The following is a 218420-nucleotide window of genomic DNA, read 5'->3' on the forward strand; positions in this document are numbered from 1 at the left end:
GCCGATGCGGTTGAGAAAGCGCCTCTTTGCCGTTTTATCGGGCTATAGGTATGAAGGGCGAAGAGCGGCGTCAATGGGCAGATGCGGCAACATGCAGGATGACGGTGAAGAATGACGATCGATACGCGTGCTTTGGGTTTCGGCAGCAGTGAGAGGGCGGTCTATGCGGCCGACCCCTGGACGAGCCGCGGACGACTCTATCAGGAAGACGGAAGCCCGACGCGCTCCGATTTCCAGCGCGACCGCGACCGCATCGTCCACACCACCGCCTTTCGCCGGCTGAAGCACAAGACGCAGGTCTTCATCGCCCAGGATGGCGATCATTACCGCACCCGGCTGACCCATACGATCGAGGTGGCGCAGATCGCCCGCGCGCTCGCCCGCGCCCTGAAGCTCGACGAGGATCTGGCCGAAGGCGTCGCCCTCGTCCACGATTTCGGTCACACGCCCTTCGGTCACACCGGCGAGGACGCGCTGCACGAGGTGCTGCTGCCCTATGGCGGCTTCGACCACAATGCACAATCGCTGCGCATCGTGACCAAGCTGGAGAGGCGTTATGCCGAATTTGACGGCATCAACCTGACATGGGAAAGCCTCGAAGGTCTCGTCAAGCACAATGGTCCGCTTCTGACGCCGGATGGCGTCGGCACGCGCGGCCCCGTTCCCCAGCCGATCCTCGATTATTGCGAGCTGCACGATCTCGAGCTTGCAAGCTATGCCAGCCTCGAGGCCCAGGTCGCGGCGATCGCCGACGACATCGCCTATAATACCCACGATATCGATGACGGCCTGCGTTCCGGTTACCTGACTTTCGAGATGTTAGAGGAAATCCCGTTTCTCGCCGGGCTGATGGCCGAGGTGAGGGAGCGATATCCGCATCTGGAGCCGAGCCGCTTCACCCATGAGATTATGCGCCGCCAGATCACCCGCATGGTCGAAGACGTGATCGGTGTCGCGCAGGCGCGCCTTTCCCTCCTTCGCCCCGAGAGCGCCGGCGACATCCGCGGCGCCGGCCAGGTGATCGCCACCTTTTCCGAGGCGATGGCCGAGACCGACCGGCAGATCAAGGCGATGCTTTTCAAGCGCATCTACCGCAATGCCGATATCATGCGCATCCGCGCCGGCGCGGCAAAGATCGTTACCGATCTGTTTGGCGCCTACATGGCCAATCCCAAGGAGATGCAGAGCCATTACTGGGTCGATCATATCGCCGGCCTGTCCGATGCGCCGAAGGCCCGCCATGTCGGCGATTATCTGGCCGGCATGACCGACACCTATGCGATCAGCGCCCACAGGCGGTTGTTTGACCACACTCCGGATTTGCGATAGGCAGCGGTCGCCCACGCCGAGGGTCGATTTGAGCCTTTGGCACAGCCTATGCATGGAAGAGTGCGATGAACCTTTTTACCGACTTCGAAGCCAGGATCAAAACCGCCCTTGAACAGATCGATCTGGTCAGGGAAAAGCGATCTGAGCTCGATTTCGGCCGCATCACCGTCGAGCCGCCGCGTGACGCGAGCCATGGCGATGTCGCGACCAATGCCGCGATGGTGCTGGCAAAACCGCTCGGAACCAATCCGCGCGCGCTGGCCGATGTCATCATCGCCAAGCTGAAAGAGGATGCCGACGTCGCCGATGTCTCGGTTGCCGGCCCCGGTTTCATCAACATCCGTCTCGCCGTCGGCTACTGGCAGCGGCTGCTCGCCTCGATCATCGGCGCCGGCACCGATTACGGCCGCTCGACGCTGGGTGAGGGCAGGAAGGTCAACGTCGAATATGTCTCGGCCAATCCGACCGGCCCGATGCATGTCGGCCATTGCCGTGGCGCCGTCGTCGGCGACGCGCTTGCCAACCTGCTGGCTTTTGCCGGTTACGGCGTCGAGAAGGAATACTACATCAACGATGCCGGCTCGCAGATCGATGTGCTCGCCCGCTCCGTTTTCCTGCGTTATCGCGAAGCGCTCGGCGAAAAAATCGGCGAAATCCCTTCGGGTCTCTATCCCGGCGACTATCTCGTGCCCGTTGGCCAGTCGCTTGCCGCCGATTACGGCGTGCGGCTGCACAACATGCCGGAAGAGCAATGGATGCCGATCGTCAAGGACCGCACCATCGATGCGATGATGGTGATGATCCGCGCCGATCTCGCGGCGCTGAACGTCCATCACGACGTCTTCTTCTCCGAGCGCACCCTGCATGCCAATGGGGCCGCGGCGATCCGCACGGCGATCAACGACCTGACCTTCAAGGGTTATGTCTACAAGGGCACGCTGCCGCCGCCGAAGGGCCAGCTTCCCGAGGATTGGGAGGATCGCGAGCAAACATTGTTCCGCTCGACCGAAGTGGGTGACGATATCGACCGGCCGCTGATCAAGTCGGACGGCGCCTACACCTATTTCGCCGCCGACGTCGCCTACTTCAAGAACAAGTTCGACCGTGGTTTCGACGAGATGATCTATGTGCTCGGCGCCGATCATGGCGGCTACGTCAAGCGCCTGGAAGCGGTTGCACGCGGCGTTTCGGATGGTAAGGCGAAGCTGACGGTGCTGCTTTGCCAGCTCGTCAAGCTCTATCGAAACGGCGAGCCGGTGAAGATGTCGAAACGCTCCGGCGATTTCGTCACGCTTCGGGACGTCGTCGAGGAAGTCGGTCGTGATTCGGTCCGTTTCATGATGCTCTACCGCAAGAATTCCGAGCCGCTCGACTTCGATTTCGCCAAAGTGACCGAACAATCGAAAGATAATCCTGTTTTTTACGTGCAGTATGCGCATGCCCGCTGCATGTCGGTCTTCCGGCAGGCGAGGGAGGCTTTTCCCGACCTCGAAGTTTCGCCCGAGGATCTCGCGAAAACCGTTGCTGGCATTGGTGATCCGGCCGAATTGCAGCTTGTCGCCAAGCTCGCCGAATTCCCGCGGATCGTCGAGGCGGCCGCCCAGTCGCAGGAGCCGCATCGCATCGCTTTTTACCTCTACGACGTCGCAAGTTCGTTCCACGCGCACTGGAACAAAGGTAAAGATCAGCCGGAATTACGATTTGTTAATGATAAAAACCGAGAATCAAGTATTGCCAGACTTGGGCTGGTGTACGCCGTCGCGTCGGTTTTGAAGTCGGGACTTGCCATTACAGGCACTGCCGCACCGGACGAAATGCGATAACGTCACCATTTCCCCACAATGCGCTGGCATTTGAGCGTTGGCGTTTGCGAGTGGGATAGGCATGGCTGATAAACAACTTGCGTATGATACGCGCGGAAAAGACGATCTGTTTGCCGACGACGATCCGTTGGCCGAACTTGCCCGTATCGTCGGCTTCGAGCCGCGTGTTGCAGCGAATACGATGACCGAGGCGGCTCGGCGCGAGCCGGCCCTCGATCTCGAGGAAGAGCTTGGGCGCGAGTTCGACCGTTACGATTCGCCACGTCCGCTCGCAGAGCTCGACCGGCCCGCCGAGCCGATCTCTGACGACCTGCCTGAAGATTACGTCGAGCCCGTTCTCGATGTTTCTCCCGCTGACGAACGTGCGGAGGCTGCTGAGCCGGTGTCCGTCGCTCCCGATGACGCTGACGAAGACGTGACTTTGGCCGTGGAGAATCAGGACACGCCCGCCGCCGACTGGGCGGAGCAGCTTTCCCCCGAGCCCGCTCCCGAAGCGTCGGTGCAGTCGGTCTTCGGCGGTGCGCGCGACCTCATCGAGGAGCTTGAGCTGTCGATCGGTGCAGCACCGGTCTCTTCGCTGCCGCAACCCGCCAAGGCGCCGCAATGGTCGGCTGCCAGCATCAGGCTGCCGCTCGCCAATTTCCATGCCGCGAAGCGCGAGGAGCCGGTTGTTGCGCCGGCGCCTGTGGCCGAAACGGTCGCAGCACCGGTCGCTGAAGCGCCGTCCGTCGATCTTCCTGTGGTCGAGCCGCAATCTGTAATCGAACCGCCGGCGCCTGTCGCCGCTGTCGAGCCCTCCGAGGAATTCGAATCCGCTTCGCCGTCGCTTGGCTTCCCCGCCGAACTCGATCGCCATGATGAGGTCGTCGCGTCGGAAGAGGCTGCCGAGGCCGAGGAATTCGTCGAAATCGAAGACGAGCTGGAGGATTTCGGCTCCGACGCTGGTTTCGATCTCATTGCCGCGGCTGTCGAAGGCGAGGTCCAGGCCGATGCGGCGCTGACCGAGGTCGTGCCGGAAGTTCCACACACTGCCGGCACGTTCGATCTCGACGATCTGCTGGCCGACGTCTCGCGTTATCCGGTGCCGCAACGCGCCAATCCGGCGCCCGTTTCGCCGCAGCCCGCATTGATCGAGGCGGCACCCGTTCCTGCCGTCCCGGTGGCCGCAGCACCTGTTCAGCCCGAGGTGATCGCGCCCGCGCCGGTCGCCGCAGCATTCGTTCAGCCTGCGCCGATCGAGCCGGCTACGGTCTATGCTGCCGAAGCCGCACGGCCTGTCGCGCCGCAACTTGCCGAAGTCGTTGCGCCGCAGCCTGCTGCAACGGCATATTCGCAGACGCCGCGGCCCGTACAGGAAGCCGACGATCCCTTCGCCGGCCATGATTTCGAGCTGGATCTTGCCGGCATCGAACTGGAACTCGCCGATCTCGATTTCTCCGAGCAGATCGAGCCTGCGCCCCAGCCGATAACCCCTGCGCCGCAGCAGGTCGCCGCCGTCTCTCCGCGGCCGGCTCCCGTTTTTGCGCCTGAGCCGCCAGCTCCTGCTCCCCAGCAGGCTGCCGCCGCCTCGGTGCGGCCCGCTCCGGCCGCCGTTCCTGAGCCGCAGGCGCCAGCTCCGGCGCCGGCTTTCAACTGGGCGGCGCCTGTCGCCGAATCCACCGAAGACTTGCCATTCGATCCGGCGATGATCTCCGATCCGGAGGATCGTCCCGAGACCGTCGACGATATGCATGTGCCGGCGCTGCCGCCGGTCGAGCAGCCTGCGCCGGTCGCGAAAACTGCGGATTTCGATTTCGATCTCGACGCAGAGATCGCCAGCTTCTTTGAGCCGGCCAAACCGCGGGAAACCCCGGCGCCGGTCCGGGATACGGCTGCTGCCGCGGCAAAGCCGGTCAAGCCCACCATCGCCGATGGCCTCGATGATTTCGAACGGGCGCTGGAGGAGGATTTCCGCCGCAGCGTGCGCGAACCGGTCGAGCGCCGTGAAACCTCCGAAGTCCGTATCGAATCGGCAAGCCAGGCCGCTGATTTCAGCCGCGCCCGGTCGATGCGCCGGCTGCTGGCCGGGGCTGTCGTTCTCGTCGTTTTTGCCGGCGTCGGTTATGGCGTCTATTCCTCCGTCTGGAACGGCGAGGGGCTCGGCATTGTTGCAACCGGCGAGCCGCGCGTGATCACCGCCGACAAGGAGCCGGTCAAGGTCGTTCCGGAAAATCCGGGCGGCAAGACGGTGCCGAACCAGGACAAGGCTGTCTACGACCGCGTCGCGGGTTCTGCCGAGGAGCCGAAGCAGAAGGCGCTCGTTTCTTCCGACGAAGCGCCCGTCGATGTCGTCCAGCGTACGCTGACACCGGAAGCGCTGCCTGAGGACGACGAGAACGCCAATGCCGGTGATCAGGTCACGCCGACCGCGGTCGGTGAGACGCAGGATCCGCGTCTGCTGCCGAACCAGGACAATGCCGACAACGCTTCTGCAACCGATGCCGACAAGGCGCCGTCCGTTTCGCCGCGCAAGGTCCGCACGATGATCGTCAAGCCTGACGGCACCTTGGTCGCCCGCGAGGAGCCGGCGCCCGCCGACCAGCCGACACAGGCGGCGCAATCTGCCCAGCCGACGCCGTCGGCTCTGCCGCCGTTGACGGCCCAGACGACGCCATCGACCCCGACCGCGCCTCCGGTCGCCGGAACGGCCGCAAGTTTCCCGGCAAGCGCCGAGGTTGCTTCCGCCGATGCTCGTTCTGCAGCACCTGCTGAAACCGCGCCGGCTGAGCCGCCGCTTGCAGGCAGCGCCGACGCGCAGGCCGCAAATCCCGCCCCGGTCGAGCCGCCGGTGCGCCCGGTCAAGACCTCGGCGATTGCCGATACCGCTCCGATCCCGACCGCCCGTCCGGTCGACCAGCCCGTCAACGTCGTCGGCACCGTGACCGAGAAGGGCAATGTCCGGCCGCCTGCACAGCAGACGACGGCTGAGGTCGCGGCCGCAGCACCGGTTGCCGCAAAGCCGCAGCAGGCTGCGTCCGCCGGCGGCTACGGCATCCAGATCGCCTCGCTGCCGTCGGAAGACGAGGCGAACAAATCCTATGCCAACCTGTCGAAGAAATTCGCCGGCGTGCTTGGCGGCCGTAGCCATGAGATCCGCAGGGCCGATATCGCCGGCAAGGGCACGTTCTACCGTGTTCGCATTCCGGCCGGTTCCAAGGACGAGGCGGCTGCGCTCTGCGAACAGTATCGCGCCGCGGGCGGAAGCTGCCTGATCTCCAAGTAAGAATCAGGCTCATTGATATCGGAAGCGGCGGACCGGATTGGTCCGCCGCTCTTTTTTGTGCATCGCGCTGGACCTTGCTCGCATTTGGCAGGGCGCCGTCTATGATTCTCACATGACCGAATCAAAAGCGATGATCCTTGGCTGCAGCGGCCTTGCCCTCACATCCGAAGAAAAGGCCTTTTACCGGGGCGAACGGCCCTGGGGCTTCATCCTCTTCGGGCGCAACATCTCCGAAGCCCGGCAGATCACCGATCTCGTCGCCGATCTGCGCGAAAGCGTCGGCTGGCATGCGCCGGTGCTGATCGACCAGGAAGGCGGCCGCGTCCAGCGCATCCGCCCGCCCATTCTGGCGCGTTATCCTTCCGGCCAGGCGCTCGGCGATCTTTATCGCCGCGACCCGGCGCTTGGCCTGCGGGCCGCATGGCTGATGTCGCGGCTGCATGCCTTCGACCTTTCGAGCCTCGGCATCGATGTCGATTGCCTGCCGGTGCTCGACGTGCCGGTGGAGGGCAGCAGCAACGTCATCGGCGACCGCGCCTATGGCGGCGATCCCGACACCGTCATCGCCATGGGCCGGGCGGCTGCCGAAGGCCTGAAGGCCGGCGGCCTGTTGCCTGTGATGAAGCATATGCCCGGCCACGGCCGCGGTTTCGCGGATTCACATCTGGAACTGCCTGTCGTCACCGTCTCGCGTGATGAGCTGGAGACCCACGATTTCCCGCCCTTTATCGCGATGAAGGACGAGTTGATGGCGATGACCTGTCACCTCGTCTTCACTGCCATCGACCCGGACAATCCGGCGACGACCTCGCGCAAGGTGATCGACGGCATCATCCGTCAGCATATCGGCTTTACCGGTCTGCTGCTCTCCGACGACAGCTCGATGAACGCTCTTTCCGGTACGATCGGTGAGCGCGCGGCGAATATCATTGCAGGCGGATGCGATATCGTGCTGCATTGCAATGGCGATATGGACGAGATGCGGGATGTCGTGGCAAATGTTCCGCCGCTCGCCGGCATCTCGCTTGCCCGCGCAAAAGCGGTGGAAGCAGGCTTCGCGGCGCCGGATAGGTCCGACGAAGCGGAATTGAGGGTGGAATTCGAGGCGATGTTTGCGACGGTCTGATCGTAAGGGAGCAGCTAGGTGAGCACGGTCAAGGGCACGGAACGTCCGCAGGCGGCAACGCCGATGGACAAGCTGTGGCAGGATAACGGTGCCGAGCGCGCCAGCCACGAGCCAGCGCTGGTGATTGACGTCGCCGGCTTCGAAGGCCCGCTCGACCTCTTGCTCTATCTCGCCCGCAACCAGAAGGTCGACCTGTCGCGCATCTCGGTGCTGGCGCTTGCCGAGCAATATCTGCTCTTCATCGAAAGCGCCCGGCGGATCCGCATCGAGTTGGCCGCCGATTATCTCGTCATGGCCGCCTGGCTTGCCTATCTCAAGTCACGGTTGCTCATTCCCCAGCAGGTCAAGGATGACGGTCCTTCGGGCGAGGAACTGGCGGCAACGCTCGCCTTCCGCCTGAAACGCCTGGAAGCCATGCGCCGGGCGGCGGAGGGCCTCGTCAATCGCAACCGTCTCGGCCGCGATATCTTCGTGCGTGGCGCCCCCGAGCATATTCCCGACCGTCAGCAATCCGCTTATGCGGCAAGCCTCTACGATCTCCTGACCGCCTATGCGGCGCTGCGGCAGCGCAATGCCGTCACCCAGGTGACGATCGAGCGGCGCAGTGTCTGGTCGCTGACCGATGCCCGCGAGCTGTTGACCCAGATGATCGGCGAGATCGGTGACTGGACGGCGATGGAGCATTACCTGCTGCGTTATCTCGCAGCACCCGAGGAACGCGTCACGGCAATCGCCAGCGCCTTTGCCGCCTCGCTGGAGCTGGTGCGTGAGGGCAAGCTCGAAATCCGTCAGGATGGCGCCTTTCAGCCGATATACATGCGCCGCGGTCCGAAACATGCCACGCTGCAGGTGGTGGAGCAGGAGCAGCCGGCTTGATCGATCCGAAGAGCGAAGAGGATTTCGAAGGCGATTTCGACGACAGGAGCCGCGAACTGCAGGCCGAGATCGAGGCCGAGCGCATCGCCGAGGCGCTGGTCTTCGCCTCGTCGCAGCCGGTCTCCGAAGGCTTCCTCGCCGAGCGCCTGCCTGAGAAGACCGACGTGCGCGCCATCATGCTGCGCCTGAAGGAGCAGTATGCGCCGCGGGGCGTCAATCTGGTCCAGGTCGAGGGCGCCTGGGCCTTCCGCACTGCCGCCGACCTGTCATTCATCATCCGCCGTGATGACAATGAGGTGAAGAAGCTTTCGCGCGCAGCATTGGAAGTGCTGGCGATCATTGCCTATCACCAGCCGGTGACGCGCGCCGAGATCGAGGATATCCGTGGCGTCCAGACCTCGCGCGGCACGCTCGACGTGTTGATGGAGGCCGGCTGGGTGCGGTTCCGCGGCCGCCGGCGCACGCCGGGCCGGCCGGTGACATTGGGCACGACACGCGATTTCCTCGACCATTTCGGTCTCGAAGAGCTGCGTGACTTGCCGGGTCTCGAAGAGTTGAAGGGAGCGGGCTTGCTGTCGGGCCGCATTCCGGCGAATTTCAATATTCCCTCGCCGTTGATGAACGACGAACTGACCGAGGACGAAGACCCGATCACCCAGATGGACCTCGAGGAATTGGGGTTGTTGGCGCCGCGCGGCACCTCTGAAGATTGAGGGGTTTGCGTCTTGCTTTTGCCATGCATGGCGAAAACAATAGAACCAGCACTTTTCGGCGGGTCAATGGCTTGTCACAAAGGGCGATACCGTGACATTAAGCGCAGTTCAAAGGGCTTGATGTTGGAAACGGTGTCGGAAATCCTTACATCGTGGGAACATAGAAACAGGGAGTTAGCGTAATGGGTTCTTTTAGCATGTGGCACTGGCTGATCGTTCTGGTCATCGTGCTGTTGTTGTTCGGTCGCGGCAAGATTCCGGAACTGATGGGCGACGTTGCCAAGGGCATCAAGAGCTTCAAGAAGGGCATGACGGACGAGGACGCGCCGGATACGGCAAAGACCGTCGATCACAAGGCCGACGAAACGAAGTAACCAAGTCCGGGAAAAAGCGCAGCCCCCGCGCTTCCCGTCCAGGAGCCTTGCATGTTCGATATTGGCTGGACCGAGCTTTTGGTCATTGCGGTCGTACTGATCGTGGTGGTCGGTCCGAAGGATTTGCCGCCGATGCTGCGCGCTTTCGGCAAGATGACGCAGCGCGCCCGTAAGGTCGCGGGTGAATTTCGTGCGCAGTTCGACGAAGCGTTGCGCGAAGCCGAGCTTGACGATGTCCGCCAGACGATCAGCGACGCCCAGAAGCTCAACCCGGTCAACAGCCTGCGCGAGGCGATGAACCCGCTTCGCCAGATGGGCAACGAGATCAAGGCCGACCTGCAGAAGTCGACCGTGGTCACGGAAAACAAGACCGAGGTGCCGGCTGCTGCTGTCTCGGCTCCGACGCCGTCGATGAGCCTGCCGGAAACGCCGCCGCTGGTGCCGGCGCCTGCGCAGCCTGAACCCGTCGCAGCAGCGATCGTCCAGGCCGATACGGTTGCCGCCAAGCCGAAACCCGTGCGCAAGCCGCGCCTCAAGGCTACCGACAAGGTCGATGCTGCGGCGGCCGTTGCCGTGCCCGTGGAAAAACCGAAGCGCACGACGGCAGTCAAAAAGACTGCAACGCCGAAGAAGCCGGCGCAGACGAAGAAGGACGAGGCATGAGCGGTGATATCGAAGACAAGCCGCAGCCGTTGATCGAGCACCTGATGGAGCTGCGCACGCGGCTGATGTGGTCGATCGGCGCGTTTTTCGTCGCCTTCATCATATGCTTCTTTTTTGCCAAGCACCTCTTCAACTATCTGGTCATTCCTTACAAGACGGCCGTGGAATGGGCGCATCTCGACGTCGAGAAGGCCCAGCTGATCTACACCGCGCCGCAGGAATTCTTCTTCACCCAGGTCAAGGTGGCGATGTTCGGCGGTCTCGTGGTCGCTTTCCCGATCATTGCCGCCCAGGTCTACAAGTTCGTGGCGCCGGGCCTCTACAAGAACGAGCGTCAGGCCTTCCTGCCGTTCCTGATCGCCTCGCCGGTCCTGTTCCTGATGGGCGCGGCACTCGTCTATTTCTTCTTCACGCCGATGGTCATGTGGTTCTTCCTGTCGATGCAGCAGGCGCCGGGTCATGACGAGGTGGCGATTTCGCTGATGCCGAAGGTCTCGGAATATCTGAGCCTCATCATGACGCTGGTCTTCTCCTTCGGCCTCGTCTTCCAGCTTCCCGTCGTCACCACGCTGCTTGCCCGTGTTGGCCTGCTGACGTCGCAATGGCTTGCCGAAAAGCGCAAGTTCGCCATCGTCCTCGCCTTCGTCGTTGCTGCCGTGCTGACGCCGCCGGACCCGATGTCTCAGATCGGCCTTGCGATACCGACGATCCTTCTCTACGAGATTTCCATCTATGCGGCGCGACTCGTGGAGCGCCAGCGTGCCCGGCAGGCGGTCGAAAAGGACACCGGATCCGCGGACGTTGCCAAGACGGACAGCGTCTGAGCGGCGATCCCAATCCCCTTTGTGAACGCTGCTTAACATCCGGTCGAGGCCCGTCAGGCTTTGGCCGGGTCATTTCTGTTGCAACGACCTGGAACGACGATGCTCGATATCAAATGGATCCGTGAGAATCCCGAAGCGCTCGATGCCGCCCTTGCCAAGCGCGGTGCGGAGCCTCTGGCCCAAAGTCTCGTCGCCCTCGATGAAAAGCGCCGCTCCGCCGTGCAGAAGGCGCAGGATTTGCTGTCCCGCCGCAACATCGCCTCCAAGGAGATCGGCGCGGCGATGGCCCAGAAGAACGGCGAGCTTGCCGAGAAGTTGAAGGCCGAGGTCGCCGAACTGAAGACCCTGCTGCCGGCGGTCGAGGAAGAAGACCGGCAGCTGACGGCCGAACTCAACGACGCGCTCTCGCGCATCCCGAACATTCCCTTCGACGACGTCCCGGTCGGCAAGGACGAGCATGACAATGTCGTCACCCGCACCGTCGGCGAAAAGCCGCGTTGGAACCATGCGCCGAAGGAGCACTTCGAAATCGGCGAGGCGCTCGGCTATATGGATTTCGAGCGCGCCGCCAAGCTCTCCGGCTCGCGCTTCACGGTTCTGACCGGGCCGCTCGCCAAGCTCGAGCGCGCGCTCGGCCAGTTCATGATCGATCTCCACACCAGCGAGCACGGCTATACCGAAGTCAGCTCGCCCCTGATGGTGCGCGACGAGGCCGTCTATGGCACTGCCCAACTGCCGAAATTCGCCGAGGATCTCTTCAGGACGACGGACGGCCGCTGGCTGATCCCGACGGCCGAAGTGACGCTCACCAATCTGGTGCGCGAAGAAATCCTCGATCAGGACAAGCTGCCGCTCCGCTTCACCGCATTGACGCCGTCTTTCCGCTCGGAAGCGGGATCCGCCGGCCGCGATACGCGTGGCATGCTGCGCCAGCACCAGTTCTGGAAATGCGAACTCGTCTCGATCACCGACGCCGAGAGCGCCGTTGCCGAGCACGAACGGATGACCGCCTGCGCCGAGGAGGTGCTGAAACGCCTCGGCCTGCATTTCCGCACCATGACGCTTTGCACCGGCGACATGGGCTTCGGTTCGCGCAAGACTTACGACCTCGAAGTCTGGCTGCCGGGACAGAATGCCTTCCGCGAAATTTCCTCCTGCTCGGTCTGCGGTGATTTTCAGGGCCGGCGGATGAATGCGCGCTACCGCGGCAAGGATGACAAGAACAACAGGTTCGTCCACACGCTGAACGGTTCCGGCACCGCCGTCGGTCGCTGCCTGATCGCTGTCCTTGAAAATTATCTGAACGAGGACGGCTCCGTCACGATTCCGGACGTTTTGCTCCCCTATATGGGCGGATTGACCAAGATCGAACGGGCGGCCTGAGGCGATGCGCATCCTGCTTACGAATGACGACGGCATTCACGCCGAAGGGCTCGCCGCCCTGGAGCGGATCGCGCGCACGCTGTCCGACGATGTCTGGATCGTTGCGCCCGAAACCGACCAGAGCGGCCTGGCCCATTCGCTGAGCCTGTCTGAACCGTTGCGGCTGCGCAAGATTTCCGACAAGCATTTCGCGCTGCGCGGCACGCCGACCGATTGCGTCATCATGGGCATCCGGCAGGTGATGGACATCAAGCCGGATCTCGTGCTGTCAGGCGTCAATTCAGGTTCGAACGTTGCCGACGACGTCACCTATTCCGGCACGATCGCCGGCGCCATCGAGGGCACGATGCAGGGCGTGCGCTCCTTCGCGCTGAGCCAGGCCTATCTCTATGAGGACGGCGCGCGCATCGTGCCGTGGGAGGTCTGCGAAACGCATGCCCCAGCGCTCCTGGAAAAGCTGATGGTGCTGGACCTGCCGGAGGGCACGTTCCTCAATCTCAATTTCCCGAACTGCCGTCCCGACGAGGTCGATGGCGCGGAGGTGACCATGCAGGGCAAGCTCGCCTTCAACCTGCAGGTCGACGCGCGCTCCGATGGCCGGGGCTTTCCCTACTACTGGCTGAAGTTCGGCGAACGCGCCGGCGCCTTCATCGAAGGCACCGATATTCACGCCTTGAAGCATAATAAGATCTCGGTAACGCCTTTGAAACTTGATCTGACCGATTATTCCGTGACGGACCGCGTGGCGCGGGCCTTGGGATACGGAGCACAAGTTTGACGGCTAAACTGGCGGAGAAGGAGGGCTTTGCGGCGCTCGTCCTCAGATTGCGTGCCGAAGGCATCTCCGACCTCGATCTGCTGACGGCGGTCGAGCAGACGCAGCGGTCACTGTTCGTGCCGCCGCAATTCGCCGACGACGCCTATTCGAGCCGGACGATACCGATCGAATGCGGCTCCTTCCTCGAAGGCATCGATTTTGCCGTCCGCATCCTGCATCACCTGAAGCTCAAACCAGGACAGCGCGTTCTGGAGATCGGCACCGGCAGCGGCTTTACCGCCGCCGTCATGGGCCGCATGGCCGAGCGTGTTCTGTCCATCGACCGCTACAAGACGCTGACCACGGCAGCGCAGCGACGCATGGAATCGCTTGGTCTGCGCAGCGTCATCGTTCGCCATGCCGACGGAAGCGCCGGCATGCAGGGAGAGGGAACTTTCGACCGCATCCTGGTGACGGCCGCCTTCAATGCCATGCCGCGCTTTTATACCGACCAGCTCGTTTCCGGCGGTTCGATGATCGCGCCACTGATGATTTCAGAAAACGAGTGCCGCATGGTGCGGCTGACGAAAACCGGCAGCCGTTTCGAACGCGAGGAACTGTTCGAAGCTCCCTATCTGCCGATCGTTCCGCGGCTTGCCTCGCTGCTGTAGGGCCTGGCTGCCGCAGGCATAAATGTTTTTCGGCCGGATCGGCCTGAAATCTGAATATGCATCACAATCAGAAAAGCGCTCGAAGTTTTGGGCATCATGCTCTGCGCACTGCGATTTTTTACCCCTAAGCCTATGGTTATCAACTTCTCAAAAATATCGCACTGATTCCAGCATCTTAACCGCGTGGTAATACTAACGCGTTTTAATAGACTCACAAATGGTTGCGTTCTCAGTGGGTCGAGTCATGCGTTTCAGTCTTTCGCCAAAGTTCGGGAAGTCGGCCGGTAATCTTCTGGTTGTTGGCCTGCTGGCAAGTGCCGCAACGGGCTGCAGTTCCGATGTGACACGGTTTGGCGGCTTGTTTTCCTCCTCAGGGCAGGATCAGATCACCACAAGTTCCATTCCGCGCAGGAATATGAACGGTTCTCAGGGTGATCCGGTGCCGCGTGCCGATCTCGGCGGTTCGGCCGTTGCGAGCCAGCAGGGCTATGGCGGCGGCAATGACGCGCTGAATCAGCCTTATCCCGCCCGCCCAAGTTACGATCCGATCCGCGCGTCGAGCTCGAGCGCGCGTCTGGCTTCCGCGCCGGTCTCGGTACAGCGGACAGAACTTGCCGCACCGTCGGCTGTGGCGCCATCCCGCCAGCGGGAAAAGGAAGTTGCGCTCGCCCAGCCTTTCCCGGCTACGCCGCAGGCTGAAAAGCCGCGGTTGGTGGCGCCGGCGGCACCCAAGGTGACGCCCGATTCTTTGACGACAGGCACGACGCCGAGGGTTTCCGGCTGGTCCGCAACCAATGCCCCTTCGGTGACGCTGCGTCCGGGTGAAAACATTGCCACGCTCTCCAGGCGCTTCGGTGTTCCGGAAAAGGAAATCCTTCGCGTCAACAATCTGAAGACCGCATCTGCCGCCCAACCCGGCCAGGCGATCCTGATCCCGACCTTCAACGGCGGCAATGCCGCCAAGGCGGCATCGCAGACGGCCGATCTCTCCAAGCCCGGCAAGCTGCCGGAGCCGGTCAAGGCGCCGGAGCAGAATGTCGCTGTCGTTCCAGGCGCCAATTCCGCCCGCGACAAGACCATGGCGAACGCCGATGTCACCGGCAAGCTTCCGGTCGGCGCCGGCAAGGATCCGAAAGCGCCCGCCGGCACCTATGTCGTCAAGCAAGGCGATTCGCTGGCAAAGATCGCCAAGGCGACCGGTACCAATGTCGACGATCTCAAGGTCGCCAATAGTCTTTCGGCTAGCTCGCTGCGCGTCGGTCAAGCCCTGAAGATCCCGAACGGCACCGCCGACAACATCAAGACCGCCTCGATCCCGGCCGAGAAGGTCGATCCGAAGCCGACCCAGCCGGCTGCCGCCCAGCAGACGGCTTCCGTTCAGCCCGCGCCCTACAAGGCGCCGGCTGCCACCCAGACCGTCGACGATGTCGAGAAGAAGTCGGACGTCAGCTCCGACGCGCCGGAATCGACCGGCATCGGCAAATATCGCTGGCCGGTGCGCGGCCAGGTCATTGCTTCATACGGCGCCAACGTCAACGGCAACCGCAATGACGGCATCGATATTTCGGTACCGCAGGGCACGCCGATCAAGGCTGCCGAAAACGGCGTCGTCATCTATGCCGGCAACGGCCTGAAGGAACTCGGCAACACGGTTCTCGTCCGTCACGACGACGGCACCGTCACCGTCTACGGCAACGCCGATACGCTGAGCGTCACTCGCGGCCAGAAGATCCAGCGCGGCCAGACCGTCGCGGTCTCCGGAATGAGCGGCGACGTCAAGCAGCCGCAGGTCCATTTCGAGGTGCGCAAGGACGCGTCCCCGGTCAACCCGATGACTTTCCTGGAATAGGTACAGCGTACCAGGAAGCGCAAAAGCCCGGCCACCCGCCGGGCTTTTGTTTTTTGGCATGTCGTCCGAACTGCGCCTGATGCTAGGCGATTTAGGCTCTGTCGATGTGAACGCGCATGCGCCCGGCCAGATCCTGGATATACTGCCAGGCGACACGGCCGGAGCGCGCGCCGCGGGTCGTCGCCCATTCCAGCGCCTCCGCATGCATCTTGCTGCGGTCGAGCCCGAGCTTGAAGTGATCGGCATAGCCGTCGATCATGCCGAGATAATCCTCCTGGCTGCATTTATGGAAGCCGAGCCAGAGGCCGAAGCGGTCGGAAAGCGAAACCTTCTCCTCGACCGCCTCCGACGGATTGATCGCCGTCGACTGCTCGTTTTCCATCATGTGCCGCGGCAGAAGATGGCGCCGGTTGGAGGTGGCGTAGAAGAGCACATTGTCCGGTCGTCCTTCGACGCCGCCGTCGAGCGCTGCCTTCAGCGACTTGTAGGCGGTGTCGTCGTGATCGAAAGAGAGATCGTCGCAGAAGACGATCACGCGGTGCGGTGTGTCCTTCAACAGGTCGAGCAGGTTGGGAAGGCTGGCGATATCCTCGCGATGGACTTCGACCAGCTTCAGCGAGACGCCGCTTTCGCGCCTGACATCCTCGTGCACGGCCTTGACCAGCGAGGATTTGCCCATGCCGCGCGCGCCCCAGAGCAGCACATTGTTGGCGGCATAACCGTCGGCGAAACGCACCGTATTCTCATGCAGGATGTCGCGCACGTGATCGACGCCGCGGATGAGCTTCAATGCCACCCGGTTCGGTCGCTTGACCGGCTGCAGATGCTGGCGCGATGGTGCCCAGACGAAACAGTCGGCGGCATCCCAGTCGTTGAGGGTAGGCGCCGGTCCGGCAAGACGCTCGACGGCGTCTGCGAGCCGTCTCAGTTCGGCAAGCAGGGCTGTGTTGATTTCCTCGGTCATCGGTGGCCTCCTGATTTCTCACTGCGGCAATCTGCTTTGATCTTTGGATGCCGGGTACCATGGCGTTTTGACGGCGGAAAGGTTATGAGGCAGCGGAATCGGTACTGTTTCCGGCTGTTTCTGTTGCATTCATCGAAGCGGTAACTATAGTCCGGCAACCTGAAAAGAGAGGCGGAGTTCCGCCGCCCAAGCCTGAGGAGTTTAGCATGTTCATCACCCCGGCATTCGCCCAGAGCGCGACCGATACCGCAACGGGATTCGGCGGCTCCGGTTTCGAAATGATCATCCTGTTCGTGCCGCTGATGGTCGTCTGGTACTTCCTGCTGATCCGTCCGCAGCGCGCACAGGCAAAAAAGCGTGAGGAGACCCTGAAGGCGATCCGTCGCGGCGACCAGGTCGTCACCGGTGGCGGTCTCGTCGGTAAGGTCACCAAGGTCATCGACGACAAGGAAGTTGAAGTCGAGATCGCTGAAGGCGTTCGCGTGCGTATCGTCCGCAGCGGCATTTCGGACGTCCGCGTCAAGGGTGAACCAGTCAAGGCCGACGCAGCGTAACAAGCGATAACGGCAGGACCGCCGGATCGGAAGATCGTCGAGAGAATGTTGCATTTTTCCCGCTGGAAAACACTTCTGATTTGGCTGGTCGCGTTTGCGGCCATCGTCATCGCTGCGCCCAATTTGCTGACCGAGGCGCAGCGTTCCTCTCTGCCGGACTGGTTGCGCCACGACCGCATGACGCTCGGCCTCGACCTGCAGGGCGGTTCGCATATCGTTCTGAAGGTCGAGCGTTCCGATATCGTCAAGGACCGCCTGGAGCAGGCGGTCGCCAATGTGCGCAACGCGCTGCGCGGCGCCGGCATCCGCTACACCGGGCTGACCGGCAATGACCAGACCGTCACCGTCCGGATCACCGATCCGGCCCAGACACAGGCGGCGGTCGATCTCCTCAAGCCTTTGACGACGGCTGCGGGACGTTCAGGACCAGAGATCGCGCTGCAGCAGGGCGGGGAGGGGCAACTTTCGCTGCAGATTTCCGACGCCGGCATTACCGCCGACGTCGCCTCGGCCCGGACCCGGTCGCTCGATATCGTAGGCCGCCGCATCGCCGGATTCGGCTATGACAATTTCCTCGTTCGCCCCGATGGCGCCGATCGAATTGTCGTCCAGGTGCTGGGCTCGCTCGATGCGGAGCGGCTGAAAAACATCCTGAACCAGCCGGCCAAGCTTTCCTTTCATCTGATCGATGAAAGCATGTCGGGGCAGGAAGCGCTGAACGGCCGTTGGCCGGCCACATCGCAGGTGCTCTATTCGCTGGACGATCCGCCGGTACCTTATCTCGTCGACCGCACCGCCTTCGTCACCGGCAGCAACATGGTCGATATCGAGCCTGTCGTCGACCCGCAGACGCAGGATACCTCGATCACCTACCGTCTCGACGCCGAGGGCACGCAGCGGCTGGCGCAGGCGACCGGGCAGAATATCGGCAAGCACCTTGCCATCGTTTTCGATGACCAGGTAATGTCGTCACCGGTCATCGATGCGGCGATCACCGGCGGTGAGGGCCGGATTTCGGCAAACTTCTCCGAGGATGGCGTCCGCGACCTTGCCATCATGCTGCGCGGCGGCGCCTTGCCGGCGACGCTGACGAGCGTTGAGGAGCGTAGCGTCAGCCCCACATTCGGCGCCGATTCCATCTTCAGCGGCCTTATTGCCGGCCTCGTCGCCGTTGTGCTCGTCGCAGCGCTGATGATCGCGCTTTACCGTATTCTCGGCGTCATCGCCGTCGTCTCGCTCTTCTTCAACCTGATCCTCATCGTCGCGGTGCTCAGCCTTGCCGGCGCGACGCTCACCTTGCCGGGCATTGCCGGCATCGTGCTCATCGTCGGCATGGCCGTCGACTCGAACGTGCTGATCTACGAGCGCATCCGGGAAGAAGAGAAAACCACCCATTCCTTTGCGGAGGCCGTCGGCCGGGGTTTCTCGCGCGCATTCGCAACGATCGTCGACGCGAATGTCACGATCTTCATCGCCGCCATTATCCTCTTCTTCCTCGGCAGCGAAACCATCCGCGGTTTCGCGGTGACGCTGGCGGTCGGCATCCTGACGACCGTCTTCACGGCTTTCACGCTGACGCGCTCGATCGTCGGCGCCTGGCTGAGACGGCGCCATCCCCGGCATCTGCCGAAGAGTGTCCTGACCCATCTTTTCGAGCATGCCAATATTCGTTTCATGGGGATCCGCCGTTATGTCTTCACGGCCTCGGCGGTTATTTCGCTGATCGCCATGGCCGCTTTTGCCACCGTCGGTCTGCATCTCGGCATCGATTTCACCGGCGGCTCGCTGATCGAGGTAACGGCGAAGCAGGGCAATGCCGACATCGCCGATCTCAGCTCGCGTCTGAATGATCTCAATCTTGGCGATATCAGTGTCGAGCGTACCGGCGGCCCGGCGAACGCGCGGATCCGCATCGCTTCCCAGGGCGGCGGCGAGAATGCCGAACAGTCGGCGGCGACGCTGGTGCGCGGCGAGCTCCAGGAGGATTATGATTTCCGCCGAGTCGAGGTCGTCGGCCCCGCCATCTCGGGCGAATTGACGATGATGGCGACGCTCGGCGTGCTGGCAGCGCTGGCGGCGATCCTGATCTACATCTGGATCCGCTTCGAATGGCAGTTCGCAGTCGGCGCCATCGTCGCAACGCTGCACGACGTCATCATCATGCTCGGTCTTTTCGTCCTCACCGGCATCGAGTTCAATCTGACGAGCATCGCCGCGGTCCTGACCATCGTCGGTTATTCCCTGAACGACACGGTCGTGGTCTATGACCGCATGCGCGAGAATCTCAAGCGATACAAGAAGATGCCGCTGCCGATCCTGATCGATGCCTCGATCAACCAGACGCTGTCGCGCACCGTTCTGACCGCGGCGACGACGCTGCTCGCCTTGCTCGCACTCTATCTCTTCGGGGGCGACGTCATCCGCTCCTTCACCTTTACGATGCTCTTCGGCGTCGCTCTCGGCACTTTCTCTTCGATCTATATCGCCGCTCCTGTATTGATCGTCTTCCGGCTGCGGCCGGAGGCTCCCGACGGGGAAGAGAGCAACAAGACGGATGCTGGTGTAAAATCCGGCACGGTGGTTTGAAAACATGGCAAAAGGCATAGAAATCCGCGCTGCGCATTTCCCCGGGCGCGCCCCGATCGACACTTACGGCAATGGCGGTTTCCGTTTTGCCGACATGTCGCATCGCGGCTCGATCCTTTGCCTGCCTTCCGGCATTCATGGCTGGGACATGGATATGTCGAAACCGCTGTCGCCGGAAAATTTCCGCCGTGTGCTGGATGAGGCTAGTGATATCGAAGTTTTGCTCGTCGGCACCGGAACCGAGCTTCGCCGTCTGCCCGAGGAATTGAAGCTGGCGCTGAAATCGCGCGGCATCTCCTCCGATCCGATGAGCACCGGGGCTGCGGTGCGCACCTTCAATATCATGCTCTCGGAGCAGCGCGCCGTCGCCGCGGCATTGATCGCGGTCTGACGATGACGGAAGCGAATAGTACGACGAACCAGGAGATCTGCCTGGCGATGCTGCGTGACAGCGATCGCGACCGCTATCTCGCCTGTCTGCTGTCGCAGGAGGAAAAGCGCGGCGCGCTTGCAGCTCTCTATGTCTTTAATGCCGAGCTTGCCCGCGTCCGCGATCTCGTGCACGAGCCGTTGCCTGGCGAAGTCAGGCTGCAATATTGGCACGATCTGCTGGAAGGCAGCGCACATGGCTCGACGGCGGCCAATCCCGTCGCCTCTGCACTTCTGGCCGCGATCGAAACGCACCGTCTGCCGCGCAAGACGCTGATCGACATGATCGAGGCCCGCACTTTCGATCTCTATGACGATCCGATGGAGACCCGTCTCTCGCTTGAAGGTTACGCCGGCGAGACGGCATCCGCCCTGATCCAGCTGGCAAGCCTCGTGCTTTCGCCTGAGGAGGCCGCACGATCGGCCGACGCTGCCGGCCATGCCGGCGTTGCCCAGGCCGTCGCCGGGCTATTGCTGCTGATGCCGCTGCATCGCCGCCGCGGCCAGGTCTATATTCCGCTGCAGATCCTGTCGGCAACCGGTCTCGACCGCGATACCTTCCTTGCCGGCGACGACAGGGCGCGCATCTCCGCCGCCATCGAGGCTTTTGCCGGTCTTGGTCGCGAACATCTGGCGAAGGCGAGAGCGGCAGGGCCGATTGCGGCAGCCGTGTTTCCAGCCTTCCTGCCGACGGTGCTCGCCGAACCGGTGCTCGTCAAGGCGCAAAAACGCGGCGCCTCGCTGTTCGACCATCCGCTGCAGCCGCCGCAATGGCGCCGCCAGCTGCGGATGGGGCTGGCTGCGGCACGCCGGAAAATCTGACATCGGTCAAATTCGCGCAAGTCTCGCGCGGTACAACACTTCCACCGCTACCCTTTGATCGGAGACTCGGCGTGGGCATTATCGTCTGGTGCGTTCTTTTCGCCATCGTTGTTTTCTTTGCTTTTGTGGCCACACGCATGGCCGCGCAGAACAAGGAAGATGGCCTGCATGACACGGGCCTCGCCATCATCGAGTTCGGCCGCGCCTTTCCGACCGAGGCGATCCGCCAGTTGCAGGCGACGGAAAACGGCCAGGCAATCTTCGTACGCCTGCACGATAACAAGGCGGGCTTCATGCGCAACATGTCGCGCCACTTCGCCTGCCATCTGATCGAGCCGGGCCGCGTGCGTGTCGTCGGTTCGGAAACGGGCAGGGGACTGATGGTCGACTTCCTCGATGCGCCCCATCACAATGGTGATTTTGAATTCGCTTCCGCCAAGGAGGCTTCCGAAGTGTCGCTCTGGCTGCTCGGCAATTATATTGCCGAGCCGGATAAGGACCTGCCATCCGGCAATCTGCCGGCGGCGAACAAGCAGTAGAAGCGCCGGTCAGGCGCTCTCGGCAAGCGTCAGACTCTGGCCAAGCCAGGCGGCGCAGTCTGCCAGCGCGCGGCGCGCGATCAGTTGCCGCTTCATGATCGTCTTGTCCTTGCCGCGGAAACGCTTGACGCCTTCGGGTTTTACGATCGAACCGGGTTGGAGCTCCGGAAACAGCCCGAAATTGATGTTCATCGGCTGGAACGATCGTTTACCCGGCTCCTCGTCGGTGACGATATGACCACCGGTGATATGGCCGAGCAGCGAGCCGAGCGCCGTCGTCGCCGGCGGCAGCGAGATCGCTTCGCCCTTGCGTTCGGCGGCGGCGAAACGCCCGGCCAGCAGCCCGACGCTGGCGCTTTCGACATAACCCTCGCAACCGGTGATCTGACCGGCAAAGCGCAGGCCGGGCCGCGATTTCAGCGTCAGCGACGGGTCGAGCAGGGTGGGGGAGTTCATATAGGTGTTGCGGTGCAGGCCGCCGAGACGGGCAAATTCTGCATTTTGCAGACCCGGGATCATCCGGAAGATGTCCGCCTGTGCGCCATATTTCAGTTTCGTCTGAAAACCGACCATATTGTAGAGCGTGCCGAGCGCATTGTCCTGCCGCAGCTGCACGACGGCATAGGCCTTGACCGTCGGATTATGCGCGTTCGTCAGCCCCATCGGCTTCATCGGCCCGTGGCGCAGCGTCTCGCGGCCGCGTTCGGCCATCACTTCGATCGGCAGACAGCCGTCGAAATAGGGCGTGCCTTCCCATTCCTTGAAACCGACCGTGTCGCCTGATACCAGCGCGTCGACGAAGGCATTGTACTGCGCCTCGTCCATCGGACAGTTGATGTAATCCTTGCCGGTGCCGCCGGGACCGACCTTGTCGTAGCGCGACTGATACCAGCAGATATCCATGTCGATGCTCTCGCGGTAGACGATCGGCGCGATGGCGTCGAAGAAGGCGAGCGAATCCTCGCCCGTTTCCGCCTGGATAGCGTTTGCGAGCGACGGCGCCGTCAGCGGTCCGGTGGCGACGATGGCGAGATCCCAGTCGCGGGGCGGCAGGCCGGTGATCTCTTCCCGCACGACCGTGATGAGCGGGTGCTCGTGGATTGCCTTGGTCACGGCCTCAGAGAAGCCATCGCGATCGACGGCGAGTGCGCCGCCGGCCGGCACCTGGCATCGATCGGCAGCGGCCATGATCAGCGAGCCCGCCATGCGCATTTCGGCATGGATGACGCCGACGGCATTGCTAGTCGCATCGTCGGAGCGGAAGGAGTTGGAGCAGACGAGTTCGGCCAGGCCGTCGGTCTTGTGCGCATCGGTGCCGCGTACGCCGCGCATTTCATGCAGGATGACGGGAATGCCGGAACTGGCGATCTGCCAGGCGGCTTCCGAACCGGCAAGCCCGCCGCCGACGACGTGGATGGGGGAATAGGAGGAGGTCGTGTTCATCCCGGGCTGATATCATGTCGGCAGGTGCGATCCAACACCCCGGAATCAAAAACGGCGCCTGATGGCGCCGTCTTGGAAGCATCGTGCCCGTTATTAACGGAACGAGCGGGATGCGATATTGCGGATGTCGTAGCGGCTGACGCCGATATCGGACAGGGTCTGGTTGGAAAGGCCGCCGAGTTCGTTGAGCGTACGGCGGTAGCTGAGCCAGCTTTTTGCAATGCGGATCGGGTTCATCGTTTTCTTCCTATGTCCGCGGGACGGCGGGATCGCCTGTCTCTCTGCGGTTGGTGTTTATATAGGCGATATCGGTCCTATTGTGCAGTGCAAATAAAAGGCGTCTGCCATGCAATTGTGCAATGTGATGCTCGTAAATTGGGCGGTGAATATTTTTTGAGCGGGCTAAAGAAGCGGAAAAACATGCAACCGCGGTGCCAGCCGCATGCAGACAAAAGAAAACGCCCGCTGTGGGTACAGCGGGCGTTTCAATCGAGAACAATCGCGCTTGGGAGGAGCCGCGATCGCCTGGAATTAGCGGGCAGAAGCCTCACGGGCAACGCGATGGATATCCGAACGGTCGATGCCGAGATCATGCAATTCGCGGTTGGTCATGCGGCCAAGTTCCGTGACGGTCTGACGATACTTGCGCCAGTTATTGAAAGAGCGAGAGAAGTTCATGTTAAGCCCCTTTCCGAGGGTTTCATCTGCCAGCAGCCACCGATCGGCGCTGACCTCTATTTGATGACTGGAATATATGTTGCGGCGCAAAAGACTAAAACAGCCAAGTTTTCAAATCACCTATGCGGCATACGCAATGCTCCAGGGGTATTTGACGCAGACTTACCGTTTTTTGGTCAACGAATAGGCAGAATGACTCTTGGGGAAGCAATCCGGTTGAGAGCGACCAATGGCGTGCCGTTGTCGAAAAACGCCGCGCTCTCCGGTGAAGCCGCCCGCCCAGCCGGAGCAAAGAAGTGTTTCGCTTCAAATTGGAAGCCGCCCATTTGTCTGCAGGCTCGGTGGGGCGGTGTGGCGATAATGTGGCGCGACGGCGCCATGCGAGGGAAAGCCCCGGACCGTCAATGCTTTAATCGGGCTGTCGCTCAACAAAAACGCCCGCCGGGGGAGGATCCGGCGGGCGTGTTATGGTGACTGGCAACTGGGAGGAGGAGTGTTGCCAGCCTATCGCAGCGCGCTGGGAGGAGGAGTGCGCAGCTGCGAATCTCGTCACGGACAAGCATCCGCGGGCGTCCGGCTGATGCCGGGCCGGGGCGCCATCCCCGTGCTTCGATACCTCAAACAAATAGTATGACTAATGATTATTTTGCAGTGCAATAAATTCATGAGTGGTATGCGTAATGCGCATGCCTCTCCGTTCATATGTCTATATTAGCGCTTCTGACGTTAGCGGCCGGTTAACACTCGATACAAGTTAGACCAATGAGGAACTTGTATATTTGCCGCAGGAGCGTTTGCGAACACCTCTGCTGCGTCTATAACGGCGAGAGCCGCAGTGCCGCAGTCGGCGTCGCGGAAATAAGGGGTGGAGCATGTATCGCGGCAGATTGGAGCGGGATCTCTCCCTCTGGGTGGGCAAGGGCCTGCTCGGTCAGGAAACGGCAAGCGCACTTCTCGCCGAATATGACAGCCGCCCGGCAAGTTTCAGCCTCGGCAGGGTGCTGATGGCGCTGGCGGCGGTGCTGCTTGCCGCTGCCATCCTGCTGGTCGTCGCCTCCAACTGGGAGGCCATCCCGCGCCTTGTCCGCGTCGGCGGCATCCTCGCGCTGATCTGGGTGGTGCACATCGCCGCCGCCCGGATGCTTGCCCGCGGTTCGACAGCGGCCGCAAGCGGCTTGCTGGTCATCGGCGCGATGAGTTTCGGCGGCGCCATCTCACTTGTCGGGCAGATGTATCATCTCTCCGGCGACGAGCAGACGGTGATGTATCTCTGGTTCGCCATCGCGACGATCTCGGCAATCCTGTTCCGTTCGGGCGCCGTGACCATCGTCGCCGGCTTCCTCTCCTGGGCGTCGTTCGCCGTCTACCTGCAGAATAACGACACGCATTGGATAGGCTTCGATCCCTGGATGGCGCCCATCATGGCGGCGATCACAATCGCCCTGGTGCGGTATACCGGCGCCGAGCGGGCCCGCCATCTGGCCTATCTGCTTTTGATCGGCTGGCTCGCCTGGCTCTATACTCTCTATGAGGAGATCGCCGTGGCGCTCGCCTTCGCGATCGGCGGCATGGTGGCCTTCGTCCTGACGGCGTTGCCGCTCCCGCGGATCGCCTCCCTGGTCAGGAGCGCCGGTGCGGCCCCGGCCTTCTACAGCTTCCTTGTCGCCGCGATCGGCTTCCTGCTGCTGCATATCGAGATCGAGGACGGCTGGCGGCTGGTGGTGCTTGGCGTGGCGACGCTTGCCGCTTCCGTGCTGGCAATCGCCCTGCATGGCAGGAATAACGGCGCGGTGCGTTATCTCGCCTACACCACCTTTGCCGCCGAGATGCTGTATCTTGCCTCCGTCACCGTCGGCTCGATCCTCGGTACGTCGAGCCTCTTCCTGTTCTCCGGTCTCGTGGTGGCACTTGTCGCGTGGATCGTCATCCGTCTCGAGCGGCGTTTTTCGGCGAATGCACAGTCGGCGAATGGACAGGGGGAGCGCGCATGAGCTCGTTCATGGCAAGGCTGCAATCAGGTAGGGGTTATCTCTTTTCGGCGATCATCGTCGCCGGTCTGCAGACCCTTATCCTCGGCACGATCATCCAGAGCCGGGCGTCTATCCTCAGCAATGGCGCCGAGGTGCTGCTGAAGACGGCGCCCGTCGACCCGCGCGATTTCCTGCGCGGCGATTACGTCGTCTTGAACTACGACATTTCTTCGGTGCCGGTGCAGACGGTTTCCGGTGGCATTCCGGCCGAGCCCGGCGAACGCGTATTATGGGTTCGGTTGAAGAAGCAGGAGGACGGTTTCTGGACGGTGATCGAATCGTCCTTTCATGAACTGTCGCCGCAGCCGGAGACCGTGATCCTGCGCAGCCAGCCATTCTACAGCGGCGGACTTGCCGCGGGCGACAGCATCCGTGTCGAATACGGCATCGAGCGCTATTACGTTCCGGAAGGCGAGGGCAAGCCGATCGAGGAGGCCCGCAATGACGGCAATGTCGCTATATCAGTGCGGGTTTCGCCTGATGGAAGCCCGCAGATTCGCAGCCTTCTCGTTGACGGCAAGCCGGTTTACGACGAGCCGCTTTACTGATCCGGCGGCACTTCTTGGCAGGGCGGCTTCTGAAGCGCAGATCGCCGTCATTGACCGTTCATTTTTCCTTTGCCTCGGCCAAATCGGGTGATATAGAGACGCCGCGCTCCGGAAGGCCTCATGCGCAGGCATAGGCATGCGGTTTTGTGAACGCGGGTATGGTGAAATTGGTAGACACGCCAGATTTAGGTTCTGGTGCCGCAAGGCGTGGGAGTTCAAGTCTCTCTACCCGCACCAAGCTGTTTGCAGGCGGGAGACTGAGAATCGGTTGTTCCAGAACAATTGAAAGTTGTCCCGAATAGCCCGCGAGTGCCGTTCCGCTTTGGGCGGAATGATATGGAATTGGAAAAGCCACGCGCGGCACGCTGCCGGCGTCGTGCTCATTGAAACGAACGGCGTCTGGGCACGGCCGCCACGACATGAAGGTAGGAAGACATGCAGGTTATCGAAACGCTCGCTGAAGGGCTGAAGCGCGAAATCAAGGTCGTTATCCCGGCCAAGGACATGGAAGACAAGATGAATGAGCGTCTTGCCGATGTGAAGGACAAGGTTCGCATCAACGGCTTCCGTCCGGGCAAGGTCCCCGCTGCTCACCTGAAGAAGGTCTATGGCAAGTCGATCATGGCCGACCTCGTCAACGAGATCGTCCGCGAGCAGCCGGCCGCCATCCTGTCCAGCCGCGGCGAAAAGTCGGCCACGCAGCCGGAAATCGCCATGACGGAAGACAAGGACGAAGCCGACAAGATCCTCGCCGCCCAGCAGGATTTCGAATTCACGCTCTCCTATGAAGTGCTGCCGCCGATCGAACTGAAGTCGGTCAAGGGCATCAAGGTCACGCGCGAAGTCATCGACATCTCGGACGACGAAGTCAACGAGCAGGTCCTGAAGGTCGCCGAAAGCGCTCGCGCCTACGAGACCAAGACCGGCAAAGCCGCCAACGGCGACCGCATCACCATGGATTACGTCGGCAAGGTCGACGGCGAAGCCTTCGAAGGCGGCACCGACCAGGGCGCCGAACTGGTGCTCGGCTCCGGCCGCTTCATTCCTGGCTTCGAAGACCAGCTCGTCGGCGTCAAGGCTGGCGACGAGAAGACCATCACCGTGACCTTCCCGGCCGACTATCCGGCCAAGAACCTCGCCGGCAAGGAAGCGACCTTTGATGTCACCGTCAAGGATGTCGCAGCCCCCGGCGCTGTCGAGATCAACGACGAACTCGCCTCCAAGCTCGGCATCGAATCCGCCGACCGCCTGAAGGAAATCGTTCGTGGCCAGATCGAATCGCAGTACGGCTCGCTGACCCGCCAGAAGCTGAAGCGTCAGATTCTCGACCAGCTCGATGAGATGTACAAGTTCGAGACCCCGAATTCGCTCGTCGACGCCGAATATAACGGCATCTGGAGCCAGGTGAACAACGACCTCGCCCAGTCCGGCAAGACCTTCGAGGACGAAGACACGACCGAAGAAAAGGCACGTGAGGAATACAAGACGCTCGCCGAGCGTCGCGTCCGCCTCGGCCTCGTTCTCTCCGAAATCGGCGAAAAGGCAGGCGTCGAAGTCAGCGAAGACGAAATGCAGCGCGCCATCTACGATCAGCTGCGTCAGTATCCGGGCCAGGAAAAGCAGATCCTCGAATTCTTCCGCAGCCAGCCGGGTGCCGCCGCTTCGATCCGCGCGCCGATCTTCGAAGAAAAGGTCATCGATCACCTGCTCACCGAAATCGACGTTACCGACAAGAAGGTGACGAAGGAAGAACTGCTCGCCGAGGAAGAAGGCGAGGCTAAGGCCGAGACCAAGAAGGCCGCGCCGAAGAAGAAGGCTGCCGCCAAGGCCGAAGCAGCTGAGGCCGGTGAAGGCGAAGAAGCCGCACCGAAGAAGAAGGCTGCTCCGAAGAAGAAGGCGGCTGACGAAAGCGCCGAATAATCGCTTTTCAGTTCAGAAGTTTGGAAGGCCTCGCCATCGTGCGGGGCCTTTTTCTATTATCTGGGGCAGTTTCATTCTCGCCGCCTACTCCATTGTGCCTATTCATCCGGAACAACAAAGAGTTGCAATAAAGTATAATTCGATGCAGATTTCGCTGATGGTGGGGAGGACCTGAAGATGACTGCAAAGCATGACATGAAGAAGCTTGTGGAGGAAATCTATGCTGTGCGTGACCGCGGCGATATCGAGGGCACGCTGGCGCTGATCGGCGAGGGGTGCACCTTTCGCATGGCCGGTAATACACGGCTGGCGCCCTTTTCGACTGAAGCAAGCGGGCATGCTTTCCGCCAAGCGATAACGCAGCTCATTACGGTATGGGATCTATCGAATATCAAGACATCAGGCATCTATGTCGACGAAGATGAGCACATGGTCTTTGCCCACCGCGAAGGCGAGGTCAGGCACATCCCATCGGGTGTGAGCTTCCATACGGAATTCGTCGACAAGATCCATTTCCGGGATGGGAAACCGGTCAAGATCGTCGAATTCGTCGACACGCTGCAAGTGGCCGAGACGAGCCGGATCATCCAGCTCGCTTAAACGGCCTCCAAAGTCCGAGCGCTTCAAAGCGCGTTGTCAAACTTGATTTGGGGTTTGGTGCGGCCGACTGGGCGTCGGCCGCCGTTAAGATTTAGCGCTCAATGCGCTGTCAGTTGCGCGACTTTCCTGACATGGTTGACGGCTGCGGCGCCGCCGGCGGTCTGGGTGAAGAGGTGGAGCGTTTCCTCTTCGTCGTCGGCGACAGGCGTCAGGGCCTGATCCATATAGGTCTTCGACTTGGCATCCCTTGAAATCAGGAATGCCGAAATCGTCAGGCCAATGATCGTGCCGGCGAGCGAGGCATGTTTGCGGAAGGTTTCCCAGGCGAAGCGCGGCCAGAACACCAGCGGATTTTCGCGCGGCAGGTCCGGGCGACGCTCCGACGGCGTCTTCAGGCGCAGCAGGCCGCTTTGCAGTGGATGCACGTTTTCCAGCGGCACGGTGGTCGCGAAGGAGACGAGAACCTTGACGAGCCTTGCAAGCGGGACTCCGGTTGCCACGGCGCGGCGCAGCAGCGTCTTCATATGATCAGGCGAATAATAGAGCGACCAGGCCTCGTGGTAGATGTCTTCCCACTGCTGCTTGCTCATCTTGGGATGCGCGGTGCAGACATGCTCGACATCGTAGATGTTGAGATCGGCATCCATCTCGACGCCCTTCTTCCATAGGACCTGATGGTCCTCGGAGCCCGGCAACGGCGTCAGGATGAAGAATTCGATGACGTCGAGCGGCAGCTCTTCCTGGATGATCGTAATGTCGCGGCGGATCGATTCCGGCGTATCGGCGGGGAATCCCAGGATATAACCGGCAAGCGTCATGATGCCCTGCGCCTTCCAGGCGAGCAGCATCTTGCGGTATTCGGTGATCTTGTTCTGGTTCTTCTTGGCGGCGGTCAGATTGTCTGGATTGACGTTTTCGAGGCCGATGAAGACACGCGTGACGCCGGCGCGCCGGGATTTCTCGATGAAATTCGGGATCTTGTGGCAAAGCGTGTCGACCTGGATCATCAGGCCGAGCGGAATGCCGTCGCGCTCCTTGAGCTCGATCAACCGGTCGAAGATCGCTTCCCAATCCTTGTTGCGGGCGAAATTGTCGTCGGTGATGAAGAATTTGTGGATGCCCTGCGCCCAGTTCATCCGCACCAGCTTTTCGACGTCGTCGGCCGAGCGGAAGCGCGACTTGCGTCCCTGTACGTTGATGATGGTGCAGAACGAGCACTGATAGGGACAGCCGCGTCCGGCATCGAAGCTGGTGCTGAGCCCGAGCGTGCGCTGGATATTGTCCTTCGGCAGGAAGGGAACCGGTGTGCCGCCGATGCCGGGAAGGTCGTTCATGAAATTGTAGAGCGGCTTCAGCTCGCCGGCGGCGGCGTCGCGCAGCACCATGTCGAGCCGGCCCTCGGCCTCGCCGGCAAACATCGAGATGCCCATGTCACGGCAGGCATCGAGCCCGACCGCCTTGCCATCCAGCATCGACAGGCAGCCGGAAACATGGAAGCCGCCGATGGAAACCGGCAGGCCGGCATCGCGGAAGGGCCGGGCGATATCAAGGGCGCGCGGATATTGGTTGGTCTGGACGCCGACAAGCGCGATCATGCCGAAATTATCGTGACGCTTGAACTGCGCCAGCAGGCCGGCAAAATCGATCCGCGTATTGGTCTCGTCGATCACGGTGATGTCGATCGCCGTATCGTCTCCGAGCACCTTGCGCTCGGCGCATTCAGCGGCGATGCCATAGAGTGCCGCGAGCGAATTGGAGGGAATCATCGCCCGCCACCAGCGGATGACGTAGCCATCATCGTCATAATGCGACGGCTTGATCAGGATCAGCTGAAAACGTCTGCGGGCAGCTTCCAAGACATGGGACAAGAGTATCTATCTTTCTTTAGAAGCTTTTGCCCGAAGGCAAAATGGATTTGAAGGCATCTATCAGGCACGGCGTATCAATGCGATTTAGGCGGTCAAACTAAGGCGTAAAAAAAGGCACGGCGCGCAAACGCTTCGCGAAACTTGTCATTCCTTAATATACTACCCGATATCCAGCAGCAATGCGCGGTGGTCGGAGACCTCAGGCGCCTCGACCACCTCGAATTTGGCAACCTTCACCGGCGGTGTAACCAGCATGTAGTCGGCAAAGCGGCCCTGCTTCAGATAGTAGGAGGTTCGCGTGTCTACAAGGCCGTTTCCGGTGACGAGATCGGAAAGCCCGAGTCTGGCGAGCATGGTGAAGGTCGCGCTGTCGGGCAACACATTGAAATCGCCGCAGACGACGAGCCCTTCGTCACCGGGCCAGACGCGCTCGATCAGCCCGACCAGCGCTGCGGCCTGCTCCTCGCGCGCCGCCGTGTCATCCTTGCCTGCGGGATCGCGCAGGCCATGCATGTGGGCGATGGTCACGGTCGAAGCGTGCTCATGGCTGAAGAGGCGGATGCAATGGGCGTTTCGCGGCCGGGGATGGTCGCCCCAGCCATCAGCGGAAAAATGGCCATGCACGAAGTCCAGCCCCTGGGCAATGACGGAATGGGTCTTGCGCACGAAGGTAGCCAGCCCGAATTCGGCGGCAATGGCGGTATCGCCGTCGAACAGCTCGCCTCTCGATGTCGGGCAGAAGAAGCCGTCATGGCCGGGCAGGGCGGCGCTGACCTCCGTGAATAGATTGAAGCGCTGTGGCAGCTCCAGCCCTGCATCCCGATAGATCGACCATCCGCAGCCCGTACCTGGCGCCCGCAGCACCTCCTGCAGGCACAGCACATCCGGATCTGCCTGCCTGACATAGCCGATCAGGGCCTCATGCAGCCTGCCGCCCCACGCGTTCAGCGAAATGATGCGCAATGTCGTTCGGCTCCGTTTGGCGGCCGGATCTGCTGTCTACACGGCGAGCTTTAGAGTTCCGACTTGATGTCGCCCATCCGGTTCCAGGCATCGAGGCCGGCGATCTTGTAGGCTTCGGCAAGCGTCGGATAGTTGAAGGTGTTTTCGACGAAATATTCGACCGTCCCTTTGAGATTGAGCACCGCCTGGCCGATATGGACCAGCTCGGTGGCGCCTTCGCCGACGATATGCACGCCGAGCAGACGGCGAGTCTTCAGCGAGAAGATCAGCTTCAAAAGGCCGGTGTCGAGGCCCATGATATGACCGCGCGAGGTTTCGCGGAACCGGGCGATGCCGCACTCATAGGGAATACCGCGCTCCTTCATCTCCTCTTCGGTCAGGCCGCAGGTCGAAATCTCCGGCACGGCATAGATGCCGTAGGGGAAATATTTCGGCGGCTCCTTGGCGACCGCGCCGATCGCGACGCGGGCGGCGATGCGGCCCTGTTCCATCGAGGTCGAGGCAAGGCTCGGAAAGCCGACGACGTCGCCGGCGGCGTAGACGTTGGCAACCGATGTCTGGAACGTCTCCGGATTGACCTTGAGACGGCCGCGGCTATCGGCTTCGAGGCCGATGGCCGGAAGGTTCAGCGCGTCAGTCGCCCCCATGCGGCCGGCGGCGAAAAGCACCATGTCGGTCGTCAGGCGCCGGCCACTGTCGAGCGTCAGCTCGACCTTGCCGTTGTCGAGCGTCTCAACCTTGTCGGCCTTCTGGCCGAGCAGCAGCTTCATGTTGCGGTCGCGCAGCTGATAGGTGAAGTCCTCGACGATTTCCTTGTCGATGAAGTCGAGCATCGTCGCCTTCGGGTCGATGACGGTGACGGCCGTGTCGAGCGCGCTGAAGATCGTCGCATATTCGATGCCGATGACGCCGGCGCCGATGACGACCATCGATCGCGGCAACTCCTGGATGTCGAGCAACTCGTCGCTGTCGAGTACAGTCTTGCCGTCGAAAGGTATGTAATCGGGACGGAACGGCTTTGTGCCGACGGCGAGCAGTACGCTGGCGGCGGTGACCTGCGTGGTCTCGCCGTCATCCTTGATCACCTGCAGCGTCGACGCATCGATGAAGCTCGCCTTGCCGCGAATGTGCTGCACGCGGTTGCGGGCGAACTGGTGTTCCAGCACCTCGACCTCGTGGTTCAGCGTGATCAGCAGGCGGCGGCGCAAATCATCTGCGCTGATCTCTTCCTTGACGCGGTAAGACCGGCCGTAGAAACCGCGTTCGCGCCAGCCGGAGAGGTTGAGCGCGGTCTCGCGCAGCGTTTTGGAGGGGATGGTGCCGGTATGCACGGACACGCCGCCGACGCGTTTGCCCTGCTCGATAACAAGCACTTTCTTGCCGAGTTTTGCAGCCTGGATGGCGCCGCGGCGCCCTGCGGGACCGCTGCCCACCACAACGAGATCGTACTGAAGCATCATCAAGCCCCGGATTGGAAAGGAATCATTTTGCGACGCAAAATGTCGCCCGTCCATCGTTAGCCGGTCAATGTTACAGATTGTTTTACGGCCGCCTGATTGGTCCTGACGGGCGCTTTTTCGGGCAAGTGAGCCCTTCGGGAAACAGCTTTACGCCATGATGTCGGCGCGCGACGGTTTTCATGCGCGGGTGATGTAGTCCGCGGAAATATCGCTGACCTTGGTAACGCCGAGCAACGCCATATTGCTGTGCAGTTCCGTCTTCAGGATGTCCGCCGCCTTAAGCACGCCCGGTAACCCCGCGACGGCTGCGGCATAAAGGAACGGCCTGCCCACGAACACGAAACAGGCCCCGAGCGCGAGAGCCTTCATGATATCAGTTGCACGCCTGAAACCGCCATCGACCATGACGGCAACGCTGTCTCCGACACGTGCTGCAATCTCCGGAAGCACCTGAAGCGGTGAAGCGGTGCCGTCAAGCTGGCGGCCGCCATGGTTGGAGACGATCACTCCATCCGCCCCGGTGTCGGCAGCCCGGGCCGCGTCGTCAGGATGCATGATCCCCTTGACCACAAGTTTGCCGGACCACCTGTTGCGTATCCGCTCCAAATGATTCCAGTTGAGGTGGTCGCGCCTGCCGAAATCGCGCGTGACGTTCGAGGAGATGATCGGCGCGCCTCTTGTGGCATAGGAATTTTCAAAATGCGGAATGCCGTGCCGAACGATCGTGCGCAAGAATGTGCCGGTGGTCCAACGCGGGTGCGAGATGCCCTGCCATGCCAGGCGCAGACCTGGACGCAAAGGCGTCGAAAATCCGGCCCTTACATTGTTTTCCCGATTTGGCAGCGTGGCTGTGTCCACGGTCAGCAGAAGTGTGCGCAAGCCGGCGGCGCCGACGCGATCGATCAGAGCATCGATACGATCGGGTTCGCCGGGGAGATAGGCCTGAAACCACGCTTGTGGCGAAACCGCAGCGATCTCTTCCAAGGGGATAAGTGAGGAACCGCTTATAATCATCGGGATTCCCGACTGTTCCGCTCCCCGCGCGAGCACGATGTCACCTCGATAGGCCATCAGCGCGCTGATACCCATCGGCGCGATGCCGAATGGTGCGGCATGGGTCTTGCCGAAGAGGCTCGTCTCGGTGCTGCGTTTCGAGACGTCCCGAAGGACACGAGGCCGGAAGGCATAGGCCTGGAAAGCTTCCGCGTTATGCCGCAGCGACGCATTGGTCTCGGTCGCGCCGGCGATATAACCGAACAGAGGCTTTGGCAGATGTCGCCGCGCCTTCATTTCAAAATCATCGAGGCAGAGCACGTCGCGGCAGAGCCGGGTCGATCGATCGGTGTTGCCGCTGCGGATCGTCATAGAGCTTCATCTTCTCGGTATTTCGGGCGGGCATTGTTCAGACATGGTGGTTGCAGGATTGCATACAATCCCGCACGACCAACTGCTGTCAACTCCAGCATTCCGCAGTCTTCCCACGCCGATGGGCCGCCGCAGGATCGACGTGCGGCGGCCTTGCACCTCGTCGGCGGTCGGTCCTGGCTTTTGTTCAGATCAGCTTCAGCCCCTTCAGGCTGACATGGCCGTCCTTGCCGATGATGACATGGTCGTGAACGGTGATATCGAGCGCCTTGGCGGCATCGATGATCACCTTCGTCATGTCGATGTCGGCGCGCGACGGTGTCGGGTCGCCGGAGGGGTGGTTGTGGACGAGGATCATCGCCGTTGCCGAAAGCTCCAGCGCGCGTTTCACCACCTCACGCGGATAGACCGGCGTGTGGTCGACCGTGCCGCGCCCTTGCACCTCATCGGCGATCAGCACATTGCGTTTGTCGAGAAAGAGGATGCGAAACTGTTCGCGGGTTTCGTGCGCCATGGCGGCATGGCAATACTGGATGACCGAAGACCACGAGGACAGGACCTGTTTGCTCCTGAGCTCGCTCTTCAGGGTCCGATGGGTCACAGTCGAGATCAGCTTCAGGTCGAGCGCCACGGCCTCGCCGACGCCCTTCACCTCCGTCAGCAGCGCTGCTGGCGCACCGAAGACGCCGGAAAGCGAGCCGAATCGCTCGATCAGCGCCTTGGCGATCGGCTTGGTATCACGCCGCGGGATCAGCCGGAAAAGCAAGAGCTCGAGGATTTCGTAGTCGGCAAGCGCGGTGTCGCCCAGTTCGCGGAAGCGGTCACGCAACCGCTCGCGATGACCATGATAATGTTCTTGCGCGGCGAGCGAGGCGGGCAGGGCGGTCCTGCCATTCGCCGCGGACGGCTTTTGCGGTCGTCCGCCGAAGAACGAGCGTTCGTCGGCGGCAATGGGCTCTTGCGTTGGGAAAGGCAACTCGTCGTCGGAAGATGTCGCAACAGGTCCCTTCGCCATCGGATCGTTACCCGTTGTGCGACGGCAGGCCCGGGCGGTCGAGCCCGCCCGGCGACAGCGTGAAGATCTCGCAGCCATCGGAGGTGACGCCGACCGTATGTTCGTACTGGGCCGAAAGCGAGCGGTCGCGGGTCACCGCCGTCCAGCCGTCGGCCAGCACCTTCACATGCGGTCGGCCGAGGTTGATCATCGGCTCGATGGTGAAGATCATGCCTTCGCGCAGTTCCGGCCCCTCATTGGCGCGGCCGTAATGCAGGATGTTCGGCGAATCATGGAACAGCCGGCCGACACCGTGGCCGCAGAAATCGCGCACCACCGAACAGCGCTCGGCCTCGGCATAGGTCTGGATCGCCTCGCCGATCGCGCCGGTGCGGGTGCCCGGCCTGACGGCTGATATGCCGCGCATCAGCGATTCATAGGTGACCTCGAGCAGGCGCTCGGCGGCGCGCTTGATCGTGCCAACAGGATACATCCGGCTCGAATCGCCGTGCCAGCCGTCGAGCACGAAGGTAACGTCGATATTGACGATATCGCCTTCGCGCAGCGGCTTGTCGTTCGGAATGCCATGGCAGACGACGTGATTGATCGAGGTGCAGGTCGATTTGGTATAGCCGCGATAGTTCAGCGTCGCCGGATAGGCGCCGTGCTCCAGACCGAAATCGAAGACGAATCGGTCGATCTCATCGGTCAGCATGCCAGGTTTGACGATGTCGGCAAGCGCATCGAGGCAGCGCGCGGTCAGCTGGCATGCCCTGCGCATACCCTCGAATGCTTCAGCGTCATAAAGCCGGATGGCGCCGGTATTCTTCGGCGGCGCGGAAGAGGCTTCGATATAGTTCACCATTGCAGGGCCTTAGCGGAGATTATTAGATTTGTTCATAATGCAGCTATGCCGGGTTCGTCCATCGCGATCAACTGCCAGGACGAGATTTCTGACCGGATCGGATCCGTTTGGCGTGCAGCTTTCCAAATCGGTCCGAGGCCAAATCGTTGGACCGGATGGAATATCCACAATCTTCCCAAGGGGATAGGATTGATTGCCTGAAATCTCCCCGTTACTCACCGATTGGTGACAGCGGGGAAGGGGCATTCATGCTGAACGAAGCGATTAATCTTGAGATCTTACCGGAGGCCGCCGGCGAGCCGGAACGGCGCGTGCGTGATCGCGGCGCCACCGAACGCGCCATCCTTGCCGCCGCCAAGGGTCTGCTGGCCGAGCAAGGCTTCCAGAATTTCGGCATCAACGCGGTCGCCCGCCGCGCCGGCTGCGACAAGCAGCTGATCTATCGCTACTATGGCGGCCTCGACGGCCTGGTCGAAGCGATCGGCGCCGATCTCGGCACATGGGTGAAGGATCGCATTCCGGAAGACACCGGCGGCATGTTCCTGCTCACCTATGGCGACCTGATGGAGCGGCTGTCGCTTCTTCTTCTCGATGCCTTGAGAGATGATCCGTTGATGCGCCGCATCCTCGCCTGGGAAATATCGGAAAACACCGAGCAGGTGAGGCGGCTGTCCGAAGCGCGTTCGAAGGCGCTCGCTCTCTGGCTGGAGCGCATGCGCGGCTCGCTGGCGCCGCCGAAGGGCGTGGATGCAGCAGCCGTCAACGCCGTCGTCATCGCGGCGATCCAGCACCTCGTGCTCGCTGCTGCAGCCGGCGGGCAGTGCGCCGGCCTGTCGCTGAAGACATCCAAGGATTGGGAAAAGGCGGCGACGGCGCTGAAGCGCATCGTGCGCGGCGTCTACGGTTGAGATCTGCTCATCCACAGGGGGCGGGTTTCGCGTTAACCTTAACAAATGGTTTACGTTGCGCGGGCCTGGTTAAGCCGACAGTGTGGCGGTGAGCAGAGATGGTATGAGTGAGAGTGCCCGAGTTGACGCCCATGGGAACGAAGATCGCTAAAGCCGCGTTTCTGGTGACGGCGATGATGTTTTTCGCAGTCCTGGCGCTGGATATTGCAATTCCGACGCTGGTGCTTTGCATCATGGCATTGTCAACCTGGTTGGTCTCCCTCGATCTGCCCGTCGCGCGCAAGCATGGAGGAGAGGCCGCATGAAGTGGTTTCTGATCTTCTGGGCCGGCCCCATCGTCTTTCTGGGCGGATGGTACTGGCTCTCCTATTACGACATGAATTTCGGCATCTTCATGCTGTCGCGGCAGGTCCATGACCTGACGTTCGAGCTTTACGGAAAGGCGCTCGGCATTCCGCCGGAGACGATCCCACCGCTCGTGGCCCGCGCGATCGCGGTCGACAGCCTCGTCGTCTTTGCCATCCTCGGCTTCAGAAAGCGCAAGTCGATCATCGCCTGGTGGACGGCGCGTCAAGCGCTGAATTCGTCTCCCGACCTTGCCAGCAAGGAAAGCCTGTCGAGCGCGCCCTGAAGGATGAAACTTGCCGCGGCCGAATCGATCCGTTCGGCCCGCTTGGCGCGCGAGACGTCCATTTCGAGCAGCGTCCGTTCGGCCGCGACCGTGGAAAGCCGCTCGTCCCAATAGACGAAGGGCAGCGCCGTCTTCTGCTCCATGTTGCGCACGAAGGCGCGCGTCGCCTGTACGCGCGGACCCGCCGATCCGTCCATATTCATCGGCAGGCCGATGATGAAGCCTGCGACCTTTTCCGATTGTGCAAAGTCCAGCAGCGCCTGCGCATCGATGGTGAACTTGACGCGCCGGATCACCGTGCGCGGCGTGGCGAAGCGCCGCCCGAGATCGGACATCGACAGCCCGATCGTCTTGGTGCCGAGATCGAGGCCGGCAATCGCCTGTCGCGGGGCAAGCGTCTCGGCCATTTCCTCGATCGTCAGCACCGTCATCGCCATGTCATCCCGTCAAAAGAAATTGAAGTCGCCGCCGCTTTTCTTTGCGGCCGCATAAGATATGTCCTTAGAGCATGATGTTGAAAAGCGTGAGCGCTTTTCGGACCTGTTTTTACATCACGTAATAAAGGAGACATTTCATGAAGATCACCTGGCTCGGCCATTCCGCCTTCCGCATCGAGACATCAAAGGCGAAGATCCTGCTCGACCCGTTCCTCAGCTATAACGCCTCCTTTTCCGGCCAGGATATCAAGGATGTTTCGGCAGGCGTCACCCACATCCTGCTGACCCATGGCCATGGCGATCACGTCGGCGACACCGTGGCGCTTGCCAAGGAAACCGGCGCCGTCGTTCTCGCCAATGCCGATCTCGCCGCCTGGCTCGGCTCCAAGGGTGTCGACAAGATCGAGATGGGCAATACCGGCGGCACGATCGCGCTCGGCAGCTTCTCGGCGACCTTCACCAATGCGCTGCACTCATCTGCCCAGATCACCGAAGACGGCGTCTCGCACGCGCTCGGCAACGCCAACGGCCTGATGCTGCACTTCGACGACGAAGCCTCGATCCTTGCCATGGGCGATACCGACATCTTCTCCGACATGGCGCTGATCAATGAATTGCACCAGCCCGATATCGGCCTCGTGCCGGTCGGCGACCGCTTCACCATGGGTGGCGCGGTGGCGGCACTTGCCTGCCGGCGTTATTTCAACTTCAAGACCGCGATCCCCTGCCACTATGGCACCTTCCCGATCATCGACCAGACGGCCGAAAAATTCGTTGCCGGCATGGAGGGATCGCAGACGGATGTGAAGGCGATCAAGCCCTCCGAGAGCCTGTCGATCTAGCGAAACCCCGTTGCGTAAGGCGGACATGGCCTTTATAGCGGGTAGGAAAAATCCTATCCGGAGAATGCCATGTCCGTCGATCTTGCCACCGTGAAGCGCGTCGCCCGCCTTGCCCGTATTGCCGTCTCCGAGGATGAGGCAAATCGCATGGTCGGCGAGCTGAACGGTATCCTTGGCTTCGTCGAGCAACTCTCCGAAGTGAATGTCGATGGCGTCGAGGCGATGACGTCAGTCACCCCGATGGCGATGAAGAAGCGGAGCGATGAGGTGACCGACGGCGGCAAGGCGGCCGATATCGTCGCCAATGCGCCCGTCACCGATCATAATTTTTTCCTGGTGCCGAAAGTCGTCGAATAAGGCTTCGAAGCCTCTTTCCGACCCTGTTGCCATTTCCAGATCTGAAGCGAAAACACGATGAGCGAACTCACCAGCCTGACCATTGCCGAAGCCCGCCAGAAGCTACGCGCCAAGGAAATCACCGCGACCGAACTGACCGAAGCCTATATCTCGGCGATCGATGCGGCCAATGGTCAGCTGAATGCCTACATAAAGGTCACGCCGGATCTCGCCCGCCTCATGGCGAAGAATTCCGACGCGCGCATCGCCGCCGGCAAGGCGGGCGATCTCGAAGGCATTCCGCTCGGCATCAAGGATCTCTTTGCCACCGTCGGTGTGCACACCCAGGCCTGCAGCCACATTCTCGATGGTTTCGAGCCCCGTTATGAATCGACCGTGACGCAGAACCTCTGGGATGACGGCGCCGTCATGCTCGGCAAGCTTAACATGGACGAGTTCGCTATGGGCTCCTCCAACGAGACGTCGTATTACGGCGCGGTCATCAACCCCTGGCGCTCCGCGGGTTCCAACCAGCAGCTCGTGCCCGGTGGCTCCTCCGGCGGCTCGGCCGCAGCCGTCGCCGCTCATCTTTGCGCCGGCGCTACCGCGACCGATACCGGCGGCTCGATCCGCCAGCCGGCAGCCTTCACCGGCACCGTCGGCATCAAGCCGACCTATGGCCGCTGCTCGCGCTGGGGCACCGTCGCTTTCGCTTCCTCGCTCGACCAGGCGGGCCCGATCGCCCGCGACGTGCGCGATGCCGCCATCCTTTTGAAGTCGATGGCAAGCGTCGATGCCAAGGACACGACGTCGGTCGATCTGCCGGTGCCGGATTATGAAGCCGCGATCGGCCAGTCGCTGAAGGGCATGAAGATCGGTATTCCCAACGAATACCGCGTCGATGGCATGCCGGATGAGATCGAAGCCATCTGGCGCCAGGGCATCGCCTGGCTGAAGGAAGCCGGCGCCGAGATCGTCGACATCTCGCTGCCGCACACCAAATACGCCCTTCCGGCCTATTACATCGTCGCTCCCGCCGAGGCATCCTCGAACCTCGCCCGTTACGACGGCGTGCGATACGGCCTGCGTGTCGACGGCAAGGATATCGTCGACATGTACGAGAAGACACGTGCCGCGGGCTTCGGCAAGGAAGTCAAGCGCCGCATCATGATCGGCACCTATGTGCTGTCCGCCGGCTATTACGACGCCTATTATATCCGCGCCCAGAAGGTCCGCACGCTGATCAAGCGCGATTTCGAACTCGCTTTCGATGCCGGCGTCGACGCCATCCTGACGCCGGCAACACCGTCGTCGGCCTTCGGCGTCGCCGATGAGAACCTCGCCGCCGATCCGGTGAAGATGTATCTGAACGACATCTTCACGGTGACGGTCAACATGGCGGGCCTGCCCGGCATCGCCGTGCCGGCCGGCCTCGACCAGAAGGGCCTGCCACTCGGCCTGCAACTGATCGGCAAGCCCTTTGATGAGGAAACCCTCTTCAAGACCGCCCATATCATCGAGCAGGCGGCCGGCCGGTTTACGCCCGCCAAGTGGTGGTAACCGACTTAACGATCCATTTGCGCCGATCGCAAGGCGGTCGGCGCCCGGCCTTTTTCCTGATCGACAGGCCATTTTTTCATATTTGTTCCTTCGAGCCGGAACTCAGCGCCTCGCGTTGTCCGTAACCATCATTCAGTCGATCTGACGGAGGCCGGTGCGAACTTGTCGGCTAACGCTGATAAGACCTGCTGTCGATGAGGAGGACTTCCCGCTCGTTGATATGTCCGTGAAGAAACCTCGTACCTTTAGGGATCGGTATCAGGCCGCAAAATCGGTGCATGTTGACCTCGCGCCAGATGCTCGAACAGTTGACGCGTGATGGGTTGGAGTTCTTGAACGGCTTGAGAGCACAGCAGAAGTCGTCGCGTCGCCCAGGCGTCAGTGAGTCTGACAAATGCGATCGGCATGGTGCGACGGCAGCGGCGCGCGGCGATCTCGGGAACAATGCCGAAACCCACGCCATCCGCCGCCATCCTGCAAATGCCTTCAAAGGTTCTGAGATGCACGCGCGGCTGCAACCTGTGGCCCGCGCGCGCCGCGTGGTCATCGACATGCTGCTGAAGAGCACCTGCAAAGCCGATCTGGTCTTCGCCGAGGAGTTGAGAAAAGGCGATCCGCCTTTCCCTGGCCATGGGGTGAGTGCTCGACATGACGGCGACGAGACGATCGACCGCAAATGGCGATGTTGTCAGCGGTGAAGTCTCGATCGCGTCGGAGACGATCCCAATCTCCGCCAGTCCGCCTGCTATTGCCTTGACGATCTCGGAACTCGGTCGCTCGGAGAGATTGACGTCGATGCGGGGATGCGCCGCCAGCCACGGTCCAAGACGGCCGGGTAGGAATTCGGCCATTGCCGCCGTATTGGCGAAGAGCCTGATCGTGGCCCGGACTCCGCGCGCATGCTCTGACAATTCCGCCTGCATCGCTGCCACCTGGTGCAAAACGAGACGGGCATGATGCGCCAATGCTTCTCCGGCCCGCGTCGCGCTGACGCCCCGCCGCCCGCGATCCAGAAGCGATACGCCGCCGGATGCTTCCATCTGACGGAGTCGCTCGCTTGCCGCAGCCAAAGAAAGATTGGCCGCCGAAGCGCCATGCGTGATGCTGCCAGCCTCCACAACGGCGAGAAAGAGACGTAAATCTGCAAGATCGAAGCGCATGGCGGAAAGATAACACACGGTCAGGCTTCGGAAAAACCGAAGCCTGACGATGGAAGTTCCCGATTGTGGCCAAGCGTCGGATTGCTCTAAGTGGCAGCATGGAGCAGATCAACTTCACCACTGTCACAATCGCCGTCATTTTCTTTGTTGCCGGTTTCGTCAAAGGCGTCACGGGCATGGGCTTGCCCACAGTGGCCATGGGTGCACTCGGCGCGCTCCTTAATCCATTGACGGCGGCCGCGCTGCTGCTCGCGCCATCCTTCGTCACGAATGTTTGGCAGCTTCTTGTCGGTCCACGATTTGGGGCGCTTCTGCTGCGACTGTGGCCCATGATGGCGATGATCGTCATTGGCACGCTGGCCGGCTCCACCCTGCTTGCAGGCGGCAATGCCGGCCGCACCACAATAGCTCTCGGGCTCGCGCTGGTCTTCTACTCAGGCTACACGCTCCTTGCTCATCAGCACCGCGTGCCCTCCCATTGGCAGCCTTGGGCATCGCCTCTGGTTGGGCTGGCAACGGGCGTCATGACAGGTGCTACGGGCGTATTCGTCATTCCCGCCGTTCCGTATCTTCAGGCGCTCGGTTTCGAGCGGGACGAACTGGTTCAGGCATTGGGCCTATCCTTCAGCATTTCGACCATTGCGCTTGCTATCGCCCTTTTCTCCCATGGGACTCTGCCAATCAGCGCACTGACGACGTCGGTGCTTGCCGTCATCCCCGCCCTAGTTGGCATGGTGGCTGGGCAGGCGATCCGCACGCGGATCAGTCAAGATGTCTTTCGGCGTGGATTTCTCGTCTGTCTCCTGATTCTGGGACTGGAAATGGCGCTTCGGCCGCTTCTGTCGCAATGACCGCTTGTGGTGGCACGAGGTGGATGTCAGTTGCTGACAACCCGGTCACGCTGCGTCTGAAGGACCTCGGGGGCCTTGAAACCCTTGCCGGCAAGGCAGGTCACCTGACCATTTGCTTCGCGACTGAAGAAGGCGGGTGCCGTCTCGGATTTCGAGGCGGCGCCTGTTATAGAAAGAAGACTTTGCGGGGAGGGCCTCATGCCGAACAAGGATCTTGCGCGATTGATCGAGGCAGCTGATCGCCTCGCTGCCGGTGGGTTCACTATGGGCGCTGATTGGCAGGCGGTACACGAAATCTGCCAGCGCCACGAAGGTGAACAGCCGTTCGACTGGGGTCACGCGCTCTGCCATCGCATCGAAGGCGACGACTGGAATGCCGACTACTGGTATCGTCGCGCCGGAAAGAGACGAGGCGCCGGCTCGATGGCCGACGAGTGGTCGGCGATGCGGACGGAACTCTCTGCAAAGGCTGGAGGCTAACACCCTGACTACGCCGGTTGGAGCATAGTCAGGGTGGGTTGCCCGATTACCTGTTATTTAGTTGCGACCTGACCAGCCTCAGTCCTTTTTCGGTGATCCGGTAGGGTTGGCCGCTCGAGGACTTGATGGCCCTCAGCTGCTTCAGCCTGCGGAAGAGATCGAGATCGACGCCGGGATAGAGCCAGCCATCGCGGGTGAAGCAACTGACTGCCTCGATCTTCCTGTTGTCGTCGCGAGAAATTTCGATGCGGCCGCCTTGGGCCATGAGATGCAGGATGCGCTGCTCCGTGCGAGAAATGTCCATGTGTTGAGATCCGGTATCGCGCCCGGCAGGGCGCACAAAAACGATCTGGCGTTCATTCGAACGTCAGGGCTTCGTTTTTTCGGGCCCATGCGCGCAAGAAAACTTGCGGGCAGGGCCTTTACCGGGTCTCAGGCAGGCTCAACATAAAACACCTCGATAAGCTTTATTATTCAGCCGGGAAAATTCGGTCAAGAGCGTGCTCTCAGGTTAAAACCGGTCGAAAACCGCAATTTCCAGCCATCATCTCCTTGGAGCCACTGGTAAATTTCGCGACTCAATGGTCTAGTTGAGGGGTAACGCGGAGGTGTCGTTGATCCACATTCGCAATGCCCGCGATGGTGAAGCGGAGCTATTGAGCGAGATCGGGCTCAGGGCCTGGCAAAATGCGATGGCGTCGATCGGCGAATCGGACGCGATGATCGATGCAGCGCGCAACGCCTTTCGGAACTTCGTGGAAAACGACTGGCTGACCATCACCGTCGTCGAGCAGAACGGCCAGGTGGCAGGCTGGGCGGCGCGCGAGCGATTGGACGAAACCATCTCGGATTTCTGGATCGATCCTGCCTTCACTCGCCAGGGGCTTGGTTCGGCGCTTCTCGTCCGCATCGAAAAGGAAATCTCCGATCAGGGCTTCGAGAAGGCGGGGATGCAGACCCATTCCGGCAATAGCGAGGCGATCGGCTTCTTCCGGAAACACGGCTACAGCATCCACTGGCTCTCGGTCGCCTATAATCCGAAGCTCGATCGCGATGTGCCCTCGGTCGGACTGACAAAACAGCTCGTTTCCGATGGCGGCGGATACGGGCAGGAATTCTGACGTTTGAAAGGTGCTGCAGGAGGCGGAGGATTGCTTACTGCCGCCGGGCGTGGTTCCCGGCTCATAGCGGGCTATTCGGACGTCACGCAAAAATTGTTGCCTTCGGGATCATTCAATACGCTGTAGGCATCCGTCTCGCGGACGAATGTCGCCCCGAGGGATAGGAGCCGTTCCACTTCTTTTTGCCGATCCGGGGCGGCGATATCGAGATGAACACGGTTGCGGGCGGGACGCTCTCCCTGGCGAAGGTGGAAGCAGAGGCGTGTTCCGGGACCATCGACCATCACCGTCGGATCCGTTTCCGGTGTCAGCCCCAATGCGGCAAGGCGGGCCAGCTCGGCATCGTCATAAGGCATCACTTCGTAGCCATCGAGCGCCGCCGCCCAGAAACGAGCAACTCGCCAGGGATTGTCGCAGTCGATGACGATTTCTTTCAGCCTTGCCATGGCGCTTCTAAAACTTGTCGGATCGACGCTCGGAGACGCGCTCAGCGATCGCCCCGCCGATGGCCGGCAGCAATGCGAAAAGCACGAGCTGTGGTGTTCCCCGCAACGTCAACAGACCGGAAATAGTGAGCGCGAGCAGTAATCCCGCCAGCGTCCCGACCAGATAGGGCAGATAACCCTTCAATAGCGCCTCCCTATCGCGATGGCCAAAATCCAAGCGCATTTGGACTGAAGATAGAGATCACTATGGTATCGACAACTGGGGCGGTCAGAATTCGTGTCGATCGCTCGGCTTATGCCGATGTCGCCGTCCGTGGTGCAGACGGCCTCTCGCCCCAGACAGAAGCCGCCGACGGCAACTCTTGCACAAGGGAAAGCCTTGCACCGCTACGCCATTTCCGTTACCTCACCAGTGGAAAAGAACAGCCTGCAAAGAGTATCAGATGACCCTTGTCGACGTCCGCACGCCTGATCCGAAACGCTTCATCCCCGGTGCCACCGGCGACTGGGAAGTCATCGTCGGCATGGAAGTCCATGCCCAGGTGCTGTCCAATTCGAAGCTCTTCTCCGGCGCCTCGACGGAATTCGGCAAGCCGCAGAATTCGAACGTCTCGCTGGTCGACGCCGCGATGCCCGGCATGCTGCCCGTCATCAACGAGGAATGCGTCAGGCAGGCGGTGCGCACCGGCCTCGGCCTGAAGGCCGAGATCAACAAGCGCTCGGTCTTCGACCGCAAGAACTATTTCTATCCCGACCTGCCGCAAGGCTATCAGATCTCGCAGTTCAAGGATCCGATCGTCGGCGAGGGTAAGATCGTCATTTCGCTTGGGCCGGACCGCCAGGGCCAGTTCGAGGATATCGAGATCGGCATCGAGCGCCTGCATCTGGAACAGGATGCCGGCAAGTCGATGCATGACCAGCATGCGACCATGTCCTATGTCGACCTGAACCGTTCCGGCGTCGCGCTGATGGAGATCGTCTCCAAGCCCGACATGCGCTCGTCCGACGAGGCCAAGGCCTATATGACCAAGCTGCGCTCGATCGTGCGCTATCTCGGCACCTGCGACGGCAACATGGACGAAGGTTCGATGCGCGCCGACGTCAACGTCTCGGTCCGCCGTCCGGGCGAGGGTTTCGGCACGCGCTGCGAAATCAAGAACGTCAACTCCATCCGCTTCATCGGCCAGGCGATCGAATATGAAGCCCGACGCCAGATCGGCATTCTGGAGGAGGGCGGCACGATCGATCAGGAGACACGCCTCTTCGACCCGAACAAGGGTGAGACGCGCTCCATGCGCTCCAAGGAGGATGCTCACGACTATCGTTACTTCCCCGATCCGGACCTGCTGCCGCTCGAATTCGACGATGCCTTCATCAAGACGCTCGAAGCCGATCTTCCCGAGCTGCCCGACGACAAGAAGGAGCGCTTCGTGCGCGAGCTCGGCCTGTCGATCTATGACGCTTCGGTGCTCGTCTCCGAGAAGGCGATTGCCGATTATTTCGAAGCGGTCGCCGCAGGCCGTGACGGCAAGACGGCGGCAAACTGGGTGATCAACGATCTGCTCGGCGCCTTGAACCGCACCGGCAAGGATATCGAGCAGACGCCGGTTTCGCCGACCCAGCTCGGCGCCATCATCGATCTCATCAAGGCGGGAACCATCTCCGGCAAGATCGCCAAGGATCTCTTCGAGATCGTGCTCACCGAAGGCGGCGATCCCGCCGAGATCGTCGAGACGCGCGGCATGAAGCAGGTGACGGATACCGGCGCGATCGAGAAGGCCGTTGACGAGATCATCGCCGCCAATCCCGATCAGGTCGAAAAGGTCAAGGCGAAGCCGACCATGGCGGCATGGTTCGTCGGCCAGGTGATGAAGGCGACCGGCGGCAAAGCCAATCCGCAGGCTGTCCAGGCCCTCGTCAAGGCGAAGCTCGGCATCGAGGAATAAGCGGTGTACTTCGTCCGCACCGCCGGCGAACGCGACGTGGAGAAGGTGCGCGCCCTGCTGGCGGAGAGCTTTCATGCTACCTATGACGACCTCCATGGCGCAGCAAAGGTGGATGATCTCATCGCCCATCTCTTTGCGGCGGCGGCGCTGAAGGCGCGGCTGGCGCGGAAGGATGCCGAATTCCTCGTTGCCGATGACGGCCGCAATATTGGCGGCATGGGTTATGCGGCAATGTCGCAGCAATTGACGAAGACGGTCATGCTGCATCTCCTCTACGTCAGGCCGGCGCTGCAGCGCCAGGGTATCGGCCGCGATATCTTCGCCGAGCTCGAAACCTGCTTTCCGGATGCGGAGATCATGCGTCTCGAAGTCGAACCGCAGAATGCAGCGGCGATCGCCTTCTATCTCACGCACGGCTTCACCGAGGTCGGCCGCAATGAGAACAGTGGGGCCGGGCAATCCGGCATTCCCGCGCTGATCTTCGAAAAACCGCTCGAAGGGCATTGAGGCCGTGGCGGGGGAATTGCCCGACATACTCATTCGTCAGTGCCGGCGCTCGTGGCAATCTTTGCCGCCGATGCGCTCGGCGGTCATGGCGATACCACGGAAGCTGAAGCCTTCCCGGATTATGCCAGGGCCTTTGCCGCAATCGAAGCTTCGCCAGACCAGATGCTTTACGTTGCAGAGCGCGGCGGTGAGGTGGTTGGCACGTTCCAGACGATGGTGACGACGTCGCTGACCAGGCGTGGCTCCTCGGCGATGATTATCGAGGCGGTGCAGACGCGGGCCGATCTGCGCGGGCAGGGGATCGGTGCCGCGATGATCGAATTCGCCATTGCCGAGGCAAAAGGCCGCGGCATGCGGCTGGTGCAGCTGACCTCGAATGCCCTGCGTAGGGATGCCCACCGTTTCTACGAAAGGCTGGGCTTCAGGGCCTCGCATCTGGGCTTCAAGATGGCTTTGAAATGACCCGTGGCTGTCGTGGAATCGCTGGACAATTCGGCTTCGCGACGGCATAAGCGAGGGAATGAATTCTGGTTTGGCCCGCACCCGGCGGGCACAAGGAAAAGACATGTGGAATCTTCTGGTTCAAACCTTCACCTGGTGGAACAGTCAGACGATGGGCACGCGTTTTGCGACCTGGCGTTTTGGCAAGCGTGTCGGCGAGGATGAATTCGGTAACGTCTATTACGAAGGCGGCATGTCTTCCTACGGTCTGCCGAAGCGCTGGGTGATCTACAAGGGTTATGCCGAAGCCTCCGCCATTCCGCCGGGCTGGCATGGCTGGATGCATCATCGCACCGACGTTCCCCCGTCCAAGGAAAACTACGTCGCCAAGGAATGGCAGAAGGGGCATCGCCCCAACCTCACCGGTTCGCCGCAGGCTTACCGTCCGCCGGGCTCCATCGCCGTTCCGGGTGAGCGGCCGCGCGTCACCGGCGATTACGACGCCTGGACGCCCGGCAACTGAGACGGCTCGAACGGGCAATCCCAGGCCCGGCTTTTGGCCACAATTGACCTTTACCCGCAGGTTGGCCGCGCTTGACCGCGGCCGTGAACTGAAAATGTCTGGAGACGGGTACATGAAGCTCTTCACGCGGAACATGGTGCTGCGTGCCGCCGGATCGCTGCTGGCGCTCTCGGCCCTGCTTCCGCCAGTTGCGGCAAATGCCGCACGCATCGAAAATCCGGTTGCCGTCTTCTCCGGGCTGGACAAGATCACCGGCCGCATCACGACCTTCGACGTCTATGTCAACGAGACGGTGCAGTTCGGCGCGCTGCAAGTGACACCGAAGGCCTGTTATTCGCGCGACCAGGCCGAAGCGCAGAAGATCGACGGTTTCGTCGAGGTCGATGAAATCACCCTCGACCGCAAGATCCGCCGCATTTTCACCGGCTGGATGTTCGCCGCCAGCCCCGGCCTCAATGCCGTCGAGCACCCGATCTACGACGTCTGGCTGAAGGACTGCAAGACGAGCTCGGACGTCCCGGCGCCTGACGGCGCCAAGGCGACAGCCCGCTAACGCGACCTGACGGCCGCGTTATGCTGTGGGTGTCTTGTTCCTCTTGAAAAGACCCTTGGCAAAGCGAAGCGCACCGGCGAGTAGGATGAAGACGAAAACGCCGGCCTTCTTGAAGAAGGCGAGGGCGAGTGCCAGCAATCCTACCTTCGCGGCAATCTTGGCGCCCGCGCCCGCAGCGATCATTCCCGCCATCCCATAGGCCGCGATCTTGTCGCCCTCGACATAGTCGCCATAAGCCATTCCCTTGTCGAACTCTACGAGCTTGGTGACGGTCGGAATGACGCCTTCGATCTCTTTCAACTGATCGAGGCCGGCGACGAAGTTGAATTGAAATACGCCCTGGCGGCCGAACACACGCACGGAATAATTCAGCGTGTGCTGCGGCTGCGTGTCGTCGCCGAAGATCAGATCCCGAGCCCAGTGCATCGCATGCGCAGATTGGTCGTAGTGCGGCGTGGAGGCCCAGCCGACAAGCGTGATCTTCGGAAACCCCTGCTTTTCGCGTTCGGCGTTGTTTTCGCGGATCGCGTCTTTGATGTTCTGCAGCAATTCGTCGTAGTTGGTCGTGGCGGCATCGGCGTCGGAAACATAGCCGTCAGCATTGTATTCGACGGTGGAACCCCAGGCCTCGATATCGGTCGGCGCGTATTTTGCCGGGAAGATCATCCCCATCGTTCCCTCCGCCGCCGCCGGCGGGTTTCCCCAGATATCGACGAGCACCGTCTTCGCGTCGGCAGGGCTGAGATAGTAGAAGTCGGCGGGTACGTTCAGCGTTGCCTTGGCTTCAGGCAGCTTGATCGCGCCCTGCTGAAAATCGAGCTTTTCCAGCAATGGTTTTTCCGCGTCGGAAAAATCGCTCCTGTTCGCGAACATCTCTTGGTAAGGGCGTGCGCCGGCCTGACTCGTCAACAAGGCGAAAAGGATCGCGGCTGCAAAATATCGTTTCAAAGTTCTATCCCCCGTTGCATTCCGGAGCCTAGCCAAGCCAGGTGGAAAATCAACGTTTGGATGAATCAATCGGGCTTAAAACTTGAGGTGCGGCGACTCCATCGCCGTCGCAAGCATCACGGCATAATCGGCCTTTGGAACGTCGATCGCTCCGAACGTCTTCAGGTGCCCGGTGGTGAATTGCGTGTCGAGCAGGGTGAAGCCCCTTTCCCGTAGCCGGTCGACCAGATGCACGAGGCAGATCTTCGAGGCATCCGTGCGGCGCGAAAACATGCTTTCGCCGAAGAAGGCCGAGCCGAGCGAGACGCCGTAGAGACCGCCGACCAGTTCGTCGCCATCCCAGGCTTCGACGGTATGGGCATGACCCATGTCGAAGAGCGTCGCGTAAAGTGATCGAATCGTCTTGTTGATCCAGGTACTCGGGCGCCCGGATGTCTCCTCCGCGCAAGCCGCGATCACCTGATCGAAAGCGTGATCGAAACGGATCTCGAAGGGTTTCCTTCGCACCGTCTTGGCAAGACTCTTCGACACATGGAAATGGTCGAGCGGCAGCACGCCGCGCAGTTCCGGTTCGACCCAGAAGATCTCCGGGTCGTCGGCGGATTCGGCCATCGGGAAGAGGCCGATGGAATAGGCGCGCAGGAGAATGTCAGGGGTGATGCCTGGTGACTTCCTGCGCGATCCTGCCATTCCTGCCCTATGCCGCCGGTGTGTTGGCGAGGTAGTGTTCCAGCCAGTGGATGTCGTAGTCGCCGTTGGCGATATCCTGGTTGGAGACGAGATCCTGGAACAACGGCAGCGTCGTATTGATGCCGTCGACAACAAATTCGTCGAGCGCCCGGCGCAGGCGCATCATGCATTCAACACGGGTGCGGCCGTGCACGATCAGCTTGCCGATGAGGCTGTCGTAATAGGGCGGGATCTTGTAGCCCTGATAGGCACCGGAATCGATGCGCACACCGAGGCCGCCCGGCGCGTGGAAATGGGTGATCGTGCCGGGCGAGGGCACGAAGGTGCGCGGGTGCTCGGCATTGATGCGGCATTCGATGGCGTGACCGGAAAAATGCACTTCGTCCTGCGTCACCGAGAGACCGCCGCCGGAAGCGACGCGGATCTGCTCATGCACCAGGTCGATGCCGGTGATCGCTTCGGTGATCGGATGCTCCACCTGCAGACGGGTGTTCATTTCGATGAAATAGAACTCGCCATTCTCGTAGAGGAATTCGATCGTGCCGGCGCCGCGATATTTCAGCTTCTTCATGGCGTCGGCGCAGATCTGGCCGATTTTCATGCGCTGCTCGACGTTGAGTGCCGGCGAATTCGCCTCTTCCCAAACCTTCTGGTGGCGGCGCTGCAGCGAGCAGTCGCGCTCGCCGAGATGGATGGCATTGCCTTCGCCGTCACCGAACACCTGGATTTCGATGTGGCGCGGTTTGCCGAGATATTTTTCCATGTAGACGGCATCGTTGCCGAAGGCAGCTGCCGCTTCCGTGCGCGCCGTCGACCAGGCTTCGATCAGGTCGGCCTCGCTCTTGGCGACCTTCATGCCGCGTCCGCCACCGCCGGCCGTGGCCTTGATCAGCACGGGATAGCCGATTTCGGCGGCCGTCTTCAGCGCGTCCTCTTCGGTCTTCACTTCGCCGTCCGAGCCCGGAACGACGGGAATGCCGAGTTCGAGCGCCGTCGTCTTGGCGGTGATCTTGTCGCCCATGATGCGGATGTGGTCCGCCGTCGGCCCGATGAAGGTGATCCCATGGGCATCGAGGATATCGGCGAACTTGGCATTCTCCGACAGAAAGCCGTAGCCCGGATGCACGGCATCGGCGCCGGTGATCTCGCAGGCGGCGACGATCTGGTGGATGTTGAGATAGCTCTCGCGCGAGGAGGGCGGGCCGATGCAGACGCTTTCGTCGGCAAGGCGCACATGCATGGCATCGGCGTCGGCGGTGGAATGAACCACGACGCAGGCGATGCCGAGCTCCTTGCAGGCCCGGAGCACGCGAAGGGCGATTTCCCCGCGATTGGCGATGAGGATTTTCGAAATCATGGGCATCGGCCTATTCGATGACCACGAGGGCTTGGCCGTATTCGACGGGATGTCCGTCATCGACGAGGATCTCGGTCACCTTGCCGGACTTCGGCGAGGGGATCTGGTTCATCGTCTTCATCGCTTCGATGATGATGAGCGTCTGGCCTTCCTTGACGGTCGCGCCGACCTCGATGAACGGACGCGCGCCCGGAGCCGGCGCCATGTAGACGGTGCCGACCATCGGAGCATTGACGACGTTGGCGGGGTTACGGGCGGGCGCTGCGGCCGGCGCGGTAGCGGCTGCCGGCGCAGCGGCTGCGGCATAGCTGGGTGCTGCGATCGGCGCCTGGACGTATTGCGGCGTACCGGCGCGCGAAACGCGGATGCGCAGGTCGTCCTGCTCGACCTCGATCTCTGTCAGATCCGTATCGTTGAGAATATTGGCGAGATCGCGGATCAGTGCCTGATCGATACCCGATTTCTTTTCAGCCATGGTGTTGCCCTGTCTTCTTCTTATGCCGTGATGTTCTTCAGCGCGTGGAGCGCCAGGATGTAGCTGTGAGTCCCGAAGCCGCAGATCACGCCCTTGCATGCCGGCGCGATCATCGACTTGTGACGGAATTCTTCCCGTGCATGCACGTTGGATATGTGGAGCTCGATGACGGGAATGGAAATGGCGCGGATCGCATCATGCAGCGCGACCGATGTATGCGTATAGGCGCCCGCGTTGATGGCAACGCCGGCGGCCTTTTCATCTGCCTCGTGGAGCCAGTCCACAAGCGTGCCTTCGTGGTTGCTCTGCCGGAAATCGATATCAAACCCGAACTCGCGGCCGGCGGCCTTGCAGTCGGCTTCGATGTCCTTCAGCGTCTTGCCGCCATAAATGCCGGGCTCTCGTTTACCCAGCATGTTCAGGTTGGGGCCGTTCAGGACGAAAATCGTTTGCGTCATCGAATGTTCCGTAAAATGTACGACGGCAACCTATAGACTCCGCGAAGGCTGAATGAAAGCCCTTACGGGTTGGCCAGCGGGAATCACGCCACATTTGTCCACATGGCTGAAACGCTTCGATTTTGGCGATTTGATGGGCGGCCGACCGGCGGCTGGTTTGCTCAGCAGGCAGTCTTGCCGCAACTGCGCATGTTCTTGACCTTGGCTTCGAGATCGTCGAGCCCGACGGCGCCCGGCACCAGTTCGTTGCCGATCACATAGGAGGGCGTGCCGCTGATGCCGAGGCTGGAGGCGAGCTGGTAGGTCGCCTGGACGATGCCGTCATTCGGGCTCTTTGCCATCTCGGCGCGGATCTTGTCCTCGCTGACGCCGAGCGAAGCGGCGACCGCGATCGCTGTTTCGTCGGAAGCGCGGCCCTCGGTGCCGAGAAGGGCGACATGGAAATCGGCATATTTCTCCGGCGCCAGCTTGCGGAAGGCATCGGCTACCTTGTGGGCGGCGACCGAATCCGGTCCGAGGATCGGAAACTCCTTGAGCACGAAGCGGACGTTCTTGTCCTTCTTCAGCATCGCCTGCATGTCGGGAAGTGCGTGCCGGCAATAGCTGCAATTGTAATCGAAGAATTCGACGACGGTGACATCGCCCTTGGGATTGCCGAGCGTGACGTCGTTCTTCGAATCGAAGACGTCGGCGGTGTTCTCTTCGATCGCCATATTGGCCTTCACCAGCCGCTGGGCTTCCTGCTTTTTCTGCAGCGCATCCTGGACTTCGATCATGATCTCGGGATTCTCGATCAGATATTGCTTGATGAATTCGCCGAACTCCTTCTTCTGCTGGTCGTCGAGCGCCGCCGCCGGAAGCGGAAGGGCGATCGATGCGGCAAGCGCCAGTGCGGTGAAGGTTTTCGGGAAGAATGCCATGATATCCTCGTCAGCGGCGGTGTGGCCGTCTCTTTGTCGAGAAGACCGTCGTCGGGTTAATGGACTTGAATGCGTCGCGTCAAGGTACGGCGCGTCCGGTTCTCATCAAACAGGAATTTTTCATCCCCGCGCGGCCCTCGCGGGATTGTGATGAGCCGATTAATACGGCAATTGTCGGGCCGTCATTGAAGAAGCCGAGTGAGAAGCGATCTTGTTTTCCATATCGAAACGCAGCGAAGTCGAGCCTTTTCACGCTATGGACGTTCTGGCGGAGGCGACGAAACGGCGTGCAAGAGGTCATCCCGTGATTTCGATGGCGGTCGGTCAGCCCTCGCATCCGGCGCCTCAGGCAGCCCTCGAGGCGGCGCGCGCCGCACTTTCTGACGGCCGGATCGGTTATACCGATGCGTTGGGGACGGCGCGGTTGAAATCCGCACTTGCCTGGCACTATAGGGATCGCCACGGACTGGAGATCGATCCCGCGCGCATTGCCATCACCACCGGCTCCTCGGCGGGCTTCAATCTGGCCTTCCTGTCGCTCTTCGATGCCGGCGATGCGGTGGCGATCGCAAGGCCCGGTTATCCCGCCTATCGCAACATTCTCGGCGCGCTGGGTCTGAAGGTTCTCGAAGTGCCTGTCACGGCCGAGACCCACTTTACGCTCACCCCTGAGAGCCTGGAAGTGGCGCAGAAGGAAAGCGGCCTGACGCTGAAAGGCGTGCTGCTTGCAAGCCCCGCCAACCCGACCGGCACGGTGACCGGCCGCGAGGGGCTGAAGGCGCTTTCGGATTATTGCGCCGCCCATTCCATCGCCTTCATCTCTGATGAAATCTATCACGGGCTGGCCTTTGCCGGCGAGGAGGCGAGCGCGCTGGAGCTGACAGACGAGGCGATCGTCATCAATTCCTTCTCCAAATATTATTGCATGACCGGCTGGCGGATAGGCTGGATGGTGCTGCCGGAACGGCTGGTGCGGCCGATAGAGCGGGTGGCGCAGAGCCTTTATATTTCCCCGCCCGAGTTCTCCCAGATCGCCGCCACCGCCGCTCTCGGCGCCGGTGCCGAGCTGGATCGTTACAAGGCGAGCTATGCCGCCAACCGCGAGCTGCTGATGCGGCGCCTGCCGCAGATCGGCCTTTCGATCGCCTCGCCGATGGACGGCGCCTTCTACGCCTACCTCGACGTCACCCGCTTTTCCAATGACAGCATGGGCTTTGCCAAACGCATGCTCGCGGAAATCGACGTCGCGGCAACGCCCGGCCTTGACTTCGATCCCCTGGAAGGAAATCGAACCCTGCGTCTATCCTATGCGGGCTCGGAAGCCGAGATCGCCGAGGCGGTGGAACGAATCGCAGCCTGGTTGAAGTAGCGCGCCGGCAGCCGGCTGCTCGCTCTCCTATCGGCTAGCTTCGCGATGAAAACAGCGAGGCGAGCGTCGAAGCCGGTTTGTTGTTCAGCCGCGGCACCACCACGAGCTGCTTGATGTCGCCGCGCTTGTAGGCGGCGAGGAAGCGCTTGTAATCCTTGAACGAGACGCAGCCGTTGGAATCGCCGTTCCTGCCGAGCATGTAGGTGTGGGCCAGCAGGCCGACGCGGTCAAAGATGGCGTCCGAACCCTCGACCGGCGTCAGGCGCAGCGCCTCGACGCCGTGGAAAAGGGCTTCGCGCATGGTGAGGACATAGGTGTGCGGCGGTGTCGGTCCGCGCATCTTCTTGTCCACGTAGCGCGGGTTGTCGCGCATCTTGCCGAGGCCGGAATGGGCTTCCAGCCGTTCGCCGTTCGGCAGATAGACGGTGCTGTTCTCGATGTCGTAGATCGCCACGCCTGCGCGCAGTTTGGGCGAAAAGACCGGCTTGTCGTAACGCGGCACGGCATCGTCTTCGTCATCTTCGATCGGCGAGTTCGGCTGGGCGTAGGCAAGTGCCGGCTCGCCAGCGCGCTGCGAACCCTTGGCGGTCGGCGCCGGTTTGCCGACGAGGCCATCGGGACGCGCCATCGGCAGCGGCACGGAACCTTCATCCGGGGCCAGGACGAGATCGAAGGGCGGCGCTTCTTCCGCGGCGGCAACCACGACAGGTGCGGGTTCTGAGGCGGGAATGGAGGCGGTTCTGACGGGAGATGCGGCCGGCTCGACCGGGGCCGGCGCGATCTGCCGGGGTCCGGCATCGGCAAGCGCAAGCAGGGCCGGGACTTCGGCTGCGGCGATGGCCTCTTTCGAGGGAATAATGATCCGGTCGCTATCGCCTTCTTCTGGCTCTACCGAGGCAAGCTCGACCGGCGGCGGCGCGATCACATCATCCTTGCGGAATTTGGCGCTGTCGGAAATCGGGGCGACGACCGGTTGCTCGGCAGCTATGGTGAGCCGATTGTTCTTTGTCAGAGACGCCAGCGCCGTTGCCGCGGCGGCGGTCTTTTCGGCATGGGATTGGATGAGGCTCGCCGTTAGCGGCATCTTCGGTTTCGCGTCAAAGGGAGCCAGCCGATCGGCCTTGCCGACATGAATCAGCCGCTCATGGTGTGACGGCGGCGCCAGCTTCGGCGCGGTCCCGACCTGTGTCAGGCGATCAGACGGAGAATAGGGCACGGCCATCGAATGCATCGTCGCGAAAGTCGCGATCAGCCATGTGGAGGTCAGAAATCCGGCGCCGACGACACCGTAAAGAAAACCGCGAGATCTGCGCCAACGGAAAGCAGATCCGCCAAGAGGGGTGACGTTATCGAACGTCCCGACCGCAAACGCCATACTAAACTCGTCTTTCAAACTCGCTACGCAGGCCGGCGGCACTGACTGACTAAACTTCGCCGGGGCCGGTAAAGGCGCAAATGGGCCGAATTTAGACCAGTTGCGACATCCGACCGTTTCGCAAGGATGACGAATTATGGTTTCTAATTTATTTACGCGGCGTCGCTCTTTCTCTCGACGTCTCAAAAAGAGATGCTTTGGGCCTTCTCAGGCGCGCTCCATCACATAACTTCCCGGCGCTTCCTCGATCGCGTTCAACGCGTCGCCGCCGGGTTTGCGCGCCGGCACGCGTCTGCCGTCATGCGTCTCGATCCAGGCCTGCCAATGCGGCCACCACGATCCCGGCGTCTCGGTCGCCTGGTCGAGCCAGGTCTCGTAGTCGCCCTTGGCGGGGCCGCCGGTCCAATATTGATACTTCTTCTTGTCGGGCGGGTTGACGACGCCGGCGATGTGTCCCGAACCGGTGACGACGAACTCCACTTTGCCGCCGAAGAACTGGCTGCCGAGGAAAACGGACTTGGCAGGGGCGATGTGATCCTCGCGGGTGGCGAGATTATAGATCGGGATCTTCACATCCTTCAGCGACACCGGCTTGCCGTCGAGGATCATCTCGTTTCGCGTGAGCGCATTCCGGAGATAGCAGTTGCGCAGGTAGAAGGCATGGTTTGCCGCCGCCATGCGGGTCGAATCGGCATTCCAGAACAAGAGGTCGAAGGGCAGGGGATCCTGGCCCTTGAGGTAGTTGTTGACGAAATAGGGCCAGATCAGCTCGGAGGCGCGCAGCATGTTGAAGGCCATCGACATCTTCGTGCCGTCGAGATAGCCGGCCGCCTGCATATGCTCTTCGAGCGCCGTAAGCTGCTCCTCGTCGACGAAAACCTTGAGATCGCCGGCATGGGTGAAGTCGACCTGGGTGGTGAAGAGGGTCGCGGTCTTGATGCGCTTGTTCTTTTCCTTGGCATGCAGCGCCAGTGTCGCCGCCAGCAGCGTGCCGCCGACGCAGTAGCCGACGGCGTTGACGTCTTTCTCGCCGGTCGCCTTCTCGATTGTCGCAAGCGCGAAATCGATGCCCTCGCGGGCATAGGCCGCCCAGTCCTTATCGGCGTGGCGCGCATCCGGATTGACCCAGGAAATGACGAAGACGGTCTGACCCTGGTCGACACACCATTTGATGAAGGATTTCTGCGGGTTGAGGTCGAGAATATAGAATTTGTTGATCCAGGGCGGGCAGATCAGCAGCGGCCGCTTCAGCACCGTTTCGGTGGAAGCCTCGTATTGGATAATCTGGCAGATGTCGTTCTGGGCGATCACCTTGCCTGGTGTCAGCGCCATGTCGCGGCCAACGGCAAATTTCGTCATGTCGGTCTGGCGAAGGCGAAGATCGCCATGTCCGGCGGCGATATCCTCGGCGAGCATTTTCATTCCCCGCACCAGATTGGCGCCGCTGGTCGCGATCGTCTCGCGGTAGAGCTGCGGATTGGTGGCGACGAAGTTGGTCGGCGATAGCGCAGCCGTAATCTGCTTCACATAGAATCCGGCCTTGTGCTTGGTGTGCTCGTCGAGGCCGTCGGTCTCCGACACCAGCTTTTCCGCCCAGTCTGATGTGACGAAATAGACCTGGCGGAGAAAATCGAAGAACGGATTCTTCTGCCAGTCCTCGTCCGAGAAGCGCTTGTCCTTGCGGGTATCCGGCTCCGGCGGCGTGGGGCCGCCCTGCAGGCCGCTCGCGCCTTGCATGCGCTGCATCGATCGCATCCAGATACCGAAGAACGAGGACATCAGCTGGGTCTGCGCCTCGAAGGTCCGGCGCGGATCGGAAATCCAGTATTCGGTGACCTTGGAGAGCGTCTTGACCATGTCGGTCATCGGATCGATGGCGCTTTCGGTGATCTCGCCGCGTTCGCGCGGCGCAAGCCAGGCAGACGCTGCCTGTCCGAGATTTTCGAGCGCCCGGGCGAAATTCATCGCCATGGCCTCGGGATCCTTCAGCAGATAGGGATCGAGATCGGTCGCGTCGATACCGGCCTTGCCGCCACTCTCCTTCTTGCTGTCGGTCACCATTTCCTCCGGCGGCAGCACTCTTTTTATCCAATCGTTGTACATCGTGATTGAACGAGAAAACAAGTTCCACGCGCGTCGGCTCATGCTATTGCTTTGTGGCTGCGACAAATTTAACAGTCGAAGCAGTCAGAACTGGATTTTTGAGGCATGACGAAGAACGGCATTTTGCGCATCGCAACCTTCAACCGCACCGCACTGATCTGCGCCGCGGCGGCGATGGCCCTTGCCGGATGCAATCTGACGGCGGAACAGAAGGCCGCCGCCGCCGCCAAGCGAGCGGCGCCGACCGCCGTCGTCATGCCGGCGACCAAGGGCGAGGCGGTCGAAGGCGGCCTTGCTAAGTCGCCGGACGGTTATCCGAATTTCGGCGCGCCGCTGACGGCCGCCAACGTCCAGATGAGCGACGAGCAGGCGGCCAACCTGCAGCATCAGCTGACCGCACTTGCCGCCCAGCGCAAGGCCGGCACCCTCTCGGAAGCCGATTATCAGGCCAAGGTCGCCGAAATGCGGCGCCTGGCCGCCGAACACGGCACCGATACGCTCTCCGAAATCTCCAAATAGACCTTGCCTTTCAGGCAATTTGGACGCAAAGCCTTCCGGATGGATCGGAAGACATAATTTTCCCGATAAAGCGCGTTACGCGGCCTTTCCGTCAAAGATTTGCCGCGTGGCTTGGGTCTGATGAATACGGCGTTGCGATTCTGAAGTTCGTGTCGCAGCCGCCGGGAGACGGAACGAACTTCGACTGCGGCCCGAAAAGCCGCCTTTCCATGGGGAATGAAATGGAAGAGTTTCACAAAGTCCGGCGTTTGCCGCCTTATGTTTTCGAACAGGTCAACCGTTTGAAAGCAAGCGCGCGAGCGGGCGGCGCCGATATCATCGATCTCGGCATGGGAAACCCTGACCTTCCGACTCCCCAGTCGATCGTCGACAAGCTGTGCGAGGTCGTGCAGGATCCGCGCACGCACCGTTATTCGTCGTCCAAGGGCATTCCGGGGCTGCGCCGCGCCCAGGCCGCCTATTACGCCCGCCGTTTCGGCGTCAAGCTCAACCCGGATACGCAGGTGGTCGCCACCTTGGGCTCCAAGGAAGGCTTCGCCAACATGGCGCAGGCGATCACCGCGCCTGGCGACGTGATCCTCTGCCCGAACCCCACCTATCCGATCCACGCCTTCGGCTTTCTGATGGCAGGCGGCGTGATTCGCTCCATGTCGGTGGAGCCGGATGCGAGCTTCTTCGAGCCGCTCGAACGCGCGGTCCGGCATTCGATCCCGAAGCCCTTGGCGCTGATTCTCAACTACCCCTCGAACCCGACAGCCTTTGTCGCGACGCTCGATTTCTACAAGGACGTCGTCGCCTTCGCCAAGAAACACGACATCATCGTGCTTTCCGACCTCGCCTATTCCGAGATCTACTTCGACGGCGCCCCGCCGCCGTCGGTTCTCGAAGTACCGGGTGCGATCGACGTCACGGTCGAGTTCACCTCGATGTCGAAGACCTTCTCCATGCCCGGCTGGCGCATGGGCTTTGCCGTCGGCAACGAGCGGCTGATCGCGGCGCTGACCCGCGTCAAGTCCTACCTCGACTACGGCGCCTTCACGCCGATCCAGGTGGCGGCGACGCATGCGCTGAACGGCGACGGCTCCGACATTGCGGAAGTCCGCAACGTCTATAAACGTCGCCGCGACGTCATGGTCGAAAGCTTCGGCAAGGCCGGCTTCGACGTGCCGCCGCCGGCTGCCACCATGTTCGCCTGGGCGAAGATCCCGGAAAAGTTCCGTCATCTCGGTTCGCTGGAGTTCTCCAAGCTGCTGGTCGAGAAGGCCGACGTCGCCGTTGCCCCTGGCATCGGCTTCGGCGAAATGGGCGACGACTATGTCCGTCTGGCGCTTGTCGAGAACGAACACCGCATCCGCCAGGCTGCGCGCAACATCAAGAAGTTCATGTCGACGGCAGACGAGACGATGCATAACGTCATCTCGCTGAACGCGCACCGCTAATCCAACTCTCCGGCAGCCGTGTTTCGCGGCTGCCGCCACACAGACATTCAGGATCGATCCATGGCAGATGCCCTCAAAATCGGCATTGCGGGCTTGGGCACCGTTGGCGCCTCGCTAGTCCGCATCATTCAGCAGAAGAGCAACGAGCTTGCCGTCACCTGCGGGCGTCCGATCACCATCACCGCGGTCTCCGCGCGTGACAGGACGAGGGACCGCGGCATCGATCTTTCCGCTGTTACCTGGTTCGACCGCCCGGAAGACCTTGCCGAAAAGGGCGATATCGACGTCTTCGTCGAGTTGATGGGTGGCGCCGAAGGGGCGGCCAACGTCTCGGTGCGCGCCGCACTCCAGCGTGGTCTCCATGTGGTGACAGCCAACAAGGCGCTGCTTGCCTATCACGGCGTCGAGCTTGCGACGATCGCCGAGGAGAAGGGCGCGCTGTTGAACTTCGAGGCGGCAGTCGCCGGTGGCATCCCGGTCATCAAGGCGCTGCGCGAATCGCTGACGGGCAATGCCGTCTCGCGCATCTACGGCATCATGAACGGCACCTGCAATTACATCCTGACCAAGATGGAGAAGGAGGGGCTTTCCTTCGCCGAATGCCTCAAGGAAGCGCAGCGGCTGGGTTATGCCGAGGCCGATCCGGCCTTCGATATCGAGGGCAACGACACGGCCCACAAGCTGTCCATCCTGACGACGCTCGCCTTCGGCAATCGCATTGCGGCCGACGATATCTATCTGGAAGGCATCACCAACATTTCGATCGAGGATATCCACGCCGCCGCCGAGCTCGGTTATCGCATCAAGCTCCTGGGTGTTGCCCAGCGCACCGATACCGGCATCGAGCAGCGCGTCCATCCGACAATGGTGCCGGTCGATTCGGTCATTGCCCAGGTCGACGGCGTCACCAATGCGGTGGCGATCGAATCCGACGTGCTCGGCGAGCTGCTGATGGTCGGCCCCGGCGCCGGCGGCAATGCCACGGCCTCGTCGGTGCTCGGCGACATCGCCGATATCGCCAAGAGCCAGCCGGGCGCCCAGCGCGTACCGGTGCTCGGCCATCCCGCAACGACGCTGGAGCCCTACCGCAAGGCGCAGATGCAGAGCCATGAAGGCGGCTATTTCATCCGCCTGACCGTGCTCGACCGCACCGGCGTCTTTGCCAGCGTCGCAACCCGCATGGCAGAAAACAACATCTCGCTGGAATCGATCGTCCAGCGCTCCAAGCAGCATCTGGCCCCCTCGCATCACCAGACGATCATTCTCGTCACCCACGCGACGATGGAGGAGTCGGTGCGCAGGGCGGTCGCCTCGATCAAGTCGGAAGGTTATCTCTTCGGCGAGCCGCAGGTCATTCGCATCGAGCGGCCGAAAGAGGAAGGCTGAGCCATTCTTCCCGTTTCGGAACGGTTGAACCGCCCTGTCTCTGGCAGGGCGGTTTTTTTATTATTTGTTCAACCTTCCGTTACGGAAGCCTATATTAACAGATACCGAAATATTGATATAACTAAACCAGAGATGGTGAGTCGTCTGCGTGGAGAATTTCATGAGCAAGGACAGCCACGCCGGTAAGGGGTATGGCCGCCCGAGCGACGCGCCGCCAGACCGTCCTGATATGCTTGAGCAAATTCTCAAGCCGGCCTACCATGAAATTCGCCAGGAGGTCCCTGATGAGGCTGACGGCGACGAACACACGGAAGGCCGTAACTGGGCCATTCTGCTGACGCTGTTTTCGGTCATACTGGTGCAACTGGCCGGCATCGCCCTGATCGTCTGGGCGGTATTCTAAAGCGTGTCGCGATCTTTCAGATTCGCTCGCGCTTTAGAGTTTTTGCTTGCACGCATGTCGTTTTCGCAAAACCGCCGCACACTTTTGCGCGACATGCCTTGGTAAATATCCGTGTCTGTAAATCCACCTCTATGTTATCTCCGCTGCTCCTGTAGAAAGAGCAGATGAAGTCAGCGGAGTATGGCATGGCAGATCCCGTCGATCCGGTACAGCGCGCGTTTCTCGGCGTGGAGAAATCCGCGCTCGACAATCGCTGGGTGGCGCGGCTCGACCAAGCCGGGCAGAATCGCGCGCTGGCCATGTCGCAGATTCACGGACTGCCGGATCTGATCGCCCGCGTGCTGGCCGGGCGCGGCGTCACGGTGGACGAGGCGATCGAATTCCTCGATCCGACGATCCGCAGCCTGATGCCCGATCCTCACACATTGACCGATTGCGAAAAGGCCGCAGTCCGCCTCGTGAGCGCCATCGAGCGCGGCGAGAGCGTCGCGATCTTTGGCGACTATGATGTCGATGGCGCGGCCTCCTCGGCGCTGATGTATCGCTTTCTCAGCCATTTCGGCGTCAAGGTGAACATCTATATTCCCGACCGCGTCTTCGAAGGTTACGGCCCCAATCCGGCGGCGATCAACCAGTTGATCGACAATGGCGCCCAGCTGATCGTCACCGTCGATTGCGGCTCCACCAGTCACGAGGCGCTTTCAGCCGCTGCCGCGCGCAATGTCGATGTCGTCGTCATCGATCACCACCAGGTGACACATGAGCTGCCGCGCTGCCATGCATTGGTCAACCCGAACCGCGAGGACGATCTCTCGGGGCAGGGGCATCTTTGCGCAGCCGGCGTGGTTTTCATGGTGCTGGTCGCAACGCTGAGGCTGCTGCGTGCGGCCGGCAACAAGCGCATCCTGGCGATCGATCTGCTGCAATGGCTGGATATCGTGGCGCTGGCGACGGTCTGCGATGTCGTGCCGCTGAAGGGCCTTAACCGCGCCTATGTGGTGAAGGGGCTGGTCGCCGCCCGCCACCAGAGCAATGCCGGGCTTGCGGCACTCTTCCGCAAGGCGGGGCTCGCAGGTCCGGTGACACCCTATCATTTCGGCTTCCTGATCGGACCGCGCATCAATGCCGGCGGGCGGATCGGCGATGCGGCGCTCGGAAGCCGCCTGCTGACGCTCGACGACGCCGGTGAGGCAGAAATGATCGCGCAGCGCCTCGACGAGCTCAACCGCGAACGCCAGGCGATGGAGGCCATCATGCTGCAGGAGGCGGAAGCCGAGGCGCTCGCCGAATATGGCGACGGCGAAGGGGCCTCCGTCATCGTCACTGCCCATGAGAAATGGCATCCCGGCATCGTCGGGCTGATCGCGGCGCGGCTGAAGGAGAAATTCAAACGGCCGGCCTTCGCCATCGCCTTCGATCCCTCCGGCCGCGGCACCGGCTCGGGCCGCTCGATCAACGGCTTCGACATGGGCAGGATGGTGCGATCTGCGGTCGACGAGGGGATTCTCGTCAAGGGCGGCGGCCACGCCATGGCCGCCGGACTGACGGTCGAGCGCGCCAATCTCGGCAGGCTGAGAAGCTTCTTCACGGAGAAGGCCGAAAGGACGGTGGCCAGCCTCGTCGCCAACGAGACGCTGAAGATCGACGGCGCGATCGGCGCAAGCGGCGCCACTCTCGAACTCATCGACCGCCTGGAGGCCGCCGGCCCCTATGGCTCCGGTCACGCCCAGCCGCTCTTTGCCGTGCCGGCACATCGCGTGCGCGATGCCCGCCTCGTCGGCGAGAAACATGTGAAGGTGACGCTGGAGGCAATGGACGGATCGCGGCTCGACGGCATCGCCTTCCGCGCCGCCGATACGGCACTCGGCAATCTTCTCATCAATTCACGCGGCGCCAGCCTGCATGTCGCAGGTTCGCTCGGGGCCGAGCACTACCAGGGTTCACGCCGCATCCAGCTGCGCGTCTGCGACGCGGCTCCGGCGCGGTAATCTTCTGCGAATTTCATCAGCTGCCGGCGGTCATGACACTCATCAGCATCTCCGCTTGCGACCGGCTCTTCATGGCCGCAAAGCCCTTCGCGGCGATGGAATCGCGCTCGGCGGCATCTGCGATCAGCTTATGGCAGCGCTCGATCATCTTGTCATAGGGCTCGACCGCCAGGCCGCCGCTGAAGGGCTGGAGATCCGGGTCGCGGATATCGCCTTCGGTCAGCACGCAGACGCGATTGGCGAGCAGATAGGAAATGCGCACGATCTCGAAGACGCCGCTCGTATAATGATGGATGTTGATGACGATCTTGGAACGGGCAATCGCCGCGTCGCGTTCCGCACCATAGATGTTGAAGAGGTGCGCGACCTTGAGTCCGCCTTGCTCCAGTGTCTTCAGGATATGGTGGCGGCGTTCGTTCATCGAGCCGTAGAAGAGCACGTCGATATCTTTGACGGGGGCGTGCTGTATCTGGCTGAGGCAGCGGCTATAGCCGACCTCGAGCACGCCGGCATGATCAATGCCCTTGGCGGCGAGATTTTCCCGGTTGCGCGGGCTGTAGTCGAGAACCGGAAGCGACTTCAGGATCGAGGTGTAGCGCGAATTGATCCAGATGCTTTCTTCCGACACCTGCTCGAGATTGATGACGACGCTGTCCTGCGGCAGATGGCCGACGATCTCGGCGGGGAGAAGATTGCCGCCGTAGATGATCGGCGCGCGGCCGGCGAACGCATTCATGTCGCGGACGATCGGTGCCGAGCCGCCGAGTTCCTCGAAGGCGCCCTGCAGGCCGAGCGCGACTTCGTCGAAGGCGTGGCTGTGACTGTAGTTGGCCGGCGTCACGATCCAGATGCAATGACGGTCCTTGTGCGCCTGCCATCCGCCGGCAAAGGGCTGCAACGGGTTGCGGAGCGGCTGCTCGATCTTCGGAGCGGCTGGCATAGCGGGCCTTTCGGTCCGTACCGGCTGTTGCGGCGCCGCAGAGGCGCCTGAAGCCTGCGAAGCATAGGCGCGCATCAATTCGCGGCCGCCGATGAATTGGCCGCGCGGCATCCAGGCGGGCGGATCATCAGTCCCCCAGATCAGATGCGGCTGCTTGATGAGCGGCTGGCGGCCTTCCTGCCACGAGGTCAGGAGAGCCTGGTCACGGCTGCGCAGAAAGGCTTCCTTGGTGGTGAAAAGACCATGCAGCATACGGCCGAGGCGGACACCGAACTTCCATTCGAAATCGGCAACGGTCGGTACGAAGGCGGCGATCTTCAATCCGGCGGCGGCAGCCTGCTGGACATAAAGCCCGAGCAGACGTTCGATCACGAAGGGGCGCATCTTGGCGTTGGCATCGCGTGAATAGTGAGCCTCACCGGCATAGGCGGTGCCCGCCGGCGTGCCGACGCGCGCTTGATTTTCGAGCGATTCGAGAATGCGTTCGCAAAAGGCGAAATAGCCGGACCAGAATTTCCGGTTGCCGCAGAAATAGTTGCAGAACATGAAGGCAGTCTTGTCCTGCGGCGGCGCAATCGGATAGCCGAGTTCCTGGATATGCAGGAAGATCGGCTCCATGCCGGGATGGCCGCCAAGCAGCGAATGTTCCCAAACGTTGCTGTAAATCGCCGCGTGGCCGATCAGCGGATTGTAAAGATAGGCGTCCGCACCTTCGGCCCTGGCTTTTTCCGCCTCGGTGACAAAGGACGGGAAGCTGGTCACCGATTTCATCTCGAATTTGCTCGAGAGCAGCCCCCAGAACACGTCGTCACCGAGGCCGATCGCCTCGTGATGCTGATGCAGGATGTGGAAGAGCTCATATTCGCGGGTTGTCGCCTGCGTATTGAACGAGATGTCGAGCGGCACGGCAGCCGCGTCGAGTTGGCTGCGCTGCGAAGGATCGAGATAGGGCTGATAGACGATGACCGATCCCGTGCCGGCCGCTTTTTCCGTGAGAAGCGCCAGATCAGGAAGACCGGCCGGCAGAGCGGAAATGGGCTGATTGATCGTCAAGGCATCGTCCTTCGTGCATGGCCGCCGTCTCCATGATTCACGAAACGGCATTCGGGCTGGTTTGGTGCCTGACTATTGGACGTGAAGCTTGCGCCACACTGTTGGCAGGAATTTCGCTAGACCAGAGAGCGGTTGATCGGCGCTCCGAATGAGCGAGCGCGAATGCCACGCGAGGCTTGCGCAAGGGGAGGGACGAGCGGCAGATAAAGCCGCTGATCTGGCCCGAATAACCGGCTGAATGTCTGAGAGAAAAGTGGCACGCCCTAGGGGAGTCGAACCCCTCTTCCCAGAATGAAAATCTGGTGTCCTAACCGATAGACGAAGGGCGCTTCCTTCGTGGTGGCGCCCTTATAGTCAGCACCTTCGAAGGCCGCAAGCGCCAAGGCGTGAAAAAATCATCGTTTTCGCCGATTTTTTTCGGCTGTGGAAAAACCTTGTATCGTCAGGCGACGGAGACGGGAAAGAGGGGCCGGCGGGCTGATTTAGACGCGTTTGCGCAAACCCGGTGGTACGCCCTAGGGGAGTCGAACCCCTCTTTACAGAATGAGAATCTGTCGTCCTAACCGATAGACGAAGGGCGCAGGCAACTTTACTGAAATAGGAATGCGCGCCGGCTTATGCAAGCGGGTGCGGTCGCTTCGATATGGAGAGAAAGTGGCACGCCCTAGGGGAGTCGAACCCCTCTTCCCAGAATGAAAATCTGGTGTCCTAACCGATAGACGAAGGGCGCTTCCTTCGTGGTGGCGCCCTTATAGTCAGGCGTTTTGAATCCCGCAAGCGGAATTGCGGTTTTTCTTTCAAAAAAATGACAAGAAATCCGAGGGCGTTCGAAAAGCCGATTATTGAAGCTGAATCAATAGGCTGTTGGCCGTTTCTTTAACGAGACGAGGCGGTGCTTCCGTAACGTAATGCGCAAATCGCGCGGCCGTCAGATCGCTCTTGCGGTCGTTATCGGCGCGCGTTTGCCGCCGCAGCCCCAGTTCCAGTCACGGGTTTTGCCGGTGTCGAGATGGACCGAATCCGTATGGCAATAGGTGCCGACGCCGCCGCGGTTCGGGAGCGAACGGATATAGGCGGCGATATCCCATTTCGTTACGCCGTCGATCTGGATGTCGGCCGCCTCGCAGCTCTTGTGCATCGATTCGTCGGCGCCACCGACCAGGCGGTTGTGCTCTTCGTCGCGGTAGCCTGACGTGACAATAACCGGCCGGCCGAAATGGTTTTCGACCGTCTTGATCACTTTCAGCAGGTCGGGCTTGAAGCAGCCGACCTCGACCTTGTCGTTCTGCACATGCAGGCCATTCGGCGCGATACGCGTCATGCCGGGCAGGGCGGCCTTTTGCAGCAGGCCGGAAAGACTGCCGAGCAGGTTCTGCTTCGGCGCGCTGTAGAGCGCATTCATCGTCGAGGTCGGAATGCTGCCCGTGGCGAGCGACGCTGTTTGAACTGGCGCAAGCTGGGTGCTGTTGTTCTGTGAGGATTGCTGCGGCAGCACCGGCTCCGCCGGCGGCTGCGGCACGTATGGCTGGCTGTAGACGCTGCTTCGCGCGGGTGCCGCCCCTTGCACCGGCGTATAGGCCTGCGGCTGGATGACGGTTGACGTGCTGTTGTTTTGCGGCGCCGGCTGATGATCGGAAAAAATGCTCATCGCCTGCGCGTTGATCCGGGTCGACTGCAGGACGAGCCCGCCGATATTGGCAGGTGCTGTGCTCGCCGGATCGGCCGGCGGGACGGCGGCATTCGGATCCTGCGCGACGAGCTGAGGCGCGGCCTGGGCGCCGGAGACGTTGACGAGTCGAGGGTCCGTGTAGCCCGAACGAGGGACAGAGCCTGCGGGCGCTACCGTGGCAAGCTGAGGGACTGTGGCCGACGCTGCCGGAGCAACTGCGGCGGAATCGAGCGCCTTCTTGTCCGACGCGCAGCCGGACAGCGCCAGCACCGAGGTGGCGATCAGCAAAGCGCCTGTCACGGGCATCCGCATCTGCATGTTACGCAAGCGAGCAGTCTCCAGTTGATGCGGAAAATGGGCATAAACGCCGCCTTCCGCTTCGAGTCATCGGGAGATTGCCTGCGGGGCCGGATCGCGGCAAGCGGCAAGGCGCCGGCCGGACCCGAAATCGCAAAAGCCGCAAGTTTCGCAAAAGCCTTGCGGCGAAAAACCCTTACCAGGCGCCGGTATTGCCCATCGAGGCCCAGGGTTCGGCGGGCGGAAGCGGGCTGCCTTTCTGCAGGATTTCGATCGAGATGCCGTCGGGCGAGCGCACGAAGGCCATGTTCCCATCGCGCGGCGGCCGGTTGATGGTGATGCCATTGTCCATCAACTTCTGGCAGATCGCATAAATATCGTCGACCTCATAAGCGAGGTGGCCGAAATTGCGTCCTCCGCTATAATCCTCTGTATCCCAGTTGTAAGTCAGTTCGAGGCAGGGAGCTTTTTCGTTGCGTGCACGGTCGAGATCGTCGCGAGCGGCCAGGAAAACCAGGGTGAAGCGGCCCTTTTCGTTTTCGTGGCGGCGAATCTCCTCCAACCCGAACAGCGTGGTGTAAAAGGCGAGCGAGGCATCCAGGTCTTTCACCCGTACCATTGTGTGGAGATAACGCATTCTATCTACTCCTTTATTGGGGCTGGCTTTTTTCAGCAAGCCGAGGTCAGCTTCGGGCAAGTCAACTTTATAAAATGTGCAGCTGGGAATAACCGAAAACTAGGACTTGCGCTTATCCGTTACCAAGATGTTAATCTTGATTTCAAGAATCAGTTAACCGTAACAGTGTGACGCGTATTCGAGGGGCTGGCGACAATGGCTGACAGGATTTCATCGAACGAATACTCCGATCTCGACGAGCTATCAGGAGAGGCGGTCGATCTTGTTGAAATCACCGGCGTCGTCAAGTGGTTCGACGTCGCCAAGGGTTTCGGCTTTATCGTACCCGACAACGGCATGCAGGATGTTCTCCTGCACGTGACCTGTTTGCGCCGCGACGGTTACCAGACCATCCTCGAGGGAACGCGCATCGTCGCCCTCATCCAGCGCCGCGAGCGCGGCTACCAGGCTTTCAAGATCCTCTCTATGGACCAGTCGACCGCGGTTCATCCGTCGCAGCTGCCGCCTGTGCGCACCCATGTGCAGGTCACCGCTACGAGCGGGCTCGAGCGTGCGCTGGTCAAATGGTTCAACCGCACCAAGGGCTTCGGCTTCCTGACGCGCGGCGAGGGCACGGAAGATATCTTCGTGCATATGGAGACGCTCCGTCGCTTCGGCCTGACGGAACTGCGTCCCGGCCAGGTGGTGCTTGTCCGCTTCGGCGACGGCGAAAAGGGCCTGATGGCCGCAGAGATCCATCCTGATGTTCCGAGCCCGGCAAGCCGGTCGCACTGACATGCGTGGCCTGTCCCTGTTTCATGCCATCCGAAGCGCCATCCTGGCGCTTTTTTTCATGGCTGCGCTGCCGGCCTTGGCCGAGGAGCAGATGCGGTTCGACAAGGAGCCGCTGCTCATCCAGACCGCCGCGGGCAAGGTGCTGCATTTCACCGTAGAGATCGCCTCTACCCCCGATCAGCGCGCCCGCGGGCTGATGTTTCGCAAGACGATGGCCGATGATGCCGGCATGATCTTCGATTTCGACGAGCCGCGGCGCGTCACCATGTGGATGGAAAACACCATTCTGCCGCTCGACATGCTCTTTGCCGACGACACCGGCACGATCCGCCACATCAAGGAAAACGCAAAGCCCTATTCGCGCGATATCATCGATTCGATGGGCGAGGTGAAATACGTCGTCGAACTCAATGCAGGCGTCGTCGCCAAGCTTGGAATCAAGTCCGGCGACAGGATCGTCAGCGCCACGACGACAAGCAAGGCGAAGTGACGGCGGCAGGGTCGCGCGCAGGCGGCTGCGAGGGAATTCAGGAATATCAGGATATTGAATGGTCGGAGTGGAGAGATTCGAACTCCCGACCCTCTGGTCCCAAACCACCTTTTTTGGAACCGACTTCCGGCAATTCAGGGAGAAAAGGCTGGGAACAACCAGGAACGTCCGGGGAACATCCGGGTTTTTCTCTCACGGTGCTCTCACGGATTTCCGCCATCGATTACCCGCACCTTGCCATTGGCTTTTGTGCGCGGCGCAAACAGTTGGCGCTTCGTGTGTCGTTGCAGCTTCGTGATGATTTCTTCGGTCGCTCGCATCGGCTGCTCAAGATAGTCCGGGTCAAACTTCTCGTACCAGTCGGTGGTTGACGACCCCTCGCTGACCTTGTGGCCGAGCCACTTCGAGCGCTGCTCTCTGGACACAGGGAAGGAGGCGCGACGCATATTCGTCGCCATGAAGTGCCGCAGGGTGTAGCAGGTCATTTCCGGCATATCGAGGCCCACGTCGATGATCGTGCCGTCTTCCGCGACGGTCGGCTTGCCGAGCTTGTTTAGGCGCTTCTCCACGGTGTCCTGATACTGCCGGACCGGACGATCGTCCCCCCAGTGTTCCAACCAGGCGGCGAGGTTTGTGGTCGCTCGAATGACCGGACGGCGCTTTTTGGTCTGGCGCCTGCCAACAGGGTTCAAGTCGAGTGTCCCGAACTCCTGGTTCCACTGCTTCGAGATGCGGAGGTCGAATATCGCTTCGTTTCGAGCGCACGTGTTGAGTGCGATGATGACGTAGCGGAAATCATCCTCTTCCTCGATCGCGTCCATCCATCGCCCCAGATCCTGGAACGTCGGGATATATTCGCGGCCGGTCGAGACCGACCCTCCGATGTGCTCGGCGATTTCTTCCTGATTGCAAAATATGGAGACTGGCGCGTCAAGTAACTGCACCTCGTGCTCTTCGCCAGCTATCATGATGATCTGCGGAACAGCGGCATAATTTATGGCAGCTCGCACGGAGATCATATAGGTCATAATCGATTTCGCGCTGAGTTCTTCCTCTCGCGCCATGTGCGCCCACACGCGGCGCTGGTTCGTCCTTGTCAAATCCGCGACCGTCGGTAACGGCATAAACGTCAGTAGTGCCTGCAGAACGAGTTGGGCCGCGCGGCGGGCGGCGGCCATTTGACTATAGCCCTTCGGCTCCGCGTAGTGATCCTTATAATGGGCTAGGACGTCGGCGAGACTGACGTGGCTTGGCGCTTTGCTTGATTCCGGCGCACGCCCGAGGAGCTCGATGAGTTCGTCTTTGGCTTCCCGAAGATCGACTGCATTGAGAGCTTTTCTCTTAACACGTCGGCTTCCGTCCTCGTACCAGTAGCGGTAGAAGCCGGGTCGCCCTGGCTCTTGCCCAATCCATTGGTCGCGATATTCGAAGAGGCCTCGCTGTCCTCGGTCCTTCCGCATGTCATTTCCTTATCCAAGGCAGCCGACAGATCCGATTTCGGATAGACCGTCTTGCCGTCCTTGCCTTTAAAGCACCGAATCGTCTCCTCGCGAAGCCACCGGTTCAGGATTTGTGCGCTTAGGAACGGATATCGATCGAGCACCTGATCATGGGTGATAAGGTCGTCGATAGAGATCGGTGTGAAGCGGCTGGTCATGACGTCGCCCATCAGACATCCCTCGTCTTCCTGAAACCGCCGCCGCGGATCTTCGCTTTCGATTGAGGCCAGATGCCGAGGTGCTTCTTGCGGACGCGGTCGGCCTTGGCCTGCTCCGTCTGTTCTTCGCCCGATTTCACGCGATGCGGCTGCTTTAAGACCGGCTGCAGATTGCTCTCGCGATGCTCGCCACCGCGCCACAAGGCCTTGATGTGATCGAGGTCCCACGCTTCGCCGGCCAGGATCTTCCGGCCGGAAAGCTGGCAGACGCCGCCGAACTTTTCGAAGACGCGCAGCCGGACGCGTGGCGGGATCGCGTCATCGTCGGTCTTGCCAATCCATTCCGGAACCGCTCTCATGGCGTACCCCCAAACGGTCTGACGACTATCCGCGTTGTTCGGCAGCCTGCCTGATAAGCTCGCCTCCAGCCCTGCATGTCCGTATCGCCGGGGCGCTTCCACATCGCTCCGACTTTGATGCAGACCTCTTTGCGGGTGCTGCTGGCAGTGTGGACAAGGATGAAAGGGCGCGGCTTTCCATTGCTCCAATAGGCGCCCCAGCCGTAATCTTCCATCAAGCGCGCCTCCGGAACCACGGCATGAAAAGGCCGATGATCGACTTGCGCGTCGGTCGCTGGGCTGACTTGGCCTCAGCGATCTCTCGGTTGAGCTGTTCAACCGTGGCGGCGATCTTCTCCCGGGTGGCGATGGTGCTGGGCCGGGCGCTGGGATGCTTGCGAAGGTATTCGGCTGCAGTTCTCATGCAGCCTCCCGCCCGAGCGCTTTGAGCAGCTCTTCGCCGCTAGTGACGATGTGGTTTGCCATCAAAGCCATCAGCTCGGGCTCTTCGCCGTCGTGAGTCCAGATGATCAGGCGCTTGCCGCGACCGGCAAACCAGCCGCCTTCGAGGTGCGCAGAGCGGCCGCAAGGCAGAAGAAGGACGCAAGTGTCAGCCCATTCCATGCCCCGGAAATCATTGAGGTAGCCGCGTGAGGCGATCGGGTGCGTGGTTAGCAGATCGCGATATTGCTTTGCCTTCCAATCCATCCAATCCGGGTCGATCTCCGACCAAGCGAAGCCCTTCACGCCATTCGGCGGGTTGCGGAAATCGTAGACCTCATGACCGGCTTCGCGGAGCATCGTGACGGCATCGGGCTGGTAAGGGTTGCGCCACGAGGAGGCGAGGTAGATGCGGCTCATGAGTTTACTCCATTGGATTTCGCCATCAGCCGCTCAAGCGGCGACAGGTGTTGCTCGACGGCCTTTGTCTTCGGCGGCAGGCCGAACTTTTCGAGGTACTTTCGGGAGTGCTTCGCCCAGACCTTCTTGCCCCAACTCGTTGAGGCGAACTCCCAAGGGCGAGCGGCGCGCAAGGCTTTCTTGCGGGTGGCGAGGTCAGCATCGGCCGGCAGGTTGCGATGAACCTCGCCTATGACGCTGGACGCGGTTTTCTGCCAGTCGATCATGCTGGCACCGCCTGGCGGCGAGCAACAAGCTCGCAAATCTGGTCGGGCCAAATCCACCAGACCGGGAAAGCACCTTCCTCCTCAGCGCGCCGGAAGTCGCCGCCGTTGGTCACGCGACGGCCGAAGCTGTCGAAGCACATGGCGGTGAAGTGGTGGCCGCGCCAGCCCTTCGTCTCGCCGTGCTCGGTGTTGTTGTATTGCGGATGGCGAGTGAGCCATGAACGCGCCTTGTTCACCCATTCCTGATGGCTGGTGAACTGCTGGCCTTCGAAGGGCGGAGCGATACGCTTCTCGGTCATGCGGCGCTCCTCTTCAAGTCTTCGGGATTGGTGAGGATCAGGCCCTGCTCGGAATAGTGCCGGTGGACCGTGTCGAGATAGATCATCTTCTGGCGCGTCGTCATGATCCTAGTGACCCCAAAGTCGAACGGCACCATCATCAGCTTGAGCTTGTGCTCGTAGGGCAGCGGCATGATCACGGCGTCGTATTCGGCCTTGAACACGTCGTTCTCGTTCCGAAGGATCGGCACGCCGAAATGCAGCTTGCAGTATCCCCGGACCTCTTCCGGGGACTGGTCGCCCAGCTGGGCGGAGACCTCCAGCATCCATAGGCGCTGAAGCCGGTTCTGGTCGCCAGTCCGGTGTTTCCCGTCGGTGATGCTGCAGGTGAAGGGCATCGTCTTGCCCATGATGTACTTGACCAGCATCTCGCGGGCCTGCTCGGTATCGACGATGCGGTTGTTGGTGGACATGGCTCACCCCGCGTTCAGCGACGAGATCTGCGCGAGGCGGCGCGTCTTGATGGCAAACGCCGCTTCGATCATGTCGTCGTGACCTTCCGTCTCAAGCACGGCAGGCGCGTCGAAGTCGTTCCAGATCTCCTCGACGTCGGCCTCGTCCTTCGCGCCGGCCAACGACGATTCGATCTCATCGAGGAAATCGCCGAGCACGAACTCGGCCTGGTCGACAGGCTTTTCAGCTTCGGCTTCGATCGTCTTTGCAGACGGAGGCGCCGGCGGCTTCGGAGGCTTTGGCGGCGTCGGCTTGTTCTCGGCAGCCGCCGGCGGGGTGATGTCGCGCATCTCCTCAGCCTCGGCGATCTCGCGCACCTCGAACTCGTCGCGGATGCCGCCGAGGACGTCGCCGAAGAGTTCGCGAAGGCAGTAGCCAGCCGCGCGCCATGCCAGCATGCGCTGCGGGAAGCGGTACCAGGGACTATCGTTCGGCTTCTCTTCGTTCTTTTTGTCCCACTTGTTCCACTTCACGACGACGGCCTTCGTCTGCCACAGACCGGCCCGTTCGGCGTCGGCCTGCGAGAACTCGACCCGCTTGTCTTCTCCTGTGTCGCTCCGCTTCGCCTCGCAAAATCCGACCATCTTGCCGCCGCGCTCTTCGCAGCCGGTCCGGAGATAGGAGACCTTGCCGGACATGCGGACGACGTTGATCAGGCCGTCACCATAGAGCGCCGGCTTGCCGTTGATGACGGTGAAACTGCGGAGGCTGACCATCGGCTTGAGGCCAAGCTCGGCGCCGGACATGATAGCAACCGCAACGGCTGCTGCTGCATCATCGCCCTCAAGCTTGCTGATCAGCGCCGCCGGAGCGAGGCCAGAAGCGCACACGGCGCGCGAGATGCGCATGGTCTCTTCGAATGTCTGCGGCACGATGGCGAGGACATTGCCGCCGCCGGTGAGTGCTGGAACGTGACTGTTCATGATCTTCTCCTAGCGGTCGACGTCGTCGAAGATCGATCGGTTGCCCTTTTCATCGAGCATCGTGCGGTCTTCGGAGAACATGCGCTGTCCATTGGGGTATTTGGCCGCACGCTCTTCGTCGGTGCGGAGGTCTTCGACGGGGCGAAGGGCGGCAACTGCAGCCATTTCGGATTCTGTCTTGATCTCAACGATCTTGACCTTCGCCTCGCCGCGCTTGGTCGGCACATAGATGCGCTGTCCAACCTCGACGGGGAAATCGGCGAAATAGTCGTAAGTCTTGTCTGCCTTCTCCCAAGAGAACTTGACGGCGACGATCGTGCGGGTGGTTGCCTCGGTCATCATGCGGCCCTCTGTTCGGAGCGGATCGCCATGCCGGCCAGCTCGACGCCGGAGCGCGCGGCACGGTTTGCAAGCGTGTCGACGACTTCCTTGATTTCAGGCCGATCCTTCAGCGCCATAAGCAGCGCATCGAAATCAGTGATCTCGGCGAAGACGAAGGTGCGGAGAGAGACCTTGGCGCCGGTCCGGCCAGCGGACGCGTTGCGGGCCTGGGCGTCGCGCTCGGCTTGGGCCGCCTGCTGAGCAAGCCGCTCAGCCTCGGCGATGGCGTTATTCTGCGCAGCGATGGACGCCGCATCGTTGTCGTTTCGCGCCGCGGCTTTCTCTGCCGCGACACGTGCGGCATCGGCTTCGCGCTGGATGCGCTCGGCTTCCGCCCGGGCCGCAGCCTGGCGCTCGCGCTCCTTGCGCGCCTCCTCCTGCAGGAAGGCGTCCATGTGCCGCTTCAGCTTCTTGCTGATGGCGTCTGGCTCTTCTTTAAGTTCGCGCCACTTGTTGTCGACGTTGCGGCCGGCATCGAGATGCGGCTGCTTTTCGACCTTGTGCAGGTCGGTGGCCTTCTTCGCGATCGTCGAGAGCCGTTTCGACCAGATCGCGGCGCGGTCAGCTTCGGCCTGCGTCGTGATCGGCTTCTTCATGAAGGCCTCGGCCTGCTCGCGCTCGGCGGCGAACTCGATCTGCAGCGCTTCGAAGGGATCATCCGGAAGGTTGTGCCCGATGGCAGGGGTTTCCGGCTCATCATCCCAGCCGCCGCCATCGGCCGCCTTGGTATAGGCCTCGTAGGTGATCGGGTTCCGGCAGCACCACGTCCAGATATCGGAGGCATCGACCTGGCGATCGCCGCGCATGGCGTGCCATTTGCCGTCTTCGAACCAGATGGCGACCGGCTCCCACGGCTTGTCCTTGAAGCGGGTGCGGTAATAGCCCTGCTGCGGATCGCCATCGTGTATCGGGCCGACGCTGCCGGCGAGGGCGTTCTGCCACCACGCCCATACATTCACTTCTGCCATGTGATCTGCTCCTGATTGATGACGGCGCCGGCCTTGAGGCTCTGCTCAGTCGGCGCGATAGCGATGAAGGTGAGGACGCCGAAGGCGGCCATGGCGAGGATGAGGGTGACGGCCTTGTTGACCGCGCCGGTAAGGCGGACGTGCTCTTCGAGGACTGGCGCTGCGCGCTTGTTGATCTCAGTGAGACGGGCTTGGATGTCGGTCATCACTCTTCGCCCCGCGTCGTCTTAAGCACGGATGCCGCAGCGTCGAGCGCCGCAGTCGCGCACCTCGGGCAAAGGTCGATGAAGTCCAGATTCTCCTTGCCGCCGTAGCTGTCGGCCGAGCGAGAACCTTCAATTTTCAGCGAGCCCCAGTCGCGGGGCTTCTTGAACGACTTGCTTGTGTAGGAGCCTTCCTGATGCTTATCGACCGTCAGGCCGCAGTTGTCGCAGGAGATGCGCGGGGTGATGCTGACGTCAGCCATTGAGGCGCACTCCCTGAACGAGTGCGGACTGAAGCGCCGGAACCTCGCCGCGATAGTCAGCGGTGCGAGCGTTCGGCTGCTTCCCCCAGCCCGAATTTTCCTTGAGGCGCTCAACTTCCATCCGGTCGAGAGAAACCAACTGGTCTTGGACCGAGTCCAAGAGGTCGAGAGCTTCGAAGAGCATGTTGCGGAGGGTGGAGGAGGAAGTGGTCATGGTCCCGTCCTCACGAATAGATCTGGTCAGCATCGGTGACGCCGAGGATTTCGCGGGCATAGCGGTAGTGGCCGTCGACCTGAGAGCGATAGCCCTTCATGAAAGACGGGCCTTTGATGGTGTTCTTCGGGGCGTTCATGTTCTCGAAGCCGAGAGCGCCGCTGCGCTGAGCTTCGATCGCCATGTAGGCGTCGCAGTCGGCGAGGGTGCGGGCTGCATTCCAGCGAGCGTCGCGCTTGCTCTGCTCAGTCTCGATGTTGCGGAAGTGCTGCATTCCATCCTCGCGCCGTGGCGTTTCGTTGATGGATTGAACGTACGTTATGTACGATGCATGGTCAAGTACATTTTGTACGATATTGAGGTGTGAAGAAACTTTTTCATCCGGCGAGAATCGATTCGACTCTTAATGCAGCTTCTGCTTTCATGGGAACGAAAGGAGAACATGATGGGTCTAGCAGCGTTGAGGTCGTCAGCCTGGTTCACGCTCCACATCAGGTGCGAGAACTGCATGAGAGACAGCGAAAAGGTGGTTCAGATGCCAACCGGCGACGATGTTCCGCGAGACGCGGAAGAGCTGATCGAGAGCGTTTATTTGGAAAGTATCCCATTCCGATGCCAGCCCTGCGGAAGCGTAATCGGCCGGCTAGTCGGGATCACAGGAGGTAATGCGTATGGCTACTGAGAGAGAAGTTCTGGAATTCATCATTGTCCCGCCGTTCGAGCAGCGGGCAGAAGTCTCGGCCGCTAAGGAGCGGTTCGAGAATTACCTCGGCAATCGGTTCCCAGGGTACCGGTTCAGGGTCGGGCCATTCGCGCCGGTAGGCGACGAAGAGGAGTTTGCTGTCCTGCCAGTCATGAATTTTTCCGGCGATGACGGGAGGACCTACATGTGCACGTCGCCGAAGCGGTGGTTTTTGCAGGAGGTAGCCCAGGCGTGCAGAGAGTTCGACCTGCGCGGGCTAAAGCACTTTGCAGCCTGACTGTCAGATTGAGTTGATGTACGGCTTTAGGACGTCAACCGTTTCGATCAAACCGCGAGCTTCCATTTCCAGCAATAGCTGGTCAGCAGTAAGTTCAGGCTTCTTGAAGCGAGCGCGCATGCGCTGAATCGCATTTACCGCTTTTCCCGGGTCGAGCGCGAAAGTATCAGCCAAGAAAGAGTCGGCGGATCTTGCTTCTAAATTCAGAGACCTTAGAGCGGTCGCGGGGAAATCTTTCAAATTCTCGGTGACAATTAGGGCCGCCTGCGTTTTCAAGGCTGCAGCCACCACATGGGCATCATTTGGGTCGGGAAGTCCGGCGCAACTTGGAAGGTATGCGTCGTAGTCGGAGACTAAGGCGTCCTCAAATGCCGCCTCCATATTCCTCCTGGCTCGTTCGCCACGCTCTCGTGCGTCGATCAAGCCTTTTCCTTCAAGCATTTTCTGAATTGCGACTTGCGTCTCATCCAAAATCTTCTCCGACCACCGGAGGCGGAAAAACTCCGCCTCCGCTAGTGTGAGTAAAAGGTTTCGACGTAAGGTATCAGCAAGAGTACACGCATCAACCAGCGCGGTGAATCTGTTGGCGAACAAAGTTACAGAATCTCCGCATCCATTTCAGCGAGGTCATCCAGAGCCTTGCTACGCTTCGCATCGCGAGCTTTCTTGTAGGCAAATAGATGATCCGCTTTAATTCGCCTGTGTCTCCCGACTAAACTGTGCTCTATTTCGCCTTTCTCTAGCAGGGCGACAAGGAAAGGCCTGGACACGTTAAGTATATCGGCCGCCTGCTGCGTTGTGAGCATTTGACTTACGGGCACCAGTGTAACTGCATCCCCGCGGCCAATATGGCGAAGGAGATCCATCAGCAAACTTGCGATAGCTGGTGTTAGAGTGACTTCTACCGGTTCTTTCGTTTCGTCATCTAGGAGACGAAGTTTGGTACCGGTTGCGTGAGCTGCTAGGACTTTTCGAAGTTGGTTAGCGCTGGCCTTTTCCATTGCTGACGGTAGGCGCCCACCCAACTCTTGTGCGGATGCTGGAACGGTCATCGGATTCTCTCTTGGTTGGCTATTAACAGATAATCTGAATTCGCGTTATTCGCAATAAACGAAATAATCGAAACTAATGAAAGTTCCGTTGACATCAGACTAAATTGAAAAACCGGGAATGATTCACCGCAATTAAAACCCCGGCATCTCATTCATTACGCGTCGGACAAGCGCAATGACCTGGACGCTCACGCCGTCATCTGCATCGTGATCGCGTTGGATGACAATCGGCTTGTGCTTCGGGTTAGTCGACCGCGGATGGAACTCCGCCCGGTCCGGGAAAAGCTCTAATTGCTTTACCGACCATTCGCGAAAATGCCCGCTGTCCCGTGTCCGTTCCACAACAACAACCATCCCTGATCGCAGCTCGACCAGGTGCTCGACATCCTCATACGATATGCAGACGAGGCGGTCGCCGGGAAAGATCGGGCGAGGGCGGAGATCATTCATGCTATCGCCGCTGCAATCGAAGATCAGCTGGCGGGCGTTCGGAAACTTTTCGTCACGCGGGAGCATGATCTCCACTGCGTCAGACTGATCGAACTCATCGACCTCACGAAATGTTCCTGCCTCGACGACGCCGGCGACCCGGCCGGCTACCATCCCGATCCTGCTCAGCGTGATCTCGCTCGGGACAGTCGTTACTTCGTATTCGCCGCCGTCGCCAAACAGGATCCAACCAGCCTTCACCCCGAAGAGTTCGCCGTATTTCTCAGCGGCCTTCTTTGAGATTGCGCGATTGCCGTTTTCGTTGCTGATCAGGGTGTTCTTATTGATATCGCGCGGGAACGCGTTCGCCGCGTCGGTAGGGGTCTGAAACCCAGCTGCCTCCCGGGCGCGCCTCAATCTGTCCTTCGGTAATTCCATTCGTACATTATGGCCGAAAAATATCGTGCAATGTGTACGATTTCAGCTTGCGCAATCTTCGTACCTTTTGTACGATGGCTATCATGAGCAAAACACCTTCTTCCATTTCAGCGCTGATTGACGAGTGGGAAACCATCGGCGAATTCGCGACTGACGTCGGCTGCGGATACGAGGCAGCGCGCCAGATGAGGCTTCGCGAAAGCATTTCGCCGCGGCATTGGGACGGCGTTATTGCCGCGGCCGATCGCAAAAAGATCAAAGGTGTCGACTGGCAGTGGCTCGCATCGAGGCACACCTCGACGAGGAAGGCGGTGTCGGCATGACCGCTGAGGGCCAGATCAAATCCTTCTTCCAGCGCTGGGAAACGCTCGAAGCCGAGAAACAGCAGGTATCCGACCTGATGAAGGATCTCTTCGCGGAAGCCAAGGGATTCGGCTACGACACGAAGGCTCTGCGAGCTGCTTTCCGCCTCAAGGCCAAGCAGGATCTCGACAGTCTGGCTGATGCCGAGTTTGAGGCGATCGTCGACACATACATGTCGGCTCTGAACGCTCCGACTGTTCAGGCGCGCGATGCGCGGATGCGCGCACGAGAAAAGATTGAAGAATTTGACCCAATCACGGGCGAGTTCGTCGAACAGGCGGTGAACGCCAAGCTGGTCGCCACGGTCGCGACAGGCATGCAGACCGAGACCGGCCGCAAGGCGCTGATCGCTGCTGTCGACATCATGATCGCCCGCGAAGAGGCGGAAGAACAGAATGCACCAAGGCCCTCGGAAAACGACAAGCCATGCTCGAAGGCGGTTCCGCAAGACAAGCCTTCCCCAGCCGGCATAGGGAGCGAGTTGCTTGCGGGTCGTGAGGGCCGCCACGAAGGGGAGGCGGCTTCGGCCGACCTCCCGCCCAATTCCGAGATCGATCCGAACGAGGATCGCGCAGAAGGCCACAGCCTCGACGGAAACGCCGACGCCAACGCAGGAGGCGATCATGTAACCGCTCAAGAAGTTCGCGCCGCAACGGCCGGAGCTCTCGTCAAACCGGCTCCGGCCACAAAACCACTGCGGCCTCATTGCCGGAACCCAGGCGAGCACTGCGGTGGATATGGCAGCAATCATTGCCATTCCTGCCTTCGCGCGGCCAAGGAAGTCGAGGTGGCGGCATGATCACGGCACCGCACATCAAATCCCGGTCCGATCTCACGGCCATGATCATCGACTTCACCGCAAACGGCGGCAAGGTTCGAGAATTCAAGCGCGGCTTCACCAGCGATTGGGGCTACCTGCGGGATCTGCTCCAGGGCTACGGCTACGAGGTGAAGATCGACAAATCCTTCTACATCGTCCGCAAGATCGGTGAGAAAGGACGCCCGAAGCGTCTGGGCCGGACCGCTGCAATCAGCGCGATCGACAAGGTTCTCGTCGCCCACGGCCATCAGCCTTTCATGATCAGCAAGCACGAATTTTTGGAGGCACGTCCATGACAGTCGCCATCGATGCCGCACGCCGCGTTCAGAAGCAGGCCGTTCGCTTTGCGACGTTTCACCGCTGCCCTGCATGCTCTCAGGTCCTCTCCATCGTCGAAATCATTGAGCGCCATTGCGAGCGCTGTGACGCCGCGATCACGCCGAAGGAAATCAGGGAGAGGGCGGCATGAGCACTTTTATCGGACATCTCGGACTGGCGCTCATCGTCGGCGCCTTCTTCCTCTGCACCGCAGTGGCTCTCTCCTCCGCGCGCAACTCGGGCAGCATCAGCCGGGAAGAGGAAGTTGAACGCTACAAGAGCCGACACCCCGCGAATTCAATTTGATGAGCTCACCCCCAAGGCTCGTCACAGCTGGTCCCGGTCATCCTCCCGAGCGCCGGGACCAGCGACCCTTATTCGGATCCGCTTATTCGCCAGTCGCATGACGACGGCTTGAACGACAGATCCGAGGTCTTCGAAATTTGCAGGTGGCGACGGCGGATCGCCACCTGCGGCAGAGCCGGACGCGGCGGAAGTGTCGGCTCTGCGGAATGGAATGACTGCGGTTGGCCCAGGCGGACCGGAGACCAAGGGCGAAAGCCCGGCAAGGCCTCGACCTTGGTCTTTTTCATCATCTCTCCGGTGCATCTGGAAGCTCCTACTCAACAAGGAGACTGATCGCACAGGAGACCGACAAGGTGTTGTCAAACAAAGACAAGGAATTGGCAAACAGGGCCAAGGTCATGACTGACGCTTTTTACGCACAAAACCTTTTGAGAGAGGCCTTTCCGGAGAGCCGTTACGGCTCGGTCAAGGGAGCGATATTCGCGGCATATCGCTTCGTCCGTCCGAAGGTCTCGAAAGAACTGACGCCGAGAAGAATTCGATCGATCCGGGAGGGGACAGCCCGCCGGATCGATGCCGAGGAAATGGAAGCGCTCAAGGCAGCGATCATCGAGGAGGCCCACCGTGAGCAACAGGAATTACGCGCCCGTCTGGCTGCGCTGGACAAAAAGGTTGCCGCTTTCAGCGAGAGCGTGGCTGGCCGCTCGGTGGCGGGCGCGGGCGAATAAATGGGCCGATCGGGCCGAATGGATCATGGGGGACTGAAGGAATGATGCATAACAGCGGACCGATGATCGTTGACAGCTTCGCAGGTGGCGGCGGTGCGTCGACCGGTATCGAGATGGCTCTTGGCCGCTCGCCCGACATCGCAATCAACCACAACGCCGATGCGCTGGCTCTTCACGCCGCCAACCATCCCGAGACGCTCCATCTCTCCGAGAATATCTTCAAGGTTGACCCGCTGGACCATGTCGCCGGGAAACACGTCGGTCTCGCCTGGTTCTCTCCCGACTGCAAGCACTTCTCCAAGGCAAAGGGCGGCAAACCTGTCGAGCGCAATATCCGCGACCTGGCTTGGATCATCGTCCTTTGGGCAGAGCGCGCCAAGCCAGACGTCATCATCATGGAGAACGTCGAGGAGTGGAAGGAATGGGGGCCGCTCATCGAAACCCCACGCGGGCTGATGCCTTGCCCTGACAGCCGTGGCCAGACGTTCCAGAAGTGGTGCAAGGCGATGAAGCGGGCAGGATATAAGCTGCAGCACCGCGAATTGCGCGCCTGCGACTATGGCGCACCGACCATCCGCAAGCGGCTCTTCGTCGTCGCTCGTCGAGATGGCCAGCCGATCGTCTGGCCGGAGCCGACGCACGGCGCGCCAACCGACCGCGACGTCATCTCAGGAAAGAAGCAGCCGTGGCGCACCGCCGCGGAGATCATCGACTGGTCTTTGCCTTGCCCGTCGATCTTCGACACATCGAGCGAGATCATGGCCAAGCTAGGCCTCCGAGCTATTCGCCCGCTCGCCGATGCCACGATGGCGCGAGTTGCCCGCGGCACGAAGCGGTATGTTCTCGATGCTGCGCGGCCGTTCCTCGTTCAGACTGGCTATGGCGAGCGCAAGGGGCAGGAACCGCGCTGCCTGGATGGCGATGCTCCGCTCGGTACCGTCGTCGCCGGCGGCGTCAAGCATGCGGTCATCTCGCCTTCCGTTACGCGCTTCAACACAGGAGCGACCGGAAGCTCCATGGATGAGCCGGCCCCGACCGTTACGGCAAACAGTTATATCAAGAAGCCAGGTGGCGCCGCGCCGCTGGGAGTGATCGCCCCGAGCCTCTCGGCATTCTATGGCCCTGGCGCCGGTGGGCAGGATCGCTCAGCCAGCGCCGAGGAGCCGGTTCGCGTCGTCACGACAGAGAACCGTCACGCCGTCGTCGCGCCGCACCTCATGACGATGCGGAACTCTGGAAAGCCGTTCAACGGAGCGGACGAGCCGGCGCATACGATCACGGCCGGCGGCGCTGGTCTATCCGTTGTCGCACCGGTGCTCACCTATGCCCAGCAGGGCGGCGCGAACCGCTCGGTCGAGGATCCGCACCACACCATCACCGCGAGCAAGAAAGACCAGAATTCGGTCATCGTGCCAAACCTCATGAGCATGAAAGGCAGTGACCGCCGGGACAGCGCGGCAGATGCGCCTCATCCGACCATCCTTGCAGGCGGCGGCCACTCTGCGGTCATCGTCCCCACGCTTGTCGGATGCGGCGGCCGAGCAGGTCAAAGCCGTCCGCGCGGTGGTGATGAGCCCTTGGCGACGGTCACCGCCAAGGCCGATGTCTGCACGGCAGCCGTCTTCGTTGCTCAGCACAACAATGACAGTCGGCGCATCGGCGGGGTCAATCCGGGCCGGGCGGCTGATGAGCCGATATCGACCGTAACCTCGACCGGCGCGCAGCAAGGCCTGGTCTCTGCTTTCGTGTCTCGTCAGTTCGGCGCGAGCATCGGCCACGGGATCGAAGAGCCGTCGGCCACGATCACCGCGGGCGTGAACAAGTCGGCGATCGTCGCGCCGCACCTACATGCCTATTACGGGTCCGACCAGGACACACCCGAAGACGAACCTTTTCACACGATCACGACCAAGCCCCGGTTCAGTCATGTTGAGGCGGCGATCAGCGCGCCGCCGTTCACCGAAGATCAGCACGCCCGGGCGCGGGAAGTTGCGGAGTTCCTGCGCTCATATGGCTTCTGGGATGATCGCGAGTTCGTCACCCTGACGATAGGCGACGCCGAGTTCGTCATCGTCGATATCGGCATGCGGATGCTTACGCCGCGCGAGCTCTATTCGGCGCAGGGATTCCCGGCCGATTACCAGATTGATGCTGACGCCAACGGCCGCCCGTTCCCGAAGAATGTCCAGGTGTCGTGCGTCGGCAATTCCGTTTCGCCGCCGGTCGCTGCTGCAATCGTCGCGGCGAACTGCAATCACCTCGTCGAATATCGCGAGGCGGCCGAATGACCGACGCATATGCTGAATTCCTCGCCCGAAAGCAGATCACCGATCCGTCGACGGGCATTACCCGGCGCATCGATCTGCCGGAATACCTGAAGCCACATCAGCACGATATCACGGCTTGGGCGCTACGCCGAGGCCGATCGGCGATCTTCGCCGGCACTGGTCTCGGCAAAACCCTGATGGAACTCGTATGGGCAAAGGAAGTGGCGATTGAGACGCGCCGCCCTGTTCTGATCCTCGCGCCGTTGGCGGTCAGCCATCAGCATGTTCGCGAGGGCAATAAGTTTGGGATCTCTGCCACCGTCGTATCGGCACCGTCGAGCGAGACGATCGATATCACCAACTACCAGAAGGTCGATCGCTTTGACCTGTCTGAATTCGGCGGCGTGGCGCTCGATGAAAGCTCGATCCTCAAGAACACGGACGGCAAGTATCGGAACCAGCTGATTGCCGACTGCGCATCTATACCGTTCCGCCTGGCCGCAACAGCGACACCAGCTCCGAACGATTTCATGGAGCTTGGCAATCACGCGGAGTTCCTCGGCGTCATGTCCTATACCGACATGCTGTCGACCTTCTTCACCCATGACGGCGGCGACACTCAAAAGTGGCGCCTCAAAGGTCACGCCGAGTCCGAGTTCTGGAAGTGGATGGCGTCGTGGGCTGTGATGCTCCGCATGCCTTCGGATCTTGGCTACGACAATACCGGCTACGATCTTCCGCCGCTCAGGTACCATCAGCACACGGTGAGCGTTGACTATGCCCCAAGCATGGAAACCGGCCTCCTTTTCCCGATGGAAGCCAGGACCATGCAAGAGCGCCTTGCCGCACGTCGCGATAGCGTCGAGGAGCGCGTCGAGCTTGCCGCGTCCATGACGCCGGCAGGAAAGCCCTTCGTCTGGTGGTGCAACCTCAACAGTGAAGCCGAAGCGCTCACCAAGGCGATACCCGGCGCCGTCAATCTGCACGGTGGCCTCAAGGACATCGAAAAAGAGCGCATCCTGCTCGATTTCAGCGATGGCAAGATCGAAAAGCTGATCACCAAAGCATCGCTGGCAGGGTTCGGCATGAACTGGCAGCACTGCGCCGACACCGGTTTCGTTGGTCTCAATGACAGCTACGAGCAGCTCTATCAGGCTGTCCGCCGATTCTGGCGCTTCGGTCAGACGAAGCCGGTCCACGCCCACATCATCGCTTCGGAGATGGAAGGCGCAACCGTTGCCAATATCCGCCGCAAGGATCACGACGCCGAGCGGATGGCGGCCGCGATGGTGATGCACATGGCCGACCTTTCGAGCCAAGAGGTCCGCGGCATGGTCCGCGATCGACCAGACTACAACCCTCAAATCCCCATGTCCGTACCGGCTTGGCTGACGGGAGAAGCAGCATGAACATCAACGCAGTGGAGCAGGTCGTCACCGATCGTTATGCAATTTACCAAGGGGACAGCTGCGAGCTGATCCGGGGCATCCCAAGCGATACCATTCATTTTGGCATCCATTCGCCGCCGTTCGAAGGCCTCTACAAGTTCAGCAATTCCGATCGGGATATCTCGAACAACAACACCGATGGTTTCTGGACCCATTACCAGTTCCTGATCCAGGAGCTTCTTCGCGTAACGATGCCTGGCCGCATTCATGCCGTTCACTGCATGCAACTGCCTACCTCGAAGATCAGGCACGGACATATCGGCATGCGAGACTTCCGGGGTGAGATCGTGCGCGCCTACGAGGACGCCGGCTGGATCTTCCATTCGGAAGTCTGCATCTGGAAAGACCCGGTGGTCGCGCAGCAGCGCACCAAGTCGATCCGGCTGCTTCACAAGCAGATCACCAAGGACAGCACCATCAGCGGGCAGGGGCTTGCCGATTACATGCTGATGTTCCGCAAGCCAGGCGACAATCCCGAGCCGGTCGACGGCATGTTTGACCGCTATGTCGGTTTCGGCAATGAGCCAGTCAGCGTCGATAGTCGCATCGCATCCGGGAAGTCGACGGCGGATGCTGAGAAGTGGTTCTCGATCGAGGTGTGGCAGCGCTACGCTTCTCCGGTCTGGATGGACATCAACCAGACGCGCACCCTCCAGTATCGTGCCGGTCGCGACGAGAAAGACGAACAGCACATATCGCCCCTGCAGCTAGACGTGATCGAGCGCTGCATTGAGCTATGGAGCAATCCTGGCGACGTGGTCCTGACGCCGTTCCTGGGCATAGGCAGTGAAGTATATTGCGCGGTTGCTGCCGGGCGAAGAGGCGTCGGCTTTGAGCTCAAGCCCACGTACTTCCGTCAGGCGGTTCGAAATATTTCGGAGCTCGATGAGGCGAAGACGGTCAACATCTTTGCCATGGACGGTGCGGCATGACGCGCAAGCCCGCCGATGTCATCGCCCACAATCTCCGCGAAATCCGCCAAGATAAGATCCTGACAGTCGATGCCAACGGCGCCAAGCGTTCTCAAGAGTGGCGCGAACGCTATGCCAGGCACATCGAGGCGCTGGGCGATGCGATTGAAGGTTTCGACAATCTCGCCCGCGCCCAAGCTGAAAAGCAGAATGGCGGTGCGGCATGAACCGCGTCGTCATGAACATGGACGCTCGAGGCTGCTGGACGATCTATAGCGACGAGCCAATCGAATTCTTCTGCGTCAACGACCACTGCCCTGACGACCGCGTCTATCAGATGGATGTGGAGGTCGGCGTCGAAAAGGTGCGTGACCAGCTCGGCAACGATCCGGTCGGGCACAAGAACGACACCAACGTTTTTGGCAACGGGTATGGCCCGCGCAAACCGCCGTCAAAGCGAAAGCTGAAGGTGGTGAAATGACCTTCCTCGAAGCCTATGCCCTCCATGGTCCCGACGTCGAGCGTATAGCCGAAGCCCTCGGCATCACGCCACCAGAAGCCGATCGCCTGATTAACGATGAGATGGAGCGCCGGTACCAGAAGCGCGTCCAGATTGATCGGAGGCGCGCATGACAGACATCCTCCCAAAGATTGAAACCGCCGCGAAGGTCAGTTCGAAGGATGTCAAGGCAGCAATCGCGAGCATGTTCGCGCCGCCGGCGTTTCAAACATTCTTCGAGGTATCGAACGCGACCGGCTATGGCATCAAGAGCTATGCCGATGCCGTAGCCATGGGGGTCTGGCCGTCGACTGGGCACGAGATCCACGGCTTCGAGGTCAAGGTAAGCCGATCGGATTTCCTCAACGAGATGAAGAACCCCGAGAAGGCTATGCCGATCATGCAATATTGCCATCGGTGGTCACTCGTGTGCCCGGCCAACATGGTGAAGCCGGACGAGGTTCCTGCGACCTGGGGCATTTATTGGTTCAAAGACGGCGCGATCCGCAAGGCGCGTCAAGCTCCAATGCTGGAAGCCCGACCGCTCACGCCAGCTTTCGTTGCATCTGTGGTGCGCCGATCAGGCGAGCGTGACGTCGCAGCCATAAGCCAGGCCGTGAACGAAGCTCGCGAGCGCTGGGACAAGGATCGCAAGAACCAGATTGAGGCAGAGGTAGCGCGTCGCGCTGGCAGCCGGGACGCAGCTTTGAAGCTCCTGCAGGCGATGGAAGCCCAATACGGTCATGAGCTTAATAGCTGGGACATTGATAGCCTCTGCAAGGCTGTGGCTGTCGCGGCGAAGCTTGGCCTCCATGAGAGCTGGTCGAGCCCGGTCTCGCTGCTGCAGATGATCGAGGACACGGGGAACCGCGTCCGTAAGGTTTTAACCGAAACCGGCATCGAACTTCCGAAGAGGAAGAACGGATGACAGAGATCATGACCCGCGAGGAATATCGCGCCGCCGTCGCGAAGCCCAAGCGCGGCAACAAATTCGGCGCCAAGAAGACGATGTTCGAAGGCTTTCTTTTCGACAGCAAGCGCGAGGCAGAGGTCTACCGCGATCTGAAGCTGCTTGAACGCGCCGGCCGGATCTCCGGATTCGAGCGGCAGCGGAAATTCGAGCTGATCGTCAACGGCAATATTATCGGCACATACCGGGCCGACTTTGCCTTCATCGATCACGACCAGGACGACAGGTTCCGCGTCGTCGACGTCAAGGGCGTCGTCACCCGAGATTTCAAACGCGTCCAGAAGATTATCAAGGCGATCTACAACGTCGACGTCGAGGTGTGGAAATGAGCAACCGCGCCTGGATGCCTCTCCACATCGATCTCTACGTGGCGCATACGCTCGACCTCTCGACCGTCGAGCACGGCGCGCTCTTGCTCTTGATCATGAAAAATCGCTGGAAAGGTGGTTTGCCGGCCGACCAGGAACTCGTCCGCCGTTGGGCCAAGCTGACGCCGGCCCAATGGGCGAACAGCAAGGATCGGCTCCTATCTTTCTTCGACGCCGCCGGAGGAAGATATAGCCTTGCGGACAAGATTTGCGGCGCTGGTGCTCGCCGGCGCGCACCGATCGCGCTGCGCCGAGCTGTGCTGGAGCGAGATGGCGAGGTTTGCGCTTACTGCAGAACCACCTATGGACCGTTCCACGTAGACCACAAAGAACCTTGGTCGTTAGGCGGCAAGCACGAGCTCGATAACCTCTGCGTCGCCTGCGAGCCGTGCAATCTGGCTAAGAGCGATATCCCCTATGCCGAATGGATGGAGATCATCCAATGAACGACTGGTTCCGCTCTTGGCATGGCGCGCCCACCGATCCGAAGTGGCTTGGAATTGCTCGACGCGCCGGCGTTGCACCGGGTATCGCCGTCGCTGTCGCATGGGCTCTAATGGACCGTGCTTCGCAGGCATCCGATCGCGGATCGATCAAGGGCTATGACGCCGAAGGACTGGCGTATTTCTATGGCTGCGAGCCGGAGCAGGTCGAGGCCATCGTCGCAGCAATGGCCGATAAGGGCATGATCACCGACGGTCGTTTCACTAGTTGGGAAAAGCGGCAGCCGAAGCGGGAAGACGGCGCGGCCGAACGCGCCAGAGAGTGGCGCGAACGCAAACGAACGCAAGCGAACGCATCTGCAACAACAGATACAGAGACAGATACAGATCCTTCGGAAGACGCGAGGGAGCCTGAGATCGATCCTGATTTCGAAAGATTTTGGGATGCCTACCCGAACAAGACCGGCAGGCCTTCGGCGGAGAAAGCATTCTCCCAAGCCATCAAGCGCGCCAGCTTCGACGAAATCATGACCGGTGTCAGCGCCTATGCCGCGAAGACTGACGACCGTCAGTGGTGCTCGCCGGTCCGGTGGCTATCCGACGACCGCTGGAAGGACCAGCCGGCAAAGCCTCCCGACAAGCCGCCAGCGCCAAAGCCGGGCACGAACGGCCTATCCCACCTGCAAAAATTTCAATCCCGAGAAGAGTACCTAGCCGCCGAAAAGGCGCGAGCAGAACGGAGTTTCAGATGAGTGTCGCAGCCAGAGAGTTCACAAGTGCCGCAGAGATGCTTAGCCACGCGGCAGTCGTTCACGCCCGTTTGCTCAAGCCACTGACGGGCCCTGTCGCGAAGGTAGAAGCGGCACCGGTTCCGACCGTTCAACCTATCCGCAGGTTTTTCGCAAAGCAGCTTCCAGCCTGGGAAAGCGGTCTTCTCACGTTTGACGCTCATGTCGTCGCTTATCGCGTTGCCCTGTCCATCAGCTCCTTTTCGATCAGCGGCGTTGTTCGCTCGCCGAATTGGGAACTGCCAAAGATCCGTCGCTCGATCAGGGACATCGTGCTTGAGGTTCTGGAGAACTTCCCAGGAATCACTATCGACAATGTCCAGAGCCATCGCCGGACGCGGGATGTTATCGATCCAAGGCAGGAGGCGATGTTCGAGGTCTATATGCAGCGGCCGGATCTTTCCCTGCCAATGATCGGACGCTGGTTCCGACGAGACCACACGACCGTTCTCCACGCCGTCGGCAAGATCAAAGCCAAGAGAGGTATCGCATGACCCGTCTCGCTCGCGTCGACATGGATGCCGTCGCCCCGCTCTATCCGAGCGACAAGGTCGCCGGCCGGGTAGCGGCAAGGGGAGAGCATTTCGATTGGGAGCCAAACCAGGCTACCAAGATCCATTCCGCTGATCCGCTTGCCGTCCGGCGCCCGACCGAAGACGAACTGTCGCGGCCAGACTATGTCGATCTGACGGGCGCAAGGCTCGGCCGGCTGACGGTGATGGGTGTCGCCGCAGAGATCATAGGCAACGGCCAGAAGTGGGTCGTGCGCTGCGTCTGCGGTTCATACGAGACCCGCAAGGCCAGGTACATCAAAGCATGTGTCGCCGGCAACAATCCGGGCAGCAGCGATCCGATGTGCGATGCCTGCGGCTACACCCGCAAGCTTCAGCTTGGATATCACAACCCGAAGAAGGCAGCCGCAGCTGCCGAGGCGATCCAGAACTGCATTCGATAACCGAGCGGCGGCTCGAAACCGAGGGAATGAAAATGGCGGCGATGGCATTGAAAGAGCAGGACACTCGAGATTTTGGCGACATTGTCGCTCAAAGGCGGAAGCGGCTGATAGGTCACGACTGGTACGCGATCCGCACTGCGCCAGGCACACAGCGGATGGCGCGCCATGTCGAAGGCGCGCCGATCAGCCGCGTGGGAGAGAGCATCATCGAGCGCAATCTCCGCAATGAGGGCATCAGCGTCTACATGCCGGCCTATTGGTACGAGAGCATCCACCACCGCACCCGGAAGGTTATCCAACGCCGCTTGCCGCTGTTGGTCGGCTATGCGTTCGTCAACCTCGAAAACCTGAACTTCGAGAAGGTGCGCGACGTCGAGGGTGTGGTCTGCTTTCTTCGTTCCGAGTTCGGGCCGATCCGGTTCAGCGGTGACGATCTCGCCGTCATCGCCGCCGAAGAGCTGTCGCGCAGGCAGGAATTTCGCCGCGAGCGCATCACCCGAATCCAAACCGAGACGGCCGGCCAGGTGATGCAGCTTCGCGGCAATCTCCGAAAGATCCTGCCCAAGGGCAGGGGCAACCGGATCAACCTGAAGGATCAAGCGCTGATCGCCATCAAGGGCATGAAACCGGAGATGCAGAGCAAAGTCATGGGGATGCTGCTACAGCTAGAGCAGTTGGAGGCATATGAGGGACTTGAAACCATAGATCGTGTTGCGTAATATCCACCCCAAGGTGATTTGGGCTGTTCTGATCGCGGACCTCTCTGAGAGGGAATACTCGCCGGGCCCCGGATTGGTCATCACCGCCAATCGCGCAAAAAGAACGCTGCCGAAAATTCAGCTGCTGGGGCCCGTGCTCTTCGTGGCGCGTGTCTTGCGCTTCCGCGGCGCCATTGGCTTGAGAGCAATTTTACTGGCCGATAATTCAGCATCCCTTGCGAGACGCAACTCGCGAAGGCGCGTGGTCTTCTCGGCGCGAGCGGCGTTTTGGGCCGAAATCAGCGCGAGAGATTCCTTATTGGTGGTTTCCGCTTTGTTTTCGCGCGCTTGATTGGTCATCGCTTTTAAGTAGTGCGGCTGCGGCGAAAGAGAAGTCCGACCTCACGGCTAAGCCCGTGACCAACTGGAATCATATCGGTCAGTAGTTCCGACCGACGCCCCACACCATGAACAAGAACGAGGCTGTAGCGGCAAAAGCTGCGATGGCGAGATTGATATCCACGGTGACCCCCTGTCGATTTGTGCGCACTGAACGCGCCAAAGCCCGAGATGGTTCCCTGGGGAAAATCGCCGGCATAACACCATAGAGGAGGCGAGGCTCACAGCGGCCCGCCTCCATCATCCAGATGTTCATTTCTGCTTCCTCACCCGAGGGCGAAGACATCAACATCTCTGGAGTGTGAGATGCAGTTGACGATCACCAAGGAGTGGTTCGAGCGCCGCGCGGCCCTTGAGGGCGATAGCGAGATCGGCGCTGGCTTTCATCCCTGCCTCTGCGTCGGTCCCCAGAACGGCCAGCCCTTGTGCCCATGCGCCATGCGTGGCGTCACCGTCGAGGGTGGCCGGTACGTGCAGAAGCGCGATCTTGGCCCGGTGAAAGCAACGGGTCTGCGGGAGCGGATGGCAAAAGCTGCCGACGCTCAGATTCGCAGCCTTCAAGACAAGTAGGAGATCGACATGGTTTGGTTTGTTCAGCCACTTGAGCGCAAGACCGATGAGGGCGAGCCATCCGGCTTGTGGCATCTCTGTGCTCAAAGCGATGAAGGCGGCGGTTTCTATGCTGGCTGCAACCATGATCATCGATCTCCGGAAGAGGCTCAGGCCTGCCGTTTCGCCAAGATTTCGATCGGTAGCATCACCGGTTTCCCCTACCAGCCTGCGAAAATCACGATCAACGGCGTCGAGCACGAGGTCGACGGCGATAAGATCAGCCATGAGCGGATCTGCGATCTCGCCGGAAAGCCAGTCCACGCCTCCGCGACCTATCTCGGACCACGCAAGGGCGACAGTGAGCGCAGCGGCGTCACCTACGTCGGCAAGTCCGTCAAGCTCGAAGACGGCATGATCTTCACCTGCGTCGTCACGGGCAACGCATGACCACCCAGCGTGTTAATCATCGCCATACTAAGCAATGGCGATCGGCTTCACTCGCCTTCATTGCTTCTTCTGAAAGATTTCGAATGTGCTGATGGGGCCATCATCAGTGAATTTGAAATCTGTATGCTCAACCACGCCGTTGTTATCATCCGTCCATCGATCGAATGTACCCTGACCGTCTGGATGGACATCGGCCACATGGATTGTCTTGGCGCCATAGCCAATTTTGCTTCCGGCTACCTTTGCCCGAGCGTCGTCCTCATCGTTGGCGAAAAGCGTGATTGCGTTACTCCTCGTCCCGTTGGTTCGAATAACCTTCGCCACATAAAATCGTGTCATTTCGATCCCCCAAGGTTGACCTATGCCGGTCCTTAAAAACGCGCGGCACGAGAAGTTCGCGCAGGCACTTGCCAAAGGCAATACAGCAGATGACGCATATGCGGCCGCCGGCTTCAAGCCAGACCGTGGGAACGCGTCTCGCTTACAGCAGAAAGACAACATCAGACAACGCGTTGCCGAGCTTTTGGAATGGGAGCAGACGGTAGAGCGCAAGGCCACCGAAAAGGCCATCGAAAAGCTCGCCATCACGAAAGAGCGGGTTCTGGAAGAACTGGCCAAGATCGGGTTCTCCGACATCCGCAAGGCCATCAAGTGGCAAGGCACGTTGGTCACTGAAGAGGATAACCCGGACGGCGGCGATGTCCTCGTGATCAAGAATGTCGTCACCAATAACGTCCAGCTCGTTTCGAGCGATGACATCGACGACGACACCGCCGCCGCGATAGCCGAAATCAGCCAGAATTCGACCGGCGGCATCAAGCTTAAGCTCCACGACAAGAAAGGCGCGCTCGTCGACATCGGCAAGCACCTCGGCATGTTCGTCGAGCGTCACGAGCACACTGGCAAGGACGGCGCGCCGATACAGACCGAGACGAGGACATGGCGGGAAGTGCTGCGCAGCGAAAAGAGCTAGACGCCACCACCCACCTCACCAACCCCGCGCTTCACGACTTTTGGGAAGAGGTCTTCCTCGGGCAAGCAGATATAGCGGTTCTCCACGGTGGACGTTCAAGCTCAAAGACCAGAGACACGGCCTGCCAGTTGGTGCGCCTTGTCGACCACGTCGCCGTCCGGATGCGCGTTCTCTGCATTCGTCGTTTCCAGAACCGTATTCAAGATTCGGTCTATACCGAACTGAAGTGGGCGATCGCGCATCTTGGTCTTGCGGATGCTTTCGACGTCCAGAAGACGACGATCATCCACCGCCGGACCGGCGCGGAGTTCATCTTCTACGGCATCGAGCGAAACCTTGAGGACATCAAGGGCACGTCCGATGTCGATATCCTCTGGGTCGAAGAGGCGGAGAAGCTGACGGAGGAGCAGTGGACGGTTATCGGGCCGACTATCCGCAAGGAAGACAGCTTGGCAATCCTGCTGTTCAATCCCAAGCTCGTCACCGACTACGTCTGGAAGAACTTCGTCATCAATGTGCCGCCGCACTGCATTGTACGGAAGATCAACTATACCGAAAACCCGTTCCTTTCGGACAAGGCATTGCGCGACATCGCAGCGATGCAGGAACGAAACCCGGAACTGTTCGATCACGTCTATGGCGGCGTGCCGCTGGGCGACAGCGAGCTATCGATCTTCAAGCGGCGCTGGCTCGACGCATGTATCGACGCTCATATCGTTCTCAAGCTATCGCTGACGGGTCGAAATATTATCGGTTTCGACCCTGCCGATGATGGCGAAGATAAATGCGCCACGGCAGACAAGATCTGCGGCGTCTTTACCGGCGCTGAGGATTGGGCGTCTGGCAAGGACGAGCTCGTTCAGAACGCCAAGCGGGTGTGGGCGAGGGCGAAAATAGTCGGCGCGACGGTTTCTTACGATACGATCGGCGTCGGCGCCTTCGTCGGCGGCTACATCGATGAACAGAATAGGGAAAACAAAGTTCGCATCCCGCACTATGCGTTTCATGCAGGCGGCGGGGTATTGGACCCGGACAAGGCCAGCGACCCCTACAACAGCAAAAGCCCGCTGAACAAGGACGAGTACCTGAACCGGAAGGCCCAGGCCTGGGCCAACACAGCGCGGCGCGCGATGCTGACCTTCAACGCGGTGACGCGGGGCCAACCGATCAAACCAGAGGATGTTCTTTCTTTCTCTTCGACGGGTATCGACGCAAAGACACTCGATGCCCTCTTCACCGAGCTATGTGTCCCATGGTGGGTCGAAAGCGAGGAAAAGAAGAGGGTCGTACCCAAGGTGAAGCTGAAAAAAGACTTGGGCGTGAAGTCGCATAACTTGGCAGATGCCGTGATCGCGGCGGACAATGTCCAACTCTCTCGCGTGATGGTCATCAGTGACACGGCGCTGCAACGATCGGCTATGAGGTAATATGGGCATTCGAGATTGGTTCGGCCTCGGCCGGCAAAAGACGCACGAGACTGCGGCCCCAGCCCAGGCAGCGCCAGAAAAGCCGAAGCCCATCAAGGTGCCCGACGGTGCCCTTCTGTCGTCGCGGATCAACCCGGATTCCTATGCCCGCGTTCCAGTGTTCTCGCTGCCCAATCCCCCGCCAGGTGTGTTGCCCAAGGGTGAGTCCGGCATGGCGATGGATTCTGCCGTCACCGGCACCAACGCATGGGCCAACCAATTTGCCATCGATGGCTTCTGGACCGAGGGCATCACCTTCCTCGGCTATGCCTATCTATCCGAGTTGGCGCAGCGCCCCGAATATCGAGTGATCTCCGAGACCATCGCGACGGAAATGACGCGAGAGTGGATCGAGTTCTTCTCGACGGCCAGCGACGATGACGACAAGGAAGAGCGCATCAAGGAACTCGAGGAAGATTTCAAGCGCCTGTGCGTGTCGGATATGTTTGCCCGGGCCGCGCAACAGGACGGTTTCTTCGGGCGCGGCCACATCTACATCGACACCGGCGACACGGAAGACACCGCCGAGCTTCAGACGTCCCTCGGGGACGGCTGGGATGTCCTGAGCAGGACCAAGCTTTCGAACAAGAAGATCATCGCGCTGCGCACCATCGAGGCGGTGTGGTGCTACCCGACGAGCTACAACTCGAACGACCCGCTGAAAGACAACTGGTACCGGCCGGATAGCTGGTATGTGCAGGCCAAGACCGTGCATTCGTCCAGGCTAATCACGCTGATTGGCCGCGAGGTGCCGGATCTCTTGAAGCCGACCTATTCCTTCGGCGGCCTGTCGCTGTCGCAGATGGCCAAGCCCTATGTCGACAACTGGCTCCAGACCCGCCAGTCGGTGAACGATATCATCTCGGCGTTCTCGGTCTTCGTGCTCTCGACCAATCTGGCTGAGAGCCTGCAGGCCGATGGGCAGCAGTTGTTTAAGCGCGCCGAGCTCTTCAACAACTTGCGGGATAATCGCGGGCTGATGATGATCGACAAGGACAGCGAGGCGTTCCAGAACGTGGCGGCGCCGCTCTCTGGGCTGTCAGAGCTTCAGGCTCAGGCTCAGGAGCACATGGCATCGGTATCCCATATCCCGACGGTCAAGTTGCTCGGCATCCAGCCGGCGGGCCTGAACGCTTCGAGCGAAGACCAGATGCGGGTGTTCTACGATTACATCCATGCCTATCAGGAGCATCTATTCCGCCATCCGCTTCGGCGCCTGATGGGCTTGGTCATGATCTCGCTCTGGGGTGAGGTCGACAAGGCGATCGATTTCAAGTTCAAGCCGCTATTCTCGCTCGATGAGAAGAGCGATGCCGAGGTTGGAAAGCTGAAGGCCGAGACGGACCAGATCTATATCGACACCGGCGTCATCTCTCCGGAGGAATCCCGCAAGCGGGTTGCCGCCGATCCGGCCTCCGGTCATTCGTCGATCGATGTCGACGATGTGCCGGATCTGCTGGACGAGGAAGAGCAGGGGCTTGAGCCGAAGGGCGGTCATCCGTTGCCAGGCGCGGACGAAGAGGATACTGACGAAAGTGCCTCCAATCGCCTGTTCGGGAAAGCTGAAGCCGCGTGATCAAACTCGACCTCTGGGACATCATCAATGCGCGAGCGCCGCAACAGCGCGACGACATCGCCGAAAGCCTAGAGAAGCCGGAGAACGTGATTGGCCAGCAAGGTGAGGCAGAGGAAGCCAAGGACGGCGGAAACGATCCTGCGACCGATACGGCCGAATGCGGGAATAGAGGCTGAATATCGCCGCCGCCTTGATGCTCTAATCAAGGAAATGGCCGCATCGGTGGAATACTGGCTGACGGCAACCTATCGCCAGAACGAGCCGCGGATAGCCCAGGACGAAACGCCTGCCGATGCGCTACGCCGATCGATGCGGGAACTGTCGTCACGCTGGCTGAAGCGCTTCGACGAGATGGCCGGAAAGATGGCTGAGCATTTCGCGAAGTCGGTCGAGGCCAGGGCGACCGGCGCTATGAAGACGATCCTGAAGGATGGCGGCTGGACCGTCTCGTTCAAGATGACGCCGGCGATGCGCGACGTGGTCGACGCCACGGTGCACCAGAACGTCGCGCTGATCAAAAGCATCCCGGCCCAATATCTCGAACAGGTCGAGGGGATTGTCATGAGGGGCGTCCAGAATGGACGTGACCTCGGGGTGGTGGCCGACGACCTGCAAAAACGGTTGGGCGTCACCCGGCGGCGGGCAGCCTTTATCGCGCGAGACCAAAACCAGAAGGCCACCTCGGCATTGTCGAGGGCTCGGCAACTGGAACTTGGCCTTGACGAGGCGGTGTGGACGCATAGCGGCGGCGGTAAAGAACCGAGGCCGACGCATGCAAAGGCCGGTCGGGAAAAGGTTCGTTATAAGATTTCTCAGGGCTGGTATGACCCCGCGGTTGGTCGTTACATTCAGCCAGGAGAGGAGCCAAACTGCAAATGCATCGGGCGGCCTGTCCTCAAGGGCTTTAGCTGAAAATCAGGAGTGAACGATGCCCTCGCATCTTCAAGACTTCGCCCACGATCTGGTGGCGCGTCACGGACCCCGCACGGCCGGCATGATCTTGCAGGCCTTCACCAATGTCGGGAACCTCGTTCCGGGCGCTTCGGTGCCGGAACAGATCGCAGCGGTTGAGGCGGAGCTGAAGGCCGACGATCGCCTGAGCTACGATGACAGCAACCCAGGCCGCGGTGGTGGCTGGTTCAGCCATAAGGAACACGGCGGGGAAGAAGGCTGATGGCCGTTACGGTTCGCCTCAGCGCCCATGTGCCGTGGCAAACGCGGGTCGGCATCTATGCCGCTGTGCTCGCCGAGCAGGTTCCGTTCGGTAAGCGGCTATCCCGCGCTCTGCTGAGATGGGCTCAGTCAAGAATTCAGGTGAAGGTCGAGACGGATGCCAGCGGTCAGTGAAAAGCAGAGACGGGCCATGTTCGCCGCCGCCGAGGGACATTCCACGCTCGGAATCCCAAAGGCGGTAGGTGAGGAATTCGTTGCCGCTGATGCGACGAACGGCCATGCCGCCGGCATCCTCTATGTCGCCCCCGATGGCGATGTGCTGCTCCTGCGGCGCTCGTCGACCGAAACGAACTATGCCGGCCATTGGGCTCTCCCCGGTGGCAAGGGCGAGGAAGGCGAGACGCCGGAACAGACTGCGGATCGCGAGGCCCGCGAGGAAATGGGGACGACCATCCCCGAGAGCGCGATCGGCATGAAGCTGCTGGACAGCCGCGTGACGCCGACCGGCATGGCATTCCACACCTTTGCCCAGTCCGTTCCGGAGAAATTCGTTCCGGTACTCAATGAAGAGCACAGCGGCTATGCCTGGTCGCCGTTCAATCAACTGCCGGGGCCACTACATCCTGCGGTCGAAAGCACGCTGAAGGATCGGCTGGGAACTGACGGCATCGAGAGCCCGGAAGATTGGGCCATGCTCAAGATCGGGCTCGTCAACTGGCTGCATTCCGAGGCCGAACCGGAGCACAGAGGCGCGATGGATTCGATCGCCATGGATCGCGATAGCGTGCGCCGCATCGATGCCGATGGTCATCTCTTCGTCGAGATGACGCCGATCAGCAAGGCCAATGTCTGCCCGTACTATGGCCGCGAGATCCCGGATTACCGGGCGCTCGGGCTCGACCCGGACAAGATCTACCGGCTCTACCGCGACCCGAAGGAGCTTGAGAAGGCCGCCGCGTCATTCGCCGGCAAGCCGCTGCTCCTGGTCCACACACCGATCAGTGCCGATGAACATCCCCGGGAAAAGACGGTGGGCGCGATCGGCACCGACGTCGTCTTCAAGGCCCCGTACCTCATGGCACCGCTCAGCATCTGGGATGCCGAGGCTATCAAGCTTATCCAGACGGAGAAGCAGAAGGAACTTTCCAGCGCCTATCGGTATCGCGCCGACATGACGCCAGGCACTGTCGACGGGGAAGCCTTTGACGGGGTGATGAGGAATCTGGGCGGTAATCACGTCGCCCTGGTCGAGGAAGGTCGCGCCGGGCCGGACTGTGTTGTCGGCGATGAGCAAATCAAACTGAACCGAAAGGAAACCGACATGGCTAAGAAGCCTGTTCTTATGTCGCGCATGGCCTCTGTCGCTCATGGCGCGATCCTTGCCTATCTCCGTCCGAAGCTCGCCCAGGACGCCAAGATCGACCTGTCGATCGTCCTCAAGGACGTCACGGCCAAGAACTACGACGCCAAGCTGATCGGCACGGGCCTGCAGAACGCCGTCAAGGGCAAGCTCGCCCAGGACGCCGATATCAGCGACGTCGTTGATCTCCTCGATACCCTGAAGGCCGTCGAGGGCGCCGAAGATGATCTCGACCCGAACTCCGGTGAACTCAATGCCGGCAAGGTGCGTGGCGAGGACGAGGACATCGACGGCGAGCAGGATCAGAAGTCGCGGATCATGGAATTCCTCAAGGACAAGCTCTCCGAGGACCAGATGAAGGCCTGCGACGAGCTCTGGAACCAGGAGGCGATGGACGCCGAACCTGATGAGGACGAAGAGGCCAAGAAGAAGGCCGAAGACGAAGCCGAGGAGAAGAAGGACATGGTCGACAAGAAGGCGATGGACGCCGCAATCAGCGCAGCGGTCGCCAATGAGCGACGCAACGCCCGGGAAATCGAAGCCGCGAAGGAAGACGTTCGCCCCTACATCGGCGCCGTCGCCATGGCTCATGACAGCGCCGCCGACGTCTATCGCACGGCCCTTACCTCGATGGGCGTCGATATTGCCGGCGTCCACCCGTCCGCCTTCCGCGCCATTCTGAAGGCGCAGCCGGTTCCCGGCACGAAGCAGGTCACTCGTGTCACCACGATTGCCCAGGATGCCAAGGGTGCAACCTCGTTCTACGAGATGTTCCCGGAAGCGAAGTCGCACGTCGTCAAGACGCTCTAAGCGCCCCCGACATAACCGCAACCCACATGGCCGCCGCGAGCGGCCTTTTCCTTAGGAGAAAAGTCCATGGCTGGATTCCAGACCCAGGCTACTTACAATCCTGCTCCGGCGGTGGAAGGCGACTTTGCCAGCACCAATCCGCGAGCAACCGTGCTTGCCGGCCCCGGCGGTCTCGTCGCCGGATCCTCCTTCATCGTTGGCCGGGCTATCTGGCTGTCCAGCACCTATGTCGACGACGACGGCGCTCCGGCCGTGGCAAACGCCTTCGGCTCCGGTGCGATTGCCGGTATCGCCCATCGCGAACAGCAGGGCCTTATCCAGCAGTATCTGCAGGAATTCACCATGCAGGTTCCGGCTGGCTTCCCGGTCACCGTCTTCGCCTCGGGCGACTTCTGGGTCAAGAACAACGGTTCCACCCAGGCGCTGCCCGGCATGAAGGCCTATGCCAACTTCGCCGATGGCAAGTTCACCGCAGCCGCCACTGGCAGCGCGAGCACGGCTTCCGGTTCCGCAAGCTCGGTTGCCGCCAGCACGTTCTCGGTCACGGGCTCGATCGCTGACAACGTCCTGACGGTTACTGCGGTCGGCTCCGGCACGGTTGTTGCGGGTGGCACGATCTCCGGCACCGGTATCGCAACCGGCACCAAGATCGTCAGCCAGCTTTCCGGCACCACGGGCGGCATCGGCACCTATGCCGTCAGCATCCCGGAGCAGACGGTGGCCTCGACCACTGTCAGCGGTACCTACGGCACGCTCACGGTCGGCGGCACGGTGGCAGGCGTCTTCGGCGTCGGTCAGTCGATCTCCGGCTCCGGCGTCGTCGCAGGCACTACCATCACCGCGCTCGGCACGGGCACGGGTGGTGCTGGCTCCTACATCGTCGACAACAACACCGTTGTCGCATCCACGGCGATCACGGCTGCCACCAACGTCGAAACCAAGTTCGTTGTGCGCTCTTCCGCTCTTCCGGGCGAGCTCATGAAGATCAGCTCTTGGCTCCAGGGCTGATCCAGCCAGCCAATCCCCCAACCAGATCGCCGAGCGCTCCCAGCTCGGCGGCTCCCTGAGGAGAAATACAATGGACTTCAATGACTACCATCAGGCTGCCGCTGCCTGGGACTCGCATCGCCCGATGTTCGAAGCGGCCGGTATCTATCTGCCCGACGCCAAGGCATACGCGTGGAACGAAGCCAAGGTCAATTACATGGCCATGGACGCCCAGCCGGCGCTCTCGACCGCTGCGAACACCGGCATCCCGGCGTTCCTGACGACCTTGATCGACCCGGATGTCTACCGGATCGTCTTCACCCCCACCAAGGCCGCCGAGATCTTCGGCGAGACCCGCAAGGGAACCTGGATTGACCAGACCGCGATGTTCCCGGTTGTTGAAGCCACGGGCGAAGTGTCGTCCTATGGGGACTACAACGAGAACGGCCGCTCCGGCGCGAACATGAACTGGCCCCAGCGCCAGTCCTACCTTTTCCAGACCATCTCCGAATACGGTGAGCTGGAAATCGAACGTGCCGGCCTCGGCCGCGTTAACTGGGTTGGTGAAGTGGACGGCGCCGGCACCACGGTCCTGCACCGCTTCCTCAACCAGTCCTACTTCCTCGGCGTGCTCGGACTGCAGAACTACGGTCTGCTGAACGACCCGAACCTGTCGGCAGCGCTGACCCCGGCCACCAAGGCCTACGGCGGCGTGAAGTGGGTCAACAACGGCCAGATCGTCGCGACAGCGAACGAGATCTTCGCCGACATCCAGGCGCTCTGGTACCAGCTTCAGGGCCAGCAGGCCAACGGCCTGGTCGACCAGAACACGAAGATGACCCTGGCGCTTTCGCCCGGATCGGAACTCGCCATGACGGCAACCAACTCCTTCGGCGTCAACGTCTCCGACCTGCTGAAGAAGAACTTCCCCAACCTCCGCATCGTCTCGGCGGTCCAGTACGGCGCTCTGACGGCGACCAATCCGGTTGGCGTTGCCGCCGGCAACGTCGTCCAGCTGATCGCCGACGCCGTCGATGGCCAGAAGACCGGCTACTGCGCCTTCAACGAGAAGCTCCGCAGCCACCCGATCATCCGCGCCATGTCTTCCTGGAAGAAGAAGATGACGTCGGGCACGTGGGGTGCCGTGATCCGCATGCCGCTCGCCATCTCGCAGATGGTCGGCGTCTAAGCCAGCAACGGGAGATCATCACCCCCATAAGTTCGGCTGGCGCGGACGCGCGCCTTGACGGTTCAGCGGCTCGTTTCCTCCCAACGATTACCTGCTGGACCCGTGACGCCGACGTCTCTCAAACAGGAGCAAGAAAATGGCAGAAACAGTGACCGTGGCATGCAAGATGCCACATGGCCTCATCCTTCGCGTCTTCGACAAGGTGAAGGTTCAGGAGCCAATGCCGGGAGGCGGCACGAAGGGCGTCGATCGCGCGATGCCCCGTCCCGAGACGGTGACGCTGAAGGGTTATCTCGAAAAGTACGACCCGAGCCTTCCGCCGGCCGCACGCGGTTCGAGCTATGCTCTGACCTATGGCGTCGACAAGGATTTCTTCGAGCTCTGGCTCAAGCAGAACCATGACCTCGATGCGGTCGTGAACCATCTCGTGTTCGCCCACGACCAGGACACCGCTGGCATGGCGGAGGAGTACCGCAACACCCGTTCCGGCCTCGAGCCGGTCGACCCGACGAAGCTCAAGGGCCGCGTGACGACGGCCGACGAGCAGAAGAAGACGTTCGGCATCCCCGCCTAATCGTCAATCAGGAGTGAATCTCGATGGGTGTGGCTGTTCAGTTCGACTATGCCAAATGGGCGGCCACATTCCCGCAGTTCTCCCCGGCGCTCGATCAGACAACGGTGACCGATCTCATCCTGCCGATCGCCGAAATCTACTGCCGCAACGACGGCGGTGGCCCGGTCAGCAAGGCAGAGACGCAGACCGTGCTGCTCAACCTCATGGTCGCCCACGTCGCGCAACTGATGTACGGCCCGAAAGGCGAAGGCATCACCGGGGCCGGCGGCAGCGGGATCGTGGGCCGCATCAGCAGCGCGACGGAGGGCAGCGTCTCGGTCTCGGCTGAGTTCCCGACGACGCCGAACAACGCATGGTTCCTTCAGACGACTTTCGGGGCCGCCTTCTGGCAGGCAACGGCGGCCTACCGAACCATGCGCTACATCCCAGGCCCGCGCCGCAACTTCAGCCCGTGGCTCAATCAGTAGGAGGTCCGTCATGGACAACGAACTTCGCAGGGAATTCCGTGCCTTCAAAACGGAGGTCGAGGACCGGCTGAACCGCCTCGAAGATGCCGTCAAGGCGATCACCGACAAGGCGGCTCCGGCTTCCCCATCCAAGAAGGGCGCCGATAGCGCCGCCGAATAAAGGATTCGATCGATGGATATCGACGCATACGAAAAGCACATCCGCGCTCTGCTGGCCAAGGTCGACGAGCTGATGGCGTTCAAGGCCAAGGTCGAACCGATGCTGACCGAGTTGCATGCTCAATATGAGGCCTACATCGAGGAGCAGAAGGCTGAAGTCGAGGATCAGGCTGACGATCACCAAAGCGGCGATCCGATTGGCAATGATGCTCCTCAGCAGGAGCCCGAAGGTTCAGGCGAGCCCGCAGACGGCGATGCCGATGCTCCCGCAGCCGATGAAGCACCGCGGGGTGAGCCGGTGGCTGGCGAGGCCCCTGATGTCAATGCCGATGGTCAGGCTCAACCGGCAGCAGACGCACCGCAAGACGCAGACGAGGTCGCTGAAGAGCCGATCGCCGAAGAGGCAGAGAAGGCTGCAGATGAGCCTGCCGAGCAGGAAACGCCTGCCTCTGAACCTGAAGAGCCGCCGCCGGCCGCCGCCTGATGGTCACGCTGAAGGGTGGGGATAAGCTCGCCGCGGCGCTCGCGGAGATCTCGCAAAAGGTCTCCAAGGCGTCGTCGGTGGACGTCGGCTTCCTCGAAGGCGCGACCTACCCGGATGGAAAGTCCGTCGCCGAGATCGCGGCCATCCAGGAATTCGGCGCCCCGCGCGCCGGCATTCCGCCCCGCCCGTTCTTCCGCACCATGATCTCCGAGAAAAGCCCGCAATGGCCGGAGGCGGTCGGCGACCTGCTCGTCAGCAACGGCTATGACGCCGCCAAGACGCTGGGCCAGACCGGCGAGGCCATCAAGGGCCAATTGCAGCAGTCGATCATCGAAACCTTCAACCCGCCGCTGAGCCCCATCACCCTAATGCTGAGGAAGATGCGAAGCGAGAATCCGGATCTGGTCGTTACCGGCAAGACTGTCGGCGAGGCGGCGAGGCGGATCAAGGCCGGGGAGAGCACCTCCGGTGTCTCGACGAAGCCGCTGGTGGATTCGGGCGTGCTTTTGGGCAGCGTCGATTACGAGGTCAAATCGTAAGGAAGTGAGCAAATGAAACTGAGATATGTTGTCGCGGCGATCCTCCTTACAGGGATCACGACCGTTTGGGCTCAGACGGCCGTTATCACCGGGAACGAGTTCCAGACGGCAACGCCTGGGAAAACCGTCTCCGGCGTCGTCACCATGTGCATCAACGGCAGCAACCAGGCGATCCCATGCCCGACCGGCGGCTCTACATCCGTCACGCAAGGGACGGACCCGTGGAATGTCGCCTATAACGTTCCATCCGTTGCGAAGACGGTATCAGGCTGCACCGTAGCGGCGACTTCCGGCGCTTGCCTGGGGGCAAACCCACGTGCGTGGGTGATGGTGCAGAACACATCCGCATCGGCGACCGTCGCATGCTCATGGGTTGGTGCCGCTACGCTCAACGGCACGACATCGTTCATGCTGGCCGCGGGACAAATCGCATCGTGGGGACCGACGACCGGCGGGGCACCCAATCAGGCGCTCAACTGCATCGCTTCGGCTGGATCGACGCCGTTGTATGTGGAGCAAAATTGACGAGGCGGGTATCCTCATGAACCTTCACGGCATCGTTGCCCCGATCATCGGCGCGGTAAACCCGAATGTGCCGTGCACGCTGAAGATCAGCACCGGCTACACCACCAATCCGGACGGGTCGCGTGTCCCGACCTATACCACGACCACCGGGACGGCTCAGGTGCAGGCGCTGACCTATCTGGATCTTAAGCAGGTCGACGGCCTCAATATCAACGGCGCGGCCCGCGGCATCTACTTCTACGGCGATATCGTCGGTGTGCTCCGCGCGAGGAACAAGGGCGGCGACATCGTCACCCTGACCGATGGCCCGAATGCCGGCGACTGGCTGATTGTCCATGTCCTGGAGACGTGGCCGGATTGGTCGAAAGCGGCTTGCGTTCTTCAAGCGCCCAACACCTGAGGAAACCACATGTTCGCTCAACAGTTCGCCGCCCTTGAGGTGGCAGGGTGAGCTTCGTCCCTGATGTAACGCAGTCGGCTATCTTCACGGTCCTGCGTTCGTTCCTGCTGACGATCCTGCCTTCGGGCATAGAAGTGATCCAGACGCAGGAGAACCGCGTTCCTGAGCCTTCTGTGCCCGACTTCGTGACAATGACGGCTATCATCCGGCGCCGGCTGTCGACCAACATCGACACTTTCACCGATGTCTCGTTCACCGCGGATATCACCGGCACCACGATGACGGTCACCGTCGTCGAATTCGGGACGATCGCCGTCGGCCAGATCGTATTCGGTGTCGGCGTTGCGGCCCTGACGCGCATCACCGCGCTCGGGACTGGGACTGGCGGCATCGGCACCTATACGGTCTCGGCAACGCAGACGGTCCCGTCCCGCAAGATGGCGTCTGGGACCGAGAGCATCATGCAGCCGACACAGGTCAGCGTGCAACTCGATGTCTATGGGCCGGCCAGCGCTGAGAACGTGCAGACGATCTCGACCCTGTTTCGCGATGCATACGCGGTCGATGCCTTCGCGGGCTCGGGCGTGACGCCGCTCTATGTCGGCGATCCCCGGCTGTTGCCGTTCGAAAACGAAAACCAGCAAGTCGAAAACCGCTGGTCAATCGATGCCCAGATGCAGGTCAACCCGGTCATCGCCGGCATCCCGCAGCAGTTCGCAGACGAGCTCGATATCACCGTCATCGATGTTCAGGCCGCTTACCCGGTCAACTGATCCTCTGAAACACCCTCGAAAGGAATGGTAGATGGCTACGATCCCAGCCTCGCTACTCGTGAACGTATTGCCGAACGTTCTCAATGCCGGCGGCAATGCGCTGGTCCTCAACGGCCTCGTTTTGACGCAGAACACCCGCGTCCCGGCCGGCCAGATCCTGTCGTTCCCGAATGATGGCGTATCCATCTCGGATTACTTCGGCCCGTCGGCCGCTGAGGTCGAGATCGCGGACGTCTATTTCAACGGCTTCAACGGCTCGACGCAGAAGCCCTCGGACATCCTGTTCACGCAGTATAACGCCGCATCAGTCGCGGCCTATCTGCGCGGCGGCCCGGTGAGCCAGTTGACGATTCCTCAGTTGCAGGGCCTCAGCGGCTCCCTGACCATCGTGGTGGACGGCTACACCTATACCGCGGCCAGCGTGAACCTTGCGGCGGCAACGAGCTATTCCGCTGCGGCAGCGCTGATCAAGACCGCGCTGAACACGACACTGCCGACGGCGGCTTCGGTCACCGGCTCGATCGCCCCCGGTACCGCTTCGGTCACAGCATCGATCTCGGGCAACGTGATGTACGTCACGGCCGTCTCCTCCGGAACGCTGGTGCCAGGCGCCATCATCGCCGGTACCGGCGTGACGGCAGGAACCCAGATCGACGCGCAGTTGTCCGGAACAACCGGCGGCGTGGGCACTTATGCGGTATCCGCCACCCAGGTCGTGCCGAGCGAGACGATCACCGCATCCTACGGCACGCTCACCGTCACGGCCGTTTCCACCGGCACGCTCTCGATCGGCCAGACCGTCACCGGCGGCACGACGGCGGCCGGCACGATCATTACCGGACTCGGCACGGGCACCGGCTTGACCGGGACCTATTACGTCAACCTGACGCAGACCGTTGTCAGCGGCGCGCTGACGACCAAGGGCACGGCGCTCGACGTCTCCTTCGACTCGGTCTCCGGCGGCTTCGTCGTCACGTCCGGCATCCGTGGTTCGGCATCGTCGATCGCCTTCGCCACCGGCACCATTGCCGCCCCGATCTATCTCACCCAGGCTCAGGGCGCGGTCCTGTCTCAGGGTGCGGTCGCATCGACGCCCTCGGCATTCATGACCGATATCACCCAGATCAGCCAGAACTGGGCGACGTTCATGACCATCTTCGATCCGGACAGCGGCTCGGGCAGCGAACAGAAGCAGGAATTCGCCGACTGGACCAATGACCAGAACAAGCGCTGGTGCTATGTCGCTTGGGACGCTGATGTCACACCGACGCTCAGCAACAACGCGACCTCGAGCTTCGGCAACATCGTCAGGACGGCGGAGTTCAATGGCACGTGCCCAGTCTATGATCCAACGAACGGCCCGCTGATCGCGGCCTTCGTCTGCGGCACGGCGGCCTCGATCAACTTCGAAGCCACGAACGGCCGCATCACCTTCGCCTTCAGAGGCCAGGATGGGCTGACGGCCGGCGTCACCAACGCGACAGTCTATGAAAACCTCGTGGCGAACGGGTATAACTGCTACGCCGCCTTCGCGACGGCCAATCAGTCGTTCGTCGAGTTCCAGCCCGGTCTGGTCTCCGGCGAGTTCCAGTGGCTCGACAGCTATATCAACCAGATCCAGCTGAACAATGCCCTGCAACTGGCGCTGATGGAGCTCCTTCAGAACGTCAATTCGGTTCCGTACAACACGGCGGGCTATGCGCTGATCAAAGCGGCCTGTGCCGACCCGATCAATGCCGGCCTGAACTTCGGTTCGATCCGCGCTGGCGTGACGCTTTCTTCCCTCCAAGCAGCTCAGATCAACACGGCTGCCGGAACCACGGCGAGCAACAACAAGGCGAGCGACACGCTCTATCTGCAGGGCTGGTATCTTCAGGTCGTTGATGCCTCTCCGCAGGTCCGGCAGGCACGCCAGTCGCCGCCGTGCAATTTCTGGTACATGGACGGCCAAAGCGTGCAGAAGATCGTCCTGAACAGCGTCCTCGTCCAGTAAACCCACCTCGGAAATTTAGGAGATCATCACATGGCATCGCTCACTGCGGCGAATGCGGTCATCACGCTTACCGTTCCGGGGCTGTTCAACACGCCGGTCCAGTTGCAGGGATTTTCCGCGCAAAACATCTACGAAATGCAGGCCGTCGAGATCAACCAGACCCTGATGGGTGTGGATGGCAAACTCTCGGCCGGCTTCGTCTTCAATGCCGTCAGCCAGACGTTCACGCTCCAGGCGGACTCTGCATCGAACCAGATCTTCGAAATCTGGGCGTCCACGATGCGGACCAATCGCGACACGCTGCGCTGCAACGGCGAGACGCTGCTGACCTCTGTCAATCGCTCGTATGTCTGCAACAATGGCGCCCTGACCAGCTATCCGCCGGCACCGGCCGCCGGGCAGATCCTGCAACCCCGGAGCTACATCATCGTCTGGGAAAGCATCGTCGCTAACCCGGTTTGAGGAGATAGAGCGTGGCTCGTAAAGAACTGGATATCACGATCACCGACGAGGGTCGTGACAAGGGCAAGACGTTCCATATCCGCGAGATGCCTGCGGCCCAGGCTGAGAAGTGGGCGATCCGTGTCATCAGCCTGGCGGCCAAGGCCGGCGTCGATATCGGCACGATCGACCCGCAGATGGGCATGGCCGGTATCGCTCTTATGGGGTTCAATGCCCTGATGGCAGCGAACTTCGAGGATATAGAGCCGCTCCTCGACGACATGATGGGCTGCATCAGCATCAAGCCGGATGCCGGCAACCCCTCGATCATGCGTCCGATCATCCAGGACGACGACATCGAGGAGATCGGCACGCGCTTCAGGCTGCGGCGGGAGGTCGTGCTTCTGCATGTGGGTTTTTCGCAGACCGCCGCCCCATCGAACACGACTTCATCGGGACCGGCGCCAGCATCCAGCTCCTCGAATACCCCAACCTTCCCCGAACCATCGGTGCGGTTCTCTCGATCGCAAAAGACAAAACGGTAGCCCTCAGGGACTTGAGCGAGTTCCTTTCGGTTGAGGATCTGTACGACATCCTCGAGGTGGCGACGGTCGACTCCCATAATTCCAACCTGTTGCGCGAAGCAGCCAAACGAAAGGGTTCATGATGGCAACCGTCGTCGACTCCCTTATCGTGACGCTCGGGCTCGACCCGACGCAGTTCAACAAGGGGCAGAAGGAGGCAGCCAACGCCTTCCTCAAGACCAGGGAAGAGGCCGAAAAGTCCGGCAAGGCGATCGAGACGTCCGCCAAGAAGACGGCGGACGCCATCACCAAGGTCACGCGCGAGGTTCTGAGCCTCTATGCCGTGTTCCTCGGGGCTCGCGGCATCAAGGAATTCGTCGGCCAACTCACCACGGCCGATGCCGCACTGGGCCGGTTCTCGCACAACCTGAACACCTCGCCGCAGACCCTGTCAGCATGGGGCGCGGCTGCGGAGCGCATGGGCGGTTCGGCCGATGCGACGGCGGCAACATTCGAGCGGATCGGCAAGGCGCTTTACGATCTGCATCGCAATGGCCAGATGCTGCCGCGCGAGTTCTCGCAGTTGCAGGCGCTGACCGGTCGCCGCATCGACACTGATCACGGCGTCGACCGGTTCCTCCGCGATACCGCGGCGGCGCTGAAGGCAATGAATGCCATCGACCCGGCTCAGGCGCATTTCCTCGCCCAGGGCATGGGCATCGACGATTCAACCGCCAACGTCATGATCAAATATGGCGATGCGATCGGTGCCTACGTCGACGAGCTCAAGAAGCTGTCGCCATCGAACGACGCCATCAAAGCGGCACAGCAGCTTCAGGAACAATGGAAGACGCTGCAGCAGACCGCTGTGTCGCTCGCCAACACCGTCCTCTCGACGCTCGGGCCGGAACTGTCGAAGCTGCTGAAGCAGATGACGGACTGGATCACCGCCAATCAGGATTGGTTGAAGAGCGGCATCGTCAAGGCCGTCGGTGACTTCGCCGATTATCTGAAGAGCGTCGACTGGAACGCAATCGGCCAGGGCCTGAAGGCGTTCGGGGATGAGGCATCGAAGGTCGCTGAAGCGATCGGCGGCATCACCACGGCGACGGAACTGCTGTTCGGACTGTGGGCAGGAAGCAAGGCGCTGGGCGTTATTGCAAACCTCAGGGCGGCCACTGGCGGTGGAGCGGCCGCATCTGGTGCAGGCGCTGGTCTACTGTCACTGTTTGGCAAGGCTTTTGCCGTAGCCGGCGCCGCATATATGCTGACTGACGGAGCACCAGGTCCGAGCCAAGACAAGATAAATGCCGCCGATAAGGACGCATGGTATCGGCGGGGTGCGCCGATGAATTCGTCCGGGAGTCCGGATGATCGCGATGCTGACAGAATTGGTCGTGAAGGCAGCCTGAACGATTTCCTGAACGGCACCGTCGATGGTCGCCCCGTGTCGAAAGCCAACCCTCTGCCCGTCACGATATCCGACAGGCCGTCAGGCGGTGGCGGGTTCTGGAGCAGCGTCGGCAACGCCGTGAAGTCATGGTTCGGCGGCGGTGGCGGCGCAAGTACCAATGATTCAACGTCGCCATTGGCGCCTACAGGCGCATCTGCCGGGGAACGGGGATGGTGGACCAAAGAGCGCCAGCAGCACGCCTATGAACGGCTGACGAAAGAGGCTGGCCTTTCCGATCAGGGGGCCAAGGCTCTTATCTCGCGCTGGATTAATGTCGAAGCGAGCGGCGGCCCTTCGTCCGTCAACTCCATCGGTGCCACCGGGATCGCGCAGATGCTCGGGTCTCGCAAGAAGCGCCTCATGCAAATGTCGGCCGAGAAGGGCATTTCGTGGAAGGACTACGACCTCCAACTCAGCCACATCATCGAGGAGTTGCAGGGAAGCGAGATCAAGGCCGGTCGGCGGCTTCGTAACGCCAAGACGGCGGAAGATGGGGCGGTCGGTGCCAGCATGTTCGAGCGTGCCGAGGGCTATAACGCTCTCACCGGCCGGGACAATTTCACCGGTCGAACGATGGGCGGCATGCGCGGAATCGACAAGTATGTCAGTTCGGTCCTGGCCGGGTCGGCATTGTCGAGCATACAGAACGACCACAGCGTGACAACGTCGAGCAACTCAAACTCTATGCACATCAATCAGTTGAACGTGAACACTCAAGCGACCGACTCGAAGGGCATAGCCGCGTCGATCACCGATAGCCTGTTCCGCTCGACGCTGGCGGCAACGGCAAACTCAGGACCTCAATAATGGCATTCCCGGTCAACGTTCCCAATGTTCCGGGGGTGCCGTCGGTCCTGTTTGCTTCCGGCGCGCGGCAGATCCTGAGCTATCTCACGTCCGATGCCTTGGGTATTTTCGGCGGCGCACTGCTCCAGCAGCCGTGGGGGATTTATCTCGGAGGTGCCCCGATCATCCTCTGCGACAACGTCGCCTCGTTCGATTATCGCCAGCAATGGTCGATTTCGGACTTTCCGGTCGAGCGCGGGGCATTCCAGAGTTATGACAAGGTCCAGATCCCCTTCGATGCCCGCTTCCGGTTCAGCGCCGGCGGCTCGGAGGCCAATCGACAGGCGTTTCTGGCATCGATCGCGGCAGTGGCCGGCGACCTGAACCTCTACACCGTGGTGACCCCTGACGCGATCTATCCGTCGGTCAATATCACCCACTACGATTACAGCCGGTCTGCCAACAATGGAGCGGGCCTAATCGTCGTGGATGTCTGGACGCTTGAGGTGCGCGAGACCGTCGGGGCGGCCATGTCCGCGACACAGAGCCCGACATCGGCGTCACAGGTGAATGGCGGCACGGTTCAGGCAACAAGCGCCAGCTCCTTGCAGGAAGCCAAGGCGGGTTCCATCAGATCATCGGGCGGGAGGCTGGCGGCGTAGCGATGCAGATTATCCCGCTTCAGGCAATCCCGAACCAGGCCGTCACCGTCACGCTCAATGAGCAGGTCTGCCAGATCAACGTCTACCAGACCGTCGGCGGGCTCTTCGTTGATCTCTATGTCAGCGACGTGCTGATCATCGGCGGGGTGATCGCGCAGACGAACAACCGGATCGTCCGATCGGCCTATCTCGACTTCCAGGGCGATCTAGCCTTTGTCGATAACGAGGATGGCGATGAAGATCCGGTCTATACCGGATTGGATGGACGCTTCAGTCTCGCCTATCTGACGCCTGAGGAATTGGCCGAAGGTTGATGATCAGGGGACGTTCTGCTCCAGCATATCGTCCGCGATCACGCGCAGATCGCCATAGCAGTGGTCTTCGGCGTATCCGGATGCTTGGCAAGAGTGAACATAGGTACCGACGAGGACGTCACAGCTCATGACCAGAGCGCCGACGGCATCGCCGCCAAGCATCTTGATCTGACGCAGCTTGTCCGGTTCCGACATGGCGTTGCCTCTGGTGCAGTTGGCAAACGAGATGGCGTTTTTCATCATGGTCTCGCTGGGCTCTGCGGCCTTGGCGTGGTCGATGCACGAGGCCACTACGAACAGGGCGCCGAAGGCGAACAGCGTGAACACGAACCGGGTGAACCTCGGAAAGAGGATCGCGATCAGCAGAATGAGAAAGGGCACAGCAATCATGGCGAGAATGTGCGCCCTTTCCATCGCTGCCGCAAGATGAGCGGAGCGCGCTGAATGGCATTTTCGCAAAAACTAATTAACGTCCAATTCAATCTGGCGAACGGATCGTTCGGGAGCGGCAAGAACAACACGGCGACTATCACTGGCGCCAGGGTATCCTGCCACATCACCAACACCGGCGGTGCGTCGAACAGCAACATGGAAATGGCCATCTTTGGCCTGCCGCTGTCGATGATGAACCAGTTGAGCACGGTCGGCACGCAAGCCTACAAGATGTACAAGAACTCGGTAACGGTCGAGGCCGGTGACGCGTGCGGCATGACGCTGGTCTTCGGCGGCGAGATCTTTTCGGCCTTCGTCGATGCACAGGCTATGCCGCAGGTCTGTTTCCGGGTCATGGCGGCGCCGGGTGCCTTCGAGGCGATCAAGCCCGCCACGCCGCTGAGCATCAGGGGTTCGGCCGATGTCGCCGGCATGATGCAGGGGCTCGCATCGCAAATGGGATACGGCTTCGAAAACGCCGGGGTCAATCTGAAGCTTGCCAACCCCTATTACGCCGGGACGGCATGGAAGCAGGCGATCACCATCGCCAAGCATGCCGGCATTGACATGATCGTCGACCGCAACGTCATGGCGATCGTGCCCCCCGATAAGGCGAGGGAAGGCGAGGCGGTACTGATGTCGCCGCAGACGGGAATGATCGGCTATCCAGCTTTCAACCAGGCGAATGTGCTGATCCGCGCCCTGTTCAATCCATCCGTCAAATATCTGGGCGCGATCGAGGTGAAAAGCGACCTGACCCCGGCAAACGGAAAATGGAAGGTCAACCGGCTGGAATATCACCTGGAATCGATGATCCCGAACGGCCGCTGGGAGATGATGATGGAAGCGGTTCAGATAGGTCCGACGACGCCATGACGGAAGGATTTTTCGGCCAGCGCGGCATAACCGATGGTAACGATCTCTACAACACCATCCGGTTCATGATCCAGCAGGAGCTGCGGGAGACAAGGACGGCGGTTCCGGTCAAGATCGTCGGAGTCCATGGTGGCGGGGTAGGGGCGGCGCCGACGGTCGACGTGCAGCCCATGGTCACCCAGATCGACGGGCAGGGGAACCAGACCCCGCACGGTGTCATCTATGGGTTGCCGGTGTCGCGCAATCAGGGCGGAAACGCTGCGGTCATCAATGACCCGGTTGTCGGCGACGTCGGCCATATCGTCATCAGCGATCGGGATACCTCGGCGCTGCGCTCCAACGACGGCGCGCAGTCCAACCCGGGGTCGTTCCGGCACCATAATCTGGCCGACGGCGTCTATCACGGGGCGATGCTCAACCCGGCCACGCCGAACCGCTATATCAATTTCAACGGTCCTGGTATCTCGATCGCCGATGAATTTGGCAACACCATCGTCACGAGCTCGGCCGGGATCACGTTGAACGGCGTTCTGATCGACAGGAATGGGAATATCGGGACACCGGGCGGGGTCACCGCCGGCGTCGGAACTTCTGACAGCGTGACGCTGCAGCACCATCGACATGCAGGCGGTCCGCCGCCAGATCCGGGGACGTAAGACATGGCTTCAACGCTTTTGCTCGATACCGTTTCATGGGATCTGACAGTCGACATCGCCGGCAATATCGCCGTTGCGACGGAGCCCTATGCCCAGGCTCAGGACGCTGCGAGCGCGATCAGGACATTCGAGGCCGAAGTCTATTACGACACGACGCTCGGGATTCCGTACTTCTCGCAGATCCTCGGCTATGCGCCGCCGATCTCGCTGATGAAGGCCTATTTCAATTCCGAGGCACTTTCGGTGCCGGGGGTGGAAAAGGCCCAGTCCTTCATCATCTCGTGGTCCGATCGCACGGTCAGCGGCCAGGTCCAGATCCAAAACGACAGCGGCGAAGTGTCCGCGGCAGGGTTCTAAAACAATATGGCAACCTCGGTACCAACTCCGACCTTCGGGCCGAACGGGTTCCTCATCCCGTCGGCGACAGAGGTGCTGACAGGCGTCACGGAAGACATAAATGGCGCGTTCGGCGGCGCCTTGAACCCGGCGTTGAATACGCCGCAGGGACAGTTGGCCTCGAGCGAGGCGGCGGTCGTCGACAACGTCAACCAGACGTTCCTGTTTCTGACCCAGCAGTTCGACCCCGCCTATGCCGAGGGCCGCTATCAGGACGCGCTGGCGCGGATCTATTTTATCGAGCGCAATCCTGCCCAGCCGACAGTGGTGCAGGCACTGTGCACCGGCCTTGAAGGCGTTTCCATCCCGGTCGGAGCGCTGGCGATTGCCGAGGACGGCAACCAGTATATGTGCACCGAGGCCGGCACCATCCCGGCGACCGGCAACATCACGCTCACCTTCGAGTGCGCGGTTCCTGGCCCGATCCCGTGCGCCGAGGGAACGCTGAACCAGATCTATCGCAGCATTCCCGGCTGGGACGCCATCACCAATCCCGCTGATGGGGTGCTGGGCAACAATGTCGAAAGCCGGGCCGCCTTCGAGGCACGGCGCGCCGCTTCGGTGGCGCTGAACTCGATCGGCTCGCTTCCATCCGTGCTGGGTGCCGTCCTGGACGTGGAAAATGTCATTGATGCCTTCGTGACAGAGAACGACACCAACGCTCCGCAAACCATCGGCGGCGTCTCGCTCTATCCTAATTCCCTTTATGTCGCAGTGGTCGGGGGCGCGGCTGAGGACGTGGCAAAAGCCATATGGTCCAAAAAAGCCCCAGGATGCGCGTACAATGGCAACACGACGGTGACGGTGTACGACACCAGCGAGGGCTACGTCCCGCCGTATCCGGCCTATTCTGTGTCATTTGAGATACCCGACGCGCTGCCAATCCTCTTCGCGGTCGAAATTGTCAATTCGACACTGGTCCCGGCCGATGCCGCCACGCAGATCCAGAACGCCATCATCAGCGCATTCGCCGGCGGCGATGGCGGCCCGCGCGCGAAGATTGGCGGCACATTGCTGGCAAGCCGGTTCTATGCCCCCGTTGCCGCTCTAGGGTCATGGGCGCAAATTGTCTCGATCAAGATCGGTTCGGTGAACAACGCTTCGGCAGCATTCACCGGGGCTATTGCAGGAACGACGCTGACGGTTTCCGCGATTGCCTCGGGAACACTGGCCGTAGGGCAGACGATCTCCGATACGACCGGCAACCTTTCGGTCGGAACGACGATCACGGCGCTCGGCACCGGCAGTGGCGGCACCGGGACCTACACCGTCTCCGAAAGCCAGACAGTGGGGTCAGAACCCATGAAGTCGGCCACCGCCAATCTTTTTGAAATCGCCGTCCGTATCGATCAGGTGCCGACGGTATCCGCCAACAACATCGTAGTGACGTTGAGCTAATGGTCGACACAGGACCGCCTTATCCTCGCCCCCCGGCTGGTATCCCGAACGGCATTGGCCAGTTCGAGATCGGTGTCAGCCCGATTGGGACGCAGCCTGGGTTTGATGTCTGGCAGACGGTGATTTCGCAATATGCGAATTCGCCGATCCTGACGACGCTGATCCTGAACATCGACGCCTATCTCGACCAGACCGTCAACCTCGACACGTTCTATGATTACATCATGAACGTCGCGACCGCCGAAGGATATGGCCTTGACGTCTGGGGCCGCATCGTAGGTGTAAATCGCATTCTCCAGGTGCAGGACGTATTCTGGTTCGGCTTCGATGAAGCAACGCCAGGGGCTTACACGTTCGGGCAGGGGTCGTTCTACAGCGGGGCGCCTCTGACCAGCAACTATCGTCTGTCGGACGAGGCATACCGCACCCTGATCTACGCCAAGGCGGCGGCAAACATCACCGATGGATCGATCCCGGCCATCAACCGCATCCTCATGACGCTCTTTCCTCACCGTGGAAATTGCTATGTCGCTGAAGGAGCTCAATCCGGCGATTGGTTCGGATTTGCGGAATCGGTAAACGCTCAGGGCTTCAATCAGGCCGCGTTCTATAGCGGCGCGACGATAGCCACCATGACCATGTCATATGTCTTCGAGTTCCAGCTTTCGCCAGTGGAGCTCGCCATAGTCCAGAATTCCGGTGCCCTGCCGAAGCCGACCGGCGTCGCGGCGTCCGTCGTCATCCTCTAAAATCAAGGATCACCTCTATGAAAGCATCCGATATCCCATCGGAGACTTTTCCGATTCCGTTCGCAGACAGCGCCGGGGGCGGTTATATCCGTCAGGTTCCCGTCGCATCGCAGATCGGGATAACCAATGGCGCAGCGTCTCTGACGGACGGATTCCCGCCGCTCAACTTCCTCCCGGTCGGCTCCGGCGGTGTCCCTCCATTCGGACAGGACATGAACGGGATCCTCAACCAGGTCACGCAATGGACGCGTTGGCAGAATGCCGGCGGCCTGGCGCAATACGATTCCGCGTTCTCGACCGCGATCGGTGGTTATCCCAAGGGGACTTTGCTTGCCGGAACGGCCGCTGGCGTCGTCTACCTGAGCATCGTTGATGACAACACGAGCAATCCGAATTCCGCCGGTGCCGGATGGCTTGTCATCGGGACATCTTCCGCCATCCTCAACAACAGCTATACCTATGCCCCAGATACCGGGACGGCAACAGCTCTGGTCGCAACGCTTGCCCCAGCGCCGACCGCTTATGTCACGGGCATGGAATTCGTTGTCAAAACAGCGAATGCTGCCGTTGGTGCGGCGACGATCAATCTCAACGGTCTCGGTGTAAAGACCATCGTTGACCAATCCGGGTCGCCGATCATTCCTGGCTTTTGGCAGGCCGGCGATTTCCTGACCATGCTCTACGACGGCACATCCGTCAGAGTGATCGGCGGAAACACGATATCGGCGACACTGTTCTCTTCGACGAATGGAAATACCCAGTCGTTGGCAAACAATAATCCAACGACGGTGCTTTTCGCCACGGCGGGCGGATCGACCAGCTTCGGTACTTACACGACCTCTGTTTTCACGTTCACCCGCGCGGGTGTTTATGCCATCTCCGCCGCAATCGTGGAAGGTCTGACCTTTACCGGTTCTCCCGGCACATCCGGCATTCTCGAAACTCGAAAGAATGCCTCGGCCATCATCGGAAGCCACATAACAAGCCAATCGAATCAGGCGTCTCCGGTTTCTTTTCCGATGTCGAGCACCGTCATTGCATCTGTCGTGGCAGGAGACCTGATCACGATTGCGACGACCATCTCCGCTGCAACCGGCTTTACGGCTGCTTCGGCAACCTCGGTCTCTCTCTCCATCACGCCGATCTCCTGATCAGGATAAGAAGGCAACCATCATCATGATCAAATTTCTGGCCTCACTTCTTGCCGGGCTGGTTCTAAGCTCCTTGGCGTTTGCCCAATCGTCCCCCGGGCTGACCTATGGGCAGGTGCCGACCGCTGGGCAGTGGAACAGCTATTTCGCCGCCAAACAGGACGTCCTGGGCTTCACACCCCTGAACCAGGCCGGCGGCACGATGACCGGAAGGTTGCGTACCGCGCCCTCCACAGCGACACAGGCGGGGCTGCAGGTCCTCCCTGGCATCGCCCCGAACGTACCGACCAACGGCGACTTGTGGCTGACTGGGCTGGGGCTCTACTATCAGGCCGGTGGAACGACCTTCGGCCCGATCGGGGCCGGAACGATCGCCGGCCCGGGATCATCTGTTATCGGCGACATCGCCATCTTTTCGAATACCCTCGGCACCGCTCTTTCCGACAGCGGGAAGGCCCTACCTTCCGGGGCCATTGTCGGGACGACCGACACGCAGACTTTGACGAACAAGAGCATTTCTGCTTCGCAGGTCAATTCCGGCACGCTCGCCGCGGCGCAATTGCCGAATTCTGGCGTCGTGACGGGCGGCGTAATCACTGGGACGTACCCAGCGCTGACGATCGGGAGCAGCCAGGTTGCGAACTCGATGCTGGCCAACATGGCCACATTGACTGTCAAGAGCAACATGACCGGCGGATCTGCCGTTCCTGCCGACAATACGCTGACGTCGCTGTTCGATTCTCAACTCGGATCGACATGGGGATCGGTTGCCTACCGGGGGACCAGCGGCTGGACATCTCTCGCGCCGTCTGCTGGGAACTTTCTGCAATCGAACGGCGTCGGCGCAAATCCGTCATGGGCGTCGATCTCCTCGACCGGTATCATGGGACATCGCCTCACGATATCGACGGGCGTTCCCGTGCTCTCCGGTTCGGTGTCATCGGCCAACACGATCTACTCGACGCCCTATGAGAGCGATGTGCTGCTGCTCTGGAACGGTTCTCAGTTCCTGCCGACGCATTGCGCCGAAACTTCACAGTTGCTGAGTGACACCACCAAGTCGCCGGCAGCGGCCGTTGCCGCGTCCAACTACGATTTGTTCGCATGGAACGACAGCGGGACATGCCGCGTGACCCGCGGACCGGCGTGGACCAATGCTACGACCCGCTCCCTCGCGATCTCCAGAGCAAATGGCGGCATCCTCACCAATTCGACATCGATCACCAACGGGCCAGCCGCTGCGTTCGGCACGTACATGGGGACCATTCGAACCGATGCGGGGGCTGCGACGGTTTCGTTTCTTCCGACCGCGACGGCTGCGGCATGCGGCGTCACGAATCTGCCGATCTGGAATATGTACAACCGCGTTCCAATCCAAGCGGTAAATCTGGCAAGCGGTGCATCGCATACCTATACGTCCGCGACCATGCGGCAATATCTGAATAGCACCGCGTGTGCGGTCACTCTTGTCTCAGGTCTTGCCGAAGACAGTGTAACTGCCGTCATGGGCGCGCGTACCGGCATTGCCGCATCGAATGCCGGGCTGCTGATCGCGATAGGCCTCGACGTGACCGCATCGAATACATCGACGCTCGCCTTGACACAGACAGCGGCGGCTACCTTCACCAATTCCTGGGTGAACATGCTGTCGCTGAATTACAACCTTGGCCCGGTGATTGGCTATCATTCAATCAATGCGCTTGAGCAGGGCGACGGCACGAACGCAAACACGTTTGCCGATGCCAATTATTACAACCTGTCGGTCTCGACACGCTACTGAGGACGCACCATGCGCAAGTTTTTCAACGCATTCCTCGCCGTCACAGCACTCGTGTTGTGGGCATTGGTCGCTCAGCAGGTTTCCCCTGCCTTTGCGCAGTTCGTGGCGACGACATTCAACATCGCCAACCGCACCGATGTTTCCTTCGCGGCGGTCGGCGTCGTATCGCCGAATGTGGCTGGCAAGAATATGGCCTGGGACGTCGTCCCGGGCGAGGGGGCATTGCCCAACTCCGACAGCGGCTATGCGTGGCAGGATGTGTGCAACATCAATCCGATCACGCATCCGACTTCCGGCATTTTCTGCGCCCGAGAGGGCATCAAGGATAGTTGGGCAGAGTTTGGCTATGTCTACTACAACGGTGCCGCCATAGGCGGCATCCGATTTCGCATCGGCAGCCAGACCGTTGGCGAGGTAACGATCGACCCGTCCAACAACGACCCCGTCTGGACCATCAAAGGTCGGATCAAGGCCAGAGGCTTCGACACCATCCCCTGACGGTTCATCCTAAGCCGGGATGAACCATGCGTCCTGTCAGGGCGCTTTCCATTTGAGGAAAATTGCCATGAAATACCATCTTCCGCTGGACTGGCTCCAGCCGGTCAGAATGAGTCGTATCATCCTCCATTGGTCCGCGGGCGGCTGGAAAGCCTCGGATCTCGACAAGCAGCACTATCACATCATCGTCGAGAGTGATGGGAACGTCGTCCAGGGAAACCACACCATCGCCGACAACGTTGGCACGGCCGATGGCGACTATGCGGCTCACACCAAGAACTGCAACACCGGATCGATCGGCGTTTCGATGGCCTGCATGGCCGGCGCGATCGAGAGCCCGTTCAGCGCCGGCAAATTCCCGATGACGGAAACGCAGTGGAACCGGGCAATGGAGGTGATCGCGCACCTGGCGAACTTCTACGAGATCCCGGTGACGGACAAGACCATCCTCAGCCATGCCGAGGTTCAGAAAACCCTCGGGATACAGCAAAACGGAAAATGGGACGTCTCCCGCCTCCCATTCGATCCTAAGATCGTCGGCGCCAAGGCCTGCGGCGACAAGATGCGCGCCACTGTGCAAGGGCTGCTCTAGCGCAGCCACAGACCTATCCGGACCTCCACCCAATCAGAGGAAATTCGTCATGCGATCCATCGGTTTCGCCGCCGCAGCCCTGTGCCTCGCGCTCGGCTCATGCGCCAACATCAAGACGGCCTATAACGCCGTCACCACGTCCACCGTCCCGGCAAAGTCCGTCTATGTGGCGGTCAACGCCTTCAATGTCGTCGAGACGGCGGCCACGGGCTACATCACCTACTGCACGGCGAACCCGACGCCGGTCGGCTGCAATGACGAGGTCATTCAGGACCAGATCATCCCGACCATGGACAAGGGCATCACCGCGAAGAAGACGCTGGTGACCTTCCTGAAGGAGCACCCAGGCGCGCTGGGCGACAAGGGGCTCTATTCCAGCCTGGTGACGGCCACATCGACGCTCCGGACCCTCCTCGCATCCATCGACAAGCGCCAGTAACCGGAGATCGATAGCCATGGAAGCCCTCGTCCTTACCGTCCTGCAGCTCATCCAGAGCCTGCTTTCCCAGATCGGGTCGAACAACAACGCCGTCAACCAGATCATCGCGGCGCTGGTCCAGATCGTGCCGCTCGTGGTCAATCTCAGCACGCCGATCATCAATTCGGTGAAAGCGATCATCACGGCGCTGCAGAACAGCGGCGCCTTGACCGATGAGCAGATCGCCACGCTCGAGAGCCTGAGCGATGAGATCGACGCCGTCTATCAGACCGCCGTCGCCAATTATCTAGCTTCAAAAAAAAAGCTGATCCAGCCGACGGCGGCACCAGCCGTCTCGACGCCGGCAGCGCCGCCGGTGGCTTCGGTATCGCCACAGCCCCCAGTGACCTCGGAGTGACGCCGATGGCCGACACCAAGGAACAGGTCAAGACCCAGGTCGCCGCCGCTGTGGCGGCCACTGTGGCCAGACCAGACGTCAAAGCCGATCTCTCCGCAGTCCCGGCGATCGTCAACGCGCTCGGGCCAGTCATCGATGCTGTGATGCATTCGACGAACTCCGAGCCGTTCTATCAGTCCCGCGTCTTCTGGGGTTCCGTCATCGCGCTCGTCGCTGCGGTTCTCGGCGCATTCGGCATTGCCTTCCCAAGCGACATGCAGGGGCAGGTGCTGACCGCTGTGATGGCCGGATTCGCGTTGGTTGGGCCGCTCGTCGCGCTCTACGGCCGGTTCAAGGCGAAGAAGCCGATCGGCACGTGACCACGCGCTTTTGCCTCTTCGTCTTCCTGACGTCAACCTCCACGCTGGCTGGTCTCATCTGGCTGGCGTGGAACTCCATCTGATCGATCCAATTCGGAGCAACGCCAGTGGCCGCCCTATCCTTCGCTCAATTGCAGCAACTCTGCAGCTCTCCAGCTCTCGATGGGCAGCAGCTGCGTTCGCTCTACGACACCATCTTCATGCCGCGGTTCATCCGAGTATCAGGCACCGCCCTGACGCTTACCGATGAGCACCGCGGGGCATGGATCTTGCTCACCAATGCCTCGACCGTCACCATCACGCTCCCGACTTTGTCGGCTGGGATCCTGGTTTCGATCACGCCTCTTGGAGCTGGCGGTGCTAGCTTGAGTGGAACGCATCTCGGCGGCACAACAATTTCCCAGAATGGCCTGGCGACGCTCGCCACGCTTGACGATGGATCTTGGTTCGTAACGGGGGCTGTATAATGGCGTTGGCTCTCGGAACGCAGCGCGTGGCGCTTGTCGGTGCTGGTGGTGGCACCCGACCTCCGGTCGACCCCGATCGCTACATGTTTTTCGCGACCCGCAATCGCATGCCGTCGGGCTCCGCTACGCTGACGGCAGCATCTGGCACGAACTATGTGTGCAGCAAGATCATCGTCAACACGCCTCAGTATAAGACGCGGACCTTTCGCTTTCACCTCTCGGGCTTCGCATCGACGGAAGGCGGAAACTCGCCGCAGGAAACCGTCGTCACTGGCACCATCGGGGCGCCCGGAAATTCCGTGGTTGTGGACGGCTTCTATATGCGGGTCGGCGGCCTCTTCTACCAGCTGCAGTTCAGTGCATCGAATACGGTCACGGTCGCTGACCAGACCAACGGCGCATGGACGGATGAACTGACAGTCCCCGATGTGGCTGCCGAGAGCGCGATCGAGTTGTGGCTGTTCTATCATACCGCCGTCGGCGAGAAGATATGGCCCGTCTATCGTATCCAGAAAGAGCGGGGCGAACGCGTATGGGGCGCCAGCGATCTTCCCACGCTGCTCGCCTTCAAGGACACTCCGCTTGCGGACAGCACCGCAGCGCTCGACACCAGCTATGGGCAGCAGGCGCAGCCGCAATATTACGGCCCGGATTTCATGGTCGCCAAAGGTGATTGGGATGGCCGGCCGGTGGTGCTCGGCTTCGTAGACAGTATCGGTGAGGCTCGACAGGAATTTTCGGCTGCCGCCGATGCGCGCGGCAATCTCGGCTGGTTCCGGCGCTGGCTGGACAAGAAGGGCGGGGTCGGCCGTATTCCGCATCTGTTGATAGGCATGCCGGGAGCGGGATCGGTCCGTGAATATACTGGCACCGGCTCCTCGATCGCGACCAGGCGCCGCGATATCATGCGGGAAATCGTGGCCTTCAACAGCAACAAATGGCCGTTTACCGTTGTTGCAAACCAGCTAGGCCAGAACGACACGTCGACGTCCTACAACACGTGGTTCAATACCAACTATCGCAGCTTGGTCACTCGTATCCGTGCTGAATATGCCGGCGTCAAGATCGTCGCCTTCCCGCCGATCGGCCGCACTGCAAATACCCGCACGGTCACCTTGACCTCGGTCGGTACCGTCGTCACGGCGACGATTGCCTCCGGCATCAACGGGTTGGTCACGGGGCAGACGGTTTCGATTTCCGGCGCGACGCAGACTGAATACAATGGCAACGTAGTGATCACCGTCACCGGGCCGACGACCTTCACCTACAATTTCCCCGGGTCGGGAACTTCGCCGGCAACGGGCACGATCACAGCGGGCGACCTCTATCTGAGGGCGGAATATCAGAGCTTCTCCGCCAACAATACGTGGCCCTCTGATGGAACCGACGCCTCGGGAAAATGGCGTCTGCGTGACGATATCCTGGCGAAAACCTCCTCATGTTGCGACGACGCGATCGACACCTATGCGGCGTGGGTATCGCCTTCGCGTGGGGGTGTCTGGCCTGGCATGCTGGAATTGGCAAGCACAACGCTGACGCAGCAAGCGGGAACCGATGGCGTCGCGACCTACAACCAGATCGTCGTGGCGGATGCGAGCCTCTTTCGACCGGAGCAGAGCCTGAACATCTATTCCGGCCCCGACGGCATTGCGCGTCTCAGCACGCAGACAATTGCCAGCATCTCCGGCAACACCATCACTTATCAAGGGTCCACGGCCATCGTTCTGCCGGTCGGCTCTGTGGTTCGCCCCGGCGTCAGTACGGATGGCGTCCATCCTTGGGGCGCGATGATCGACCGAATCGTGGCCGGCATCTCACAATCCGAAAAAGCGAAATTTATAATCTAGAGGCACCTGCATGAACACATCTGACTTCGACCCGCGGCTGCATCAGCAGATGGGGGAGCTCCTCGCAGAGGTTCGCAATCTCCGGGACGCCTTTCGGCAATCGGAAATCAAATCCGACAACAGCCGATCGCAGATGCACGGCCGGCTTGATTTGCTCGTCGACCGGGTCGGCAAGGTCGAGGGAACCGTTTCGGCCGTGCAAGAAGATATCTCGGAAATGCGGCCGGTGACAGATGACGTCCGCCGGTGGAAGCTCATGGGGCTCGGCGCTCTCGGGATCGTCGGAATAGGAGCCTCAGCGCTCACCTTCATCCTCACAAAGTTCGGCACGGCGGCAATTGTGTGGTTAACTGGCCGGTGAGGTGAGGCCTTCGGGCATTGGCTCAGTGTTCCAGTTCATGCTCGCGCTCGTTAATTGCTTTGCTCTCGTTTACATGGTAGCGGCCGCACAGGCGAGGGCAGGATATGAACATAGCGAGAGGCGTGGTCGAGCCGGCTGCGAAATCCCATTTTAGTATCGGATACAGACCTGACATCGATGGTTTGCGAGCGATCGCCGTCCTTTCGGTCGTGCTATTCCATGCAGATCAGAGGTGGCTTCAAGGTGGTTTTGTCGGCGTTGATATCTTTTTTGTCATCTCCGGATTCCTGATCAGTTCGATCATACTTGGAGACATCAAAACTGGCAGGTTCAGTCTGCGGACATTCTATGCCAAGCGGATACGCCGGATCTTCCCAGCACTCGTGACAGTATTGGCGGCCAGTTGGGTTGCTGGATGGTTTCTGTTAACTGCCGATGAGTTCAAGTCTCTCGGGGCCCAGATCGCCGCTGGCGCTGGCTTCAGCGCAAACATCTATTATTGGCTCACCTCAGATTATTTCGCGTCTTCCTCGGAGTTGCTCCCTGAGTTGCACCTCTGGTCGCTTGGTGTCGAGGAGCAGTTCTATGTCTTCTGGCCGCTCCTTCTTGCGTTTGCAGATCGCCGTCGAATTAGCTTTGCCGGCGTCGTCATCGCGCTGGGCGCGATTTCGATCGCGCTCAATATCTGGATAACGCCGCACGATCCCGTCCAAGCTTTTTTCCTGCCTCATACCCGTCTCTGGGAACTGTTGCTGGGGGCATTCGTGGCCGTGATCCCGAGACACGACTCGATCCACCTCAATGAAATCCGGGCATTTGTCGGTGCCCTTTTCATCGCCGCAGCTCTTTTGTTTATTGACAGTTCATCCCCCTTTCCTGGTTGGCGCGCACTTCTGCCAACCGTGGGGGCGGCCCTCCTGATCTCGGCCGGACCTTCAGCGTGGGTGAACCGCGTTATCCTTTCAAACCGGGTGGCGGTTGGCATTGGGTTGATCAGTTACCCCCTTTATTTGTGGCATTGGCCACTGTTGGCGTTCGCGAGGGCAGCAGCGAGCGATGAATTGTCCCTCGCTTCTCGGATCGCCCTCGTGTCCGCATCATTTTTGCTGGCCTGGGGAACCTATCGATTCCTTGAGAGGAAAATTCGTTTTGGGCGTTCCCGCCGAGGCCACGTTCAAGCACTTGTGGCCGCATCTCTCGTTGTCCTGTTCGCCGGCATTCTAACGATATACCAAGGTGGTTTCGTTGGCCGCTTCCCCGAGATCGTTCGATTTTTGGCGGACTACAAATACCCCCAATATGAGGCGGGATACCGTGTGGGTTCCTGCTTCCTACGGCCCGACCAAGGACCGCAGGACTTCAGGCCGGAGTGCCAAGCGGCGGGAGGGGTTGTGTTATGGGGAGACTCCCATGCGGCTCACTTTTATCCCGGCCTGCTCGACGCGAGCTCGGAGGGTCGTTTTCCGCTTGGTCAGTTCAATGCAGCTTCTTGCCCACCTATTACCGGTTTCAAATCTGTGGGAAGAGCCAATTGTCCAGAGATCAATCAGTTCGGCCTCGATCAGATTTCTTTACTGAAGCCTCGGCTGCTGATCGTCTCGGCCGACTGGACGAAGTACGTCAGTAGCCCAGATTTTGCTAACCTACGTTCGACCTTGGAGACGGCAAAAGCCGCAGGCATCGATCACATCATGCTCATCGGGCCCGTCCCGCATTGGCGCCCGTCGCTGCCTAAGATCTTACTTGATGCCTTCAACAAAAGCCCATCCCACACCGTACCAGGCCGGTTGCGCAGCGAACTCAATGACAGCGTTGCCAACATCGACGGACAAATGCGCGATCTCGCGCGTAGCATGGGGATTGGCTATTTTTCGGCCTTTCAGGCCATGTGTGACGCTGAAGGCTGCCTCACCAAGCTCGGTGATCGTCATGACGACTTGACGGCATGGGATTATGGCCACTTAACATTCGCCGGTTCGCGATATGTGGTCAAAAGACTGATGGCTGATCCAGAAATGCGATCATTGATCGATCCAGCGCTAAGGCGGGAATGATTCCCGCCCTCTAGTCATTGAAGGATGTGCAAGTCTGTCGCCATTATCATCGACATCAACGTGAACATTTGCTTGGCCGGCGTTCCCTTGACGGTCTTCCAATCAATCCATTCCGAAAGGTGAGACCTGGCGTCGCGGTAATCGCTTGATGTCAGCATTTTATCGGCTACGGCATCCATCTCCGCCATCAGTGGGGTCTCCCACAGATTCACCGTTCCGCCTTTCCCGAATTTCGGGCGATTGGCGACCTTTGCCGGCAAGAGCTTCCCAGCCACGCGCGCAAGGGCGATCTTATCTGACCTTCCACGATGCTTGGGCGAGATATTGATCTTGCGATTGTCCGGAATTCGGTTAGCTGCATCAAGGACGGAGGCATAGAGGTACGGAACCCTCGCTTCGATCCCGTGTGCCATCATCATCTTGTCGACGCGAAGCAGTTGGGAGAACTGCATTTGATACGCGCGCTCGAACGCGAGCATCGTATCCAGCGGAGTGCCGGCGGTCTGACGTCTGAACGTCTCCACGAATTCGCTTTCCCTATTCGCAAGTGCATCGGCTGAAGGCTTCTGAAGATACCCCGCTGCCTTCGACTGCGTCCGCCGCCGCCGATAATGCTCATACATGCTGCGAACATCAGCGCCGACTTCCTGAGCCGCCCGGTGCCAAGGGTATCCCGCGAAGATCTCGTCGCTTCCTTCCCCCATCAATATTACCTTGAAGCCAGCGTCCCGAATGACTTTCGACAGGCCGAAGGTTGGGAACACGTTCGGATTGGCGATCGGCTCCTCCATATGATTCACGATCGTTCGAAGCATCTGTTCTAGGTCGCCTGATGGCAGCCGCACGACATGGTGGTCAATCCCACAGTGCTTGGCGACCATCCTGGCGTACACAACCTCATCGTCATCGTGATCAGAGAATGTCGTAGTAAAGGCAACCAGATTGCCGCGCTGTTTCGCTGCCAAGGCAGCGATCACGCTTGAATCCAGACCGCCTGACAGGGCGACCGCCACGGGAACATCCGCGACCATATGGTCTTCGACGGAGCGTTCCAGACTCTTCTGGATTCCGAGTTCCTTCCACCACCGTTTCGACTGTGTCGTATCCGCGGCCCACCGGCGCCTGCGCACTTCTCCGTCTGCGAACGAAACGATCTCGCCCGGAGCAACCTGCCAAATCCCTTCAAAAAAGGAGTTCTGTGATAGGTGGAATCCCCAGAGAATTATCTCCTGCAGGACAGCCGCGTTGATCGCGCGCCGGCCGAGGCGAAGCAATGGCTTCGCCTCAGAAGCGAATGCGACGTTACCTTCGTTGGCCCTCACATACAGCGGCTTGATCCCGAACCTGTCTCTCGCGAGATGCAGTGTTTTCGATTGCAGATCATATAGCGCAATGGCGAACATGCCGTGCAGCTTATCAAAACAAGCATCGCCCCATTGCTCGAACGCTCTCGCGACGACCTCGGTATCGCCGGAGGTGTTGAACACACATCCGAGCTTTCGCAGTTCCTCTCGAACTTCCCGGTAGTTATAGATCTCGCCATTGTAGACGAGGTGACTGCGGTCGGTAACGAAAGGCTGGTTGCTGGCATTAGAGAGGTCGATGATCGATAGCCTGGCGTGCCCAAAAATGAGCTCGTTGTCGATCCTACGCATCGAGAGGTTGTCGGGTCCACGGTGCTCAATCGTTTTGAGCGCCGTTAGGAAATCTTCATCGGTGGGAAGACGTTGGCCGACGACGCCAAAAATTCCGCACATGTCTCAGGCTTTCCCCTTGCTGACGTTCGCCTGCAGTTGATTTGCAAATGCAGACAGGATATTGGCAGCGAGGTCCCGTTTTTCCTTCTTTGCGAATTCTTCCATGATCTTAATATTGACGGCGTAATGTTCCATCTTCATCGCCCCGGCTTCTTCGAGAGTGGTCGCTAGCGCCAGAAGCATGGCCGTGTTGGCGGCGCTAATCTGTGCGATCAACTCGCTGGTCTCTATGCCTTTACTCATCTTTATTCCCTCGGAAGCGTGGCCTGGATTTGTGGTCGTTGTTGGTCTTACGTTCATCCAGCGCCGATGACAACTCAGGGCTTGAATCGTCGACGGTTGCCCGTGAGGCCTAGAGGATCATTGCTCATTTCGTTCCATATGGTCGCCGCCCGCCAAGCTTCGTGTTCTCGTTGCGTGGCCACGTCGCGGAAATACGGCGCCGTTTCGGCCGTGACGTTCGCTCCGCACCTCTGGCACGAGACCCGGGCGGCGGTGTCGTAGTCCACTTTCGGGCTACCGCCGCAAACGCATTTCCTCAGGCGCGGCGTGGTGTCGTCGATCCTCGTAGGCCGCCATCGCATCAGTTTGGATCACTTCTCCGTTCCCATCGTCTTGCAACGATCATCCCATTGGCCCGCCTGTGGTCCATTTTGCAATTTGGCATAGCCGCTCGAGTTCAACGTCCATCAGCGTTCGCACTTCTTCCGGAGGCTCATCAACAAAAATTGGCCCGGCGTTCTCTCTAAGCAAGAATAGTTCCGTTTGATGTTTGTCGTCATCGAACCGCATCTGGATAACAGCGTCCATATTGATCCAGCGCGTTATCGTGCCGTCGGTCAACTTCACGAACATCCCATCCTCCAAGGTGGCGGCCCCCGAATCGAAGCAAAATTTAGCGCCGGTTTCAAACATGTCTAGCATGCGGGCAAGGCACTTCCGCACCGCAGCTTTGCTCGCCAGGGATCAAAAAGGAGCCCCGCCAAGCGGGGCAAGTGGGGCTGGAGAGTACGGGACCGCACAGGAAGAAAGAGGGAAGCGGACCGCCCCACCATGGGGCGCCTGTGCGATCCGTGTGGCCTAACCGCAGATAGCCGGAAAAGTTCCTTACGGTTCCGAACAAATTGGTTAAGATTGAGGTGGGCCGCACAGAGTATCGAAGTGCATGCTGTTCTAAATACACACCTCCGCACGGCCCAATGCTATTACGATCGGCGGCGCCTTTTGTTCCAGGTCGACGCATTGTTGATCACTGCGACAATGGCGCTAATTGACTAAATTCGACTTGAGTGGAAGGATTTGGCGCTGGTTACCACGGGAGGCGTCGCCTTGATCCAGCGCAATGCCAACGTATGAAGTCCTAGTAGCGTACCTGTGTCCAGACCAAGGGATTTGGTGGACCTGAAGCCCTTGCGTGTTGGGCTCAGGGCACGGGTGCGACGACTTTTGAACAAGTCCGTCGAGCGGCCGGGGGTGGCCGCGGCTTAAGGTGTCAACGCGTCAAGCCACCCGTGCCCCAGCTTCTAAGTCGCCCCATATGGTTGGCGAGCTAGCACCGATCATTCGGTAGTTGTTAATCGGCGGCCGGGGCGGCTGGGGCACCAATGCGCAGGGGCCTTTGTTCATCTGTAGTTCACTCGCTGGGCGTCACCGTTGCGCCGTAAATGAACCAAGGAGAGTGTCATGGTTTTCGTTGCATCGACCAAGTCATATAGCACCTCGCACAAACTTCTTCTCTCCGCTGCCGGCTCGCTGGTAGCCGCTTTCCTCATGTCATCGCCGGCGCATGCGTTGACGATGAAGGAATGCAGCACAAAGTATCAGGCCGCCAAAGCCGACGGCTCCGCCAAGGACTTGAAGTGGAATGATTTCCGCGCAAAGTTCTGTGGCGCCGATGCTGCCGCTGCCGATAAGGCCGACGAAGCAGATGTCACCGCCACGACCGAGAAGGAACCGGCAAAGCCAACGACCGCGGCGCCGAAGAACGTGAAATTCCCGAAGGCGATCGACAAGAAATATTCGAGTGAAACGCCCGGCAAGGCCCGCCTGCACACCTGTGTTGACGCTTACCATGCCGCCAAGGATGCCGGCACGCTCGGCGATCTGAAGTGGATCCAGAAGGGCGGCGGCTATTGGAGCCTTTGCAACACGAGCATCAAGGCCGCTGGCTGACCGAAGCTTTTTGTTGACCCAGAAATGGAAACACCGCCCCCGCGGGCGGTCTTTCTCGTTTAGGCGAATGCCAACGATAGCAAAAGCGTTGACAAAAGTTCCGTACGCTTCCGCACAAATGTCGAGTAATTTCTAGTTGTGACAAAGTGAATTTTCACGAAAATGGAGAAGAAAGCCCCGCTGGACCGGGGGTTAGAAAAGGGGGTCTTTTGTTGGCTAACGTCGTATTGGCGCCGGGCGGCCTCCAACTGCCTCGCGACCGGTTCCGCTGGCGCGGAATCTAAGTTGGCTTGCCGAAAGTAGTGCTGCTATATGCAACACCTCCCATTTGATATCTCTCGCGGGAAAACGCTACTGTCTTAGTATAGATGTGGCGGCCATAAAATTGGGACGTGACAGCTGCTAACTTGTAGTTCATATGAATTGATGGAATTGGTGATTGTCAAATATCGGAGAGAGCGGCGCATGCGCAGAATTCTAATAGCCGGGCTATCTATATTGTTTCTTGGAACGCAAGCTATTGCTGCTACCGCAATGACTGGAAAAGAGCTTCAAGCTCTGCTGTCAGACGGAAAAGTGATTGTGCTGGGCGGCCCAAAGGAAGGCTACAGCGGCGAGCTTTCGGTACTCAAGGACGGCACCGCACATGGTTCCGTTAAGCTTGATTCCGGAGACGTGATCACCATTGACGGCGTGTGGCACATTTCTGGCAACAAGTTCTGCCGCACTTGGAAGGGCGGAAGGGACGCTGGGAAAGAGGTATGTGAGACCTGGAATAAAACAGGTCCTAAGTCCGTCACCGTGTTGAACGGAAAAGAGAATATTGGCAAAAACTCCTGGAAGTAGTGTCGAGCAAAGGCGCTATCAAAGCCCGGCCGGATTGAGCTTCCGCCTGAGCGCCTGTTCCTGTTCGTAAGATTTATGCGGGAAGTGCTCGAAGCACCACCAGCGCGTCGGAGCGGTTGGGGAAGGGCTGTTTCCCCAGCTTCCCCATTCCGTGCAACCTCCCTGTTCGCAATAATGGACATACATTTCCGGCGCCTTCGTCAGGGTCGGCCTGTCGGTATCGCTCATTTCTCCTCCTGGAATTGCCAGCCCGCTTTGGGAATGGGCCAACCCTTTTTGGCCGCCCGGAAATCGGCCTCAACTTCGGCTATCTTCTTTGCTTCCACGATGCCGGTTGCCCAGACAGTGATGCGCATGCGGCCGGCCTTGAACACGAAGCGCCGTTCGGTCGTTTGCTTGCCTGCCGTGTATCCTGCACGAAAGCAAGCGCGCGCGGCCGAAAGACTGACGCTGTCGCGGAAAGACTGCGGCTGCGACCGCCACCAATCGCTCAGCGCTGTTTCGAACGGAACGGTCTGTGGTTGGGGGCGGTCATGCATAGTGTAACCTGGTCTTCAGTTTACCCGGAAGGAGAGGCCATCCGAGCCGCAGTGTCTGATAATCAATCTCGGACATTTCACTCTCGATGGTAGCTCGGTCGCCAGCCGCGGGTCATCCCACTGCCCATTGCGCCCTCTGTCAATGCCAGTTGCCGGCGTAGGTGGCGAATGTCCGCTAGCAGGGTGTCAATTGCGGCGTGTGTGTCACCCCTGTGATAGGCGATCACCTGCGCACGCTCGTCGTCTTCCACGGCTTCGCCGATCGGCTGCTCTCGCATATCCGTTTTCCACATTTACTATTTTCAGATTGGCGGCCGCACGCTGATGTTCTTATTATGTTCGCGTGGCGGGTGGAGTCAATAACCCATCTAGGTCAATTGCTTTTTAAGGCGCGGCTGCTGTCATGGCGGGATGACCAAGCCGCCTCGCAAGCCGTCCCAGCCTCTGCTCGGTGATGCCGACGCGGCCCTCCGCAGCCGTCCGCGCCGCCGGCGCGATCCCTCCCAGCCGCAACTTCCCTTCAATCCGATGCCAGCGCGCGTCGAGCCATGCCTTGCGCTGCTCAAGCGCCGGCCGCCGAAAGGCGATGATTGGATTTACGAAATCAAATGGGATGGCTACCGCCTGGCAGTCCACATCGAGCTGTCTGGCGTCCGGATCCTGACGCGCGGCGGCCACGACTGGACTGATCTCTTCCCGGCGATCGCCGCGGAGGCAAAACGACTTTCTGTCTCGACGGCGATCTTGGATGGCGAAGCGGTCGTGTTTGATGAGCAGGGCAGGTCGGATTTCGGCAAGCTTCAGCAATCTCTCGGCGGCCGCGGCGGAAAGAGGGCGTCCCGCGAAGCGGTCTTGATGGCGTTCGATCTTCTCTATTTCGACGGCCATGACCTCACCGGAACAGAGTTCACCGCGCGGCGCCTCCTCCTCGAGGGCTTGGTGCCGGCCGGAGGCGAAGAAGCCATCCGGCTATCTGAGGAGATCGAGGCTGATGGAGACGTGCTGTTGCGCATCGCCTGCGAGCACGGGTTAGAAGGCATCATTGCGAAAGACCGGAACAGCACCTATCGCGGCGGCCGCCTCGGCGACTGGCTTAAGATCAAATGCATCCAGAGCGACGGCTTCGCCATCGTCGGCTATCAGCGCTCCAGCACGGCGTTCGGGAATATCGGCGCGCTTCTGCTGGCTGCTCGGAAGGGTGCCGAGCTGGTTTATGTCGGATCGGTCGGAACGGGCTTTAAGGCAGACGAGGCGATGAAGCTTCGCGCAAGGATGGACAAGATCAAGGCGACCAACCCGGCCGTCAAATATTCCGGTGGGCGCAAGAACCTGATCTGGATAAAGCCTAAGCTGGTTGCCGAGATCGAATATCGGGCCTGGACACATGACGGCAAGCTGCGGCATGCATCGTACAAAGGGCTCAGGGAACCCGAAGACATGGGGGAGGTATGCGCGGTTGATTAACCCGCCTCACACAAGGTGGTCAGTTTATCAATTGATCGTTGTGGCATAAGTATCTAGAAGGATTCTCATCGCACCGGCAGCGTCACGCCCCTCGCTACAAACGGGTACATCATGTGGAAAATGATACACAAAGAGAACGCTATCGAAGGGGCGGCGATGACGATCCGTTTTGCGGAGCCGTTAAGCTCGATGGTGGCAAAAAGAGTAGTGCGCGACGCCGAGAGCCGGGCCTCTGATGAAGGGTTCTCTGTCAAGGAACCATTACAGCAAATTCAGTTCCAGTTTGAGCCACTGAATGCGGATATTCGCCAGGCATCGATTGCGGGCATGGTTTTCCAACACAATTCGCTCACGCGGGATGTTGACGGAAACGTTGCCCTGCGGCTCGCAAGGCAATTTGTCGTGCAGCCAGAGCAGATTGCAATGCAGCTACAACGGTATCGAGGCTGGGAGACAGAGTGGCCAGCTTCAAAAAAGATGATTGATCCGGCAATTGCCATCGCCGCGGGCGTCGTTCCCATCGCCGCGTTCAGATTGGAATACCTCAATAGGTTCATTTACGACGGTGACGCGGGCGACGGAATTGTAAACGGGTTGCTTCGTAGATCAGATTTCATAGCTCCGCATGTCTTTGAAGCGCCAGATTTGTTTCATTCCCACACCGGCCGTTTCGACGAAATATCCGATGCGCCCGTTAAGCGTCGTCTGACGCAGGTCAATGCTGACCTTCAAACTTTATCGCCCCCGCATTCAATGGCGGGGAACAAAACGCTGGCTCTTATGCTTGCCGTCGAGTGGCAATTTGGCCCCCCGGGATTGGAAGTAAGCTCCTCCGAAGTAGCTGACGTCTCGACTAAATACTTCTCTTGCTTGCATGACGATATTCATGCCTTACTTAAGGACCTGATTGAGTCGAAATTTGCCTCAGAGAATAACCTGCCGCAATGAACATAACTGATGTTTTTAAATCATCTGGATCCAACATTGGTCCCGTGCTGTCGGCGACAGCTTTGGCAGTGACATCTACGATGTCGCCTGCGCCCGCTCTCGTTGAAGATCAGAAGCCGCCGATCGTGGCTAGGCCATATCTTGCAGGCGTAAACTCTCCGACCGATGTAAATTTCACGTTAGGGCTGATTCGCGGTGGTCGGCACCAACCAGTAGCCACAGCTCAGGCACCATCCCATTTTCCAGTAGAAAAGCAATGGCGGCCCACTGTGCCGCACCTGGCTCTTCCCCTCGGTTTCCTGCAGGTTTCTCGCAGCGAACCAAGTGCCTCATTAAATGCCTCCAGTAGGGCTCAATTGGCGGCGGAGTTTTATGAAACTTTGCCCAGCGACGCTCGAAACGAGGTCTTATGGGATATCGTCTCGCTTGCGTTCGCCGTAACCTCGATCTCTCCTCGAGTGGAAGTTATTGACGGGATGACCACCATCGATTTCGACGCTCCGGGTCGCCTTCTGAGCATCTTAATTGATGGAGACACGCTCTGCTTGTCTGCGTTCAGCCGACAGAAAGAACTAAAGATGACATACGTCGCGGAAAGCGACGTGCCGCGAGATGAATTCATCAACGTTCTGTGGGGGCAACTTGTTGAATTTAGTGCTGCTGTAAGGGCGTAGTGCATGGCACGTTGGGAGCCTGGGGACGTTCTGAAACCATCCGAGGTAATTGGGCGAAGACTATTCGACAAAAGCTCGGACGCCCCCATCGAAATGCAGTCGCTTAGCGCAAATCTTTTCTTAGACACTAGGTATGATGAAGACCTCTCTCTTGATCGACTCGGAGATGGCCAGCCGCTTCGGGTTGTTGTCGCCCGCCTAACGCCAGCTTGCGATGACGAAGCGTCGAAGCAGAGAAAACATTTCCGGGGCTGGTTGGCGACGCAGCGCAAGCACGTGAAGTTTGAAAATGTCCGCCCTGACGTCCTCACGATTGAGAGAGACGGAATAGATAATCCATTTCACGCGCTTCTGGATAGGTCTGCAGCTCGTGAAAAAGGCCAAGCCTTTCATCTGAGCCGTTCGCTTCTTATGACGTTCAAGGAGAGCGGGCAGATTGTGGACCCTGTACGGCCCAATACCGAGTAGGCGAGATAGCTGCCACCTTTTTGAAGGAGGCTAGCGCTTAGCTGACGAAAGCCACCAACCTTCATTGATCCCATCGGAACTTGATCGTTTCTAGCAGCGCCTGGCGCCGCTTCATCTCGGGCCCGTCGCCCTCCATCGGTCGGTCGAACTCGTGGACCATCAGATCGGCCTGCAGTGTTGCTCAGGCATTCCCGTCCACATCGCCATCCTCATCGAGGCTGTGCACCGGCAGATAGGTGTTCTTCTCCATCCACTCCCGCACGATAAATCTGATCGTGTCGTTGCGCGAAATGCCGAGCTCGCCGGCCAGGTCGCGCAAAGCTTCCTCGACATCATCCTCCATCGAGACGGCACCGGCATTGCGTAGCCGCAGCGCGGCCCGACGGAGCACAATCTGAAGATCCGCTCGGGAGATATCTGCGATCCGATCGGCGGCGTCTTCGAGGAGGGCGGCAGTGTCCGTGGTGGTCATGGTGCCTCGCCCAGTGCTTACAAAATTGCGCCCACGGCGGCGGTTGCTCTCACAGTGCTCTCACAAAGCCCTTCAAGGCGTCACGCGAGCCACGGAAAATTTCTATAACATTTTCAATGGGAAAGGCGGTGGTCGGAGTGGAGAGATTCGAACTCCCGACCCTCTGGTCCCAAACCAGATGCGCTACCAGACTGCGCTACACTCCGTGCCGTGAATGGCAGGGGAGATACACGGTTCACTTCGCCGTCGCAACCCATAAATCCAGCGCTGGTCGAAGATTCCTCGCCTGCCCTGTGGATGCTATAGAAAAATCTTGATGGGTCGCACGTCTGCCGTGCCGGGCGCATTGAACGTCAGGACAAGGCTGCCTCAGCCATGGGCGATCAGGCCGAGATATTGGGCGTAGCTGATGACGACGTAGAAGAAAGCCGTGATACCAGCTCCTAACGCAATGGCATTGAACTCTGGCGAACGTTTCATCATGAGTGCAAATCCACTGAAACCGATGGAGCCGTAGATAGTGCCAGGGACCGGCTGCGGCAATCAGCTTGTAATCACAACATGCGACGATCGGTAACATTGCGCAATTCGGCCTGAGGTCCCTCGGCCATGAAGAGAGGGCTGGATCGACAGGTGGGAAGACGACCCAAAGCCGCTTCGCCCGCCGATAGCCTTGTTTCCCCAATGCCTCGGCTTGTCATGAGATGGAGCAGGCAGCGTGCGTCGCGCACCGCCTTTTTTCTTGAAAAGCCAAGGATTCGCGGATAAGCAAAATTCATCTCTTCGCGCTATCTCTAGCGATGAAGCAAAAGCCCCGGCAACGGGGATTGAGACCATGAAAGGCGGGCGCTGCCCGCATAGTCGGAGACGCCGCAGTCATGTCTGCCAAGATCTATCGTCCAGCCAAGACCGCCATGCAGTCCGGCAAGGCCAAGACCCATCTCTGGGTGCTTGAGTTCGATCAGGAGTCGCCGCGCAAGATCGATCCGATCATGGGCTACACCTCCTCGGGCGACATGCGCCAGCAGGTGAAGCTGACCTTCGAAACGCAGGAACTCGCCGAGGCCTATGCCCAGCGCAACGGCATCGAATATCGCGTCATTGCGCCGAAGGATGCGGCCCGCCAGGTGGTCGCCTATCCCGACAATTTCCGCTATACCCGCACGCAGCCCTGGACGCATTGAGATTTCTCGTCCAAATATGCCGCATTCGGTCGCGCGCCTTGAACGCGACCGCCGGACGGCCCCTTAGCTCAGCTGGATAGAGCACCTGCCTTCTAAGCAGGTTGTCGCAGGTTCGATTCCTGCAGGGGTCGCCATCAATTTTCAAGTATTTGTTTTTGCTTTGTTTTCAGGCGTTAACCCCTCAATGGATTTGGTTTGAGGGGTTAGGCTGTTCTCGTTCAGTTTCGCAGCGCTCGAAATAGCGAGCTTCCGCTTGTCGGCCTTCCGCGTGTAATGGTTGACCATAGAAACGCTTCTCCAGCCAAAACGGGCCTTGAGTTTGCTGTTGCTGTTGCCGCTTTCGACCAGGAGCTGGGCGAGCGTTTTCCTCAGGTCGTGCGCCCGGCCATCCACGCCCGTCTCAGCGCACATTTGACCGAACCAATTCCCGAACGCGGCCGCGCTCTTAAATGGCCGGCCATGAACCGGCGTCACCAGATAAGCCAGATGCTCTTTCTTCACCGCATCGAGAATGGCTCTAAGATCTGGGTGAACAGGAATATAAACCCACTCGTCATTCTTGCCTGCGCGGTACTCGATGATGTTATCTTTGACGTGCTGCGGGCCGATCTGGAAGATGTCCGAGCGGCGCAGGCCAGTGAAAGGCAGCATGTCCATGGCGAGTCGCTCCTGCGAGCCTTCCGGGTGCGTGGCATAGAACTTTTCGACGTCGGCCGCTTCCCAAGGCTTGAAGCCTTCAGTCTTCGCCTTTGGCATTTTCACATCTCGGACGGGATTGTTTTTCACGATACCCGCGTCCACAGCGTAGACGCGCAATGACACGATCAGATTCATAGTCCAGTGGATGGAGAAGAACACCCCTATCTCCCGGTGCACAACCTCGATGAAGACGGCGACGTGGATGGGTCGGCATGAATTTCGATAACCCAAAATCCGTATTCGGGATGTCGGCGTCAGTGTCGCTCGAGCGTCCTTGGGAACATCAAGACAGTCCGCGCGCACTCGGCTTGCCTGAACGAGCTTTTGCATCAATAGCCCACCCCGCGGAGCGAATTCCCACGGCCCCAGTTTGGAAAGAGACCATAGGAGATAACAGTGTCTAAATCAGTGCTCTTCATGTCCATGTCACTGGACGGGTATATCGCGGGGCCTAACGATGAAGTGGGCAATCCCGGCGGCGACGACTTTATGCGGTTGCACGAGTGGTACGGGGATTTTTCCCGGCCGACCGGACCGGTCGGACAATTGTGGGACGAATGGAACGCGCCAGGTGCGATTCTGGCGGGTCGGCGAACCGTGGAGCAGGTCGATCACTGGGGCGGTGACAATCACGGTGTCGCGATCTTCGTACCCAGTCACAGGCCGCCCGGGCCATCCGTCGCGAATTATCCGCTGGTCAAATACGTGAGCGACGGGATCGCGAGCGCAATGGCGCAGGCGAAGGCCGTCGCCGGGGACCGGGACGTGTTGATGCTTGGCGCGTATACGGCGCAACGGGCGCTGGAAGCTGGCGTGCTCGACGAACTGCAAATACACCAGGTTCCAGTCTTGTTCGGAGGTGGCCGCCGAATGTTCGAAGTCTTACCATCGCGCGTCGAGTTGGAGATCGTTCGGGTGATCGATACACCCGAGGCCACGCACATCCGCTACCGCGTCCGCCGCTGAGCCCGCCACCCAGCCGTCATTCGTTGTGGTCGCCAGCATCAAGGCGCGGAGGGACCACGTGGCCGTTATTCCGACGGTTTGGAGAAGCCGCGGTAAAAGCGTGTCGGCTGCAGCAGCGAACTGACGATGTTGGCCACGATCGGCCCATCCGCCTCGCTCTTCGCCTTCGCTTCCCGCCACTCCCGATCGGCGATGAACTCGGCCCATTTCTGCTCGCGCTCCGCCAGCGACCGCCATTCGAGCAGGTAGGTCAGATCGTTGCTGGAAGAACCGATCATCGTCGTCCAGAAGCCGAGTGAGCGGATGCCGAGACGTTCCCAGATCGCCAGCGTTGCGGTCTCGAAACGCTGTTGCAGTGCCGGCAGCCTCTCCGGCAGACATGTATAGATGCGCAATTCGTGGATCATCGGATGCTCCTCATGCTGGATGTCCTTTGGAGCGTCCTCAATCCGCTCTCGGAAATGAAGGGCAGCTTATAAAATTCCATAAGGTAATCAACACTTGCGCGGCGCCCCTCAGATCAAACAATTTTCATTGAAATTACAGCATAATTTCAGAGTTTTGGCATTCCTGCAGGGGTCGCCATTATCTCCCACCGTTTTTGCGGTTCGCAGAATGGCCCACGGCAAGCAGGGGCTGCCGGGAGACTTGATGGTTTTACATGTGCTTCGAACCCGGCCCGGTCGGATTTCGGATCACGCTTGCCACCCGGCCAATCGGCACGGACATCGGTGCGCGTCGTTTACATCGCGGGCGTCGTCGCCTAGTGATTGCGCGAAACCTTAGAGTTTGTGGGTGAACGGCCATGTTGATCAAGCAGAGCGACTACCATCGGATTTACCGCATTATCAATAGCCTGCTCATCAACGAAAATGCCGACCCTGCCACAGCCTGTATGTACTTCAGCACCTTCGGGGCTTTCATCCTCGAACAACACTACAAAATCAAAGCCACGCCTAAGGGCGGGCTTGCTGCTTACAATCTCGGGGGCACGCTCATACTGTTCGCAGACTATCGCGAAGACGGCTATGTGACTGGCGCTGGGGAAAATTTCCACTGCTGGGTGGAGGCGGATGGTTGGGTTATCGATTTCATGGCTCCGGCATTTTCCGAGACTGCCCGAGAGCTTTCGGTGCCTCCGAAAATGTTTCAACGTCCGCTCTCATCAATGGCTTCGTCGATCAACAATCTTGGCCAATCCGGTGATTTCTTTTATCAAGCCGAACCCGAGGCGACTGCCCGGCGTTTCGCAGCCTGGCACAAACACGCGATGATCGGTGATATGGCGACGATCGCCGCGAACTGGTTTCGAAAGTCGCCGAAGCAATTGCTGACGTCGATATCGGTTGCCGATCAAAACGGAAAGCTGAAAAAGGTTCCGCTTTCGGGCAACGCGCTCGTTGGCGCGTGGTGATCGCTCCTGACGTCTTGGCCAAGAGAACGCCGCTATATGTGTTATCCGGGTTGTAACGCCCAACACCGTCACCAGAAACTTGTTTTAAACACATTGCCGGCCTATCGATTCTTCCATCGAAATTGCTTGTCGAGCTTTGGTTCGCGCCTCAGGCGGCCCAGCTGATCTTTCCTTTCAAAATCGATTTCTACGCCGTCCAGCAGTCGCCGGAGGGCGATTGTTTATGCGCTTGAGAGGAGACCGTCATGAACACAGGCACGGTTAAATTCTTTGATCCGACGCGGGGCTTCGGCTTCATTCAGCCGGACAACGGCTCGACCGATATCTTCGTCCATATTTCAGCCGTCGAGCAGGCTGGCATGGCGTCCCTTGATAAGGGGCAGAAGGTTGGCTTCGACGTCATCCAGGATAGCCGTTCCGGCAAAAGCTCCGCCGGCAACATCGTCGCTGCCTGACATGCCGCTGGTCTTTGACCGCGGATGCAGGCGACAGCATTTCGGCTGGGTTTTCCGGCCATTGAGGAGAATGTCATGAGCAAGACCAATGCAGAGGCGCTGTTGCGCAGAGCGCAGCGCCAGGTCGCCAACACCAGTGGCGGCGGTCATCTCGGCGGCACCAACTTCGGTCAGGGCAACGATGCCAAGACCGCGTCCGGGAGCGGCAATCGCCAGACGGGCAAGGGCCGGCCGCCAGGCGGCGCCAAACGCTGACATCTGCCAGCCGTGTTAATACAGCCCCGCCAAATTGGCGGGGTTTGTGTTTCATGCGTGAGACGCTGCGGCAGATTGGAACTGATTAGCTCTTCTTAGCGATCCAGGAAATGATCGAAGTAGACCTGAGGGATGGGGTAGGCGTAGACGCCTCTGTCGACAAAGCTGCGCCTGTAGAGGCAATTTCTGAGCACCGCGTTGTAATCTAGGCTTCGTGGATCCGGCGAGCCGCGTCGCCATGACCCTGCCTCCGGCACGCACCGCTGGAGAGCTTTTTCGTATCGAGCCAGAAGAACCGGGTCGGTATCGACCCGAATGCCGCTGTAGGATTGATAGTTTGAAGGAGATTCTGCGGCCGAAATACAGCCCAAGCTAAGTGCAAGACCAACGACTGCCATCAATCTCATCGGATTTATTCTCCCTGATCGATTTATCGAAGTATCGAGCGGAACGTTATTGGTTCCAGTGCCTGCGGGCAAGGGGACGCCTTGTTTCGCGGTCTGCTCCGGCTGTGATCTCTCTGGCGGCTGGATAGCCGCCGCCATATCATGGCGGCAGCCATTCGCTGCGTTCAATCCAGGAGATCGGCCGGGACCTTGCCGCCATTTTCCGAAAGCCGCTTCATTAGGGCCTTGTGCAGCCACATATTCATTTTTGCGGAATCGTTGGTGTCGCCGGTATAGCCGAGTTCAGCGGCGAGTTCCTTGCGCTCAGTCAGGCTTGCATCCATCCCGACGGCTTTCATCAGGTCCACGATCGAGCGACGCCAATCGAGTTTCTGGCCGCTTTTCTTCACCGCTGCGTCAAGGAGGGGCACGATATCGACTGTGACCGTGGCGGGCTTGCTCTGAGCGGGAGCGGCTGCAGGCGTCGGACTGGGCGCCGCCGACGGTGAGGCAGGCGCTTGCGCCGGCTCTATCTGTTGCGGGCTGACAGCGACGGGTTCGGCTGCTTTCGCCTCTCCGAAGATTGCATGTTTGATCTTGTCGAAAATGCCCATTCTAAACCTCCAGTTCCATTAGATGAGAACATGCTGAAACATGGAATTCCCGCCCGATATATCCAGGCGGAACGGGAGTTATTTTTACCGGTCTCAATCGACGATGGAAAAGCCAAATCCGGGGCAGGGGCAGCCGATCGGCAACTGCAAATGGATCTCGCCGTCAATCGCATCGAGAACGGCGCTTTGCTTGCAGGTTCTGCAACTGCCTGAAGATTGCTGGCGCGATTGCGAGGGAAATGACTTCGTCGGCTCTCCAATCGCCGCCAGACATGGCCGTTTTCGGCACAGTCGGTCGGACAATTCGTATTTCGATAAGCATGTAACATCATTGCCGGCCGCCGGACCGACTTGCCGTGCCGTGTGGCGAAACATTCGCCAACCCTTCACGTTGCTTTGCCATGGACGCCCTGCAGGTTGCAGGCATCCAACGATCGAAGGTACGCGCGTTCCTCGATTTTCGACTGCCGGACAGATCGTTCGGCGAATGGAAACGGAGGAAAACCATGAGTGAGAACCATCATAGAATGTCCTTTGCAGTGCTCGCATCCACCTGCGCATTGCTTGCCATGCCGGCAAGCGATGCGCATGCGATCGATGTCGGCGTGTCGGTGAATGCAGGCAATGCCGTCAGCGCTGATGTCGGGACTTCGCTTGGCGGCGGGCGCGGCGTCAGCGCCGATGCTTCCGTCGGCGGCTCGAACGGCGTCAATGCCGATGCGACTGCCAATGCCGGCGGCGGCCAGGGCATCGATGCCGATGTCAACGCCGGCGTCGGCAACGGTCTCGACGCAAGCGCCAATGCCAGGATCGGCGGCGGACGCGGCGTCAATGCCGATCTCAACGCACGTGCCGGCGGTTCAGATGGGGCCGATGCCAACGCCACGGCCTCGATCGGAGGCGGTAGTGGCGTCGATGCCAATCTCGCCGTCGGTAGGGTAGGCGGGGTGGACGGGGCTGGCGCGGCAAGTGGCGGTGACGGATCCGTGCCTGGCGGCGGTCTCAGCCCGTCGCAGGTCCGCACTCTGGAGGCCTTCCGGGCGAGGCCCGTCAACGAGCAGCGCAAGATGCTTGTCCGTTGCGCCGATATCTCCGCCTCAAGCGGCTCTGCTTCCGGCGGTTCCGATTCCGGTCTTGTCGGTCTCTGCAGTCTGTTGCAGGCGACAGCCTCTCGCTGAACGTAAAAAGACCCGCCGAACCGGAAGGCGCGGCGGGTCCTTTAAAAAGCTTCGGCTCCCAAGCTTAGTGCAGGATCTGGCTGAGGAACAACTTAGTGCGTTCGTGCTGCGGATTGTCGAAGAACTCGGCCGGCGAATTCTGCTCGACGATCTGACCCTGGTCCATGAAGATGACGCGGTTGGCGACCTGACGGGCAAAGCCCATTTCATGGGTGACGCAGAGCATGGTCATGCCTTCCTCGGCAAGGCCCACCATGGTGTCGAGCACTTCCTTGATCATTTCCGGATCGAGCGCCGAGGTCGGCTCATCGAACAGCATGATCTTCGGATTCATGCAGAGCGAGCGGGCGATCGCCACGCGCTGCTGCTGGCCGCCGGAGAGCTGGCCCGGATATTTGTTGGCCTGTTCCGGGATCTTGACCCGCTTCAGGAAGTGCATGGCGATCTCTTCCGCCTGCTTCTTCGGCATCTTGCGCACCCAGATCGGCGCCAGCGTGCAGTTTTCGAGGATCGTCAGGTGCGGGAAGAGATTGAAGTGCTGGAACACCATGCCGACTTCGCGCCTGACCTCGTCGATCTTCTTCAGATCGTTGGTGAGTTCGGTGCCGTCGACGATGATCTTGCCCTTCTGATGCTCTTCCAGACGGTTGATGCAGCGGATCATCGTCGACTTGCCCGAGCCCGACGGCCCGGCGATGACGATGCGCTCGCCGCGCATGACCTTCAGGTTGATGTCGCGCAGCACGTGGAAATCACCGTACCACTTGTTCATGTTGACGATCTCGACCGCCACTTCCGTTGCGGAAACGGTGAGTTTTTTCGCTGGAGCTTCAGCCATGACTATTTTCCCTCATTCTTATCGTTTTAGCGTTCTTATCGTTTGTGGCCGGTATCGAGATGGCGTTCCATGAAGCCTGAATAGCGCGACATGCCGAAGCAGAACAGCCAGAAGATGAAGCCGGCAAAGATCAGGCCGGTGATCGGCGTGACGGCGCTTGCCCAATTGGCATCGGAGAAGTTCAGCTTGACGATACCGAGCAGGTCGAACATGCCGATAATGGTGACCAGCGACGTGTCCTTGAACGTTCCGATGAAGGTGTTCACGATGCTCGGGATGACGAGCTTGATGGCCTGCGGCATGATGATCAGCCGTGTCTTCTGCCAATAACCGAGGCCAAGCGAATCGGCGCCCTCGAACTGTCCCTTCGGGATCGCCTGAAGGCCGCCGCGGATCACTTCAGCCATATAGGCCGAGGTGAAGATCGAAACACCGATCAGCGCCCGGAGTAATTTGTCTACGTTCCAGCCGGTGGGAAGGAAGAGCGGCAGCATGACACTGGCCATGAACAGGACGGTGATCAGCGGAACGCCTCGAATGACCTCGATGAAGGTAACGCAAAGCATCCGGATGACGGGCATCTTCGAGCGGCGCCCCAGCGCAAGCAGAATACCGCAGGGCAGGGAAACGGCAATGCCGACGAAGGACAGGACAAGGGTCACCATCAACCCGCCCCAGAGCGGAGTATCCACCACTTCGAGGCCGAAACCCCCGTGAAGAAGCCAGAAGGCGATGACGGGCAGGACGGCGAACAGAAGAATGGCGTTCAGTCCCTTGCGCGGCGCCGACGGGATCAGCATCGGAACCAGCAGCACAATGAACAGGATCCCGACGATCGCCGGCCTCCAACGCTCGTCGAGCGGATAGCGGCCGAAGATAAACTGATCGTATTTGGCGCTGACGAAGGCCCAGCATGCTCCACTCCAGCCATCAGGCTGGATGCCGCCCTGGATCGTCGTCGCGCAGAATGTGCGGTCCGGGCCGGACCATACGGCCTGGATGAACAGCCAGTTGACCAGTTGCGGCACGGCCCATGCGATCAGCGCAACAGCCAGGATCGTCAGGATTATGTCTTTCGGGGTTGCAAGAAGATTGCGGCGTATCCAGGCGACGGCTCCGCGCTCCCCGGGGGGCGGCGGTTCGGCCGCAAGGATGGACGTTCTGACGAAGGGTTTATCGGCGACCGACATCTTATCTCTCCACCAGTGCCATCTTGGCGTTGAACCAATTCATGAACAGCGACGTGAGAATGCTCAAGCCGAGATAGACGATACCCCAGATGCAAACGATCTCGATCGCTTGACCGCTCTGATTGAGGATTGTGCCGCCGACGGCAACGAGATCCGAAAAACCGATCGCGATGGCGAGGGAGGAGTTCTTGGTCAGATTCAGGTACTGGCTCGTCAGCGGCGGGATGATGATGCGCAGCGCCTGCGGCACCACGACAAGTCTCGTCACGCTCGACGGGTGCAGCCCCAGCGCGCCGGCTGCCTCGGATTGTCCCTTCGCAACGCCGCGAATGCCGCCGCGAACGATCTCGGCGATAAAGGATGCGGTATAGAAGGACAGAGCGAGAAACAGCGACATGAATTCCGGGCCGACGACCGAGCCGCCCGTCAGATTGAATTTACCGGCGATCGGAACATCGAAGGTGAGCGGAAAGCCGGAAGCAATGAAAACCAGCAATGGCAAACCGACGATCAGCGCGATCGACGCCCATACCGTATGGAACGGCTGGCCAGTTGCGGCCTGGCGTTTATGGGCCCAGCGCGCCATGATGATGGTGGCGACAATCGCAATCACCAGGGCGATGCCGACCGCGATCATGCCTGTCTCGAAGATCGGCTTCGGGAAGGCTAGTCCTCTGTTGTTGAGGAACATATTGAACGGCAGCCCCACCGATTCGCGCGGCTGGGGCAGGACGGAGAGAACGCCGAGATACCAGAAGAAGATGACGAGCAGCGGCGGAATGTTGCGGAAGATTTCGACATAGACCGTGCAGAGCTTGGAAATCAGCCAGTTCCGCGACAGCCGGCCGATCCCGATAATGAAACCGATGATGGTCGCCGTGATGATGCCCGTCACCGCCACCAGCAAAGTATTCAGAATGCCGACGAGAAGTGCGCGTGCATAAGTCGAGTCGCTTGAATAGCCGATCAGCGACTGGCCGATTTCGAAACCGGCGCGACCGCTGAGAAAGCCGAAACCAGATGCCGTATTGCTGCGGGCAAGGTTTACGGCCGTGTTATGGGCAACCCACCACACAAACGCCACGAGGGCAACAATTGTCAAAACCTGGAAAAATATGCTCCGGTATTTCGGGTCGTACATTGCCGACCGGAAACTCCAGCCGGTGTTATGCAAAGGTGTCCTATCCACAGCCTCATGCGTCATGCCGCGCCAATCCCCTTGTGCCCGTTTTCGGGCTTTCTTTTTAACTTTTTGGAAGTGGGAAGGCGGCTGGCCGCCTTCCCGGCATTTCATGCTGGTGCTCGATTAACGAACCGGCGGTGCGTACTGGATGCCGCCCTTGTTCCACAGAGCATTCAAGCCGCGTGCGATCTTGAGCGGGCTACCCTGGCCGATATTGCGCTCGAAGATTTCGCCATAGTTGCCGACGCCCTTGATGATATTGGCGGCCCAATCATTGGTCAGGCCGAGATCGGTGCCAATCTTGGTGTCGGCCTCGCTGCCGAGGAAGCGCTTGATGTCCGGGTTCGGCGAGTTCTTCATCTCGTCGACATTTGCCTGGGTGATGCCGAACTCTTCGGCATTGATCAGCGCATAAGCCGTCCAGGAAACGATGTCGAACCACTGATCGTCACCCTGACGGACGGCCGGGCCAAGCGGCTCCTTGGAGATGATCTCAGGAAGGATGACGTGTTCGTCGGGATTCTTGAGCGTCAGACGCAACGAATAGAGACCGGATTGGTCGGTCGTGTAAACGTCGCAACGACCGGCGTCATAGGCCGCGTTGACCTCAGGAAGATTCTCGAAGACGACCGGATTGTACTGCAGATTGTTCGTCTTGAAGTAATCGGCGAGGTTCAGTTCCGTGGTCGTGCCCGACTGTACGCAGACCGCGGCGCCGGAAAGTTCGAGAGCCGACTTCACGTTCAGGCTTTTGCGAACCATGAAGCCCTGACCATCATAATAGGTGACAGGACGGAAGTTGAAGCCGAGTGCGGTGTCGCGGTTGATCGTCCACGTGGTGTTGCGCGAGAGAACATCGATTTCGCCGGACTGAAGGGCAGTAAAGCGCTCCTTCGCGTTTGTCGGCGTGTACTTGACCTTGGTGGGGTCGCCGAAGACAGCCGAGGCGACCGCCTTGCAGAAGTCGACGTCGAAGCCGGCCCAATTGCCGGAAGCGTCAGGTGCGGCAAAGCCGGTAAGGCCGGTATTGACGCCGCACTGAACGAAACCCTTTGCCTTTACATCTTCGAGTGTCGTGGCCGAAGCAGCCGAAGCGCCAAGAGCGAAAACTGCTGCGCCGATTGAGGCCGACAGAAGCTTGTTCTTCATTTTTTTTCCCAACCTTTTCCGTTGTCTTGTATTTTCTTGTGGGAAGTTCCGGCGAAATCTGCCGCCTCCCCATTTGCTCGACACCCTCCCGGCGCGAGTTGTTCTATCACAGTCGCAAATGTCACCATGGTCAAGTGTCGCGGTCAATAATTGCGGCAAATTTCAGCATTTTGGCAGATTGCGCCGCGTTGATGGGCACTTGGTTATGAAATAGGCGGCTAGTTGCGGAAAATTAACGCGAAATCGTGAGTTCCGCCGCTTTGGTCCGTCGCTGGCGATCCATCTCCAAGGGGTTGACCGGATATTACGGGGCGTCCAAAAGTCTGGTTTCGCGACCCTTCGCCAAAGGCTATTTCCGACATGAAAGACAAAGACAGCTTGCTGCAGAATGCCGGCATCAACACCCGCCTGACCCATATCGGCAACGACCCCTTCGACTATCACGGCTTCGTCAATCCCCCGGTCGTGCACGCCTCGACGGTGTTGTTTCCGAATGCGCAGGTGATGAAGACACACGCGCAGAAATACACTTACGGGACGCGCGGCACGCCGACGACCGATGCGCTCTGCGAGGCGATTGACGCGCTCGAAGGGTCAGCCGGCACGATCCTCGTGCCCTCGGGTCTCGCGGCCGTCACCATTCCGTTCCTGGGCTTTTCCGCCGCCGGCGATCATGCGCTTGTCGTCGATTCGGTCTACGGTCCGACCCGGCATTTCTGCGATACGATGCTGAAGCGTCTCGGCGTCGAGGTGGAATATTACGATCCGACGATCGGCGCCGGCATCGAGGCGTTGTTTCGGCCGAATACCAAGATCGTCCACACCGAGGCTCCCGGCTCCAACACTTTCGAAATGCAGGACATTCCGGCGATATCGGCCGTTGCGCACCGCCTTGGCGCCATCGTCATGATGGACAATACCTGGGCGACGCCGCTCTATTTCAGGCCGCTCGATCACGGCGTCGACATCTCCATCCATGCGGCGACGAAATATCCGTCCGGCCATTCCGATATTCTGCTCGGAACGGTTTCGGCCAATGCCGAGCACTGGGAGCGGCTGAAGGAATCGAACGGCGTGCTCGGCATCTGCGGCGCACCCGATGATGCCTACCAGATCCTGCGCGGATTGCGCACCATGGGCCTGCGCCTCGAGCGGCATTATGAAAGCGCGCTTGATATCGCCGAATGGCTGGAGGGCAGGGAGGACGTCGCCCGCGTGTTGCATCCGGCCCTGCCGAGTTTCCCCTCTCACCATCTTTGGAAGCGCGATTTCAAGGGCGCCAGCGGCATCTTTTCCTTCGTGCTTGCGGCCGACAGCCCCGAGAAATTCACGGCAAAGGCGCATGCCTTCCTTGATGCGCTGAGGATTTTTGGGCTCGGCTATTCCTGGGGCGGCTTTGAAAGCCTCGCCTTGCACGCCCATCTCAACGATCGCAAGGTCGCCAAGGCCCCGCCGGATGGCCCTGTCATCCGCCTGCAGATTGGCATCGAGGATGTGGCCGACCTCAAGGCCGATATCGAGCGGGGTTTTGCTGCTGCAAGTGCCGTCTGAGCGGCATCGCCGGGCGATGCTGCCGCTTGCAGCGCTCTATGGCAACTGCACGGACCGATAGCCGTAGATCCAGTCGAGATCCGCCGCCAGGCTTTGCGGCGGCTTGAGGCCGAGCACGAGATCGCGGCCGATCCGGATCGGCCCTTTCGCATGATAGGCAAACCGGTTGAAGGCGCCACGCTGGCGAAGTTTCGCGATACGCGGCGCCCGATGTCTTTCGAACAGCGCCAGTGCTTCCGACACGGGATGGTTCGAGAGAAAGGCGGCGAGTTCATAGGCGTCTTCGATCGCCATCGCCGCTCCCTGGGCGGCAAAAGGCATCATCGCATGCGCGGCGTCGCCGATCAGAATCGTCTTTCGGCCGTCCTGCCAAGCGCCTGATGTGGTTTCGAACAGCGGCCAGAACGTCAGCTTCGGGTGTTTTTCGAGCAGCGAGACGATTGCGGCGTTCCAGCCGGCAAGCCGCGTCCGCAGTTGCGTGCGCTGTTCGGCCGTCGGCTCGCTTTGCCAGGCCTGCGGTGCGATGTTGCCGGCGGTGATCGCCACCATGTTGAAGCTGCCGGTCTCCTTCAGCGGATAGCAGACGAGATGCGCCGAACCGCCGAGGAAAGCCGAAACGCTTGCCCGGTCGAGGAAAGCGGGCGCTTCATCCTCGGTTATCGTGAAGCGGTAGGCGATATTGCCGGAAAAGCGCGGCGAGGGGCTGCCCGGAACGGATTGCCGCAGCTTCGACCAGACACCATCCGCACCGATCACGACATCGGCGGTCTGCTCGAAAGGCGGCAGCGTCGATTCCATCCGCACACCCAGATGAAGCCGGCAGAGCGGGTCGGCCGCGACTGCAGCCAGAAGGGCTTTCTGCAATGTGGTGCGGTGCAGGACGCCATAGGGCGCGCCCCAGCGTTGCCGCGCGAATTTGCCCGCCGGCACCGCCGCGAGTTGGCGCAGTGAACTGCCCGATATCAGCCGGATCGCGTCCGGCTCGAGCCAGAGCTTCGACAGGCCTTCAAGAATACCGAGTTCGGCAAGGATGCGCGAGGCGTTCGGCGAGATCTGCAATCCGGCGCCGATGTCGGCGAGTTCGCCCGCCTGCTCGAAAATCTCCGAGCTGATACCCCGGCGCGAAAGCGCAAGGGCGGCTGTCAGCCCTGAGATCCCCGCGCCGATGATGGCGGCATGTTCGACCGGCATGGTTCGCCCGATCCGGATCTGGACCGACTACGCCGCCTTCACGTGGAAAACGCAGCCGGCCGGATTGGTCTGGCTGGGCTTGAGCGCCGAATTGAAGCGGTAGAGCGTCGAGCAGTAGGAACAGACTTTTTCGTTGTCGTCGCCCATGTCGATGAAGATGTGCGGATGATCGAAGGGAGCCGAAGCGCCGGTGCACATGAATTCCTTGACGCCGACTTCGATAACGCGGTGACCGCCGTCGTTCTGGAAGTGGGGAATGTTGTGGCCGGCCATGTCGCTCTCCGAATGCTTTGAAATGTGCGCGAACCTTATAAGTCTTCGCCGCAAATGTGTAGAGCCAAAGCGCCGCGCCAGTCACAGTTTTCGGGCACAGTTTTCAGCCACAGTTTTTGGCTTCACGATAAAAGGCGGCTCGATTATGGTCGCGCCAAAAGGAAGACCCGATGAACCTGAATACGCCCGCATTTTCAAGCTTCACCCATGACGGATTGCAGCTCGCCTTCTTCGATGAGGGCGATCCGGCCGGTGTCCCCGTCTTGTTGATCCACGGCTTTGCCTCGACGGCAAACGTCAACTGGGTGCATCCGGGCTGGCTGAAGACGCTGGGTGATGCCGGTTACCGGGTGATCGCCATCGACAATCGCGGCCATGGTGCAAGCGACAAGCCGCACGATGCCGAAGCCTATCGTCCCTGGGTCATGGCCGGCGATGCGATCGCGTTGCTCGATCATCTCGGCATCCCCGAAGCCAATGTCATGGGCTATTCGATGGGGGCGCGCATTTCCGTCTTTGCCGCACTTGCCAATCCGCATCGCGTCCGTTCGCTGGTGCTCGGTGGCCTCGGCATCGGCATGACCGACGGTGTCGGCGACTGGGACCCGATCGCCGATGCGCTGCTGGCGCCCTCGCTGGAGGCGGTGACGCATAGCCGCGGTCGCATGTTCCGCGCCTTCGCCGAGCAGACGAAGAGTGACCGCACTGCCCTTGCCGTCTGCATCCGCGGCTCACGCGATCTCGTCGCCCGTTCTGACATGGCCAAGCTCGACATGCCAACGCTGATCGGCGTCGGCACCAAGGACGATATCGCCGGCTCACCGCAGGAATTGGCGGCGCTGATGCCCAATGCCGAAGCACTCGATATTCCGGGCCGCGATCATATGCTCGCCGTCGGCGACAGGGTTTTCAAGCAGGCGGTGCTGGCCTTCTATGCAAGGGTCGCTCATCGCTGACATCATCGTGATGGCGAAAAACCATGCTAAAAAACCATGGCGACGGCACCCATTTATGTTATTGGCGTTTTCCTCTATATATTGGCATTCCGAAAACGGCATTCCGGCTGGCAACGAGGAGAGCGGCGATGGTCGCAAAGACTGACATCCGTGCTTTTGACACAGGCCATCCCGTGAAGGTGATGGATCCCATCTGGGACAGCCTGCGCGAGGAAGCCCGGCTCGCCGCCGAACGGGACCCCGTTCTCGCCGCCTTCCTCTATTCGACGGTGATCAACTACCATTCGCTCGAGGAATGCGTCATCCACCGCATCTGCGAACGTCTCGATCACCCCGACATGCAGGCGAACCTGCTTCGCCAGACCTTTGAGGAGATGCTCCTCGACTGGCCGGAATGGAGCTCCATTCTGCGCGTCGATATCCAGGCCATCTACGACCGCGATCCCGCCTGCCTGCGCTTCATGGAGGCGGTGCTCTATTTCAAGGGCTTCCACGCGCTGCAGACGCATCGACTGGCCCATTGGCTGCTGAACCGCAGCCGGCGTGATTTCGCGCTCTATCTGCAGAGCCGCTCCTCCAGCGTCTTCCAGACCGACATCAATCCCGCCGCCCGTATCGGCAAGGGCATTTTCCTCGATCACGCCACCGGCCTCGTCGTCGGCGAGACGGCCGTTATCGGCGACAACGTCTCGATCCTGCACGGCGTGACACTCGGCGGCACCGGCAAAGAGGGCGCTGACCGCCATCCGAAGATCGGCAGCGGCGTCATGATCGGCGCCGGCGCGAAGATCCTCGGCAATATCGAGATCGGCTACTGCTCACGCGTCGCCGCCGGTTCCGTCGTATTGAAGGCGGTGCCGCCCAAGAAGACGGTCGCGGGCGTGCCGGCCAAGGTTGTCGGCGAAGCCGGTTGTTCGGAGCCGTCGCGCAACATGGATCAGGTAATCGGCGCTGATATCTGAGCGCCTGTTGGATAAAGGATAGGAACAGTCGGCGGAGCCTGAGCGGGGACAGAATCGCCAAGCGGCAACCCTTGCCTTTACACCGCTGCTTTTCCTGTGCAAGAAGCGGCCAATCAAGACTGCTTACGGAGATGACAGAGTGAAGCCAGAAGAAATCAAGAAGCTCGACGCCTATTTCAAACGCATGTTCAACCCGCAGATCATCGTCAAGGCGCGTCCGCGCAAGAATGATTCTGCGGAAGTCTATCTCGGCGAAGAATTTCTGGGCGTCGTCTATATCGATGACGAGGACGGCGACCGCTCCTACAACTTTTCGATGGCGATCCTCGACGTCGATCTCTGATCGTTCTCGAAAACTTCAAGGGACCGGGCGGCGCGATCCGCCCGGTCTTTTTTTGTTTTTTTGTTGCCGAGTCAAAATTTTTTTAAAGCCTCCGGTTGTGTCTTTGTGATATATATTAGCAAAATCAACTAAAGACGTACGTGCCCCGGCGCGCATGCTTTGTTATCTTTTTGTAATGCAACCTTCGGATGTTTTGCAGCGCACAAGACTACTTGACTATTTGTGCATTGCAGCTACCCTGCCGCCAGCCACAGCCCAACGGAGGATGCCTCATGTTCAACTTTGACGATGCCAACAAAAAGAGCAAGGAAGCCGTCGACACGGCGCTGAAAACCTATTCCGAGACGGCCAAGGGCTTTCAGGCGATCGCCGCCGAAGCCGCTGAATATTCGAAGAAATCCTTCCAGGATGCGGTGACGCACTTCGAAACGCTGGCCGGCGCCAAGAGCTTCGAGGCAGCTTTCGAGCTGCAGACGAGCTATGTCAAGTCGTACTATGAGAACCTTGTCTCCGAGACGACGAAGCTCGGCGAGATGTATGCCGATCTCGCCAAGTCCGCTTACAAGCCCTACGAGGCTCCGATCGCCGCTGCCGTCGCCAAGGCCACCAAGTCGGCGCCGGCGGCGACATCAGCCGCCGCGTGAATTGATTATCCCGGCGCAACCTGCGCTACATATTGAAATATGAGGACCGGCTACGCATCTGTGGCCGGTCTTTTTGTTTCCACTTTCGCTGCAGCGCTTCCATGGAATGGGCTAAGGCGCGGCGCAATCTTTTAGATTCGCTCTTCGCGCTTCAGGTCTTTGTTTTTAGGCATGTCGTTGCCGCAAAACCGCTGCACGGTTTGCGCGACATGCTTTGGGGACTTTTTTGGTCTTTCCCGTGCATGCCGGCCATTTCTTGATTGCAGTGACTGACAGGGGGCTTAAAATCAGCCTATTATGAACTAAGTTAGTGTTTCAGATATTCGGCGGGAAAAGCACCCTCCCATGCTCCGCCGGATTGCTTGAGGAATGAATGACAATGATCGCAACGCCGATCCGGATGCAGAACGACAGCGAAAGGAACGGGGACAACGCAAATCGAACCTCGGTCATCACACGCACTAAGCCGAAGACCAAGAAGCCCAATCTTTATCGTGTGCTGCTTTTGAATGACGACTACACTCCCATGGAATTCGTCATCCATATTCTGGAGCGTTTTTTTCAGAAGGATCGTGAAAGTGCCACCCGCATCATGCTCCATGTCCATAACCACGGCGTCGGCGAATGCGGAATATTCACATACGAGGTAGCGGAAACGAAGGTCAGCCAGGTGATGGACTTCGCCCGGCAGCACCAGCATCCGCTGCAATGCGTCATGGAAAAGAAGTGAGGATCTGAACGTGCCAACATTTTCGCCTAGTTTAGAGAAGGCGCTCCATCAGGCACTGACCTTTGCCAACGAGCGGCACCACGAATATGCGACGCTCGAGCATCTGCTGCTCGCCCTGATCGACGATGCCGATGCGGCCGCGGTCATGGGCGCCTGCAATGTCGATCTCGACGCGCTGCGCAAGACGCTCGTCGAATATGTCGATAATGAACTGTCCAATCTGATCACCGGTTATGACGAGGATTCGAAGCCGACCTCCGGCTTCCAGCGCGTCATCCAACGTGCCGTCATCCATGTGCAATCCTCCGGCCGCGAAGAGGTGACCGGCGCCAACGTGCTCGTCGCGATCTTCGCCGAGCGTGAGAGCCATGCTGCCTATTTCCTGCAGGAGCAGGAGATGACCCGCTACGACGCTGTCAACTACATCTCCCATGGCATCGGCAAGCGGCCTGGCGCTTCGGAGGCTCGCCCGCCGCGCGGCGCCGAGGACGAAGCCGAAAGCAGCAAGCCGACGGCGCGCGGCGGCGAAGAAGAGGGCGGCCCCAAGAAGCAGCAGGATGCGCTGAAAGCCTATTGCGTCAATCTCAACGAGAAGGCCAAGGGCGGCAAGATCGATCCGCTGATCGGCCGTCACGCCGAGGTGAGCCGCACCATCCAGATCCTGTGCCGTCGTTCGAAGAACAATCCGCTCTACGTCGGTGATCCCGGCGTCGGCAAGACGGCGATCGCCGAAGGCCTTGCCAAGCGCATCGTCGAAGGCAAGGTTCCGGAAGCGCTCGCCGATGCGACGATCTTCTCGCTCGACATGGGCACGCTGCTCGCCGGCACGCGCTACCGCGGCGATTTCGAAGAACGCCTGAAGCAGGTCGTCAAGGAACTGGAAGAATATCCGGGCGCCGTGCTCTTCATCGATGAGATCCACACGGTGATCGGCGCCGGCGCCACCTCGGGCGGCGCGATGGATGCCTCGAACCTCCTGAAGCCGGCCCTGTCATCGGGCGCGATCCGCTGCATCGGTTCGACCACCTACAAGGAATATCGCCAGTTCTTCGAGAAGGACCGGGCGCTGGTGCGTCGTTTCCAGAAGATCGACGTCAGCGAACCGTCGATCGATGATGCAATCGAAATCATGAAGGGCCTGAAGCCCTATTTCGAAGAGTATCACCATCTGCGTTATTCGAACGACGCCATCAAGTCGGCCGTCGAATTGTCGGCCCGCTACATCTCCGACCGCAAGCTGCCCGACAAGGCGATCGACGTGATCGACGAAACGGGTGCGGCCCAGATGCTGCTGCCGCCGTCGAAGCGCCGCAAGCTGATCACTGAAAAGGAGATCGAGGCGACGGTCGCGACGATGGCGCGTATTCCGCCGAAGACCGTCTCCAAGGACGACGAAGCCGTGCTCGCCAATCTCGAGCAGGAACTGCGGTCGGTCGTCTATGGCCAGGATATCGCGATCGAAGCTCTTTCGACGTCGATCAAGCTGGCGCGCGCCGGTCTTCGCGAACCGAACAAGCCGATCGGCGCCTATGTCTTCTCCGGTCCGACCGGCGTCGGCAAGACCGAGGTGGCAAAGCAGCTGGCCTCGTCGCTCGGCGTCGAACTCCTGCGCTTCGACATGTCGGAATATATGGAGCGGCACACGGTTTCGCGTCTGCTCGGCGCACCTCCCGGCTATGTCGGCTTCGACCAGGGCGGTCTTCTCACCGATGGCGTCGACCAGCACCCGCATTGCGTGGTCCTGCTCGACGAAATCGAGAAGGCGCATCCGGATATCTACAATATCCTGCTGCAGGTCATGGACCACGGCACGCTGACCGACCATAACGGCAAGAAGATCGACTTCCGCAACGTCATCCTGATCATGACGACCAATGCGGGCGCTTCCGAAATGGCCAAGGCGGCGATCGGCTTCGGCTCGTCCAAGCGCACCGGCGAGGACGAGGAGGCGCTGACCCGCCTCTTCACGCCGGAGTTCCGCAACCGTCTCGACGCGATCATTCCCTTCGCGGCGCTGCCGACGGCCGTTATCCACAAGGTCGTGCAGAAGTTCATCATGCAGCTGGAGGCCCAGCTTTCCGAAAGGAACGTCACCTTCGACCTGCATGAGGACGCGATCGCCTGGCTTTCGGAAAAGGGTTACGACGAGAAGATGGGCGCCCGCCCGCTTGCCCGTGTCATCCAGGACACGATCAAGAAGCCGCTTGCCAACGAGATCCTCTTCGGCAAGCTGAAGAAGGGCGGCGTCGTCAACGTCACCGTCGGCCCGAAGGAAGACGGCAAGCCCGGCATCGTGCTGGAAGCCATTCCGGATACGGCGCCGATCAAGCCGAAGCCGGAAGCTGAGGTCGTGCATCCCGAAGCCGGCGATGAGGGGGATGGCGAGCTGAAGACGAAGCCGGCTCCCAAGGCTCGCGCCAAGACCGTGCCGCAGGCCGAGCCTGAAGTCCGCGACGCTCCGAAGAAGGGAAGCACGGTTCCGAAGGTTCCGCGCAAGAAGTGAGCTTTCGTCCCACCAAATTGGAAACGGCCGCGTCTTACACGCGGCCTTTTTCGTTTCTGGGCATCGCCAGGGATCGATGTTACGCCAGTGCCGCCCTGATCTTTTCGGCATGGGCGGCAAGCATGGCGCCATCCTCCATCTTGCCGGAATGCGGCTTGAGCGCAGCACCCTCATGGCGCGGGATGACGTGGAAATGCAGATGAAACACCGTTTGCCCGGCGGCCGGTTCGTTGAACTGGGCGATGAAGACGCCGTCGGCATCGAAGACGTCCTTGACCGCAATGGCGACCTTCTGGACGACTGATATCGCGTGGGCGAGGGTCGCTGGATCGGCATCGAGGATATTGCGCGACGCCGGTTTGGGAACGACGAGCACGTGGCCCGGCGCCTGGGGCATCACATCCATGAAGGCGATCGTGTGCGCGTCCTCGTAGATCCGGTGTGAGGGGATTTCGCCGCGCAGGATCTTGGCGAAGATATTGTTGTCGTCATAGTCGGCCGGGTCGGTCATCGCGAAATCTCCTCGGTTCCTACCGCGCCGCGCGTCTTTTCTGACGCCCAAAGGACGCTGTAGCATTTTAAATTACTGCATAACTCCTTAAATCGATTCCGATTTATGGAGCTATGCAGGGGTTGATCGGGTAACGCGCCCGGCAGGGCAGCGTCAATCCTCCTGCAGGCGCTCGCCCTTGCGGAAAGGACTGTGCTCACTCAGCACCTCGCTCATATGCTCGACATCGGCGCGCTCGCGCGCGAGATAGTCGCCGATTGCCCGGCGAAGGCCGGCATGGGCGACGTAGTGGGCCGAATGCGTCGTCACAGGGAGGTAACCGCGGGCAAGCTTGTGTTCGCCTTGCGCTCCGGCTTCGACGTGCTTCAGCCCTTTCGAAAGGGCGAAGTCGATCGCCTGGTGGTAGCACACCTCGAAATGCAGGAAGGGATGATCCTCGATGCAGCCCCAGTGACGACCATAGAGCGTATCGCCGCCGATGAAGTTGATTGCGCCGGCGACATAACGCCCGTCGCGCTTGGCCATGACGAGCAGGATGTCATCGGCCATGCGCTCGCCGATCAGCGAGTAGAATTTGCGGGTGAGGTAGGGCCGGCCCCATTTGCGGCCGCCGGTATCCATGTAGAATTTGAAGAACTGGTCCCAGATGCGCTCCGTCAGGTCGCGGCCGGTCAGCCAGTCGATGCTGATGCCGTTTTCGAGCGCGGCGCGGCGCTCCTTGCGCAACGCCTTGCGTTTGCGCGAGGCGAGCGTTTCGAGAAACGCCTCGTGATTGGCATAGCCGTCATTGATGAAATGGAATTGCTGGTCGGTGCGGTGCAGATAGCCGTCCATCTCGAAAACGCCGATCTCCTCGTCCGGCACGAAGGTGATATGGGCCGAGGAGATGCCGAGCCGGCGCACGACCTCCTTCAGACTTTCGGCGATGGCGCTCTGGATCGGCAGCCGCTGCAGCCCCTCGGCGACAAGAAGACGCGGACCTGTCGCCGGCGTGAACGGAATGGAGCACTGAAGTTTGGGGTAATAACGCCCGCCGGCCCGTTCGAAGGCGTCGGCCCAGCCATGATCGAAGACATATTCGCCCTGGCTGTGGTTCTTGAGATAGCCGGGCAGGGCGCCGATCAGCTCGCCGCGATCGGTTTCGAGCAGCAGGTGGTGGCCGAGCCAGCCGGTCTCGGCGCTGGCTGAACCGGATTCCTCCAGCGACGACAAAAAGGCGTGCGAAACGAAGGGGTTGTAGGCAAGCGTGGCGCAAGTCTTCGAGGCCCCGGAAAGCCTGGACCAGCTCTCCGGGGAAATCGCGGTGAAGGAGCGTTCTACGCGAATGGACAGTTCATCAGTCATGGAGCAAATGCGAAGCCTGTGGGAGGATGGTTTCGGCTCTGCCTTACAGCGCCACGCGTCTTTCAGACGCGCAAAGGACGCTGTAACGCTTTGAGTTGCTGCACAATTTTATCCTTAAATCGATTCCGATCTAAGGAATTATGTGGCAGTTTGCGCATGATCTTGGCCAAAAAGCGAGCGTCAAACCGCCACGCGCGGATCGAAGCCTTCGAAAGTCATCTGGTCTGCGTTTGCGAATGTACGCCGGCGCGCCTCTTCGTCACGCACCGTCCAGGTAATGACGGGAATGCCCTTTTCGCGTTGACTTGTGATGAAGGCATTCGGCAGCTCGTCATAATAATAGGAGATGAAATCGAGACCGATCTCCATCGCCTTCGCATGCGTCTTGAACTCCTCCGGCGTGTTGCCGTTGGCCGTCAGCCCGAGCGGGTAGGGTGAGCCAAGCGCCTTCAGATCGCGCAGCAGCCAGTGGTCGAAGCTCATCAGCGCCACCTTGCCCTCATAGTTTTCGAGCACTTCGAGAACGGCTTCGGCAAAACCCTCGTCATCGGCCTCGCGACCCTTGAGCTCCAGCACCAGCGGCACCTTGCCCTCGACGAGGTCAAGGAGCTGGCGCAACGTCGGCACCTTGTCGCTGGTCCCGCCGACGGCGATCAGGCCAAGCTCCCGCGACGTGCGCTCACGGATGTCGCCGTTGAGATTGCACAGGCGCTGCAGGTCCTCGTCGTGAAAGATGACCGGCACGCCGTCGGAGGCGTAATGCAGGTCGCATTCGATCGCAAAGCCCGCTTCGACGGCACGCGAAAAGGCCGAAAGCGTGTTTTCCCAGACATGCTTGTTGAGGTCGTGATAGCCGCGATGGGCGACCGGCACGTCCTTGATCCAGGCAGCATTGGTGGTCATTCGGCGATTTCCATGATAGCATCTATCTCGACGGCGGCGTTCAGCGGCAGGGCAGCCATGCCGACGGCGGCGCGCGCATGTTTGCCGGCCTCGCCGAGTACGCCGGCAATCAGGTTCGAAGCGCCATTGATGACGAGATGCTGCTCGACGAAGTCGGGCGCCGAGGCGACGAAGCCGTTCAGTTTGATGACGCGCCGGATACGGCCGAGATCGCCGCCAAGTGCCGCCTTCGCCTGGGCGAGGATGTTGATGGCGCAGAGTTCGGCGCCGCGCTGGCCGCCCGCAACGTCGACGGTCTTGCCGAGATGGCCCGTGACGGCGACCTTGCCGCCTTCGAGCGGCAGCTGGCCGGAGATGTAGAGAAGATTGCCGCTGATGACATAGGGAACGTAATTTGCAGCAGGTGCTGCGGCTTCGGGCAGGGTTATCCCCATCTCAGTCAGGCGTGCAGCAATTTCATCGGACATTTTCGTCTCCGCTTTTGTTGTCAATTCTTCAAAAATTATGCATCAAGACTAGAATCTTTAATATGACAGGTTCGAGCCTCGATTTGGCCGAAAGCGTTCTTATAACATCGCGACCGAGTCCAACAGGAGTTAATGAATGTTCCGATCGAGTCTTGTCGCTCTGCTTCTCGCCAGCGTTTCCGCCAATGCATGGGCGGCTGCGCCCGCGGTAAGCGCTGCGATCGCGACCGGCCTCGTCGCACATCGCGCGGTCTACGATCTGGAATTGAAGGACGCTTCGGACCGCTCCGGCATCGCCGGCATGTATGGTCGGATGGTCTATGAGTTCGACGGCAGCTATTGCCAGGGCTTCACGACCAACTTCCGCTTCGTCACGCAGATCGATACCGGCGACAGCGTGCGCGTCAGCGACCAGCAGACGAAGACCTTCGAGAACCTGAAGGATGGCAAGTTCACCTTCGACACCAAATCCTTCACCGACGACCAGCTCGATAAGGAGGTCAACGGTGCCGCGCAGGATCAGCCCGACGGTGTCAAGGTCGATCTCAAGCAGCCGTCGAGCCGCGAACTGCAGCTTGCCGAAAGCCGTTTTCCCACGGAACATATGCTCGACGTCATCCAGAACGCCAAGGACGGCAAGCGCTTCTTCGAGGCGCGCGTCTTCGACGGTTCCGATGACGGCGACAAATCGCTGGTGACGACGACGATCGTCGGCAAGCAGGAGACGCCGATTGCCGAGGAGGCCGATGCCGGGAATGCCGGCGCCTTCTCCAAGACCGCCTTCTGGCCGGTGACGATCGCCTATTTCAACGAGAATGCGAAATCGGATGCTTTGCCGGTCTACCGCATGTCGTTCAAGCTCTATGAGAACGGCATCACCCGCGACCTGACGATGGATTACGGCGATTTCGTCCTGACCGGCAAGCTTGCCAAGCTGGAGTTGCTCGAACGCAAGGCCGAGGTCTGCAAGTAGACGCAGGCTTTTGAAAAAACCACGGTCGGGTGATCGGCGACGATCAAATCGTCCACGCACCGCCCTGATCTGCAAGGGTGATGCGATCCTTGCAGCAAAGCTGTTGGCAGGGCACCTGCATCCAAATTGATGTCTGTCGCAGGTCTCGCGCTGGCGAGTTGAACGGCGGCGTTCGCAGAAGCCGACAGTTATCCTTTTCATTTTTTCCCGCATCGATACGCGGTGCCGGGTTAATGGGTCGGTTTTTTCGGCATAAGCCTTGCTTTTGCGCCAAATCGAATGTATGGGCACCGGCATTCCACACGTAAGGCATGGGATCGTCCGGGAGAAATCCGGGCTGTTCCGCCCGGTGGCATCCTCGAAGAGGGTGCTGTTCGCCTTGCGGAGGTTCAACCGGAAAAGGAGTAACAAGGCATGGCATTGCCTGATTTTTCTATGCGCCAGCTTCTCGAGGCAGGCGTCCACTTCGGCCACCAGACGCATCGCTGGAACCCGAAGATGAAACCGTACATCTTCGGCGATCGCAACAACATTCACATCATCGATCTGGCCCAGACCGTTCCGATGCTGTCGCGCGCCCTTCAGGTCGTCAGCGACACCGTTGCCCGCGGCGGCCGCGTTCTCTTCGTCGGCACCAAGCGCCAGGCGTCTGAGATCATCGCCGACAGCGCCAAGCGTTCGGCCCAGTATTACGTCAACTCGCGCTGGCTCGGCGGCATGATGACGAACTGGAAGACGATCTCCAACTCGATCCAGCGCCTGCGCAAGCTCGACGAGATCCTGAACGGCGAAGCCCAGGGCTTCACCAAGAAGGAACGCCTGAACCTCGAGCGCGAGCGTGAAAAGCTCGACAAGGCTCTCGGCGGTATCCGCGATATGGGCGGCACCCCCGACCTGATGTTCATCATCGACACCAACAAGGAAAAGATCGCGATCGACGAAGCCAAGCGCCTCGGCATCCCGGTTGTGGCCATTATCGACTCGAACTGCGATCCGGACCTGATCGACTATCCGATCCCGGGTAACGACGACGCATCGCGCGCCATCGCTCTTTACTGCGAGCTGATCTCCCGCGCCGCCATCGACGGTATTGCGCGTCAGCAGAGCTCTTCCGGCCGCGATCTCGGCGCATCCTCCGAGGTTCCGGTCGAGCCGGCTCTCGAGGAAGCAGCCGAAGGCTGATGAAGGCGGGCGGATCGAAAGCTCCGCCAAAGCTTACAGAGACTGGGAAAGGCCGCTCGCGACTCATCGAAGTTCGGCGGCCTTGCCTGTTTCAGGGCGAGGGCGTCAGGCTCTTCGCCAGACTAAGTTTCGGTATGGCGCGTCTTCATCACGCTGTCATACATACAGGTACATTTCGTGCCTCAATCCGGTGCCGAGCCGCGCTCTGCGGCCCACCGTATGAACCGACAAGAGGAAGCTAATGAGCGAGATTACGGCTGCAATGGTGAAGGAACTGCGCGAAAAGACCGGCGCAGGCATGATGGACTGCAAGAAGGCTCTTGCTGAAACCGGTGGCGACATGGAAGCGGCGATCGACTGGCTGCGCGCCAAGGGCATCGCCAAGGCCGACAAGAAGTCCGGCCGCACCGCCGCTGAAGGCCTCATCGGCGTTTCGAGCCAGGGCACCAAGGCCGTCGTCGTCGAAGTTAATTCCGAAACCGACTTCGTCGCCCGTAACGACGCCTTCCAGGATCTCGTCCGCGGCATCGCCAAGGTCGCCGTCTCCACGGACGGTACCGTCGAAGCCGTTGCGGCTGCGACCTACCCGGCATCGGGCAAGTCCGTTTCCGACACGATCAAGGATGCGATCGCAACGATCGGCGAGAACATGAACCTGCGCCGTTCGACCGCTCTCTCCGTCGAGGACGGCGTCGTCGCCACCTATATCCACAATGCTGTTTCCGACGGCCTCGGCAAGCTTGGCGTTCTCGTGGCGCTGAAGTCGACCGGCGACAAGGAAGCCCTGAACGCAATCGGCCGCCAGGTCGCCATGCACATCGCTGCGACCGCGCCGCTGGCGATCCGCCCGGAAGAAGTCGATGCCGCCGTCGCCGAGCGCGAGCGCAACGTCTTCATCGAGCAGTCGCGCGCTTCCGGCAAGCCTGACAACATCATCGAGAAGATGGTCGAAGGCCGTATGCGCAAGTTCTTCGAGGAAGTCGCCCTTCTCTCGCAGGCTTTCGTCATCAATCCGGATCTGACCGTCGCAGCCGCCATCAAGGAAGCTGAAAAGGCCGTTGGCGCACCGATCGAAGTCGCCGGCATGGCCCGTCTTCTGCTCGGCGAAGGCGTCGAAAAGGAAGAGACCGATTTCGCAGCCGAAGTTGCGGCTGCCGTCAAGGGTTGATCTTCCAGCCATAATTGGGAAAACACTAGGGCATCGCGTGACAACGCGATGCCCTTCGTGTATCGGGCATTCACGGCAATTTACGAGGAGCCAAGATGTCTTTAGAGCCTGTCTATAAACGCGTTCTACTCAAGGCCTCCGGCGAAGCGCTCATGGGTGGCCAGGGTTTCGGGATCGATGTCGCGGTGGCGGACCGCATTGCATCTGACATCGCCGAGGCAAGGCATATGGGCGTGGAAGTCGGCGTCGTCGTCGGTGGCGGCAACATTTTCCGCGGGGTCGCGGTAGCGTCCAAGGGCGGCGACCGGGTCACCGGCGACCATATGGGCATGCTCGGCACCATCATCAATGCTCTGGCGCTGGCGACCTCGCTGCGCAAGCTGAACATCGATACGGTGGTGCTTTCCGCCATCTCCATGCCGGAGATCTGCGAGAGCTTTTCGCAGCGTGCAACCCTTTATCATCTGTCGATGGGACGCGTGGTGATCTTTGCCGGCGGCACCGGCAATCCCTTCTTCACCACCGATTCTGCCGCAGCTCTCCGCGCCGCCGAAATGGGCGCACAAGCGATCTTCAAGGGCACGCAGGTGGACGGGATCTACACCGCCGACCCGAAGAAATATCCCGATGCGACCCGCCTCGACCGCCTGACGCACCAGGAAGTGCTGGATAGGGGACTAGCGGTGATGGACGTTGCCGCCGTCGCGCTCGCCAGGGAGAATTCCATTCCGATTATCGTCTTCTCGATCCACGAGAAGGGCGGTTTTGCTGAAATCTTGACGGGCGGTGGCCTCAAGACCATCGTCTCCGACAACTGATATAAGCTGCGCCGCTTTATCAGGCGCAGCCCTGGATAGAACATGATGATTTTAGGCCGGTTGGCCTGAAATCTGAATCATGTTCTACATTAAATAGTTAGAGCATGATGTCGTCCGAAAGCCGCTGACGCTTTTCGGCATCATGCTCTAGAGCATGTCGCGCAAAAGTGTGCAGCGGTTTTGCGATGACGGCATGCGCCAAACCAAAGACCTAAAGCGCGGCAAGCGAATCTGAAAGATCGCGACGCGCTTTATACGGGAGCATCGACATGAGTGAAGGTATCGACATCAAGGAACTGAAGCGCCGCATGGATGGCGCGGTTTCCGCATTCAAGAGCGACATCGCATCGCTGCGCACCGGCCGGGCTTCGGCCAACATCCTCGATCCGGTAACGATCGAGGCCTACGGTTCGCGCATGCCGCTGAACCAGGTCGCCAACATCACCGTGCCTGAGCCGCGCATGCTGTCGGTTTCCGTCTGGGACAAGTCGATGGTCAGCGCCGTCGAGCGCGGTATCCGCGAATCCAATCTCGGTCTCAACCCGATCGTCGACGGCCAGAACCTGCGCATTCCGCTGCCGGAGCTGAACGAGGAGCGCCGCAAGTCGCTCGTCAAGGTGGCTCACGACTATGCTGAAAAGAGCAAGGTCGCGATTCGCCACGTCCGCCGCGACGGCATGGACGGCCTCAAGAAGGCCGAAAAGGATGGTGTAATCGGCCAGGACGAGAGCAGGGCGCAGTCGGAACGTGTACAGAAGATGACGGACGAGACGATTTCCGAAATCGACCGCTTGCTTGGCGAGAAGGAAAAGGAAATCATGCAGGTCTAGTGGATCTGTGCCTTTGCCTGGAAAGACCGGACGGGAAATGTCGGAATCTGTATTTGTGACCGTGCCTGAGCATGTTGCCATCATCATGGACGGCAATGGCCGTTGGGCCAAGCAGCGTGGCCTGCCGCGCACGATGGGCCATCGCAAGGGCGTCGAGGCGGTCCGCGAGACAGTGCGCGCCGCCGGTGCCGTCGGCATAAAATATCTGACCCTCTTTGCCTTCTCCTCGGAGAACTGGCGCCGGCCCGAGGCCGAGGTTTCCGATCTGCTCGGCCTGCTCAAGGCTTTCATTCGGCGCGACCTCGCCGAGCTTCATCGCCAGAATGTGCGCATCAAGGTGATCGGCGACCGCCACAGCCTGCGCAGCGACATTCTCGGTCTGCTGCTCGAGGCGGAGGAAACGACCAAGGACAACACGGCGCTGACGCTGGTCATCGCTTTCAACTATGGCTCGCGCGACGAGATCGCCCGCGCCGTGGTGAGTTTGGCCCGGGATGTCGAGGCCGGCTGCCTGAGGGCGCAGGACATCACCCCCGCGCTCATCAACGCCCGTCTCGACACGGCAGGCATCCCCGATCCGGATCTCATCATCCGCACCAGCGGCGAGGAGCGGCTTTCCAACTTCCTGCTCTGGCAGGCCGCCTATTCGGAATTCATCTTCCTTCCGGAATACTGGCCGGATTTCAGCCCCGAGATCTTCCGCCAGGCGCTCGAGAAATTCGCCTCTCGTGACCGGCGCTTCGGCGGCCTGTCGTCGCAGGCAGCCGCGGTCGGCACCTGATGCAGAGGGAATTGAAGCTCCGCATCGTTTCAGGACTGATTCTTGCGGTCATCGTTCTTGCCGCCACCTGGTATGGCGGTCTTGCCTTTCGTATCCTGGCGGCCGCGATCGGCCTGCTGATCTATTATGAATGGTCGAAAATAACAGGCATCGCGCGTGATTGGGTCGCCAATGCCGTCGGCTGGATCGGCGAGGCGGCAGTCGCCTTTCTCGTGCTTGTCGGCAATTTCGAATTCGCCGCCGGGATGCTGGCCGGCGTCACCGCCGTCGGCATCGCCCTGATCATCCTGCACGGCACGAGCCGCTGGTTTCCGGCTGGCCTGTTTTATGCCGGCGCCACCGGCCTGGCGCTCGCCGCGATCAGAAGCGATGACCGGCCTGGCCTTTATGCCATGCTCTTCGTCTTTGCCGTCGTCTGGGCAACCGATATCCTCGCCTATTTCGTCGGCAGGGCGCTCGGCGGACCGAAGCTTGCCCCTTCGATCTCGCCTGGAAAGACGTGGTCGGGCGCAATCGGCGGCGCCGTTTCAGCCGTCGCTGCCGGCGTCGTTCTCGTCCATTTTCTCCTTCCGGGCGCTGAAATCATCGCCGCCGGCGTAGCGCTGGTTCTGTCGGTTTGCAGCCAGTCGGGCGATCTTTTCGAATCTTTCATCAAACGGAAATTCGGCGTCAAGGATTCAAGCCATCTCATTCCGGGCCATGGCGGCGTCATGGACCGTGTCGACGGACTGATTTTTGCCTGTTTTTCGGCGTTCTTGCTAGCTGGGCTTTTTTCCCTGATAAAGGGGGCTGAGATGACCTCGCTCGGCGCGGCATTGTTCGGCCTCTGATGACGCGGCAGCTTGACGGAAGGGACTCATGGAAACGGTGACCGGCATATACGGATTCTTGATGGGGAATATCGTCACCTTCATCCTCGTGCTCTCGCTGCTCGTCTTCGTGCATGAGATGGGCCACTATCTCGTCGGGCGCTGGAGCGGCATTCGCATCCTTGCCTTTTCCGTCGGCTTCGGTCCGGAGATCTTCGGCTTCACCGACCGCCACGGAACACGCTGGAAGATTTCGGTGATCCCGCTGGGCGGTTATGTCCGGTTCTTCGGCGACGAAGACGCCTCGAGCAAGCCAGACGCCGACAAACTCGCCGCCATGTCCGAGGAAGACAGGGCGCGCTCCTTTGCCGGCGCCAAGCTGTGGAAGCGCGCTGCCACCGTCGCAGCCGGCCCGATCGCCAATTTTCTGCTGGCGATCGCCATCTTCACCGTTCTTTTTTCTGTCTATGGCCGCATGATCGCCGATCCTGTCGTTGCCGAGGTCAAGCCGGATGGCGCCGCTGCTGCCGCCGGCATCCTTCCCGGCGACCTGCTGGTCGCCATCGACGGCAACAAGGTCGAGACCTTCGACGACGTGCGCCGCTATGTCAGCATCCGCCCGAGCCAGAAGATCGTCGTGACGATCGAGCGTGGCGGCGAGAAGCTCGATCTGCCGATGGTGCCGCAACGCACCGACCAGACCGACCAGTTCGGCAACAAGATCGAGCTGGGCCAGATCGGCATCGTCACCAATCAGCAGGCTGGCAACTTCCGCCTGAAGACCTATACGCCTCTCGAGGCGCTGCAGGAGGGCGTGATCCAGACTCGCGACATCGTCACCGGCACTTTCAAATATATCGGCAACATCTTCGCCGGAACGATGCGGGCCGACCAACTGGGTGGGCCGATCCGCGTGGCGCAAGCTTCGGGCCAGATGGCTACGCTTGGCATAGGCGCGGTGCTGCAGCTTGCGGCAATGCTTTCGGTTTCGATAGGATTGCTTAACCTGATGCCGGTTCCGGTACTTGATGGCGGCCACCTGATGTTCTATGCGGTGGAAGCGGTGAGGGGGAAGCCGCTGGGCTCCACGGCTCAGGAAATTGCATTTCGCATCGGCTTGGCAATGATATTGACATTAATGGTTTTCACGACCTGGAACGACATCGGCTCGATCAGAGGGTAAACGAGCAAGGCGAGGGAATTACTGTTTATTTACGATGTTTCAAGGCTGTAGTGGCGAATGGGTCACGCTTGCAAATGAAGTAAACAGAAATTAACGACCTCGCTTGCTTGTATGTCAAAAGCGGGTAAAACGACACACGTGACCGGAATCGGGTTCTCCCGGAGCCGGGGACGAGGGAAACAAAGGTAATAGGTGAAATGAAGGCTGGTTCAAAGTTTTTGAACGCAGTATCGGCGGTTGCGCTGTCTGCTAGTGTTGTTGCTTCGGGCGCAGGTGCTTTGACGTTCGTTTCCGCTACGGCTGCTGAGGCCGCCGTCATCCAGCGTATCGATGTGCGCGGCGCAAGCCGCGTCGGCGCGGAAGCCGTCCGGTCGAACCTCACCATCTCTCCCGGGAAGAGTTTTTCCAACAGCGATATCGATGCTTCGGTCAAGCAGCTTTACGGTACGGGGTACTTCTCCGACGTGAAGATCTCGGTCTCGGGAAGCACGCTCGTCGTCAACGTTCAGGAAGCTCAGCTCGTCAATCAGGTCGTCTTCAACGGCAACCGCAAGATCAAGGACGACAAGCTCGCGACCATCGTCCAGACCCATGCCGCCGGTCCCTACAGCGACACCCAGATCCAGTCCGACATTCAGTCGATCAAGGATGCCTACGCTGCCACCGGCCGCAGCGAGGTCGAAGTGACGACGCAGGTGGTGCCGCTCGGCGAAGGCCGCGTCAACCTTGCCTTCGTCATCAACGAAGGTGATCGCACCAAGATCGATTCGATCAACTTCGTCGGCAACAATGCCTACAGTGCCGGCCGCCTGGCTGCCGTCATCAATACCAAGCGTTCGAACTTCCTTTCGTTCCTGACCCGCAAGGACGTCTATAACGAAGACAAGCTCCACGCCGACGAAGAAGCGCTGCGCCAGTTCTATTACAATCGCGGCTACGCCGACATGCGCATCGTCTCTTCCGATGCCACCTTCGACGACGCGACCAACAAATACACGCTCACCTTCAACATCGAGGAAGGCCAGCGCTACGATTTCGGACCGGTGACCGTCCAGTCGACCGTCGAAGGCGTCGGTTCCGATCAGTTGCTGCCGCTCGTGCGCACCCATGAAGGTCGTGTCTACAGCGCCAAGGACGTGCAGAAGTCGATCGAGGCGATCTCCGATCAGGTGGCGTCTGCCGGTTATCCTTTTGCGCGCGTCACGCCGCGCGGCAACCGCGACCTCAACAACAATACGATCGGCGTCGAATATCTGGTCGACCAAGGCGAACGCGCCTATGTCGAGCGTATCGAGATCCGCGGCAACAGCCGCACGCGCGACTACGTGATCCGCCGCGAATTCGACATGAGCGAAGGCGACGCCTTCAATCAGCAGATGATCACCAAGGCCAAGCGTCGCCTCGAAGCGCTGGGTTACTTCTCTTCCGTCAATATCTCCACCCAGCCGGGCAGCTCGCCCGACCGTGTCGTGGTGGTCGTCGACGTGCAGGATCAGTCGACTGGTTCGTTCGGTGTCGGCGCGGGTTATGCCGCGGGCGGCGACGGTCTGCTGCTCGAAGCATCGATCGAGGAAAAGAACTTCCTCGGCCGCGGCCAGTATATCCGCATTTCGGCCGGCGGCGGTCAGGAAGGCTCGCGCGCCTACGGCGTCAGCTTCACCGAACCCTATTTCCTCGGCTATCGCCTGGCGGCAGGCTTCGACGTCAACCGCAGCGAAACGTCGAGCAACGACGACTATGACTACGAGGAAACCAGCGTCGTTCTGCGTGTGACCGCACCGATCACCGAAGATCTGGCGACGACCTTCCGCTATAACTACAAGCAGATGAAGTATGACGGCGATACCTCCGATCTTTCGGCGACCTATGCCAATCTGGTCGATGAGAGCCCGTGGACGCGCTCTTCCGTCTCGCAGACGCTGACCTACAACACGCTTGATGACACCGTCCTGCCGCGTGAAGGCATCTATGCGACGGCGACGCAGGAACTTGCCGGCCTCGGCGGCGACTCGCAGTTCTACAAGATCTACGGCAAGGCCCGTTACTACCATCTGCTCGCCGACGATGCCGACATCATCGGCTCGGTCTCGGCTTCGGCGGGTTATGTCGTCCCCCTCGGCGACCACCTGAATGTCTTCGATCAGTTCACCCTGACCAACGGCGATATTCGTGGCTTCGAGAACAAGGGGATCGGCCCACGCATCAGCGGGGATAATGATGACCCGCTCGGTGGCACGACCTATTTCACGGCGTCGGCGGAAGCGACCTTCCCGATGCCTGGCTTCCCGCGTGACTTCAACCTGCGCGGCGCCGTCTTTGCCGATGCCGGCACGCTGTTTGGCAATGATGTCGAGCTTCTCGGCTCCGATCAAGCGGAGGGCACCAGTGCTTCGCTGCGCGCTTCCGTCGGTGTCGGTGTTGTCTGGCAGTCTCCCTTCGGTGCATTGCGTCTGGATTACGCAATCCCGGTCCTCAAGGAAGACTTCGACAAGACGCAGAACTTCAAGTTTGGCATCAACAACCAATTCTGATATCGGCAGTCCGGAACTGTAAGACTCAATTCCGTTCTGGAGCATTGCCGATGGAGCAAAACGTTTTTTTTCTGCCCCATGAAGGTCTGAAGCTCGCTGAGCTGGCAGAGTTTCTTGGGGCAGAACTCGCCAATCCCGATCATGCCGATGTCATCGTCAGATCCGTGGCTCCCCTCAACCGGGCCCGGGCAGGCGATGTCTGCTATATCCTGTCGCGCCGCAGCCGCGATGAGCTGGCGACATGCGAAGCCTCTGCGGTGATCTGCGACAAGGCGCTCGTCGATCTCATCCCCGAGCACATTCCGGTCATTCTGTCGTCCAATCCGCACGCAGCCTTTGCGATGGCGGGCGGTCTGTTTTATCCCGCGGCCTTGCGCCCGGTCGTCTTTTCCAGTGAAAGCGAGATCGCGCCAAGTGCTGTGATCGATCCGAGCGCCAAGCTCGAAAAAGGTGTGATCGTCGAGCCGATGGCCGTCATCGGTGCGCATGCCGAGATCGGCGAGGGGACGCGCATCGGTGCGCACAGCATCATCGGCCCGGGCGTCAAGATCGGCCGGGATTGTTCGATTGCGGCCGGCGCGAGCATTCTCTGCGCGCTGATCGGCAATGGCGTCATCATTCACAACGGCGCCCGCATCGGCCAGGATGGTTTCGGCTATGCCCCGGGCCCGCGCGGTATGATCAAGATCGTCCAGATCGGCCGGGTGATCATCCAGGACAATGTCGAGATCGGCGCCAACACCACGATCGATCGCGGCGCCATGGACGATACGGTGATCGGCGAAGGCACCAAAATCGACAACCAGGTTCAGATCGGCCACAACGTTCAGATCGGCCGCCACTGTGCCGTCGTCGCCCAGGTCGGCATCGCCGGCAGCACAAAGATCGGCAATGGCGTGCAGATCGGCGGCCAGGTCGGCATCAAGGGGCATGTGACGATCGGCGACGGCGTGCAGATCGCCGCCAAAAGCGGTATCATGACCGACCTTGCCGCCGGCGGGCAATATGGCGGCGTACCCGCGCGCCCGCTAAAAGACTATCTGAGAGAGGCTGCGCAGCTGATGTCCAAGACCAAGCAGCGCGAGAGTAAACCTGGAGGCAAGCAAAATGACTGAGGAAGCCACGACAACGCTTTCTTCGGCTGACATCATCGAGATCATGAAGCTGCTGCCGCATCGTTACCCCTTCCTCTTGGTCGACAAGATCATCGAGATCGACGGCGACAACAGCGCGATCGGCATCAAGAACGTCACGGCGAACGAACCGCATTTCACCGGCCATTTTCCGGAAGCTCCGATCATGCCGGGCGTTCTCCTGATCGAAGGCATGGCTCAGACTGCGGGCGCGATCTGTGCCAAGAAGGAAGGCCAGCCGGGCAACCTCGTCTATTTCATGACCATCGAGAATGCGCGCTTCCGCAAGCCCGTCGTGCCCGGCGATCGCGTTGAATTCCATGTCAAGAAACACAAGCAGCGCGGCAATATCTGGAAATTCCATTGCGACGCCAAGGTTGACGGCGCGCTTGTCGCCGAGGCCGATATCGGCGCGATGATCGTTCGTAAGGATCAGGCATGAGCAATATCGCCGAAAGCGCCCTTATTCATCCGATGGCCGCCGTCGAAGACGGTGCCGTTATCGGTGAGGGCGTCAAGATCGGTCCCTTCTGCCATGTCGGGTCGCACGTCGTCCTGCATGCGAATGTCGAGCTTTTGTCGCATGCGGTCGTTACCGGCCGCACCGTGATCGGCAAGGGCACGCGCATCTTCCCGATGGCCGTCATCGGCGGCGATCCGCAGAGCGTGCATCACGGCGGTGAGGAGACGACGCTGACGGTCGGCGCCAACTGCACGATCCGCGAAGGCGTGACGATGAATACCGGCACCTCCGACTTCGGTGGCCAGACGATCGTCGGCGACAACAACCTCTTCCTCGCCAATTCCCACGTTGCGCATGACTGCCGCGTCGGCAATCACGTGATCATGTCGAACAACGTCATGCTCGCCGGCCACGTCGTCATCGAGGATCGTGTCATTCTGGGCGGCGGTTCTGCCGTTCACCAGTTCACCCGTGTCGGCCGTCAGGCCTTCGTCGGCGGGCTCTCGGCGGTCAGTTACGACGTCATTCCCTACGGCATGCTGAACGGCAATCCCGGGCTGCTGAGCGGCCTCAACGTCGTCGGCATGACGCGCGCCGGCATCGACCGCGCCGTCATTCACCGGGTGCGTCGCGCCTACAAGGCGATCTTTGAAGGAACGGGCTCCGTCCGCGAAAACGCCGCCGCCATCCGCGACGAATATGCCGATTGCGAGCAGGTGGTCCACATTCTCGACTTCATCGCCGCCGATAGCGACCGCGCCTTGTCCTCGCCGACCCGGGGGCAGAAGGGCTAGCCCGTGACATTTTCCGGCGAAACCGCTGCGGGCCGGCTGGCGATTATCGCCGGCGGCGGTCTTCTGCCTTCCTATGTCGCCGAAGCCGCGCGCGCCGCCGGCGAAAATCCGGTCATCGTCGCGCTGAAGGACGAAAGCGACCGGCGTTGGGAAGGCTATGACCACGCTGTCATCGGCATCGGCGATTTCGCCGCCCTCGATGGGTTGCTCAACCGGTATGGCATTGGCCGTGTCGTGATGTCGGGCAGTGTGCGCCGCCGCCCGGAATGGCGCGAGGTGCGCCCGACGCTGCGCATCCTGATGAAAGTGCCGGCCGCCATCCGCACCTTGCTGTCCGGCGGCGACGATACGGTTCTGCAGATGGTGATCCGCCTGATAGAGGGAAACGGCCGCCGCGTCGTTGGCGCCCATGAAATCGCCCCCGACCTGCTTGCCTCCGTCGGCCCGCTTGGTGCTGTGGCGCCCGGCGAGGACGACCGGCGTGATATCAGCCGTGCTGGCGAAGCCGCCGAAATGCTCGGCCGGCTCGATGTCGGGCAGGGCGCCGTCAGCATCGGCGGGCGTGTCGTCGCGCTGGAGGGTCTTGAAGGCACGGATGAGATGCTGGACCGCGTGACGGGTCTCAGAGCCGCCGGACGCATCTCGCCACGCCGCCGCGGCGCACTCGTCAAGCTCTGCAAGCCGCAGCAGGATATCCGCGCCGATCTGCCGGCGATCGGCGTATCCACGGTGCTGAACGCGAGGAAAGCCGGCCTTGCCGGTGTCGCCGTTGAGGCCGGCCGTTCACTGGTGCTCGATCGCGCCGCCGTCATCAAGGCCGCCGACGAGGCCGGGCTTTTCGTCTGCGGCATCGATCGCGGCCTGCCGGCATGGGGGCTTGTATGAACGGGGCGCCGCTGAAGATCGCCGTCATTGCCGGTGAGGTGTCGGGGGATCTGCTCGGCGCCGATCTCATCGCCGCCCTGAAACGGATTCATAGCGGACCGGTGGAACTGGTCGGCGTCGGCGGCGAGGCGCTGCAAGCAGAAGGCCTGAGATCGCTGTTCGATTTCTCCGAGTTGTCGATCATGGGCATCACCCAGGTGCTGAGCCGGCTGCCAAAGCTCTATACCTTGATCCGCCGGACGACGGCTGAAATCATCGCCGCAAGGCCGGACATTCTTCTCATCATCGACAGCCCGGATTTCACCCATCGCGTTGCAAAGCGCGTCCGCACCGCGCTGCCCGATCTGCCTGTTGTCAATTATGTCTGTCCGAGCGTCTGGGCCTGGAAGGAATATCGCGCCACGCGCATGCTCGCCTATGTCGATCATGTGCTCGCCGTTCTGCCCTTCGAGCCGGAAGTGATGCGCACGCTTGGCGGCCCGGAGACGACTTATGTCGGCCATCGCCTGATTGCCGATCCGGCATTGCTCGAAGCGCGGCGGCTGCGCGCCGGCAGGCAGCCCGGCAACGGCCCGATCCTTCTTCTTCCCGGTTCGCGTTCATCCGAGATCAAGAATCTCGTGCCTTATTTCGAGGCCGCAGCGAAGGAGCTTGTTGCCCGCAATGGGCCGATGCGCTTCATTCTGCCGACGGTGACGCACAAGGAGGCGCTTGTCCGCGAAATGACGGCGGGGTGGGCGGTAAAACCGGAGATCGTCGTCGGTGCGGAAGCGAAATGGAAAGCCTTCGCCGAAACCGATGCAGCCATGGCGGCATCCGGAACTGTCATTCTTGAGCTGGCGCTTGCCGATGTGCCCGTCGTCTCCGCCTACAAGGTCGACTGGATCATGCGGTTGCTGACATCAACCATCAAGACCTGGACAGGCGCGCTGCCAAACCTGATCGCCGATTACGCGGTCGTGCCGGAATATCTCAACGATATCGTTCGCGGCGCCAGTCTCGCCCGCTGGATGGAAAGGCTGTCGGCCGATACCTACCAGCTGAAGGCGATGAAGGAAGGCTATGACCTTATCTGGCAGCGCATGCAGACCGAAAAGCCGCCTGGCGAGCATGCCGCCGAGATCCTTCTCGATGTCCTGAAAAAGAAAAAACCCGGCCGTTTCTGACCGGGTTTTCTTTTAGGCTTTGAAGCGATCAGCGCTTCGAAACCGGGATATAGTCGCGCTTGGGTTCGCCGACATAGAGCTGGCGCGGACGGCCGATGCGCTGTTCCGGATCCTCGATCATCTCGTTCCACTGCGCGATCCAGCCGACGGTGCGGGCGAGCGCGAAGAGCACGGTGAACATGGTCGTGGGGAAGCCGAGCGCCTTCAGCGTGATGCCGGAATAGAAGTCGATATTCGGATAGAGCTTCTTCTCGATGAAATATTCGTCGGTGAGCGCGATGCGCTCCAGCTCCATCGCCACTTCGAGCAACGGATCGTCCTTGATGCCGAGTTCGCCCAGCACTTCATGCGTCGTCTTCTGCATGATCTTGGCGCGCGGATCATAGTTCTTGTAGACGCGGTGGCCGAAGCCCATCAGGCGGAACGGGTCGTTCTTGTCCTTGGCGCGGGCGATATATTCCGGGATGTGGTCGACTGTGCCGATTTCGTTCAGCATGTTCAGCGCTGCTTCGTTGGCGCCGCCATGTGCAGGCCCCCAGAGGCAGGCGATGCCGGCCGCGATGCAGGCGAACGGGTTGGCGCCCGACGAACCGGCGAGACGGACGGTCGAGGTCGAGGCGTTCTGCTCGTGATCGGCATGCAGGATGAAGATGCGGTCCATGGCGCGGGCAAGCACCGGATTGACCACATATTCCTCGCAAGGCACGGCAAAGCACATGCGCAGGAAGTTCGACGCATAGTCGAGGTCGTTCTTCGGATAAACGAAGGGCTGGCCGATATGGTATTTGTAGGCCATGGCGGCGAGCGTCGGCATCTTGGCGATCATGCGCAGGCTGGCGACCATGCGCTGGTGCGGATCGGTGATGTCCGTGGAGTCGTGATAGAAGGCCGACAGCGCGCCGACGCAGCCGCACATGACGGCCATCGGATGTGCATCGCGGCGGAAGCCGGTGAAGAAGCGGCTCATCTGCTCATGCACCATGGTGTGGTGCGTGACGCGATAATCGAAATCCTTCTTCTGCGCGGTGGTCGGCAGTTCGCCGTAGAGAAGCAGGTAGCAGACTTCCAGGAAGTCGCCATGCTCGGCGAGCTGCTCGATCGGATAGCCGCGATGCAGCAGAACACCTTCGTCGCCGTCGATGTAGGTGATTTTCGATTCACAGGATGCGGTCGAGGTAAAACCCGGATCGTACGTGAAGGAAGCCGTGTTCTTGTAGAGGGCACCGATATCGATGACGCTCGGGCCGATCGTGCCGCTTTTGACGGCAAGGTCGACAGATTTGTCACCGATTTTTATTGTAGCGCTTTGATCCGTCATGCTGATCCTCCGAAATGGCGGTGGCGCCTTAAAAGCGCCATAGGGGTTAAGCGTCCTCACCGATAGCTATATGATCGCGAAGCTAATGCCAAGTTACCGTGACGGCATTTTGTGCATTGCGGTATCACCTTTTAGGCACTGCAGCGATGAGCCGCGTGCATATCGGAAGCTGATGATTCGACTGGTCTTTTGGCACTCGCGATTTTCCCTCATATTTCAATCGATTATTCTTGCCGGATTTGATGGGAGGTTGCATTCTGGCCGCCTTGGCGGGTGAGCTTGGGCGGCGGATGCAGGAATTGACGACAGTCGAATTGCGGCCGGAAGCAGGCGCCGGCCTTGCCGATACCTCCGGTTTTTCTCCCCCTGCCGTGGTGTCGCGGCCGGCAAGGACGCAGTCGGCGACACCGCTGCGCCATCGCCTGCCGGCTTTGGCCTCGCAATCGCTGCGTGCCGGCAGGCGCATGCTGGGCGAGGAGGCGGATCATGGCCGCCTGCTGCTATTCTCGCCGGTCTTTCTCGGCGCCGGATCAGCCTTCTGGTTTCTTGGAGCATCGGATTTTCCGGTCATTGCACCGCTGCTCTGCCTGTTGGTGCTGACGACCGCGGTTCTGATCGCCAGCCGTATGCGGGCGGCATTGCGGACCGTCCTGCTGGCGCTTGCACTTGTGGCCGGTGGCATGGTCTCGGCGGAGTTCGAAAGCTGGCGGGCTTCGACCGTGATCCTCGACTCCGCCGTGACGACGACGGTGACCGGCCGTGTCGAACGGCGCGAAGGCGATGGTCGCGGCCGGTGGCGCTACATTCTGGCCGTCACCGGCACCGAGGCGCCGCAGGTGAAGCGGCCGCCGGAACGGATAACCGCGATCGCCCGCGGCGCCGACGCGCCTTTCGAGATCGGTGACATCATCACCGGCAGGGCTCGGCTGACACCGCCGTCAGGCCCAGCACTTCCAGAGCTCAACGACTTCTCTTTCGGGGCCTATTTCGATGGCATCGGCGCCAATGGTTTCTTCTACGGCGCGCCGACGAAAGTCGATTTGCAGGCGGGCCCGCAGGCTGCCAGATCGACGGCGGAAGCCCTGCTCGAATGGCTTTACCGGCTGCGCAGCGGCATCGGCGACCGCATCCGATCGATTCTGCCCGGCGACACCGGCGCTTTTGCCGCTGCTCTGGTGACGGACGAACGGCGCGCCATCTCGAATGCGACCACGGAGGCGCTGCGCCAGTCCGGTCTGGCGCATATCATCGCCATCTCCGGCCTCAACATGGCGCTGTCGGCCGGCATCTTCTTCGTCGGCTTCCGGATGCTGCTCAGCCTCTTTCCCGGCGTCGCCCAGGCCTATCCGACGAAGAAGATCGCCGCCGCCGGCGCGCTCATCGCCGTCACGGCCTATTTCCTGATCTCCGGCTTCGCGGTCTCGGCCGAGCGCGCGTTCATCATGATGGCCATCATGCTGATTGCCGTCTTCTTCGACCGGCCGTCGATCAGCCTGCGCAATGTCGCTCTCTCCGCGCTCGTCATCCTCGCCATTTCGCCGTCCGAGGTCCTGGGTCCGAGCTTCCAGATGTCCTTTGCCGCAACCTTGGCGCTCGTGTCGGGCTATCAGCTGTGGAAGGATCGGCGCGTCCGCGAGAATGCCTTCCTGAAGCTGCCGATCGTCAGGCCTTTCGTCGCGGTTGCGGGGTTCTTCGGCGGTGTCTTCCTGACCTCGCTGATCGGCGGTTTCTCCACCGCACTGTTTTCGATCGAGCATTTTCATCGCCTGACCGCCTACGGCCTGCCGGCAAACCTCGCGACGATGCCGATCATCTCCTTCATCATCATGCCGGCCGGGTTGCTGGCGATGCTGCTCATGCCTTTCGGTCTGGACGTTTTGCCTTGGAAGATTGTCGGATTCGGCCTCGATCTGGTGATCGCCGTCGCCAAGACCGTGTCCGGCTGGGGTGGCGACATCGGCATCGGCCGCTTGCCCGCCTGGTATTTCGCGGTCGCCGTGGCAGGCTTCCTGCTGCTGACGCTGCTCCGCACTCGGCTGCGCCATATGGGCACGTCGATCATGTCAGCCGCAACGCTCATCCTGCTGCTTCTGCCGGTTCCCCGGCCGCCGGATCTGGTGATTTCGGAAGATGGCAGTCTCGTCGCGGTCGTCGAGGCGGCGGCAATGGCCTCCAACCGTGAAAACCCGCCGGATTTCATCTTCGACCAATGGCAGCGCGCGCTGGTCCTGCCGGCGCATGACCCGCCGAAGATGCTGGATGGTCCTGCTGTCCCGCCAGCGGGAGAGGACCGCCGCGTCAAGCTCTCCCGCGATCAGCAGAACGAAGCGAGGGCGGCGATGCGGGCGGCTGCAGCCGGCGGTGACGCAAACCGCTTTTCCTGCGTCAAGAAGGCCTGGTGCATATCAAGGCTTGGCAACGGTCATGTGGTCGCCGTCATCGACAATGCCGCCTATCTCGCTCCGGCCTGCGATGCGGCCGATATCGTGGTAACGTCGGTCCGCCTGCGTTTCAACAGCTGCCGCTCAGGCGCGACGCTCTTCACCGGCGAGACGTTGCGCCGGACCGGTTCCGTCGAGCTGCGCTTCGCGGAGGCCGGCATGGAGGTCACAACCGCATTCGATGATCTGTGGCGGCCATGGATCCGCCATCGCGCCTATGACTGGCGCAGCAACAGCTTTGTCGAAACCGGCCAGGGTGTTAGTGATAGCGGCGAATAAGGCCGACGAGTTTGCCCTGCACCTTGACGCGGTCTGGCCCGAAGATCCGGGTCTCGTAAGCCGGGTTGGCCGCTTCCAGCGCGATCGAGGCGCCCTTGCGGCGGAAGCGTTTGAGTGTCGCTTCTTCGTCGTCGACGAGAGCAACGACGATGTCGCCAGGGCTTGCGGTGCTGCCATTGCGGATGATCACGGTGTCGCCGTCGAAAATGCCGGCGTCGATCATCGAATCACCCTTGACCTCCAGCGCGTAGTGTTCACCGGAGCCGAGCATATCGGCCGGAACGACGATGTCGTGGGTGTTGTTCTGGATTGCCGAGATCGGAACGCCGGCGGCGATGCGGCCCATGACCGGCACGGAGACTGAGTTGCCATTGTCGGCGACGGGTTTTGCAGGAGCGGGAGTGGCGACCGACCGGGGCTTGCCCAGGCTGCCCTCAATGACGCTCGGCGAAAAGCCGCGCCGGGGCTGGATGCTGGGGCTATAGGCCTCCGGAAGCTTGATGACCTCGAGTGCGCGGGCCCGGTTCGGTAGGCGGCGAATGAAGCCACGCTCCTCGAGCGCCGTAATCAGCCGGTGAATCCCGGACTTCGAAGCGAGATCCAGGGCGTCCTTCATTTCGTCGAAAGACGGCGGAACGCCGGATTCCTTCATGCGCTCATGAATGAAGAGGAGAAGCTCCTGTTGTTTGCGCGTGAGCATCGACGTTGTGACCTCGTGATTGAAACAAATCCAGAACAGACACTATATGTTCCATATGTGTTCCGCAAGTAGCTAAATTTCCGTAAAACTTGGCGCCAACTCGTTGAGATTTTTATTTTCATTTGCCGGATTGGCCGACAAGTCTTGCCTTGGGCGGCACTGTCGCACATCTCTGCCGTGTCAGGAGAGGGGATATCATGAACGAGCATTCCGCCAAACCACGCCCGCTGGATCATGTCGTGCTGCCGGTCGTCAATATCGATCTGGCGCGCGAGAGGCTCGGCAAGCTGGGCTTTACCGTTGCCGCCGATGCGCGTCATCCCTTCGGAACGGAGAATGCCTGCGTCTTTTTTGCCGATAAGACCTATCTGGAGCCGCTCGGGATTGCGAGCGTTAGGGAAAGTGAAGCATCGGCGCGGCAAGGCAATGTCTTCACCGCCCGCAACCGCGCCTTCCGATTCCGCTGCGGCGAGGAAGGGCTTTCGGCGGTGGCCTTCGGCAGCGAGGATGCCGATATCGATCATCGGAATTTCGTCGGCGACGGAGCGAGCGCCGGCGAGATGCTGGCGTTCAGCCGGCCGATGACGATGCCGGATGGTTCTGAGAGCATTGCCGGCTTCAGGCTGGCCTTTGCCGGCGACCTGCGCGCGCCCGATCTCTTTCTCTTCACCGTCGAGCGCGTCAATCCGCTGCCGGCCGACCGCAGCGCGCTGGAGGCGCATGCCAATGGCGTCACCGGCATTGCCGAGGTGGTGCTTTGCGCGCCCGATGCGGCTGCCTTCGCCGCCTTCGTCAGTCTTGCCAGCGCGCAATCGGCAGTCGAGAAAACCGGTTTCGGCGTCACGATCGCGGCGTCGAATGTGAAAATCAGCCTGATGACGCCGGAGGGTTTGGAGGCCTATTTCGAGGTCGCTGTCCCATCCGCCGACCGCGGCCTGCGCGGCCGGGCGATTCTCTTCGCTGTCGCCGATCTTGCCGTGACAGAAGCGCATTTGGCTGCTAACGGGGTGACATATACGCGCAAGAACAATCGCATTCTGGTGAAGCCCGCGCCCGGGCAGGGCACGCTTTTCGCCTTCGAGGAAACACGATGAGCACAGATACGAATTCCCAAGTCAAGATCGGCGAGGGCCAGGGCCAGGTCACCTTTTCCAACACCGGCCGCCTGTCGCTGATTGCCGGCCCTTGCCAGATGGAGAGCCGCGACCACGCCTTCATGGTGGCCGGCACGCTGAAGGAGCTTTGCGGAAAGCTCGGCATCGGCCTCGTCTACAAGAGCTCCTTCGACAAGGCAAACCGCACTTCGCTTTCGGCCGAACGCGGCATCGGCATTGAAAAGGGCATGGAGATCTTTGCCGACCTCAAGAAGGAATTCGGCTTTCCCGTCCTGACCGACGTTCATACCGCCGAACAATGCGCCGAGGTGGCAAAGACCGTCGATGTCCTGCAGATCCCGGCCTTCCTTTGCCGCCAGACCGATCTTCTCATCGCCGCCGCCAATACCGGCCGCGTCGTCAATGTCAAGAAGGGCCAGTTCCTCGCTCCCTGGGATATGAAAAACGTCCTGAAGAAGCTTAACGCCAGCGGCAATCCGAACGTGCTGCTGTGCGAGCGCGGCGCCTCGTTTGGCTACAACACGCTGGTTTCCGACATGCGTTCGCTGCCGATCATGGCGTCGATGGGTGCTCCCGTTGTTTTCGACGCCACCCATTCCGTGGCGCAGCCGGGCGGGCAGGGCGATTCCTCGGGCGGCCAGCGGGAATTCGTTGAAACGCTGGCGCGCGCAGCGGTGGCGACCGGCATTGCCGGCGTCTTCCTCGAAACCCATCAGGACCCCGACAATGCGCCTTCCGACGGACCGAACATGGTCTATCTCAAGGACATGCCGCGGCTCCTCGAAAAGCTGCTTGCCTTCGATGCGGTCGCCAAGGCCTGATTACCCAGCTTGACGTTCAACAGTCTGACATGATCGCGCTATAAGCATGTCGCGCAAAACCAAAGAGCAAAGCGCGGACCATGCGAATGTTAGAGATCGCGACGCGCTTTCGTCCACATCGGAACGCTGGTTCGAAGGCTGGCAATTGCGGCATTGTAATTTGCTCGCCTTCGATTAAGACAGGTTTCGAACGACTTATCACCCACTGAGCAGGAAGAACCCATGACTGCAATCACCGATATCATCGCCCGCGAGATTCTCGATAGCCGTGGCAATCCCACCGTCGAAGTCGATGTCTATCTCGAAGACGGCAGCATGGGCCGCGCGGCTGTTCCCTCGGGCGCCTCGACGGGCGCGCATGAGGCGGTCGAACTGCGCGACGGCGGCAAGCGCTACCTCGGCAAGGGCGTCCAGAAGGCGGTCGATGCCGCCAACACCGAGATCTTCGATGCGATCGGCGGCATCGACGCCGAAAACCAGATCCAGATCGACAACATCATGATCGAGCTGGACGGCACGCCGAACAAGTCGCGCCTCGGCGCCAACGCCATCCTCGGCGTGTCGCTCGCCGTCGCCAAGGCTGCCGCCCAGGCCTCCGGCCTGCCGCTCTACCGTTATGTCGGCGGCGCTTCCGCCAGCCTGCTGCCGGTGCCGATGATGAACATCATCAACGGCGGCGCCCATGCCGACAACCCGATCGATTTCCAGGAATTCATGATCCTGCCGGTCGGCGCCGATACGATCGCCGAAGCCGTGCGCATGGGTTCGGAAGTCTTCCATACGCTCCGCAAGGAACTTGCCGCACAGGGCCACAACACCAATGTCGGCGACGAAGGCGGTTTCGCACCGGGCCTGAAGAGCGCTTCCGAAGCCCTCGACTTCATCGTCAAGTCGGTCGAAAAAGCCGGCTACAAGCCGGGTGAGGACATCTACCTCGGCCTCGATTGCGCCTCGACGGAATTCTTCAAGGACGGCAAATATGTTCTCGAAGGGGAAGGCCGCACGCTCGAATCGGGCGCCATGGCCGAATATCTGGCCGAACTCGCCGCCAAGTACCCGATCATCTCGATCGAGGACGGCATGGCTGAGGACGACTGGGATGGCTGGAAGACGCTGACCGACCTGACCGGCAAGAAGACCCAGCTCGTCGGCGACGATCTCTTCGTCACCAACTCTGCCCGCCTTCGCGATGGCATCCGCATGGGTGTCGCCAACTCGATCCTCGTCAAGGTCAACCAGATCGGCTCGCTGACCGAAACCCTCGACGCCGTCAACACGGCGCACAAGGCAGCCTATACCGCCGTCATGTCTCACCGCTCCGGCGAAACGGAAGATTCGACCATCGCCGATCTCGCGGTCGCCACCAACTGCGGTCAGATCAAGACCGGCTCGCTGTCGCGTTCCGACCGTCTTGCCAAGTACAACCAGCTGATCCGTATCGAAGAAGGCCTCGGTCCTCAGGCCCAGTATGCCGGCCGCTCGATCATTCGCGGCTGATCGCATCTGATTTTCAACGGTTCGACCCGCGCCTCTCCGGCGCGGGTTTTTTGTTGCTCTTTTTTAGAGTCAACGAACGGTTAATCTCTGCGCTGTAGATTGAGCGAATTGGTAATGCGTTCAAGAGCATGCGTGTATGTGGACAAAGCATCATAAGAAGAGAAAGCTCGGCCGCTTCGTCATTCCGGCCATGACGGTCGCCTTCCTTTCCTATTTCGGTTATCACTGCATTCACGGCGATTACGGCCTGCGCGCGACGGAAGCGTTCGAGCACCAGCGTGTCGCGCGTGAAAAAGAGCTTGCAGTCTTGAAGACGAAGCGCGAACATCTGGAAAATCAGGTCGCGCTGCTCAGTGACGGCTCGCTCGACAAGGACATGCTGGACGAAAAAGCGCGCTATCAGCTCAATGTGTCGCGCGCGGACGAGATCGTCATATTCAACCATTATTCCAATTAACCGGAAACAGGTTAATTGGAATTTCAGGCGTTTTATCAACGATTTAGCGCCGAATACGAGCCATGCAATTATGGCATTGCTGTGGTCATATTTCTTCCCTATGGTACGCGCCACCAAGAACCGACAAACCCATAGGGAGGGTTGAATGGCGCCGCGAAAGACCGCGACCGTTTCCAGCCGCAAAACTGCAGCAAAACCCGCAGCCAAAGCATCGAATGGAGGCCCGGTAGCCGACTTCGATCGCGATGAGGAGCTCAAGGCCTATCGCGAAATGCTGCTGATCCGCCGCTTCGAGGAGAAGGCCGGTCAGCTTTACGGCATGGGCTTCATCGGCGGCTTTTGCCACCTCTACATCGGTCAGGAAGCTGTCGTCGTCGGCATGCAGATGGCGCAGAAGGAAGGCGACCAGGTCATCACCGCCTATCGCGACCACGGCCATATGCTGGCGACCGGCATGGAAGCGCGTGGCGTCATGGCGGAACTGACCGGGCGCCGCAGCGGCTATTCCCACGGGAAGGGCGGCTCGATGCACATGTTCTCGAAAGAGAAGCATTTCTACGGCGGTCACGGCATCGTCGGGGCCCAGGTCTCGCTCGGAACCGGTCTGGCTTTCGCAAACAGCTACCGCGGCAACGGCAATGTCTCGATCGCCTATTTCGGCGACGGCGCTGCCAACCAGGGCCAGGTTTACGAGAGCTTCAACATGGCGGCTCTCTGGAAACTGCCGATCGTCTATATCGTCGAGAACAACCGTTACGCCATGGGCACCTCGACCGCCCGCGCCACGGCGCAGTCGAACTATTCGCTGCGCGGCTCCGGCTTCGGCATCCCCGGCATTCAGGTCGATGGCATGGACGTTCGCGCCGTCAAGGCGGCGGCCGACGAGGCGCTCGAACATTGCCGCTCCGGCAAGGGCCCGATCATTCTCGAAATGCTGACCTATCGTTATCGCGGTCACTCCATGTCCGATCCGGCGAAGTATCGCTCCAAGGACGAAGTGCAGAAGATGCGCTCCGAGCATGACCCGATCGAACAGGTCAAGGCGCGCCTCATCGAAAAGGGCTGGGCCTCCGAAGACGATCTGAAGGCGATCGACAAGGATGTCCGCGACATCGTCGCCGACAGCGCCGACTTCGCCCAGGCCGATCCGGAGCCGGATGCATCCGAGCTCTACACCGACATTCTGCTCTAATCGGGGGAGGGAACCCATGCCTATCGATATCCTCATGCCCGCCCTCTCTCCGACGATGGAAGAAGGCACGCTGTCCAAATGGCTGAAGCAGGAAGGTGACAAGGTCACCTCAGGCGACGTGATCGCCGAAATCGAAACCGACAAGGCGACGATGGAAGTCGAAGCCGTCGATGAAGGTGTCATCGGCAAGCTGCTCGTCGATGCCGGCACCGAAGGTGTCAAGGTCAACACCAAGATCGCCGTGCTGCTGCAGGATGGCGAATCCGCCGCCGATCTCTCCGCCGCCAAGCCGGCCGCAGCAGCCGCGCCTGCCGTTGCCCAGGAAGAGAAGCCGACCGAAACCGGTTCGGCCTCCGCGCCGCTTCCGGCCGAGCCGAAGGCCGTCGTTCCGAATGACCCCGAAATTCCTGCCGGCACCGAAATGGTGTCGACGACCGTGCGCGAAGCGCTCCGCGACGCCATGGCCGAGGAAATGCGCGCCAATGAAGACGTCTTCGTCATGGGCGAAGAAGTTGCCGAATATCAGGGCGCCTACAAGGTCACGCAGGGCCTGCTGCAGGAATTCGGCCCCCGCCGCGTCATCGATACGCCGATCACCGAGCACGGCTTTGCCGGCGTCGGCGTCGGCGCTGCCATGGCTGGCCTTCGCCCGATCGTCGAATTCATGACCTTCAACTTCGCCATGCAGGCGATCGACCACATCATCAACTCCGCCGCCAAGACGCTCTATATGTCCGGCGGCCAGATGGGCGCTCCGATCGTCTTCCGCGGCCCGAACGGTGCCGCAGCTCGCGTCGGCGCCCAGCACAGCCAGGACTATGCTGCCTGGTACTCCGCAATCCCCGGCCTGAAGGTCGTCATGCCTTACACGGCATCCGACGCCAAGGGCCTGCTGAAGGCTGCGATCCGCGATCCGAATCCGGTGATCTTCCTCGAGAACGAAATTCTCTACGGTCAGCACTTCGATGTGCCGAAGCTCGACAATTTCGTCCTGCCGATCGGCAAGGCCCGCATCCATCGCCCGGGCAAGGACGTCACGGTGGTCTCCTTCGGCATCGGCATGACTTATGCGACCAAGGCGGCGGCCGAACTCGAAAAGATCGGCATCGACGTCGAACTGATCGACCTTCGCACCATTCGCCCGATGGACCTGCCGACCGTTATCGAATCGGTGAAGAAGACCGGCCGTCTGGTCACCGTCGAGGAAGGTTATCCGCAATCGTCGGTCGGCACCGAAATCGCCACCCGCGTCATGCAGCAGGCCTTCGATTATCTCGATGCGCCGATCCTGACGATTGCGGGCAAGGACGTTCCGATGCCCTACGCCGCCAATCTCGAAAAGCTCGCACTTCCGAACGTCGGCGAAGTCGTCGATGCGGTGAAGGCTGTTTGCTACAAATAAGGGGAGGGCAGCTCGATGCCGATCAATATCACGATGCCCGCCCTCTCTCCGACCATGGAAGAAGGCAATCTTTCCAAGTGGCTGGTCAAGGAAGGCGACAAGGTCAAATCAGGCGATGTGATCGCCGAGATCGAGACCGACAAGGCGACGATGGAAGTCGAAGCCGTCGATGAAGGCACGGTCGCCAAGCTCGTCGTTGCCGCCGGCACCGAAGGCGTCAAGGTCAACGCGCTGATTGCGGTTCTCGCCGCCGATGGCGAGGATGTCGCCGCTGCCGCAAACGGTGCGGGTTCTGCCGCTCCGGCGCCCAAGGCTGAAGCCGCGCCTGCGCCGAAGGCCGAGGCTGCACCGGCTCCGGCCCAAACCGCTCCGGCTGCAGCACCGGCACCTGCCGCTGCACCCGCATCGGTTTCGGCTGATGGCAACCGCACCTTCTCGTCGCCGCTCGCCCGCCGTCTGGCCAAGGAAGCCGGCATCGACCTTTCGGCAGTGACAGGCTCCGGCCCGCATGGCCGCGTCGTCAAGAGCGACATCGAGGCGGCTGTTGCCGGCGGTGGCGCCAAGGCTGCTGCTGCGCCTGCACCCGCTGCCGCCCCGCAGGCTGCTGCGCCGGCTCCGGCCGCTGCCGCACCGAAGGGCGCCTCTGAGGAAGCCGTGCTCAAGCTCTTCGAGCCGGGCTCCTACGAGCTCGTGCCGCATGACGGCATGCGCAAGACGATCGCCAGGCGCCTGGTCGAATCCAAGCAGACGATCCCGCATTTCTACGTCAGCGTCGATTGCGAGCTCGATGCGCTGCTGGCGCTGCGCGCCCAGTTGAACGATGCGGCGCCGCGCAAGGACAACGCTCCGGCCTACAAGCTCTCGGTCAACGACATGGTCATCAAGGCCATGGCGCTGGCGCTGCGCGACGTTCCGGATGCCAATGTCTCCTGGACCGACAGCAACATGGTCAAGCACAAGCACGCCGATGTCGGCGTCGCCGTCTCGATCCCCGGCGGCCTGATCACGCCGATCATCCGCAAGGCCGAGGAAAAGACCCTGTCGACGATCTCCAACGAGATGCGCGATCTCGGCAAGCGGGCCAAGGACCGCAAGCTGAAGCCTGAGGAATATCAGGGCGGCACCAGCTCGGTCTCGAACATGGGCATGATGGGCGTGAAGAACTTCGCTGCCGTCGTCAACCCGCCGCATGCGACGATCCTCGCGGTCGGCGCAGGCGAACAGCGGGTCGTCGTCAGGAAGGGCGAAATGGCGATCGCCACCGTGATGTCGGTCACGCTCTCGACCGACCATCGCTGCGTCGATGGTGCACTCGGCGCCGAGCTGCTCCAGGCCTTCAAGGGCTACATCGAAAACCCGATGGGCATGCTTGTCTGATAGCAGCGCGGAGGCGGAAATGACCAAGACCGTTCTTTGCTATGGTGACTCGCTGACCTGGGGTTATGACGCCGAGACGATCGGCCGTCATGAGTACAAGAATCGCTGGCCGAGCGTGCTTCAGGCAGCGCTCGGCAGCGAGGCGCGCGTCATCGCCGAAGGCCTGAATGGGCGCACGACCGCTTTCGACGACCACCTCGCCGATTGTGACCGCAACGGTGCGCGCATCCTGCCGACGATCCTGCAGACGCATGCACCGCTCGACCTCGTCATCCTTCTGCTCGGCACCAACGACATGAAGCCGGTCGTGGCGGGGTCCGCCTTTGCCGCCTGCCAGGGCATCAGCCGTCTCGTGCGGCTCATCCGCAATCATGCCTGGCCCTTCGAATTCGATGGGCCGGAGATCTTGATCGTGGCGCCGCCGGCGATCTGCGCGACGGGCAATGTGCCCTTCGCCGCATCCTTTCCCGGCGGCATCGAGGAATCGGCCAAGCTCGCAACGCTTTATCGTGATCTTGCCGACGAACTCGGCTGCGGCTTCTTCGACGGCAACTCCGTCGCCAAGACCACGCCGATCGATGGCATTCACCTTGATGCGGATAATACGCGTGCGCTCGGACGCGGGCTGGAATCGATCGTGCGGATGATGCTGGGGATCTGACCATGACCTCCTTCATCGCCCTCCGGCAGGCCTCACGGCGGGATGCTTCGGAGCTGGCGATTCTGGCGGATATCGCCTCGCGCGGTTTTGCCTCCTGGCTCTGGTTCGCCGATGTGGCGACCGGCATGAGTGACACGCCGCTGGAGCGGGGCCGGCTGAAGATGAGCGAGGAAGAGGCTGTCGGCGGCTGGCGGGATGCCGTCATCGCCGAGGCCTATGGCGAGGTCGCAGGCGTGGCGATCGGCCACGCGCTGGAGGAAGGCACAGATAAGATCGAGGCGACAGTTCCGGCGACCGAGCCGATGCTCGCCTTGCAGAAAACGGTTGTGGGTAGCTGGTTCATCGGCAGTCTCGGCGTCTATCGCCACCTGCGCGGCATCGGCATCGGACGCAGATTGCTGGAGGATCAGATCGAAAGGGCCGATCGCCGCTCCGTCAGTCTCATTACCGCAAGTGATAACGAAGCGGCTTTGTCGCTTTATGGAAGAAACGGATTCTTGGAGGCTGCGCGTGCCGATGCCGTGCCGCTCTTCGATAACAGCAAGAGACACGCGTGGGTGCTCATGACCCGCAGCGCAGCGTAACAAAGGCAGGAAACACATGGCTGAATCCTACGACGTCATCATCATCGGTTCGGGTCCCGGCGGCTATGTCGCCGCTATTCGCGCCAGCCAGCTTGGCCTCAAGACCGCGATCGTCGAGCGCGAGCATATGGGCGGCATCTGCTTGAACTGGGGCTGCATACCCACAAAGGCGCTGCTGCGCTCGGCCGAAGTCCTCGATCATGCAAATCACTTCAAAGATTACGGTCTCGTTCTCGAGGGCACGGTCAAGCCGGATGCCAAGGCCGTCGTTGGCCGCTCGCGCGCCGTCTCTGCCCGTCTCAACGCGGGCGTCGGCTTCCTGATGAAGAAGAACAAGATCGACATCATCTGGGGCGAAGGAAAGCTTTCCAAGCCCGGCGAGATCGTCGTCGGCAAGTCGTCGAAGGCCGTCGTCGAGCCGCAGCACCCGCTGCCGAAGAACGTCAAGGGCGAGGGCACCTATACCGCCAAGCACATCATCATCGCCACCGGCGCCCGCCCGCGCGCGCTGCCCGGCATCGAGCCGGACGGCAAGCTGATCTGGACCTATTTCGAGGCGCTGAAGCCGGATGCGCTGCCGAAGTCGCTGATCGTCATGGGCTCGGGCGCGATCGGCATCGAATTCGCAAGCTTCTATCGCTCGATGGGCGTCGACGTGACGGTCGTCGAAGTCATGCCGACCATCATGCCGGTCGAAGATGCCGAAATCACCGCGATTGCCCGCAAGCAGCTTGAAAAGCGTGGCCTCAAGATCTTCACCAGCGCCAAGGTTTCGAAGGTCGAGAAGGGCGCCGGCAGCGTCACCGCACATGTCGAGACGTCCGATGGTAAAGTACAGCAGATCACTGCCGACCGGTTGATTTCGGCCGTCGGCGTTCAGGGCAACATCGAAAATCTTGGCCTCGAGGCGCTTGGTGTGAAGACCGACCGCGGCTGCGTCGTCGTCGACGGTTACGGCAAGACCAATGTCGCCGGCATCTATGCGATCGGCGATGTCGCCGGCCCGCCGATGCTGGCGCACAAGGCAGAGCATGAGGGCGTCGTCTGCGTCGAAAAGATCGCCGGCTTGCCGAACGTTCATCCCACAGACAAGGGCAAGGTCCCGGGCTGCACCTATTGCAATCCGCAGGTCGCCTCCGTCGGCCTCACCGAAGCCAAAGCCAAGGAGCTGGGCCGTGACATCCGCGTCGGTCGCTTCTCCTTTGCGGCAAACGGCAAGGCGATCGCGCTTGGCGAAGACCAGGGCATGGTGAAGGTGATCTTCGATAAGAAGACCGGCGAACTGCTCGGCGCCCATATGGTTGGCGCTGAAGTCACCGAGCTCATCCAGGGCTTCGTCGTCGCGATGAACCTCGAAACAACCGAGGAAGAGCTGATGCACACGATCTTCCCGCATCCCACCGTGTCGGAAACGATGAAGGAAGCGGTGCTCGATGCCTACGGCCGTGTATTGAATGCTTGATAATTTCCCAATCCGCCCTGTATCACGGGGTGGAAAAACGAAAGGAAATCATCATGTCTATGGAGACGCAGGCGTTGCTGGTATTTCTGCTGATCGGCCTGGTTGCAGGCTTCCTCGCAAGTCTGGTCGTCGGCGGCGGCGGGTTGATAAGATGCCTGCTGAGCGGCATCATCGGCGCCTTCGTCGGCGGTTATCTGTTCAGCGCGCTCGGCATTTCGCTGGGCATCGAGAACGCGCTGGTTGTGCAGATCATCCACGCCACGGTCGGCGCCATTATCGTGGTTCTGATCGCAAGAGCGGTCGCTTAAGGGGCAAAAGAGGGCAGGAATGGAAGGCGTCGGCTGGATTTCGGCAATCATCATCGGCGGACTTGCGGGCTGGCTCGCCGGCAAGCTGATGGAAGCGCGATACGGGATTTTCCTGAACATCGTGCTCGGCATCGTCGGCTCGGTCGTCGCCAGCGCCGTCCTCGCGCAGTTCCATGTCCAGGTGGTCGGCGGACGGCTCGGTTACTTCGTGACGGGTTTCCTCGGCGCCTGCCTGTTGATATTCCTTGTGCGACTGGTGCGGCGCTAGATCCGAATGATGTGCCGCATAGAGGCGGTAGAAAGCTGAAACTGCAATGGTGACCATCCTCGACACGATCAATCCCGACGCCAAGCGTGTGCGCCATCCGGAGAAGGCGCATCGCCCGGACACGGAAGTCATGCGCAAGCCGGACTGGATTCGCGTCAAGGCGCCGACCTCCAAGGGTTATGCCGAGACGCGTGCGATCGTGAAGGAGCACAAGCTCGTCACCGTCTGCGAAGAGGCCGGTTGCCCGAATATCGGCGAGTGCTGGGACAAGAAGCACGCGACCTTCATGATCATGGGCGAGATTTGTACCCGCGCCTGCGCCTTCTGCAATGTCGCCACCGGCAAGCCGAATGCCCTCGACATGGCCGAGCCTGAGAATGTCGCCAAGGCAGTCAAGGAGATGGGCCTCAGCCACGTCGTCATCACCTCGGTCGACCGTGACGACCTGGCAGACGGCGGCGCCGAGCACTTCGAAAAGGTGATCTGGGCAATCCGGGCGGCCTCGCCGATGACGACGATCGAGATCCTGACGCCGGACTTCCTGAAGAAGCCTGGAGCGCTGGAACGGGTCGTCGCCGCCAAGCCCGACGTCTTCAACCACAATATGGAGACCGTGCCCGGCAATTATCTGACGGTTCGCCCCGGCGCCCGCTACTTCCATTCCATTCGCCTGCTGCAGCGGGTGAAGGAACTCGATCCCACCATGTTCACCAAATCAGGCATCATGGTCGGCCTCGGCGAAGAACGAAACGAAGTCCTCCAGCTGATGGACGATCTGCGCACCGCCGACGTCGATTTCCTGACGATCGGCCAGTACCTGCAGCCGACCCGCAAGCACCACAAGGTCATGAGCTTCGTCACGCCCGACGAGTTCAAGTCCTACGAGACCGTCGCCTACAGCAAGGGTTTCCTGATGGTCGCCTCGAGCCCCCTGACCCGCTCCTCGCACCATGCCGGCGACGACTTCGCGCGATTGCGGGCGGCACGGGAGAAGAAGCTGCTGATGGCCGCCGAGTAAGATCCGGTACTTGCTTTTTGAATGAACCGCGGCGATTTTTGCCGCGGTTTTTCTTTGAGCAATCGACGATGAACGGCACATCCGGATTGAAATCGACGCTGGTCGAAGCCGACCGTATCCTGGTGATCGGCTGTCCCGGCAGCGGCAAGAGCACGCTGGCAAAGCGGCTGTCGCAAGCGCTCGGCCTTGATTACATATCGATGGATCGCGACTTCTACTGGCTACCGGGGTGGCGAAAGAGGCAGCGCGACGAGATCGACAGCCTGATCGCCAAGGCGGTGGCGAAAGAACGCTGGATCATGGATGGAACCGGGCTCAGTTCCTTCCATTTGCGCCTTCCGCGTGCCGAAACCGTCATTTGGCTTCGGTTGCCCAGATCTGCCTGCCTGTACGGAGCAATATCGAGAGGCTTGCGCTATTTCGGGCGCAACCGTCCCGAGCTGCCTGCCGGCTGTCCCGAACACCTCTCGCTGGGCTTGCTTGCCTATATCTGGAATTTCGAGCGGGATGCCGCCCCCTTGATCGAAGCAGCACTTCGGGATTATCGGCTTCTCAATTCCACTGTCATCATAAGATCGCGAAAGGCAGCTCGCCGCTTCGCCGTTCTCGCGCATGGGCTCAAGGGAGTTGCATGATGGACCTGAGGGCAGAGCTGACACCGCGACAGCAGATCGCCGATCTCAGACTGGCTGCGCAGCATATCGGTACAGCACGCCGCATCCTCGTCATGGGCTGCTCGGGCGGCGGTAAATCCACTCTGTCGTTGAAGATCGCCACACGCTTCCGGCTTTCCTATATTTCGCTCGACCGCGACGTCTTTTGGCTTCCCGGCTGGGTGACGCGCGACAGGGGCGAGCAGAGAAATATCATCGCCAGCCGGATACTCGAAGAACGTTGGATAATGGACGGCACGAACCCATCCTCCTTAGACATTCGGCTACCGCGCACCGATTTCGTCATCTGGGTGCGCATGCCGCGGCTTCTCTGCATCTGGGGCGTGGTCAGTCGGTGGGTGAGATGGATCGGCCGCACCCGGCCGGAAATGGCGGCGGGTTGCATTGAGAAGATCGATTGGGAGTTTGTCCGCTTCATCTGGACCTTCGAAGACAAGTTCGTGCCTCGCATTATCTCCGGCATCGCCGAGCACGGTCCTGATGTGCCCGTTCTCCAGCTAAAATCCCGCCGTGAGGTGCGCGAGCTTCTTGATCTTCTCCACGCGCCCGCTTAATTGCCGCCTATGCCGCAATTCGAAACGCACCGTCCCGTCCCGCACACGCCCGAACAGATGTTCGATCTCGTCGCCGATGTCGAGCGCTATCCGGAATTCCTGCCGCTCTGCGAAGCGCTGACCATTCGAAGCCGCAAGGAGCGCGACGGCAAGATCCTGCTCGTCGCCGATATGACGGTCGGCTACAAGGCGATCCGCGAGACCTTCACCACACAGGTGCTTCTGAACCGGGCCGAGCAGGTCATCGAGGTCAAATATATTGATGGCCCGTTCAAATATCTCGACAATCGCTGGCACTTCTCGGAGATGCCGACTGGCGGTTGCACCGTCGATTTCTTCATCGATTACGAGTTCAAGAGCCGCATTCTCGGCGCGTTGATGGGTTCGATGTTCGACCGCGCCTTCCGCATGTTCACCGAAGCCTTCGAGACCAGGGCAAACAGGATCTACGCTGCGGCCTGACGGGACGATTACCCTTTCAGCCGGCGAAGAGCGAATGCACCATCTCCAGCGCCGTCCTGACCGTTGCCAGCCGAACCTCGCTGCGGCCGATATCGCCATAGAGCATCTTTCGGTGGATGAACGCGCTGGTGCGCGATTTGGCGGCGAGGTGCACGAGGCCGACCGGTTTTTCCGCCGATCCGCCGCCGGGGCCGGCAATGCCGGTGACGGCAACGGCGATCTCGGCGCGCGAGCGGAAGAGGGCGCCATGCACCATCTGCCGCGCCGTTTCCTCGGAGACCGCCCCGAAGCGCAGCAGCGTTTCCGCCTGCACGCCGAGCATGTCCACTTTGGCGCTATTCGTATAGGTGACGAAGCCGCGATCGACGACGGCGGAGGAGCCCGATATCTCAGTCAGCGCCCCGGCGATCAACCCGCCGGTGCAGGATTCGGCGGTCGAGAGCATCAGCCCGGCGGCCGTGAACTCACGGATGATCGTCTGCGCTGCCGAAATGATATCCGGAGGAAACAGGCTCATCACTTTCTCCCGCGATAGACGACGGTTGCCGTCGCAATCGCCGCAATGCCTTCGCGCCGGCCGACGAAGCCGATCGTCTCGTTGGTCGTCGCCTTGACCGAGCAGCGCTCGATATCGATGCCGAGATAATCCGACAGTTTCGCCCGCATGGCGTCGCGATGCGGGCCGACCCGCGGCGCTTCGGCGATCAGCGAGACATCGGCATTCATGATCGTGCCCCCGCGCTCGCGCACAATCCGGGCAGCGTGTTCGATGAAGATCTTTGAGGGCGCGCCCTTCCATTGCGGATCGGACGGCGGGAAATGATCGCCGATATCGCCGGCGCCGCAGGTGGCAAGCAGCGCATCCGTCAGCGCATGCAGCGCGACGTCGGCATCGGAGTGGCCTTTGAGCTTCTGGTCATGCGGAATGAACACGCCGCAGAGTGTGACACCATCGCCGGCTTCGAGTTGGTGCACGTCGTAGCCGTTGCCGGTGCGCACGTCCGGAAGCAGCGAAGCCGACAGCTTGCCGTCGGCCATGGCGATATCGTCCTTGACCGTCAGCTTGACGTTATCGGCCGTGCCCTCGACGATCGTCACCGGAATGCCCAGCCATTCGGCGATCGAAGCATCGTCGGTGAAATCACTTCGTCCGCTGGCGGCCGCCTTCTCATGCGCATCGAGGATCGTTTCGAAGGCGAAGGATTGCGGCGTCTGCGCCGCATAGAGGTGCTCGCGCGAAACCGTCGCCAGCACGGTGCCGGTGCTGTCGGCGCGTTTCAGCGTATCGGTGACCGGGATCGCCGGCAGCACCGCCTGCGCGCCGTTGCCAAGGCTGTCGGCGATACGATCCAGAAGCTCATGGTCGAAGAACGGCCGCACGGCATCATGGATCAGCACGTGGCTGATCTGCTTGTCCTTGAGGTATCTGAGGCCGGCCAGCACGGATTGCTGCCGGGTCGCGCCGCCATGCACCGTTTCGATCGGCGTTGCCGAGATGATGTGGCGGAAAGCTCTTGCAAACAGCGCCTCGTCATCGGGATGAATGACGACGACGATCTGCTTTGCCGCTTCCCATGTCATGAAGTTTTCAAGCGTATGGACGATAACCGGCTTGCCGCCGATCATGCGATATTGCTTGGGGCCTTCCTTGGAGGATCCTGCGCGCTCGCCGCGGCCGGCGGCGACGATGACAATTCCAGCCGATATCGGTTGCTTAGAAGGCATTTGCAGCATAAATCCCCTAATTATGCGGAATTGACCCGAGTGCTCTAACGTCTTGCTTTGGCGTTTTCCAGCATCTGCCCGAAAAATATCAATTCCCATCCCAGCCCCCTTGGCAAGCTAGGGAATAGTGGCTAAAAATAATGCAGTTCTATTGTGTGCCCGAAAGATAATCATTTGATTTCCAAGGACCTCGCAGCGCCTTTCCGAATCGGACCTGTGTCCGTGCGGAACCGCGTTGTGCTGGCGCCGATGTCCGGCGTCACGGATATGCCCTTCCGCGAGCTTGCCTGGCGCTTCGGCGCCGGCCTCGTCGTCACCGAAATGGTGGCGAGCCGCGAATTGGTCAATGACACGGCCGAATCATGGTCGCGGCTGCGGGCTGCGGGCTTCCGGCCGCATATGGTGCAGCTTGCCGGACGCGAGGCGCACTGGATGGCGGAAGCCGCCAAGATCGCCGCCGATCATGGTGCCGATATCATCGACATCAATATGGGCTGCCCGGCCAAGAAAGTGATCGGCGGCTATTCCGGTTCGGCGCTGATGCGCGATCCCGATCACGCGCTCGGCCTCATCGAGGCGACGGTCAAGGCCGTCGACATTCCGGTGACGCTGAAGGTGCGCCTCGGCTGGGATGAGAATTCGATCAATGCGCCCGACATCGCGCGCCGCGCCGAGGCGGCCGGTATCCAGCTTGTGACCATTCACGGGCGCACCCGCATGCAATTCTACGAAGGCCGTGCCGATTGGGACGCGATCCGCGCTGTCCGCGAGGTGATCTCCATACCGCTGATCGCCAATGGCGATGTCGAAACCGCAGGCGACGCGCAGGAAATATTGCGCCGCTCCGGCGCCGATGCCGTCATGATCGGCAGGGGCTGCCAGGGCAGACCGTGGCATGCCGGCGTCATATCAGGTGCGGCCGAGCCGCTGTCGCTTGAAATCGCCGATATCGCCGTCGAGCACTATCGGATGATGCTGGATTTTTACGGCGAAGCGGTGGCGATCCGCCATGCCCGCAAACACCTGGGCTGGTATCTCCAGCGTTTCGCCCCGGATCTCGCCGGCTGCGAAAAGACTGCGATCATGACCTCGCGCAATCCCAGCGAGGTGGCTGCACGGCTTTACGATGCATTGGCGGCAGGTGTTGTCGACAGCCGGGAGGCGGCATGACGAAGGATTTGACATCTCCGTCCGATCAGGCCGGCGGAACCACCGTCGCCATGGCCGTGCTGAACGCCATCCAGAACCCCGTTATCATGGTCGACGAATCCGGCTTCGTCGTTTTCGCCAATTGGGAAGCGGAGGCCTTCTTCGGCGCCAGCGCCTCGCATCTGGCGCGGTACCGGATTTCGACCTTCATTCCCTTCGGCAGCCCGTTGCTGGCCTTGATCGATCAGGTGCGCGAGCGCAAGGCGCCGGTCAACGAATATCGCGTCGACCTGAGTTCGCCGCGCCTTGGCCAGGACAAGCTCGTCGATCTCTACGTCGCCCCGGTGCTCAGCGAACCCGGCGCCGTCGTCATCGTCTTTCAGGAACGCTCGATGGCCGATAAGATCGACCGGCAACTGACGCATCGCGCTGCTGCCCGCTCGGTGACCGGCCTCGCCTCGATGCTGGCGCACGAGATCAAGAACCCGCTTTCCGGCATACGCGGCGCTGCCCAGCTGCTCGAGCAGTCTGCGATCGACGACGACCGGGCGCTGACCCGGCTGATCTGCGACGAGACCGATCGCATCGTCTCGCTGGTCGATCGCATGGAAGTCTTTTCCGACGAACGTCCCGTCGACCGAATGCCGGTCAATATCCATTCCGTGCTCGATCATGTGAAGGCGGTCGCCAAGGCGGGTTTTGCCCGCAACATCCGCGTCACCGAGAGCTATGACCCGTCGCTGCCGGCCGTTTATGCCAATCGCGACCAGCTCGTGCAGGTCTTCCTCAATCTGGTGAAGAACGCCGCCGAAGCGGTCGGCGATCGGCCGGACGGCGAGATCATGCTGACGACGGCCTATCGCCCCGGCATCCGTCTGTCGGTCGCCGGCACCCGCGAAAAGATCTCGCTGCCGCTGGAATTCTGCGTCCACGACAATGGTCCCGGCGTTCCCTCCGATCTGTTGCCGCATCTCTTCGACCCGTTCATTACCACCAAGCCGAACGGCAGCGGCCTCGGCCTGGCGCTGGTCGCCAAGATCATCGGCGATCATGGCGGCATTATCGAATGCGACAGCCAGAACAGCCGCACGACATTCCGCGTTCTCATGCCGGCGTCGAAGGACGCCTCGCTCGAAGACGCCACTACCGCAAGCTCGACAGGACCTTCTCGATGACAGCCACGATCCTTGTTGCAGATGATGATGCGGCCATCCGGACCGTGCTCAACCAGGCTTTGAGCCGCGCCGGCTATGACGTCCGCATCACCTCCAACGCCGCTACCCTCTGGCGCTGGATTTCCGCCGGCGAGGGCGATCTTGTTGTCACCGACGTGGTGATGCCCGACGAGAACGCCTTCGACCTGCTGCCGCGTATCAAGAAGGCGCGTCCCGACCTGCCGGTTCTCGTCATGAGCGCGCAAAACACCTTCATGACTGCCATCAAGGCCTCCGAGAAGGGCGCCTACGACTATCTGCCGAAGCCCTTCGACCTGACCGAGTTGATCGGCATTATCGGCCGTGCGCTCGCCGAGCCGAAGCGCAAGCCCGCCAAGCTCGAAGAGGACATGCAGGACGGCATGCCGCTGGTCGGCCGGTCGGCGGCGATGCAGGAAATCTACCGCGTGCTCGCCCGCCTGATGCAGACGGACCTGACGCTGATGATCACCGGCGAATCCGGCACCGGCAAGGAGCTCGTCGCCCGCGCGCTGCATGACTATGGCAGGCGCCGCAACGGTCCCTTCGTCGCCATCAACATGGCGGCGATCCCGCGCGACCTGATCGAATCGGAACTCTTCGGCCACGAGAAGGGCGCCTTTACCGGCGCGCAGACCCGCTCGACCGGCCGCTTCGAGCAGGCCGAAGGCGGCACGCTCTTCCTCGACGAAATCGGCGACATGCCGATGGACGCCCAGACGCGGCTCTTACGCGTCCTGCAGCAGGGCGAATACACCACCGTCGGCGGCCGCACGCCGATCCGCACCGATGTGCGCATCGTCGCCGCCACCAACAAGGATCTGAAGCAGGCGATCAACCAGGGCCTGTTCCGCGAAGATCTCTATTACCGGCTCAATGTCGTGCCGCTGCGCCTGCCGCCGCTGCGCGACCGCGCCGAGGATATTCCCGATCTCGTGCGCCATTTCATCCAGCAGGCCGAAAAGGAAGGCCTCGGCTCCAAGCGCTTCGATCAGGAAGCCCTGGAACTGATGAAGGCCTATGCCTGGCCTGGCAACGTCCGCGAGCTGGAAAACCTCATCCGCCGTCTGATGGCGCTCTATCCGCAGGATGTCATCACCCGCGAGATCATCGACGCCGAGCTGCGCTCCGACGTGCCCGACAGTCCGATCGACAAGGGGCCGATCCGCAGCGGCTCGATGACGATTGCGCAAGCCGTCGAGGAGAATATGCGTACCTACTTCGCCAGCTTCGGCGAAAACCTGCCGCCGCCCGGCCTCTACGACCGCGTGCTGACCGAACTGGAATATCCGCTGATTCTCGCCGCCCTGACGGCGACGCGCGGCAACCAGATAAAGGCGGCCGATCTCCTTGGTCTCAATCGAAATACCTTGCGCAAGAAGATCAGGGAACTTGGCGTGTCGGTCTATAGGAGCTCCCGCACCGCCTGAGCGAACTCTGGCCAGGCTCCCGGTCGCGAGGACGTTTATGAATGGCTCATCGGCGCACGCTCCGACTGAGTTGGCCTGATGTCGGACATCGCTTCACCAGCATGGTGACCCTGCAACTCAGGCTTCAGATCGACTGCGCGCAAGACTGACAGAAAGGTGTGTGAGGAACGGCGTCAAGCCTCCTCTCGCTGATCGGCCTGCCGCACTTTACACAAGTGCCAAAGGTTCCGGCTTGTATCCGGTCCAGTGCCGCCTGTACGGCCAGGAGTTCCTTCTGTCCAGCCTCGCCGAGCTCTTCCAGGACTTCATCGTTATTGCGCTCTGTGGCGCGATCATCGTCATCAGGATTCCGAGGCTGCACGAAATCATGTTCGATCGCTTGCAGGCGGGTTTGTAGCTCGCGCCGGCGTTGGTCAAGGATCGCCTTGTGCTTTTCGAGATGCTGCCTCGTTTGCGAGGAGGAATGCTTCTGCATGGACGTTCTCCGGCCGGCCTCATATTCGCGACCGACACCTTGTTTTACTGGGAAGTCTCGCCCTTGACGGGAGCCGCAAACCTAGGCGTGTTGGGCGTGCGTCGCATTGATCCGCATCAAGCTGGCTTTCGGTTGGCCAGTGTCGAGATTTCCTCGGGCGAAGGCCAGCTTGCAGGTGCTGTCTTAGTTTGGCTTTTCGCCGACGGCGTTGAATCGGAAACGGCAGAAGCAGGTCATGGATTCATCCGGACAGTTTCCGTCAATGCGACATGAGCACTGGCAGCAAAGGCTGTTCCAGGACGCCATCGGTTGCCCCGCCCAGGACGAAATCTCGCAACCTCGAGTGTCCAAATCCTCCCATGACCAGCATATCGGCGCTCAGTTCCAGTGCCGTTTGCTGAATGCTCTGACCGATCGACGACGAAGTAACGCGAGCGGCCGTTGCGCTTGCATTGACGCCGCTCGATACCAGGATCTCAGCAAGGTGCGCTCCGCTTGTCTCCGGCAGCGGCTTTTCGCCCGTCAGCGATAGGACCGTAACCCGCTTGGCCTTGCGAATGAATGGGTTTGCATCGCTGACGGCCCGAGCGGCGGTTCGGCTTCCGTCCCAGGCGATGACCAGATGGTCGATCGGACCCGCCAGGGTCTTGTTGGGGATGATGACGGCCGGCCGGCCGGAGCCGAATATGACCGCTTCGGCGACAATACGAGTGTCCGGAACATCCGCGACACATTCGAGAATGGCCAGATCGAAAAAACGTGCTTCGGTGGCTGAGGTCTCGTGCAGCAGCGGCACGGTGGTTTTGACCGTTCGGCAAGATAGTTCGACCTTGGCGTTCGCTGCGAGGTTGGTCGCTGCTGCAATAAGCGTTTCGGCGCGCTCACGGCTTAGAGTCTCGGCATGCTCGATCATCTTTGGAGTATCGAGCAGTAGCGATGACCAGGCGTTTGGAATGTGCGGAATCCCGACCCTCAGCGCGCAGGCATGAAGACTGGCACCGTAGTGCCCGGCAAACGCTACAGCGTTTGAAATGATCAGTCCCGAACTTGAATCGGGATATGTTGATAGCGGGAGAAAATATTGTGCCGTCATGTCCTGCTCCATCTCTCGCGAACCGCCACGATTGCAATCATCTATCTCCATTCGTCGCCATTCGGCATTGATGTAACGCAATTGCACCGGCCAAGTTGATCGTTGTCAAATCCTTGTTGGCCGAGGACCGATATGAAATTGGCTGTGTGATCGCGCGTGCGGCGTTGCTCATGTTCGATGTTGCTGCCCTTCGTTAATGTCGCATCCTGGAGACCGTCATGAGCAGATTGCATTCGGAAAATCACCTCGTCTCCCGCATCGGCTGGCTCCGGGCCGCCGTCCTCGGCGCAAACGATGGGATCGTCTCGACGGCGAGCTTGATCATGGGCGTCGCCACCGCATCCGCCGGAACCTCGCAGATACTTGTCGCGGGCGCGGCTGGTCTGGTTGCGGGCGCGATGTCCATGGCAGCCGGTGAATACGTGTCGGTGAGCTCGCAGGCCGATACCGAGGAAGCCGATCTCGCGCGGGAACGGACGGAGTTGGAGACGCAGCCCGATGCTGAACTCGATGAGTTGACGCAAATCTACGTCAAACGCGGCCTCAGCCACGATCTGGCCAGGCAGGTCGCGGTCCAACTGACGGCCAATAACGTTCTCGACGCGCATTCGCGTGACGAACTCGGTATCGTTGATCACATGGCAGCCCGGCCCATTGAGGCCGCCTTGACGTCGGCCGTCACCTTCGCGGTGGGAGCTGCATTACCCCTGATGATGGTTGTCCTTTCACCCGCCTCGATGCTGGTCTATGGCGTTGCAGGCGCGTCTTTGGCTTTCCTCGCGCTGCTGGGCGCGATCGGTGCGCAAGCGGGTGGCGCAAATGTCCTGAGAGCCACGACTCGCGTCACCTTCTGGGGCGCCTTCGCGATGGCGCTGACGGCCGGAATCGGAGCGCTGGTTGGCACCGCAGTCTGACCGGACGGGTCAGATGCGAGGATTGGTCGATTTCTCTGCCGCGGCCGTCACCGTATTCTCCGATCCACATGCAAAACGGATTCTGTAGCCGGCTCTCCGTTGGGTGGGTTTCAAACGTCCGTCACAACATCCGCAAGCATCGAGCGGACCTTGCCTGCCAAAGTGGTCAGCATTTCGTTGTCGATTGCCTGCATCGACGCGACCGGATCGATGGCGCTGACCATGACATTGCCGCCGTCGACGGCGCGCAGGATGACATTGCACGGCAGCATCGCCCCCACCTTCGGTTCCAGTTTCAGCGCCTCGAACGCCATGCGAGGATTGCAGGCTCCGAGGATGAGGTAATCGTCGATGTCGGCATCGATCCTTTTCTTCATGGTCGCCTTGACATCGATCTCCGTCAGAACCCCGAAACCGTGCTTGATGAGAGCGGATCTCGTTCTGCCGACCGCATCGTCGAAACTGATCGCCCAGAGGGTTCTATCGAGCGTATAGGTCATGAGAAGTCTCCTTTCGGCGGTCGCTTCCCTGCAACGGCCGGCAAATGCCGAGTCTCCGATCACATGTCCTGCATAAAGGCCTGCATTTCCTCAGGCGTAACCTTACCGTCATTGTTCGCGTCGACCGCGTCGAAGACGCGCTTGTGGATGGCGGTCAACTCTTCGAAAGAAACCCCGCCGTCCCCGTCGCTATCTGTGATGGCGAACATGATCTTCATCATATGACCGCGCATTGGTCCCATCATGCGCATTCTTTCGTACATGCCCGGTGTCATGTTGCGGCCCATCATGCCTGGCATCATTTCCGTTTCGTCGGCCCCGGGCTTATCCTCCGACGAGGCCGGGTCTGGACTTTTCGTCTGGGCGGATGCGGTGCCGAAAGCGCCGACCACACCGAGCAAGGCCAGCAGAGTGATCGTTGGCAGTCTGACCATGGACATACTTCGTCTCCTCTTTGAGCATTATCCTCCACGAACTGGAGAGGCGATTGAGAGTAGGATGCATCCCGGCTTCACACATTGCGCTGGATCAAACCACTTGGATGGTTGGTCTAAGGCTGCATGGCAGATGACCTTTGATCTGGCCGTTCGGAAGGTGATCACCGCGCAAACAGGCCGCATCCGATTCCTGTCGGCTGGTCATGCTTGAGGAAGAGAACGGAGAGACCAAACTTTTCGGCGAGGGCAAGACCGCACGCTTCGCCGAGAACCATCATTGCCGTCGCCCAGGCGTCGGCGCTCATGCAATCGCAGGCGAGCACGGTCGCTGAGGCAGGCGGATCTCTAAGCGGCATGCCGAGCTGCGGGTCCATAGTGTGCGACAGACGATAGCCGGCGACGTCGATCCAGTGTCGATAGTCGCCGGACGTTGCCACGGCGCAATCCTGTAGCTCGAGCATGGAATGCGCGGCGCGCACTTCCGGGTTTGGCATCTCGACGGCGACGCTCCAGCCGCGACCGTTGGGCTGAGTGCCGAGCGCTCGCACTTCGCCGTCGATGGCGAAGAGGCCGGCTTCGATACCGTGCTGACGCGCAGCCTTCGACAGCTGATCGACGCCATAGCCCTTGGCGATGCCATTGAGATCGAAGCACATCTCGGAGTGCTTGCGGGCGCGGCCGGCGGCCCTGTCCAGCTCCAGAACATCATGAGCCGGGCTGCGCTTCGCAAGGCGGGCGGTCCTGATCCGGTCCTCGCTTGCCTCCGCCGGACCGAAACCCCATGCGGCGGTGGCATCACCCATGCCGATATCGAAGGCACCGCCTGAAATGTGGCCGATGGCAAGACCAGCTCCCAGCACGGTGAGCAGCCCGTCGGGGAGGGCAACCCATCCACCGGGCCGGGCGGCGTTCAAGCGGTTCAGGTCGCTTTCAGGCCTCCAGTTGGACATTTGTTTGTCGACTTCCGTCACGGCGTCGATCATCGCCCTGCGGGCGGAAGAGACATCGAAATCCGATGGCATGTGAAAGACGGCGGACCAGCGCGCACCCATGGTCGGACCGTTGATCGTGTAGCGCTTCATCTTAGTAGACGTCCTCGGCATAGCGGCCGTCGGCTTTCAGGCGTGTGAGGTTGAAGCCCTGCGCCGCCAATATGTCGGCGAGCACGGCGGCGACGGCCGCCGCCATATCCCGACTGCCGCAGATGAGAACCTGACCGCCTGCGGCGATCAGTTTGCCGATGCGCTCGGCGTCCTTGCGCAGAATATCCTGCACGTAGGCCGGGCTCGCAGTTCGCGAAAAGGCGGTCGATACCGAGGTCAGCCGGCCATCCTTTTTCCAGTGGGAAAGCTCCTCGGCGTAAAACGCGTCGCTGGTTGGATGGCGAGTTCCGAAATAGAGGTGCATGGCGCGGCCCGCCCGGTTTCGGCGGACGAAGCCGGCAAGAGGACCGATTCCGGCGCCGGCGCCGATGAGAATGACGGGTTTGCCTCCCCGGGCCGGGCGGAACGAGGGGTTTGGCCTCACGAAGGCCGCAATGGTATCACCGGGTTTCAATGCGATGAGTTGGCTCGAGCAAAGCCCTCCCACTTGCTCGCGGGCGCAGATTTCGAGAAAGCCATCCTTGAGACCGGAAGCAAGCGAGTAGAAGCGCGGCAGATCCGAGCCCTGCGGCACGATGCCGACCAGATCTCCCGCCTCGAACCGCGGGAATGCCTTGCCCGCCAGACGCTGCCAGAGCGAAGTCTTCGGCAGGGCAAAGCGGAGGATGGCGGTGGTGGCCTGTATGCTTGCGCCATAGTCGCGGCGGGATATGAGCGGCAATCTCCAGGTCTTCGGAACAGTCGGTTGGTGGTTCAGTTCGAAATCGAGACCAAGCGTCTCGGCCAGGCGCCGTCCCCAGCGGGCGAAATCCTGTGGCGATTGGCGATCTACCGTGTCGAAAGGTATAAGGGAGGCCCAGCCCTTGTCCTTGGCAATTCTCGCAACCTCGGCGGCGAACCCGCAGAAGGCCGGGAAGCTGTGATCGCCGAAACCGAGTACCGCGAGCGGCATGCCGGCGCTTGCATGCGCTCCCCCGAAGCGCTCGATGAAGCCTTTGGCGGAGGCGGGTGCTGTACCATCGCCATAGGTCGCGGCTAAGAGAATCACACGCCGCGCCTTCAACCAGCGGCCCGGCTCGAATTTGGACATCGGGCCGACGTAGACGCGAACGCCCTGTGCGGAAAGAGCGGTCTGCAGCGTATTGGCGAAACCCCAGGTCGTGCCGCTCTCGCTGCCGACAAGCAGGATTGTATCGGCCTCGCTAGCGGCAGCCGAGGCGAGCTTCGGGTCGCGGCGTCCCCTGAGCCAGACCCATAGGCCTGTCCAGCCGAGGACGGGTACCGCAAGCGCGGAGAACCCGAGGATGAGCCCGAGCCAAGCCAGCCCGTGCCCCGTGTGCAGCATCGTGATGAGGCGCGTGACCGTGTCGACCCAACCGGCGTCCGACCAGGCCAGCAGCGCACCGCTGCCTTGGTCGATATAAGCTTCTCCCCTTGCAGTCTTGAGTGTGAAAACATCGGTCGCGTCGCCCGTAGCGGGGAAATTCAACGAGAGCAGATCATCGACCGGCGTCTCTCGAAACAGAGGGACAGAGGTGAGCGCCACGCCGGTATTGCCGCTGACGTCGGCAGGGAAGGCCGGTGCACCGGCGCCTTCCGGCAATACCCCGAAAACAGCAGCCGTCATCCAGAGCGCAGTGAGCGCGGAGAGGAAGAGGCCAGGCAGGGCAAGGCGCGAGACCACGGCATGTAATCGTCCATCACCTGTGCCGCGAACGGATTTCAGAACGAAGCGCCAGCCGCCGGCGCGCCTTGCCGTCAGGAACAGTCCGGAAATTGCAAGGGCAAGCATTGTGGCCGCACCGCCAGCCGCTATGAGCCTTCCGGTATCGTCAAGGAAAAGCGATCGATGGAGATTGATCAACCAGCGCTCCAGCGCCGAGGTTTCGCCACTACCGACCGGCATGCCGGTGGCAGAGTCGATGACGGCGGAGGCGGGTTGGTCGCCTTCGTAGTAATAGGCGGTGATCTGCCCGGACGGCGCCCGTCTGATCTGTTCCACCGTAGGCTCTGCCGCCCGGACTCGCGCGGCGAGTTCCGCGACGCTGACGCGTTGCGCGGCAGGCATGGTGAGCGCCTCTGCGGCAGGGAAGATAGAGAGTAGGGCGCCGCTCAGCGCGAGGACGGTGAGAAGCGCCGCGGCGATCAGCCCGAACCAGCGGTGGAGCGAGCGGTTCATAACCGGCGGCCTCCTGCTCAACGCGCATAGGTGAAGGCGGCGATGTAGCGCGTACCCTTCACCTTTTGGCCTGAGCCTGCCGATGTCAGCGGCACCACGATCTCGTTCGGGCTGTCGCGCATGTCTTCCACGGCGGAATCGATATGAAGCTGATAGCCGGCATCGAACAGTGTATCGGCAAGATCGACCGTGACCTTGAGTGAGCGGCCTGCACCAACGCTGGCGCCGGTGATACCGTTGATCTGGGTGGTATCGCCGCCGGTGGCGCGGTACCAGCCGCTGAGATGCTCGTAATACCTGGTCTTGCCCCCTGCCATCCAGAGGCTGCCGACATATTTGTTCTGCGCATCGGTCACGTAATATGCGAGATAGGCGCCATCCCCGCCATAGTTGCGCATGCTGGTGGTGAGGGTCACTTCACGCGCCATGGCAAGGCCGGGAACGGTAAGGGCCGTGGTGACTGCAAGCATGGCAAGAAAGGATTTCATTCTCATCGATATTCTCCTTGGCAGGACTGGCGCTTCAGTTCGTCTGGGCTTGCGGCCTGGAACCAGGTGTGAATAGGCCGTTGTTTGGCGGAGTGGCGTTCAGTTGCTGCGCCGCGCTGCCCCGACCGCAGGCCTCGACATCCTCGTCTTCGCAGTCATCGGCGGCATAACGGCCGTCGTCGTCATGCCGGCGCTGCAGTTCCTTCTGGTGATCATCGTCGTCGCTTTCTTGGTAACCGGCCAATACCGTGCCGGCGCTCGTCGTCAGTGGGGGGAAGGGCATGGCTTGACTGCCAAAGGCGGCGAAGAAGCCGATGCTGGCGTATGCGGCCAGAAGAATTTTGCGGTACATCATATGTGATCTCCGGTTGGGCATCTTGCTTGGGAGAGGGGCAGCGTTCATCGAGCGGGACGATCTTCCTCTCGTTTCGAGCGGATCAATCGCGTCCTAAACTGACCGGTACCTGACAAGCGGCGCGACATTGCTTCAGCTTCCCGTAAGCTGGCCGGTGGACTAGGAGATGAGAGAAACGGAAAAAGCGATGCGGGTTCTGCTAATCGAGGACGATACGGCGCTGGGCGCGGCTATTCGCGACCAGATCGCCGCCGACGGACATTCCGTCGATTGGGTTAACCGGCTCGACCAGGCAAACGATGCGATCGTTGCCGCTGCCTACGATCTGGTGCTGCTCGATCTGATGCTGCCCGATGGGCTTGGCATTCCCTTCCTGAAGGCGTTGCGCGGGCGGGGTGACGTCACACCTGTCATGATCCTGACCGCGCTCGATCAGGTCTCCGACCGTATTGCCGGATTGAACGCCGGCGCCGACGATTACATGGTGAAGCCCTTCGATCTCGCGGAGCTTTCGGCGCGGATCGGGTCGGTGGCGCGCCGTTATGCCGGCAATCCCAATCCCAACATCACGCTCGGCCCGCTTGCCATCGACCTCGCCGCCAGAAGCATCACGGTGAATGGCAAGGCTGTGGTTCTGACGGCGCGAGAATGGGTCTTGTTTGAGGCCTTCCTGCAACGTCCCGCCCAGCTTCTTTCGAAGGCGCAACTCGAAGAGCGGCTCTATTCCTTCGATAGGGAAATCGACAGCAACGCCATCGAGGTCCACGTCAGCCGGTTGCGCAAGAAGCTCGGCACGCATGTGATCGAGACCGAGCGCGGGCTCGGCTATCGTCTGGGGCGGCCATGAGAATCGGCGCTTCGCTGCAGACGCGCCTGGCGCTCGCCCTCGGCCTTTCGGTGACGCTGCTGTGGCTTGCGGCGGCAGCCGTGACGGCGCACCGCCTAGGCGGGCAGATGGAAGAGGTGTTCGACGATGGGCTGAAGGCCACAGCGCAGCGCATTTTGCCGATTGCCCTGCACGACCTGCGCGAAGGCCATCAAAACCGCGATGCGACTGACCACGACGACAATGTTGAGGACGACGACGGTGATGCACGCCTCGGCCGAGAGGCACGCTACGGCGAAGACGTAAGCTTCATCGTGCGTGATCAAAACGGGCAGGTGCTGCTCGGTTCGAAGGGTGCTGATGCCTCAAGCTTCCCGCCGTTCACGAAGCGAGGCTTTCTTCGAACCGAAACGCACCAGCTCTATTACGATGCGAGCTTCGACGGCAACCTGACAATTGCCGTTGCCGAACCGCTCGACCATCGCACGGAATTGTCACGCAAGATGCTGCTGGGTCTCGTCCTGCCGCTGATCGTCGTGATCCCTCTCAGCCTGCTCGCAATCTATTTCGCGGTGCGCCGCTCCTTGCGCCCGGTGCGCGCACTCAGGCAGGAACTGGCCAATCGCGGCGCGCAGGATTTGTCGCCCGTCACCGACAGTGGCCTGCCAACCGAGCTTCTTCCGATTTCGGCAGGTGTCAACCAGCTTCTCGACCGCCTGACAGCAGCGTTCCGCGCCGAGCGCGCATTTGCTGCGAATGCCGCGCACGAGCTTCGTACGCCGGTGGCCGGCGCAATCGCGCAGGCGCAACGCATTCGCTCTGAAACCAAGGAAAAGCTGACGAGCCAGCGGGCGACGGAGATCGAGACTACGCTGAAGCGGTTGATGCGCATATCGGAAAAACTGATGCAGCTTGCTCGTGCCGAGGGTGGACGTCTGCAAAGTGACGAGCCTTCCGATCTCAGAACCGTCCTGCAGATGGTCCTTCAGGATTTTGCCCGGGCCGGAGAGGGACGAGTCTCGTTGACAGTGCCGATGGTGCCGGTGCTTTCGATGCTGGATCCGGACGCAGTCGGCATTCTCTGCCGCAATCTGGTTGAGAACGCGCTGAAACACGGAGCGCAAGATGGAAAGGTCGAGGTTTCACTTCAGCGGGGCGGCCTGCTGATCGTTGCCAATGACGGCCCGACGCTGTCCCCCGATGCTATAAACAGACTGATGCAGCGCTTTGAGCGGGGGAATGTCAAAATCGGGGGAAGCGGTGTAGGGCTTGCCATTGTCACGGCCATCGCCGATCGCATCGGAGCCGATGTGAAGATGGTGTCTCCGCGAGTCGCGCGGAGCGAAGGTGTTCAGGTTGAAATAAACCTGCCTGTGGCTCACCCCTGACGCCGGTATGTCCCGCCCTCGCCATTGCGGACGCAGTATCTGCCGGCTCAACCTCGGTATATCTGCACCTTGCCGCTGGCAAAGCGACGTTAACCCGCCACCGAGATCGAACGCTTCGCCTCGGCTATCGATGGACTCCGGACGATGCGGTACCGTGCCTCTACAAGATTGTAGATTCCGAAAGCCGCCAAGCCAACGGCGACGGCGATGTACAGAAATGACCCGAGCGGAAGCTGGTGGAGCCATTCCAGAGCATCGCCCATACTGCCGGCCTGTCTGGGATCCACCCGGAAACCTGCATAGGCGAAAAGTATTCCTGTAACCGCGAAGACTACGCCGCGGGCGACCAGGCCGTAAATGCATACGAACGTCACGATACCTTTGTTGTCAGGGACCCGAAGGTAGCGCTCGAACTTCCTGGTGATGCCCTTCAAAGCTGTCACGACGCCGCCGATGACAAAACCTACGCCTACGGCGATCGCAAGGTAGGAACCGAACGGCTGCGACATGATCCATCCCGCCAGGCCCTTCTCACCCGACCCCTCGCTGCCGCCCCCCGGGAAAAGAGCATTTCCAAGGGCATAGCCGGCAATCCCGAGGTAAGTGATGGCACTGCCGAGGAGGGCGGCCCGAATCGCGCATGCTTTTGCGCCCCTCCCGTGGCCGTCGGTATCCGCCAGCGATTGGGCAAGCCTCCAGGCAACAAATCCGAGAAGGCCGAGGCCGATCACTCCGACCCAGACGCGGCCGAGCGGCTGCCCAAGGAGCGTCGAAAGCGCCGATTTCGTCTCGGGCCGGCCGCCTGCCACGCCGGAGAAGAGGGCAAGCCCCGCTACAAGCAGAAAGACGATGCCGCGCGACGCGTAGCCGCCTTTGGCAAGCATATCAAATCGAGATCCTTTGATCATCTGCGGTCCCTGTCTGTCGAAATTCGCGATGTTAACGCGCCAATCTCCCGAAAGTTTGCTGGGGCTGGCAAAGGTTTGCTGGATTGCAGGCCACGGCACATCAACTGGAATGGATCGGGCGCTCGCGGCCGGGCGTCAGACTGGACGTGGATACCGTCGCAGAACGAGGTGGCGCGGCTTGACAATGTGACGGGGTGCGTTGCATTTTCGCCACAATGCGTTGCTTAAAGGTCACGCAAGGGTTTAGGTATTTCGCTCCCGATCGAGTCGTTGCGGCGCTGGCTTTCTGAGCCGGCGTTGCTTGGTTTCGATCGATGGCGAGGGCGGTAGGTGCCGCCTGAAGAGAGGCCGAATGACGCAGGATGGGGTATCGCCGGCGGCGGCGAGCGAGACGGTGACGACGGTGACCGATCGCCGCGCCCTTTTCGCCGTGCCCGGCCTGGTGCTTGCCGGCGGCGCGCTGCTCTGCGCGACGGCGACACTTTTCGTGCTGCTCGGCTTCACGCCGATCGCGCCGACTTCGCATGTCGTCATCACCTCGGTGATCGTCAATTCCTTCTTCGTCCTGACGCTGCTCGCCCTGATCGGCCGCGAGGTGGCCCGGTTGCTCAAGGCGCGTACCCGCGGCCGGGCTGCCGCGCGCCTGCATATCCGCATCGTCGTGCTTTTTTCGATCGTCGCCATCACGCCGGCGATCCTCGTCGCCATCTTCGCCAGTATCACGCTGAATGCCGGCCTCGACCGCTGGTTCGCGCTGCGCACCCAGTCGATCGTCAGCTCGTCGCGCAATATCGGCCAGGCCTACATGATGGAGAACGCCAGCTACCTGCAGGGGCAGACGGTTTCCATGGCCAACGACCTGGAGCGCAACCGCGCGCTCTACAGCCTCGACAGGACGGGTTTCGCCGAATTGATGACGCGCCAGGCCAGGGGCCGCGGCCTGCTCGGCGCCTTCCTCGTCGAGCGCGACGGCTCGGTGAACGTCCAGGCCGACATCGCCACCGAAAAGCCGCTGCCGGCCATTCCGCAGGATGCGCTGGAAAAGGCCGCTGCCGGCCAGCCGACGCTGATTCCGCCCGGCGTCACCAATCTCGTCGGCGCCATTATCAAGCTCGATGCCATCCAGGGCACCTTTCTCTATACCGTGCGCGCCGTCGATCCCAAGGTCATGGGCGCCATGCGTATGATGGAGGAGAACGCCACCGAATACCGCTCGATGGAGGCCAACCGCTTCTCGCTGCAGGTCGCCTTTGCCGTGCTTTACATCGGCTTTGCGCTGATCGTGCTCCTGGCGGCGATCTGGACCGCGATTGCCGTCGCCGACCGCATCGTCCGGCCGATCCGCCTGCTGATCACGGCGGCCGACAGTGTTGCATCGGGCAATATGGATATCGTCGTGCCGGTGCACGCGGTCGATGGCGACGTCGCCAATCTCTCACGCACCTTCAACAAGATGATCTCGGAAATCCGCACCCAGCGCGACGAAATCCTCGAAGCCAAGGACGAGGTCGACGACCGCCGCCGCTTCATCGAAGCGGTGCTGTCGGGCGTCACCGCCGCCGTTATCGGCGTCGAGCAGGACCGCCGCATCGCCATCGTCAACAGTTCGGCCGAGACGCTGATGTCGCTGTCGGCCGACGAGATGCTCGGGAAGCAGCTGGCCGACATCGCGCCCGAGGTCGATCAGGTGCTGAGCGAGGCGGCGGCGCGCCATCGCGGCGATTTCCGCAAGCAGATCGCACTCGTGCGCGGCGGCACCGTGCGGACGTTGAGCGTGCAGGTCACCCGCGAGGAAGTGCGCGATATGAGCGAATCCTACGTGATCACGCTCGACGACATCACCGATCTCGTCATCGCCCAGCGCTCCACCGCCTGGGGCGACGTGGCAAGGCGCATCGCCCATGAGATCAAGAACCCGCTGACGCCGATCCAGCTGTCGGCCGAGCGCATCCAGCGCCGCTACGGCAAGCAGATCGACCAGGGCGACCGGGCCGTCTTCGACCAGTGCACCGATACGATCATCCGCCAGGTCGGCGACATCGGCCGCATGGTCGACGAATTCTCCGCCTTCGCCCGCATGCCGAAGCCGACCAAGGAGCCGGGCGACCTGCGCGATATTCTGCGCGACGCGATCTTCCTGCGCGAGATGGGCAATCATCACGTCACCTTTGCGCAGGATTTCGGCGACCAGCCGCTGGAGGGCCTGTTCGACAGCCGTATGCTCGGCCAGGCTTTCGGAAATCTCATCAAGAATGCCGTCGAAGCGATCGAGGCCGTGCCGAGCGACGAACGGGACGAGCGCAAGATTCTCGTTCGCGCCGCACTCGATACCAGCCGCGACCGCTTCACCGTCGACGTGATCGACAATGGCCGCGGCCTGCCGGTGGAGAACCGCCACAGCATTCTGGAGCCCTATATGACGATGCGGGAAAAGGGCACTGGCCTCGGTCTCGCCATCGTCAAGAAGATCATCGAGGAACATGGCGGGCAGCTCGAGCTGCATGATGCGCCCGCCGATTTTGACCGGGGAAGAGGGGCCATGATCCGCGTGCATCTGCCACGCCGCGATCCGACGCCTGCCGCTCCCGCAGCCAATGACAAGGAAAGCGTTTATGGCCTCTGATATTCTCGTCGTCGATGACGAGCACGATATTCGCGAGATCGTTTCCGGCATTCTCTCGGACGAGGGGCACGAGACGCGCACCGCCCACGACAGCGACAGCGCGCTGGCGGCGATATCGGATCGCGTGCCGCGGCTGATCTTCCTCGATATCTGGATGCAGGGCAGCAAGCTCGATGGCCTGTCGCTGCTCGACGAGATCAAGACCCGCCATCCCGAACTGCCGGTCGTGATGATCTCAGGCCACGGCAATATCGAGACCGCCGTCTCGGCGATCAAGCGCGGCGCCTTCGATTTCATCGAGAAGCCGTTCAAGGCCGACCGGCTGATCCTGATCGCCGAACGCGCGCTGGAGAATTCCAAGCTGAAGCGCGAAGTCTCCGAGCTGAAGCGCCGCACCGGCGATGCGCTGGAGCTGATCGGCACTTCGGTCGCCGTTTCGCAGCTTCGCCAGACGATCGAGAAGGTCTCGCCGACCAACAGCCGCATCATGATCCTCGGCGCCTCTGGCTCCGGCAAGGAGCTGGTGGCGCGGATGATCCACAAGAAGTCGACCCGTGCCAACGGCCCCTTCGTTGCGCTGAACGCCGCCAACATCACGCCCGAACGCATGGAGGTGGCGCTGTTCGGCACCGAGGGCACGCCCGGCCAGGCGCGCAAGATCGGCGCGCTCGAGGAAGCCCATCGCGGCATCCTCTATCTCGACGAAGTCGGCGAAATGCCGCGCGAGACGCAGAACAAGATCCTGCGCGTGCTGGTCGATCAGCAGTTCGAGCGCGTCGGCGGCTCCAAGCGTGTCAAGGTCGATGTCCGCATCATCTCCTCGACCGCCTACAACCTCGAAAGCCGCATCGCCGAAGGCTGGTTCCGCGAGGATCTCTATCATCGCCTCGCCGTCGTGCCGGTGCGGGTGCCGGCGCTTGCCGAGCGGCGCGAGGACATTCCCTTTCTCGTCGATCAGCTGATGCGCCAGATCTCAGAGCAGGCCGGCATTCGTCCGCGCCGCATCGGCGACGACGCCATGGCGGTGCTGCAGGCGCATGATTGGCCGGGCAATATCCGTCAGCTGCGCAACAATATCGAACGGCTGATGATCCTTGCCCGCACCGACGGGCCGGATGCGCCGATCACCGCCGACATGCTGCCGACCGATCTCGGCGACATGCTGCCGAAGGTTTCCGCCAAGAACGACTATCACATCATGACGCTGCCGTTGCGCGAAGCCCGCGAGATGTTCGAGAAGGATTATCTGATCGCCCAGATCAACCGTTTCGGCGGCAATATCTCGCGCACCGCGGAATTCGTCGGCATGGAGCGTTCGGCGCTGCATCGCAAGCTGAAGTCGCTCGGCGTCTGATCATGCGAAGGCGCGGCGGATGCCGCGCCGCATCCTTCCCATCCTGATTCTTAGAAGACCAGGTTTCCCATGCCGAGAATTGCCTATGTGAATGGCCGCTACGTCAAGCATTCCGATGCCAGCGTCCATATCGAGGACCGCGGTTATCAGTTCGCCGACGGCGTCTACGAGGTCTGCGAGGTCCGACACGGCTACATCGTCGACCTGACGCGCCATCTGAACCGTCTCGACCGGTCGCTCGGCGAATTGCGCATCGCCTGGCCGATGGGCCGGGCGGCGCTGACCCAGGTCATTCGTCAGACGCTGCGCCGCAACCATGTCCGCAACGGGCTTTTCTACATGCAGGTGACGCGCGGTGTCGCCCGCCGCGATCATGTCTTCCCGGCCGAGGGCACGCCGCCGTCGCTTGTCATCACTGCCAAGAGCACAGATCCCAAAATCATTGCTGCCAAGAACGCCAACGGCATCAAGGCGATCACCCTTGCCGACAATCGCTGGGACCGCGTCGACATCAAATCCGTCGGCCTGTTGCCGAATGCCATGGCCCGTCAGCAAGCCAAGGAGGCCGGCGCCCAGGAGGCGATCTATGTCGATGGCGACGGCATGGTGAAGGAAGGGGCGGCGACCAATGTCTGGATCGTCGACCGGGACGGGACGCTGGTGACGCGGCCTGCCGAACACGGAATTCTGCGCGGCATTACCCGCACCACATTGATGGATGTTGCAGCCAAGCTCGGGTTGAAGATCACGGAGCGGAATTTCTCCGTTTCCGAGATGCTCGCAGCCCGCGAGGTCTTCCTGACTGCAGCCACAAGCATTTGTTTTCCGGTCGTTTCCGTCGATGGCCAGCCTATCGCCAACGGTCATGCGGGCGGTGTTTCGCAGAAAGTCCGCGAAGCCTTTTTCGACGTTGCGGAAAAGATTGCGATTTGATACCAAGATTTGCTGGACGGGTGGAATGAGGGTGCTGCCGGTCTTGCATGGTGAGGTTGATTGATATTCTACCGACCAGATCAGGTCGGCAATAAAGAAAGAAGCGGCGCGATGGCGGAACGTTCTCAGAATCTGCAGGACTTATTTCTCAATACTGTTCGCAAGCAAAAGATTTCCCTGACAATCTTTTTGATCAACGGCGTGAAACTCACGGGCGTTGTTACGTCTTTTGACAATTTCTGTGTTCTTCTTCGCCGTGACGGCCATTCGCAGCTCGTGTATAAACATGCGATCTCGACGATCATGCCGGGCCAGCCCATGCAGATGTTCGAGAGCGAAGAAGCAGCGTCCTAACAGGATCAGCCGTCATTTCGACACGCGATACCAAGAACGATTCGATCATCCCTGAAGCCGCCAAGCACAGGGACGACATGCGCGCGACTGTCGTCGTGCCGGTTCTGAAATCGCGCAGTCGCGGCGGCCAGTCCGAATCGGCCTCGACCCGCACGCCGGAAAGCCGGCTCGAAGAGGCGACGGGCCTTGCCCAGGCGATCGACCTCGATGTCGTCAACGGCTCGATCGTCCCGGTCAACGACCCGAGACCGGCCACATTGCTCGGCACCGGCAAGATCGAGGAGATCAAGGCGTTGCTCGATGAGCGCGATTCCGGTCTCGTCATCGTCGATCATCCGCTGACGCCGGTTCAGCAGCGCAATCTCGAAAAGGAATGGAACGCCAAGGTCATCGACCGGACGGGCCTCATCCTCGAAATCTTCGGCCGCCGCGCCTCCACCAAGGAAGGCACGCTGCAGGTCGACCTCGCCCATCTGAACTATCAAAAAGGCCGTCTGGTCCGAAGCTGGACCCACCTTGAACGCCAGCGCGGCGGCGGCGGCTTCATGGGCGGCCCCGGCGAAACCCAGATCGAAGCCGACCGGCGGCTGCTGCAGGATCGCATCATCAAGCTCGAACGCGAGCTGGAGCAGGTCGTGCGCACCCGCCAGCTCCACCGCGCCAAGCGCCGCAAGGTGCCGCACCCGATCGTAGCGCTCGTCGGTTATACCAATGCCGGCAAGTCGACGCTGTTCAACCGCATCACCGGCGCCGGCGTGCTGGCCGAAGACATGCTCTTTGCCACGCTCGATCCGACGCTGCGCCGCATGAAGCTGCCGCACGGCCGCACCGTCATCCTCTCCGACACCGTCGGCTTCATCTCCGACCTGCCGACCCATCTCGTCGCCGCCTTCCGGGCGACCTTGGAAGAGGTGCTGGAAGCCGATCTCATCCTGCATGTTCGCGACATGTCCGATGCCGACAACCAGGCGCAGAGCTCCGATGTGATGCGCATCCTGAACGACCTCGGCATCGACGAGGCCGAATCGGCCAAGCGGCTGATCGAGGTCTGGAACAAGATCGACCGGCTGGAGCCCGAGGTCCACGATACCATGGTGCAGAAAGCCGCCGGCGCCAGCAACGTCGTCGCGGTTTCGGCCGTCAGCGGCGAGGGCGTCGATACGCTGATGGAAGAAATCAGCCGCAGACTGTCAGGCGTGATGACCGAGGCAACGATCCGCCTTCCCGTCGACAAGCTGGCGTTGCTGCCCTGGCTTTACGATCATGCCATCGTCGACGGTCGTGAGGACAATGAGGACGGCTCGATCACCCTCGACCTGCGCCTCTCCGAAACCGAGGCAACCGAACTCGAGCGCCGCATCGGCAACGGACCGAAGCCTGATAAGGAAGATTGGGAGCGGTGAGCGAAATCAAGACTTCCTTCGGCCCCACTGCGGAGAAGGAAGATCTGGCAATGTTTCGCCTCCGCAGGCCGGCTGGTCGGCGACAAGGCCAGCCGCACCCTCCGTCATGCTCGATCCAACCTACCCAATCAAAACAGCCCGTTCGATTGCCTTCGCCGCCTGCCAGATCTCCTCCATCCGCTCCAGCGTCGCGTCTTCCAACGTTTCGCCTTCTGCTTCAAGAACATGCTCTATATGACTGAAGCGACGACGGAATTTCGTATTGGTTCCGCGCACAGCCTGTTCCGGATCCGCCTTCACGTGCCGGCCGATATTGACGACGGCGAAGATCAGATCGCCGAGTTCGTCGCTGACCTTGGCCTGGTCGCCTTCCCGAAGTGCCGCCCGCAATTCGCCGATCTCCTCCTCGATCTTGTCGAGGATCGGTTCGGGCGCCGACCAGTCGAAACCGACCTTGGCGGCGCGTTCCTGCAGCTTCAGCGCTTCCGTCAAAGCCGGGAAGCTGCGCTGCACCGAACCGAGGAAGCCGCTCTTGAAGTCCTCGGTGATACCGCGCCGTGACCGGCGCTCGGCGCGCTCGCGTTTCTCCGCCTGCTTGATCTCGTCCCACTGCTTCTTCACTGCATCAGGCGTATCTGCCGCCGAGCGGGCAAAGACGTGCGGGTGGCGGCGGATCATCTTGGCGGTGATGGCGTTGACGACGTCGCCGAAGGAAAATTCGCCGGCCTCCTCGGCCATCCGCGCGTGGAAGACCACCTGAAGCAGCAGGTCGCCCAACTCGTCGCAGAGATCGTCCATATCACCGCGCTCGATCGCATCGGAGACCTCATAGGCCTCTTCGATCGTATAGGGCTTGATGGTCTCGAAGTTCTGCTCGATGTCCCAGGGGCAGCCGGTTTCGGGATGGCGCAGCGCCGCCATGATCTCGATCAGCCGCGAAATATCTTTGGAAGGTTCCATGTTGCCTCAGTTGAGCGGAATGTCGTTGGCGCTCTTCGACGACTGGTAGGAGTTGGACAGCGCGTCATAGCGCGCCTTGATGCGGGCGGTTTGCGCCTTCAGCGCGTTTCTCAGCTGAGCCTCTTCGGTCTCGACGAGATCGGCGATGGCAAAGCTGTTCCAGAAGGCGTTTTGCCTGCGGTAGCCGCCGGGTTCAAGCCCGAAGACCTCCTTCAGGATCTTCAGGTCGTGCGGAATCGCGAAGGCATCGCGGGAATCCTCATGGCTGAAGAAATAGTAGAAATTGTCGAAGCCCGCCCAGGTGATCGCCGACATGCACATGGTGCAGGGTTCGTGTGTCGACAGGAAGATCAAATCCTTGGTGGGTGGCTTGTCGCCAAGCTCGTAGAAGCGCTTCAGCGTGTGCACCTCGCCATGCCAGAGCGGGTTCTCCAGCTCGTTGTTGGTCTCGGCGACGACAAGCGAAAGATCGGATTTCCTTAAGATCGCCGCACCGAACACCTTATTGCCAAGCGAAACGCCACGCTCCGTCAGCGGCAGGATATCGTCTTCCATGACCGAAAGCAGGCGGGAGGCAATGGTCTTATCAGGCATGAGGCCCCTCCAGTTTTCCTCAGTCTATCGCCTTGGCGGCGCGAGTGAAATGCGTCAAGCACCGGTG

General features: G+C 60.7%; 251 protein-coding genes, 6 tRNA genes and 1 pseudogene. 171 read left to right on the forward strand and 87 right to left on the reverse strand.

Translation table 11 applies throughout. The features are described 5' to 3' along the window. The first annotated feature begins 111 nt into the window (after positions 1–111). The 13 genes from FHX10_RS16175 to FHX10_RS16235 all read left to right on the forward strand — a co-directional run bounded on the left by FHX10_RS16175 (position 112) and on the right by FHX10_RS16235 (position 15650). Positions 112–1329, forward strand: coding sequence for a deoxyguanosinetriphosphate triphosphohydrolase (locus FHX10_RS16175; RefSeq protein ID WP_047614775.1), 1218 nt, complete (start codon positions 112–114; stop codon positions 1327–1329). 65 nt (positions 1330–1394) lie between these two features. Beyond that, positions 1395–3152: an arginine--tRNA ligase gene (argS, locus tag FHX10_RS16180; protein ID WP_097543839.1), complete on the forward strand. Its 1758-nt coding sequence runs from the start codon at positions 1395–1397 to the stop codon at positions 3150–3152. A 61-nt stretch (positions 3153–3213) separates the two neighbouring features. Next, positions 3214–6414 (forward strand): SPOR domain-containing protein, encoded by a 3201-nt coding sequence (locus tag FHX10_RS16185; RefSeq protein WP_184389698.1) that lies wholly within the window; start codon positions 3214–3216, stop codon positions 6412–6414. A gap of 112 nt (positions 6415–6526) precedes the next feature. Beyond that, entirely contained in the window at positions 6527–7540 is a 1014-nt protein-coding gene (gene nagZ, locus FHX10_RS16190) for a beta-N-acetylhexosaminidase (protein ID WP_047615369.1), read from the forward strand. Positions 7541–7558: 18 nt separating this feature from the next. After that, positions 7559–8416, forward strand: a complete 858-nt coding sequence (locus FHX10_RS16195) for a segregation and condensation protein A (protein WP_047614779.1) — start codon at positions 7559–7561, stop codon at positions 8414–8416. After that, positions 8413–9129, forward strand: a complete 717-nt coding sequence (gene scpB, locus FHX10_RS16200) for an SMC-Scp complex subunit ScpB (RefSeq protein WP_063475457.1) — start codon at positions 8413–8415, stop codon at positions 9127–9129. The genes FHX10_RS16195 and scpB overlap by 4 nt, the downstream gene beginning before the upstream one ends. 182 nt (positions 9130–9311) lie before the next feature. Beyond that, positions 9312–9503, forward strand: a complete 192-nt coding sequence (locus tag FHX10_RS16205) for a twin-arginine translocase TatA/TatE family subunit (protein ID WP_003538990.1) — start codon at positions 9312–9314, stop codon at positions 9501–9503. A 51-nt stretch (positions 9504–9554) separates the two neighbouring features. Then, complete coding sequence (tatB, locus tag FHX10_RS16210; RefSeq protein WP_097543841.1) at positions 9555–10166, forward strand: Sec-independent protein translocase protein TatB; 612 nt, start codon at positions 9555–9557, stop codon at positions 10164–10166. Next, positions 10163–10990: a twin-arginine translocase subunit TatC gene (tatC, locus tag FHX10_RS16215; RefSeq protein WP_097543842.1), complete on the forward strand. Its 828-nt coding sequence runs from the start codon at positions 10163–10165 to the stop codon at positions 10988–10990. The genes tatB and tatC overlap by 4 nt, the downstream gene beginning before the upstream one ends. A 99-nt stretch (positions 10991–11089) precedes the next feature. Continuing rightward, entirely contained in the window at positions 11090–12373 is a 1284-nt protein-coding gene (gene serS / locus FHX10_RS16220) for a serine--tRNA ligase (RefSeq protein ID WP_097543843.1), read from the forward strand. A 4-nt stretch (positions 12374–12377) separates the two neighbouring features. Continuing rightward, on the forward strand, positions 12378–13151 hold the full coding sequence (surE, locus tag FHX10_RS16225) for a 5'/3'-nucleotidase SurE (protein ID WP_017964058.1): 774 nt from the start codon (positions 12378–12380) through the stop codon (positions 13149–13151). After that, positions 13148–13801 carry a protein-L-isoaspartate(D-aspartate) O-methyltransferase gene (locus FHX10_RS16230; protein ID WP_047614790.1) on the forward strand — a complete coding sequence of 218 codons (654 nt, stop codon included), beginning with the start codon at positions 13148–13150 and terminating at the stop codon, positions 13799–13801. The genes surE and FHX10_RS16230 overlap by 4 nt, the downstream gene beginning before the upstream one ends. Before the next feature lie 244 nt (positions 13802–14045). Continuing rightward, on the forward strand, positions 14046–15650 hold the full coding sequence (locus FHX10_RS16235) for a peptidoglycan DD-metalloendopeptidase family protein (RefSeq protein WP_063475460.1): 1605 nt from the start codon (positions 14046–14048) through the stop codon (positions 15648–15650). Between the two features lie 91 nt (positions 15651–15741). Here the strand turns inward: FHX10_RS16235 and FHX10_RS16240 are convergent, their stop codons facing one another. Then, the gene (locus tag FHX10_RS16240; RefSeq protein ID WP_047614793.1) at positions 15742–16614 is read right to left on the reverse strand and encodes an ATP-binding protein; all 873 of its coding nucleotides are present in this window, start codon (positions 16612–16614) and stop codon (positions 15742–15744) included. Between the two features lie 206 nt (positions 16615–16820). Here FHX10_RS16240 and yajC point away from each other — a divergent pair, with 206 nt between their 5' ends. The 5 genes from yajC to FHX10_RS16265 all read left to right on the forward strand — a co-directional run bounded on the left by yajC (position 16821) and on the right by FHX10_RS16265 (position 21544). Further along, on the forward strand, positions 16821–17168 hold the full coding sequence (gene yajC / locus FHX10_RS16245) for a preprotein translocase subunit YajC (protein ID WP_047614795.1): 348 nt from the start codon (positions 16821–16823) through the stop codon (positions 17166–17168). A gap of 45 nt (positions 17169–17213) precedes the next feature. After that, positions 17214–19754: a protein translocase subunit SecDF gene (gene secDF / locus FHX10_RS16250; RefSeq protein ID WP_097623109.1), complete on the forward strand. Its 2541-nt coding sequence runs from the start codon at positions 17214–17216 to the stop codon at positions 19752–19754. 4 nt (positions 19755–19758) lie between these two features. Then, complete coding sequence (locus FHX10_RS16255; protein ID WP_047614799.1) at positions 19759–20145, forward strand: Mth938-like domain-containing protein; 387 nt, start codon at positions 19759–19761, stop codon at positions 20143–20145. Between the two features lie 2 nt (positions 20146–20147). Further along, positions 20148–21005, forward strand: a complete 858-nt coding sequence (locus tag FHX10_RS16260; protein WP_063475462.1) for a phytoene/squalene synthase family protein — start codon at positions 20148–20150, stop codon at positions 21003–21005. A gap of 71 nt (positions 21006–21076) precedes the next feature. Next, the gene (locus FHX10_RS16265; RefSeq protein ID WP_063475463.1) at positions 21077–21544 is read left to right on the forward strand and encodes a hypothetical protein; all 468 of its coding nucleotides are present in this window, start codon (positions 21077–21079) and stop codon (positions 21542–21544) included. A 9-nt stretch (positions 21545–21553) separates the two neighbouring features. On the opposite strand, the gene trmFO is transcribed toward FHX10_RS16265, so the two are convergent. From trmFO to FHX10_RS16280, 3 genes are all read right to left on the reverse strand, one after another. Beyond that, entirely contained in the window at positions 21554–22987 is a 1434-nt protein-coding gene (gene trmFO / locus FHX10_RS16270) for a methylenetetrahydrofolate--tRNA-(uracil(54)-C(5))-methyltransferase (FADH(2)-oxidizing) TrmFO (RefSeq protein ID WP_063475464.1), read from the reverse strand. A 93-nt stretch (positions 22988–23080) separates the two neighbouring features. After that, positions 23081–23224, reverse strand: a complete 144-nt coding sequence (locus tag FHX10_RS35695; protein ID WP_003573524.1) for a DUF1127 domain-containing protein — start codon at positions 23222–23224, stop codon at positions 23081–23083. Between the two features lie 294 nt (positions 23225–23518). Further along, positions 23519–23665 (reverse strand): DUF1127 domain-containing protein, encoded by a 147-nt coding sequence (locus tag FHX10_RS16280; RefSeq protein ID WP_003558908.1) that lies wholly within the window; start codon positions 23663–23665, stop codon positions 23519–23521. Between the two features lie 872 nt (positions 23666–24537). On the opposite strand from FHX10_RS16280, the gene FHX10_RS16285 reads away from it, so the two are divergent. The 5 genes from FHX10_RS16285 (at position 24538) to FHX10_RS16305 (ending at position 28763) form a co-directional block, all read left to right on the forward strand. After that, positions 24538–25656: a DUF2157 domain-containing protein gene (locus FHX10_RS16285; RefSeq protein WP_063475465.1), complete on the forward strand. Its 1119-nt coding sequence runs from the start codon at positions 24538–24540 to the stop codon at positions 25654–25656. Continuing rightward, positions 25653–26243, forward strand: coding sequence for a GDYXXLXY domain-containing protein (locus FHX10_RS16290; protein ID WP_047615681.1), 591 nt, complete (start codon positions 25653–25655; stop codon positions 26241–26243). The genes FHX10_RS16285 and FHX10_RS16290 overlap by 4 nt, the downstream gene beginning before the upstream one ends. 152 nt (positions 26244–26395) lie before the next feature. Further along, positions 26396–26480: transfer RNA gene (locus tag FHX10_RS16295), tRNA-Leu, on the forward strand. A gap of 198 nt (positions 26481–26678) precedes the next feature. After that, complete coding sequence (gene tig / locus FHX10_RS16300; RefSeq protein WP_097543846.1) at positions 26679–28163, forward strand: trigger factor; 1485 nt, start codon at positions 26679–26681, stop codon at positions 28161–28163. A gap of 177 nt (positions 28164–28340) precedes the next feature. Beyond that, positions 28341–28763: a nuclear transport factor 2 family protein gene (locus FHX10_RS16305; protein ID WP_047614813.1), complete on the forward strand. Its 423-nt coding sequence runs from the start codon at positions 28341–28343 to the stop codon at positions 28761–28763. A gap of 98 nt (positions 28764–28861) precedes the next feature. On the opposite strand, the gene FHX10_RS16310 is transcribed toward FHX10_RS16305, so the two are convergent. From FHX10_RS16310 to map, 6 genes are all read right to left on the reverse strand, one after another. After that, positions 28862–30631 (reverse strand): B12-binding domain-containing radical SAM protein, encoded by a 1770-nt coding sequence (locus FHX10_RS16310; RefSeq protein ID WP_097543847.1) that lies wholly within the window; start codon positions 30629–30631, stop codon positions 28862–28864. 159 nt (positions 30632–30790) lie between these two features. After that, on the reverse strand, positions 30791–31594 hold the full coding sequence (locus tag FHX10_RS16315; RefSeq protein ID WP_097543848.1) for an endonuclease/exonuclease/phosphatase family protein: 804 nt from the start codon (positions 31592–31594) through the stop codon (positions 30791–30793). Between the two features lie 50 nt (positions 31595–31644). Then, complete coding sequence (sthA, locus tag FHX10_RS16320; RefSeq protein WP_047615374.1) at positions 31645–33051, reverse strand: Si-specific NAD(P)(+) transhydrogenase; 1407 nt, start codon at positions 33049–33051, stop codon at positions 31645–31647. A gap of 180 nt (positions 33052–33231) precedes the next feature. Then, on the reverse strand, positions 33232–34419 hold the full coding sequence (locus FHX10_RS16325; RefSeq protein WP_097543849.1) for an alpha-hydroxy acid oxidase: 1188 nt from the start codon (positions 34417–34419) through the stop codon (positions 33232–33234). Positions 34420–34606: 187 nt separating this feature from the next. Continuing rightward, positions 34607–35434 (reverse strand): RadC family protein, encoded by an 828-nt coding sequence (radC, locus tag FHX10_RS16330; protein ID WP_063475468.1) that lies wholly within the window; start codon positions 35432–35434, stop codon positions 34607–34609. Positions 35435–35441: 7 nt separating this feature from the next. Further along, on the reverse strand, positions 35442–36278 hold the full coding sequence (map, locus tag FHX10_RS16335; protein ID WP_097543901.1) for a type I methionyl aminopeptidase: 837 nt from the start codon (positions 36276–36278) through the stop codon (positions 35442–35444). 248 nt (positions 36279–36526) lie between these two features. Between map and FHX10_RS16340 the strand changes: the two genes are divergently transcribed. The 3 genes from FHX10_RS16340 to FHX10_RS16350 all read left to right on the forward strand — a co-directional run bounded on the left by FHX10_RS16340 (position 36527) and on the right by FHX10_RS16350 (position 37817). After that, positions 36527–37186 carry a TetR/AcrR family transcriptional regulator gene (locus FHX10_RS16340; protein WP_097543902.1) on the forward strand — a complete coding sequence of 220 codons (660 nt, stop codon included), beginning with the start codon at positions 36527–36529 and terminating at the stop codon, positions 37184–37186. Positions 37187–37317: 131 nt separating this feature from the next. After that, on the forward strand, positions 37318–37491 hold the full coding sequence (locus FHX10_RS16345) for a hypothetical protein (protein WP_003539039.1): 174 nt from the start codon (positions 37318–37320) through the stop codon (positions 37489–37491). Further along, entirely contained in the window at positions 37488–37817 is a 330-nt protein-coding gene (locus tag FHX10_RS16350) for a DUF6105 family protein (protein WP_063475471.1), read from the forward strand. Before FHX10_RS16345 ends, FHX10_RS16350 begins: the two co-directional genes overlap by 4 nt. On the opposite strand, the gene ruvX is transcribed toward FHX10_RS16350, so the two are convergent. Further along, positions 37757–38248 (reverse strand): Holliday junction resolvase RuvX, encoded by a 492-nt coding sequence (ruvX, locus tag FHX10_RS16355; RefSeq protein WP_063475658.1) that lies wholly within the window; start codon positions 38246–38248, stop codon positions 37757–37759. The two genes, FHX10_RS16350 and ruvX, sit on opposite strands and share 61 nt — an antisense overlap. Positions 38249–38391: 143 nt before the next feature. Here ruvX and FHX10_RS16360 point away from each other — a divergent pair, with 143 nt between their 5' ends. From FHX10_RS16360 to gatA, 3 genes are all read left to right on the forward strand, one after another. Continuing rightward, positions 38392–39096 (forward strand): metal-dependent hydrolase, encoded by a 705-nt coding sequence (locus tag FHX10_RS16360; protein ID WP_063475472.1) that lies wholly within the window; start codon positions 38392–38394, stop codon positions 39094–39096. A 69-nt stretch (positions 39097–39165) separates the two neighbouring features. Beyond that, the gene (gene gatC, locus FHX10_RS16365) at positions 39166–39453 is read left to right on the forward strand and encodes an Asp-tRNA(Asn)/Glu-tRNA(Gln) amidotransferase subunit GatC (protein WP_047614828.1); all 288 of its coding nucleotides are present in this window, start codon (positions 39166–39168) and stop codon (positions 39451–39453) included. A gap of 57 nt (positions 39454–39510) precedes the next feature. Continuing rightward, positions 39511–40992, forward strand: coding sequence for an Asp-tRNA(Asn)/Glu-tRNA(Gln) amidotransferase subunit GatA (gatA, locus tag FHX10_RS16370; RefSeq protein WP_097543903.1), 1482 nt, complete (start codon positions 39511–39513; stop codon positions 40990–40992). A 245-nt stretch (positions 40993–41237) separates the two neighbouring features. Here gatA and FHX10_RS16375 read toward each other — a convergent pair whose 3' ends face one another. Continuing rightward, positions 41238–42152, reverse strand: a complete 915-nt coding sequence (locus tag FHX10_RS16375) for a LysR substrate-binding domain-containing protein (RefSeq protein WP_097543904.1) — start codon at positions 42150–42152, stop codon at positions 41238–41240. A gap of 98 nt (positions 42153–42250) precedes the next feature. Between FHX10_RS16375 and FHX10_RS16380 the strand changes: the two genes are divergently transcribed. Next, positions 42251–43003 carry a sulfite exporter TauE/SafE family protein gene (locus FHX10_RS16380; protein WP_097543905.1) on the forward strand — a complete coding sequence of 251 codons (753 nt, stop codon included), beginning with the start codon at positions 42251–42253 and terminating at the stop codon, positions 43001–43003. 198 nt (positions 43004–43201) lie between these two features. Further along, on the forward strand, positions 43202–43483 hold the full coding sequence (locus tag FHX10_RS16385) for a hypothetical protein (RefSeq protein ID WP_063475475.1): 282 nt from the start codon (positions 43202–43204) through the stop codon (positions 43481–43483). Positions 43484–43529: 46 nt separating this feature from the next. On the opposite strand, the gene FHX10_RS16390 is transcribed toward FHX10_RS16385, so the two are convergent. Beyond that, on the reverse strand, positions 43530–43787 hold the full coding sequence (locus FHX10_RS16390; protein ID WP_047614835.1) for a YjhX family toxin: 258 nt from the start codon (positions 43785–43787) through the stop codon (positions 43530–43532). Positions 43788–44097: 310 nt separating this feature from the next. Here FHX10_RS16390 and FHX10_RS16395 point away from each other — a divergent pair, with 310 nt between their 5' ends. Next, complete coding sequence (locus FHX10_RS16395) at positions 44098–44604, forward strand: GNAT family N-acetyltransferase (RefSeq protein ID WP_097543906.1); 507 nt, start codon at positions 44098–44100, stop codon at positions 44602–44604. A gap of 71 nt (positions 44605–44675) precedes the next feature. Here the strand turns inward: FHX10_RS16395 and FHX10_RS16400 are convergent, their stop codons facing one another. Together FHX10_RS16400 and FHX10_RS16405 are read right to left on the reverse strand one after the other, a co-directional pair. Further along, complete coding sequence (locus FHX10_RS16400) at positions 44676–45050, reverse strand: VOC family protein (RefSeq protein WP_047614836.1); 375 nt, start codon at positions 45048–45050, stop codon at positions 44676–44678. Between the two features lie 7 nt (positions 45051–45057). Continuing rightward, positions 45058–45234 carry a hypothetical protein gene (locus FHX10_RS16405; protein WP_165932246.1) on the reverse strand — a complete coding sequence of 59 codons (177 nt, stop codon included), beginning with the start codon at positions 45232–45234 and terminating at the stop codon, positions 45058–45060. 259 nt (positions 45235–45493) lie between these two features. Between FHX10_RS16405 and gatB the strand changes: the two genes are divergently transcribed. The 5 genes from gatB (at position 45494) to FHX10_RS16430 (ending at position 49020) form a co-directional block, all read left to right on the forward strand. Next, entirely contained in the window at positions 45494–46996 is a 1503-nt protein-coding gene (gene gatB, locus FHX10_RS16410) for an Asp-tRNA(Asn)/Glu-tRNA(Gln) amidotransferase subunit GatB (protein WP_097543907.1), read from the forward strand. Between the two features lie 3 nt (positions 46997–46999). Further along, positions 47000–47503 carry a GNAT family N-acetyltransferase gene (locus tag FHX10_RS16415; RefSeq protein ID WP_047614841.1) on the forward strand — a complete coding sequence of 168 codons (504 nt, stop codon included), beginning with the start codon at positions 47000–47002 and terminating at the stop codon, positions 47501–47503. 51 nt (positions 47504–47554) lie between these two features. After that, a complete protein-coding gene (locus FHX10_RS16420; RefSeq protein WP_097623178.1) occupies positions 47555–47965 on the forward strand; it encodes a GNAT family N-acetyltransferase in 411 nt (136 codons plus the stop codon). A 103-nt stretch (positions 47966–48068) separates the two neighbouring features. Continuing rightward, on the forward strand, positions 48069–48467 hold the full coding sequence (locus tag FHX10_RS16425) for an NADH:ubiquinone oxidoreductase subunit NDUFA12 (protein ID WP_047614845.1): 399 nt from the start codon (positions 48069–48071) through the stop codon (positions 48465–48467). Between the two features lie 112 nt (positions 48468–48579). Further along, positions 48580–49020: a DUF2155 domain-containing protein gene (locus tag FHX10_RS16430; RefSeq protein WP_047614847.1), complete on the forward strand. Its 441-nt coding sequence runs from the start codon at positions 48580–48582 to the stop codon at positions 49018–49020. Between the two features lie 18 nt (positions 49021–49038). Here FHX10_RS16430 and FHX10_RS16435 read toward each other — a convergent pair whose 3' ends face one another. The 6 genes from FHX10_RS16435 to FHX10_RS16460 form a co-directional block, all read right to left on the reverse strand. Next, positions 49039–49968: a DUF2167 domain-containing protein gene (locus FHX10_RS16435; RefSeq protein WP_097543908.1), complete on the reverse strand. Its 930-nt coding sequence runs from the start codon at positions 49966–49968 to the stop codon at positions 49039–49041. Between the two features lie 75 nt (positions 49969–50043). Continuing rightward, positions 50044–50658, reverse strand: a complete 615-nt coding sequence (aat, locus tag FHX10_RS16440) for a leucyl/phenylalanyl-tRNA--protein transferase (protein WP_097543909.1) — start codon at positions 50656–50658, stop codon at positions 50044–50046. A 7-nt stretch (positions 50659–50665) separates the two neighbouring features. Continuing rightward, positions 50666–52021 (reverse strand): acetyl-CoA carboxylase biotin carboxylase subunit, encoded by a 1356-nt coding sequence (gene accC, locus FHX10_RS16445; RefSeq protein WP_174824496.1) that lies wholly within the window; start codon positions 52019–52021, stop codon positions 50666–50668. A 4-nt stretch (positions 52022–52025) separates the two neighbouring features. Next, positions 52026–52490 carry an acetyl-CoA carboxylase biotin carboxyl carrier protein gene (gene accB / locus FHX10_RS16450; RefSeq protein WP_097543910.1) on the reverse strand — a complete coding sequence of 155 codons (465 nt, stop codon included), beginning with the start codon at positions 52488–52490 and terminating at the stop codon, positions 52026–52028. A 20-nt stretch (positions 52491–52510) separates the two neighbouring features. Then, positions 52511–52948, reverse strand: a complete 438-nt coding sequence (gene aroQ, locus FHX10_RS16455; RefSeq protein ID WP_047615706.1) for a type II 3-dehydroquinate dehydratase — start codon at positions 52946–52948, stop codon at positions 52511–52513. Between the two features lie 161 nt (positions 52949–53109). Continuing rightward, complete coding sequence (locus FHX10_RS16460) at positions 53110–53868, reverse strand: DsbA family protein (protein ID WP_097543911.1); 759 nt, start codon at positions 53866–53868, stop codon at positions 53110–53112. A 211-nt stretch (positions 53869–54079) separates the two neighbouring features. On the opposite strand from FHX10_RS16460, the gene FHX10_RS16465 reads away from it, so the two are divergent. After that, entirely contained in the window at positions 54080–55237 is a 1158-nt protein-coding gene (locus FHX10_RS16465; RefSeq protein ID WP_184389699.1) for a pyridoxal phosphate-dependent aminotransferase, read from the forward strand. A gap of 34 nt (positions 55238–55271) precedes the next feature. Here FHX10_RS16465 and FHX10_RS16470 read toward each other — a convergent pair whose 3' ends face one another. Together FHX10_RS16470 and FHX10_RS16475 are read right to left on the reverse strand one after the other, a co-directional pair. Further along, on the reverse strand, positions 55272–56612 hold the full coding sequence (locus FHX10_RS16470; protein WP_097543913.1) for a DUF2778 domain-containing protein: 1341 nt from the start codon (positions 56610–56612) through the stop codon (positions 55272–55274). Between the two features lie 207 nt (positions 56613–56819). Then, positions 56820–58673 carry a PHA/PHB synthase family protein gene (locus FHX10_RS16475; RefSeq protein ID WP_409527294.1) on the reverse strand — a complete coding sequence of 618 codons (1854 nt, stop codon included), beginning with the start codon at positions 58671–58673 and terminating at the stop codon, positions 56820–56822. 147 nt (positions 58674–58820) lie between these two features. Here FHX10_RS16475 and FHX10_RS16480 point away from each other — a divergent pair, with 147 nt between their 5' ends. From FHX10_RS16480 to recJ, 5 genes are all read left to right on the forward strand, one after another. After that, positions 58821–59234 carry a hypothetical protein gene (locus FHX10_RS16480; RefSeq protein ID WP_047614864.1) on the forward strand — a complete coding sequence of 138 codons (414 nt, stop codon included), beginning with the start codon at positions 58821–58823 and terminating at the stop codon, positions 59232–59234. Between the two features lie 221 nt (positions 59235–59455). After that, a complete protein-coding gene (locus tag FHX10_RS16485) occupies positions 59456–60673 on the forward strand; it encodes an LL-diaminopimelate aminotransferase (RefSeq protein WP_047614866.1) in 1218 nt (405 codons plus the stop codon). A gap of 60 nt (positions 60674–60733) precedes the next feature. Next, positions 60734–62059 carry a homoserine dehydrogenase gene (locus tag FHX10_RS16490; protein ID WP_097543915.1) on the forward strand — a complete coding sequence of 442 codons (1326 nt, stop codon included), beginning with the start codon at positions 60734–60736 and terminating at the stop codon, positions 62057–62059. Positions 62060–62219: 160 nt separating this feature from the next. Next, positions 62220–62462, forward strand: coding sequence for a hypothetical protein (locus FHX10_RS16495; RefSeq protein ID WP_097543916.1), 243 nt, complete (start codon positions 62220–62222; stop codon positions 62460–62462). A gap of 185 nt (positions 62463–62647) precedes the next feature. Then, complete coding sequence (gene recJ / locus FHX10_RS16500; protein ID WP_063475488.1) at positions 62648–64450, forward strand: single-stranded-DNA-specific exonuclease RecJ; 1803 nt, start codon at positions 62648–62650, stop codon at positions 64448–64450. A 16-nt stretch (positions 64451–64466) separates the two neighbouring features. Here recJ and FHX10_RS16505 read toward each other — a convergent pair whose 3' ends face one another. The 6 genes from FHX10_RS16505 to gloA all read right to left on the reverse strand — a co-directional run bounded on the left by FHX10_RS16505 (position 64467) and on the right by gloA (position 69046). Continuing rightward, the gene (locus tag FHX10_RS16505; RefSeq protein WP_047614872.1) at positions 64467–66443 is read right to left on the reverse strand and encodes a hypothetical protein; all 1977 of its coding nucleotides are present in this window, start codon (positions 66441–66443) and stop codon (positions 64467–64469) included. A 254-nt stretch (positions 66444–66697) separates the two neighbouring features. Continuing rightward, positions 66698–66772, reverse strand: a tRNA-Glu gene (locus FHX10_RS16510). 177 nt (positions 66773–66949) lie between these two features. Further along, positions 66950–67024, reverse strand: a tRNA-Glu gene (locus tag FHX10_RS16515). Between the two features lie 74 nt (positions 67025–67098). Beyond that, positions 67099–67173, reverse strand: a tRNA-Glu gene (locus FHX10_RS16520). A gap of 198 nt (positions 67174–67371) precedes the next feature. Beyond that, the gene (locus FHX10_RS16525) at positions 67372–68439 is read right to left on the reverse strand and encodes a YcbK family protein (RefSeq protein ID WP_097545494.1); all 1068 of its coding nucleotides are present in this window, start codon (positions 68437–68439) and stop codon (positions 67372–67374) included. Positions 68440–68605: 166 nt separating this feature from the next. Further along, the gene (gene gloA, locus FHX10_RS16530) at positions 68606–69046 is read right to left on the reverse strand and encodes a lactoylglutathione lyase (RefSeq protein ID WP_047614874.1); all 441 of its coding nucleotides are present in this window, start codon (positions 69044–69046) and stop codon (positions 68606–68608) included. A gap of 195 nt (positions 69047–69241) precedes the next feature. On the opposite strand from gloA, the gene FHX10_RS16535 reads away from it, so the two are divergent. Then, positions 69242–69820 (forward strand): cold-shock protein, encoded by a 579-nt coding sequence (locus tag FHX10_RS16535; protein ID WP_012757289.1) that lies wholly within the window; start codon positions 69242–69244, stop codon positions 69818–69820. A gap of 1 nt (position 69821) precedes the next feature. Further along, complete coding sequence (locus FHX10_RS16540) at positions 69822–70310, forward strand: DUF192 domain-containing protein (RefSeq protein WP_063475491.1); 489 nt, start codon at positions 69822–69824, stop codon at positions 70308–70310. Between the two features lie 203 nt (positions 70311–70513). Here FHX10_RS16540 and FHX10_RS16545 read toward each other — a convergent pair whose 3' ends face one another. The 15 genes from FHX10_RS16545 to FHX10_RS16615 form a co-directional block, all read right to left on the reverse strand. Beyond that, the gene (locus tag FHX10_RS16545) at positions 70514–71488 is read right to left on the reverse strand and encodes a hypothetical protein (protein WP_184389700.1); all 975 of its coding nucleotides are present in this window, start codon (positions 71486–71488) and stop codon (positions 70514–70516) included. A gap of 44 nt (positions 71489–71532) precedes the next feature. Then, entirely contained in the window at positions 71533–71979 is a 447-nt protein-coding gene (locus FHX10_RS16550; RefSeq protein WP_184389701.1) for a hypothetical protein, read from the reverse strand. Beyond that, positions 71979–72326 carry an HNH endonuclease gene (locus tag FHX10_RS16555; RefSeq protein ID WP_184389702.1) on the reverse strand — a complete coding sequence of 116 codons (348 nt, stop codon included), beginning with the start codon at positions 72324–72326 and terminating at the stop codon, positions 71979–71981. Before FHX10_RS16555 ends, FHX10_RS16550 begins: the two co-directional genes overlap by 1 nt. 214 nt (positions 72327–72540) lie before the next feature. Further along, a complete protein-coding gene (locus tag FHX10_RS16560; RefSeq protein WP_184389704.1) occupies positions 72541–72729 on the reverse strand; it encodes a hypothetical protein in 189 nt (62 codons plus the stop codon). After that, positions 72726–73166 (reverse strand): hypothetical protein, encoded by a 441-nt coding sequence (locus FHX10_RS16565; RefSeq protein ID WP_184389705.1) that lies wholly within the window; start codon positions 73164–73166, stop codon positions 72726–72728. The genes FHX10_RS16560 and FHX10_RS16565 overlap by 4 nt, the downstream gene beginning before the upstream one ends. Next, positions 73163–73432 carry a hypothetical protein gene (locus FHX10_RS16570; RefSeq protein WP_184389708.1) on the reverse strand — a complete coding sequence of 90 codons (270 nt, stop codon included), beginning with the start codon at positions 73430–73432 and terminating at the stop codon, positions 73163–73165. The genes FHX10_RS16565 and FHX10_RS16570 overlap by 4 nt, the downstream gene beginning before the upstream one ends. Further along, positions 73429–73731 carry a hypothetical protein gene (locus FHX10_RS16575; RefSeq protein ID WP_184389710.1) on the reverse strand — a complete coding sequence of 101 codons (303 nt, stop codon included), beginning with the start codon at positions 73729–73731 and terminating at the stop codon, positions 73429–73431. Before FHX10_RS16575 ends, FHX10_RS16570 begins: the two co-directional genes overlap by 4 nt. Then, a complete protein-coding gene (locus FHX10_RS16580; RefSeq protein WP_184389714.1) occupies positions 73728–74183 on the reverse strand; it encodes a hypothetical protein in 456 nt (151 codons plus the stop codon). The genes FHX10_RS16575 and FHX10_RS16580 overlap by 4 nt, the downstream gene beginning before the upstream one ends. 3 nt (positions 74184–74186) lie before the next feature. Continuing rightward, a complete protein-coding gene (locus FHX10_RS16585; RefSeq protein WP_184389716.1) occupies positions 74187–75146 on the reverse strand; it encodes a recombinase RecT in 960 nt (319 codons plus the stop codon). Between the two features lie 9 nt (positions 75147–75155). Beyond that, a complete protein-coding gene (locus tag FHX10_RS16590; RefSeq protein WP_246781234.1) occupies positions 75156–75488 on the reverse strand; it encodes a hypothetical protein in 333 nt (110 codons plus the stop codon). After that, on the reverse strand, positions 75485–76495 hold the full coding sequence (locus tag FHX10_RS16595; protein WP_184389718.1) for a hypothetical protein: 1011 nt from the start codon (positions 76493–76495) through the stop codon (positions 75485–75487). The genes FHX10_RS16590 and FHX10_RS16595 overlap by 4 nt, the downstream gene beginning before the upstream one ends. Continuing rightward, positions 76483–76701 carry a hypothetical protein gene (locus tag FHX10_RS16600; protein WP_184389721.1) on the reverse strand — a complete coding sequence of 73 codons (219 nt, stop codon included), beginning with the start codon at positions 76699–76701 and terminating at the stop codon, positions 76483–76485. Before FHX10_RS16600 ends, FHX10_RS16595 begins: the two co-directional genes overlap by 13 nt. Next, positions 76701–76961, reverse strand: a complete 261-nt coding sequence (locus FHX10_RS16605; protein WP_184389723.1) for a hypothetical protein — start codon at positions 76959–76961, stop codon at positions 76701–76703. Before FHX10_RS16605 ends, FHX10_RS16600 begins: the two co-directional genes overlap by 1 nt. Next, entirely contained in the window at positions 76954–77175 is a 222-nt protein-coding gene (locus FHX10_RS16610) for a hypothetical protein (RefSeq protein WP_184389724.1), read from the reverse strand. The genes FHX10_RS16605 and FHX10_RS16610 overlap by 8 nt, the downstream gene beginning before the upstream one ends. Positions 77176–77185: 10 nt before the next feature. Continuing rightward, positions 77186–77449 (reverse strand): hypothetical protein, encoded by a 264-nt coding sequence (locus FHX10_RS16615; protein ID WP_184389726.1) that lies wholly within the window; start codon positions 77447–77449, stop codon positions 77186–77188. A gap of 397 nt (positions 77450–77846) precedes the next feature. Between FHX10_RS16615 and FHX10_RS16620 the strand changes: the two genes are divergently transcribed. Then, positions 77847–78155 (forward strand): hypothetical protein, encoded by a 309-nt coding sequence (locus FHX10_RS16620; RefSeq protein WP_184389729.1) that lies wholly within the window; start codon positions 77847–77849, stop codon positions 78153–78155. A gap of 3 nt (positions 78156–78158) precedes the next feature. Here the strand turns inward: FHX10_RS16620 and FHX10_RS16625 are convergent, their stop codons facing one another. The 3 genes from FHX10_RS16625 to FHX10_RS16635 all read right to left on the reverse strand — a co-directional run bounded on the left by FHX10_RS16625 (position 78159) and on the right by FHX10_RS16635 (position 80074). Then, positions 78159–78749, reverse strand: a complete 591-nt coding sequence (locus tag FHX10_RS16625; RefSeq protein ID WP_184389731.1) for a PIN domain-containing protein — start codon at positions 78747–78749, stop codon at positions 78159–78161. A gap of 2 nt (positions 78750–78751) precedes the next feature. Beyond that, positions 78752–79207, reverse strand: a complete 456-nt coding sequence (locus tag FHX10_RS16630; protein WP_184389733.1) for an excisionase family DNA-binding protein — start codon at positions 79205–79207, stop codon at positions 78752–78754. 132 nt (positions 79208–79339) lie between these two features. Next, positions 79340–80074, reverse strand: a complete 735-nt coding sequence (locus FHX10_RS16635; RefSeq protein ID WP_184389736.1) for a LexA family transcriptional regulator — start codon at positions 80072–80074, stop codon at positions 79340–79342. Between the two features lie 217 nt (positions 80075–80291). On the opposite strand from FHX10_RS16635, the gene FHX10_RS16640 reads away from it, so the two are divergent. The 19 genes from FHX10_RS16640 (at position 80292) to FHX10_RS16730 (ending at position 92308) form a co-directional block, all read left to right on the forward strand. Next, on the forward strand, positions 80292–81236 hold the full coding sequence (locus tag FHX10_RS16640) for a GapR family DNA-binding domain-containing protein (protein WP_246781235.1): 945 nt from the start codon (positions 80292–80294) through the stop codon (positions 81234–81236). Continuing rightward, positions 81233–81553 carry a hypothetical protein gene (locus FHX10_RS16645; RefSeq protein WP_184389738.1) on the forward strand — a complete coding sequence of 107 codons (321 nt, stop codon included), beginning with the start codon at positions 81233–81235 and terminating at the stop codon, positions 81551–81553. Before FHX10_RS16640 ends, FHX10_RS16645 begins: the two co-directional genes overlap by 4 nt. Further along, positions 81550–81726, forward strand: a complete 177-nt coding sequence (locus FHX10_RS16650; RefSeq protein WP_184389740.1) for a hypothetical protein — start codon at positions 81550–81552, stop codon at positions 81724–81726. Before FHX10_RS16645 ends, FHX10_RS16650 begins: the two co-directional genes overlap by 4 nt. Continuing rightward, entirely contained in the window at positions 81723–81881 is a 159-nt protein-coding gene (locus FHX10_RS16655) for a hypothetical protein (RefSeq protein ID WP_184389742.1), read from the forward strand. The genes FHX10_RS16650 and FHX10_RS16655 overlap by 4 nt, the downstream gene beginning before the upstream one ends. A 221-nt stretch (positions 81882–82102) precedes the next feature. Then, on the forward strand, positions 82103–82609 hold the full coding sequence (locus FHX10_RS16660) for a hypothetical protein (RefSeq protein WP_409527292.1): 507 nt from the start codon (positions 82103–82105) through the stop codon (positions 82607–82609). 41 nt (positions 82610–82650) lie between these two features. Continuing rightward, on the forward strand, positions 82651–84897 hold the full coding sequence (locus FHX10_RS16665; RefSeq protein ID WP_409527293.1) for a DNA cytosine methyltransferase: 2247 nt from the start codon (positions 82651–82653) through the stop codon (positions 84895–84897). After that, positions 84894–86285, forward strand: coding sequence for a helicase-related protein (locus FHX10_RS16670; protein ID WP_184389744.1), 1392 nt, complete (start codon positions 84894–84896; stop codon positions 86283–86285). Before FHX10_RS16665 ends, FHX10_RS16670 begins: the two co-directional genes overlap by 4 nt. Further along, positions 86282–87256: a DNA methyltransferase gene (locus tag FHX10_RS16675; RefSeq protein ID WP_184389747.1), complete on the forward strand. Its 975-nt coding sequence runs from the start codon at positions 86282–86284 to the stop codon at positions 87254–87256. Before FHX10_RS16670 ends, FHX10_RS16675 begins: the two co-directional genes overlap by 4 nt. Next, complete coding sequence (locus tag FHX10_RS16680; protein ID WP_184389748.1) at positions 87253–87462, forward strand: hypothetical protein; 210 nt, start codon at positions 87253–87255, stop codon at positions 87460–87462. The genes FHX10_RS16675 and FHX10_RS16680 overlap by 4 nt, the downstream gene beginning before the upstream one ends. Next, a complete protein-coding gene (locus FHX10_RS16685) occupies positions 87459–87716 on the forward strand; it encodes a hypothetical protein (protein WP_184389751.1) in 258 nt (85 codons plus the stop codon). The genes FHX10_RS16680 and FHX10_RS16685 overlap by 4 nt, the downstream gene beginning before the upstream one ends. Further along, positions 87713–87868 (forward strand): hypothetical protein, encoded by a 156-nt coding sequence (locus tag FHX10_RS16690; RefSeq protein WP_184389753.1) that lies wholly within the window; start codon positions 87713–87715, stop codon positions 87866–87868. The genes FHX10_RS16685 and FHX10_RS16690 overlap by 4 nt, the downstream gene beginning before the upstream one ends. Next, positions 87865–88662: a hypothetical protein gene (locus FHX10_RS16695; RefSeq protein ID WP_184389756.1), complete on the forward strand. Its 798-nt coding sequence runs from the start codon at positions 87865–87867 to the stop codon at positions 88660–88662. Before FHX10_RS16690 ends, FHX10_RS16695 begins: the two co-directional genes overlap by 4 nt. After that, on the forward strand, positions 88659–89033 hold the full coding sequence (locus FHX10_RS16700; protein WP_184389758.1) for a DUF1064 domain-containing protein: 375 nt from the start codon (positions 88659–88661) through the stop codon (positions 89031–89033). Before FHX10_RS16695 ends, FHX10_RS16700 begins: the two co-directional genes overlap by 4 nt. Continuing rightward, a complete protein-coding gene (locus FHX10_RS16705) occupies positions 89030–89518 on the forward strand; it encodes an HNH endonuclease (protein ID WP_184389760.1) in 489 nt (162 codons plus the stop codon). Before FHX10_RS16700 ends, FHX10_RS16705 begins: the two co-directional genes overlap by 4 nt. Then, a complete protein-coding gene (locus FHX10_RS35170; protein WP_246781237.1) occupies positions 89515–90267 on the forward strand; it encodes a hypothetical protein in 753 nt (250 codons plus the stop codon). Before FHX10_RS16705 ends, FHX10_RS35170 begins: the two co-directional genes overlap by 4 nt. After that, positions 90264–90797, forward strand: a complete 534-nt coding sequence (locus tag FHX10_RS16715; RefSeq protein WP_184389763.1) for a helix-turn-helix domain-containing protein — start codon at positions 90264–90266, stop codon at positions 90795–90797. Before FHX10_RS35170 ends, FHX10_RS16715 begins: the two co-directional genes overlap by 4 nt. Continuing rightward, entirely contained in the window at positions 90794–91258 is a 465-nt protein-coding gene (locus tag FHX10_RS16720) for a hypothetical protein (RefSeq protein WP_184389766.1), read from the forward strand. The genes FHX10_RS16715 and FHX10_RS16720 overlap by 4 nt, the downstream gene beginning before the upstream one ends. Positions 91259–91290: 32 nt before the next feature. Then, positions 91291–91977 (forward strand): transcription termination/antitermination NusG family protein, encoded by a 687-nt coding sequence (locus FHX10_RS16725; RefSeq protein WP_184389768.1) that lies wholly within the window; start codon positions 91291–91293, stop codon positions 91975–91977. Next, positions 91967–92308 (forward strand): hypothetical protein, encoded by a 342-nt coding sequence (locus FHX10_RS16730; protein WP_184389771.1) that lies wholly within the window; start codon positions 91967–91969, stop codon positions 92306–92308. The genes FHX10_RS16725 and FHX10_RS16730 overlap by 11 nt, the downstream gene beginning before the upstream one ends. 87 nt (positions 92309–92395) lie before the next feature. Here FHX10_RS16730 and FHX10_RS16735 read toward each other — a convergent pair whose 3' ends face one another. Next, positions 92396–92611 (reverse strand): hypothetical protein, encoded by a 216-nt coding sequence (locus tag FHX10_RS16735; RefSeq protein ID WP_184389773.1) that lies wholly within the window; start codon positions 92609–92611, stop codon positions 92396–92398. Between the two features lie 50 nt (positions 92612–92661). Here FHX10_RS16735 and FHX10_RS16740 point away from each other — a divergent pair, with 50 nt between their 5' ends. Together FHX10_RS16740 and FHX10_RS16745 are read left to right on the forward strand one after the other, a co-directional pair. Then, entirely contained in the window at positions 92662–92925 is a 264-nt protein-coding gene (locus FHX10_RS16740; RefSeq protein WP_184389775.1) for a hypothetical protein, read from the forward strand. A 9-nt stretch (positions 92926–92934) separates the two neighbouring features. Further along, positions 92935–93354, forward strand: coding sequence for a hypothetical protein (locus FHX10_RS16745; protein WP_184389777.1), 420 nt, complete (start codon positions 92935–92937; stop codon positions 93352–93354). A gap of 57 nt (positions 93355–93411) precedes the next feature. On the opposite strand, the gene FHX10_RS16750 is transcribed toward FHX10_RS16745, so the two are convergent. Continuing rightward, complete coding sequence (locus tag FHX10_RS16750; RefSeq protein WP_184389779.1) at positions 93412–93693, reverse strand: hypothetical protein; 282 nt, start codon at positions 93691–93693, stop codon at positions 93412–93414. 22 nt (positions 93694–93715) lie between these two features. Here FHX10_RS16750 and FHX10_RS16755 point away from each other — a divergent pair, with 22 nt between their 5' ends. The 24 genes from FHX10_RS16755 (at position 93716) to FHX10_RS16870 (ending at position 112982) form a co-directional block, all read left to right on the forward strand. Next, a complete protein-coding gene (locus tag FHX10_RS16755; protein WP_130679786.1) occupies positions 93716–94327 on the forward strand; it encodes a terminase small subunit in 612 nt (203 codons plus the stop codon). Further along, positions 94294–95754 (forward strand): PBSX family phage terminase large subunit, encoded by a 1461-nt coding sequence (locus FHX10_RS16760; protein ID WP_184389782.1) that lies wholly within the window; start codon positions 94294–94296, stop codon positions 95752–95754. Before FHX10_RS16755 ends, FHX10_RS16760 begins: the two co-directional genes overlap by 34 nt. 1 nt (position 95755) lies before the next feature. Further along, positions 95756–97369 carry a DUF1073 domain-containing protein gene (locus FHX10_RS16765; RefSeq protein WP_184389784.1) on the forward strand — a complete coding sequence of 538 codons (1614 nt, stop codon included), beginning with the start codon at positions 95756–95758 and terminating at the stop codon, positions 97367–97369. Next, the gene (locus FHX10_RS16770) at positions 97366–97545 is read left to right on the forward strand and encodes a hypothetical protein (RefSeq protein WP_184389787.1); all 180 of its coding nucleotides are present in this window, start codon (positions 97366–97368) and stop codon (positions 97543–97545) included. Before FHX10_RS16765 ends, FHX10_RS16770 begins: the two co-directional genes overlap by 4 nt. 46 nt (positions 97546–97591) lie before the next feature. Next, positions 97592–98281, forward strand: a complete 690-nt coding sequence (locus tag FHX10_RS16775; protein ID WP_312862862.1) for a phage minor head protein — start codon at positions 97592–97594, stop codon at positions 98279–98281. 16 nt (positions 98282–98297) lie between these two features. Next, complete coding sequence (locus tag FHX10_RS16780; protein WP_184389791.1) at positions 98298–98543, forward strand: hypothetical protein; 246 nt, start codon at positions 98298–98300, stop codon at positions 98541–98543. Further along, the gene (locus tag FHX10_RS16785; protein ID WP_184389793.1) at positions 98543–98716 is read left to right on the forward strand and encodes a hypothetical protein; all 174 of its coding nucleotides are present in this window, start codon (positions 98543–98545) and stop codon (positions 98714–98716) included. Before FHX10_RS16780 ends, FHX10_RS16785 begins: the two co-directional genes overlap by 1 nt. 16 nt (positions 98717–98732) lie before the next feature. After that, a complete protein-coding gene (locus tag FHX10_RS16790; RefSeq protein ID WP_184389795.1) occupies positions 98733–100712 on the forward strand; it encodes a DUF2213 domain-containing protein in 1980 nt (659 codons plus the stop codon). A 66-nt stretch (positions 100713–100778) separates the two neighbouring features. Next, a complete protein-coding gene (locus tag FHX10_RS16795; RefSeq protein ID WP_184389798.1) occupies positions 100779–101720 on the forward strand; it encodes a hypothetical protein in 942 nt (313 codons plus the stop codon). A 70-nt stretch (positions 101721–101790) separates the two neighbouring features. After that, positions 101791–102888: a hypothetical protein gene (locus tag FHX10_RS16800; RefSeq protein ID WP_210294419.1), complete on the forward strand. Its 1098-nt coding sequence runs from the start codon at positions 101791–101793 to the stop codon at positions 102886–102888. A 136-nt stretch (positions 102889–103024) separates the two neighbouring features. Next, entirely contained in the window at positions 103025–103462 is a 438-nt protein-coding gene (locus FHX10_RS16805) for a hypothetical protein (protein WP_184389800.1), read from the forward strand. Between the two features lie 23 nt (positions 103463–103485). Further along, positions 103486–103929, forward strand: a complete 444-nt coding sequence (locus FHX10_RS16810; protein WP_184389802.1) for a DUF4054 domain-containing protein — start codon at positions 103486–103488, stop codon at positions 103927–103929. Between the two features lie 10 nt (positions 103930–103939). Next, a complete protein-coding gene (locus FHX10_RS16815) occupies positions 103940–104089 on the forward strand; it encodes a hypothetical protein (RefSeq protein ID WP_184389804.1) in 150 nt (49 codons plus the stop codon). A 12-nt stretch (positions 104090–104101) separates the two neighbouring features. Further along, a complete protein-coding gene (locus FHX10_RS16820) occupies positions 104102–104572 on the forward strand; it encodes a hypothetical protein (protein WP_184389806.1) in 471 nt (156 codons plus the stop codon). Next, positions 104572–105111: a hypothetical protein gene (locus tag FHX10_RS16825; RefSeq protein WP_184389809.1), complete on the forward strand. Its 540-nt coding sequence runs from the start codon at positions 104572–104574 to the stop codon at positions 105109–105111. The genes FHX10_RS16820 and FHX10_RS16825 overlap by 1 nt, the downstream gene beginning before the upstream one ends. Positions 105112–105123: 12 nt before the next feature. Next, entirely contained in the window at positions 105124–105636 is a 513-nt protein-coding gene (locus FHX10_RS16830; RefSeq protein ID WP_184389811.1) for a hypothetical protein, read from the forward strand. A gap of 16 nt (positions 105637–105652) precedes the next feature. Then, positions 105653–106036, forward strand: coding sequence for a hypothetical protein (locus FHX10_RS16835; RefSeq protein ID WP_184389814.1), 384 nt, complete (start codon positions 105653–105655; stop codon positions 106034–106036). A gap of 47 nt (positions 106037–106083) precedes the next feature. Continuing rightward, a complete protein-coding gene (locus FHX10_RS16840; RefSeq protein ID WP_184389816.1) occupies positions 106084–106809 on the forward strand; it encodes an LIC_12616 family protein in 726 nt (241 codons plus the stop codon). A gap of 31 nt (positions 106810–106840) precedes the next feature. Beyond that, positions 106841–108802, forward strand: a complete 1962-nt coding sequence (locus tag FHX10_RS16845) for a DUF3383 family protein (protein ID WP_184389818.1) — start codon at positions 106841–106843, stop codon at positions 108800–108802. 30 nt (positions 108803–108832) lie between these two features. After that, positions 108833–109264 (forward strand): phage tail fiber protein, encoded by a 432-nt coding sequence (locus FHX10_RS16850; RefSeq protein WP_184389821.1) that lies wholly within the window; start codon positions 108833–108835, stop codon positions 109262–109264. 11 nt (positions 109265–109275) lie between these two features. Continuing rightward, positions 109276–109788, forward strand: a complete 513-nt coding sequence (locus tag FHX10_RS16855) for a hypothetical protein (protein WP_184389823.1) — start codon at positions 109276–109278, stop codon at positions 109786–109788. Between the two features lie 118 nt (positions 109789–109906). Then, the gene (locus FHX10_RS16860; RefSeq protein ID WP_184389826.1) at positions 109907–112027 is read left to right on the forward strand and encodes a phage tail tip lysozyme; all 2121 of its coding nucleotides are present in this window, start codon (positions 109907–109909) and stop codon (positions 112025–112027) included. After that, positions 112027–112668: a hypothetical protein gene (locus FHX10_RS16865; RefSeq protein ID WP_184389828.1), complete on the forward strand. Its 642-nt coding sequence runs from the start codon at positions 112027–112029 to the stop codon at positions 112666–112668. The genes FHX10_RS16860 and FHX10_RS16865 overlap by 1 nt, the downstream gene beginning before the upstream one ends. A gap of 2 nt (positions 112669–112670) precedes the next feature. Next, the gene (locus FHX10_RS16870; protein ID WP_184389830.1) at positions 112671–112982 is read left to right on the forward strand and encodes a phage baseplate plug protein; all 312 of its coding nucleotides are present in this window, start codon (positions 112671–112673) and stop codon (positions 112980–112982) included. A gap of 3 nt (positions 112983–112985) precedes the next feature. On the opposite strand, the gene FHX10_RS16875 is transcribed toward FHX10_RS16870, so the two are convergent. Next, a complete protein-coding gene (locus FHX10_RS16875) occupies positions 112986–113396 on the reverse strand; it encodes a hypothetical protein (protein WP_184389832.1) in 411 nt (136 codons plus the stop codon). A 30-nt stretch (positions 113397–113426) separates the two neighbouring features. Here FHX10_RS16875 and FHX10_RS16880 point away from each other — a divergent pair, with 30 nt between their 5' ends. The 16 genes from FHX10_RS16880 to FHX10_RS16955 all read left to right on the forward strand — a co-directional run bounded on the left by FHX10_RS16880 (position 113427) and on the right by FHX10_RS16955 (position 127434). Beyond that, the gene (locus FHX10_RS16880) at positions 113427–114290 is read left to right on the forward strand and encodes a baseplate hub protein (protein ID WP_184389834.1); all 864 of its coding nucleotides are present in this window, start codon (positions 113427–113429) and stop codon (positions 114288–114290) included. After that, positions 114287–114946, forward strand: coding sequence for a Gp138 family membrane-puncturing spike protein (locus tag FHX10_RS16885; RefSeq protein WP_184389836.1), 660 nt, complete (start codon positions 114287–114289; stop codon positions 114944–114946). Before FHX10_RS16880 ends, FHX10_RS16885 begins: the two co-directional genes overlap by 4 nt. Before the next feature lie 3 nt (positions 114947–114949). After that, entirely contained in the window at positions 114950–115303 is a 354-nt protein-coding gene (locus FHX10_RS16890) for a hypothetical protein (protein ID WP_184389839.1), read from the forward strand. A gap of 72 nt (positions 115304–115375) precedes the next feature. After that, positions 115376–116740 (forward strand): baseplate J/gp47 family protein, encoded by a 1365-nt coding sequence (locus FHX10_RS16895; protein WP_312862863.1) that lies wholly within the window; start codon positions 115376–115378, stop codon positions 116738–116740. Further along, positions 116740–117489 (forward strand): DUF2612 domain-containing protein, encoded by a 750-nt coding sequence (locus FHX10_RS16900; RefSeq protein ID WP_184389844.1) that lies wholly within the window; start codon positions 116740–116742, stop codon positions 117487–117489. Before FHX10_RS16895 ends, FHX10_RS16900 begins: the two co-directional genes overlap by 1 nt. Before the next feature lie 17 nt (positions 117490–117506). Then, positions 117507–118640, forward strand: coding sequence for a hypothetical protein (locus FHX10_RS16905; protein WP_184389847.1), 1134 nt, complete (start codon positions 117507–117509; stop codon positions 118638–118640). 25 nt (positions 118641–118665) lie between these two features. Further along, on the forward strand, positions 118666–120420 hold the full coding sequence (locus FHX10_RS16910) for a hypothetical protein (RefSeq protein ID WP_184389849.1): 1755 nt from the start codon (positions 118666–118668) through the stop codon (positions 120418–120420). A gap of 9 nt (positions 120421–120429) precedes the next feature. After that, positions 120430–120918 carry a hypothetical protein gene (locus FHX10_RS16915; RefSeq protein WP_184390023.1) on the forward strand — a complete coding sequence of 163 codons (489 nt, stop codon included), beginning with the start codon at positions 120430–120432 and terminating at the stop codon, positions 120916–120918. Between the two features lie 67 nt (positions 120919–120985). Beyond that, entirely contained in the window at positions 120986–121510 is a 525-nt protein-coding gene (locus FHX10_RS16920; RefSeq protein WP_184389850.1) for an N-acetylmuramoyl-L-alanine amidase, read from the forward strand. Between the two features lie 49 nt (positions 121511–121559). Then, entirely contained in the window at positions 121560–121949 is a 390-nt protein-coding gene (locus tag FHX10_RS16925) for a hypothetical protein (RefSeq protein ID WP_184389852.1), read from the forward strand. A gap of 16 nt (positions 121950–121965) precedes the next feature. After that, complete coding sequence (locus tag FHX10_RS16930; RefSeq protein ID WP_184389855.1) at positions 121966–122346, forward strand: hypothetical protein; 381 nt, start codon at positions 121966–121968, stop codon at positions 122344–122346. 5 nt (positions 122347–122351) lie between these two features. Continuing rightward, entirely contained in the window at positions 122352–122705 is a 354-nt protein-coding gene (locus FHX10_RS16935) for a hypothetical protein (protein ID WP_184389857.1), read from the forward strand. A gap of 107 nt (positions 122706–122812) precedes the next feature. Further along, positions 122813–123172 (forward strand): hypothetical protein, encoded by a 360-nt coding sequence (locus FHX10_RS16940; protein ID WP_184389859.1) that lies wholly within the window; start codon positions 122813–122815, stop codon positions 123170–123172. Beyond that, positions 123172–125019, forward strand: a complete 1848-nt coding sequence (locus FHX10_RS16945; protein WP_184389862.1) for a hypothetical protein — start codon at positions 123172–123174, stop codon at positions 125017–125019. The genes FHX10_RS16940 and FHX10_RS16945 overlap by 1 nt, the downstream gene beginning before the upstream one ends. Before the next feature lie 10 nt (positions 125020–125029). Beyond that, the gene (locus tag FHX10_RS16950; protein ID WP_184389864.1) at positions 125030–125380 is read left to right on the forward strand and encodes a DUF1515 family protein; all 351 of its coding nucleotides are present in this window, start codon (positions 125030–125032) and stop codon (positions 125378–125380) included. Positions 125381–125484: 104 nt separating this feature from the next. Next, positions 125485–127434: an acyltransferase family protein gene (locus FHX10_RS16955; RefSeq protein ID WP_184389867.1), complete on the forward strand. Its 1950-nt coding sequence runs from the start codon at positions 125485–125487 to the stop codon at positions 127432–127434. Between the two features lie 14 nt (positions 127435–127448). Here FHX10_RS16955 and asnB read toward each other — a convergent pair whose 3' ends face one another. The 3 genes from asnB to FHX10_RS16970 all read right to left on the reverse strand — a co-directional run bounded on the left by asnB (position 127449) and on the right by FHX10_RS16970 (position 130106). Continuing rightward, a complete protein-coding gene (gene asnB, locus FHX10_RS16960) occupies positions 127449–129191 on the reverse strand; it encodes an asparagine synthase (glutamine-hydrolyzing) (protein WP_184389869.1) in 1743 nt (580 codons plus the stop codon). A 3-nt stretch (positions 129192–129194) separates the two neighbouring features. Then, positions 129195–129434, reverse strand: a complete 240-nt coding sequence (locus FHX10_RS16965) for a hypothetical protein (RefSeq protein ID WP_184389871.1) — start codon at positions 129432–129434, stop codon at positions 129195–129197. Between the two features lie 381 nt (positions 129435–129815). Next, complete coding sequence (locus FHX10_RS16970) at positions 129816–130106, reverse strand: hypothetical protein (protein WP_246781238.1); 291 nt, start codon at positions 130104–130106, stop codon at positions 129816–129818. Between the two features lie 855 nt (positions 130107–130961). Here FHX10_RS16970 and FHX10_RS16975 point away from each other — a divergent pair. Then, complete coding sequence (locus tag FHX10_RS16975) at positions 130962–131363, forward strand: hypothetical protein (protein ID WP_409527295.1); 402 nt, start codon at positions 130962–130964, stop codon at positions 131361–131363. Positions 131364–131828: 465 nt separating this feature from the next. Continuing rightward, a complete protein-coding gene (locus tag FHX10_RS16980; protein WP_184389877.1) occupies positions 131829–132209 on the forward strand; it encodes a hypothetical protein in 381 nt (126 codons plus the stop codon). 18 nt (positions 132210–132227) lie between these two features. Here FHX10_RS16980 and FHX10_RS16985 read toward each other — a convergent pair whose 3' ends face one another. From FHX10_RS16985 to FHX10_RS35175, 3 genes are all read right to left on the reverse strand, one after another. Next, positions 132228–132437 carry a hypothetical protein gene (locus tag FHX10_RS16985; RefSeq protein ID WP_184389878.1) on the reverse strand — a complete coding sequence of 70 codons (210 nt, stop codon included), beginning with the start codon at positions 132435–132437 and terminating at the stop codon, positions 132228–132230. Continuing rightward, positions 132434–132748: a hypothetical protein gene (locus tag FHX10_RS16990; protein ID WP_184389880.1), complete on the reverse strand. Its 315-nt coding sequence runs from the start codon at positions 132746–132748 to the stop codon at positions 132434–132436. Before FHX10_RS16990 ends, FHX10_RS16985 begins: the two co-directional genes overlap by 4 nt. A 77-nt stretch (positions 132749–132825) precedes the next feature. Then, positions 132826–133026, reverse strand: coding sequence for a hypothetical protein (locus FHX10_RS35175; RefSeq protein ID WP_246781243.1), 201 nt, complete (start codon positions 133024–133026; stop codon positions 132826–132828). A gap of 133 nt (positions 133027–133159) precedes the next feature. Between FHX10_RS35175 and ligD the strand changes: the two genes are divergently transcribed. The 3 genes from ligD to FHX10_RS17005 all read left to right on the forward strand — a co-directional run bounded on the left by ligD (position 133160) and on the right by FHX10_RS17005 (position 135834). Next, positions 133160–134212, forward strand: coding sequence for a non-homologous end-joining DNA ligase (gene ligD, locus FHX10_RS16995; RefSeq protein ID WP_184389883.1), 1053 nt, complete (start codon positions 133160–133162; stop codon positions 134210–134212). Positions 134213–134323: 111 nt separating this feature from the next. After that, complete coding sequence (locus tag FHX10_RS17000; RefSeq protein WP_184389885.1) at positions 134324–135160, forward strand: hypothetical protein; 837 nt, start codon at positions 134324–134326, stop codon at positions 135158–135160. Continuing rightward, complete coding sequence (locus FHX10_RS17005; RefSeq protein WP_184389887.1) at positions 135157–135834, forward strand: hypothetical protein; 678 nt, start codon at positions 135157–135159, stop codon at positions 135832–135834. Before FHX10_RS17000 ends, FHX10_RS17005 begins: the two co-directional genes overlap by 4 nt. Positions 135835–136483: 649 nt before the next feature. Here FHX10_RS17005 and FHX10_RS17010 read toward each other — a convergent pair. Further along, a complete protein-coding gene (locus tag FHX10_RS17010; protein WP_184389889.1) occupies positions 136484–136774 on the reverse strand; it encodes a CopG family transcriptional regulator in 291 nt (96 codons plus the stop codon). 129 nt (positions 136775–136903) lie between these two features. Further along, a tRNA-Pro gene (locus FHX10_RS17015) sits at positions 136904–136980 on the reverse strand. Positions 136981–137652: 672 nt separating this feature from the next. On the opposite strand from FHX10_RS17015, the gene FHX10_RS17020 reads away from it, so the two are divergent. Both FHX10_RS17020 and FHX10_RS17025 read left to right on the forward strand, forming a co-directional pair. Continuing rightward, complete coding sequence (locus tag FHX10_RS17020) at positions 137653–137958, forward strand: ETC complex I subunit (protein WP_047614878.1); 306 nt, start codon at positions 137653–137655, stop codon at positions 137956–137958. 57 nt (positions 137959–138015) lie between these two features. After that, positions 138016–138092, forward strand: a tRNA-Arg gene (locus FHX10_RS17025). 7 nt (positions 138093–138099) lie between these two features. Here FHX10_RS17025 and FHX10_RS17030 read toward each other — a convergent pair. Further along, positions 138100–138792, reverse strand: a complete 693-nt coding sequence (locus FHX10_RS17030) for a tyrosine-type recombinase/integrase (protein WP_312862868.1) — start codon at positions 138790–138792, stop codon at positions 138100–138102. Between FHX10_RS17030 and FHX10_RS35180 the strand changes: the two are divergent. Together FHX10_RS35180 and FHX10_RS17035 are read left to right on the forward strand one after the other, a co-directional pair. After that, a pseudogene (locus FHX10_RS35180) lies at positions 138767–138873 on the forward strand (CopG family transcriptional regulator); the annotation flags it as partial. The gene FHX10_RS17030 and the pseudogene FHX10_RS35180 overlap by 26 nt on opposite strands. Positions 138874–139065: 192 nt before the next feature. Beyond that, a complete protein-coding gene (locus tag FHX10_RS17035; RefSeq protein WP_179867865.1) occupies positions 139066–139623 on the forward strand; it encodes a dihydrofolate reductase family protein in 558 nt (185 codons plus the stop codon). Positions 139624–139688: 65 nt separating this feature from the next. Here FHX10_RS17035 and FHX10_RS17040 read toward each other — a convergent pair whose 3' ends face one another. Next, on the reverse strand, positions 139689–140030 hold the full coding sequence (locus FHX10_RS17040; protein ID WP_097544378.1) for an NIPSNAP family protein: 342 nt from the start codon (positions 140028–140030) through the stop codon (positions 139689–139691). 398 nt (positions 140031–140428) lie between these two features. Here FHX10_RS17040 and FHX10_RS17045 point away from each other — a divergent pair, with 398 nt between their 5' ends. From FHX10_RS17045 to FHX10_RS17055, 3 genes are all read left to right on the forward strand, one after another. Beyond that, positions 140429–141037 carry a DUF2026 family protein gene (locus FHX10_RS17045; RefSeq protein WP_047614883.1) on the forward strand — a complete coding sequence of 203 codons (609 nt, stop codon included), beginning with the start codon at positions 140429–140431 and terminating at the stop codon, positions 141035–141037. A gap of 245 nt (positions 141038–141282) precedes the next feature. Beyond that, positions 141283–141492: a cold-shock protein gene (locus tag FHX10_RS17050; RefSeq protein ID WP_047614884.1), complete on the forward strand. Its 210-nt coding sequence runs from the start codon at positions 141283–141285 to the stop codon at positions 141490–141492. 75 nt (positions 141493–141567) lie between these two features. Then, the gene (locus FHX10_RS17055) at positions 141568–141747 is read left to right on the forward strand and encodes a hypothetical protein (protein WP_063475497.1); all 180 of its coding nucleotides are present in this window, start codon (positions 141568–141570) and stop codon (positions 141745–141747) included. Positions 141748–141842: 95 nt separating this feature from the next. Here FHX10_RS17055 and FHX10_RS17060 read toward each other — a convergent pair whose 3' ends face one another. Both FHX10_RS17060 and FHX10_RS17065 read right to left on the reverse strand, forming a co-directional pair. Beyond that, complete coding sequence (locus FHX10_RS17060) at positions 141843–142154, reverse strand: hypothetical protein (protein WP_082849734.1); 312 nt, start codon at positions 142152–142154, stop codon at positions 141843–141845. Positions 142155–142318: 164 nt separating this feature from the next. Further along, positions 142319–142747 (reverse strand): DUF3597 domain-containing protein, encoded by a 429-nt coding sequence (locus FHX10_RS17065; RefSeq protein ID WP_097544379.1) that lies wholly within the window; start codon positions 142745–142747, stop codon positions 142319–142321. Between FHX10_RS17065 and FHX10_RS17070 the strand changes: the two genes are divergently transcribed. After that, a complete protein-coding gene (locus tag FHX10_RS17070) occupies positions 142721–142960 on the forward strand; it encodes a hypothetical protein (protein WP_132574641.1) in 240 nt (79 codons plus the stop codon). The genes FHX10_RS17065 and FHX10_RS17070 overlap by 27 nt on opposite strands. A 293-nt stretch (positions 142961–143253) precedes the next feature. After that, the gene (locus tag FHX10_RS17075) at positions 143254–143925 is read left to right on the forward strand and encodes a hypothetical protein (RefSeq protein WP_179867862.1); all 672 of its coding nucleotides are present in this window, start codon (positions 143254–143256) and stop codon (positions 143923–143925) included. Between the two features lie 64 nt (positions 143926–143989). Here FHX10_RS17075 and FHX10_RS17080 read toward each other — a convergent pair whose 3' ends face one another. From FHX10_RS17080 to FHX10_RS17095, 4 genes are all read right to left on the reverse strand, one after another. Continuing rightward, positions 143990–144763: an amino acid ABC transporter ATP-binding protein gene (locus FHX10_RS17080; RefSeq protein WP_063475500.1), complete on the reverse strand. Its 774-nt coding sequence runs from the start codon at positions 144761–144763 to the stop codon at positions 143990–143992. 35 nt (positions 144764–144798) lie between these two features. Then, positions 144799–145953, reverse strand: coding sequence for an amino acid ABC transporter permease (locus FHX10_RS17085; protein WP_047614889.1), 1155 nt, complete (start codon positions 145951–145953; stop codon positions 144799–144801). A gap of 1 nt (position 145954) precedes the next feature. Then, entirely contained in the window at positions 145955–147157 is a 1203-nt protein-coding gene (locus tag FHX10_RS17090; protein ID WP_047614891.1) for an amino acid ABC transporter permease, read from the reverse strand. Between the two features lie 102 nt (positions 147158–147259). Next, entirely contained in the window at positions 147260–148285 is a 1026-nt protein-coding gene (locus FHX10_RS17095; RefSeq protein ID WP_047614893.1) for an amino acid ABC transporter substrate-binding protein, read from the reverse strand. 360 nt (positions 148286–148645) lie between these two features. On the opposite strand from FHX10_RS17095, the gene FHX10_RS17100 reads away from it, so the two are divergent. Then, positions 148646–149836 carry a cystathionine beta-lyase gene (locus tag FHX10_RS17100; protein WP_063475501.1) on the forward strand — a complete coding sequence of 397 codons (1191 nt, stop codon included), beginning with the start codon at positions 148646–148648 and terminating at the stop codon, positions 149834–149836. 36 nt (positions 149837–149872) lie between these two features. Here FHX10_RS17100 and FHX10_RS17105 read toward each other — a convergent pair whose 3' ends face one another. Continuing rightward, positions 149873–151027 carry an FAD-dependent monooxygenase gene (locus tag FHX10_RS17105; RefSeq protein ID WP_097623111.1) on the reverse strand — a complete coding sequence of 385 codons (1155 nt, stop codon included), beginning with the start codon at positions 151025–151027 and terminating at the stop codon, positions 149873–149875. Between the two features lie 27 nt (positions 151028–151054). Beyond that, positions 151055–151300 carry a zinc-finger domain-containing protein gene (locus FHX10_RS17110; protein ID WP_003539274.1) on the reverse strand — a complete coding sequence of 82 codons (246 nt, stop codon included), beginning with the start codon at positions 151298–151300 and terminating at the stop codon, positions 151055–151057. Positions 151301–151470: 170 nt separating this feature from the next. Between FHX10_RS17110 and FHX10_RS17115 the strand changes: the two genes are divergently transcribed. The 6 genes from FHX10_RS17115 (at position 151471) to clpA (ending at position 157438) form a co-directional block, all read left to right on the forward strand. After that, positions 151471–152256 (forward strand): alpha/beta fold hydrolase, encoded by a 786-nt coding sequence (locus FHX10_RS17115; RefSeq protein WP_097623112.1) that lies wholly within the window; start codon positions 151471–151473, stop codon positions 152254–152256. A 128-nt stretch (positions 152257–152384) separates the two neighbouring features. Next, the gene (cysE, locus tag FHX10_RS17120) at positions 152385–153218 is read left to right on the forward strand and encodes a serine O-acetyltransferase (protein ID WP_097623113.1); all 834 of its coding nucleotides are present in this window, start codon (positions 152385–152387) and stop codon (positions 153216–153218) included. 139 nt (positions 153219–153357) lie between these two features. Then, positions 153358–153561, forward strand: coding sequence for a DUF3126 family protein (locus FHX10_RS35470; RefSeq protein ID WP_010021897.1), 204 nt, complete (start codon positions 153358–153360; stop codon positions 153559–153561). 272 nt (positions 153562–153833) lie between these two features. Continuing rightward, positions 153834–154205 carry a phasin family protein gene (locus tag FHX10_RS17130; protein WP_047614944.1) on the forward strand — a complete coding sequence of 124 codons (372 nt, stop codon included), beginning with the start codon at positions 153834–153836 and terminating at the stop codon, positions 154203–154205. Between the two features lie 379 nt (positions 154206–154584). Next, entirely contained in the window at positions 154585–154935 is a 351-nt protein-coding gene (gene clpS / locus FHX10_RS17135) for an ATP-dependent Clp protease adapter ClpS (protein ID WP_063475503.1), read from the forward strand. Positions 154936–154945: 10 nt separating this feature from the next. Next, on the forward strand, positions 154946–157438 hold the full coding sequence (clpA, locus tag FHX10_RS17140) for an ATP-dependent Clp protease ATP-binding subunit ClpA (protein ID WP_097594576.1): 2493 nt from the start codon (positions 154946–154948) through the stop codon (positions 157436–157438). Positions 157439–157517: 79 nt separating this feature from the next. Here the strand turns inward: clpA and FHX10_RS17145 are convergent, their stop codons facing one another. The 4 genes from FHX10_RS17145 to FHX10_RS17160 form a co-directional block, all read right to left on the reverse strand. Next, a complete protein-coding gene (locus FHX10_RS17145) occupies positions 157518–157949 on the reverse strand; it encodes an HIT family protein (protein WP_047614948.1) in 432 nt (143 codons plus the stop codon). Positions 157950–158102: 153 nt separating this feature from the next. Further along, positions 158103–159293 carry a GNAT family N-acetyltransferase gene (locus FHX10_RS17150; protein WP_184389892.1) on the reverse strand — a complete coding sequence of 397 codons (1191 nt, stop codon included), beginning with the start codon at positions 159291–159293 and terminating at the stop codon, positions 158103–158105. A 180-nt stretch (positions 159294–159473) separates the two neighbouring features. Beyond that, positions 159474–160196 (reverse strand): glycerophosphodiester phosphodiesterase, encoded by a 723-nt coding sequence (locus FHX10_RS17155; protein WP_047614952.1) that lies wholly within the window; start codon positions 160194–160196, stop codon positions 159474–159476. Then, on the reverse strand, positions 160193–160663 hold the full coding sequence (locus tag FHX10_RS17160; protein ID WP_047614954.1) for a RidA family protein: 471 nt from the start codon (positions 160661–160663) through the stop codon (positions 160193–160195). The genes FHX10_RS17155 and FHX10_RS17160 overlap by 4 nt, the downstream gene beginning before the upstream one ends. A gap of 136 nt (positions 160664–160799) precedes the next feature. Between FHX10_RS17160 and FHX10_RS17165 the strand changes: the two genes are divergently transcribed. From FHX10_RS17165 to lpxB, 14 genes are all read left to right on the forward strand, one after another. Beyond that, positions 160800–161636 carry a cell envelope integrity EipB family protein gene (locus tag FHX10_RS17165; protein ID WP_047614955.1) on the forward strand — a complete coding sequence of 279 codons (837 nt, stop codon included), beginning with the start codon at positions 160800–160802 and terminating at the stop codon, positions 161634–161636. A 414-nt stretch (positions 161637–162050) separates the two neighbouring features. Further along, on the forward strand, positions 162051–162818 hold the full coding sequence (gene rpsB, locus FHX10_RS17170; protein ID WP_003573382.1) for a 30S ribosomal protein S2: 768 nt from the start codon (positions 162051–162053) through the stop codon (positions 162816–162818). Between the two features lie 241 nt (positions 162819–163059). Then, the gene (gene tsf / locus FHX10_RS17175; protein WP_047614958.1) at positions 163060–163986 is read left to right on the forward strand and encodes a translation elongation factor Ts; all 927 of its coding nucleotides are present in this window, start codon (positions 163060–163062) and stop codon (positions 163984–163986) included. Positions 163987–164081: 95 nt separating this feature from the next. After that, the gene (gene pyrH, locus FHX10_RS17180; protein WP_047614960.1) at positions 164082–164804 is read left to right on the forward strand and encodes a UMP kinase; all 723 of its coding nucleotides are present in this window, start codon (positions 164082–164084) and stop codon (positions 164802–164804) included. Positions 164805–165073: 269 nt separating this feature from the next. Further along, the gene (gene frr / locus FHX10_RS17185) at positions 165074–165634 is read left to right on the forward strand and encodes a ribosome recycling factor (protein WP_028757647.1); all 561 of its coding nucleotides are present in this window, start codon (positions 165074–165076) and stop codon (positions 165632–165634) included. A gap of 37 nt (positions 165635–165671) precedes the next feature. Further along, positions 165672–166415, forward strand: coding sequence for an isoprenyl transferase (locus FHX10_RS17190; RefSeq protein WP_028757646.1), 744 nt, complete (start codon positions 165672–165674; stop codon positions 166413–166415). Continuing rightward, positions 166415–167245 carry a phosphatidate cytidylyltransferase gene (locus tag FHX10_RS17195; RefSeq protein WP_097623115.1) on the forward strand — a complete coding sequence of 277 codons (831 nt, stop codon included), beginning with the start codon at positions 166415–166417 and terminating at the stop codon, positions 167243–167245. The genes FHX10_RS17190 and FHX10_RS17195 overlap by 1 nt, the downstream gene beginning before the upstream one ends. Positions 167246–167273: 28 nt before the next feature. After that, the gene (gene rseP, locus FHX10_RS17200) at positions 167274–168407 is read left to right on the forward strand and encodes an RIP metalloprotease RseP (protein WP_047614964.1); all 1134 of its coding nucleotides are present in this window, start codon (positions 167274–167276) and stop codon (positions 168405–168407) included. 197 nt (positions 168408–168604) lie between these two features. Next, positions 168605–170938 (forward strand): outer membrane protein assembly factor BamA, encoded by a 2334-nt coding sequence (bamA, locus tag FHX10_RS17205; RefSeq protein WP_047614966.1) that lies wholly within the window; start codon positions 168605–168607, stop codon positions 170936–170938. Positions 170939–170988: 50 nt separating this feature from the next. Beyond that, positions 170989–172053: a UDP-3-O-(3-hydroxymyristoyl)glucosamine N-acyltransferase gene (gene lpxD, locus FHX10_RS17210; RefSeq protein ID WP_047614968.1), complete on the forward strand. Its 1065-nt coding sequence runs from the start codon at positions 170989–170991 to the stop codon at positions 172051–172053. Then, positions 172046–172513, forward strand: a complete 468-nt coding sequence (fabZ, locus tag FHX10_RS17215; RefSeq protein WP_047614969.1) for a 3-hydroxyacyl-ACP dehydratase FabZ — start codon at positions 172046–172048, stop codon at positions 172511–172513. Before lpxD ends, fabZ begins: the two co-directional genes overlap by 8 nt. Further along, entirely contained in the window at positions 172510–173328 is an 819-nt protein-coding gene (gene lpxA / locus FHX10_RS17220) for an acyl-ACP--UDP-N-acetylglucosamine O-acyltransferase (protein ID WP_047614971.1), read from the forward strand. Before fabZ ends, lpxA begins: the two co-directional genes overlap by 4 nt. Positions 173329–173331: 3 nt before the next feature. Beyond that, positions 173332–174213: an LpxI family protein gene (locus FHX10_RS17225; RefSeq protein WP_063475508.1), complete on the forward strand. Its 882-nt coding sequence runs from the start codon at positions 173332–173334 to the stop codon at positions 174211–174213. Continuing rightward, positions 174210–175379 (forward strand): lipid-A-disaccharide synthase, encoded by a 1170-nt coding sequence (lpxB, locus tag FHX10_RS17230; RefSeq protein ID WP_097623116.1) that lies wholly within the window; start codon positions 174210–174212, stop codon positions 175377–175379. Before FHX10_RS17225 ends, lpxB begins: the two co-directional genes overlap by 4 nt. Before the next feature lie 28 nt (positions 175380–175407). Here the strand turns inward: lpxB and gltA are convergent, their stop codons facing one another. Further along, positions 175408–176697 carry a citrate synthase gene (gene gltA / locus FHX10_RS17235; RefSeq protein ID WP_047614976.1) on the reverse strand — a complete coding sequence of 430 codons (1290 nt, stop codon included), beginning with the start codon at positions 176695–176697 and terminating at the stop codon, positions 175408–175410. A gap of 290 nt (positions 176698–176987) precedes the next feature. Here gltA and FHX10_RS17240 point away from each other — a divergent pair, with 290 nt between their 5' ends. Continuing rightward, complete coding sequence (locus FHX10_RS17240; protein WP_097544387.1) at positions 176988–179417, forward strand: ComEC/Rec2 family competence protein; 2430 nt, start codon at positions 176988–176990, stop codon at positions 179415–179417. Here the strand turns inward: FHX10_RS17240 and lexA are convergent. Beyond that, positions 179398–180117: a transcriptional repressor LexA gene (gene lexA / locus FHX10_RS17245; RefSeq protein ID WP_184389893.1), complete on the reverse strand. Its 720-nt coding sequence runs from the start codon at positions 180115–180117 to the stop codon at positions 179398–179400. The two genes, FHX10_RS17240 and lexA, sit on opposite strands and share 20 nt — an antisense overlap. A gap of 197 nt (positions 180118–180314) precedes the next feature. On the opposite strand from lexA, the gene FHX10_RS17250 reads away from it, so the two are divergent. The 16 genes from FHX10_RS17250 (at position 180315) to FHX10_RS17325 (ending at position 193969) form a co-directional block, all read left to right on the forward strand. Continuing rightward, the gene (locus FHX10_RS17250; RefSeq protein ID WP_097623117.1) at positions 180315–181211 is read left to right on the forward strand and encodes a VOC family protein; all 897 of its coding nucleotides are present in this window, start codon (positions 180315–180317) and stop codon (positions 181209–181211) included. Beyond that, entirely contained in the window at positions 181208–182053 is an 846-nt protein-coding gene (kdsA, locus tag FHX10_RS17255; RefSeq protein ID WP_047614980.1) for a 3-deoxy-8-phosphooctulonate synthase, read from the forward strand. The genes FHX10_RS17250 and kdsA overlap by 4 nt, the downstream gene beginning before the upstream one ends. 222 nt (positions 182054–182275) lie before the next feature. After that, positions 182276–183550 (forward strand): phosphopyruvate hydratase, encoded by a 1275-nt coding sequence (eno, locus tag FHX10_RS17260; protein ID WP_047615742.1) that lies wholly within the window; start codon positions 182276–182278, stop codon positions 183548–183550. 136 nt (positions 183551–183686) lie between these two features. Further along, positions 183687–184007 (forward strand): FtsB family cell division protein, encoded by a 321-nt coding sequence (locus tag FHX10_RS17265; RefSeq protein WP_047614982.1) that lies wholly within the window; start codon positions 183687–183689, stop codon positions 184005–184007. A 145-nt stretch (positions 184008–184152) separates the two neighbouring features. After that, on the forward strand, positions 184153–185199 hold the full coding sequence (gene pdhA, locus FHX10_RS17270; RefSeq protein WP_047614983.1) for a pyruvate dehydrogenase (acetyl-transferring) E1 component subunit alpha: 1047 nt from the start codon (positions 184153–184155) through the stop codon (positions 185197–185199). Positions 185200–185215: 16 nt separating this feature from the next. Further along, positions 185216–186601, forward strand: coding sequence for a pyruvate dehydrogenase complex E1 component subunit beta (locus FHX10_RS17275; RefSeq protein WP_063475513.1), 1386 nt, complete (start codon positions 185216–185218; stop codon positions 186599–186601). Positions 186602–186616: 15 nt separating this feature from the next. Beyond that, a complete protein-coding gene (locus FHX10_RS17280; RefSeq protein ID WP_047614985.1) occupies positions 186617–187978 on the forward strand; it encodes a pyruvate dehydrogenase complex dihydrolipoamide acetyltransferase in 1362 nt (453 codons plus the stop codon). A gap of 19 nt (positions 187979–187997) precedes the next feature. Continuing rightward, positions 187998–188639, forward strand: coding sequence for an SGNH/GDSL hydrolase family protein (locus FHX10_RS17285; protein ID WP_047614987.1), 642 nt, complete (start codon positions 187998–188000; stop codon positions 188637–188639). 2 nt (positions 188640–188641) lie between these two features. Further along, positions 188642–189223, forward strand: coding sequence for a GNAT family N-acetyltransferase (locus tag FHX10_RS17290; RefSeq protein ID WP_184389896.1), 582 nt, complete (start codon positions 188642–188644; stop codon positions 189221–189223). Between the two features lie 16 nt (positions 189224–189239). After that, on the forward strand, positions 189240–190685 hold the full coding sequence (gene lpdA / locus FHX10_RS17295) for a dihydrolipoyl dehydrogenase (protein ID WP_063475515.1): 1446 nt from the start codon (positions 189240–189242) through the stop codon (positions 190683–190685). A gap of 53 nt (positions 190686–190738) precedes the next feature. Beyond that, positions 190739–190993: a GlsB/YeaQ/YmgE family stress response membrane protein gene (locus tag FHX10_RS17300; protein WP_003539329.1), complete on the forward strand. Its 255-nt coding sequence runs from the start codon at positions 190739–190741 to the stop codon at positions 190991–190993. Positions 190994–191012: 19 nt separating this feature from the next. Beyond that, the gene (locus FHX10_RS17305) at positions 191013–191261 is read left to right on the forward strand and encodes a GlsB/YeaQ/YmgE family stress response membrane protein (protein WP_047614990.1); all 249 of its coding nucleotides are present in this window, start codon (positions 191013–191015) and stop codon (positions 191259–191261) included. 46 nt (positions 191262–191307) lie between these two features. Then, positions 191308–192279: a lipoyl synthase gene (gene lipA, locus FHX10_RS17310; protein WP_063475516.1), complete on the forward strand. Its 972-nt coding sequence runs from the start codon at positions 191308–191310 to the stop codon at positions 192277–192279. A 68-nt stretch (positions 192280–192347) separates the two neighbouring features. Beyond that, entirely contained in the window at positions 192348–192914 is a 567-nt protein-coding gene (locus FHX10_RS17315) for an AAA family ATPase (RefSeq protein ID WP_063475517.1), read from the forward strand. After that, positions 192911–193507, forward strand: coding sequence for an AAA family ATPase (locus tag FHX10_RS17320; protein ID WP_184389898.1), 597 nt, complete (start codon positions 192911–192913; stop codon positions 193505–193507). The genes FHX10_RS17315 and FHX10_RS17320 overlap by 4 nt, the downstream gene beginning before the upstream one ends. Before the next feature lie 9 nt (positions 193508–193516). Further along, positions 193517–193969 carry a type II toxin-antitoxin system RatA family toxin gene (locus FHX10_RS17325; RefSeq protein ID WP_047614994.1) on the forward strand — a complete coding sequence of 151 codons (453 nt, stop codon included), beginning with the start codon at positions 193517–193519 and terminating at the stop codon, positions 193967–193969. A gap of 16 nt (positions 193970–193985) precedes the next feature. Here FHX10_RS17325 and FHX10_RS17330 read toward each other — a convergent pair whose 3' ends face one another. Together FHX10_RS17330 and FHX10_RS17335 are read right to left on the reverse strand one after the other, a co-directional pair. Further along, on the reverse strand, positions 193986–194486 hold the full coding sequence (locus FHX10_RS17330) for a CinA family protein (RefSeq protein ID WP_097544398.1): 501 nt from the start codon (positions 194484–194486) through the stop codon (positions 193986–193988). Beyond that, a complete protein-coding gene (locus FHX10_RS17335; protein WP_047614998.1) occupies positions 194486–195703 on the reverse strand; it encodes a bifunctional 2-C-methyl-D-erythritol 4-phosphate cytidylyltransferase/2-C-methyl-D-erythritol 2,4-cyclodiphosphate synthase in 1218 nt (405 codons plus the stop codon). The genes FHX10_RS17330 and FHX10_RS17335 overlap by 1 nt, the downstream gene beginning before the upstream one ends. A 144-nt stretch (positions 195704–195847) precedes the next feature. On the opposite strand from FHX10_RS17335, the gene dusB reads away from it, so the two are divergent. The 3 genes from dusB to ntrC are packed head-to-tail and all read left to right on the forward strand — an operon-like array spanning position 195848 to position 199466. After that, complete coding sequence (dusB, locus tag FHX10_RS17340; protein WP_184389901.1) at positions 195848–196864, forward strand: tRNA dihydrouridine synthase DusB; 1017 nt, start codon at positions 195848–195850, stop codon at positions 196862–196864. Beyond that, a complete protein-coding gene (locus FHX10_RS17345) occupies positions 196861–198018 on the forward strand; it encodes a two-component system sensor histidine kinase NtrB (RefSeq protein ID WP_184389903.1) in 1158 nt (385 codons plus the stop codon). Before dusB ends, FHX10_RS17345 begins: the two co-directional genes overlap by 4 nt. After that, entirely contained in the window at positions 198015–199466 is a 1452-nt protein-coding gene (gene ntrC, locus FHX10_RS17350; protein WP_184389906.1) for a nitrogen regulation protein NR(I), read from the forward strand. Before FHX10_RS17345 ends, ntrC begins: the two co-directional genes overlap by 4 nt. Positions 199467–199590: 124 nt before the next feature. Here the strand turns inward: ntrC and FHX10_RS17355 are convergent, their stop codons facing one another. Further along, complete coding sequence (locus tag FHX10_RS17355; protein ID WP_097544400.1) at positions 199591–199941, reverse strand: TraR/DksA family transcriptional regulator; 351 nt, start codon at positions 199939–199941, stop codon at positions 199591–199593. On the opposite strand from FHX10_RS17355, the gene FHX10_RS17360 reads away from it, so the two are divergent. Further along, positions 199930–200214 (forward strand): hypothetical protein, encoded by a 285-nt coding sequence (locus FHX10_RS17360; protein WP_184389907.1) that lies wholly within the window; start codon positions 199930–199932, stop codon positions 200212–200214. The genes FHX10_RS17355 and FHX10_RS17360 overlap by 12 nt on opposite strands. Here FHX10_RS17360 and FHX10_RS17365 read toward each other — a convergent pair. Next, positions 200201–201085: a universal stress protein gene (locus FHX10_RS17365; RefSeq protein ID WP_184390013.1), complete on the reverse strand. Its 885-nt coding sequence runs from the start codon at positions 201083–201085 to the stop codon at positions 200201–200203. The genes FHX10_RS17360 and FHX10_RS17365 overlap by 14 nt on opposite strands. Positions 201086–201252: 167 nt before the next feature. Between FHX10_RS17365 and FHX10_RS17370 the strand changes: the two genes are divergently transcribed. After that, positions 201253–201948 (forward strand): VIT family protein, encoded by a 696-nt coding sequence (locus FHX10_RS17370; protein WP_097544402.1) that lies wholly within the window; start codon positions 201253–201255, stop codon positions 201946–201948. A 110-nt stretch (positions 201949–202058) separates the two neighbouring features. On the opposite strand, the gene FHX10_RS17375 is transcribed toward FHX10_RS17370, so the two are convergent. The 6 genes from FHX10_RS17375 to FHX10_RS17400 form a co-directional block, all read right to left on the reverse strand. Continuing rightward, a complete protein-coding gene (locus FHX10_RS17375; protein WP_174824519.1) occupies positions 202059–202448 on the reverse strand; it encodes a DUF302 domain-containing protein in 390 nt (129 codons plus the stop codon). A 59-nt stretch (positions 202449–202507) separates the two neighbouring features. Next, the gene (locus FHX10_RS17380) at positions 202508–202888 is read right to left on the reverse strand and encodes a membrane protein (RefSeq protein WP_047615014.1); all 381 of its coding nucleotides are present in this window, start codon (positions 202886–202888) and stop codon (positions 202508–202510) included. A gap of 158 nt (positions 202889–203046) precedes the next feature. Further along, on the reverse strand, positions 203047–203967 hold the full coding sequence (locus FHX10_RS17385) for an FAD:protein FMN transferase (protein ID WP_063475524.1): 921 nt from the start codon (positions 203965–203967) through the stop codon (positions 203047–203049). A gap of 1 nt (position 203968) precedes the next feature. After that, positions 203969–206167, reverse strand: coding sequence for a PepSY domain-containing protein (locus tag FHX10_RS17390; protein WP_063475525.1), 2199 nt, complete (start codon positions 206165–206167; stop codon positions 203969–203971). A 17-nt stretch (positions 206168–206184) separates the two neighbouring features. Further along, positions 206185–206655, reverse strand: a complete 471-nt coding sequence (locus tag FHX10_RS17395) for a DUF2271 domain-containing protein (protein WP_047615764.1) — start codon at positions 206653–206655, stop codon at positions 206185–206187. 34 nt (positions 206656–206689) lie between these two features. Beyond that, positions 206690–207010, reverse strand: coding sequence for a hypothetical protein (locus FHX10_RS17400; RefSeq protein ID WP_063475526.1), 321 nt, complete (start codon positions 207008–207010; stop codon positions 206690–206692). A 187-nt stretch (positions 207011–207197) separates the two neighbouring features. On the opposite strand from FHX10_RS17400, the gene FHX10_RS17405 reads away from it, so the two are divergent. After that, the gene (locus FHX10_RS17405; RefSeq protein WP_097623125.1) at positions 207198–207857 is read left to right on the forward strand and encodes a response regulator transcription factor; all 660 of its coding nucleotides are present in this window, start codon (positions 207198–207200) and stop codon (positions 207855–207857) included. A 107-nt stretch (positions 207858–207964) separates the two neighbouring features. Beyond that, positions 207965–209224, forward strand: a complete 1260-nt coding sequence (locus FHX10_RS17410; RefSeq protein WP_246781239.1) for a HAMP domain-containing sensor histidine kinase — start codon at positions 207965–207967, stop codon at positions 209222–209224. 89 nt (positions 209225–209313) lie between these two features. Here the strand turns inward: FHX10_RS17410 and FHX10_RS17415 are convergent, their stop codons facing one another. Next, positions 209314–210132: a DUF1206 domain-containing protein gene (locus tag FHX10_RS17415; protein WP_184389912.1), complete on the reverse strand. Its 819-nt coding sequence runs from the start codon at positions 210130–210132 to the stop codon at positions 209314–209316. A 352-nt stretch (positions 210133–210484) separates the two neighbouring features. Between FHX10_RS17415 and FHX10_RS17420 the strand changes: the two genes are divergently transcribed. The 5 genes from FHX10_RS17420 (at position 210485) to hflX (ending at position 216799) form a co-directional block, all read left to right on the forward strand. Next, positions 210485–212755, forward strand: coding sequence for a PAS domain-containing sensor histidine kinase (locus FHX10_RS17420; protein WP_184389914.1), 2271 nt, complete (start codon positions 210485–210487; stop codon positions 212753–212755). Next, positions 212745–214109 (forward strand): sigma-54-dependent transcriptional regulator, encoded by a 1365-nt coding sequence (locus tag FHX10_RS17425; RefSeq protein ID WP_047615027.1) that lies wholly within the window; start codon positions 212745–212747, stop codon positions 214107–214109. Before FHX10_RS17420 ends, FHX10_RS17425 begins: the two co-directional genes overlap by 11 nt. A 69-nt stretch (positions 214110–214178) precedes the next feature. Continuing rightward, positions 214179–215042 carry a D-amino-acid transaminase gene (locus FHX10_RS17430; RefSeq protein ID WP_184389916.1) on the forward strand — a complete coding sequence of 288 codons (864 nt, stop codon included), beginning with the start codon at positions 214179–214181 and terminating at the stop codon, positions 215040–215042. A 111-nt stretch (positions 215043–215153) separates the two neighbouring features. Further along, positions 215154–215396 (forward strand): RNA chaperone Hfq, encoded by a 243-nt coding sequence (hfq, locus tag FHX10_RS17435; protein ID WP_003539403.1) that lies wholly within the window; start codon positions 215154–215156, stop codon positions 215394–215396. A gap of 77 nt (positions 215397–215473) precedes the next feature. Further along, positions 215474–216799 carry a GTPase HflX gene (hflX, locus tag FHX10_RS17440; protein ID WP_097623129.1) on the forward strand — a complete coding sequence of 442 codons (1326 nt, stop codon included), beginning with the start codon at positions 215474–215476 and terminating at the stop codon, positions 216797–216799. A gap of 120 nt (positions 216800–216919) precedes the next feature. On the opposite strand, the gene mazG is transcribed toward hflX, so the two are convergent. Then, positions 216920–217759, reverse strand: a complete 840-nt coding sequence (gene mazG / locus FHX10_RS17445) for a nucleoside triphosphate pyrophosphohydrolase (protein ID WP_047615033.1) — start codon at positions 217757–217759, stop codon at positions 216920–216922. A 6-nt stretch (positions 217760–217765) separates the two neighbouring features. Then, positions 217766–218353 (reverse strand): deaminase, encoded by a 588-nt coding sequence (locus FHX10_RS17450; protein WP_097594548.1) that lies wholly within the window; start codon positions 218351–218353, stop codon positions 217766–217768. Positions 218354–218420: the final 67 nt, after the last annotated feature.

Source organism: Rhizobium sp. BK591 (genome assembly GCF_014195045.1).
Classification (GTDB): domain Bacteria; phylum Pseudomonadota; class Alphaproteobacteria; order Rhizobiales; family Rhizobiaceae; genus Rhizobium; species Rhizobium anhuiense.

What these genes read in the sequence shown, in the direction of transcription:
- FHX10_RS17305 (WP_047614990.1), top strand. Translation starts at nt 191,013, where the DNA reads ATGGAAGGCGTCGGCTGGATTTCGGCAATCATCATCGGCGGACTTGCG.
- FHX10_RS17290 (WP_184389896.1), top strand. Translation starts at nt 188,642, where the DNA reads ATGACCTCCTTCATCGCCCTCCGGCAGGCCTCACGGCGGGATGCTTCG.
- FHX10_RS16620 (WP_184389729.1), top strand. Translation starts at nt 77,847, where the DNA reads ATGGCTACTGAGAGAGAAGTTCTGGAATTCATCATTGTCCCGCCGTTC.
- sthA (WP_047615374.1), bottom strand. Translation starts at nt 33,051, where the DNA reads ATGCTTCAGTACGATCTCGTTGTGGTGGGCAGCGGTCCCGCAGGGCGC.
- FHX10_RS16820 (WP_184389806.1), top strand. Translation starts at nt 104,102, where the DNA reads ATGGATATCGACGCATACGAAAAGCACATCCGCGCTCTGCTGGCCAAG.
- FHX10_RS17330 (WP_097544398.1), bottom strand. Translation starts at nt 194,486, where the DNA reads ATGAGCCTGTTTCCTCCGGATATCATTTCGGCAGCGCAGACGATCATC.
- FHX10_RS17090 (WP_047614891.1), bottom strand. Translation starts at nt 147,157, where the DNA reads ATGACGCATGAGGCTGTGGATAGGACACCTTTGCATAACACCGGCTGG.
- FHX10_RS16635 (WP_184389736.1), bottom strand. Translation starts at nt 80,074, where the DNA reads ATGGAATTACCGAAGGACAGATTGAGGCGCGCCCGGGAGGCAGCTGGG.
- FHX10_RS16280 (WP_003558908.1), bottom strand. Translation starts at nt 23,665, where the DNA reads ATGAACTTCTCTCGCTCTTTCAATAACTGGCGCAAGTATCGTCAGACC.
- lipA (WP_063475516.1), top strand. Translation starts at nt 191,308, where the DNA reads ATGGTGACCATCCTCGACACGATCAATCCCGACGCCAAGCGTGTGCGC.
- FHX10_RS16880 (WP_184389834.1), top strand. Translation starts at nt 113,427, where the DNA reads ATGGCATTTTCGCAAAAACTAATTAACGTCCAATTCAATCTGGCGAAC.
- FHX10_RS17070 (WP_132574641.1), top strand. Translation starts at nt 142,721, where the DNA reads ATGTTTGATCTTGTCGAAAATGCCCATTCTAAACCTCCAGTTCCATTA.
- FHX10_RS16785 (WP_184389793.1), top strand. Translation starts at nt 98,543, where the DNA reads ATGGCCGTTACGGTTCGCCTCAGCGCCCATGTGCCGTGGCAAACGCGG.
- FHX10_RS16955 (WP_184389867.1), top strand. Translation starts at nt 125,485, where the DNA reads ATGAACATAGCGAGAGGCGTGGTCGAGCCGGCTGCGAAATCCCATTTT.
- FHX10_RS16175 (WP_047614775.1), top strand. Translation starts at nt 112, where the DNA reads ATGACGATCGATACGCGTGCTTTGGGTTTCGGCAGCAGTGAGAGGGCG.
- gltA (WP_047614976.1), bottom strand. Translation starts at nt 176,697, where the DNA reads ATGACGGATCAAAGCGCTACAATAAAAATCGGTGACAAATCTGTCGAC.
- FHX10_RS16975 (WP_409527295.1), top strand. Translation starts at nt 130,962, where the DNA reads ATGTCATCGCCGGCGCATGCGTTGACGATGAAGGAATGCAGCACAAAG.
- frr (WP_028757647.1), top strand. Translation starts at nt 165,074, where the DNA reads ATGAGTGAAGGTATCGACATCAAGGAACTGAAGCGCCGCATGGATGGC.
- aat (WP_097543909.1), bottom strand. Translation starts at nt 50,658, where the DNA reads ATGGCAGGATCGCGCAGGAAGTCACCAGGCATCACCCCTGACATTCTC.
- FHX10_RS17280 (WP_047614985.1), top strand. Translation starts at nt 186,617, where the DNA reads ATGCCGATCAATATCACGATGCCCGCCCTCTCTCCGACCATGGAAGAA.
- FHX10_RS17040 (WP_097544378.1), bottom strand. Translation starts at nt 140,030, where the DNA reads ATGATCCACGAATTGCGCATCTATACATGTCTGCCGGAGAGGCTGCCG.
- FHX10_RS17145 (WP_047614948.1), bottom strand. Translation starts at nt 157,949, where the DNA reads ATGACCGACCCGGCCGACTATGACGACAACAATATCTTCGCCAAGATC.
- FHX10_RS16585 (WP_184389716.1), bottom strand. Translation starts at nt 75,146, where the DNA reads ATGAACAGTCACGTTCCAGCACTCACCGGCGGCGGCAATGTCCTCGCC.
- FHX10_RS17195 (WP_097623115.1), top strand. Translation starts at nt 166,415, where the DNA reads ATGCAGAGGGAATTGAAGCTCCGCATCGTTTCAGGACTGATTCTTGCG.
- pdhA (WP_047614983.1), top strand. Translation starts at nt 184,153, where the DNA reads ATGGCGCCGCGAAAGACCGCGACCGTTTCCAGCCGCAAAACTGCAGCA.
- FHX10_RS16750 (WP_184389779.1), bottom strand. Translation starts at nt 93,693, where the DNA reads ATGACACGATTTTATGTGGCGAAGGTTATTCGAACCAACGGGACGAGG.
- FHX10_RS16475 (WP_409527294.1), bottom strand. Translation starts at nt 58,673, where the DNA reads ATGGTGACCGACAGCAAGAAGGAGAGTGGCGGCAAGGCCGGTATCGAC.
- FHX10_RS16380 (WP_097543905.1), top strand. Translation starts at nt 42,251, where the DNA reads ATGGAGCAGATCAACTTCACCACTGTCACAATCGCCGTCATTTTCTTT.
- FHX10_RS17300 (WP_003539329.1), top strand. Translation starts at nt 190,739, where the DNA reads ATGTCTATGGAGACGCAGGCGTTGCTGGTATTTCTGCTGATCGGCCTG.
- FHX10_RS16305 (WP_047614813.1), top strand. Translation starts at nt 28,341, where the DNA reads ATGACTGCAAAGCATGACATGAAGAAGCTTGTGGAGGAAATCTATGCT.
- FHX10_RS17370 (WP_097544402.1), top strand. Translation starts at nt 201,253, where the DNA reads ATGAGCAGATTGCATTCGGAAAATCACCTCGTCTCCCGCATCGGCTGG.
- trmFO (WP_063475464.1), bottom strand. Translation starts at nt 22,987, where the DNA reads ATGAACACGACCTCCTCCTATTCCCCCATCCACGTCGTCGGCGGCGGG.
- eno (WP_047615742.1), top strand. Translation starts at nt 182,276, where the DNA reads ATGACTGCAATCACCGATATCATCGCCCGCGAGATTCTCGATAGCCGT.
- FHX10_RS16495 (WP_097543916.1), top strand. Translation starts at nt 62,220, where the DNA reads ATGAGCAAGGACAGCCACGCCGGTAAGGGGTATGGCCGCCCGAGCGAC.
- FHX10_RS16865 (WP_184389828.1), top strand. Translation starts at nt 112,027, where the DNA reads ATGGCATTCCCGGTCAACGTTCCCAATGTTCCGGGGGTGCCGTCGGTC.
- yajC (WP_047614795.1), top strand. Translation starts at nt 16,821, where the DNA reads ATGTTCATCACCCCGGCATTCGCCCAGAGCGCGACCGATACCGCAACG.
- FHX10_RS16360 (WP_063475472.1), top strand. Translation starts at nt 38,392, where the DNA reads ATGAAGATCACCTGGCTCGGCCATTCCGCCTTCCGCATCGAGACATCA.
- FHX10_RS16795 (WP_184389798.1), top strand. Translation starts at nt 100,779, where the DNA reads ATGGCTGGATTCCAGACCCAGGCTACTTACAATCCTGCTCCGGCGGTG.
- accC (WP_174824496.1), bottom strand. Translation starts at nt 52,021, where the DNA reads ATGCCCATGATTTCGAAAATCCTCATCGCCAATCGCGGGGAAATCGCC.
- ligD (WP_184389883.1), top strand. Translation starts at nt 133,160, where the DNA reads ATGACCAAGCCGCCTCGCAAGCCGTCCCAGCCTCTGCTCGGTGATGCC.
- FHX10_RS16890 (WP_184389839.1), top strand. Translation starts at nt 114,950, where the DNA reads ATGGCTTCAACGCTTTTGCTCGATACCGTTTCATGGGATCTGACAGTC.
- FHX10_RS16990 (WP_184389880.1), bottom strand. Translation starts at nt 132,748, where the DNA reads ATGCATGACCGCCCCCAACCACAGACCGTTCCGTTCGAAACAGCGCTG.
- FHX10_RS16810 (WP_184389802.1), top strand. Translation starts at nt 103,486, where the DNA reads ATGGGTGTGGCTGTTCAGTTCGACTATGCCAAATGGGCGGCCACATTC.
- gatA (WP_097543903.1), top strand. Translation starts at nt 39,511, where the DNA reads ATGAGCGAACTCACCAGCCTGACCATTGCCGAAGCCCGCCAGAAGCTA.
- FHX10_RS16965 (WP_184389871.1), bottom strand. Translation starts at nt 129,434, where the DNA reads ATGAGTAAAGGCATAGAGACCAGCGAGTTGATCGCACAGATTAGCGCC.
- FHX10_RS16950 (WP_184389864.1), top strand. Translation starts at nt 125,030, where the DNA reads ATGAACACATCTGACTTCGACCCGCGGCTGCATCAGCAGATGGGGGAG.
- FHX10_RS16740 (WP_184389775.1), top strand. Translation starts at nt 92,662, where the DNA reads ATGCAGTTGACGATCACCAAGGAGTGGTTCGAGCGCCGCGCGGCCCTT.
- FHX10_RS16185 (WP_184389698.1), top strand. Translation starts at nt 3,214, where the DNA reads ATGGCTGATAAACAACTTGCGTATGATACGCGCGGAAAAGACGATCTG.
- FHX10_RS16835 (WP_184389814.1), top strand. Translation starts at nt 105,653, where the DNA reads ATGAACCTTCACGGCATCGTTGCCCCGATCATCGGCGCGGTAAACCCG.
- FHX10_RS16780 (WP_184389791.1), top strand. Translation starts at nt 98,298, where the DNA reads ATGCCCTCGCATCTTCAAGACTTCGCCCACGATCTGGTGGCGCGTCAC.
- FHX10_RS17155 (WP_047614952.1), bottom strand. Translation starts at nt 160,196, where the DNA reads ATGACCACCAATGCTGCCTGGATCAAGGACGTGCCGGTCGCCCATCGC.
- FHX10_RS16920 (WP_184389850.1), top strand. Translation starts at nt 120,986, where the DNA reads ATGAAATACCATCTTCCGCTGGACTGGCTCCAGCCGGTCAGAATGAGT.
- FHX10_RS16575 (WP_184389710.1), bottom strand. Translation starts at nt 73,731, where the DNA reads ATGACCGAGAAGCGTATCGCTCCGCCCTTCGAAGGCCAGCAGTTCACC.
- FHX10_RS17000 (WP_184389885.1), top strand. Translation starts at nt 134,324, where the DNA reads ATGTGGAAAATGATACACAAAGAGAACGCTATCGAAGGGGCGGCGATG.
- FHX10_RS17400 (WP_063475526.1), bottom strand. Translation starts at nt 207,010, where the DNA reads ATGATGTACCGCAAAATTCTTCTGGCCGCATACGCCAGCATCGGCTTC.
- mazG (WP_047615033.1), bottom strand. Translation starts at nt 217,759, where the DNA reads ATGGAACCTTCCAAAGATATTTCGCGGCTGATCGAGATCATGGCGGCG.
- surE (WP_017964058.1), top strand. Translation starts at nt 12,378, where the DNA reads ATGCGCATCCTGCTTACGAATGACGACGGCATTCACGCCGAAGGGCTC.
- FHX10_RS17055 (WP_063475497.1), top strand. Translation starts at nt 141,568, where the DNA reads ATGAGCAAGACCAATGCAGAGGCGCTGTTGCGCAGAGCGCAGCGCCAG.
- FHX10_RS17240 (WP_097544387.1), top strand. Translation starts at nt 176,988, where the DNA reads ATGCAGGAATTGACGACAGTCGAATTGCGGCCGGAAGCAGGCGCCGGC.
- secDF (WP_097623109.1), top strand. Translation starts at nt 17,214, where the DNA reads ATGTTGCATTTTTCCCGCTGGAAAACACTTCTGATTTGGCTGGTCGCG.
- FHX10_RS16665 (WP_409527293.1), top strand. Translation starts at nt 82,651, where the DNA reads ATGATGCATAACAGCGGACCGATGATCGTTGACAGCTTCGCAGGTGGC.
- FHX10_RS16815 (WP_184389804.1), top strand. Translation starts at nt 103,940, where the DNA reads ATGGACAACGAACTTCGCAGGGAATTCCGTGCCTTCAAAACGGAGGTC.
- FHX10_RS17385 (WP_063475524.1), bottom strand. Translation starts at nt 203,967, where the DNA reads ATGAAGCGCTACACGATCAACGGTCCGACCATGGGTGCGCGCTGGTCC.
- FHX10_RS16980 (WP_184389877.1), top strand. Translation starts at nt 131,829, where the DNA reads ATGCGCAGAATTCTAATAGCCGGGCTATCTATATTGTTTCTTGGAACG.
- rpsB (WP_003573382.1), top strand. Translation starts at nt 162,051, where the DNA reads ATGGCATTGCCTGATTTTTCTATGCGCCAGCTTCTCGAGGCAGGCGTC.
- FHX10_RS16345 (WP_003539039.1), top strand. Translation starts at nt 37,318, where the DNA reads ATGGGAACGAAGATCGCTAAAGCCGCGTTTCTGGTGACGGCGATGATG.
- FHX10_RS17375 (WP_174824519.1), bottom strand. Translation starts at nt 202,448, where the DNA reads ATGACCTATACGCTCGATAGAACCCTCTGGGCGATCAGTTTCGACGAT.
- FHX10_RS17100 (WP_063475501.1), top strand. Translation starts at nt 148,646, where the DNA reads ATGAAAGACAAAGACAGCTTGCTGCAGAATGCCGGCATCAACACCCGC.
- FHX10_RS16905 (WP_184389847.1), top strand. Translation starts at nt 117,507, where the DNA reads ATGAAAGCATCCGATATCCCATCGGAGACTTTTCCGATTCCGTTCGCA.
- hfq (WP_003539403.1), top strand. Translation starts at nt 215,154, where the DNA reads ATGGCGGAACGTTCTCAGAATCTGCAGGACTTATTTCTCAATACTGTT.
- FHX10_RS17005 (WP_184389887.1), top strand. Translation starts at nt 135,157, where the DNA reads ATGAACATAACTGATGTTTTTAAATCATCTGGATCCAACATTGGTCCC.
- FHX10_RS17045 (WP_047614883.1), top strand. Translation starts at nt 140,429, where the DNA reads ATGTTGATCAAGCAGAGCGACTACCATCGGATTTACCGCATTATCAAT.
- FHX10_RS16580 (WP_184389714.1), bottom strand. Translation starts at nt 74,183, where the DNA reads ATGTCCACCAACAACCGCATCGTCGATACCGAGCAGGCCCGCGAGATG.
- FHX10_RS16350 (WP_063475471.1), top strand. Translation starts at nt 37,488, where the DNA reads ATGAAGTGGTTTCTGATCTTCTGGGCCGGCCCCATCGTCTTTCTGGGC.
- FHX10_RS16390 (WP_047614835.1), bottom strand. Translation starts at nt 43,787, where the DNA reads ATGGACATTTCTCGCACGGAGCAGCGCATCCTGCATCTCATGGCCCAA.
- FHX10_RS16385 (WP_063475475.1), top strand. Translation starts at nt 43,202, where the DNA reads ATGCCGAACAAGGATCTTGCGCGATTGATCGAGGCAGCTGATCGCCTC.
- FHX10_RS17030 (WP_312862868.1), bottom strand. Translation starts at nt 138,792, where the DNA reads ATGAATCTGATCGTGTCATTGCGCGTCTACGCTGTGGACGCGGGTATC.
- FHX10_RS16910 (WP_184389849.1), top strand. Translation starts at nt 118,666, where the DNA reads ATGATCAAATTTCTGGCCTCACTTCTTGCCGGGCTGGTTCTAAGCTCC.
- FHX10_RS16725 (WP_184389768.1), top strand. Translation starts at nt 91,291, where the DNA reads ATGGCGGCGATGGCATTGAAAGAGCAGGACACTCGAGATTTTGGCGAC.
- FHX10_RS16540 (WP_063475491.1), top strand. Translation starts at nt 69,822, where the DNA reads ATGCGTGGCCTGTCCCTGTTTCATGCCATCCGAAGCGCCATCCTGGCG.
- FHX10_RS16745 (WP_184389777.1), top strand. Translation starts at nt 92,935, where the DNA reads ATGGTTTGGTTTGTTCAGCCACTTGAGCGCAAGACCGATGAGGGCGAG.
- gatC (WP_047614828.1), top strand. Translation starts at nt 39,166, where the DNA reads ATGTCCGTCGATCTTGCCACCGTGAAGCGCGTCGCCCGCCTTGCCCGT.
- FHX10_RS17065 (WP_097544379.1), bottom strand. Translation starts at nt 142,747, where the DNA reads ATGGGCATTTTCGACAAGATCAAACATGCAATCTTCGGAGAGGCGAAA.
- FHX10_RS17115 (WP_097623112.1), top strand. Translation starts at nt 151,471, where the DNA reads ATGAACCTGAATACGCCCGCATTTTCAAGCTTCACCCATGACGGATTG.
- FHX10_RS35170 (WP_246781237.1), top strand. Translation starts at nt 89,515, where the DNA reads ATGAACGACTGGTTCCGCTCTTGGCATGGCGCGCCCACCGATCCGAAG.
- FHX10_RS16550 (WP_184389701.1), bottom strand. Translation starts at nt 71,979, where the DNA reads ATGGGCGACGTCATGACCAGCCGCTTCACACCGATCTCTATCGACGAC.
- FHX10_RS16715 (WP_184389763.1), top strand. Translation starts at nt 90,264, where the DNA reads ATGAGTGTCGCAGCCAGAGAGTTCACAAGTGCCGCAGAGATGCTTAGC.
- FHX10_RS16650 (WP_184389740.1), top strand. Translation starts at nt 81,550, where the DNA reads ATGACAGTCGCCATCGATGCCGCACGCCGCGTTCAGAAGCAGGCCGTT.
- tatB (WP_097543841.1), top strand. Translation starts at nt 9,555, where the DNA reads ATGTTCGATATTGGCTGGACCGAGCTTTTGGTCATTGCGGTCGTACTG.
- FHX10_RS16675 (WP_184389747.1), top strand. Translation starts at nt 86,282, where the DNA reads ATGAACATCAACGCAGTGGAGCAGGTCGTCACCGATCGTTATGCAATT.
- FHX10_RS17160 (WP_047614954.1), bottom strand. Translation starts at nt 160,663, where the DNA reads ATGTCCGATGAAATTGCTGCACGCCTGACTGAGATGGGGATAACCCTG.
- FHX10_RS16600 (WP_184389721.1), bottom strand. Translation starts at nt 76,701, where the DNA reads ATGACCGACATCCAAGCCCGTCTCACTGAGATCAACAAGCGCGCAGCG.
- FHX10_RS16655 (WP_184389742.1), top strand. Translation starts at nt 81,723, where the DNA reads ATGAGCACTTTTATCGGACATCTCGGACTGGCGCTCATCGTCGGCGCC.
- FHX10_RS16290 (WP_047615681.1), top strand. Translation starts at nt 25,653, where the DNA reads ATGAGCTCGTTCATGGCAAGGCTGCAATCAGGTAGGGGTTATCTCTTT.
- ruvX (WP_063475658.1), bottom strand. Translation starts at nt 38,248, where the DNA reads ATGACGGTGCTGACGATCGAGGAAATGGCCGAGACGCTTGCCCCGCGA.
- FHX10_RS16375 (WP_097543904.1), bottom strand. Translation starts at nt 42,152, where the DNA reads ATGCGCTTCGATCTTGCAGATTTACGTCTCTTTCTCGCCGTTGTGGAG.
- gatB (WP_097543907.1), top strand. Translation starts at nt 45,494, where the DNA reads ATGACCCTTGTCGACGTCCGCACGCCTGATCCGAAACGCTTCATCCCC.
- FHX10_RS16255 (WP_047614799.1), top strand. Translation starts at nt 19,759, where the DNA reads ATGGCAAAAGGCATAGAAATCCGCGCTGCGCATTTCCCCGGGCGCGCC.
- FHX10_RS17320 (WP_184389898.1), top strand. Translation starts at nt 192,911, where the DNA reads ATGATGGACCTGAGGGCAGAGCTGACACCGCGACAGCAGATCGCCGAT.
- FHX10_RS16590 (WP_246781234.1), bottom strand. Translation starts at nt 75,488, where the DNA reads ATGATGACCGAGGCAACCACCCGCACGATCGTCGCCGTCAAGTTCTCT.
- FHX10_RS16340 (WP_097543902.1), top strand. Translation starts at nt 36,527, where the DNA reads ATGCTGAACGAAGCGATTAATCTTGAGATCTTACCGGAGGCCGCCGGC.
- FHX10_RS17395 (WP_047615764.1), bottom strand. Translation starts at nt 206,655, where the DNA reads ATGAAATCCTTTCTTGCCATGCTTGCAGTCACCACGGCCCTTACCGTT.
- argS (WP_097543839.1), top strand. Translation starts at nt 1,395, where the DNA reads ATGAACCTTTTTACCGACTTCGAAGCCAGGATCAAAACCGCCCTTGAA.
- FHX10_RS17360 (WP_184389907.1), top strand. Translation starts at nt 199,930, where the DNA reads ATGCTTCTGCATGGACGTTCTCCGGCCGGCCTCATATTCGCGACCGAC.
- FHX10_RS16765 (WP_184389784.1), top strand. Translation starts at nt 95,756, where the DNA reads ATGGGCATTCGAGATTGGTTCGGCCTCGGCCGGCAAAAGACGCACGAG.
- FHX10_RS17420 (WP_184389914.1), top strand. Translation starts at nt 210,485, where the DNA reads ATGACGCAGGATGGGGTATCGCCGGCGGCGGCGAGCGAGACGGTGACG.
- FHX10_RS16925 (WP_184389852.1), top strand. Translation starts at nt 121,560, where the DNA reads ATGCGATCCATCGGTTTCGCCGCCGCAGCCCTGTGCCTCGCGCTCGGC.
- FHX10_RS16875 (WP_184389832.1), bottom strand. Translation starts at nt 113,396, where the DNA reads ATGGAAAGGGCGCACATTCTCGCCATGATTGCTGTGCCCTTTCTCATT.
- gloA (WP_047614874.1), bottom strand. Translation starts at nt 69,046, where the DNA reads ATGCGTTATCTCCACACAATGGTACGGGTGAAAGACCTGGATGCCTCG.
- FHX10_RS16615 (WP_184389726.1), bottom strand. Translation starts at nt 77,449, where the DNA reads ATGCAGCACTTCCGCAACATCGAGACTGAGCAGAGCAAGCGCGACGCT.
- FHX10_RS16825 (WP_184389809.1), top strand. Translation starts at nt 104,572, where the DNA reads ATGGTCACGCTGAAGGGTGGGGATAAGCTCGCCGCGGCGCTCGCGGAG.
- bamA (WP_047614966.1), top strand. Translation starts at nt 168,605, where the DNA reads ATGAAGGCTGGTTCAAAGTTTTTGAACGCAGTATCGGCGGTTGCGCTG.
- FHX10_RS16555 (WP_184389702.1), bottom strand. Translation starts at nt 72,326, where the DNA reads ATGAGAGCGGTTCCGGAATGGATTGGCAAGACCGACGATGACGCGATC.
- FHX10_RS17380 (WP_047615014.1), bottom strand. Translation starts at nt 202,888, where the DNA reads ATGTCCATGGTCAGACTGCCAACGATCACTCTGCTGGCCTTGCTCGGT.
- FHX10_RS16545 (WP_184389700.1), bottom strand. Translation starts at nt 71,488, where the DNA reads ATGGCCGCCGCCCGCCGCGCGGCCCAACTCGTTCTGCAGGCACTACTG.
- FHX10_RS16285 (WP_063475465.1), top strand. Translation starts at nt 24,538, where the DNA reads ATGTATCGCGGCAGATTGGAGCGGGATCTCTCCCTCTGGGTGGGCAAG.
- FHX10_RS16790 (WP_184389795.1), top strand. Translation starts at nt 98,733, where the DNA reads ATGTTCGCCGCCGCCGAGGGACATTCCACGCTCGGAATCCCAAAGGCG.
- FHX10_RS16670 (WP_184389744.1), top strand. Translation starts at nt 84,894, where the DNA reads ATGACCGACGCATATGCTGAATTCCTCGCCCGAAAGCAGATCACCGAT.
- aroQ (WP_047615706.1), bottom strand. Translation starts at nt 52,948, where the DNA reads ATGACGCAAACGATTTTCGTCCTGAACGGCCCCAACCTGAACATGCTG.
- lpdA (WP_063475515.1), top strand. Translation starts at nt 189,240, where the DNA reads ATGGCTGAATCCTACGACGTCATCATCATCGGTTCGGGTCCCGGCGGC.
- tsf (WP_047614958.1), top strand. Translation starts at nt 163,060, where the DNA reads ATGAGCGAGATTACGGCTGCAATGGTGAAGGAACTGCGCGAAAAGACC.
- lpxB (WP_097623116.1), top strand. Translation starts at nt 174,210, where the DNA reads ATGAACGGGGCGCCGCTGAAGATCGCCGTCATTGCCGGTGAGGTGTCG.
- FHX10_RS17430 (WP_184389916.1), top strand. Translation starts at nt 214,179, where the DNA reads ATGCCGAGAATTGCCTATGTGAATGGCCGCTACGTCAAGCATTCCGAT.
- FHX10_RS17010 (WP_184389889.1), bottom strand. Translation starts at nt 136,774, where the DNA reads ATGACCACCACGGACACTGCCGCCCTCCTCGAAGACGCCGCCGATCGG.
- FHX10_RS17075 (WP_179867862.1), top strand. Translation starts at nt 143,254, where the DNA reads ATGAGTGAGAACCATCATAGAATGTCCTTTGCAGTGCTCGCATCCACC.
- FHX10_RS16935 (WP_184389857.1), top strand. Translation starts at nt 122,352, where the DNA reads ATGGCCGACACCAAGGAACAGGTCAAGACCCAGGTCGCCGCCGCTGTG.
- FHX10_RS17165 (WP_047614955.1), top strand. Translation starts at nt 160,800, where the DNA reads ATGTTCCGATCGAGTCTTGTCGCTCTGCTTCTCGCCAGCGTTTCCGCC.
- FHX10_RS16680 (WP_184389748.1), top strand. Translation starts at nt 87,253, where the DNA reads ATGACGCGCAAGCCCGCCGATGTCATCGCCCACAATCTCCGCGAAATC.
- FHX10_RS16860 (WP_184389826.1), top strand. Translation starts at nt 109,907, where the DNA reads ATGATGGCAACCGTCGTCGACTCCCTTATCGTGACGCTCGGGCTCGAC.
- FHX10_RS16830 (WP_184389811.1), top strand. Translation starts at nt 105,124, where the DNA reads ATGAAACTGAGATATGTTGTCGCGGCGATCCTCCTTACAGGGATCACG.
- FHX10_RS17095 (WP_047614893.1), bottom strand. Translation starts at nt 148,285, where the DNA reads ATGAAGAACAAGCTTCTGTCGGCCTCAATCGGCGCAGCAGTTTTCGCT.
- FHX10_RS16805 (WP_184389800.1), top strand. Translation starts at nt 103,025, where the DNA reads ATGGCAGAAACAGTGACCGTGGCATGCAAGATGCCACATGGCCTCATC.
- FHX10_RS17190 (WP_028757646.1), top strand. Translation starts at nt 165,672, where the DNA reads ATGTCGGAATCTGTATTTGTGACCGTGCCTGAGCATGTTGCCATCATC.
- FHX10_RS16735 (WP_184389773.1), bottom strand. Translation starts at nt 92,611, where the DNA reads ATGAACATCTGGATGATGGAGGCGGGCCGCTGTGAGCCTCGCCTCCTC.
- FHX10_RS16700 (WP_184389758.1), top strand. Translation starts at nt 88,659, where the DNA reads ATGACAGAGATCATGACCCGCGAGGAATATCGCGCCGCCGTCGCGAAG.
- FHX10_RS17060 (WP_082849734.1), bottom strand. Translation starts at nt 142,154, where the DNA reads ATGAGATTGATGGCAGTCGTTGGTCTTGCACTTAGCTTGGGCTGTATT.
- rseP (WP_047614964.1), top strand. Translation starts at nt 167,274, where the DNA reads ATGGAAACGGTGACCGGCATATACGGATTCTTGATGGGGAATATCGTC.
- FHX10_RS16645 (WP_184389738.1), top strand. Translation starts at nt 81,233, where the DNA reads ATGATCACGGCACCGCACATCAAATCCCGGTCCGATCTCACGGCCATG.
- FHX10_RS17105 (WP_097623111.1), bottom strand. Translation starts at nt 151,027, where the DNA reads ATGCCGGTCGAACATGCCGCCATCATCGGCGCGGGGATCTCAGGGCTG.
- FHX10_RS16535 (WP_012757289.1), top strand. Translation starts at nt 69,242, where the DNA reads ATGGCTGACAGGATTTCATCGAACGAATACTCCGATCTCGACGAGCTA.
- lpxA (WP_047614971.1), top strand. Translation starts at nt 172,510, where the DNA reads ATGAGCAATATCGCCGAAAGCGCCCTTATTCATCCGATGGCCGCCGTC.
- FHX10_RS17450 (WP_097594548.1), bottom strand. Translation starts at nt 218,353, where the DNA reads ATGCCTGATAAGACCATTGCCTCCCGCCTGCTTTCGGTCATGGAAGAC.
- serS (WP_097543843.1), top strand. Translation starts at nt 11,090, where the DNA reads ATGCTCGATATCAAATGGATCCGTGAGAATCCCGAAGCGCTCGATGCC.
- FHX10_RS16850 (WP_184389821.1), top strand. Translation starts at nt 108,833, where the DNA reads ATGGCATCGCTCACTGCGGCGAATGCGGTCATCACGCTTACCGTTCCG.
- FHX10_RS16400 (WP_047614836.1), bottom strand. Translation starts at nt 45,050, where the DNA reads ATGGCAAGGCTGAAAGAAATCGTCATCGACTGCGACAATCCCTGGCGA.
- fabZ (WP_047614969.1), top strand. Translation starts at nt 172,046, where the DNA reads ATGACTGAGGAAGCCACGACAACGCTTTCTTCGGCTGACATCATCGAG.
- FHX10_RS17315 (WP_063475517.1), top strand. Translation starts at nt 192,348, where the DNA reads ATGAACGGCACATCCGGATTGAAATCGACGCTGGTCGAAGCCGACCGT.
- hflX (WP_097623129.1), top strand. Translation starts at nt 215,474, where the DNA reads ATGCGCGCGACTGTCGTCGTGCCGGTTCTGAAATCGCGCAGTCGCGGC.
- FHX10_RS16240 (WP_047614793.1), bottom strand. Translation starts at nt 16,614, where the DNA reads ATGACCGAGGAAATCAACACAGCCCTGCTTGCCGAACTGAGACGGCTC.
- FHX10_RS16480 (WP_047614864.1), top strand. Translation starts at nt 58,821, where the DNA reads ATGACGAAGAACGGCATTTTGCGCATCGCAACCTTCAACCGCACCGCA.
- FHX10_RS16985 (WP_184389878.1), bottom strand. Translation starts at nt 132,437, where the DNA reads ATGAGCGATACCGACAGGCCGACCCTGACGAAGGCGCCGGAAATGTAT.
- FHX10_RS17110 (WP_003539274.1), bottom strand. Translation starts at nt 151,300, where the DNA reads ATGGCCGGCCACAACATTCCCCACTTCCAGAACGACGGCGGTCACCGC.
- FHX10_RS16560 (WP_184389704.1), bottom strand. Translation starts at nt 72,729, where the DNA reads ATGAGAACTGCAGCCGAATACCTTCGCAAGCATCCCAGCGCCCGGCCC.
- tatC (WP_097543842.1), top strand. Translation starts at nt 10,163, where the DNA reads ATGAGCGGTGATATCGAAGACAAGCCGCAGCCGTTGATCGAGCACCTG.
- FHX10_RS17405 (WP_097623125.1), top strand. Translation starts at nt 207,198, where the DNA reads ATGCGGGTTCTGCTAATCGAGGACGATACGGCGCTGGGCGCGGCTATT.
- FHX10_RS17250 (WP_097623117.1), top strand. Translation starts at nt 180,315, where the DNA reads ATGAACGAGCATTCCGCCAAACCACGCCCGCTGGATCATGTCGTGCTG.
- FHX10_RS16570 (WP_184389708.1), bottom strand. Translation starts at nt 73,432, where the DNA reads ATGATCGACTGGCAGAAAACCGCGTCCAGCGTCATAGGCGAGGTTCAT.
- FHX10_RS17335 (WP_047614998.1), bottom strand. Translation starts at nt 195,703, where the DNA reads ATGCTGCAAATGCCTTCTAAGCAACCGATATCGGCTGGAATTGTCATC.
- FHX10_RS16720 (WP_184389766.1), top strand. Translation starts at nt 90,794, where the DNA reads ATGACCCGTCTCGCTCGCGTCGACATGGATGCCGTCGCCCCGCTCTAT.
- FHX10_RS17355 (WP_097544400.1), bottom strand. Translation starts at nt 199,941, where the DNA reads ATGCAGAAGCATTCCTCCTCGCAAACGAGGCAGCATCTCGAAAAGCAC.
- FHX10_RS17285 (WP_047614987.1), top strand. Translation starts at nt 187,998, where the DNA reads ATGACCAAGACCGTTCTTTGCTATGGTGACTCGCTGACCTGGGGTTAT.
- FHX10_RS16470 (WP_097543913.1), bottom strand. Translation starts at nt 56,612, where the DNA reads ATGGCGTTTGCGGTCGGGACGTTCGATAACGTCACCCCTCTTGGCGGA.
- FHX10_RS16900 (WP_184389844.1), top strand. Translation starts at nt 116,740, where the DNA reads ATGGTCGACACAGGACCGCCTTATCCTCGCCCCCCGGCTGGTATCCCG.
- FHX10_RS16425 (WP_047614845.1), top strand. Translation starts at nt 48,069, where the DNA reads ATGTGGAATCTTCTGGTTCAAACCTTCACCTGGTGGAACAGTCAGACG.
- FHX10_RS17345 (WP_184389903.1), top strand. Translation starts at nt 196,861, where the DNA reads ATGACGAAGGATTTGACATCTCCGTCCGATCAGGCCGGCGGAACCACC.
- map (WP_097543901.1), bottom strand. Translation starts at nt 36,278, where the DNA reads ATGGTGAACTATATCGAAGCCTCTTCCGCGCCGCCGAAGAATACCGGC.
- FHX10_RS16800 (WP_210294419.1), top strand. Translation starts at nt 101,791, where the DNA reads ATGGACTTCAATGACTACCATCAGGCTGCCGCTGCCTGGGACTCGCAT.
- FHX10_RS35695 (WP_003573524.1), bottom strand. Translation starts at nt 23,224, where the DNA reads ATGAACCCGATCCGCATTGCAAAAAGCTGGCTCAGCTACCGCCGTACG.
- FHX10_RS16930 (WP_184389855.1), top strand. Translation starts at nt 121,966, where the DNA reads ATGGAAGCCCTCGTCCTTACCGTCCTGCAGCTCATCCAGAGCCTGCTT.
- pyrH (WP_047614960.1), top strand. Translation starts at nt 164,082, where the DNA reads ATGTCTTTAGAGCCTGTCTATAAACGCGTTCTACTCAAGGCCTCCGGC.
- accB (WP_097543910.1), bottom strand. Translation starts at nt 52,490, where the DNA reads ATGGCTGAAAAGAAATCGGGTATCGATCAGGCACTGATCCGCGATCTC.
- tig (WP_097543846.1), top strand. Translation starts at nt 26,679, where the DNA reads ATGCAGGTTATCGAAACGCTCGCTGAAGGGCTGAAGCGCGAAATCAAG.
- FHX10_RS17050 (WP_047614884.1), top strand. Translation starts at nt 141,283, where the DNA reads ATGAACACAGGCACGGTTAAATTCTTTGATCCGACGCGGGGCTTCGGC.
- FHX10_RS16610 (WP_184389724.1), bottom strand. Translation starts at nt 77,175, where the DNA reads ATGACCACTTCCTCCTCCACCCTCCGCAACATGCTCTTCGAAGCTCTC.
- ntrC (WP_184389906.1), top strand. Translation starts at nt 198,015, where the DNA reads ATGACAGCCACGATCCTTGTTGCAGATGATGATGCGGCCATCCGGACC.
- lpxD (WP_047614968.1), top strand. Translation starts at nt 170,989, where the DNA reads ATGGAGCAAAACGTTTTTTTTCTGCCCCATGAAGGTCTGAAGCTCGCT.
- FHX10_RS16970 (WP_246781238.1), bottom strand. Translation starts at nt 130,106, where the DNA reads ATGTTTGAAACCGGCGCTAAATTTTGCTTCGATTCGGGGGCCGCCACC.
- FHX10_RS16485 (WP_047614866.1), top strand. Translation starts at nt 59,456, where the DNA reads ATGGAAGAGTTTCACAAAGTCCGGCGTTTGCCGCCTTATGTTTTCGAA.
- FHX10_RS16595 (WP_184389718.1), bottom strand. Translation starts at nt 76,495, where the DNA reads ATGGCAGAAGTGAATGTATGGGCGTGGTGGCAGAACGCCCTCGCCGGC.
- FHX10_RS17365 (WP_184390013.1), bottom strand. Translation starts at nt 201,085, where the DNA reads ATGGAGATAGATGATTGCAATCGTGGCGGTTCGCGAGAGATGGAGCAG.
- FHX10_RS17325 (WP_047614994.1), top strand. Translation starts at nt 193,517, where the DNA reads ATGCCGCAATTCGAAACGCACCGTCCCGTCCCGCACACGCCCGAACAG.
- FHX10_RS17150 (WP_184389892.1), bottom strand. Translation starts at nt 159,293, where the DNA reads ATGACTGATGAACTGTCCATTCGCGTAGAACGCTCCTTCACCGCGATT.
- FHX10_RS16490 (WP_097543915.1), top strand. Translation starts at nt 60,734, where the DNA reads ATGGCAGATGCCCTCAAAATCGGCATTGCGGGCTTGGGCACCGTTGGC.
- FHX10_RS35175 (WP_246781243.1), bottom strand. Translation starts at nt 133,026, where the DNA reads ATGCGAGAGCAGCCGATCGGCGAAGCCGTGGAAGACGACGAGCGTGCG.
- FHX10_RS17425 (WP_047615027.1), top strand. Translation starts at nt 212,745, where the DNA reads ATGGCCTCTGATATTCTCGTCGTCGATGACGAGCACGATATTCGCGAG.
- FHX10_RS16845 (WP_184389818.1), top strand. Translation starts at nt 106,841, where the DNA reads ATGGCTACGATCCCAGCCTCGCTACTCGTGAACGTATTGCCGAACGTT.
- kdsA (WP_047614980.1), top strand. Translation starts at nt 181,208, where the DNA reads ATGAGCACAGATACGAATTCCCAAGTCAAGATCGGCGAGGGCCAGGGC.
- FHX10_RS16690 (WP_184389753.1), top strand. Translation starts at nt 87,713, where the DNA reads ATGACCTTCCTCGAAGCCTATGCCCTCCATGGTCCCGACGTCGAGCGT.
- FHX10_RS16325 (WP_097543849.1), bottom strand. Translation starts at nt 34,419, where the DNA reads ATGACGATCCGCAGCGGCAACACCGATCGATCGACCCGGCTCTGCCGC.
- FHX10_RS16885 (WP_184389836.1), top strand. Translation starts at nt 114,287, where the DNA reads ATGACGGAAGGATTTTTCGGCCAGCGCGGCATAACCGATGGTAACGAT.
- FHX10_RS17085 (WP_047614889.1), bottom strand. Translation starts at nt 145,953, where the DNA reads ATGTCGGTCGCCGATAAACCCTTCGTCAGAACGTCCATCCTTGCGGCC.
- FHX10_RS16760 (WP_184389782.1), top strand. Translation starts at nt 94,294, where the DNA reads ATGGCGGGAAGTGCTGCGCAGCGAAAAGAGCTAGACGCCACCACCCAC.
- FHX10_RS16695 (WP_184389756.1), top strand. Translation starts at nt 87,865, where the DNA reads ATGACAGACATCCTCCCAAAGATTGAAACCGCCGCGAAGGTCAGTTCG.
- FHX10_RS16755 (WP_130679786.1), top strand. Translation starts at nt 93,716, where the DNA reads ATGCCGGTCCTTAAAAACGCGCGGCACGAGAAGTTCGCGCAGGCACTT.
- FHX10_RS16205 (WP_003538990.1), top strand. Translation starts at nt 9,312, where the DNA reads ATGGGTTCTTTTAGCATGTGGCACTGGCTGATCGTTCTGGTCATCGTG.
- FHX10_RS17415 (WP_184389912.1), bottom strand. Translation starts at nt 210,132, where the DNA reads ATGATCAAAGGATCTCGATTTGATATGCTTGCCAAAGGCGGCTACGCG.
- FHX10_RS16630 (WP_184389733.1), bottom strand. Translation starts at nt 79,207, where the DNA reads ATGACCGTTCCAGCATCCGCACAAGAGTTGGGTGGGCGCCTACCGTCA.
- FHX10_RS16605 (WP_184389723.1), bottom strand. Translation starts at nt 76,961, where the DNA reads ATGGCTGACGTCAGCATCACCCCGCGCATCTCCTGCGACAACTGCGGC.
- FHX10_RS16915 (WP_184390023.1), top strand. Translation starts at nt 120,430, where the DNA reads ATGCGCAAGTTTTTCAACGCATTCCTCGCCGTCACAGCACTCGTGTTG.
- FHX10_RS17020 (WP_047614878.1), top strand. Translation starts at nt 137,653, where the DNA reads ATGTCTGCCAAGATCTATCGTCCAGCCAAGACCGCCATGCAGTCCGGC.
- nagZ (WP_047615369.1), top strand. Translation starts at nt 6,527, where the DNA reads ATGACCGAATCAAAAGCGATGATCCTTGGCTGCAGCGGCCTTGCCCTC.
- FHX10_RS16945 (WP_184389862.1), top strand. Translation starts at nt 123,172, where the DNA reads ATGGCGTTGGCTCTCGGAACGCAGCGCGTGGCGCTTGTCGGTGCTGGT.
- FHX10_RS17265 (WP_047614982.1), top strand. Translation starts at nt 183,687, where the DNA reads ATGTGGACAAAGCATCATAAGAAGAGAAAGCTCGGCCGCTTCGTCATT.
- FHX10_RS16460 (WP_097543911.1), bottom strand. Translation starts at nt 53,868, where the DNA reads ATGGCATTCTTCCCGAAAACCTTCACCGCACTGGCGCTTGCCGCATCG.
- FHX10_RS16705 (WP_184389760.1), top strand. Translation starts at nt 89,030, where the DNA reads ATGAGCAACCGCGCCTGGATGCCTCTCCACATCGATCTCTACGTGGCG.
- FHX10_RS17080 (WP_063475500.1), bottom strand. Translation starts at nt 144,763, where the DNA reads ATGGCTGAAGCTCCAGCGAAAAAACTCACCGTTTCCGCAACGGAAGTG.
- FHX10_RS16260 (WP_063475462.1), top strand. Translation starts at nt 20,148, where the DNA reads ATGACGGAAGCGAATAGTACGACGAACCAGGAGATCTGCCTGGCGATG.
- recJ (WP_063475488.1), top strand. Translation starts at nt 62,648, where the DNA reads ATGGCAGATCCCGTCGATCCGGTACAGCGCGCGTTTCTCGGCGTGGAG.
- lexA (WP_184389893.1), bottom strand. Translation starts at nt 180,117, where the DNA reads ATGCTCACGCGCAAACAACAGGAGCTTCTCCTCTTCATTCATGAGCGC.
- FHX10_RS16565 (WP_184389705.1), bottom strand. Translation starts at nt 73,166, where the DNA reads ATGAGCCGCATCTACCTCGCCTCCTCGTGGCGCAACCCTTACCAGCCC.
- radC (WP_063475468.1), bottom strand. Translation starts at nt 35,434, where the DNA reads ATGGCGAAGGGACCTGTTGCGACATCTTCCGACGACGAGTTGCCTTTC.
- FHX10_RS16685 (WP_184389751.1), top strand. Translation starts at nt 87,459, where the DNA reads ATGAACCGCGTCGTCATGAACATGGACGCTCGAGGCTGCTGGACGATC.
- clpS (WP_063475503.1), top strand. Translation starts at nt 154,585, where the DNA reads ATGATCGCAACGCCGATCCGGATGCAGAACGACAGCGAAAGGAACGGG.
- asnB (WP_184389869.1), bottom strand. Translation starts at nt 129,191, where the DNA reads ATGTGCGGAATTTTTGGCGTCGTCGGCCAACGTCTTCCCACCGATGAA.
- FHX10_RS16870 (WP_184389830.1), top strand. Translation starts at nt 112,671, where the DNA reads ATGCAGATTATCCCGCTTCAGGCAATCCCGAACCAGGCCGTCACCGTC.
- FHX10_RS17275 (WP_063475513.1), top strand. Translation starts at nt 185,216, where the DNA reads ATGCCTATCGATATCCTCATGCCCGCCCTCTCTCCGACGATGGAAGAA.
- FHX10_RS16430 (WP_047614847.1), top strand. Translation starts at nt 48,580, where the DNA reads ATGAAGCTCTTCACGCGGAACATGGTGCTGCGTGCCGCCGGATCGCTG.
- FHX10_RS17410 (WP_246781239.1), top strand. Translation starts at nt 207,965, where the DNA reads ATGGAAGAGGTGTTCGACGATGGGCTGAAGGCCACAGCGCAGCGCATT.
- FHX10_RS17390 (WP_063475525.1), bottom strand. Translation starts at nt 206,167, where the DNA reads ATGAACCGCTCGCTCCACCGCTGGTTCGGGCTGATCGCCGCGGCGCTT.
- FHX10_RS16235 (WP_063475460.1), top strand. Translation starts at nt 14,046, where the DNA reads ATGCGTTTCAGTCTTTCGCCAAAGTTCGGGAAGTCGGCCGGTAATCTT.
- FHX10_RS17130 (WP_047614944.1), top strand. Translation starts at nt 153,834, where the DNA reads ATGTTCAACTTTGACGATGCCAACAAAAAGAGCAAGGAAGCCGTCGAC.
- cysE (WP_097623113.1), top strand. Translation starts at nt 152,385, where the DNA reads ATGGTCGCAAAGACTGACATCCGTGCTTTTGACACAGGCCATCCCGTG.